Annotated in this window: 255 protein-coding genes, 1 tRNA gene and 1 pseudogene (1 of these 257 running past the window's edge); 132 read left to right on the top strand and 125 right to left on the bottom strand. The window is 59.5% G+C overall.

Annotation, left to right across the window (positions count from 1 at the left end):
• Both FZZ92_RS01285 and FZZ92_RS01280 read left to right on the top strand, forming a co-directional pair.
• Nucleotides 1–803 carry the 3' portion of an FAD-dependent monooxygenase gene (locus FZZ92_RS01285; protein WP_226422382.1) on the top strand. It extends 343 nt beyond the left edge of the window, so only the last 803 of its 1,146 coding nucleotides appear in the window; its start codon lies off the left edge, out of view; the stop codon is at nt 801–803.
• A 20-nt stretch (nt 804–823) separates the two neighbouring features.
• Nucleotides 824–1,036, top strand: coding sequence for a DUF2949 domain-containing protein (locus tag FZZ92_RS01280; RefSeq protein WP_115025373.1), 213 nt, complete (start codon nt 824–826; stop codon nt 1,034–1,036).
• On the opposite strand, the gene FZZ92_RS01275 is transcribed toward FZZ92_RS01280, so the two are convergent.
• The gene (locus tag FZZ92_RS01275; RefSeq protein ID WP_226422381.1) at nt 1,027–1,566 is read right to left on the bottom strand and encodes an adenine phosphoribosyltransferase; all 540 of its coding nucleotides are present in this window, start codon (nt 1,564–1,566) and stop codon (nt 1,027–1,029) included. The genes FZZ92_RS01280 and FZZ92_RS01275 overlap by 10 nt on opposite strands.
• 22 nt (nt 1,567–1,588) lie before the next feature.
• Here FZZ92_RS01275 and FZZ92_RS01270 point away from each other — a divergent pair, with 22 nt between their 5' ends.
• From FZZ92_RS01270 to FZZ92_RS01260, 3 genes are read left to right on the top strand one after another with little or no spacing between them, the layout of a single operon-like run.
• The gene (locus FZZ92_RS01270) at nt 1,589–2,137 is read left to right on the top strand and encodes a DUF3038 domain-containing protein (protein ID WP_115095335.1); all 549 of its coding nucleotides are present in this window, start codon (nt 1,589–1,591) and stop codon (nt 2,135–2,137) included.
• Between the two features lie 7 nt (nt 2,138–2,144).
• Nucleotides 2,145–2,759 (top strand): DUF4335 domain-containing protein, encoded by a 615-nt coding sequence (locus FZZ92_RS01265; protein WP_226422380.1) that lies wholly within the window; start codon nt 2,145–2,147, stop codon nt 2,757–2,759.
• A 59-nt stretch (nt 2,760–2,818) separates the two neighbouring features.
• Entirely contained in the window at nt 2,819–3,187 is a 369-nt protein-coding gene (locus tag FZZ92_RS01260) for a hypothetical protein (RefSeq protein WP_115025220.1), read from the top strand.
• Here FZZ92_RS01260 and FZZ92_RS01255 read toward each other — a convergent pair.
• Complete coding sequence (locus tag FZZ92_RS01255; RefSeq protein ID WP_226422379.1) at nt 3,172–3,636, bottom strand: EF-hand domain-containing protein; 465 nt, start codon at nt 3,634–3,636, stop codon at nt 3,172–3,174. The genes FZZ92_RS01260 and FZZ92_RS01255 overlap by 16 nt on opposite strands.
• 136 nt (nt 3,637–3,772) lie before the next feature.
• On the opposite strand from FZZ92_RS01255, the gene FZZ92_RS01250 reads away from it, so the two are divergent.
• The 3 genes from FZZ92_RS01250 (at nt 3,773) to ppk2 (ending at nt 6,807) form a co-directional block, all read left to right on the top strand.
• On the top strand, nt 3,773–4,498 hold the full coding sequence (locus FZZ92_RS01250) for a response regulator (protein WP_170952223.1): 726 nt from the start codon (nt 3,773–3,775) through the stop codon (nt 4,496–4,498).
• 1 nt (nt 4,499) lies between these two features.
• Nucleotides 4,500–5,825, top strand: coding sequence for an ATP-binding protein (locus FZZ92_RS01245; protein WP_226422378.1), 1,326 nt, complete (start codon nt 4,500–4,502; stop codon nt 5,823–5,825).
• Nucleotides 5,826–5,892: 67 nt separating this feature from the next.
• Entirely contained in the window at nt 5,893–6,807 is a 915-nt protein-coding gene (gene ppk2 / locus FZZ92_RS01240; RefSeq protein ID WP_115025377.1) for a polyphosphate kinase 2, read from the top strand.
• A 276-nt stretch (nt 6,808–7,083) separates the two neighbouring features.
• Here the strand turns inward: ppk2 and FZZ92_RS01235 are convergent, their stop codons facing one another.
• Nucleotides 7,084–7,386 (bottom strand): hypothetical protein, encoded by a 303-nt coding sequence (locus tag FZZ92_RS01235; protein ID WP_226422377.1) that lies wholly within the window; start codon nt 7,384–7,386, stop codon nt 7,084–7,086.
• 207 nt (nt 7,387–7,593) lie between these two features.
• Here FZZ92_RS01235 and FZZ92_RS01230 point away from each other — a divergent pair, with 207 nt between their 5' ends.
• The gene (locus FZZ92_RS01230) at nt 7,594–7,806 is read left to right on the top strand and encodes a hypothetical protein (RefSeq protein ID WP_170951270.1); all 213 of its coding nucleotides are present in this window, start codon (nt 7,594–7,596) and stop codon (nt 7,804–7,806) included.
• A gap of 187 nt (nt 7,807–7,993) precedes the next feature.
• Here FZZ92_RS01230 and FZZ92_RS01225 read toward each other — a convergent pair whose 3' ends face one another.
• The 5 genes from FZZ92_RS01225 to FZZ92_RS01205 form a co-directional block, all read right to left on the bottom strand.
• Nucleotides 7,994–8,731, bottom strand: coding sequence for a hypothetical protein (locus FZZ92_RS01225; protein ID WP_226422376.1), 738 nt, complete (start codon nt 8,729–8,731; stop codon nt 7,994–7,996).
• Nucleotides 8,732–8,780: 49 nt separating this feature from the next.
• A complete protein-coding gene (locus FZZ92_RS01220; RefSeq protein WP_041435027.1) occupies nt 8,781–9,002 on the bottom strand; it encodes a hypothetical protein in 222 nt (73 codons plus the stop codon).
• Between the two features lie 89 nt (nt 9,003–9,091).
• Nucleotides 9,092–9,589, bottom strand: a complete 498-nt coding sequence (locus FZZ92_RS01215) for a thermonuclease family protein (RefSeq protein ID WP_115025223.1) — start codon at nt 9,587–9,589, stop codon at nt 9,092–9,094.
• Entirely contained in the window at nt 9,586–10,839 is a 1,254-nt protein-coding gene (gene arsJ, locus FZZ92_RS01210; RefSeq protein ID WP_115025224.1) for an organoarsenical effux MFS transporter ArsJ, read from the bottom strand. Before arsJ ends, FZZ92_RS01215 begins: the two co-directional genes overlap by 4 nt.
• Nucleotides 10,836–11,858: an ArsJ-associated glyceraldehyde-3-phosphate dehydrogenase gene (locus FZZ92_RS01205; RefSeq protein ID WP_226422375.1), complete on the bottom strand. Its 1,023-nt coding sequence runs from the start codon at nt 11,856–11,858 to the stop codon at nt 10,836–10,838. Before FZZ92_RS01205 ends, arsJ begins: the two co-directional genes overlap by 4 nt.
• Nucleotides 11,859–11,921: 63 nt before the next feature.
• Here FZZ92_RS01205 and FZZ92_RS01200 point away from each other — a divergent pair, with 63 nt between their 5' ends.
• Genes FZZ92_RS01200 through FZZ92_RS01190 form a run of 3 tightly spaced genes read left to right on the top strand, consistent with a single transcriptional unit; the run spans nt 11,922 to nt 13,947 of the window.
• Nucleotides 11,922–12,236 (top strand): helix-turn-helix transcriptional regulator, encoded by a 315-nt coding sequence (locus FZZ92_RS01200; RefSeq protein ID WP_226408280.1) that lies wholly within the window; start codon nt 11,922–11,924, stop codon nt 12,234–12,236.
• 2 nt (nt 12,237–12,238) lie between these two features.
• Nucleotides 12,239–12,856, top strand: coding sequence for a DUF938 domain-containing protein (locus tag FZZ92_RS01195; RefSeq protein ID WP_226407905.1), 618 nt, complete (start codon nt 12,239–12,241; stop codon nt 12,854–12,856).
• Nucleotides 12,853–13,947: a mechanosensitive ion channel family protein gene (locus tag FZZ92_RS01190; protein ID WP_370631218.1), complete on the top strand. Its 1,095-nt coding sequence runs from the start codon at nt 12,853–12,855 to the stop codon at nt 13,945–13,947. The genes FZZ92_RS01195 and FZZ92_RS01190 overlap by 4 nt, the downstream gene beginning before the upstream one ends.
• Here the strand turns inward: FZZ92_RS01190 and FZZ92_RS01185 are convergent.
• Together FZZ92_RS01185 and FZZ92_RS01180 are read right to left on the bottom strand one after the other, a co-directional pair.
• Nucleotides 13,908–14,222: a Tat pathway signal protein gene (locus FZZ92_RS01185; RefSeq protein ID WP_115025228.1), complete on the bottom strand. Its 315-nt coding sequence runs from the start codon at nt 14,220–14,222 to the stop codon at nt 13,908–13,910. The genes FZZ92_RS01190 and FZZ92_RS01185 overlap by 40 nt on opposite strands.
• A gap of 38 nt (nt 14,223–14,260) precedes the next feature.
• On the bottom strand, nt 14,261–14,665 hold the full coding sequence (locus FZZ92_RS01180) for a hypothetical protein (RefSeq protein ID WP_226422374.1): 405 nt from the start codon (nt 14,663–14,665) through the stop codon (nt 14,261–14,263).
• A gap of 55 nt (nt 14,666–14,720) precedes the next feature.
• Between FZZ92_RS01180 and purS the strand changes: the two genes are divergently transcribed.
• From purS to FZZ92_RS01160, 4 genes are read left to right on the top strand one after another with little or no spacing between them, the layout of a single operon-like run.
• The gene (purS, locus tag FZZ92_RS01175; protein ID WP_115025381.1) at nt 14,721–14,975 is read left to right on the top strand and encodes a phosphoribosylformylglycinamidine synthase subunit PurS; all 255 of its coding nucleotides are present in this window, start codon (nt 14,721–14,723) and stop codon (nt 14,973–14,975) included.
• Nucleotides 14,972–15,628, top strand: a complete 657-nt coding sequence (gene purQ / locus FZZ92_RS01170) for a phosphoribosylformylglycinamidine synthase subunit PurQ (RefSeq protein WP_115025229.1) — start codon at nt 14,972–14,974, stop codon at nt 15,626–15,628. Before purS ends, purQ begins: the two co-directional genes overlap by 4 nt.
• Entirely contained in the window at nt 15,628–16,593 is a 966-nt protein-coding gene (locus FZZ92_RS01165; protein WP_226422373.1) for an LD-carboxypeptidase, read from the top strand. Before purQ ends, FZZ92_RS01165 begins: the two co-directional genes overlap by 1 nt.
• A gap of 4 nt (nt 16,594–16,597) precedes the next feature.
• Complete coding sequence (locus FZZ92_RS01160; protein WP_226422372.1) at nt 16,598–17,785, top strand: CARDB domain-containing protein; 1,188 nt, start codon at nt 16,598–16,600, stop codon at nt 17,783–17,785.
• Nucleotides 17,786–17,852: 67 nt separating this feature from the next.
• Here FZZ92_RS01160 and fba read toward each other — a convergent pair whose 3' ends face one another.
• From fba to FZZ92_RS01145, 3 genes are all read right to left on the bottom strand, one after another.
• Nucleotides 17,853–18,926: a class II fructose-bisphosphate aldolase gene (gene fba, locus FZZ92_RS01155; protein WP_115025231.1), complete on the bottom strand. Its 1,074-nt coding sequence runs from the start codon at nt 18,924–18,926 to the stop codon at nt 17,853–17,855.
• 126 nt (nt 18,927–19,052) lie between these two features.
• The gene (locus FZZ92_RS01150; RefSeq protein WP_115025232.1) at nt 19,053–20,120 is read right to left on the bottom strand and encodes a class I fructose-bisphosphate aldolase; all 1,068 of its coding nucleotides are present in this window, start codon (nt 20,118–20,120) and stop codon (nt 19,053–19,055) included.
• Nucleotides 20,121–20,432: 312 nt separating this feature from the next.
• Nucleotides 20,433–21,143, bottom strand: a complete 711-nt coding sequence (locus FZZ92_RS01145) for a histidine phosphatase family protein (protein WP_226422371.1) — start codon at nt 21,141–21,143, stop codon at nt 20,433–20,435.
• Here FZZ92_RS01145 and FZZ92_RS01140 point away from each other — a divergent pair.
• Nucleotides 21,100–21,399, top strand: coding sequence for a hypothetical protein (locus tag FZZ92_RS01140; RefSeq protein ID WP_226422688.1), 300 nt, complete (start codon nt 21,100–21,102; stop codon nt 21,397–21,399). The genes FZZ92_RS01145 and FZZ92_RS01140 overlap by 44 nt on opposite strands.
• A 143-nt stretch (nt 21,400–21,542) precedes the next feature.
• Here the strand turns inward: FZZ92_RS01140 and FZZ92_RS01135 are convergent, their stop codons facing one another.
• From FZZ92_RS01135 to accD, 3 genes are read right to left on the bottom strand one after another with little or no spacing between them, the layout of a single operon-like run.
• Complete coding sequence (locus FZZ92_RS01135; protein ID WP_226422370.1) at nt 21,543–22,622, bottom strand: Gfo/Idh/MocA family protein; 1,080 nt, start codon at nt 22,620–22,622, stop codon at nt 21,543–21,545.
• A 1-nt stretch (nt 22,623) separates the two neighbouring features.
• Complete coding sequence (locus FZZ92_RS01130) at nt 22,624–22,995, bottom strand: hypothetical protein (protein ID WP_115025235.1); 372 nt, start codon at nt 22,993–22,995, stop codon at nt 22,624–22,626.
• Entirely contained in the window at nt 22,992–23,873 is an 882-nt protein-coding gene (accD, locus tag FZZ92_RS01125) for an acetyl-CoA carboxylase, carboxyltransferase subunit beta (RefSeq protein ID WP_115025236.1), read from the bottom strand. Before accD ends, FZZ92_RS01130 begins: the two co-directional genes overlap by 4 nt.
• Before the next feature lie 186 nt (nt 23,874–24,059).
• Here accD and FZZ92_RS01120 point away from each other — a divergent pair, with 186 nt between their 5' ends.
• Nucleotides 24,060–24,602 carry a ferritin gene (locus FZZ92_RS01120; RefSeq protein WP_115025237.1) on the top strand — a complete coding sequence of 181 codons (543 nt, stop codon included), beginning with the start codon at nt 24,060–24,062 and terminating at the stop codon, nt 24,600–24,602.
• 12 nt (nt 24,603–24,614) lie between these two features.
• On the opposite strand, the gene FZZ92_RS01115 is transcribed toward FZZ92_RS01120, so the two are convergent.
• The 15 genes from FZZ92_RS01115 to hisA form a co-directional block, all read right to left on the bottom strand.
• Nucleotides 24,615–25,412, bottom strand: a complete 798-nt coding sequence (locus FZZ92_RS01115; protein ID WP_226422369.1) for an A24 family peptidase — start codon at nt 25,410–25,412, stop codon at nt 24,615–24,617.
• On the bottom strand, nt 25,400–25,687 hold the full coding sequence (locus tag FZZ92_RS01110; RefSeq protein WP_166017371.1) for a hypothetical protein: 288 nt from the start codon (nt 25,685–25,687) through the stop codon (nt 25,400–25,402). Before FZZ92_RS01110 ends, FZZ92_RS01115 begins: the two co-directional genes overlap by 13 nt.
• A gap of 67 nt (nt 25,688–25,754) precedes the next feature.
• Nucleotides 25,755–26,657 (bottom strand): phosphoribulokinase, encoded by a 903-nt coding sequence (locus tag FZZ92_RS01105; protein ID WP_115025240.1) that lies wholly within the window; start codon nt 26,655–26,657, stop codon nt 25,755–25,757.
• 64 nt (nt 26,658–26,721) lie between these two features.
• Nucleotides 26,722–27,795 (bottom strand): 3-isopropylmalate dehydrogenase, encoded by a 1,074-nt coding sequence (gene leuB / locus FZZ92_RS01100; protein WP_226407935.1) that lies wholly within the window; start codon nt 27,793–27,795, stop codon nt 26,722–26,724.
• Between the two features lie 32 nt (nt 27,796–27,827).
• A complete protein-coding gene (lpxD, locus tag FZZ92_RS01095; protein ID WP_226407937.1) occupies nt 27,828–28,871 on the bottom strand; it encodes a UDP-3-O-(3-hydroxymyristoyl)glucosamine N-acyltransferase in 1,044 nt (347 codons plus the stop codon).
• Between the two features lie 35 nt (nt 28,872–28,906).
• On the bottom strand, nt 28,907–29,980 hold the full coding sequence (gene proB / locus FZZ92_RS01090) for a glutamate 5-kinase (protein WP_226422368.1): 1,074 nt from the start codon (nt 29,978–29,980) through the stop codon (nt 28,907–28,909).
• On the bottom strand, nt 29,977–30,498 hold the full coding sequence (locus FZZ92_RS01085; RefSeq protein ID WP_226422367.1) for a YqeG family HAD IIIA-type phosphatase: 522 nt from the start codon (nt 30,496–30,498) through the stop codon (nt 29,977–29,979). Before FZZ92_RS01085 ends, proB begins: the two co-directional genes overlap by 4 nt.
• Complete coding sequence (locus FZZ92_RS01080; RefSeq protein ID WP_115025245.1) at nt 30,486–31,040, bottom strand: DUF3727 domain-containing protein; 555 nt, start codon at nt 31,038–31,040, stop codon at nt 30,486–30,488. Before FZZ92_RS01080 ends, FZZ92_RS01085 begins: the two co-directional genes overlap by 13 nt.
• A 65-nt stretch (nt 31,041–31,105) precedes the next feature.
• Entirely contained in the window at nt 31,106–31,537 is a 432-nt protein-coding gene (ruvX, locus tag FZZ92_RS01075) for a Holliday junction resolvase RuvX (protein WP_226422366.1), read from the bottom strand.
• The gene (locus tag FZZ92_RS01070) at nt 31,537–32,568 is read right to left on the bottom strand and encodes a hypothetical protein (protein ID WP_226422365.1); all 1,032 of its coding nucleotides are present in this window, start codon (nt 32,566–32,568) and stop codon (nt 31,537–31,539) included. Before FZZ92_RS01070 ends, ruvX begins: the two co-directional genes overlap by 1 nt.
• 38 nt (nt 32,569–32,606) lie before the next feature.
• On the bottom strand, nt 32,607–33,767 hold the full coding sequence (locus tag FZZ92_RS01065; protein WP_226422364.1) for a F420-0:Gamma-glutamyl ligase: 1,161 nt from the start codon (nt 33,765–33,767) through the stop codon (nt 32,607–32,609).
• A gap of 64 nt (nt 33,768–33,831) precedes the next feature.
• Nucleotides 33,832–34,398 carry a thylakoid membrane photosystem I accumulation factor gene (locus tag FZZ92_RS01060; RefSeq protein ID WP_226422363.1) on the bottom strand — a complete coding sequence of 189 codons (567 nt, stop codon included), beginning with the start codon at nt 34,396–34,398 and terminating at the stop codon, nt 33,832–33,834.
• Between the two features lie 15 nt (nt 34,399–34,413).
• A complete protein-coding gene (locus FZZ92_RS01055) occupies nt 34,414–36,012 on the bottom strand; it encodes a DUF3685 domain-containing protein (RefSeq protein WP_226422668.1) in 1,599 nt (532 codons plus the stop codon).
• Nucleotides 36,013–36,079: 67 nt separating this feature from the next.
• The gene (locus tag FZZ92_RS01050) at nt 36,080–36,448 is read right to left on the bottom strand and encodes a Fur family transcriptional regulator (RefSeq protein ID WP_226408286.1); all 369 of its coding nucleotides are present in this window, start codon (nt 36,446–36,448) and stop codon (nt 36,080–36,082) included.
• 128 nt (nt 36,449–36,576) lie between these two features.
• Complete coding sequence (gene hisA, locus FZZ92_RS01045; protein ID WP_115025385.1) at nt 36,577–37,344, bottom strand: 1-(5-phosphoribosyl)-5-[(5-phosphoribosylamino)methylideneamino]imidazole-4-carboxamide isomerase; 768 nt, start codon at nt 37,342–37,344, stop codon at nt 36,577–36,579.
• A gap of 71 nt (nt 37,345–37,415) precedes the next feature.
• On the opposite strand from hisA, the gene FZZ92_RS01040 reads away from it, so the two are divergent.
• Nucleotides 37,416–38,336: an NAD-dependent epimerase/dehydratase family protein gene (locus tag FZZ92_RS01040; protein WP_226422667.1), complete on the top strand. Its 921-nt coding sequence runs from the start codon at nt 37,416–37,418 to the stop codon at nt 38,334–38,336.
• Here the strand turns inward: FZZ92_RS01040 and FZZ92_RS01035 are convergent.
• Complete coding sequence (locus FZZ92_RS01035; RefSeq protein ID WP_115025251.1) at nt 38,305–38,841, bottom strand: CDP-alcohol phosphatidyltransferase family protein; 537 nt, start codon at nt 38,839–38,841, stop codon at nt 38,305–38,307. The two genes, FZZ92_RS01040 and FZZ92_RS01035, sit on opposite strands and share 32 nt — an antisense overlap.
• Nucleotides 38,842–38,872: 31 nt before the next feature.
• Here FZZ92_RS01035 and FZZ92_RS01030 point away from each other — a divergent pair, with 31 nt between their 5' ends.
• Nucleotides 38,873–39,346 carry a CBS domain-containing protein gene (locus FZZ92_RS01030; protein ID WP_115025252.1) on the top strand — a complete coding sequence of 158 codons (474 nt, stop codon included), beginning with the start codon at nt 38,873–38,875 and terminating at the stop codon, nt 39,344–39,346.
• Between the two features lies 1 nt (nt 39,347).
• Here the strand turns inward: FZZ92_RS01030 and FZZ92_RS01025 are convergent, their stop codons facing one another.
• The gene (locus FZZ92_RS01025) at nt 39,348–40,511 is read right to left on the bottom strand and encodes a hypothetical protein (RefSeq protein WP_226422362.1); all 1,164 of its coding nucleotides are present in this window, start codon (nt 40,509–40,511) and stop codon (nt 39,348–39,350) included.
• Between the two features lie 85 nt (nt 40,512–40,596).
• On the opposite strand from FZZ92_RS01025, the gene FZZ92_RS01020 reads away from it, so the two are divergent.
• The 3 genes from FZZ92_RS01020 (at nt 40,597) to FZZ92_RS01010 (ending at nt 41,852) form a co-directional block, all read left to right on the top strand.
• The gene (locus FZZ92_RS01020) at nt 40,597–41,058 is read left to right on the top strand and encodes a L,D-transpeptidase (protein WP_115025387.1); all 462 of its coding nucleotides are present in this window, start codon (nt 40,597–40,599) and stop codon (nt 41,056–41,058) included.
• A 25-nt stretch (nt 41,059–41,083) separates the two neighbouring features.
• Nucleotides 41,084–41,353, top strand: coding sequence for a hypothetical protein (locus tag FZZ92_RS01015; RefSeq protein WP_115025254.1), 270 nt, complete (start codon nt 41,084–41,086; stop codon nt 41,351–41,353).
• Nucleotides 41,354–41,630: 277 nt separating this feature from the next.
• Nucleotides 41,631–41,852 carry a hypothetical protein gene (locus tag FZZ92_RS01010; protein ID WP_226422361.1) on the top strand — a complete coding sequence of 74 codons (222 nt, stop codon included), beginning with the start codon at nt 41,631–41,633 and terminating at the stop codon, nt 41,850–41,852.
• A 562-nt stretch (nt 41,853–42,414) separates the two neighbouring features.
• On the opposite strand, the gene FZZ92_RS01005 is transcribed toward FZZ92_RS01010, so the two are convergent.
• Nucleotides 42,415–42,660, bottom strand: coding sequence for a hypothetical protein (locus FZZ92_RS01005; RefSeq protein ID WP_226422360.1), 246 nt, complete (start codon nt 42,658–42,660; stop codon nt 42,415–42,417).
• A 1,923-nt stretch (nt 42,661–44,583) separates the two neighbouring features.
• On the opposite strand from FZZ92_RS01005, the gene FZZ92_RS01000 reads away from it, so the two are divergent.
• The 7 genes from FZZ92_RS01000 (at nt 44,584) to FZZ92_RS00970 (ending at nt 47,971) form a co-directional block, all read left to right on the top strand.
• Nucleotides 44,584–44,787 (top strand): hypothetical protein, encoded by a 204-nt coding sequence (locus tag FZZ92_RS01000; protein ID WP_226422359.1) that lies wholly within the window; start codon nt 44,584–44,586, stop codon nt 44,785–44,787.
• 637 nt (nt 44,788–45,424) lie between these two features.
• Nucleotides 45,425–45,694 (top strand): hypothetical protein, encoded by a 270-nt coding sequence (locus FZZ92_RS00995; RefSeq protein WP_226422358.1) that lies wholly within the window; start codon nt 45,425–45,427, stop codon nt 45,692–45,694.
• A gap of 131 nt (nt 45,695–45,825) precedes the next feature.
• Nucleotides 45,826–46,083, top strand: coding sequence for a hypothetical protein (locus FZZ92_RS00990; protein ID WP_137006879.1), 258 nt, complete (start codon nt 45,826–45,828; stop codon nt 46,081–46,083).
• 65 nt (nt 46,084–46,148) lie between these two features.
• Nucleotides 46,149–46,373 carry a hypothetical protein gene (locus tag FZZ92_RS00985; protein WP_115025260.1) on the top strand — a complete coding sequence of 75 codons (225 nt, stop codon included), beginning with the start codon at nt 46,149–46,151 and terminating at the stop codon, nt 46,371–46,373.
• Between the two features lie 388 nt (nt 46,374–46,761).
• On the top strand, nt 46,762–46,956 hold the full coding sequence (locus FZZ92_RS00980; protein ID WP_226422357.1) for a hypothetical protein: 195 nt from the start codon (nt 46,762–46,764) through the stop codon (nt 46,954–46,956).
• 358 nt (nt 46,957–47,314) lie between these two features.
• The gene (locus tag FZZ92_RS00975; RefSeq protein WP_170952224.1) at nt 47,315–47,461 is read left to right on the top strand and encodes a hypothetical protein; all 147 of its coding nucleotides are present in this window, start codon (nt 47,315–47,317) and stop codon (nt 47,459–47,461) included.
• A gap of 348 nt (nt 47,462–47,809) precedes the next feature.
• Nucleotides 47,810–47,971 (top strand): hypothetical protein, encoded by a 162-nt coding sequence (locus tag FZZ92_RS00970; RefSeq protein ID WP_226422356.1) that lies wholly within the window; start codon nt 47,810–47,812, stop codon nt 47,969–47,971.
• 611 nt (nt 47,972–48,582) lie between these two features.
• Here FZZ92_RS00970 and FZZ92_RS00965 read toward each other — a convergent pair.
• The 5 genes from FZZ92_RS00965 to pdeM form a co-directional block, all read right to left on the bottom strand.
• Nucleotides 48,583–48,825, bottom strand: coding sequence for a hypothetical protein (locus tag FZZ92_RS00965; protein ID WP_226422355.1), 243 nt, complete (start codon nt 48,823–48,825; stop codon nt 48,583–48,585).
• Between the two features lie 59 nt (nt 48,826–48,884).
• Nucleotides 48,885–49,118 carry a hypothetical protein gene (locus tag FZZ92_RS00960; protein ID WP_226422354.1) on the bottom strand — a complete coding sequence of 78 codons (234 nt, stop codon included), beginning with the start codon at nt 49,116–49,118 and terminating at the stop codon, nt 48,885–48,887.
• A complete protein-coding gene (locus FZZ92_RS00955; RefSeq protein WP_226422353.1) occupies nt 49,111–49,680 on the bottom strand; it encodes a 4'-phosphopantetheinyl transferase superfamily protein in 570 nt (189 codons plus the stop codon). The genes FZZ92_RS00960 and FZZ92_RS00955 overlap by 8 nt, the downstream gene beginning before the upstream one ends.
• A gap of 3 nt (nt 49,681–49,683) precedes the next feature.
• Nucleotides 49,684–51,057 (bottom strand): hypothetical protein, encoded by a 1,374-nt coding sequence (locus FZZ92_RS00950; protein ID WP_226422666.1) that lies wholly within the window; start codon nt 51,055–51,057, stop codon nt 49,684–49,686.
• A gap of 71 nt (nt 51,058–51,128) precedes the next feature.
• Nucleotides 51,129–51,803 carry a ligase-associated DNA damage response endonuclease PdeM gene (pdeM, locus tag FZZ92_RS00945; RefSeq protein WP_226422352.1) on the bottom strand — a complete coding sequence of 225 codons (675 nt, stop codon included), beginning with the start codon at nt 51,801–51,803 and terminating at the stop codon, nt 51,129–51,131.
• Nucleotides 51,804–52,159: 356 nt separating this feature from the next.
• Here pdeM and FZZ92_RS00940 point away from each other — a divergent pair, with 356 nt between their 5' ends.
• The gene (locus FZZ92_RS00940; protein WP_226422351.1) at nt 52,160–53,233 is read left to right on the top strand and encodes a transporter substrate-binding domain-containing protein; all 1,074 of its coding nucleotides are present in this window, start codon (nt 52,160–52,162) and stop codon (nt 53,231–53,233) included.
• A gap of 8 nt (nt 53,234–53,241) precedes the next feature.
• Here the strand turns inward: FZZ92_RS00940 and FZZ92_RS00935 are convergent, their stop codons facing one another.
• Nucleotides 53,242–53,478: a CopG family transcriptional regulator gene (locus FZZ92_RS00935; RefSeq protein WP_115025268.1), complete on the bottom strand. Its 237-nt coding sequence runs from the start codon at nt 53,476–53,478 to the stop codon at nt 53,242–53,244.
• An 84-nt stretch (nt 53,479–53,562) separates the two neighbouring features.
• On the opposite strand from FZZ92_RS00935, the gene FZZ92_RS00930 reads away from it, so the two are divergent.
• Together FZZ92_RS00930 and FZZ92_RS00925 are read left to right on the top strand one after the other, a co-directional pair.
• Nucleotides 53,563–54,165 carry a PCC domain-containing protein gene (locus FZZ92_RS00930; protein WP_226406274.1) on the top strand — a complete coding sequence of 201 codons (603 nt, stop codon included), beginning with the start codon at nt 53,563–53,565 and terminating at the stop codon, nt 54,163–54,165.
• Nucleotides 54,143–54,397: a DUF6737 family protein gene (locus FZZ92_RS00925; RefSeq protein ID WP_226422350.1), complete on the top strand. Its 255-nt coding sequence runs from the start codon at nt 54,143–54,145 to the stop codon at nt 54,395–54,397. The genes FZZ92_RS00930 and FZZ92_RS00925 overlap by 23 nt, the downstream gene beginning before the upstream one ends.
• 133 nt (nt 54,398–54,530) lie before the next feature.
• Here the strand turns inward: FZZ92_RS00925 and FZZ92_RS00920 are convergent, their stop codons facing one another.
• Together FZZ92_RS00920 and FZZ92_RS00915 are read right to left on the bottom strand one after the other, a co-directional pair.
• Nucleotides 54,531–54,731, bottom strand: a complete 201-nt coding sequence (locus FZZ92_RS00920) for a hypothetical protein (protein ID WP_115025271.1) — start codon at nt 54,729–54,731, stop codon at nt 54,531–54,533.
• A 43-nt stretch (nt 54,732–54,774) separates the two neighbouring features.
• A complete protein-coding gene (locus FZZ92_RS00915; RefSeq protein WP_226422349.1) occupies nt 54,775–56,310 on the bottom strand; it encodes an NAD(P)/FAD-dependent oxidoreductase in 1,536 nt (511 codons plus the stop codon).
• A 44-nt stretch (nt 56,311–56,354) separates the two neighbouring features.
• On the opposite strand from FZZ92_RS00915, the gene FZZ92_RS00910 reads away from it, so the two are divergent.
• Nucleotides 56,355–56,894 (top strand): rhomboid family intramembrane serine protease, encoded by a 540-nt coding sequence (locus tag FZZ92_RS00910; RefSeq protein ID WP_226422348.1) that lies wholly within the window; start codon nt 56,355–56,357, stop codon nt 56,892–56,894.
• 2 nt (nt 56,895–56,896) lie between these two features.
• Here the strand turns inward: FZZ92_RS00910 and FZZ92_RS00905 are convergent, their stop codons facing one another.
• Together FZZ92_RS00905 and FZZ92_RS00900 are read right to left on the bottom strand one after the other, a co-directional pair.
• A complete protein-coding gene (locus tag FZZ92_RS00905) occupies nt 56,897–57,628 on the bottom strand; it encodes an AhpC/TSA family protein (RefSeq protein ID WP_226422347.1) in 732 nt (243 codons plus the stop codon).
• Nucleotides 57,603–57,863 (bottom strand): hypothetical protein, encoded by a 261-nt coding sequence (locus tag FZZ92_RS00900; protein WP_226422346.1) that lies wholly within the window; start codon nt 57,861–57,863, stop codon nt 57,603–57,605. Before FZZ92_RS00900 ends, FZZ92_RS00905 begins: the two co-directional genes overlap by 26 nt.
• 299 nt (nt 57,864–58,162) lie before the next feature.
• Here FZZ92_RS00900 and FZZ92_RS00895 point away from each other — a divergent pair, with 299 nt between their 5' ends.
• The 5 genes from FZZ92_RS00895 (at nt 58,163) to FZZ92_RS00875 (ending at nt 59,942) form a co-directional block, all read left to right on the top strand.
• On the top strand, nt 58,163–58,606 hold the full coding sequence (locus tag FZZ92_RS00895; protein WP_226422345.1) for a cupin domain-containing protein: 444 nt from the start codon (nt 58,163–58,165) through the stop codon (nt 58,604–58,606).
• Complete coding sequence (locus FZZ92_RS13185; protein ID WP_226422344.1) at nt 58,563–58,742, top strand: DUF1651 domain-containing protein; 180 nt, start codon at nt 58,563–58,565, stop codon at nt 58,740–58,742. Before FZZ92_RS00895 ends, FZZ92_RS13185 begins: the two co-directional genes overlap by 44 nt.
• Before the next feature lie 6 nt (nt 58,743–58,748).
• Complete coding sequence (locus FZZ92_RS00885; protein ID WP_226422343.1) at nt 58,749–59,210, top strand: FUSC family protein; 462 nt, start codon at nt 58,749–58,751, stop codon at nt 59,208–59,210.
• 100 nt (nt 59,211–59,310) lie between these two features.
• Nucleotides 59,311–59,532, top strand: a complete 222-nt coding sequence (locus FZZ92_RS00880; protein ID WP_226422342.1) for a hypothetical protein — start codon at nt 59,311–59,313, stop codon at nt 59,530–59,532.
• Nucleotides 59,533–59,678: 146 nt separating this feature from the next.
• Nucleotides 59,679–59,942: a hypothetical protein gene (locus tag FZZ92_RS00875; protein WP_226422341.1), complete on the top strand. Its 264-nt coding sequence runs from the start codon at nt 59,679–59,681 to the stop codon at nt 59,940–59,942.
• Nucleotides 59,943–60,175: 233 nt separating this feature from the next.
• Here FZZ92_RS00875 and FZZ92_RS00870 read toward each other — a convergent pair whose 3' ends face one another.
• Both FZZ92_RS00870 and FZZ92_RS00865 read right to left on the bottom strand, forming a co-directional pair.
• Nucleotides 60,176–60,544 (bottom strand): hypothetical protein, encoded by a 369-nt coding sequence (locus FZZ92_RS00870; protein ID WP_226422340.1) that lies wholly within the window; start codon nt 60,542–60,544, stop codon nt 60,176–60,178.
• A gap of 363 nt (nt 60,545–60,907) precedes the next feature.
• A complete protein-coding gene (locus tag FZZ92_RS00865; protein ID WP_226422339.1) occupies nt 60,908–61,204 on the bottom strand; it encodes a hypothetical protein in 297 nt (98 codons plus the stop codon).
• A 204-nt stretch (nt 61,205–61,408) separates the two neighbouring features.
• On the opposite strand from FZZ92_RS00865, the gene FZZ92_RS00860 reads away from it, so the two are divergent.
• The 4 genes from FZZ92_RS00860 to FZZ92_RS13180 all read left to right on the top strand — a co-directional run bounded on the left by FZZ92_RS00860 (nt 61,409) and on the right by FZZ92_RS13180 (nt 63,719).
• Complete coding sequence (locus tag FZZ92_RS00860) at nt 61,409–62,161, top strand: phycobilisome rod-core linker polypeptide (protein ID WP_226422338.1); 753 nt, start codon at nt 61,409–61,411, stop codon at nt 62,159–62,161.
• Nucleotides 62,162–62,185: 24 nt separating this feature from the next.
• On the top strand, nt 62,186–62,488 hold the full coding sequence (locus FZZ92_RS00855; protein ID WP_115025276.1) for a ferredoxin: 303 nt from the start codon (nt 62,186–62,188) through the stop codon (nt 62,486–62,488).
• Between the two features lie 476 nt (nt 62,489–62,964).
• Complete coding sequence (locus tag FZZ92_RS00850) at nt 62,965–63,336, top strand: hypothetical protein (RefSeq protein WP_115025277.1); 372 nt, start codon at nt 62,965–62,967, stop codon at nt 63,334–63,336.
• Between the two features lie 215 nt (nt 63,337–63,551).
• Nucleotides 63,552–63,719, top strand: coding sequence for a DUF4278 domain-containing protein (locus tag FZZ92_RS13180; RefSeq protein WP_115025278.1), 168 nt, complete (start codon nt 63,552–63,554; stop codon nt 63,717–63,719).
• Between the two features lie 114 nt (nt 63,720–63,833).
• Here FZZ92_RS13180 and FZZ92_RS00840 read toward each other — a convergent pair whose 3' ends face one another.
• Nucleotides 63,834–64,124, bottom strand: a complete 291-nt coding sequence (locus tag FZZ92_RS00840) for a hypothetical protein (RefSeq protein WP_136987773.1) — start codon at nt 64,122–64,124, stop codon at nt 63,834–63,836.
• Between FZZ92_RS00840 and FZZ92_RS00835 the strand changes: the two genes are divergently transcribed.
• Genes FZZ92_RS00835 through FZZ92_RS00825 form a run of 3 tightly spaced genes read left to right on the top strand, consistent with a single transcriptional unit; the run spans nt 64,123 to nt 64,869 of the window.
• On the top strand, nt 64,123–64,341 hold the full coding sequence (locus tag FZZ92_RS00835) for a hypothetical protein (RefSeq protein WP_226422337.1): 219 nt from the start codon (nt 64,123–64,125) through the stop codon (nt 64,339–64,341). The genes FZZ92_RS00840 and FZZ92_RS00835 overlap by 2 nt on opposite strands.
• A gap of 8 nt (nt 64,342–64,349) precedes the next feature.
• Nucleotides 64,350–64,619 (top strand): hypothetical protein, encoded by a 270-nt coding sequence (locus tag FZZ92_RS00830; protein ID WP_115025281.1) that lies wholly within the window; start codon nt 64,350–64,352, stop codon nt 64,617–64,619.
• A 40-nt stretch (nt 64,620–64,659) separates the two neighbouring features.
• Nucleotides 64,660–64,869, top strand: coding sequence for a TFIIB-type zinc finger domain-containing protein (locus FZZ92_RS00825; RefSeq protein WP_226422336.1), 210 nt, complete (start codon nt 64,660–64,662; stop codon nt 64,867–64,869).
• On the opposite strand, the gene pepN is transcribed toward FZZ92_RS00825, so the two are convergent.
• The 3 genes from pepN to FZZ92_RS00810 form a co-directional block, all read right to left on the bottom strand.
• Nucleotides 64,859–67,462: an aminopeptidase N gene (gene pepN / locus FZZ92_RS00820; protein WP_226422335.1), complete on the bottom strand. Its 2,604-nt coding sequence runs from the start codon at nt 67,460–67,462 to the stop codon at nt 64,859–64,861. The genes FZZ92_RS00825 and pepN overlap by 11 nt on opposite strands.
• A 189-nt stretch (nt 67,463–67,651) precedes the next feature.
• Nucleotides 67,652–68,083, bottom strand: a complete 432-nt coding sequence (locus FZZ92_RS00815) for a cAMP phosphodiesterase (protein ID WP_226422334.1) — start codon at nt 68,081–68,083, stop codon at nt 67,652–67,654.
• A gap of 85 nt (nt 68,084–68,168) precedes the next feature.
• Complete coding sequence (locus FZZ92_RS00810; RefSeq protein WP_115025284.1) at nt 68,169–68,756, bottom strand: hypothetical protein; 588 nt, start codon at nt 68,754–68,756, stop codon at nt 68,169–68,171.
• Nucleotides 68,757–68,863: 107 nt separating this feature from the next.
• On the opposite strand from FZZ92_RS00810, the gene FZZ92_RS00805 reads away from it, so the two are divergent.
• Nucleotides 68,864–70,015, top strand: coding sequence for a histidine kinase (locus FZZ92_RS00805; RefSeq protein WP_115025285.1), 1,152 nt, complete (start codon nt 68,864–68,866; stop codon nt 70,013–70,015).
• Nucleotides 70,016–70,062: 47 nt separating this feature from the next.
• Nucleotides 70,063–70,135: transfer RNA gene (locus FZZ92_RS00800), tRNA-Glu, on the top strand.
• Between the two features lie 45 nt (nt 70,136–70,180).
• On the opposite strand, the gene FZZ92_RS00795 is transcribed toward FZZ92_RS00800, so the two are convergent.
• Nucleotides 70,181–70,702 (bottom strand): SRPBCC family protein, encoded by a 522-nt coding sequence (locus FZZ92_RS00795; RefSeq protein WP_115025286.1) that lies wholly within the window; start codon nt 70,700–70,702, stop codon nt 70,181–70,183.
• A gap of 161 nt (nt 70,703–70,863) precedes the next feature.
• Between FZZ92_RS00795 and FZZ92_RS00790 the strand changes: the two genes are divergently transcribed.
• From FZZ92_RS00790 to FZZ92_RS00760, 7 genes are all read left to right on the top strand, one after another.
• Complete coding sequence (locus tag FZZ92_RS00790; protein WP_115025287.1) at nt 70,864–72,054, top strand: FAD-binding oxidoreductase; 1,191 nt, start codon at nt 70,864–70,866, stop codon at nt 72,052–72,054.
• 154 nt (nt 72,055–72,208) lie between these two features.
• Nucleotides 72,209–73,732: a glucose-6-phosphate dehydrogenase gene (gene zwf / locus FZZ92_RS00785; protein WP_226422333.1), complete on the top strand. Its 1,524-nt coding sequence runs from the start codon at nt 72,209–72,211 to the stop codon at nt 73,730–73,732.
• 55 nt (nt 73,733–73,787) lie between these two features.
• The gene (locus FZZ92_RS00780) at nt 73,788–75,074 is read left to right on the top strand and encodes a glucose-6-phosphate dehydrogenase assembly protein OpcA (protein ID WP_226422332.1); all 1,287 of its coding nucleotides are present in this window, start codon (nt 73,788–73,790) and stop codon (nt 75,072–75,074) included.
• A 14-nt stretch (nt 75,075–75,088) separates the two neighbouring features.
• Nucleotides 75,089–76,516, top strand: a complete 1,428-nt coding sequence (locus FZZ92_RS00775) for a cobyrinate a,c-diamide synthase (protein WP_226422331.1) — start codon at nt 75,089–75,091, stop codon at nt 76,514–76,516.
• Nucleotides 76,444–76,764: an acylphosphatase gene (locus FZZ92_RS00770; protein WP_370631239.1), complete on the top strand. Its 321-nt coding sequence runs from the start codon at nt 76,444–76,446 to the stop codon at nt 76,762–76,764. The genes FZZ92_RS00775 and FZZ92_RS00770 overlap by 73 nt, the downstream gene beginning before the upstream one ends.
• Nucleotides 76,765–76,849: 85 nt before the next feature.
• On the top strand, nt 76,850–77,224 hold the full coding sequence (locus FZZ92_RS00765; RefSeq protein ID WP_226398840.1) for a hypothetical protein: 375 nt from the start codon (nt 76,850–76,852) through the stop codon (nt 77,222–77,224).
• A 171-nt stretch (nt 77,225–77,395) separates the two neighbouring features.
• Nucleotides 77,396–78,082: a GAP family protein gene (locus FZZ92_RS00760; RefSeq protein WP_226422330.1), complete on the top strand. Its 687-nt coding sequence runs from the start codon at nt 77,396–77,398 to the stop codon at nt 78,080–78,082.
• Nucleotide 78,083: 1 nt separating this feature from the next.
• On the opposite strand, the gene FZZ92_RS00755 is transcribed toward FZZ92_RS00760, so the two are convergent.
• From FZZ92_RS00755 to folD, 5 genes are read right to left on the bottom strand one after another with little or no spacing between them, the layout of a single operon-like run.
• Nucleotides 78,084–79,535 carry an AAA family ATPase gene (locus FZZ92_RS00755; protein ID WP_226398841.1) on the bottom strand — a complete coding sequence of 484 codons (1,452 nt, stop codon included), beginning with the start codon at nt 79,533–79,535 and terminating at the stop codon, nt 78,084–78,086.
• The gene (locus tag FZZ92_RS00750) at nt 79,532–80,044 is read right to left on the bottom strand and encodes a divergent PAP2 family protein (protein ID WP_115025295.1); all 513 of its coding nucleotides are present in this window, start codon (nt 80,042–80,044) and stop codon (nt 79,532–79,534) included. The genes FZZ92_RS00755 and FZZ92_RS00750 overlap by 4 nt, the downstream gene beginning before the upstream one ends.
• On the bottom strand, nt 80,041–80,931 hold the full coding sequence (crtE, locus tag FZZ92_RS00745) for a geranylgeranyl diphosphate synthase CrtE (RefSeq protein ID WP_226398842.1): 891 nt from the start codon (nt 80,929–80,931) through the stop codon (nt 80,041–80,043). The genes FZZ92_RS00750 and crtE overlap by 4 nt, the downstream gene beginning before the upstream one ends.
• Nucleotides 80,932–80,958: 27 nt before the next feature.
• Complete coding sequence (locus tag FZZ92_RS00740) at nt 80,959–81,648, bottom strand: TIGR02466 family protein (protein ID WP_226398843.1); 690 nt, start codon at nt 81,646–81,648, stop codon at nt 80,959–80,961.
• An 8-nt stretch (nt 81,649–81,656) separates the two neighbouring features.
• Nucleotides 81,657–82,538, bottom strand: a complete 882-nt coding sequence (gene folD / locus FZZ92_RS00735) for a bifunctional methylenetetrahydrofolate dehydrogenase/methenyltetrahydrofolate cyclohydrolase FolD (protein WP_115025298.1) — start codon at nt 82,536–82,538, stop codon at nt 81,657–81,659.
• 70 nt (nt 82,539–82,608) lie between these two features.
• On the opposite strand from folD, the gene FZZ92_RS00730 reads away from it, so the two are divergent.
• Nucleotides 82,609–84,699 (top strand): HDIG domain-containing metalloprotein, encoded by a 2,091-nt coding sequence (locus FZZ92_RS00730; protein ID WP_226422329.1) that lies wholly within the window; start codon nt 82,609–82,611, stop codon nt 84,697–84,699.
• Nucleotides 84,700–84,711: 12 nt separating this feature from the next.
• Here the strand turns inward: FZZ92_RS00730 and FZZ92_RS00725 are convergent, their stop codons facing one another.
• The 5 genes from FZZ92_RS00725 to FZZ92_RS00705 all read right to left on the bottom strand — a co-directional run bounded on the left by FZZ92_RS00725 (nt 84,712) and on the right by FZZ92_RS00705 (nt 86,691).
• A complete protein-coding gene (locus tag FZZ92_RS00725) occupies nt 84,712–84,972 on the bottom strand; it encodes a SemiSWEET family sugar transporter (RefSeq protein WP_370631216.1) in 261 nt (86 codons plus the stop codon).
• On the bottom strand, nt 84,956–85,561 hold the full coding sequence (locus FZZ92_RS00720) for an RluA family pseudouridine synthase (protein WP_226398846.1): 606 nt from the start codon (nt 85,559–85,561) through the stop codon (nt 84,956–84,958). The genes FZZ92_RS00725 and FZZ92_RS00720 overlap by 17 nt, the downstream gene beginning before the upstream one ends.
• 8 nt (nt 85,562–85,569) lie before the next feature.
• Nucleotides 85,570–86,058 carry a hypothetical protein gene (locus FZZ92_RS00715; RefSeq protein ID WP_226398847.1) on the bottom strand — a complete coding sequence of 163 codons (489 nt, stop codon included), beginning with the start codon at nt 86,056–86,058 and terminating at the stop codon, nt 85,570–85,572.
• An 82-nt stretch (nt 86,059–86,140) separates the two neighbouring features.
• Entirely contained in the window at nt 86,141–86,443 is a 303-nt protein-coding gene (locus FZZ92_RS00710; RefSeq protein ID WP_115025301.1) for an MTH1187 family thiamine-binding protein, read from the bottom strand.
• The gene (locus tag FZZ92_RS00705) at nt 86,443–86,691 is read right to left on the bottom strand and encodes a hypothetical protein (protein ID WP_115025302.1); all 249 of its coding nucleotides are present in this window, start codon (nt 86,689–86,691) and stop codon (nt 86,443–86,445) included. Before FZZ92_RS00705 ends, FZZ92_RS00710 begins: the two co-directional genes overlap by 1 nt.
• Before the next feature lie 90 nt (nt 86,692–86,781).
• On the opposite strand from FZZ92_RS00705, the gene FZZ92_RS00700 reads away from it, so the two are divergent.
• Both FZZ92_RS00700 and FZZ92_RS00695 read left to right on the top strand, forming a co-directional pair.
• Complete coding sequence (locus tag FZZ92_RS00700) at nt 86,782–87,228, top strand: hypothetical protein (RefSeq protein ID WP_226398848.1); 447 nt, start codon at nt 86,782–86,784, stop codon at nt 87,226–87,228.
• Between the two features lie 70 nt (nt 87,229–87,298).
• Nucleotides 87,299–87,508, top strand: coding sequence for a hypothetical protein (locus tag FZZ92_RS00695; protein WP_226398849.1), 210 nt, complete (start codon nt 87,299–87,301; stop codon nt 87,506–87,508).
• 18 nt (nt 87,509–87,526) lie between these two features.
• On the opposite strand, the gene FZZ92_RS00690 is transcribed toward FZZ92_RS00695, so the two are convergent.
• On the bottom strand, nt 87,527–87,772 hold the full coding sequence (locus FZZ92_RS00690; protein WP_115025305.1) for a Nif11-like leader peptide family natural product precursor: 246 nt from the start codon (nt 87,770–87,772) through the stop codon (nt 87,527–87,529).
• A 61-nt stretch (nt 87,773–87,833) separates the two neighbouring features.
• Here FZZ92_RS00690 and FZZ92_RS00685 point away from each other — a divergent pair, with 61 nt between their 5' ends.
• Nucleotides 87,834–88,127, top strand: coding sequence for a hypothetical protein (locus FZZ92_RS00685; RefSeq protein WP_226398850.1), 294 nt, complete (start codon nt 87,834–87,836; stop codon nt 88,125–88,127).
• Here the strand turns inward: FZZ92_RS00685 and FZZ92_RS00680 are convergent.
• Nucleotides 88,065–88,889, bottom strand: a complete 825-nt coding sequence (locus FZZ92_RS00680; protein WP_115025307.1) for a carbohydrate ABC transporter permease — start codon at nt 88,887–88,889, stop codon at nt 88,065–88,067. The two genes, FZZ92_RS00685 and FZZ92_RS00680, sit on opposite strands and share 63 nt — an antisense overlap.
• 10 nt (nt 88,890–88,899) lie before the next feature.
• Complete coding sequence (locus FZZ92_RS00675) at nt 88,900–90,522, bottom strand: 2-isopropylmalate synthase (protein ID WP_226398851.1); 1,623 nt, start codon at nt 90,520–90,522, stop codon at nt 88,900–88,902.
• Nucleotides 90,523–90,631: 109 nt separating this feature from the next.
• Here FZZ92_RS00675 and FZZ92_RS00670 point away from each other — a divergent pair, with 109 nt between their 5' ends.
• Nucleotides 90,632–92,200, top strand: a complete 1,569-nt coding sequence (locus FZZ92_RS00670; protein WP_226422328.1) for a 1,4-alpha-glucan branching protein domain-containing protein — start codon at nt 90,632–90,634, stop codon at nt 92,198–92,200.
• Here the strand turns inward: FZZ92_RS00670 and crtL are convergent.
• Nucleotides 92,167–93,420 carry a lycopene beta cyclase gene (crtL, locus tag FZZ92_RS00665; protein WP_226422327.1) on the bottom strand — a complete coding sequence of 418 codons (1,254 nt, stop codon included), beginning with the start codon at nt 93,418–93,420 and terminating at the stop codon, nt 92,167–92,169. The genes FZZ92_RS00670 and crtL overlap by 34 nt on opposite strands.
• A 2-nt stretch (nt 93,421–93,422) precedes the next feature.
• Nucleotides 93,423–96,026, bottom strand: coding sequence for a DNA gyrase subunit A (gene gyrA, locus FZZ92_RS00660; RefSeq protein WP_226398856.1), 2,604 nt, complete (start codon nt 96,024–96,026; stop codon nt 93,423–93,425).
• Between the two features lie 92 nt (nt 96,027–96,118).
• Here gyrA and FZZ92_RS00655 point away from each other — a divergent pair, with 92 nt between their 5' ends.
• The 5 genes and pseudogenes from FZZ92_RS00655 to rsmD all read left to right on the top strand — a co-directional run.
• Entirely contained in the window at nt 96,119–96,658 is a 540-nt protein-coding gene (locus FZZ92_RS00655; protein WP_226398857.1) for a CAAD domain-containing protein, read from the top strand.
• A 48-nt stretch (nt 96,659–96,706) separates the two neighbouring features.
• Nucleotides 96,707–97,870 carry a GuaB3 family IMP dehydrogenase-related protein gene (locus FZZ92_RS00650; protein WP_226398858.1) on the top strand — a complete coding sequence of 388 codons (1,164 nt, stop codon included), beginning with the start codon at nt 96,707–96,709 and terminating at the stop codon, nt 97,868–97,870.
• 182 nt (nt 97,871–98,052) lie between these two features.
• Complete coding sequence (gene trxA / locus FZZ92_RS00645) at nt 98,053–98,376, top strand: thioredoxin (RefSeq protein ID WP_006851354.1); 324 nt, start codon at nt 98,053–98,055, stop codon at nt 98,374–98,376.
• A gap of 26 nt (nt 98,377–98,402) precedes the next feature.
• The gene (hisH, locus tag FZZ92_RS00640; protein ID WP_226398859.1) at nt 98,403–99,044 is read left to right on the top strand and encodes an imidazole glycerol phosphate synthase subunit HisH; all 642 of its coding nucleotides are present in this window, start codon (nt 98,403–98,405) and stop codon (nt 99,042–99,044) included.
• Nucleotides 99,041–99,574, top strand: a pseudogene (gene rsmD, locus FZZ92_RS00635) (16S rRNA (guanine(966)-N(2))-methyltransferase RsmD); the annotation flags it as partial. The gene hisH and the pseudogene rsmD, both read left to right, overlap by 4 nt.
• Nucleotides 99,575–99,590: 16 nt before the next feature.
• On the opposite strand, the gene petG reads toward rsmD, so the two are convergent.
• Nucleotides 99,591–99,707 (bottom strand): cytochrome b6-f complex subunit V, encoded by a 117-nt coding sequence (petG, locus tag FZZ92_RS00630; protein ID WP_071823076.1) that lies wholly within the window; start codon nt 99,705–99,707, stop codon nt 99,591–99,593.
• A 56-nt stretch (nt 99,708–99,763) separates the two neighbouring features.
• Here petG and FZZ92_RS00625 point away from each other — a divergent pair, with 56 nt between their 5' ends.
• From FZZ92_RS00625 to FZZ92_RS00565, 13 genes are all read left to right on the top strand, one after another.
• On the top strand, nt 99,764–100,168 hold the full coding sequence (locus tag FZZ92_RS00625) for a cytochrome c (protein ID WP_226398860.1): 405 nt from the start codon (nt 99,764–99,766) through the stop codon (nt 100,166–100,168).
• A gap of 9 nt (nt 100,169–100,177) precedes the next feature.
• Nucleotides 100,178–100,924: an RNA methyltransferase gene (locus tag FZZ92_RS00620; protein WP_226398861.1), complete on the top strand. Its 747-nt coding sequence runs from the start codon at nt 100,178–100,180 to the stop codon at nt 100,922–100,924.
• Nucleotides 100,925–100,952: 28 nt separating this feature from the next.
• The gene (locus FZZ92_RS00615) at nt 100,953–102,101 is read left to right on the top strand and encodes a serine hydrolase (protein WP_226422326.1); all 1,149 of its coding nucleotides are present in this window, start codon (nt 100,953–100,955) and stop codon (nt 102,099–102,101) included.
• A complete protein-coding gene (locus tag FZZ92_RS00610; RefSeq protein ID WP_226398863.1) occupies nt 102,098–103,450 on the top strand; it encodes a DUF3370 domain-containing protein in 1,353 nt (450 codons plus the stop codon). The genes FZZ92_RS00615 and FZZ92_RS00610 overlap by 4 nt, the downstream gene beginning before the upstream one ends.
• A 20-nt stretch (nt 103,451–103,470) precedes the next feature.
• Nucleotides 103,471–104,559, top strand: coding sequence for a magnesium chelatase ATPase subunit I (gene bchI, locus FZZ92_RS00605; protein ID WP_226422325.1), 1,089 nt, complete (start codon nt 103,471–103,473; stop codon nt 104,557–104,559).
• Between the two features lie 18 nt (nt 104,560–104,577).
• A complete protein-coding gene (ruvC, locus tag FZZ92_RS00600) occupies nt 104,578–105,042 on the top strand; it encodes a crossover junction endodeoxyribonuclease RuvC (protein WP_115025320.1) in 465 nt (154 codons plus the stop codon).
• Complete coding sequence (locus FZZ92_RS00595; protein ID WP_115095241.1) at nt 105,039–105,587, top strand: 5-formyltetrahydrofolate cyclo-ligase; 549 nt, start codon at nt 105,039–105,041, stop codon at nt 105,585–105,587. Before ruvC ends, FZZ92_RS00595 begins: the two co-directional genes overlap by 4 nt.
• Before the next feature lie 35 nt (nt 105,588–105,622).
• A complete protein-coding gene (locus FZZ92_RS00590; protein ID WP_226398865.1) occupies nt 105,623–106,042 on the top strand; it encodes a hypothetical protein in 420 nt (139 codons plus the stop codon).
• A 7-nt stretch (nt 106,043–106,049) separates the two neighbouring features.
• The gene (locus FZZ92_RS00585) at nt 106,050–106,472 is read left to right on the top strand and encodes a SufE family protein (RefSeq protein ID WP_115095239.1); all 423 of its coding nucleotides are present in this window, start codon (nt 106,050–106,052) and stop codon (nt 106,470–106,472) included.
• A 57-nt stretch (nt 106,473–106,529) separates the two neighbouring features.
• Entirely contained in the window at nt 106,530–107,837 is a 1,308-nt protein-coding gene (locus tag FZZ92_RS00580; protein WP_226398866.1) for a homoserine dehydrogenase, read from the top strand.
• Nucleotides 107,838–108,001: 164 nt separating this feature from the next.
• The gene (locus tag FZZ92_RS00575; RefSeq protein WP_370520009.1) at nt 108,002–108,175 is read left to right on the top strand and encodes a hypothetical protein; all 174 of its coding nucleotides are present in this window, start codon (nt 108,002–108,004) and stop codon (nt 108,173–108,175) included.
• Between the two features lie 116 nt (nt 108,176–108,291).
• On the top strand, nt 108,292–109,824 hold the full coding sequence (locus FZZ92_RS00570; protein WP_226398892.1) for an ABC transporter substrate-binding protein: 1,533 nt from the start codon (nt 108,292–108,294) through the stop codon (nt 109,822–109,824).
• Nucleotides 109,824–110,843, top strand: a complete 1,020-nt coding sequence (locus FZZ92_RS00565) for an ABC transporter permease (protein ID WP_226422323.1) — start codon at nt 109,824–109,826, stop codon at nt 110,841–110,843. The genes FZZ92_RS00570 and FZZ92_RS00565 overlap by 1 nt, the downstream gene beginning before the upstream one ends.
• On the opposite strand, the gene FZZ92_RS00560 is transcribed toward FZZ92_RS00565, so the two are convergent.
• On the bottom strand, nt 110,837–112,483 hold the full coding sequence (locus FZZ92_RS00560; RefSeq protein ID WP_226398868.1) for an alpha/beta fold hydrolase: 1,647 nt from the start codon (nt 112,481–112,483) through the stop codon (nt 110,837–110,839). The two genes, FZZ92_RS00565 and FZZ92_RS00560, sit on opposite strands and share 7 nt — an antisense overlap.
• A gap of 5 nt (nt 112,484–112,488) precedes the next feature.
• On the opposite strand from FZZ92_RS00560, the gene FZZ92_RS00555 reads away from it, so the two are divergent.
• Both FZZ92_RS00555 and FZZ92_RS00550 read left to right on the top strand, forming a co-directional pair.
• Entirely contained in the window at nt 112,489–113,760 is a 1,272-nt protein-coding gene (locus FZZ92_RS00555; protein WP_255613936.1) for an MFS transporter, read from the top strand.
• A gap of 99 nt (nt 113,761–113,859) precedes the next feature.
• Entirely contained in the window at nt 113,860–115,011 is a 1,152-nt protein-coding gene (locus FZZ92_RS00550) for a hypothetical protein (RefSeq protein ID WP_226422322.1), read from the top strand.
• A gap of 44 nt (nt 115,012–115,055) precedes the next feature.
• Here the strand turns inward: FZZ92_RS00550 and FZZ92_RS00545 are convergent, their stop codons facing one another.
• Nucleotides 115,056–115,841: a hypothetical protein gene (locus FZZ92_RS00545; protein WP_226422321.1), complete on the bottom strand. Its 786-nt coding sequence runs from the start codon at nt 115,839–115,841 to the stop codon at nt 115,056–115,058.
• Nucleotides 115,842–115,991: 150 nt separating this feature from the next.
• Nucleotides 115,992–117,083 (bottom strand): redox-regulated ATPase YchF, encoded by a 1,092-nt coding sequence (ychF, locus tag FZZ92_RS00540; RefSeq protein WP_226422320.1) that lies wholly within the window; start codon nt 117,081–117,083, stop codon nt 115,992–115,994.
• 108 nt (nt 117,084–117,191) lie between these two features.
• Between ychF and FZZ92_RS00535 the strand changes: the two genes are divergently transcribed.
• The 5 genes from FZZ92_RS00535 to FZZ92_RS00515 all read left to right on the top strand — a co-directional run bounded on the left by FZZ92_RS00535 (nt 117,192) and on the right by FZZ92_RS00515 (nt 123,515).
• On the top strand, nt 117,192–118,301 hold the full coding sequence (locus FZZ92_RS00535) for an efflux RND transporter periplasmic adaptor subunit (RefSeq protein WP_226398872.1): 1,110 nt from the start codon (nt 117,192–117,194) through the stop codon (nt 118,299–118,301).
• Between the two features lie 23 nt (nt 118,302–118,324).
• A complete protein-coding gene (gene polA, locus FZZ92_RS00530) occupies nt 118,325–121,282 on the top strand; it encodes a DNA polymerase I (RefSeq protein WP_226422319.1) in 2,958 nt (985 codons plus the stop codon).
• 46 nt (nt 121,283–121,328) lie between these two features.
• The gene (gene cysS / locus FZZ92_RS00525) at nt 121,329–122,810 is read left to right on the top strand and encodes a cysteine--tRNA ligase (RefSeq protein WP_226398874.1); all 1,482 of its coding nucleotides are present in this window, start codon (nt 121,329–121,331) and stop codon (nt 122,808–122,810) included.
• Between the two features lie 64 nt (nt 122,811–122,874).
• Nucleotides 122,875–123,075, top strand: coding sequence for a hypothetical protein (locus tag FZZ92_RS00520; protein ID WP_226398875.1), 201 nt, complete (start codon nt 122,875–122,877; stop codon nt 123,073–123,075).
• Complete coding sequence (locus FZZ92_RS00515; RefSeq protein WP_226398876.1) at nt 123,072–123,515, top strand: DUF2721 domain-containing protein; 444 nt, start codon at nt 123,072–123,074, stop codon at nt 123,513–123,515. The genes FZZ92_RS00520 and FZZ92_RS00515 overlap by 4 nt, the downstream gene beginning before the upstream one ends.
• Here FZZ92_RS00515 and FZZ92_RS00510 read toward each other — a convergent pair.
• Nucleotides 123,508–124,827 (bottom strand): sodium-dependent transporter, encoded by a 1,320-nt coding sequence (locus FZZ92_RS00510; RefSeq protein ID WP_226398877.1) that lies wholly within the window; start codon nt 124,825–124,827, stop codon nt 123,508–123,510. The genes FZZ92_RS00515 and FZZ92_RS00510 overlap by 8 nt on opposite strands.
• Before the next feature lie 79 nt (nt 124,828–124,906).
• Between FZZ92_RS00510 and FZZ92_RS00505 the strand changes: the two genes are divergently transcribed.
• On the top strand, nt 124,907–126,154 hold the full coding sequence (locus tag FZZ92_RS00505) for a 1-deoxy-D-xylulose-5-phosphate reductoisomerase (RefSeq protein WP_226422318.1): 1,248 nt from the start codon (nt 124,907–124,909) through the stop codon (nt 126,152–126,154).
• Nucleotides 126,155–126,753: 599 nt separating this feature from the next.
• Entirely contained in the window at nt 126,754–127,899 is a 1,146-nt protein-coding gene (locus tag FZZ92_RS00495; RefSeq protein ID WP_226422317.1) for a fatty acid desaturase, read from the top strand.
• A 265-nt stretch (nt 127,900–128,164) separates the two neighbouring features.
• Here FZZ92_RS00495 and FZZ92_RS00490 read toward each other — a convergent pair whose 3' ends face one another.
• From FZZ92_RS00490 to FZZ92_RS00475, 4 genes are read right to left on the bottom strand one after another with little or no spacing between them, the layout of a single operon-like run.
• Nucleotides 128,165–129,199 carry an alpha/beta fold hydrolase gene (locus tag FZZ92_RS00490; RefSeq protein WP_226398881.1) on the bottom strand — a complete coding sequence of 345 codons (1,035 nt, stop codon included), beginning with the start codon at nt 129,197–129,199 and terminating at the stop codon, nt 128,165–128,167.
• Entirely contained in the window at nt 129,199–130,617 is a 1,419-nt protein-coding gene (locus tag FZZ92_RS00485; protein WP_226398882.1) for an NAD(P)(+) transhydrogenase (Re/Si-specific) subunit beta, read from the bottom strand. Before FZZ92_RS00485 ends, FZZ92_RS00490 begins: the two co-directional genes overlap by 1 nt.
• Nucleotides 130,617–130,913 (bottom strand): NAD(P) transhydrogenase subunit alpha, encoded by a 297-nt coding sequence (locus FZZ92_RS00480; protein ID WP_115025338.1) that lies wholly within the window; start codon nt 130,911–130,913, stop codon nt 130,617–130,619. The genes FZZ92_RS00485 and FZZ92_RS00480 overlap by 1 nt, the downstream gene beginning before the upstream one ends.
• Nucleotides 130,913–132,052 carry a Re/Si-specific NAD(P)(+) transhydrogenase subunit alpha gene (locus tag FZZ92_RS00475; RefSeq protein WP_226422316.1) on the bottom strand — a complete coding sequence of 380 codons (1,140 nt, stop codon included), beginning with the start codon at nt 132,050–132,052 and terminating at the stop codon, nt 130,913–130,915. The genes FZZ92_RS00480 and FZZ92_RS00475 overlap by 1 nt, the downstream gene beginning before the upstream one ends.
• Before the next feature lie 128 nt (nt 132,053–132,180).
• Between FZZ92_RS00475 and FZZ92_RS00470 the strand changes: the two genes are divergently transcribed.
• The gene (locus tag FZZ92_RS00470) at nt 132,181–132,759 is read left to right on the top strand and encodes an EF-1 guanine nucleotide exchange domain-containing protein (protein WP_115025339.1); all 579 of its coding nucleotides are present in this window, start codon (nt 132,181–132,183) and stop codon (nt 132,757–132,759) included.
• A gap of 33 nt (nt 132,760–132,792) precedes the next feature.
• On the opposite strand, the gene FZZ92_RS00465 is transcribed toward FZZ92_RS00470, so the two are convergent.
• Nucleotides 132,793–133,026: a hypothetical protein gene (locus FZZ92_RS00465; RefSeq protein ID WP_166016973.1), complete on the bottom strand. Its 234-nt coding sequence runs from the start codon at nt 133,024–133,026 to the stop codon at nt 132,793–132,795.
• Nucleotides 133,027–133,162: 136 nt separating this feature from the next.
• Between FZZ92_RS00465 and FZZ92_RS00460 the strand changes: the two genes are divergently transcribed.
• The 3 genes from FZZ92_RS00460 to trxB all read left to right on the top strand — a co-directional run bounded on the left by FZZ92_RS00460 (nt 133,163) and on the right by trxB (nt 136,360).
• Complete coding sequence (locus FZZ92_RS00460) at nt 133,163–134,524, top strand: DEAD/DEAH box helicase (RefSeq protein ID WP_370631238.1); 1,362 nt, start codon at nt 133,163–133,165, stop codon at nt 134,522–134,524.
• A gap of 97 nt (nt 134,525–134,621) precedes the next feature.
• On the top strand, nt 134,622–134,870 hold the full coding sequence (locus tag FZZ92_RS00455; protein ID WP_115095344.1) for a hypothetical protein: 249 nt from the start codon (nt 134,622–134,624) through the stop codon (nt 134,868–134,870).
• A 107-nt stretch (nt 134,871–134,977) separates the two neighbouring features.
• A complete protein-coding gene (trxB, locus tag FZZ92_RS00450; RefSeq protein ID WP_226398885.1) occupies nt 134,978–136,360 on the top strand; it encodes a thioredoxin-disulfide reductase in 1,383 nt (460 codons plus the stop codon).
• A gap of 12 nt (nt 136,361–136,372) precedes the next feature.
• Here trxB and infA read toward each other — a convergent pair whose 3' ends face one another.
• Complete coding sequence (gene infA, locus FZZ92_RS00445) at nt 136,373–136,642, bottom strand: translation initiation factor IF-1 (protein WP_006041809.1); 270 nt, start codon at nt 136,640–136,642, stop codon at nt 136,373–136,375.
• Nucleotides 136,643–136,843: 201 nt separating this feature from the next.
• Between infA and FZZ92_RS00440 the strand changes: the two genes are divergently transcribed.
• Nucleotides 136,844–137,494, top strand: coding sequence for a pseudouridine synthase (locus FZZ92_RS00440; protein WP_226422315.1), 651 nt, complete (start codon nt 136,844–136,846; stop codon nt 137,492–137,494).
• On the opposite strand, the gene FZZ92_RS00435 is transcribed toward FZZ92_RS00440, so the two are convergent.
• From FZZ92_RS00435 to FZZ92_RS00415, 5 genes are read right to left on the bottom strand one after another with little or no spacing between them, the layout of a single operon-like run.
• Complete coding sequence (locus FZZ92_RS00435) at nt 137,439–138,254, bottom strand: methyltransferase domain-containing protein (RefSeq protein ID WP_226422314.1); 816 nt, start codon at nt 138,252–138,254, stop codon at nt 137,439–137,441. The genes FZZ92_RS00440 and FZZ92_RS00435 overlap by 56 nt on opposite strands.
• Nucleotides 138,254–138,469, bottom strand: coding sequence for a hypothetical protein (locus FZZ92_RS00430; RefSeq protein WP_006851288.1), 216 nt, complete (start codon nt 138,467–138,469; stop codon nt 138,254–138,256). Before FZZ92_RS00430 ends, FZZ92_RS00435 begins: the two co-directional genes overlap by 1 nt.
• Before the next feature lie 53 nt (nt 138,470–138,522).
• Nucleotides 138,523–139,485, bottom strand: a complete 963-nt coding sequence (locus tag FZZ92_RS00425) for an NAD(P)H-binding protein (protein ID WP_226422313.1) — start codon at nt 139,483–139,485, stop codon at nt 138,523–138,525.
• A gap of 56 nt (nt 139,486–139,541) precedes the next feature.
• Nucleotides 139,542–139,643: a cytochrome b6-f complex subunit PetM gene (petM, locus tag FZZ92_RS00420; protein ID WP_038553686.1), complete on the bottom strand. Its 102-nt coding sequence runs from the start codon at nt 139,641–139,643 to the stop codon at nt 139,542–139,544.
• Nucleotides 139,644–139,671: 28 nt separating this feature from the next.
• Complete coding sequence (locus tag FZZ92_RS00415; protein WP_226422312.1) at nt 139,672–140,856, bottom strand: N2,N2-dimethylguanosine tRNA methyltransferase; 1,185 nt, start codon at nt 140,854–140,856, stop codon at nt 139,672–139,674.
• Here FZZ92_RS00415 and FZZ92_RS00410 point away from each other — a divergent pair.
• On the top strand, nt 140,840–141,805 hold the full coding sequence (locus tag FZZ92_RS00410) for an alpha/beta fold hydrolase (RefSeq protein ID WP_226422311.1): 966 nt from the start codon (nt 140,840–140,842) through the stop codon (nt 141,803–141,805). The genes FZZ92_RS00415 and FZZ92_RS00410 overlap by 17 nt on opposite strands.
• Nucleotides 141,777–142,307, top strand: a complete 531-nt coding sequence (ilvN, locus tag FZZ92_RS00405; protein WP_226422310.1) for an acetolactate synthase small subunit — start codon at nt 141,777–141,779, stop codon at nt 142,305–142,307. Before FZZ92_RS00410 ends, ilvN begins: the two co-directional genes overlap by 29 nt.
• A 2-nt stretch (nt 142,308–142,309) precedes the next feature.
• Here the strand turns inward: ilvN and FZZ92_RS00400 are convergent, their stop codons facing one another.
• Nucleotides 142,310–142,981 carry a peptidylprolyl isomerase gene (locus FZZ92_RS00400; protein WP_226422309.1) on the bottom strand — a complete coding sequence of 224 codons (672 nt, stop codon included), beginning with the start codon at nt 142,979–142,981 and terminating at the stop codon, nt 142,310–142,312.
• 4 nt (nt 142,982–142,985) lie between these two features.
• A complete protein-coding gene (locus FZZ92_RS00395) occupies nt 142,986–143,522 on the bottom strand; it encodes a photosystem I assembly protein Ycf4 (RefSeq protein ID WP_115025401.1) in 537 nt (178 codons plus the stop codon).
• Nucleotides 143,523–143,710: 188 nt separating this feature from the next.
• On the opposite strand from FZZ92_RS00395, the gene psbD reads away from it, so the two are divergent.
• From psbD to cysK, 5 genes are all read left to right on the top strand, one after another.
• Nucleotides 143,711–144,766 carry a photosystem II D2 protein (photosystem q(a) protein) gene (gene psbD / locus FZZ92_RS00390; RefSeq protein WP_166018486.1) on the top strand — a complete coding sequence of 352 codons (1,056 nt, stop codon included), beginning with the start codon at nt 143,711–143,713 and terminating at the stop codon, nt 144,764–144,766.
• Nucleotides 144,750–146,138, top strand: a complete 1,389-nt coding sequence (gene psbC / locus FZZ92_RS00385; RefSeq protein WP_115022594.1) for a photosystem II reaction center protein CP43 — start codon at nt 144,750–144,752, stop codon at nt 146,136–146,138. The genes psbD and psbC overlap by 17 nt, the downstream gene beginning before the upstream one ends.
• A gap of 110 nt (nt 146,139–146,248) precedes the next feature.
• On the top strand, nt 146,249–147,391 hold the full coding sequence (locus FZZ92_RS00380; RefSeq protein ID WP_226422308.1) for a PLP-dependent aspartate aminotransferase family protein: 1,143 nt from the start codon (nt 146,249–146,251) through the stop codon (nt 147,389–147,391).
• Nucleotides 147,388–148,842 carry a PLP-dependent transferase gene (locus tag FZZ92_RS00375; protein ID WP_226422307.1) on the top strand — a complete coding sequence of 485 codons (1,455 nt, stop codon included), beginning with the start codon at nt 147,388–147,390 and terminating at the stop codon, nt 148,840–148,842. The genes FZZ92_RS00380 and FZZ92_RS00375 overlap by 4 nt, the downstream gene beginning before the upstream one ends.
• Before the next feature lie 100 nt (nt 148,843–148,942).
• Nucleotides 148,943–149,929, top strand: coding sequence for a cysteine synthase A (gene cysK / locus FZZ92_RS00370; protein WP_226398720.1), 987 nt, complete (start codon nt 148,943–148,945; stop codon nt 149,927–149,929).
• A gap of 47 nt (nt 149,930–149,976) precedes the next feature.
• Here the strand turns inward: cysK and queA are convergent, their stop codons facing one another.
• The 5 genes from queA to lipB all read right to left on the bottom strand — a co-directional run bounded on the left by queA (nt 149,977) and on the right by lipB (nt 155,663).
• Nucleotides 149,977–151,086 carry a tRNA preQ1(34) S-adenosylmethionine ribosyltransferase-isomerase QueA gene (gene queA, locus FZZ92_RS00365; RefSeq protein ID WP_226398719.1) on the bottom strand — a complete coding sequence of 370 codons (1,110 nt, stop codon included), beginning with the start codon at nt 151,084–151,086 and terminating at the stop codon, nt 149,977–149,979.
• Between the two features lie 12 nt (nt 151,087–151,098).
• Nucleotides 151,099–152,430, bottom strand: coding sequence for a dihydrolipoamide acetyltransferase family protein (locus FZZ92_RS00360; protein WP_226398718.1), 1,332 nt, complete (start codon nt 152,428–152,430; stop codon nt 151,099–151,101).
• Between the two features lie 56 nt (nt 152,431–152,486).
• Nucleotides 152,487–152,930, bottom strand: a complete 444-nt coding sequence (locus FZZ92_RS00355; protein WP_115022154.1) for a YlqD family protein — start codon at nt 152,928–152,930, stop codon at nt 152,487–152,489.
• 92 nt (nt 152,931–153,022) lie between these two features.
• Nucleotides 153,023–154,936, bottom strand: a complete 1,914-nt coding sequence (locus FZZ92_RS00350) for an AMP-binding protein (RefSeq protein WP_226422306.1) — start codon at nt 154,934–154,936, stop codon at nt 153,023–153,025.
• A gap of 28 nt (nt 154,937–154,964) precedes the next feature.
• A complete protein-coding gene (lipB, locus tag FZZ92_RS00345) occupies nt 154,965–155,663 on the bottom strand; it encodes a lipoyl(octanoyl) transferase LipB (RefSeq protein ID WP_226398716.1) in 699 nt (232 codons plus the stop codon).
• A gap of 11 nt (nt 155,664–155,674) precedes the next feature.
• Between lipB and hpf the strand changes: the two genes are divergently transcribed.
• Genes hpf through FZZ92_RS00320 form a run of 5 tightly spaced genes read left to right on the top strand, consistent with a single transcriptional unit; the run spans nt 155,675 to nt 160,341 of the window.
• Nucleotides 155,675–156,262, top strand: a complete 588-nt coding sequence (gene hpf / locus FZZ92_RS00340) for a ribosome hibernation-promoting factor, HPF/YfiA family (RefSeq protein WP_226398715.1) — start codon at nt 155,675–155,677, stop codon at nt 156,260–156,262.
• Nucleotides 156,263–156,276: 14 nt separating this feature from the next.
• Nucleotides 156,277–156,957, top strand: coding sequence for a 2-deoxyribose-5-phosphate aldolase (locus FZZ92_RS00335; RefSeq protein ID WP_226398714.1), 681 nt, complete (start codon nt 156,277–156,279; stop codon nt 156,955–156,957).
• The gene (gene recO / locus FZZ92_RS00330) at nt 156,958–157,731 is read left to right on the top strand and encodes a DNA repair protein RecO (protein ID WP_226398713.1); all 774 of its coding nucleotides are present in this window, start codon (nt 156,958–156,960) and stop codon (nt 157,729–157,731) included.
• 28 nt (nt 157,732–157,759) lie between these two features.
• Nucleotides 157,760–159,139, top strand: coding sequence for an MFS transporter (locus tag FZZ92_RS00325; RefSeq protein ID WP_226422305.1), 1,380 nt, complete (start codon nt 157,760–157,762; stop codon nt 159,137–159,139).
• Between the two features lie 32 nt (nt 159,140–159,171).
• A complete protein-coding gene (locus FZZ92_RS00320; RefSeq protein ID WP_226398711.1) occupies nt 159,172–160,341 on the top strand; it encodes a glycosyltransferase family 4 protein in 1,170 nt (389 codons plus the stop codon).
• Nucleotides 160,342–160,350: 9 nt separating this feature from the next.
• Here the strand turns inward: FZZ92_RS00320 and FZZ92_RS00315 are convergent, their stop codons facing one another.
• The 4 genes from FZZ92_RS00315 to FZZ92_RS00300 all read right to left on the bottom strand — a co-directional run bounded on the left by FZZ92_RS00315 (nt 160,351) and on the right by FZZ92_RS00300 (nt 162,514).
• Nucleotides 160,351–160,869 carry an isoprenylcysteine carboxylmethyltransferase family protein gene (locus tag FZZ92_RS00315; RefSeq protein ID WP_226422304.1) on the bottom strand — a complete coding sequence of 173 codons (519 nt, stop codon included), beginning with the start codon at nt 160,867–160,869 and terminating at the stop codon, nt 160,351–160,353.
• Complete coding sequence (locus tag FZZ92_RS00310; protein WP_115093323.1) at nt 160,870–161,355, bottom strand: L,D-transpeptidase; 486 nt, start codon at nt 161,353–161,355, stop codon at nt 160,870–160,872.
• 175 nt (nt 161,356–161,530) lie between these two features.
• The gene (locus tag FZZ92_RS00305) at nt 161,531–161,932 is read right to left on the bottom strand and encodes a hypothetical protein (protein ID WP_226422303.1); all 402 of its coding nucleotides are present in this window, start codon (nt 161,930–161,932) and stop codon (nt 161,531–161,533) included.
• A gap of 21 nt (nt 161,933–161,953) precedes the next feature.
• Nucleotides 161,954–162,514: an acireductone dioxygenase gene (locus FZZ92_RS00300; RefSeq protein ID WP_226398708.1), complete on the bottom strand. Its 561-nt coding sequence runs from the start codon at nt 162,512–162,514 to the stop codon at nt 161,954–161,956.
• Nucleotides 162,515–162,561: 47 nt separating this feature from the next.
• On the opposite strand from FZZ92_RS00300, the gene cobI reads away from it, so the two are divergent.
• Complete coding sequence (cobI, locus tag FZZ92_RS00295) at nt 162,562–163,293, top strand: precorrin-2 C(20)-methyltransferase (RefSeq protein WP_226398707.1); 732 nt, start codon at nt 162,562–162,564, stop codon at nt 163,291–163,293.
• Here the strand turns inward: cobI and proC are convergent.
• From proC to der, 6 genes are all read right to left on the bottom strand, one after another.
• Nucleotides 163,290–164,066, bottom strand: a complete 777-nt coding sequence (gene proC / locus FZZ92_RS00290; RefSeq protein ID WP_370631237.1) for a pyrroline-5-carboxylate reductase — start codon at nt 164,064–164,066, stop codon at nt 163,290–163,292. The genes cobI and proC overlap by 4 nt on opposite strands.
• Nucleotides 164,067–164,110: 44 nt before the next feature.
• Nucleotides 164,111–164,677: a cell division protein SepF gene (locus FZZ92_RS00285; RefSeq protein ID WP_115022174.1), complete on the bottom strand. Its 567-nt coding sequence runs from the start codon at nt 164,675–164,677 to the stop codon at nt 164,111–164,113.
• Between the two features lie 75 nt (nt 164,678–164,752).
• Nucleotides 164,753–165,415 (bottom strand): YggS family pyridoxal phosphate-dependent enzyme, encoded by a 663-nt coding sequence (locus FZZ92_RS00280; protein WP_115022175.1) that lies wholly within the window; start codon nt 165,413–165,415, stop codon nt 164,753–164,755.
• A gap of 4 nt (nt 165,416–165,419) precedes the next feature.
• Nucleotides 165,420–165,686, bottom strand: a complete 267-nt coding sequence (locus FZZ92_RS00275) for a PipX family protein (RefSeq protein WP_115022177.1) — start codon at nt 165,684–165,686, stop codon at nt 165,420–165,422.
• Between the two features lie 24 nt (nt 165,687–165,710).
• Nucleotides 165,711–166,619 (bottom strand): energy-coupling factor transporter transmembrane protein EcfT, encoded by a 909-nt coding sequence (locus tag FZZ92_RS00270; protein WP_226398704.1) that lies wholly within the window; start codon nt 166,617–166,619, stop codon nt 165,711–165,713.
• Nucleotides 166,620–166,622: 3 nt separating this feature from the next.
• Complete coding sequence (gene der / locus FZZ92_RS00265; protein WP_226398703.1) at nt 166,623–167,990, bottom strand: ribosome biogenesis GTPase Der; 1,368 nt, start codon at nt 167,988–167,990, stop codon at nt 166,623–166,625.
• A gap of 151 nt (nt 167,991–168,141) precedes the next feature.
• Here der and FZZ92_RS00260 point away from each other — a divergent pair, with 151 nt between their 5' ends.
• Nucleotides 168,142–168,525, top strand: a complete 384-nt coding sequence (locus FZZ92_RS00260; protein ID WP_115022181.1) for a L,D-transpeptidase — start codon at nt 168,142–168,144, stop codon at nt 168,523–168,525.
• A gap of 1 nt (nt 168,526) precedes the next feature.
• Here FZZ92_RS00260 and FZZ92_RS00255 read toward each other — a convergent pair whose 3' ends face one another.
• Nucleotides 168,527–168,994: a DUF1823 family protein gene (locus FZZ92_RS00255; protein WP_226422301.1), complete on the bottom strand. Its 468-nt coding sequence runs from the start codon at nt 168,992–168,994 to the stop codon at nt 168,527–168,529.
• A gap of 6 nt (nt 168,995–169,000) precedes the next feature.
• Between FZZ92_RS00255 and dusB the strand changes: the two genes are divergently transcribed.
• From dusB to FZZ92_RS00220, 7 genes are read left to right on the top strand one after another with little or no spacing between them, the layout of a single operon-like run.
• Entirely contained in the window at nt 169,001–170,002 is a 1,002-nt protein-coding gene (dusB, locus tag FZZ92_RS00250; RefSeq protein ID WP_226398702.1) for a tRNA dihydrouridine synthase DusB, read from the top strand.
• Nucleotides 169,999–173,001: a rhamnan synthesis F family protein gene (locus FZZ92_RS00245; RefSeq protein WP_226422300.1), complete on the top strand. Its 3,003-nt coding sequence runs from the start codon at nt 169,999–170,001 to the stop codon at nt 172,999–173,001. Before dusB ends, FZZ92_RS00245 begins: the two co-directional genes overlap by 4 nt.
• A gap of 8 nt (nt 173,002–173,009) precedes the next feature.
• Nucleotides 173,010–173,948, top strand: a complete 939-nt coding sequence (gene rfbA, locus FZZ92_RS00240) for a glucose-1-phosphate thymidylyltransferase RfbA (protein ID WP_226422299.1) — start codon at nt 173,010–173,012, stop codon at nt 173,946–173,948.
• Nucleotides 173,938–174,528, top strand: coding sequence for a dTDP-4-dehydrorhamnose 3,5-epimerase (gene rfbC / locus FZZ92_RS00235; RefSeq protein WP_226398699.1), 591 nt, complete (start codon nt 173,938–173,940; stop codon nt 174,526–174,528). Before rfbA ends, rfbC begins: the two co-directional genes overlap by 11 nt.
• Nucleotides 174,525–175,409 carry a dTDP-4-dehydrorhamnose reductase gene (gene rfbD, locus FZZ92_RS00230; protein ID WP_226398698.1) on the top strand — a complete coding sequence of 295 codons (885 nt, stop codon included), beginning with the start codon at nt 174,525–174,527 and terminating at the stop codon, nt 175,407–175,409. Before rfbC ends, rfbD begins: the two co-directional genes overlap by 4 nt.
• A 60-nt stretch (nt 175,410–175,469) precedes the next feature.
• A complete protein-coding gene (gene rfbB, locus FZZ92_RS00225) occupies nt 175,470–176,606 on the top strand; it encodes a dTDP-glucose 4,6-dehydratase (RefSeq protein WP_226422298.1) in 1,137 nt (378 codons plus the stop codon).
• 33 nt (nt 176,607–176,639) lie between these two features.
• The gene (locus FZZ92_RS00220) at nt 176,640–180,131 is read left to right on the top strand and encodes a rhamnan synthesis F family protein (protein WP_226422297.1); all 3,492 of its coding nucleotides are present in this window, start codon (nt 176,640–176,642) and stop codon (nt 180,129–180,131) included.
• A 27-nt stretch (nt 180,132–180,158) separates the two neighbouring features.
• On the opposite strand, the gene FZZ92_RS00215 is transcribed toward FZZ92_RS00220, so the two are convergent.
• Genes FZZ92_RS00215 through FZZ92_RS00200 form a run of 4 tightly spaced genes read right to left on the bottom strand, consistent with a single transcriptional unit; the run spans nt 180,159 to nt 183,629 of the window.
• Complete coding sequence (locus tag FZZ92_RS00215) at nt 180,159–181,367, bottom strand: sugar ABC transporter (RefSeq protein ID WP_226422296.1); 1,209 nt, start codon at nt 181,365–181,367, stop codon at nt 180,159–180,161.
• Between the two features lie 44 nt (nt 181,368–181,411).
• Nucleotides 181,412–182,245, bottom strand: a complete 834-nt coding sequence (locus tag FZZ92_RS00210) for an ABC transporter permease (RefSeq protein ID WP_226398694.1) — start codon at nt 182,243–182,245, stop codon at nt 181,412–181,414.
• A 15-nt stretch (nt 182,246–182,260) separates the two neighbouring features.
• Complete coding sequence (locus tag FZZ92_RS00205; protein WP_226398693.1) at nt 182,261–183,130, bottom strand: hypothetical protein; 870 nt, start codon at nt 183,128–183,130, stop codon at nt 182,261–182,263.
• A complete protein-coding gene (locus FZZ92_RS00200) occupies nt 183,114–183,629 on the bottom strand; it encodes a DUF1997 domain-containing protein (protein ID WP_226398692.1) in 516 nt (171 codons plus the stop codon). Before FZZ92_RS00200 ends, FZZ92_RS00205 begins: the two co-directional genes overlap by 17 nt.
• Nucleotides 183,630–183,689: 60 nt before the next feature.
• Here FZZ92_RS00200 and FZZ92_RS00195 point away from each other — a divergent pair, with 60 nt between their 5' ends.
• On the top strand, nt 183,690–185,123 hold the full coding sequence (locus FZZ92_RS00195) for a class II fumarate hydratase (protein ID WP_226398691.1): 1,434 nt from the start codon (nt 183,690–183,692) through the stop codon (nt 185,121–185,123).
• A 2-nt stretch (nt 185,124–185,125) separates the two neighbouring features.
• Here FZZ92_RS00195 and FZZ92_RS00190 read toward each other — a convergent pair whose 3' ends face one another.
• Nucleotides 185,126–187,900, bottom strand: a complete 2,775-nt coding sequence (locus FZZ92_RS00190) for an RNA helicase (protein ID WP_226398690.1) — start codon at nt 187,898–187,900, stop codon at nt 185,126–185,128.
• A 245-nt stretch (nt 187,901–188,145) separates the two neighbouring features.
• Between FZZ92_RS00190 and FZZ92_RS00185 the strand changes: the two genes are divergently transcribed.
• Nucleotides 188,146–188,376: a hypothetical protein gene (locus FZZ92_RS00185; protein WP_226398689.1), complete on the top strand. Its 231-nt coding sequence runs from the start codon at nt 188,146–188,148 to the stop codon at nt 188,374–188,376.
• Nucleotides 188,377–188,381: 5 nt separating this feature from the next.
• Here FZZ92_RS00185 and FZZ92_RS00180 read toward each other — a convergent pair whose 3' ends face one another.
• Nucleotides 188,382–189,314 (bottom strand): bile acid:sodium symporter family protein, encoded by a 933-nt coding sequence (locus FZZ92_RS00180; protein WP_226422295.1) that lies wholly within the window; start codon nt 189,312–189,314, stop codon nt 188,382–188,384.
• Between the two features lie 54 nt (nt 189,315–189,368).
• On the opposite strand from FZZ92_RS00180, the gene FZZ92_RS00175 reads away from it, so the two are divergent.
• Genes FZZ92_RS00175 through FZZ92_RS00155 form a run of 5 tightly spaced genes read left to right on the top strand, consistent with a single transcriptional unit; the run spans nt 189,369 to nt 192,778 of the window.
• Nucleotides 189,369–190,508 carry an 8-amino-7-oxononanoate synthase gene (locus FZZ92_RS00175; protein ID WP_226398687.1) on the top strand — a complete coding sequence of 380 codons (1,140 nt, stop codon included), beginning with the start codon at nt 189,369–189,371 and terminating at the stop codon, nt 190,506–190,508.
• Entirely contained in the window at nt 190,508–191,224 is a 717-nt protein-coding gene (locus tag FZZ92_RS00170; RefSeq protein ID WP_226422294.1) for a serine aminopeptidase domain-containing protein, read from the top strand. The genes FZZ92_RS00175 and FZZ92_RS00170 overlap by 1 nt, the downstream gene beginning before the upstream one ends.
• Complete coding sequence (locus FZZ92_RS00165; RefSeq protein WP_226398685.1) at nt 191,158–191,970, top strand: methyltransferase domain-containing protein; 813 nt, start codon at nt 191,158–191,160, stop codon at nt 191,968–191,970. Before FZZ92_RS00170 ends, FZZ92_RS00165 begins: the two co-directional genes overlap by 67 nt.
• Nucleotides 191,967–192,626 (top strand): dethiobiotin synthase, encoded by a 660-nt coding sequence (gene bioD, locus FZZ92_RS00160; RefSeq protein ID WP_226398684.1) that lies wholly within the window; start codon nt 191,967–191,969, stop codon nt 192,624–192,626. Before FZZ92_RS00165 ends, bioD begins: the two co-directional genes overlap by 4 nt.
• A complete protein-coding gene (locus FZZ92_RS00155) occupies nt 192,623–192,778 on the top strand; it encodes a hypothetical protein (RefSeq protein WP_170951106.1) in 156 nt (51 codons plus the stop codon). The genes bioD and FZZ92_RS00155 overlap by 4 nt, the downstream gene beginning before the upstream one ends.
• 4 nt (nt 192,779–192,782) lie before the next feature.
• Here FZZ92_RS00155 and FZZ92_RS00150 read toward each other — a convergent pair whose 3' ends face one another.
• A complete protein-coding gene (locus FZZ92_RS00150) occupies nt 192,783–193,115 on the bottom strand; it encodes a hypothetical protein (protein ID WP_226398683.1) in 333 nt (110 codons plus the stop codon).
• On the opposite strand from FZZ92_RS00150, the gene bioA reads away from it, so the two are divergent.
• Nucleotides 193,090–194,388, top strand: a complete 1,299-nt coding sequence (gene bioA, locus FZZ92_RS00145; protein WP_226398682.1) for an adenosylmethionine--8-amino-7-oxononanoate transaminase — start codon at nt 193,090–193,092, stop codon at nt 194,386–194,388. The two genes, FZZ92_RS00150 and bioA, sit on opposite strands and share 26 nt — an antisense overlap.
• Nucleotides 194,389–194,400: 12 nt before the next feature.
• Here bioA and FZZ92_RS00140 read toward each other — a convergent pair whose 3' ends face one another.
• On the bottom strand, nt 194,401–194,598 hold the full coding sequence (locus FZZ92_RS00140) for a DUF3143 domain-containing protein (RefSeq protein WP_350223191.1): 198 nt from the start codon (nt 194,596–194,598) through the stop codon (nt 194,401–194,403).
• Between the two features lie 16 nt (nt 194,599–194,614).
• Nucleotides 194,615–195,154, bottom strand: coding sequence for a J domain-containing protein (locus FZZ92_RS00135; protein WP_250398896.1), 540 nt, complete (start codon nt 195,152–195,154; stop codon nt 194,615–194,617).
• 25 nt (nt 195,155–195,179) lie between these two features.
• Between FZZ92_RS00135 and rsmG the strand changes: the two genes are divergently transcribed.
• Nucleotides 195,180–195,911 (top strand): 16S rRNA (guanine(527)-N(7))-methyltransferase RsmG, encoded by a 732-nt coding sequence (gene rsmG, locus FZZ92_RS00130; RefSeq protein ID WP_226422293.1) that lies wholly within the window; start codon nt 195,180–195,182, stop codon nt 195,909–195,911.
• A 9-nt stretch (nt 195,912–195,920) separates the two neighbouring features.
• On the opposite strand, the gene FZZ92_RS00125 is transcribed toward rsmG, so the two are convergent.
• The 14 genes from FZZ92_RS00125 to rpsT all read right to left on the bottom strand — a co-directional run bounded on the left by FZZ92_RS00125 (nt 195,921) and on the right by rpsT (nt 213,012).
• Entirely contained in the window at nt 195,921–197,120 is a 1,200-nt protein-coding gene (locus FZZ92_RS00125; protein WP_226398678.1) for an aldo/keto reductase, read from the bottom strand.
• Nucleotides 197,120–197,470, bottom strand: a complete 351-nt coding sequence (locus FZZ92_RS00120; protein ID WP_226398724.1) for a ferredoxin — start codon at nt 197,468–197,470, stop codon at nt 197,120–197,122. The genes FZZ92_RS00125 and FZZ92_RS00120 overlap by 1 nt, the downstream gene beginning before the upstream one ends.
• Nucleotides 197,471–197,473: 3 nt before the next feature.
• On the bottom strand, nt 197,474–197,866 hold the full coding sequence (locus FZZ92_RS00115; RefSeq protein WP_226422292.1) for a DUF1257 domain-containing protein: 393 nt from the start codon (nt 197,864–197,866) through the stop codon (nt 197,474–197,476).
• Nucleotides 197,866–198,069, bottom strand: coding sequence for a DUF2997 domain-containing protein (locus FZZ92_RS00110; protein WP_226422291.1), 204 nt, complete (start codon nt 198,067–198,069; stop codon nt 197,866–197,868). Before FZZ92_RS00110 ends, FZZ92_RS00115 begins: the two co-directional genes overlap by 1 nt.
• Nucleotides 198,070–198,143: 74 nt before the next feature.
• Nucleotides 198,144–198,956 (bottom strand): HEAT repeat domain-containing protein, encoded by an 813-nt coding sequence (locus FZZ92_RS00105; protein ID WP_115022225.1) that lies wholly within the window; start codon nt 198,954–198,956, stop codon nt 198,144–198,146.
• 30 nt (nt 198,957–198,986) lie between these two features.
• Nucleotides 198,987–199,112 carry a hypothetical protein gene (locus FZZ92_RS13090; protein ID WP_255453122.1) on the bottom strand — a complete coding sequence of 42 codons (126 nt, stop codon included), beginning with the start codon at nt 199,110–199,112 and terminating at the stop codon, nt 198,987–198,989.
• A 30-nt stretch (nt 199,113–199,142) separates the two neighbouring features.
• A complete protein-coding gene (locus FZZ92_RS00100) occupies nt 199,143–200,897 on the bottom strand; it encodes a sodium:solute symporter family protein (protein WP_226422290.1) in 1,755 nt (584 codons plus the stop codon).
• Between the two features lie 66 nt (nt 200,898–200,963).
• Complete coding sequence (gene rlmN / locus FZZ92_RS00095) at nt 200,964–202,022, bottom strand: 23S rRNA (adenine(2503)-C(2))-methyltransferase RlmN (protein ID WP_226422289.1); 1,059 nt, start codon at nt 202,020–202,022, stop codon at nt 200,964–200,966.
• Nucleotides 202,019–202,171 carry a high light inducible protein gene (locus tag FZZ92_RS00090; RefSeq protein WP_115093315.1) on the bottom strand — a complete coding sequence of 51 codons (153 nt, stop codon included), beginning with the start codon at nt 202,169–202,171 and terminating at the stop codon, nt 202,019–202,021. Before FZZ92_RS00090 ends, rlmN begins: the two co-directional genes overlap by 4 nt.
• Before the next feature lie 35 nt (nt 202,172–202,206).
• Nucleotides 202,207–206,304 (bottom strand): DNA-directed RNA polymerase subunit beta', encoded by a 4,098-nt coding sequence (locus FZZ92_RS00085; protein ID WP_226422288.1) that lies wholly within the window; start codon nt 206,302–206,304, stop codon nt 202,207–202,209.
• A 46-nt stretch (nt 206,305–206,350) separates the two neighbouring features.
• Nucleotides 206,351–208,255, bottom strand: coding sequence for a DNA-directed RNA polymerase subunit gamma (locus tag FZZ92_RS00080; protein WP_115022232.1), 1,905 nt, complete (start codon nt 208,253–208,255; stop codon nt 206,351–206,353).
• Between the two features lie 48 nt (nt 208,256–208,303).
• A complete protein-coding gene (gene rpoB / locus FZZ92_RS00075) occupies nt 208,304–211,597 on the bottom strand; it encodes a DNA-directed RNA polymerase subunit beta (protein WP_226422287.1) in 3,294 nt (1,097 codons plus the stop codon).
• A gap of 281 nt (nt 211,598–211,878) precedes the next feature.
• On the bottom strand, nt 211,879–212,667 hold the full coding sequence (locus tag FZZ92_RS00070) for a TatD family hydrolase (protein ID WP_226422286.1): 789 nt from the start codon (nt 212,665–212,667) through the stop codon (nt 211,879–211,881).
• A 48-nt stretch (nt 212,668–212,715) separates the two neighbouring features.
• Nucleotides 212,716–213,012, bottom strand: coding sequence for a 30S ribosomal protein S20 (gene rpsT / locus FZZ92_RS00065; protein ID WP_226422285.1), 297 nt, complete (start codon nt 213,010–213,012; stop codon nt 212,716–212,718).
• Nucleotides 213,013–213,119: 107 nt separating this feature from the next.
• Here rpsT and hisD point away from each other — a divergent pair, with 107 nt between their 5' ends.
• Nucleotides 213,120–214,427: a histidinol dehydrogenase gene (gene hisD, locus FZZ92_RS00060; protein WP_226422664.1), complete on the top strand. Its 1,308-nt coding sequence runs from the start codon at nt 213,120–213,122 to the stop codon at nt 214,425–214,427.
• Here the strand turns inward: hisD and rpiA are convergent.
• On the bottom strand, nt 214,420–215,139 hold the full coding sequence (rpiA, locus tag FZZ92_RS00055; RefSeq protein WP_226398672.1) for a ribose-5-phosphate isomerase RpiA: 720 nt from the start codon (nt 215,137–215,139) through the stop codon (nt 214,420–214,422). The two genes, hisD and rpiA, sit on opposite strands and share 8 nt — an antisense overlap.
• 37 nt (nt 215,140–215,176) lie before the next feature.
• Nucleotides 215,177–216,247 (bottom strand): trypsin-like peptidase domain-containing protein, encoded by a 1,071-nt coding sequence (locus tag FZZ92_RS00050; RefSeq protein ID WP_170952089.1) that lies wholly within the window; start codon nt 216,245–216,247, stop codon nt 215,177–215,179.
• A gap of 179 nt (nt 216,248–216,426) precedes the next feature.
• Between FZZ92_RS00050 and grrP the strand changes: the two genes are divergently transcribed.
• From grrP to FZZ92_RS00005, 9 genes are all read left to right on the top strand, one after another.
• Entirely contained in the window at nt 216,427–217,287 is an 861-nt protein-coding gene (gene grrP, locus FZZ92_RS00045; protein WP_226422284.1) for an extracellular substrate binding-like orphan protein GrrP, read from the top strand.
• 40 nt (nt 217,288–217,327) lie between these two features.
• The gene (grrA, locus tag FZZ92_RS00040; protein WP_186570486.1) at nt 217,328–217,729 is read left to right on the top strand and encodes a GrrA/OscA1 family cyclophane-containing rSAM-modified RiPP; all 402 of its coding nucleotides are present in this window, start codon (nt 217,328–217,330) and stop codon (nt 217,727–217,729) included.
• The gene (gene grrM, locus FZZ92_RS00035) at nt 217,726–218,925 is read left to right on the top strand and encodes a cyclophane-forming radical SAM/SPASM peptide maturase GrrM/OscB (protein ID WP_226409680.1); all 1,200 of its coding nucleotides are present in this window, start codon (nt 217,726–217,728) and stop codon (nt 218,923–218,925) included. The genes grrA and grrM overlap by 4 nt, the downstream gene beginning before the upstream one ends.
• 94 nt (nt 218,926–219,019) lie before the next feature.
• Nucleotides 219,020–219,397: a hypothetical protein gene (locus FZZ92_RS00030; RefSeq protein WP_370631213.1), complete on the top strand. Its 378-nt coding sequence runs from the start codon at nt 219,020–219,022 to the stop codon at nt 219,395–219,397.
• 58 nt (nt 219,398–219,455) lie between these two features.
• Nucleotides 219,456–219,713 (top strand): hypothetical protein, encoded by a 258-nt coding sequence (locus tag FZZ92_RS00025; RefSeq protein WP_226398668.1) that lies wholly within the window; start codon nt 219,456–219,458, stop codon nt 219,711–219,713.
• Nucleotides 219,714–219,822: 109 nt separating this feature from the next.
• On the top strand, nt 219,823–220,290 hold the full coding sequence (gene rimP / locus FZZ92_RS00020) for a ribosome maturation factor RimP (RefSeq protein ID WP_226398667.1): 468 nt from the start codon (nt 219,823–219,825) through the stop codon (nt 220,288–220,290).
• Between the two features lie 52 nt (nt 220,291–220,342).
• Nucleotides 220,343–221,794 carry a transcription termination factor NusA gene (gene nusA, locus FZZ92_RS00015; RefSeq protein WP_226422283.1) on the top strand — a complete coding sequence of 484 codons (1,452 nt, stop codon included), beginning with the start codon at nt 220,343–220,345 and terminating at the stop codon, nt 221,792–221,794.
• The gene (locus tag FZZ92_RS00010; RefSeq protein ID WP_115022254.1) at nt 221,791–222,069 is read left to right on the top strand and encodes a YlxR family protein; all 279 of its coding nucleotides are present in this window, start codon (nt 221,791–221,793) and stop codon (nt 222,067–222,069) included. The genes nusA and FZZ92_RS00010 overlap by 4 nt, the downstream gene beginning before the upstream one ends.
• A 69-nt stretch (nt 222,070–222,138) precedes the next feature.
• Nucleotides 222,139–222,815: translation initiation factor IF-2 N-terminal domain-containing protein (locus tag FZZ92_RS00005; protein ID WP_226422282.1), on the top strand; the 677-nt coding region annotated here is incomplete at its 3' end.

Here is a 222,815-nt window from a genome sequence, read left to right as displayed (position 1 = left end):
TGATGGAGCTGTTGCTGGCCCGACTGCAGGGCCACAACAACGTTGAATTGCATCTGGCTGAACCATGCCCTGAGCCCAGCTCAGACGCCCTGGTCGTTGCGGCTGATGGACCTGCTTCCCCCACCCGAGAAGCCTGGGGAATCCATCACTGGCAGATGCGTTATCGCCAGGGTTGTCTCACTGCCAAGGTCGTTCTGCGGGGACTCGCCCACGACAGAGCCTGTGAGTTATTTCGGCCAGAAGGACCGTTCGCTGTCCTGCCTTTGGGGCAGGGACGCTTCCAGGTGGTGTGGAGCGCACCCTGGCAGCGTTGCCAACAGCGCAGCACGCTGAAGCGCAGTCAGTTTCTGGATCAGCTGGCCGCCGTTCTTCCCCCAGGAATTGAGCCAGATCGTTTGCTCGATCAACCCAGAGCTTTCCCTCAACAATGGCTGCTAGCTCGGCGCTTTCACCGCGGTCGAGGCGTGCTGATCGGAGAAGCCGCTCACCGCTGCCATCCCGTAGGAGGGCAGGGGCTCAATCTGTGTTGGCGCGATGTTGATGGTCTTCTCTGCGCCGTGCAACGGGGCGGCAGCGCCGCAACGATCGCGAGGAACTACGGGATGAGCCGCTGGCTGGATGTGCTCCAAGTGGGTTTGGCGACTGATCTTCTGGTGCGTGTGTTTTCCAACCGCCAACCGCTGCTGTTGCCGCTGCGGCGCTTGGCTCTGCAGCTGCTGAAACAGTTTTCTGGTCTGCGCAGGCTCAGCCTGCGGGCCATGAGTGACGGCCCCATGCAGCTTTGGCAGGCGTTGCCAAACTGACAGCAGCGCCGGTCAAGACCATGGTGTTGTGCAGCCATCGGCAACCTCCACCAGCCGACTCCCTGCTGCAATTTCTTCAGCGTCGGCTGGGACTGAGCCCCAGTGCCCTTGAACTGGGGCAACGCCAGGCGGAACTGGAACAGGCCCCACTGCCGATCGTGCTTTGGAGCTTTGGCTTGTTGAGCTTGAACCAGCTCGAAGAGGTCTTCGACTGGCAGAACAGTCAGCCGTAACGCAACAACGCTTCCACGGGTTGACCTGCGGGCAACGCGTGGCGCCCACCAAGCCCCTCCAGCTCGATCACGAACGCAAAACCCACCAAGCAACCACCGGCCTGCTCCACCAGTTGTCCTGTCGCTGCAGCCGTTCCACCCGTGGCAAGCAGATCATCCACCACAAGCACCCGCGGCGAATTCTCAAAAGCATCGGCTTGGATCTCTAGCCGATCGGTGCCGTACTCCAGGGCGTAATCAAGACCAACCACCTCACCGGGAAGCTTTCCGGGCTTCCGCACAGGCACGAAGCCAAGGCGTCGGTCGCTGGCCAGAGGAGCCCCAAAAATGAAACCCCGGGATTCGATCCCCACAATCAGATCAGGCTTCACCTCATCGCACACCCGGCCCAACTGCCGGATCACTTCAGCCATGGCCTCTGGTGATCGCAGAAGCGGGTTGATGTCTCGGAACAAAATTCCAGGCTTGGGAAAGTCGGGAATTGAGCGAATGTGCGACTGAAGATCCAAATCCAGGTGACGCAATGGCATGGCCCCTGGCATCATCGCAGCCATGACTGAAGCTCCATCGTCCAGCATTCTCCAAGGGGGTGCACGACTTAGCCGACGGGGCGTTGAGCGTCTCGATCTGCTGTTGCTGACCATCGAGGCTCTCGACCTCAATGGTGGCGAGGCGATGGTCTGGACCAGCCAGCAGATGGGCCTCCAGGCTCAATTCCCCAACCGGGTTGAGCTCTGGAAGCGGCGTTGTCACAACCCCCTGAGGCGCACCACCTGTCGGGACCAGCTCGACCCTGTCGATGCCGAATCCCTAATCTGCCTGGTCTGTGCCATGGCGGAGCGGCTGTATCCGATGCTCCACCAACTCCTGTCGAGCCGCGAGCCGGAACAGCTCACTCAACAGCGTTGGCAGTTATTCCACGAGCGTCTGCGGGACCTTATTGAGGAGCGAATGAATCTGCGGAGGGAAGCCGTGGTTCGCCTTCTCAAGATGGAGCCGGCAGGAGCACTGCACCGTCAGCTGATCAGCACCCTGGCGTTCTGCGCAGGCCCAGGTGGAATCAATCGGCTCCGCGCCACCTTGCTCGATCCCACTCCATAGGCCGACCATGTTGAAAACGACGTACCAATACGAACAAACGGCAGCACGGCTTGTGGTGGAGGGCTTTCCAGATCTCTCCGCCGGGCATTCCAGTGATGCGGTCGGAATCCTCTCGTCCTGGCGGCTGCAGTTGGTGGGAGCACCGGAACTGGAAGGCACCCGGGATCATCTCGAGGCCCTGATGGCAGCAGTGATGCCATACGCCAGACATCACTTATCTGGAGTGCAACGCCGCTTTGGCCAGGAGAGCGGTTTTGTGAGCATCGGGCCGAATCAGACAAACCATCTGCTGGAACTACGCAGCAGCCGAGAGGGCGTTGAGCCGCTTCAGCTCAAGCTCGATGACGCTGAATTGGCTGACCTGGTGCGCTGCCTCGATCAGTTGCGGATCGACACCAGGGTCAAGCTGACCTGGACGTTTCCCGAGGACCGGCCCCTGCAGCGCCAGGAGATCGTCGATCGCATTCCTTTGCAGAAACGCCTAGGACCGCCACTTCTTGCTGGGGTCGCCCTTGCATGCTCCATTGCGACCGCATGGCTGGTTCCATTGCCTCAGGAGATCAAGGAGACATCGCCAGCTGCAGCGCCCGTGGAGAAGCCGGAAACGCAGTCAGACCGTTGACGTGCAGGAAACACGCTTCAGAATCGCCGGAGTGACGGCACCCTGATCCGCACCAGGCCATGAAGAAGGCACGCCGGAGCAGCAAACTCGATCAGCGGCGAGTCTTTCGGCCCCGGCGTCGGTTTCCCTACGGCCCAGTCTTGCGTCAGTTCACTGTCGTCGTGCTGATGCTGGCTGGTGCAGCGGGCCTCGTCGTGCTGCTGCAGCAGTTGCCCCAGCAGGTCGACATCATGCTGCTGGTCAGTGAAGCCATCGATGATCTGATTGGCGGCGTCCAGCAATTGCTGGAGGCCCTGCTCAGGCTTGCCGCCATCGTGCTGATCACTGCTATTGCGCTTCTGGCTGGAGTCCTCCTGCTTGGTGCTCTCTGGAGGTTGATTCGCATCATCCGACTGGTGGTGTCTCCCCCCAATCAAGGAAGGCGCTGACGCGGAGCTAAGGAGCGCTGATGATTCCACAACTCCTGCAACGTAACGGTTCCGTCCCGATCACGATCCAAAACGTTGAAGTTGCGACTGATCCAAGGGATGCGTTTGGCTTCCCGTCGATCCAAGCCACGGTTCCGGTCGCGGTCGGCCTGGCTGAAATGCTGCTTGAGCCTTGGCCCACTGGGCGATGAATCCTGGAGACGTAGATCCTCCAGCAGAAGATAGGAACGATTGTTCTGGCGTTTGAGCCGACGGCTCAGCCCACGGCGTCCCTGCACTTCAGACGCATCCAGTCGACCATCACTGTTGACGTCCAAGCGGATGAACAATGTTTCCATCCTGGCGCTGTAAACACGCATGGTCTTGTTGCCCGGGCCAGCCTGCAGTGCCAAGGGACTCACCACGAATGCCAACGGCCCGAGCACAAGGATGGCGGTCAGCGCATTCATGACGCCAGCCTATGGAGCTTGGGCATCTCTGACGATGACTGATGGATGACCGACGCCTGATCAGCTGTGACTGGGTCCTACCGGAAAGGGACAGAGGCTTAGCCACTGCATACCATCAGCCCAACCGCTGATGGACATGGCCAAGGACACCATGATCTGGGTGGTGGATGACGACCCGGAACTGAGAAAGATGGTCGGCACGTACCTGATGGATCAGGGATACGACGTGCGCAGTCTCTGCGATGTAAAGCAATTCGAGGCGCGTCTGGAGTGCCAACGCCCAGACCTGGTGGTGTTTGATCTGATGCTGCCCGGCGATGATGGCCTGACGGCGCTGCGGAGACTGCGGGATGCCGGAGATGATCTCCCTGTGGTGATGCTCACCGCCCGTGCCGACGGTGTTGATCGGATCATCGGCCTCGAGCAGGGCGCAGATGATTACATCGCCAAACCGTTCTTACCTCGGGAACTCACGGCCCGGATCGAAGCCGTGTTGCGACGGCGCAACGCATTGCCTGCAGGAACACCGGTGGAAGGTGGTGAGTGCGTCGGTTTTGGAGACAACCAGCTGGATCTCTCCTCACGCACGTTGCTGAAGAACAATCAACCGGTTGTGATCACCAGTGGTGAGTTCAGTCTTCTGGCCGCCTTTGTTCGCCACCCGCATCGGCCCCTCTCCCGGGAGCGCCTGATCGAACTCGCCCGAGGTCCCGGCAGCGACACCGATAGCCGCAGCATGGACGTTCAGGTGTCACGGGTGCGCAAGTTGGTGGAACCGGATCCAAGCCGGCCCCGCTACGTGCAGACGGTTTGGGGATATGGCTATGTCTTTGTCCCGGATGGCACGCCGAGATCCCGCTGAGATGCCCAGCCAACGGGGGATAACACGTGGACTAGCCCGCGTCGGTGTCTGGGGTACGACGCTTCTGGCCAGTTGGATGCTGGCCCTACTGGTGCTGCAGGTGCTGTTCGGGCGGCAACTGGAACGCATCCAGACCCTGCAGCTGGGTCGAGATCTGGCGTTGAACGTGCGCCTCACCGAATTGACCCTGGAGCGCTATCCCCCCGCACTGATCAGCGAGCTCACCGGTCTGGAACTGCTGGTCAGCCAACAACCATCGAGACCAACCAAAGAGACGCAGGGGATGGCCCAGCGGCGCCGGGAACTGCAACAGGTGCTCTGCTCTCGCCTGACGCACTGCCCTGAGCTCCGACCAGCCCCCAACAGGTCTGGAACGCCCGAGGTTTGGATTGAGCTGTTTTCTCCGCTGGAACCGGTCTGGCTGCGCACACCCCTCCCGATGGCACGCGCCTGGCCACCGCAACCGATGCTCCTGTTGCTGGCCCTGGTGAGTGCTGTCGTGATCACTGGGGTGCTCTACCTACTCCTTGATGTCGCCCGTCCCCTTCGAAAGCTCGAGGACGCGGTCTCCCGCGTGGGGGAGGACAACGACCGCGATCCAGTCCCGGAGCAGGGGGCTCCAGAGGTTCGGCGAATCTCGCGACGCTTCAACGCCATGGTGCGTCGGCTCGCGGAAGCTCAGAGGGAGCGCGTCACCATGCTGGCGAGCATCGCCCACGATCTGCGGGCACCTTTGACGCGGCTGCAGTTCCGTCTGTCGATGCCGGAGCTGAACGCAGATGAGCGAACGCGCTGCCAAAGCGATCTGGATGCACTCGAGCGGATCACAGGCCAGTTTCTGCTGTACGCCGGAGGCGGTGAACGCGAGGAGTATGTCGTCTGTCCGCTGGATCAGTGGCTGGCTGAAACGGTTGCTGGACAGCCCAGTAACCAGCTGCAACTCCAACTCAGTTCCATCAGCGCGCGAATTCGACCGATTGCCCTGGGGCGCGCCGTGAGCAACCTGGTCGACAATGCATTCAGTTATGGCACCACACCAGTTGTCGTTCGCCTACGAAAGACGGGATCAGAGGTAGCGATTGAAGTCTGGGACCAGGGCCAGGGGATACCCAGCAGTGATTGGGAACGTGCTCTGCAACCCTTTCAACGCCTGGATTCGGCACGGGGACGTCAAGGCCATTGCGGCCTAGGGCTGGCCATCGTGAATCATGTGGTCCGCACCCATGAGGGAAAGATCAATTTCCGGCAAGGGAACGGTGACCCAGGACGATTTGGCGTCATCATCAACCTCCCCAGGGATGAGACGAAAAGCACCGTAATTCCGTAAAAAATCGGCCCGGATCGTGCCCGCTGACGGCGTTCCTGCCAAAACAGAAGAAAGATCCACCTCCAGCATGCGCCAGTCAAAAGAACATGACTTCACAGGCGTACTCGAGGCCATAGATCACTACAGCGATGGCGATATCGACCATCCTCAGGAACTCATGGTGGAGCTACAAGAGGGCTTTTCCAACAAGCACAAACGGCTGAGCAAAAAGATCTACGAAAAGGAGCTGGCCAAACTCCAGACGGAACTGGTCAAGATGCAGTACTGGGTGAAAGCCACGGGCTTTCGCATGATCATCCTGTTTGAAGGACGGGATGCCGCAGGCAAGGGAGGATCGATCAAACGTCTGACGGAACCATTGAACCCAAGGGGCTGTCGGGTGGTTGCCCTGGGTACCCCGTCAGAGCATCAGAAAAGCCAATGGTATTTCCAGCGCTACGTCGAGCACTTCCCCGGTGCTGGAGAAATCGTCGTCTTCGATCGCAGCTGGTACAACCGGGCCGGGGTGGAAAAGGTCATGGGTTTTGCAAGCGCCGAACAGGTCGAGCAGTTCTATGTGTCCTGCCCCCGGTTTGAGCAAATGCTGGTGCAGGACGGAATTCTGCTGCTGAAATACTGGTTCTCCATCAATGATGATGAGCAGGAGAAGCGTTTCCAGGAACGCATTGATAACGAAGAGCGGCGCTGGAAAATGAGTCCTATGGACATCGAGTCGCGCAATCGCTGGGTGGAGTACTCCAAAGCGAAAGACATCATGTTTTCCAAGACGCATATTCCAGAAGCACCTTGGTTCACCGTGGAAGCCAATGACAAACGTCGTGCTCGCCTGAATTGCCTAAGCCACATTCTCAGCAAGGTGCCCTATGAAGACATGACACCAGAACCGATCAAGATGCCAAAACGTCCAAAGCAAGGCGGCTATAAGCGACCTCCCTTCAACGAACAGTTCTTTGTTCCCAACCACTATCCCTACAAAGACTGAAGGGCTCTCCTGCGCAAAAGCGGAGCTAAAAAATATTTAAACCAAATCAATACTCTTTTTTATAAAGCAGCATTAAGGTGCATAGGCATCGTCGCATGTCGACCGCCTCTGTGCACCTGAGCGGCTTCAGCAAACCCTGTATCCCCCCACCAGGAAGCCAACCGGGGAAACCAATGGGGGCTCAACCCGATCTCACTGAGACAAAGCAACTGCAATCGAACAAAACCGAACTACATATCGGGATACACCAATCTGATGCTGATACCTAAAGCCTCGTCAATAAACAATGAAGCAGAACAAATAGATTAGCAGCGACAAACCAAACACCAACATTCCAACCGATGTCTTGATACGCATCCATTTCTTATCCCACTTATAGGGTGCCATCACCAAAATCGAAAACAACGTCAACCCGGCATACACAACCAATGTGTGTTTTGGATGCTCCTTTGCAAGAATCATGCCGATCCCATGCCAAAAGAATGTCAGCATGGATGCATAGGACGAAATCGCTCCGAGGTTATAGAGCAACTCTTTGTGCTTTCTAAGTTGCTGTCCAATCCAGTATTGAAGACGCATCGAGGAACTCGAAGAGAGATAGCTGAAATTTAGCGATCAAAAGTTTTACCTCAACCCAGGAGAAATAACGTCACAGAATTAAGTGCTGATAGCAAATGAGCAGGCTTCACCCGAAGTGCTCACTGGGCTTGAGTCGAGACGTCAGCACGCTTTAAGGTGTCGGACCATCCAGTCCTGCGGGTTTTGCTCGGTTCCTGGCAAGTCCTAATGCGATGCATCGCCAGTGCGTTGTTCCTGTTGGCCCATGGCCTGCTGGTGCTTGAGCACATCGCGATGGGCACGGCACTCCACGGGATTGCTGAATTGTTTCTCGCTCCTTGGGCCCTGCGTCATAAGGCCTGGGACATCATCGTGATCGGACTAATTTTCTGTGTCTTCGACCTGTGGGGAACCCTGCGTCTGACCGGCGCCCTTGTCTAAGAGCACCGCATCAATCCAAGTTTCAATCGCTCAACCGCTGAGCCGCTGGGACCAAAAGCCAAAGAGCTGCCAAGACGACCAGAGAAACATCCCGAGAAAAACCCAGTTCAGCCAAGCGGGACGGCGGTCGTTTTCAAACATCTCTAAGGGAAGCGAAGGCGACACCTGACCTTATCGGTGACGCGCATTAATGGCCATGGCGAAGGAGTTGGAGCAGCAGCAGCCCTCCCATGCCGCCGCATCCCACCAAGAGCCAGGGAAGACGAGCCTGCCGGGCGTCAGGCAATTCATCGCGAAACACCGCCATCAAAAGCCCTCCTCCCAAGAATGCCGTCGCCATGGCCAGGGTGAGCGCATCCACGGGATGAAACACCAAAGCGTGCAGAAGCCCCACAACAAGGGCGGCGCTTCCAATCCAACGATTCCGACGGCGAAATCGCTGAGGATGGTGCACCGCGGCGTAGCGGTCCGTCAACAGAACGTGGGCGCTGATCGCAACAGTGAACAAGATGCCGTAACCAATCCCGGTTGTGATGAGTGATGGCAGGGAATAGGCATAGAGATAGTTGATCGCCGCAAAGCTGAAGAGCTGCAACCACACCGCAAAAGGAGGTGCATCTTGCCTTTGCTTCATCACCACGTTCAGACTGAAAACCACCAGGACGCCCAAGAGGGCAACCAGGAACAGCAAAGCCTCCACCAGAGGTGTCGGCACGTAATCGATGAGACCCCGAGCGTCCGAAAGTTCAGATCCCCCCGTTGCCAACTCCGGCAGCAGATGGAGAAACACATAGGCCAAGCCAGCCCCACCTCCAACCGACGCCCAGCGTTGCTGATGCTGGTCTGGACGCGAGACGACCAAACTGGCCAGCCAATGACAACTGCCGATCGCCAGCACACAGAAAAAAGCGACCCCCCAGACCACTGAACGGAATCAGTTGCTCAAAGTCTGATCAGCAGCGGCCGAACCAGCATCACTTCGCCGACGAACTCCAATCGGCAGAGCGAAACGACACATTGGCACCACCACTCCGTTTTAAGTCGTGCATGCCCTCCAACTGGTTGTACACCGACAGAAGCTGCCGCCGCATGTGATCGGTGTGGGGCAGATCAGCGATTAAACGCAGCACATCTTCCAGGGATCGCTTGGCGTCGATCACCAAACGACAATCAGGGCTGCCAGGCTCATCGCGCATCAGATCGGAAGCGAATAATTCCATTCAGCAGAAAATCCCGGCATTCGGGTGTCTGAATCCCTACCAATGCAGCGATATTCAGCAGAAATTCAGGGTTCACCACCACCTTCCCGTTCCATCACATCCCAAGGACGCTCGAGCGGAGGTTGCGCTGACCAGACCCCAAGCTCTGCAGAGGCCGCCTCCGTTTCAAGAACGGAATAATCGAGATCATCACAACGTCCAAGGAAGCCATCCCAGGCAACAACCGCACCTTGACGAATCAAGGCAGCACCGAGATCTTCCCCATCGATCAGGAGGCGTCCCACCAGGCGTCCGTACACATCGCGTGAGCGGAGCTCAAACAAAGCTTGGTCTCCGACCTTCACTAAGGCACTGATGGCCACCGATGCACGCGTTGCCCATGGCGTCTGACTCCTTCGCGGAGCCTGGAGACAAGCCAGCCGAACCGCTCTCCCCTGACCATCCAACTCAACCAGCAGCTGCTGCGCGTTGCTGATGCTCAACACCCGAACCGGCTGCAACTCTGCGCGACTCGAAAGCGGCAGAGCCAAAGCCATCAACAGTGCTGCAGCAATCCTCTTCATCCTGGGGCATTTCGCACAGCCGGCAGTCTGAGGCTGCTGACCCATGACAACAACACCAACAGTGATGAAGCCCAGAGACAGGCCTGCATGCCAGCGGCCTCCGTTTTCCCGAGCATGAACACCGCTCCAGAGAGCATGGTTCCCACCAGGCGCCCAGCAGCATTGGCCATGTAATAGAAGCCCACGTTGAGGCTGACACTCTCCGCATCGGTGTAGGCCAGCACCATGTAGGAGTGGATGGACGAATTCATCGCGAACACCACCCCGAAGGCGGCAAGGCCGGCGGTGATAGCAACCGCCACATCAACCTCTCGCCAAAGCGCAACAGCAATCAGAGCCGGGATCGCCGTCAAAAGCGCACTCCAGAACTGCACGGCGGACACGCCAGGCGGAGCGGTCTGACCCCAGAGTTTTCGTAGACCAGGAGCTGTTCCCTGGACGATGCCGTAACCGATCACCCAAAGGCCAAGAAAGCCACCGATCTCCCAGAAGCTCCACCCCAAGGAAGCCTCCAGAAACACCGGTAAGGCCACCACGAACCAGACATCACGGGCACCGAACAGAAAGAAGCGCGCCAAAGACAGCACATTGATGCCCTGGGATTTGGAGAACAGGGCTGCAAACGCTGGTTTTGACTTCATCTTTCCGATCTCCCCCGGCAGCACCAGGGTCAGCAGGAAGGCGAGGGCAAGGCCCGCGGCCATCCAGCCCACGGCGGCGTTGAAGCCAAAAGCGGTGAGCAACACCCCACCCAGAAAAAAGCCCACACCCTTGAGAGCATTCTTCGATCCCGTCAGGATCGCCACCCATTTGAACAGCTTTTGTTGCCCCTGCTGTTCATCCTCTGGGGTTTCGGGCACCACCGTCTTGATGGCACTTTTGGCGCTCATCTTGTTGAGATCTTTGGCGATGCCACTGATCGCCTGAGCCACCATCACGTAAACCACGCTCAACAGCTTCGGCCACCCAGCTGTGACGGGAATCAACATCAGCAGTGCAAGGATCTGGAGCAGCGTGCCCATCCAGAGGGTTAGCCGAAGCCCATAGCGGGCACCAATCCAACCGCCGTACAGGTTGGTGACCACCCCAAAGAATTCATAAAAGAGGAACAGAGCGGCGATCTCGAGGGTGGTGTAGCCGAGCTGGTGGAAATGGAACACCACCAACATCCGCAGGGCACCGTCGGTGAGCGTGAAGGCCCAATAGTTGGCGGTGACGATGCCGTATTGCTGCAGCGGCGAGAGCTTCATGACTCGCGTTCCACCACATGACAGGTGAGGTCGGCCATGCGGCAGCTGTAGCCCCATTCGTTGTCGTACCAGGCGAACACTTTCAGCTGGTTGTCATCCACCACCATCGTCGAGAGGGCATCGACGATCGAGCTGCGGTTGTCGTTGGTGTAGTCGCAAGACACCAACGGGCGTTCCTCGTAGCCGAGGATTCCCTGCAGCGGACCATCGGCTGCAGCTTTGAAAGCAGCATTCACCTGCTCCACCGTGACGTTCTGCTTGAGCTCGAACACCGCGTCAGTGAGGGAACCATTCAGCAGGGGAACGCGCACGGCATGGCCATTGAGCTTGCCCATGAGCTCGGGGAAGATCATGGCGATCGCCTTGGCCGACCCGGTGGTGGTGGGGATCAGTGAGGTCAGTCCGGAACGTGCCCGGCGCAGATCACTTTTGAAGGAGTCGATCGGCACCTGGGTGTTGGTGATGTCATGAATGGTGGTGATCAGTCCGTGCTCGATCCCAAAGTTTTCGTGCACCACCTTCACCACCGGCGCCAGGCAGTTGGTGGTGCAGGAGGCCGCCGTCACCAATTTGTGCCGCGCTGGCTCATACAGCTGATGATTAATGCCATAAACAATGTTGAGCGCCTCCTCACCGGCAACAACACCCTTCACCGGACAGGCCACCACCACACGCTTCAGGCCCACCTGCTCGAAGTAGGGGTTGAGGGTCTCCGGCGTCTTGATCTTTCCGCTGGCCTCCAGCACCATCTCCACACCCCGATCGATCCAGGGCACAGCCGTGGGATCTTTTTCGCTGGACCAGGTGAGCTCGGATCCCTCCACAGTGAAACCATCGGCACTGCTGGCGATCCCCCGATCCCAACGACCATGGACGGAATCGAACTCCAGCAGGTGAGCCGCCGTTGCAGCGTCACCAGCGGGATCATTGACATGCACCAGTTCAATGCCAGGCCGACCCCAGAGAGCCCGAAACACCAGACGACCAATCCGTCCAAACCCGTTGATACCGATGCGCATAGCAACCCCACTGATCAATCAAATTATGTTGATCCAAACAGATCGGTGGATGCTGCTCCTGTGATGCAGAACACCCTCAATGTCGAGCAGTCGAGGCAGATGCTCAAAGCACTGGCCGACCCCATCCGCCTCAAGGTGATTCATGCACTGGCGCTGGGGGAACGATGCGTCTGTGATTTAACGGGGGATCTCAACCTCCCCCAGTCCAAACTCTCCTTTCACCTCAGGGTGCTTCGCGAAGCAGGGCTACTGAGCGATCGGCAAAGCGGTCGCTGGATTTACTACCGGCTGCAACCGAATGCCCTCGCAGCGCTGGAGGCCTGGCTAGCCGATCTGCGCCTCCACTGCAGCCAAGACGCTGTCCCCTGTCAGGAATAACGATGGACCAACGGCTTTTTTTTCCGGCAACGGAACGCAATCGCAGGCCCATCGGGGATCTGCTGAGCCAGCTGCTGCCCGCTGCAGGAGCTGTGCTGGAGCTGGCCAGTGGGAGTGGAGAACATGCCGTCTGCTTTCAGCAGCGGTTCACGAATCTGCTCTGGCAGGCCAGCGATCCGGATCCAGACCATCGCGCCAGCATCGACGCCTGGATCCGCCACCAAGGCCTGAGCAATGTCATGCCAGCAGCCCTCAATCTTGATGTTGAGGAACGACCCTGGCCCCTCCCCCAAACCATTGGAGCGTCACTGAGCGCTGTGGTTTGCATCAACCTGCTGCACATCAGTCCAGCCAACTGCACCAATGCGGTGCTCGAAGAATCTGCCGTGCTGCTGCCCAGCGGGGCCCCACTGATCATCTATGGCCCCTTCATGCGCAATGGCGCCCACACGAGCGCGAGCAATGCCGCCTTCGACAGATCGCTAAGGGAGCGGAACAACCAGTGGGGGTTGCGAGAGGTGAGCTTGGTAACGTCTCTTGCCGCAAACGCTGGTTTCAAAATCGACGACGTGGTGCCCATGCCCGCCAACAACCTGACTCTGGTGCTTCGCCGCCGTTGAGCGAAGAGGTTCTTGTCAGCTCCCACCAGGCACTCCACAATTCAGCCTTAACAACGGCGGAAGGCATGGGTCTTGGTGAGCTCTTGATAAAAATCCTGATCGGCATCGCTGCCACCCTGGTCCTGTCCTTTCTGTGCAGGAAAATCTTTCCTCGCTTCACCAAGAGAAGCAAAACCAACTTCGACGACTTTGTCCTAAATGCCCTTGCGGATTCAATCATTCCGTTCGGAATTGTCGTCGTCCTGATCCTCACGCAAAAAGAACTTGGGCTGCCCATCAACGTTGAGCGTGCCTACGACACAGCACTAAGACTTGTTGGAACAATCGTTCTGATCAGGTTTGTCAACCGTGTCGGCGCTCGCTTTCTGACGGGGGTCGCCCGACGTTCAGGTGCAGAAGATCTTGAGCATTTATTTCAAAGTCTTCTCCCACTACTAAGAGCAGTGATCTGGGGCATCGGCACCCTGGTGCTGCTGCAGAGCCTCGGTGTCAAGATGACCGTGATCTGGGGCTTGTTAAGCGCCGGCGGTATCGGCATTGGCTTGGCCTTGAAAGAGCCGGCCCAGGAATTGTTTGCCTACATGATGATTCTTCTGGATAAGCCATTCACCGTTGGTCAATTCATCTCGGTGGGCTCAACATCAGCAACAGTGGAAAGAATCGGTGTTCGCTCCACCCATCTGCGAAGCCTGCGTGGCGAACAAGTGGTGATGAGCAACTCAACCCTCACAGGCTCAACCATCCTTAATTTCGCCGAAATGGCGCAACGCCGCATGATCTATTCGATTGGCGTCACCTACGACACAACTGTCGATCAGATGAAGTCCATCCCAACCATGATTCAAACCATCATCGATTCTCAGAAGCACAGCACCTTCGATCGCTGTCACTTCACCGAATTTGCTGATTCAAGTCTGAATTTTGAGCTTGTTTATTACATCGACACCCGAGATTTCACCGTTGCATTAAATGATCAGCAAGCGATCAACCTCGCAATCATGGATGCTTTTGCCCGAGCAGGCATTGAATTTGCCTTCCCAAGCCAAACGCTCTACTTAGAGGGAGATTCACTCACTGGCAAAGCGTCTTGATGGGTCGGGGCTGCCGAACGCCAGACAACACCACCAATCAACAAGGCCAACGCAGCCACAGCAGCCGTGAAAGGAATCAAGCGACGCTGATCCGCACTTGTTCCGAGAGTGATCTGCTGGGAGATGTTGTCGCGCCGCGACGCCAAAAATGATTCCTGACGACAGCTGGTGCAGACCGTGTTGGAAATGCCTGCATTTTTCAACTTGAAGCCGTAACGGCCTGGGATCTCAACAGGTGTTCCGCAGCTGGAACAGGGGAGAGAAAAAACAGCCATCGGGAATCTGCCCTCTCCACAGGTCTATCACCACGATTTCATTCCAGAGGGATGGCCCCATGGGCGCAGACAGCGCCCCAACAGAGACTGCGATCCGCCGTCCAGGAGGGTTGAACCTGCAGCCACGCCTGGTTCTGACCAACCCGCATCATCATCTGACCAGTTCCGTCATGGACGAATTCGACGCGCTGCTGATCCCAGGTCAACACCCAGCGCTGTCCAGGAGTCGCGGCGACCATGCGGCATGGACTCCAGGCCTGCTCTCCGATCCGGCAGCGCATCGATGCCGCTGCAACGGACGTGCCGCCGACTGAACTACCGATTATCAGTAAAGCAGCTGTCCAGAGCTTGATGTGAAACACAGACACTCGCTGGGCAGCACGCTGGCGAAAGGACTCCTCCTCACCATGCGAACGGGCGACTGTCACGCCCGTGGGGGGCACCAGATCTCTTCAGGGTTTGGTGTCTGTCAGGATTCGATCAGACCAGTTGCTGATCGTGCCGCGTTTTCAAGCCCGCGTCCTTGTGCGTCTGCGCCCCTCTGTGCTCGATCCAGCCGGAGAAGCCGCGCGTGGTGCCGCTGAACGTCTTGGGGTGGAAGGCCTCAGCAAATTGCGGATCGGAAAAGCCGTGGAAATAGAGATAGAGGCCCCCGATGAAGCGGAGGCCCGCCGCAAGTTGGAATTGCTCAGTGATCGACTGCTGGCCAACCCGGTGATCGAGGACTGGACTCTGGAGCTGAACCACTCATGAGCATCGGGGTCATCGTTTTTCCGGGCTCGAACTGTGATCGGGACGTGCAATGGGCAACGGAGGGATGCCTGGGCTTGAGCACACGCCGGGTCTGGCATGAAGAGACCGACCTGAGCAGCTTTGACGCCATCGTTCTGCCTGGAGGGTTCAGTTACGGCGACTATCTGCGTTGCGGTGCCATTGCACGCTTCGCACCAGCCCTGCAATCGCTGATTGACTTTGCAGCCCGGGGCGGTCGCGTGCTCGGGATCTGCAACGGATTCCAGGTACTGACGGAACTTGGGCTGCTGCCCGGAGCACTGACCAGAAACCGGGATCTGCACTTCATCTGTGAGAACACGCCCCTCAAGGTTGTGAGTCAGCGCTCGGCCTGGATGCAGGGGTACAGCGACGGGGGCGGAACGCTGACCTTGCCGATCGCCCACGGGGAAGGCCGTTATCAGTGCAGTGATGACACGTTGAAACAGCTTCAGGACGAAGACGCCATTGCCCTCAGCTACGGCAACAATCCCAATGGATCAATCGCAGACATCGCCGGCATCACCAACACCAGCGGCAACGTTTTGGGCTTGATGCCCCACCCGGAACGGGCCTGTGATCCTGCGACTGGAGGAACCGACGGCCGACGCATGCTGGAGGCCCTGCTGGGCTGATGCAGAGCCGCCGGACGCTGCTGATCTCAGGGGCATCCACCATTGCATCCACTGTCGTCACGGCCCTGCTCTCCCCCCGGGCCATGAGCGCCCAGCGGAGGTTGGCACCGCTGAAACCTGGAGCACGCATCCGCGCCGTGAACCCCGGCACATGGATAGATCCAGACACCGATCTGAAACTCTTGCTCGAGCGCTGTGATGAACAGCGCTGGCATCTGGAGATCCCAGCAGCAGTCAACCGTCAGTGGCGCTATTTCTCCGGAACCGACCGGGAGCGGAGCAGCGATCTGACGGCTGCCTGGAATGATCCAACAGTTGATGCTGTGCTGACCGTCGGAGGTGGCTGGGGGGCCGCCCGCGTGCTCGAAGCCGGATTCCGCTTTCCACGACATCCAAAATGGAGCCTTGGGTTCTCTGACACCAGCTCCCTGCTGCTGGCCCAATGGGCCGCCGGCCTGCCTGGGGGGATCCATGGATCCAGCGGCGGCACAGATGCGCAGTGGCAACGGACGGTGGATCTGCTCCGTGGACGTCCGGTAGAACCTCTGCAGGGAGAGCCAAGACGGCGGGGGATCGCTCGCGGCCCTTTGGTTGTCACCAATCTGACCGTGGCGACCCATCTGATCGGAACGCGCTGGCTTCCCTCTTTGAAGGGGGCCATTTTGGTGCTGGAAGACGTTGGAGAAGCGCCCTACCGGGTGGACCGAATGCTGACCCAATGGCGCAGCGCTGGCCTTTTGCAGCACTTGGCGGGGGTGGCCTGCGGTCGCTTCAGCTGGGCAAAAGACGACATCCTCCCCGGTGATTTCACCATGGAGGAGATCCTTGAGGAACGCCTGGGCGATCTTGGCATTCCCCTAGTGCTCAATCTGCCGGTGGGCCATGGTCGCCCCAACGAGGCTTTACCTCTGGGATCACAAGCACAACTGGATGGCCAGCGGGGCCTTCTCAGCCTGATTCCCTGATCTGTTGGCAAAACGCGGGTCCTTCGGTGGCTTTGCCGCTAGCGATGGACCAAAGCAGCTGACCCTCGTGGCCGACCTCACCATCGCGAACACGGTGTCCGATCTGATCCTGGGTGATGTCCGCGAACATTTGCCGCTGGAGCGGATTCCCCTGCAGGGCGACGTGCTTGGGCTTGGGACCACGACCAGCATTGACAACGGAGAGCTGACCTTTCTGCAGGACAGCGCATCGACATCAGCCATCTGGCGTTGCGTGGCCCATGACGGCAGCATCATCAAACTCTCTCCTGGCGATGGGAGTGGTCACTTCCCATATGTGTGCTTCACAAGGGATGCATCCACCCTGCGTCGCCCTGTGGCGATTGAATCGCTCGGACCCACGGAGGAAGCGCCTCTGCAAAGACTGGTGGCAGAAGCAATCGCCCAGGGACAACGCTCCGGAACCCTTGAGTCGGCTCCCATCTACGGAGTGCGGATGTTGACCCACTGGCATGAACTCGTGATCACCGTGGCCTCCAAGCTCTGCATGGGTCAGCAGCGGCGCAACATGAAAGTCGCCGCAAGTGAAGCGGGATCATCAACCGCAGGTCAAAGCATCTACGACATGCTTCAGCACTACCGACTGGCGCCGCAACCTACGGAGAAAACCAACGATCCAATCCGCTATCTGGGACGCGCGATGCAGTGGGATTGCTGTGGCTTTTTTGACACCGAACCGGAGCTGGGGCGCGTCACCGTTCCTCAGCCAGGCGCCCACTTGCATCTCCATGGATGCAGCACTGATCTGGCCTATGGAGGACATCTTCACCATGAACATGCTTCAACCAGACTCAAACAATTGGAACGCCTTTGGCTGTATCCACTCCAGACTTTCAGTGCCCTTGGAAGCGATATGGCCGTTGAAGACTTGAGCTTCGACAACGGAATGATTCGTTTTCGTGTTGTGAATGCAGGGGAAATGGACGTGAGCGACGTTGGCGTGGCCGTTGTGATTAATGACCGCTACAGCAGTCGTCGTTACATCAGGATTCCCTGGTTAAGTGCAGGCGACGATGAGGAATTCACCTTGTCGTTATCCCTCCCAAGCGGCAAGCAGCTGATCACAGTGATCGCAGATCCTGAGGAGATTGTGATCGAAGCGGAGAACCGTAGGAACAACAATCGATTGGACTTGGAAGTCCAGATTTCATGAGCTCTGGCATCAATCATCCACAAAAAAAGGGGCCCCGAAGGGCCCCTGCTGGAGATTGATCTCTGAATCAGGCGGCGACAGCAGCCTTGGGATCGAGAGCACCCTTGGCGTACAGGCCGGCGAAGTGGGTGATGCTCTGCTGCTGGATCTTGCTGGCATTGCCGGCAGCCCAGAACTGCTGGTAGCGGTCGAGGCAGACCTGCTTCATGTACTTCCGCGCCGGCTTGTTGAAGTGGCGGGGATCGAAGTTGGCAGGGTCAGCCATGGCTGCCTCACGCACAGCGGCGGTGAAGGCCAGACGGTTGTCGGTGTCGATGTTCACCTTGCGCACACCATTGCGGATGCCCTCCTGGATCTCTTCGACGGGAACGCCGTAGGTCTCGGGGATGGAACCACCGTGCTTGTTGATCATCTCCAGCCATTCCTGGGGAACGGAGGAGGAGCCATGCATCACCAGGTGGGTGTTGGGGATGGCTTTGTGGATCTCAGCGATGCGGCTGATGGCCAGCACTTCGCCCGTGGGCTTGCGGGTGAACTTGTAAGCGCCGTGGCTGGTACCGATAGCGATAGCCAGAGCATCACACTTGGTCTTAGCGACGAAGTCAGCTGCCTCAGCAGGATCGGTGAGCAGCATGTCTTTGGACAGCTCTCCCTCGAAACCGTGGCCGTCTTCGGCTTCACCCTTACCTGTTTCCAGGGATCCCAGACAACCCAGCTCACCCTCAACGCTCACACCGACGGAGTGGGCGAAGTCAACAACCTGCTTGGTGACGTTGACGTTGTAGTCGTAGCTGGCGGGAGTCTTGGCGTCGGCTTCCAGGGATCCGTCCATCATCACGGAGGTGAAACCGTTGATGGCAGCGGAATAGCAGGTGTCAGGAGCGTTGCCGTGGTCCTGGTGCATCACCACAGGGATGTGGGGATAGGTCTCGGTCGCGGCCAGGATCAGGTGACGAAGGAAAATTTCGCCGGCGTAGCTGCGGGCACCGCGGGACGCCTGGAGGATCACGGGGCTGTCGGTCTCGTCAGCCGCTTCCATGATGGCCTGGACCTGCTCGAGATTGTTCACGTTGAACGCAGGGATGCCATAGCCGTTTTCGGCGGCATGGTCGAGCAAAAGCCGAAGCGGAACGAGCGCCATAGGAAAAATCTGATACGGAACCTTGACGGAAAGACTCCGCCGGGCGACGACTTTACCTATTTGTGTTCAAATTGTCACCAAGCCCATCCAAACAAACGACAGGGCTTGGTGAAATTCGATTCAGTATCAGTAGGTGTAACCGGCGACAAACAACTGTTCATCCGACGAAGGCTGAGAGCCAGCCACGTATTTGCCGAGTGAGGCTTCAGAGTTGGCTTGGGCCCTTGCAGACAGTGCTTTCTGGCCAGCTTCGGTGTTAGTACCAGCCCAACCTTTGAGGCAAGAGTGCTGCAGGGCACGGCCATAGGAGAAGCCGAGGTTCCACTTGGCCTTGCGCTCAATGCTGTTCATGTGGTTCAAGTACACCGAAGCAGCTTCCTCACTCAAGCCTCCGGACAGGAACACAATGCCGGGCACACTGGCAGGGACACTGCGCTCGAGGGTTCGCACTGTCATGGCTGCGACTTTTGCAGGGTCTGCCTTGTCTGGGCAGTCCGCGCCCTGAACCGTCATCGAGGGCTTCAGCAGGGTTCCTTCAAGCAAGACACCGTTGGCGTAGCAAGCGTGATACACCTCCTGAATGACGTGTTCCTGAATTCGAGCGGTGGTTTCGATGCTGTGGTTGCCATCCATCAGGATTTCAGGCTCCACGATGGGAACAAGGCCGGATTCCTGAACCGAGCGGGCATAGCGGGCCAAACCCCAAGCATTTTCGCGAACAGAGAGGGCTGAAGGGCAGCCATCTGCCGTGATTTGCAGCACAGCACGCCACTTGGCGAAGCGAGCGCCCTGGGCGTAATAGTCAGCAGCACGCTCGACCAACCCATCAAGACCAGTGCAGAGCGTCTCGACGGCGTTGGCACCACCCAGAGGCCTCAGGCCCATATCGACTTTGATGCCGGGAATAATTCCGAGCTTGCCCAGCTTGTTCACCATGGACTCGCCGTCAGCATGGTTTTGGAAGAGGGTCTCTTCGTAAAGAATGGCTCCGCTGATGAAATCTCCGAGCCCCGCTGTGGTGAAGAGCATCCCCCGATAGGCCTGTCGATTGGCTTCGGTGTTCTCCACTCCGATGGAGCCAAGACGCTTGCCGATGGTCTTGGTGGACTCATCAACAGCAAGAATTCCTTTGCCAGGTGAGGCGAGGGATTGTGCGGTTGCAATCAGTTCGGAGGAATAATCAGACAGTGCCATTTGACTTATCGGAATTGAGGGAGTCTCGGGGCCTCGAAGGACAACCTGGCCTCTCTGATTACGCATTTGAGTAATATTTGCTACGAGCTATTTGTATTTTTTGGTTTTTGAGGGCGTGCGAGATTGGACCAGTTGTGCGCATGGGTTGTGCCCATGGATGGTGTGATTTCAGGCTTCAGATGCGCACTGTTGCTGGACGCCTCACCCTTTTGGATCGATCCTCGTTCAATACTCCTCTTCAAAAAAAAAGGCTGACTCTGAAAAGAGCCAGCCTTTTTTTTCGAACCAAGCCTCAATCTTGAGCAGACCGATTCACAGCTGAGAGAGGGCCTGCCACTGATTGGGCAGAATTTTGGCAACTAATTCGAAGCTGCCATCACCGAGAGGCTTTGCAACGTATGCGACGCCCATGGGTGCGGGATAAATTCCATTGGTTGGAACGATCGGCATCGTCACACCCTGGAAAGGGTCATCATGTCCAACGAGGAATGTATTTTCCCCGGCTTCAGGCTTCGCGGACACCAAGGGAGCAACGCGCTTCGCATACTCTTTGTAATCCTCAGGAGTGCACTCAACACAAGGCAAGAAATTCAGATTTGAGTTCTTGGTGTAGGTGCCGAAAGCCAACTCAGCTGTGTTGTACGCACGGCAGTAATCACTTGAGATGACATCTCCTACTGGAATACCTACAGCCTTGATGCCTTCACCAATTCTTTTAGCATCAGCTTTGCCTTCATCACTCAAGCGTCTCTGAGTGGTGCAATCCAAAAGATTCAGCTCAGGGCTGACCTGATCGCCCCAGTCCTTTGTGGTTTTGGCATGACGGATGTAGATGACATAACCGCCATCTCTGAGAGCACTGGCGAGATCTTTGCCCTCAACTTTGTTGACGAAATCTTTGTTGTTCTGTTCTCCAGAGAGGGTGGTGTCATTTTGTTCATAGGCTTCAACCTCACCGGTTTTCACATCAGGTTGTTCCTTGGATGAATCCTCGCCGACCGATCCAGAGGAGCATGCCGCCATCAGGAGAAGGGCGGCAATGCAAGTTACTTTTCTAAGCATTGATCAAAGAGCTATGTACTTATTAAAGCGATTGAAAAAATGCGAGACATTTTCAAAGACACGCCAAGGCGTCTCCGTTGATACAGGATTGAAATCAAGCGGGTTGCTGGCTGTCCAAGCCCTCCCCGATGGGAGCGAGACGCATACCAAGCGTCTTGGTTGGATTCATCAACAGCCAAGATCTCCTTCCCAGGAGCGGCAAGGGGTGGCGCTGTAGCCATCAGTTCCAAGGTGTAATCCACTAGAACCGTCGAGTCGGTTCAAGCAACATCAGTTTTTCAATCTGAACTGATGAAAAAACACACGTGAGTTAAGTGCAGGCCTATAAATCAGGCCAAGAGATTGCATCATTTGAAGCGATCAAGTGTGAGATAGCGATGCTTCAACCCGATCGCATACGTCGCGGCTCACCACTCCTTCAGCCAAGCCGGGAATCATCGGATTGCCGCTGCGAATGCTGTCAGCCCACCAACCCAACACTCTGGCAACGGGCGCAATCCGACCATCACTCCAGGTTTGTTTAAACGCGAGGTCCGCATCTAGAGGCACCTCTTTTAGGCCCTCACCCAACGGTGCGTGATGAAGTTCGAATCCGTGCACATAGTCTTTCTGATTGCTGCTGCTGAGCACCAGGGACCCGTCTGATCCAGTGATGTCGAGGCAGTACCCACGTCCGCAGCGGGACACCGAACTCAAGCTGACCTGGGCTGGCACCGGCACGTCCGGTCGGCCTTGCCATTGCAGATTGGCCTGAATCAATGACACATCCGGTGCATCAACAGAGGCCAAGCCCCCATTGGGATGAGGTCTCTGAGCAATCGACACGCTGTTCAAAGCTTGAACAGACCCCAGGGGACCAACCAACCAGGCGAGCATGTCGAAGGCATGGGTTCCCAAAGCGCCAATCACACCGCCGCCTTGATCGGCCTGGGAATACCAATTCCAGCTGCGCCGGGGATCGGAACGGCTGCCCATCAACCAGTCGAGTTTCACCAGCCAGGGAGTACCAACAGCACCGGCCCGAAGCAGACGCTCCGCCTGCATGAACAAGGGGACGGCTCGATATTCGTAATCAACACCAACCGATAGAGCCCCTGCCATCGCGAGCCGCTGAAGCTCCCGGGCTTGATCGGCATGCAAGGCGATGGGCTTCTCCAACAGAAGATGCTTACCGGCCTCAAGGGCTCGACGAGCCAACTCGAAGCGCGGTGCAGGCGGTGTGGCTATCACAACTCCTTCGACTGCAGGATCCGCAAGCAGAGCGTCCCAGTCGCTGTATCCCTTCAGCCCATGCACGGCCGTGGCGTCATCCAGCCGCTCCTGACGTGGGTGCCAGAGGGCGACCGCCTTCAGATCGGGAGCTGCGGCAAGCGCCGGTAGGTGCACCTTCTCACCAAAGCCGAGACCGGCAATAGCAACACCAATGGGTTGTGGAGGCATCTCAGCTGGAGAGGGGTTCGGTGCAGACAGCCTCAATCACAGAGGTGATCAACCCGTCGTCCCCGGCAGGCTGCCATTGGGCACGAAACCGCGGCAAACCATTCACCTGCTTGTCGCGAAAGAGACCTTGCGCACAGTCCAGTTGCATCACATAAAGCTCCCCAGCAGGCTGGTTGCCATCGTCAGTTGCCGCTGGTGTGAAGCGGCTCAGCACCGTTCGGAAGCCATCCCGATCGATCCGGACACTGCCGCGATCCCACCACTGCTGGCCAGCGTCGGTGGAAGGAACCTCGATCCATTCGACAGGAGCGGCCAAGACGGGTGCTGCCCAGCAGATCAAACCCAGAATCAGGGCAAGTCCGAACCTGATCATGCGCTGGTGAGCTCCATCGGTTTGCAGCCATGCAAGCGCAGCAGATTGGCCAGGGTGGAGCGCAGCTGGGTGCGTGGAACGATCGTGTCCACGAACCCGTGCTCCTGCAGATATTCAGCCGTCTGAAAATTGTCCGGTAACTTCTCGCGCAGGGTCTGCTCAATCACGCGACGCCCAGCAAAGCCAATCAGCGCTTTCGGCTCCGCAAGGATCAAGTCTCCCAACATGGCGAAACTGGCCGTCACCCCCCCGGTGGTGGGGTGGGTGAGCAAGGGCATGTAGAGCAGCTCGGCTTCGCGGTGGCGTTCCAGTGCTCCGGAGATCTTCGCCATCTGCATCAGGCTGAGCATCCCCTCCTGCATCCGGGCACCGCCGGACGCACAGACGATCAGAAGCGGCAGCTTTCGGGCTGTGGACTCCTCGATCAGACGGGTGATTTTTTCCCCGACCACGGATCCCATCGACCCACCCATGAAGCGAAAATCCATCGCCGCCAACCCCATGGGGATGCCTTCAACCCGGCACAGCCCCGTCACCACGCCATCCCGCAGCCCAGTCGAGGCCTGACTTTCCCGCAGTCGGTCGGCATAGGCACGCCGGTCTTTGAATCCCAGTGGATCCACCGGTGCCAAATCAGCATTCAGCACCTGGAAGCTGTCGGGATCGGCAATCAGGGCAATGCGTTCAGCACTGTCGATCCGGTGGTGGTAGCCGCAGTTAGCGCAAACACTTGCATTCAGCTTCAGGTCTTTGAGATAAACGACCTGACCGCACTCAGGACATTTGCTCCACAGACCATCGCCTTCATCGGGTTCCTGCTTGACGTTGGCAACGAACTGACCCTTGCGGCGATCAGCAAACCAATCGAACAGAGACACACAGGGCTGTCAGCTCTCTCCATTAAAAGCTGCCCGGGGGAAGACCTTCCAGATGGCTCACAGCAGAGCGAACCACCCTCTGCTGCCCCAGAACGTGATCCATGTTCTGGGGCAATGTTTTTTCGTTTTTGAACCCGACAGATGCTGTCTTTAGCCTGCCGATAACGAGATTGAGCAACGTCAGGCATGAGCTCCCACACAGCTGCCATCAATACCCACTTATCCCTTGAATTCCAAGCCAGCCACACTTACCTGGCTATGTCGATCTGGCTGCGGGAAAAAGATCTGATCGGTTTTTCCAGCTACATGCTGAACAAAAGCGTTGAAGAGCGTGGACATGCCTCCAAGCTGATCTCGTATCTGGTGGACAGTGATTGCGAGGTTCAATTGCCAACGATTGAGTCACCGCAACGGGATTGGGATTCCGTCGAAGCACTCTTCGACATGGTTTACAGCATGGAGAAAGACGTCACACGCTCGATCAACGACATCTACAACCTCTCAGAGAAGCAAGGAGATCGCACCGCGACAGCCATGCTGGATTGGTTTATCGAAGAACAACTACAGGAAGAATCAGAAGCTCGTTTTGTGATCAAACGGTTGCGCCTGGCCGATTCGAACAGCGCAGCGCTGATTCTTCTGGATCAACAATTCCTCGATGGGACGCTGCTGGCCAATGTGAAAGCAGGCCGAGCCTTTGATTCCCAGGGAAGTAGCGCAGGAGCTTGAGCCCAGATCGGTTCAGCCACCCAGCAGCATCACCCATTCGCTCCACCACCACAGCGGACCCGTCAACCAGACCAACCAGATGCCGAGAGCAATAAACGGACCGAAGGGGAAGGGTTCCCTAGGGCCAAGATGCCCACTCAAACGAGCTGCACCGCCAACAGCGGCACCCGACGCAATCGCAATGGCCATCGCGGCTGCGATACCCCCAAGTCCCAGCCATGCCCCACCCAGCGCAGCCAACTTGGCATCACCCAGGCCCAGCGCAGGTTGACCCAAAAGCCGTTCGGCTAGGGCACTGAGACCTTCCAACAGCAGCAAAGCCAGTACAGCTGCGATCAGATGGGTTGCAAGAACGGAGACCCCACCAACGCTGCTGACGAACAACCCCAGCACCACACCCCAGCGACACAGGGGCTCCGGCAACCAAAGGTGGTCAAGATCGATCAACACCAGAGGCAGCAGCAGAGCGATCAGAGGAAGACCAGCCCAGGGGAGCCAGAGATCGGGGAGCCCGGCACCAGCACCAGGCCACACCAATACAGCTGTCATCCATAAGCCGGCACTCAGGGCCTCCACCGCTGGATAGCGCCAGCTAATCCGGGCATGACAGTCGCGACAGCGACCTCTCAGCAAAAGCCAACCGAGAACCGGGAGATTGTCATACCAGCGGATGGAATGGCCACATTTGGGGCAATGGCTGCCGGGAAACACCACCGATTCCTGACGGGGCAAGCGCCACACCACCACGTTGGTGAAGCTGCCGACGCAGGTGCCAAGCAAAACGATCCAAAGCAAGATCAACCCTTCCATCGGGTCCGGCCACGGCTCGTGCGGCCACGGATCAGATCGATCGCGATGAACTCTTCATCCGGCAGCAGGACGGGCGTCTCGAAGACCACTCGACCGTCGGGCTGCTGCGAATCAACAACAACCCCAAGAGGCTCATGCCCGGCAGGCGTGTTGGAGAGATAAGCGAAGTAGACCCGACGGGCTTGGGCAATCAGCGAACGGCTGTCAATGCGATCCCAGCGTGGAGCCGACGGCACACCCGAAGCTCCACGAATTTCGAAGGAGGGCGTTGACAAAGAAATAGAGCCCACCTGATCACTCAGATGGGCTCATTGTAGAGATGAATGTTGTATCGAGAAGTGATCAGCTGACCTTCTTCTTCTCCTCGATCATGCGGTGAATGATCGGAGTGAGAATCAGTTCCATTGCAAAGCCCATCTTGCCGCCGTTCACCACGATGCTGGTGGGGCTGGACATGAAGGAATCGTGGATCATGCTCAGCAGATAGCCAAAGTCGATTCCCCACTTCTCGCGAGCACCCTTGCGGAAGTGAATGATCACGAAGCTTTCATCAGGCGTCGGGATATTCCGGCAGATGAAGGGGTTGGAGGTGTCAACCGTGGGAACCCTCTGGAAGTTGATGTCGGTCTGACTGAACTGGGGGCAGATGTGGTTGATGTAATCCGGCATCCGGCGCAGGATCGTGTCAACGATCGCTTCAGCGGAATAGCCGCGCTCAGCATTGTCACGATGGATCTTCTGAATCCACTCGAGGTTAGTGATCGGCACCACGCCCACCAGCAGGTCAGCCAGGGCCGACACGTCGTATCCCTCTCCCTTCACGCCACCGTGAAGGCCTTCGTAGAACAACACATCAGTGCCTGAGGGGATGTCTTCCCAAGGCGTGAACTGACCCGGCTCGAGGTTGACGCCGAGACGGGCGTTGTGTTCGGCAGCTTCTTCGGGGCTGTGGAGGTAGTAGCGCTTCTGTCCGGCACCGGTCTCGCCATAGGTGCGGAATAGCTCCTCAAGCTTGTCGAACAAGTTGGCCTCAGGGCCGAAATGAGAGAAGTTTTCACCCTTGGCCAGGGCATCCGCCATGGCCTTTTTCATGGGCATCCGCTCGTAGCGGTGGTAGCTGTCGCCTTCCACCACTGCAGGGGTAATGCCCTCCCTCGCAAAGATGTGCTCGAAGGCGCGCTTGACGGTGCTGGTTCCAGCTCCGGAAGAACCAGTAACAGCGACAACCGGATGACGCTTCGACATCGACGCGGGGACTAGAGGCCCGGCGATCTTGCCAGATCAGGGCCCAATTACACCAATTCGAAGTTCAAAGAGCTTTGAGCAATTCCTCACCCATTGCGCGACAACCCAGTTGTGTGCAGCCTTCTGCCATCAAATCACCGGTACGAAATCCGCCGGCCAGAACGGCATCAACAGCGGCTTCGAGATCATCGGCAGCAGCACTCTGCTTCAAACCAGTGCGCAGCATCATCGCCGCCGAGAGCACCATGGCCATCGGATTGGCCTTGTCCTGACCAGCGATATCCGGGGCCGAACCGTGCACAGGCTCAAACAGACCAGGCCCTGCGCTGCCGAGGGAGGCCGAAGGCAGCATCCCGATCGAGCCGGTGAGCATCGCCGCCTCGTCGCTGAGAATGTCGCCGAAGAGGTTTCCCGTGAGCAGCACATCGAACTGACGTGGATCACGCACTAACTGCATCGCTGCGTTGTCCACGTACATGTGGCTCACATCAACACTGGCGTAAGCGGGCGCCAGGGCATCCACACGATCACGCCAGAGCTGGCTCACGTCGAGAACGTTCGCCTTGTCCACCGAGCACAGCCGTCCACGCCGCTCCTGGGCGATCTCAAAGGCCACCTTTGCGATCCGATCCACTTCCGAGGCGGAATAGGTCATGGTGTTGAAGCCACGCTCCTCTCCCTCGGTCTCGATGCGTCCCTTGGGCTGACCGAAGTAAATCCCACCAGTGAGTTCACGCACCACCATCAGATCCACACCCTCAATCACCTCCCGCTTGAGGCTGCTGGCATCAATGAGGGCCGGAACAATTTTGACCGGGCGAAGATTGGCGAACAGCTCCATGCCGGATCGCAAACCGAGCAGACCGGTTTCCGGACGCTTTTCGCGGGGAAGACTGTCGAAACGAGGGCTGCCGATGGCTGCCAGCAAGACAGCATCCGCTGACCGGCAGGCGTCCAGGGTGCTGGCGGGAAGTGGCTCACCGGTGGCATCAATGGCGCTGCCGCCGATGGGCTGTTCCTCGAAGCTCAGCGCAAAGCCATGGCGCTCACTGACGACTTCCAGCAGCTGTCGGGCGACAGCGGTGATCTCCGGGCCGATCCCATCACCTGGCAGAAGAACAACGCGGTGCTGAGCCATGACGGTGCGGTGCGGCAGGTCGACCGCTGAGGTTACTGAGGGGAGTCGCGTTTGAGCTCGCGCAAGGTCTTCGCCATCTCCGGCAACTTGCTGAAGGCGGCAGAGCAACGCAACCAGAGACGATTCGGAATCGCGGGGTAACCGCTCACCACCTCACCGGGCGCCACCTCACCGTGGATGCCGCTCTTGGAGCTGGCAATGGCACGGTCGCCCACCACGGCTCGATTGGCGACACCCACCTGGCCCGCCAGGATCACCCCCTGACCGATCCGGGCTCCTCCAGCAATTCCAACCTGGGAGGCGAAGGCACAGCCAGGGCCTGTCGTTACGCCGTGGCCGATCTGGACGAGGTTGTCAATCTTGGTGCCGGCACCAATCCGGGTCTCCCCCACCGATGGACGGTCGATGGTGCTTCCACAACCCACCTCAACGCCATCCTCGAGAACCACTTGACCGGTCTGCGGCATTTTTCGCCATCCCTTCGCCGTCGGCACGAAGCCGAAGCCCTCGGACCCGACAACGGCGTTGGAATTCACCACGCATCGCTTTCCAAGACGGCTTCCAGGGTGCAGCACCGCATTGGCATGCAGCTCACAGCCATCACCCACCACCACATCGTCGTAAATCACAACCCCGGGATGAAGGATGCAATCGGAGCCGACACGACTCCCCTCGCCGATGCAGACCCGCGGCCCTACAGCACTACCTGGCCCCACCACCGCCCGTTCATCAATGACCGCCGAGGGATGAATCTCCGCCAACGGCCGGCGACGGGGATGCAACTGGTCGAGGGCTTCAGCAAAGGCCAGACGGGGGTCAGCGAAGACGGCAAAGGCAATGCCATGCTCGGAAGCAAGATCAATCAGGTCCTGTTGGTCGGGCAGCAAGAGAGCGCCCGCTCCACTGGCGCCAAGCGCAGCAGTTAAGGCGTTGCCCTTCTCCAGGAAGCTGAGTTGCGAGGACGAGGCCTGGTCGAGCGAAGCGGCACCCTCCAGCCATGGATCCAATCCGTGCTGGCTCCAGCGCAAGCCTGCATCACCGGTCTGCAGAACCTTGATCAGGGTGCTGAAACGCATGGCCGCCACGACAGTCGCGCGGATCGTAGTCGTGGTTAACGACTGCGCAGCACCAGAGCATCGCGATGCACCACCACCGGGGAGGACTCCCCTAGCGATGGGGCGTTCATGACGGCCCGCAGCTGGTCGCTGTCCATCGAACAGAGGCCGCGGCCGACGTCCTGACCCTGGGGGTCCAGCAACTGAACGGGTTGATTGGCGGCGAAGTCGCCCCGCACCGCCGTCACACCCACCAGCAGCAAAGACGCGCCACGGTGTTTCAGCGCATCACAGGCCCCCGCATCCAGCTGCAGTTCACCCTCAGGCCGGAGCACGTGGGCCAGCCAACTGCGTCGATTGCCCAGGGGTTCGGGGTGGGGATGGAACACCGTTCCACCTCGTTCCCCCTGCAGCAAGGCCTCCAAGCGGGAAGGATTGCGGCCATCGGCGAGCTGCACCGTGATGCCACTGGCGGTGGCGATTCGGGCTGCCGCCAGCTTGGTCGTCATGCCCCCCGTACCCCAGCGACCACCATCCCCAGCCCCCTGTTCCAATTGGTCCAAATCCCTGGGGTGGCGAACATCCGAGATCGGCTCGGCGTCGGCATCGACCCGGGGATCCGAGGAGTACAGCCGATCAACATCCGTCAGCAAGATCAGTTGCTGCGCTTCAACGGCTGCGGCGACCAGGGCCGACAAGGTGTCGTTATCGCCGAAACGCAACTCCGCCGTCGACAAGGCATCGTTCTCGTTGATCACCGGCATCACCCCCCAGCTCAGCAACTGCCTCAAGGTGCCCGAAGCATTCTGATAACGACGTCGATCCGCCAGATCGGAGCGGGTCAGCAGCACCTGCGCCACCGAACAACCATGACGGGCCATGGCGCGTTCATAAAGAGCCATCAGCGCGCCCTGGCCGATGGCCGCAGCAGCCTGCAAAGCCACAACCGTGTCCGGTCGGCTGGACATGGCCAGCTTCTGGCATCCCAGCCCGACGGCACCACTGGTGACCAGCACCACTTGATCCCCACGGGCCATGGCCGCTGCGAAGCAACGGGCGTAGCCCTCAATGGTTGCAGCGGTCTCACCCCTCAGGAGGCTGGTGCCGATTTTCACGACCCACAGGGTCATGCTGAAGGCGCCCCCATCCAACGCGCCAAGGCGCGTTCAAGCCGCTGTACACGGTCATGGCGACAGGGCTTGCCGTCATCCTGAACGGGTCGGACCAACACCGTGTAGAGCCCCATGCGGTTGCCGCAGAGCACATCTGTGAACAGGCGGTCACCGATCATTGCGATCGTGGTCGGTGGAACCGCGAGATCGCGAACAACGAAGCGCAGTGCTCCACGGCGCGGCTTTCCAGCCCCGGAGGTGAAGCTGACCCCCAGCTGATCGGCCACTGCGGCGATCCGATCGCGGGAGGGGTTGTTACTGAACAAGTGCAATTGCATGCGGCGGCCTGCATCGACCAACCAGTCGTGTACCGGGCCTGGCAGGGTCACATCACGACCGGGCAGAAGGGTGCGGTCGACATCAATAACCGCGGCCCGCAGACCATGGGCAGTGAGATGGGGCAGCGAGAGCTGGGCAATGGTGAGCCGTGGATCCCAATCAGGAGTCAACCAGTGCTGTCCCGTTAATCCGGCCATTCACGCTCCTCCAGTTCCGCCTCAATCAAAGGTTGAACACGGTCCAGCTCATCGTCGCTCAGCAGCACCGCCTGACCGTCCACCATCCGCACCAGAACGAGGAACGGGTCGAGCGGAATGTAGAGGCCGTATTCCTCCGCTTCGACCATGAAGCTCACCAACAGCTCAAAGGTCTCGGCGTCCTCGTCAACGTCGTCGTCCTCTTCCAGCTCATCGAGATCATCTTGATCCGGCTCATCCAATTCACCACTCACCGTGAGGGTGATCGCCGATCGCACCAAGACCAGGTCGTGCTCCTGGAGCACCACATCAGCCACCGAAAGAATCGGCTCACTGCTGGCGACTTCCGTGATCGGCACCGGCTCAGCATCGTCATTGAGCCGAAACAGGGAAACCGGCGTGTCAACCGGTGACAGCAAGGCGTAGTCCTGCCCCTCGAGGGGAATCAGATGTTCCAGGAAACACAGCAGGTCATGGCCCTCGCGATCGCGGACCAGCAGGGTGGGGTGATCGCTGCTCTTTCCGGGTCCCGACTCAGACATCGACGCGACTCTGACTGGGCTCAGGATCCACCATCGGCCGCCCCGGCGCCCGACCTTGAAGCACTCTATTGGGCCGGTTTGAGCTCCGGACCCTCGGCAAGCCATTGCTCCAGCAGCAGGGCAGCGGCGGCACTGTCCAGACGTCCGCTGCGGTCCCCCGTTAGCCCAAATTGTTCCCCGGCCGCCCAGGTGCTGCTGTGCTCATTCACCCAAGCCAGGGGCAGGTCGAGGGCAGTGGCCAGTCGGAGGCCGTAGCGCCGACAGTGTTCCGCCTGGGCCGTGGGCTGGCCCGCAGCATCCAGGGGCAATCCGACCACGAGGCCCTGCACCGAACGTTCACGGCAGTGGGCACGCAGAACGATCAGATCGGCATCAAACCGACCTCGACGCAGGGCAGCGAGGGGCGTCACGCTGATGCCGAGAGCATCGCAACCGGCCAGACCGATGCGCCGCCGGCCCACATCCAGGCTGAGGATCGAACAGGGTCGCGGACGCATCAACGCCGATCGCCAAGGCTTGGTGTGGGAAGGGGTGTGCCTTGGGGCCGCAGACGACCCAGCACCTGATCCAGCGATCGCGTCAGTTGCAGGTTGCGCTGGGGTGACTGACGACGCCACATGCTGCGTCCGAGCAGCAGCTGCTCATCACCGCGGGTCCAACCCTCCGCCTCCAGAATCTTGCTGAGGGGTGCATCGTCAAACGCCGTAAGCAGCCCGCGGGGGCGGCCGCGTTGAAGGATCCCTTTCAAGACGCTGGGAAGGGCCTGATCCAGCCGTGGATCCCAGGCCATGTCCCGCATCAGCTCCACAAGACCGGCCTCTCCTGCATCCGGGAGTCGAATGCAGCCCGCCAGAACAGCGTCTCCGGCCATGAGCACGCCGCAGCCGGGTCCGTTCCTGTCCAGCAGATCCAGCCAATGGCGGTCGGTGATCTGACGCAGGTGGCTGTGGCTACCGCCCTGCTCAATCGGCCACAGCAACTGGGCGGTGCGGCGGTTCAGTGCCGCCCAACGCAGACCCGCAGGCAGCTGATCGCTGCCCATTGACTCAACCTCGCCACCAGGTGGACACCAGCACTGATACGGGCGAAGCGGTTGAAAACCAAGCTCCCGCAGCAGGGCGATGGCATTGGCATCGGTGGCCGGACAGCGGATCACCCAGCTGCAGATCTGGGCCGTCCAGGAGTGCAGGGCCTGCTGAAGCAGGGCCTGCTGGACCATCCGATGACTGTGATCATCAACCGGGCCAAGCAGCTCCGGCAATTGGAGGATCCAGCAGCTGCCACGACGGTTGAACGGCCGGGCAACAACGCTGGCCACTGGGCGGTCACCATCGAGGGCCAGCAAGCAACGCGGCGAGCGACTGGGGAGCAGATCAGGGAAGCGCTGCTCCACTGAAGAGAGCCATTCACCGATCAAAAAGCCCTGAAAACGCGACAGCTGCTCAACCGGCGCATCTTGAACCCACCGCGCCAGATGGGCCGGATTAAGGGGCTCAATGCGAATTGAGGTTGTCTTGGGCTCTGTCACCGGACACCCTCCAACCCCAACTGATCACAATGTATCGCTCATTCCAGCCCTGGCCGCACCAACACCAGTGGGGTGCGCTCATTGGCATTGCCAGCGGGATTGGGACGCAGGGCCCTCCCCAGCAATCCCTCGTCACAACCTGGACTGGAGGCCAGAACCTTCACGCGGCCGAGGTCGTTGACGTCCACGATGGCGACGTCAACACCGAGTTCGGCAGAGGCATCACGACAGAACTGCTCGGCACGGGATGGACCGAGAACAATGGTTTGGTCATAAGGGGGGGTGGTTCCTGTGATGTCATCAATCAAACGGGCCTGATCACCAGCAAGGCGATAGAACCCTCCGGAAATACCAACCAGCTTCATCAACAGCCCCCCCAGCAAGGCGGCAAGAACCCGGGTCGGCCCCACCAGATCGATCAACGTCTGCATCCCGCAAGCTGTCGCCAGGCTGCTGGTGGGGTGGAACACCCGGCAAGCCAGACGCGCGACCATTCCAGGCTCGACTTCACTGGGGTGGCGGTAGCGCCCCTGGATCACCGCAACGGGGGTCTCCCCGATGGTGAGGATGTCACCGGGCTGAATCAGGTCAGCGGCATAGGTGCGCAAGACCGCAATGGCATCATCCAACGGACCGAGCAAGTGGGTTCGCAGCGGCAGTACACGGCACCCCTCTCCTTCTCTGAAGCGGGCTTGATCGGGCTGCAGTGGTTCAGGACGCCGAAGTGGAACCAGCACACCCTGACGGCGCTGCAACCGACCAAATGGTCCGTAATTCAGCCAGTGAGCATCAACCCAGAGGCTGTCGACCCGAGCGGAGGGAGAAGGACCGGTGATCTCGATCGAGACCTTGGCGCGTGTGCTCTTACGGCCCTTGACGATGTAAGCCGGCCAGTAGCCATCTTCCCGGGTCTCCTCATCGGGATGGTCAGCAATGATCCGCGTTTTGACCTCCAGACCGGCGGGGTCTGACGAGCCCAGAAGCACGGGTTCGACCCGCAGTTCCGGCACAAAAACCTCCATGCGTTGATGGGGGTTGCTGATCTCCAGCACACCTTCAACGCGGAGACGGCCGCCCAGTTCGTCCACGCGCCAGTCCAGGGGAGTCATCCGCAACGGAGACGCTGGCCGGAGACGATGACGGAGCTCAAGCCAGGCCACACAAAGTCCAAGGCCAAGCGGAGCAAACAGCAGCGACACAGCGGATCCGGCTCAACGACCGGGACAACTGGCCGGCAGCGTAGGCGGCGTGGCTGTGGGCGTCTCAGTTCGCCGTGACTTCGATGTTCACTTCGTTGAAACTGCCTTCCTGATTAATCCGGCCCAAATCAGGAGCCGGAAGTCCGGTGGATGCGCTGATGGCTTTATTGATCACCCCCAGAGGGACCTGGCCGTTCTGATCGAAGACAACCCGGCCATCCGTGCCAATCACGACCACTTGAGGAATGGCTCCGGACCAGTAGGTGGCGGGGTCAGCCGGCCCAAGCGCTTCTCGTCCCTGAAGCGGGTCGGTTGGGAGAGGCAGCAAATCGATGTTGCGTCCCCAAAGCCGTTGCAGCTCCGACACCACCGGGGCGAAGCGTTTGCTGACGGCGCTGTCGTCGAGGTAATAAACGATCACAGCTGTCCGTCCCTCCGCGAGGGAGTCCTCCAGGGTGTTGGGAGGAGGAACCAAAGAGCCGTTGCCGGCATAAAGGGCATAGATGTTGCCGTCGTAGCTGTCGCTGTTCAACACAGCGGACGCTGGGGCGACATGGAGCAGCAGCGCGATCGACACGGTGATCAGACAGCGCACCAAAGCAAGCATCAAGCCGAAGCAGCGGATCGCCATTGTGGACCCGGAGCCCTAACTGCGGCCGAGGCTGCGACCCATTCCCTGGGCAATGCCACGCCCAACAAGTCCGATGGCCCGGCCCAGCACCTGGGTTAGAAGGATCACGGCAAGATCGCCAATTCGACGCACCACGGCCTGCACCTGCGGTGCGAGGGCATCCCTGGCCTCCAACAGCAACGCCACCTGTCGCTGCCACCAACCGAGCTGATTCAACTCGTTGTCACGGGGCTCCGTCAGCAGCAGCGGTTCGATGCGACCAGCCCGAAGCTGAAACAAGGTGCGCTGACTCTCATAGAGCTGGATCGGGCGCTCGACCCAGTCGGCCCAACGCAGCTGGGTGTTCAAGCGATTTCTGAGGCGATCGAGTTCTCGGGTCGCCAGGAGGGGATCGCGCAGGAGATAACGACGCAGCTCAGGCCAGTCACCACAAGCATCGAGGAGTTCTGCCCCAATCAGTTCAGCCGTTCTGACCAGCCAATTGCTAACTAGCGTTTCGAGCTGCAGGAATGCCCTGGGGTCATCCGCCGGCAACAGCAACCCGTTCACCAGCATCGGTTGATCTGCCACCAGCGGAGCCAGCATCCCCGTTGGATCAGGCATCTCTCCATCCGCCCCGGTGAGATCAGCACGGCTCAGCAGTGACGCCACGACCGGTTGCAGCTCCCCATTGCAGGGGATCTGGACATAGCTGCCCGCCAGGGCGGTGAGCGCTTGCTGGCGTAACTCCGGCTGCAGGGCATCCCAGGCCTGCGCCATCGCCGTACCGTCCTGGCGGGTGCGCAGACGCTGCAAAACCTGATCGAGCTGTTGCAGCAAGGCCAGCAGCAACTCCCGGCGCCGCTCTGGATGCAATCCCTCAATCGCTAGAAGACGACCGGTGGAATTGGTCAGTCCAGCCTGAACCGAGCCATCAATGCGGTCGCGGATGGCATCCCAGACAGCAACGGCATTGCGTTCTCTGAGACTGATCGCCGTGGTCGTCGGTGATCCAGGGGAAGATGACGCCGTTGAGGTAAGGGGTTCTGCATCCTCGAGACCGAGCTGGAGTGGCCCCCAGAGCCAGAGCAGCAGCCCTTTGGCGAACTGAAGTTCGCGACGACGACCCGTCAGCAACGCGAAGAGCAACGCCTGCTGCGGGGGCGGATTCAGCATGACTTCCACCAACTCGAGCTCGCGGCTCACCTGCTGCAACCCACTCACCAACAGCCACTGCCCAAGGCCCATGGTCTGGTCTTGGCGCCTCCCCTCCGAAGGGGCCTCAAGACGAATATCCCGCCCCCCCTGCAGCAGGATTTCAATCGAGTTCTGCAGGCTCTGCGAATCGGCATTTTGAAGCAAGCCGGCCGCTGGCAGACCCAGCAGCTGCTCCCGCGACAACCGGATCTCGCTAGGCAAAAGCAGCAGAACCGGGGCCGGTTGCCAGCGCTCCTGCAATGCGAACAGCTCCTGTTGAATCGCCGCCAACGAGGCCACGCGGTCGATCGACCAAATCACCAAGGCCGGAGACCCCGTCAGTCTCTCTGGGCGAAGAACAACCTCCCAATCGTCATGGGCGGACGTGAGTTTTAGCGCCAGCGACTCTCCGAGCAGATCCGGAGCGAGCAGCAACATCCGCACCGGTGAAGGAGAGGCCAAGCGCTGAACCCAAGCAGTTGGGCTCAAGGTAACGAGCTTCTGCTCAATCCTCCAGTGCGCGCCTGCCGTTCAATTGCAGCGTGTACGACTCGATATGAAAGCCGGTGCGCTGTTCGATCTGACGCAACAAATCTGGCGGGAGAACGACATCGATATCTTCGATCGAACCGCTGTCCAAACAGGTGAGATGGCTGTGGGGATCGCTCCTATAGCCGTACAAGCGACCACTCGCACGATCCAGACACTCGATCACGCCTGCCGACTGCAGGGCTTCGAGGTTCTGATACACCGAGGTATGGCCGATGCTGCGGCCCCTCAGATTCAGTTGTTCAAAAATATCTCGAGCACTGAGGTGGCTTTTTTCACTCCAGAGCAGGTCCAGCACCATGCGTCTTTGGCGGCTGAGGCGCATTCCCAGCCGTCGGCATTGCTCAAACACCTGCTGCAAGCTGCCCGGAGGGGACAGCGTGCTGGTCTGAGTGGCGGCTGCTCTTACCACAAAAGGTGCCTGCTCCATCAACCATAAGGCCCAAGACCAGCTCAGGCGATGTCTGCAGCCACTGCGGTGACGTCCTGAAGCCTGGCAGCACCGATCGCTGCGATGGCTTCGCCTAGGGCGACACGACCGTCATACAAAGCTCGCCCAACGATTACCCCGGAAACACCGAGGGGCTCGAGCGGCAAGAGCGCCAGGAGGTCAGCCATGCAACCGATGCCACCCGAGGCGATCACAGGAACAGCGCTGCATTGCGCCATGGTTCTCAAGGCATCCAGGTTGGGGCCGGCGAGGGTTCCATCGGTGGCGATGTCGGTGGTGATGATCGCAGCAATGCCGGCAGCACTGAACTGTTGAGCCAGATCGGTGGCCAGAACATCGCTCTGCTCGATCCATCCCCGGGTCGCCACCCGGCCGTCGTTGGCATCGATGCCGACCACGATGCGGCCGGGATGGCGTTGGGCCAACTCCTGGACCAACTCCGGCTGTTCGATGGCCACCGTGCCGAGGATCACCCGGTCCAGGCCACAGGCGATTAACTCTTCGGCGCGTTCGAGGGAGCGCACGCCACCACCGAGCTGAACAGGAATGTCGAGGGCGGCGGTGATGGCCCGCACCGCTGCGTCATTGATCGGCTCACCCCGTTTGGCGCCATCGAGATCCACCAGGTGCAGCCGTGTCGCCCCCTGGCTCTGCCAGCTGAGGGCCTGAGCGACGGGATCCTCACTGAAACGCGTCACTTGGTCGTAATCCCCTTGGTGAAGCCGGACGCAGGCTCCATCGAGCAAATCAATGGCGGGGATGATCTCCATCGGGGTTGGACCAGAGACCCACCATCCTGCAGCGCCACGCTTCAATGGCTGCGCTTTTCGGGCCCAAGTGCATGAAGATCCTGGTGATGGGGGGAACCCGCTTCGTGGGCAGGCCCCTGGTAGCCCGCCTGCAGGCCCAGGGCCATGCACTCACCCTGTTCACCCGCGGCAAGAACCCTGTCCCGACCGGCGTGGAACACCTCCGTGGCGACCGCAGCAGCGATGAAGGATTGAGTGCGCTTCAGGGCCGAAGCTTCGATGTGATCGTCGACAGTTCCGGCCGCAAGCAAGAAGACAGCAGCCGGGTTGTGGACATCACCGGGGCCCCAAGCCATCGATTCGTTTACGTGAGTTCGGCCGGGGTCTACGCCGACTCCGACCAGTGGCCCTTGGATGAGTCCAGCCCCACCGACCCGCAGAGCCGTCATGCCGGCAAGGCCGACACCGAAGCCTGGCTGCGGCGTGAAGGCATTGCCTTCACCAGCTTCCGGCCGACCTACATCTACGGCCCTGGCAACTACAACCCCGTCGAACGCTGGTTCTTCGACCGCATCGTTCACAACCGACCGATTCCGCTCCCCGGCGACGGCAGCACCATCACCCAACTGGGCCATGTGGAGGATCTGGCTGAAGCGATGGCCCGTTGCATCGAGGTGGATGCTGCAGCCAACCGCATCTACAACTGTTCCGGTAGACAGGGCATCACCTTCCGGGGCCTGATTCGCTCAGCAGCGGTGGCTTGCGGTCGTGATCCCGACGGCCTCGACCTGCGCAGTTTCAATCCCAGCGAGCTCGACCCGAAGGCCCGAAAGGCCTTCCCTTTACGGCTCAATCACTTCCTCACCGACATCACTCGGGTCGAACGCGAACTGGCCTGGCAACCAAGCTTTGACCTGGCCAAGGGCCTGGCCGACAGCTACACCAATGACTATGCCCTGAACCCAACCGCTGAGCCGGACTTCAGTTCTGACGTGGCGCTGATCGGGGAGTGATGTAGGCGAGAGCTGAACTCAGAGCCAGGGCGAGGGATGGCCAGAACAGCCACCAGCCCAGGCTCGGCAGCCAGGGAGAACCGATCCAGCCGGAGGGCCAGAGCATCAACAACAAGCTGACGAACTGAAGAATCGTCTTGGCTTTTCCCGACAACGATGCAGGCGCCCCATCACTGGCCTGGGCTCGCCATCCCGAGATCAATAATTCACGGGCAAGCAGCAACCAGACGGCCCAGAGCGGGAGCACCGCGGACGACGCCAACCAGAGCAACGGAGCCGCGATCAGCACTTTGTCGGTCAGGGGGTCCAGACGCGCACCCCAGCTGCTTCCACCACCAGCCCGGCGCGCGAGCCAGCCGTCGGCCGCATCACTGAGACCCGCCAGCAGCAGCAACCACCAGGCCCAGCCCTGCCAGCCCAGCTGCAACGCGATAACGAGAGGTAGACCGGCAACCGCTCGCGCCACGGTGAGTCCGTTGGCGATCGAACGCAAAGGCAGAGACAACGCTCAGAATGCGGATAGCTCAACTCCGATCATGGTCCTGCAGCTCACGGTGGCTGATGTGATGACGCAGCCTGTTCTGACTGTCACGCCCGAGACCCCATTGCAGCAGGCTGTCCAAATGATCAGTGACCACCACGTCAGCGGTTTGCCGGTGGTGGATACGGAAGGGCGTCTGATCGGCGAACTGACAGAGCAGGATCTGATGGTTCGGGAGAGTGGCGTTGATGCCGGCCCTTACGTCATGCTTCTGGACAGCGTGATCTACCTGCGCAATCCCCTGAGTTGGGACAAGCAAGTGCACCAAGTCCTCGGCACGAGCGTGAGCGATCTCATGCGCAAGGACTCCCATAGCTGTGGGACCGACCTACCGCTCCCAAGGGCAGCATCCCAGCTCCATGAACGGGGAACGCAACGCCTGTTCGTCCTGGATGGGAACCAACGTCCCGTCGGCGTGATCACCCGAGGCGATGTGGTGCGTGCCCTCGCCTCCCATAACGCGGGCTGAATCAGAGGGCCGGCCGAATCCCGATCGCAATGGGTTGAATCGAACGGAAACTGACGAAGTCACCCACCTTGAGCTGGGCGAGCGGATCGCCATTGAGCCCATTGCGAACATCAAGGTTATGGACCCCTCCGAAAGGCCCCCTCAGGCTGAGTTCATGGTCTTGTTCGGAGATTTTCACAACTTCAGCGGTGCCGGTGGCCATCGCCACCCGGGCTCCTTTGCGCACCTCACCGAAATCCTCAGACAAGATCACGTCTTGGCGTGTGAACGTGAGGGTGTTCACAGAGCTTTTGCGCAGATCCACCACCAGCCCGTCGAGGATGTCGATGATGACCTCATCACCGTTGCTGAGACCGGCTGTTTTGAGCTCGCCACCCATGGTGATCAATAGGTTGTGCCCGTAGGGGCTCTGCACTTCCATCACCTGCTGGCCAGGCTTGAACTGCAGCAGCGTTCCCTGCACCTGCGAGAGCTCAAATGCCTCCAGCAGCTCGGCCTTCAAGCTGGTGGTGCGAGCAGGAACGGCACTCAACAAGGGTTGTTTCTGTGACGACCCTGCCTTTTGAGCGGGTGAAGAGACCCGATCAATGCCCACGGCCACGGGCTGAATCAAGCGGAAATCGACCAGATCGCCTGCCTTAAGCGCAGGGAAGAGATCACTGCCACTGGGCATCACAACATCCAGGTTGTGGATGCCGCCGAGCGGGCCCATCAGGCTCAGGCTGCGGTCGGTCGCCGACACCTTCAACACCCTTGCTGTACCTGAAGCCAGGGCCACCCGCATGCCTTTCTTCAAGGGACCCATGTCCATTGGCATGTAGATGTCTTCGCGATTGAAGCTCAGCGCTGTTTCTTTGCTGCGATCTAGATCAACCACCAGGCCGTCCAACACGGAAACATCCACGCGATCTCCCTTGCGAAGGCGAAGCGGCGCCATGTCGATTCCGACCGTGACAATTTCCTTATGACCTTCTGGATCGATCACCTCGATCACCTTCTGCTTCGGCAGCACGGCATTGACCACACCACGCAGATGGGTGACTTCAAAACCGGCCAGCTGCTCGGCCGTGAAGCCAGCCCTGGAGGGCATGTTGAACGCGAGAGCAGACACAACAGCAGCCGCCCCAGCGGCCAAGACACGGCTGATTGAGGAGCAGCGGGTCATCGTTCAGGCACGGGCAAAGCGGCGGGATGACGCTAGCCCCTTTCGAATAGGTCAAAATGCCTGCGGTCGCCTGTTGCGCAAACCGATGCAGCTACGTTCACTCCTCCTGACGGCGGCGTTGGGCCTTGGCGCGATGGCCGTGGTTCCGGCGCAAGCCGAAACCTCCATCCAGATCAGCCTCAAAGACCGATATCTCACCCTCCTTGATGACGGCAAGGTGATTGGCAAGTACCCCGTGGCGATCGGCGCACCGGAATCACCGACTCCGGCGGGAAGCTATTCGGTTACCAAAATGGACCCGCAGCCCGTGTATCACAAGAAGGGCAAGGTCATTGCTCCCGGTCCGAAGAACCCCGTGGGAGTGCGCTACGTGGCTTACGTGCAGATCGGGACAGGCGAATACGCCATCCACGGCACCGCATGGCCCAACTGGGTGAAATTAAGAGCCGCAGTCAGCCTTGGCTGCATCCGCATGCTGAACACCGACGTGATTCAGGTGTACAACCGGATCAAGGTGGGTACACCTGTGGTCGTCACCAGCAACTGATCTCCTTTATTCCCTTTCAAGTTCGATGCTGCGCTTCCTACTGATTGCTTGTGTGGTTGCGGTTGTTCCCCTGCATGGGCATGCCAACCCGACGGAGGAAACCAAAGAAAATGACTTCCTTGACCTTGTTGATGGCGACGGAAACGTGCTGATCCAGGCCCGAGGTGTTGCTGCTGTCAACGCCGAAGCACGGGCCCAAGGCCTTTCGTTTCCGGCCCTTGGATATTGGTCACCAGAGGGTCACTGCTTTGTGAAACCAGCCCCTGGAGATTGCAACGGCGTGTTCAAGCGCTGATCGGTTTTGATGATCGAAGAGGCGAAACAAAGGGCATAGCATTGACCGCGAAATAGCATTGACCCGGCGAAGCTTTCAGGAATAAACCTGGTTTATATGCGCTCCTGGAATACCTTCTCAGAGATTATTTAAAAGCGAAAGCAATCCCCCGAAAAGCGGCGACGTCAAAACAACAAAAAACCTTCATTCCTGACGGTGATGAGCCAAAGGAATCACCCCTTAGGCGACAAATCAGACTGATGCAATACTTGTCTCTAGGAGAAAGGAAGGCCAGGAGATGTTCAAATTCAAGCTCAACACTCATCCAAACAAAATCAACAAGAAAGAGATGCGTGATTTGGCCATCGCCGACAAGGGAAATCAGCTGAGAGAAGGATTTTTCCAGCAAGCTTTATGCCCCGATCTGACGAAAGGCTCATCCCCAGATACCAACCCAAAAGCAGCTCGGTCGCAACTGGCTCCTCAAGGTCTTGGATGCCGCCGCATAGCCAACACTTGAAGCTGTAAGGATCCTTGGAGCGTGGTGCTGCGACAAGTTCTCCCAGCAGGAGCTGGGCAATGCAGGGAGTCTTGAGGCATGGATCAGACGTGACCACATGACGTGGTCACACCTCACTCGGCCCAGCGCAGTAACAGGCTTTGTTGTGCCATGTCACTCAATCGTGGTGGAGCCCTCTGGATCAACCTCGGCAGGCCGACCAAAGAAAAAGGCCGAGGCACCACCCCCGACCCTCCAGCGCACGGTCTCTGCACCGTACAAATTGAAGTCTGTAGCGCACTACTACAAAAGCAACCAGGCTTCACCTCTCTTTAGGTACCCAGCCCATCTCCCTCTACCAGGTCGTTGCCAAGAGTTTGCGCCAATTCTTTGGGTACTGACCCTGTCGAGCCAGAAGGCGAAGGTCGCTTCCTCGGAGATGTTCAAGCAGTCGCTCCACTCAATCCCATCTGCTCTGATGCGGCTTAGACAACAGATGAGTTGAATGACTGATTCAGCCTGGGAAGCAGGACTCACGGCCTTCAAGGGGGCGAGCGAAACGCCCCCTTTCCTACTGAGACGTTCAGTCCGTCTCGACAATCACTGCTGAAGCAGCACCCTCGCCTGCCATCTCTTTCAGAGAGTCAGCCGCGCAGAGGGAAGACAATGCAATGACGACCAATGCAGCACTGTTGATCACTTTGAGCACAACTGGCAGATGGAGGTTGACCATCTCGCGGACGTTTGTCATCGAAAAGTTCACAGCGAACATATTGATGATGCACCCTTTGTCAACCCAATGAGGGTTACTGCGCGTGTCGCAGGTCATGACCTGAACGTGACTGCCTGAGGTGTTCCGCTTGGATTGGTTATCGGAATATTCCTGCTTCAGAGGCCTCTCAATTAACCGCCCTTGCAGTATCTGACCCTCTCTGGAGACAGCGGTGGATCCCATCCATTTCTTGGGGTCAATACGCAGATCGCCGATGGAATGGTCTGAATCAGCAAGCAGAACGCGATGACCAACAGCGCAAAGCCTGTGCCGGGAGCATGGATGTTGGCCTGGAACCAGGGTTTATTTGCCATGTCGCCAGTGTGGCTTTGCTCAGAATTTCTTGTCGGATCGAATCGAGGATCGCAACAACGACCGCTGCCTTCCCCTTTTGCACCTCGTAGCGACCTCAGCATCACCCCCGCCGAGCGCTGCCAGCTTGATCGCCCACTTCAATGCCCGCCTTCGCTTCGTCAGCGAAGGCTTTTACTGGAAGACCGTATTAACCGTACGCATAAATACTTACGCAGCCTGCTAGACCTGAGTCACGTCATGAGAGGCGGTAGCCCCGGCATCGAACACCGGGGCTTTTTTCTGCACAAAAGCCACAGTGCATAGGGCAAAGCCTTGAACATGAGTGCGGGGCGTAGGGATACCGCCCCACCATCTTCAGCCCACCGGCCAGTGCTTCCACTCAGCAGCTTCGGGGATCTCGTGTGCAGCTCGTCAATCCCTGCAGCTCTTCCCAAGCGATAGGCCATGGAAGCAAGCGGCAGGGAACGACATCGAAGCGCTCGCATCTCCTGCCAACAGACTCAAGTGGATCACCCCTAAGCCAGACCCAGCACTTGTGAGGCCAGGCTGACTGGCATCAAAGGGGCTCAATGGAGAGCGGTTGAAATTCGCAAGGTCATTGGGTGCAGCTCAACAGCTGACCAAACGGCGGCTGCCTCGCCTTGATCCAAAATTCAGGGTCGGTATAAAACGCTCGGTGCAGACAAAAAAACCACCCCAGATGTGGAGTGGTTCTCAAAGCCGTAGCAATCCCCATCACCCGGCCATCTGCACCAAATCTTGATGCGTTGGAAGAATAGTACTCATAGATGCCCTAGATGTGGTGTTCTACAAAGTCACTTAATGCTGTGGTGTAGTTGCATAACGATTGTCTTTCCAAAGACTGCGACCCTGCATGTAGCGGCTATTGGGGGTAGTCTGAACGCCCCCATCACCCGGCCCGCTCCAGCAGCGGGCTTTTTTGTGGCCTGGCCACTACATGTGGTGGTGTGTGGGGGGGGGGTCTCGGTTAACGCGGATCGCCGTTGTACACGACCTCCAAGACAGAAGCTCCGTCATCAGAGATCAGGATTTCAGTTTCAACCGTTGGTGGCTCAAGCTGCCTCTTGCCAGCCTGGGGCGCCACCATCAAAGACGAACAAGAAGCCGTCGCTGGCATTTTTCAAGCAGTCGCCCCCTCCCTTACCTGTGGCGTACATACATTTCGCTGCTCTGTAGTTGCTTAGTCCACCGTTAATGGATTCAGGGCGCATCCGGGCGGTGTTGATTGCACTTACGTTTTCCTTCGAAACTTTTTGGGCAAGCGGGAGACACAATTAATGCACTCACCAGAAGTCCCATTGGCAGGCTGACGACTCTTTTCAAGGTAAATCAACTAAAAGCGCTAACACTACCTAGCAACAACTGCAACGCCACACAGGGTCGAGATTGAATTCGTTCTTTTAAGACCAACAAGGGGATAGTGCCTTCAGGCTGCGAACGCTTCCTCTCCAGCACCATCGGCTGCTTGCTCAGCACCAAACTCCCCTCGCAGAACACCTTCTGCCTTTCGCATCATCTTGTGGCAAGTCTCTTGATCAGCAGCGGCATAGGCAGCATCCATACATTTCACGTACTGCTCCTCAGGGGTCACAAGCCGTTTGCCGTTGGACGGAGTATCGGCCTGATTCCCTTGACTCGCTGTAGTTGGAATTACTCATCTCAAGCTGGGCAGTGGTCAGCTGCATCAAACAAAACCCCGCCACCGCCATTGTTATTCCGATAGATCCCGCCAGCTTCTGCTTTTGGGGGAGTGGAGATAGCGACACCGAGAGCAACAAAGGCGCCAGCTACGCCGGCCAGAAAAGGCAGTGTGAAATTTTTCATGATGGTTCTTATTGGCTTTTTTGATAGGTTTTCCCCTGTATTCACAGCATTGCTGCATCAATAGGGAATGACTTCCCCCATCTGAGGGATTGATTCATTTGGACCGCTCCCCTATTTCAGGGATATCATCTCTCGAAGCTCTGTAAACACTGGTAGTAGGTCACCAGAGGGACATGATTCAACTACCCAACCTGGAACTAAAGCCAGAACGACACGAACTTGTGAAGCTGATGTGTGCTCCTTTCAGACAACACCCTGATTATCAGAAGACCAAGGTTGACTTCCATCAGTTTGTGAATCGGATGGAAAATCGGAACGTCCTGAACTGTCTTGCCGCCATGAGAGGGAGCCAGTCACCTGCCCCATGCTGGTCAAGCCAGTGAGATTGGCTGATGTACTGGTGAACGATCCAACCAAGGCTGAAGTCACCGCGGTGTGGATTCAATCTTTTGGACTGCTGAGGAAGGTTGTATACGGTTATCAACGCGCAACGGCGAGAACAAAACGAGGTTGCCTGCCACCAAGCCAGCAGTGACAACCACAGCAACGAGGACCTCTAAACCTTCTGACGTCTTGGCTTGCATGCCTTCAGCATGCCTCCTTGCTTTGCAGAGGGCGAAGCAATGTCTGCTTTTCAACTTGACGAAGGGAACGGGGTCCGTTGATACGTCATCTGCAAATCGAGGAGGGTTACGACGGAGATGTAGCAGCCTCCTACCGCGTGGCGTTGACCACACAGTTCCACGACGACACAGGCGATGTCCCGCCCATCAAGTTCGAGACCGGGCACCAGGGGAGAGAGGCAGAAGACCTGACTCGTTTTATTTGGGACAGAATTGTGCGCCTCCTTGTGATGGGCAAAGAGTTGGAAGCCAACTCCCTTTTGGAGGAGTTTGACGAGCCACCTCTATGGGACGACCCACTCAACTGAGCCATGGGAACTCCACTAACACAGTGGCTGCAGTTGGTTGCCTGGGTGCTTCTAGCAACAACATTGATTTGCTTGAGCGCAACAGGGGTCTTCTGAATTGAGAAGCTGGATCCGTATTTGCTAGCAGTCACTTGCCGTCACTGTGGTTCGGCCTGCAGGCGGCTATCCACCTCACAGTTGAATGCAGTTCTTGCGACATTTGTGCAGTCAATATTTTTCAAAAGATGTCAACTGAAATCCGTAATTGGGCAGTCGTTGCTGCAGCAATGGAAGCCCGAGGTGCAACCAACAGCGACATGTATCGTCGTGCCAAAGCTCTTGCTGCGGGCGAATCCGATCCAATGCCAACAAGCTATCCGGCGGCACCTTTTAGCATTTCTGCAGCCTGATTATTCGTTAACACCCAAGCGGCCCTGGCTTCAAACCAGGGCTGTATCTAGCCTCACTTTTTCTGATGACCAACCACCATCTATCAGTGGAACAAAGGTTCCATCTAGAAGCCGCATTCAGGGAGATTGACAGTTGTAAGGACATTGAAAAGCTACGTGCCCTCACGAAGCAGATCATTACCGCCCAGGAGAATGAGAAGGCCTTTGCCCGCGAGGCAATGCAACAAATCCGGAAAGAGATGGAGACTGCCGCTCAAAAGCGATTCGGCTTCGACTGGGGGCAGCATTGAGCGCTTGGATTGGCTTGATCGAGTGAGTGTGTATCGCCAGCTTCCGTGGTGGACTGTGTAGACAAATAGACCAAGCCTGAGTTCTCAAACACCTGTCGGCGCAGTACATGGCGCTTCTGACAGAGGCATCATCGTGGGCTCCCGATTGATGACATAACGATGACCACAAAGCAATGCCAACGCCACGCAGAGAGAGAGTTCAGAGTTCGTTGGTATGCGTCAAGCGATGACAGGCAGGCCGTGGATCCTGCAATAACAAGTCCTCAGCCCTTCAAGTGTTCAATGAGATACCAAAGCTAGGTATCAGCATGAACCTACTTAAACAAGTATGTAAACAATCGATTTGAGAAGAAATAGATCCTTAATCTCCATCGTCCAAGCGATTCTAATGAATCCAGCTAAGTACCTGCCGCCCAGGGGCTCGATCATGATTGTCAATCAGAAGCCGAAGAGGAGGTGGCAAACCGCTATCAAAGCAAGAGAGCAACAGCTCATTCGGTTAGCAGAAGAAGCACTTGCCTCAAGACAGGAGAGGAAAGTGGTGAATTTCTTGGGCTACAAGGATGTCGATGTGGCGGCTTGAGAGCATCGATATGTCAGCCCACAGAATCAAAGCGGAAGCGAGTCGAGCATCCTGCTCGCCTGCGTTCGTTCCCGTCAGGTGCATCAACCGCGCAGAGACGTGACTTTCTTGGGTTAACCCGGGGTATTGAGTGAAGGCATTGCATTGGCCTATGGAGCGCATGCAAAGGGGCTGTCACCTCTAAAACCAACCTTGCTGTTCAAAACTCAGCCCCACGAACGGCGAGCTTTCCAGGCAACGACATGGCGGAGACTCAAAACCCTGCCAGATCGAGCGCCAACGTTCATCAGTATTTCCACTCAAAAGTGTCGCGACCGATACAAAATGGCCTACGCTTCCTTGCAACGGAAGATCTTCATTGAACGAATCCCAATTCGACTTGGCCGCTGAAGAGAAGAACCGTCAGCTGGCCATGGGAATTTCGTTCAGCACAGCAGCCATCGGGGTCTTCATCCTCCTGGCCTACCGCGTTGGAACGTGCTGCTCCTGGTTTACCCCGGCCTAGAAGCCAAAGACGACTGGAAAGAGCAGACATCGCGAACGATGTAGCTCTCCAATCAGGTATGTAAACCCAGTGAAGCGCAGGAGAAACCAGAGGCGATACGAACGTTCTGTTGCTTGGTTGCCACCAAAAAAACAAGAAGAAAGCACATCAACAACCACCCGTCAGCGACCCGAAAGAGCGCACTGGCTGACAACCCTTTGGCAATGAGCTGTTGAACCGATTTCTTTTGCATCAAATCGGTCGACAGTGGAGTTGAGGTAGCTCATAGGTCTTCCTCATGCGTCGTGAGAAGGAGAGGCAGGGGTGGGACCTTGCCTTTTTACTGTCCACCTCTTGGCTTTTGACCAGATGACATTTCAGTGGCTCAAGGAAGCTCGCAGGATCGGCAAACGCCTTGCACCTGTTGACAATCCAACCGACATCCAACGCAACGACGAGACGCACGAAGTGATTTGCGGCATTGCCGGCTGTGTCATCAAGAGGAAAAAATTGAACCGCTTCTCCTCGTGAACTTCTAGACCACACATCAACCGACACCGGCTGACAAAGCTTGCCCACGCGTACGAGATGACACCTGCATGCCATCAACAATCACGCTGGGATCAAAATCTGCCCACAATCTGCCCACAAATTGAATCACCGGCTCATAAGCCCCGATGCAGTTCAGAGGTGTGCCCTCAAGAAGGGCGAAGTTTGTTTGAGCTCATTCCTAATGCACGCAGCTCATTAAGACGACTTTCAGACGCCTGGGTGTTCGTGCAAAACGACTGCCAATTCTGACTCAGACAGGGCAGCAGGCTCATGGTCCTGAGTTTCCCCAGAGGAAGGGGCGTCTGGGAGGCGAAAAGCTTTCTCGAGGTCTGTCTTCGTGGCACCAAAGGGGTAGGTCATAAAAAAGAGGACCGCCCACGGCCCCCTAGGAACGACTAGATGACGCATCCCTGCGCCTCCGTTACATTAGTCAACATAGTTTTGTAACGAGAGCCATGGCTGTCAGCACCCAAGACCTGCTCGTCCTGTTCGGCAGCTTTGGACTGGCCCTCTTTGCCTTGAACATCTACAAGCTCACGAAGCCAGCCAACGGCTGATGAGCCGCAGGGGTTGCAACTCCAACAGAGACTTCACCTGCGCGGAAGGCTGACCTGATACATCGAATCCTCGGCAGGCTTCCATTGAACGAGATGGAGGCGATCAATTTGATTGCTCTCCAAACAATCCCAAATTGTGGCTCCAGAAAGTGTTGCCATCGACCAGAGATCTCCCTGACTTTTCATCTGCTTGCGATTGCGATCTTTCCACTCGGTCCAAATAATTTGTGGATATGAGCCGACCTGCTCACTCAGAATCACTACCGTGAATTCCACCGAACCCGAACCAAAAATCGTCCAGAATCATAAGTTGTTGAACCTCATTTCTTAAGTTCTCAGGAGGCTGGTTTGCGCCAGATCTGCCAGACGAGCCAGCCGGTCACCCCAAGCCAAAGAAATGCCACGGCCGACAGGATGGGGACGACGATGAGATAGCTCCAAACTCCCAGGGCCACCCAAGCGAGAAGGGACGTGATCAACGCTTTCTGAAAATTGTTGGCCTCGGCGAGACGTTGCTGAAGTCGAGTTACCACGCTGCTTTCCGATGCTCCATCACTTCCTCTAGCCACGGATGCACTCTGCGACAGCAACGCTGAAGCCCTCCTGCTTCAACAGGCTGAGCGAATAGCGCAAGCCATGGAGCCGTGCCGCGGCCCCGTCCGGCGCAATCCTCACGTTGGCGAGGCCTCCAGCGAGCCCCAGCCCCGCTGCCTTCAACACGGCTTCCTTCGCCGTCCAGGCCTGAATCAGCGTCCAATGCTCCAAACAGTCCGTTGCTTCAGCGGCAGAGGCAAACAGTCGTTGCGTCAAGAGATCGGGCGCCACGCGCAAAGGCCGGTCCAGCACTTCCACATCAACACCAATCGGACCGGGCCCCAACACCCCGATGGTGAGTGACCTGGTGTTGGAAATGCTGTGGTGCAAGGGGTGATCACGCACCTGGGGCTTTCCGTAGATCGTGCGGCCGATGTCATCCACAGCAACGACGTGTCCTGCATCGGCGAACAGCCGGCAGGTGAGTGTGTCACTCAACGCCCGCTGCACGGCTCGCGTCGAGGACTGGGGCAAACGCGCCACCAAGACCCGCCGTTGCGTGCCGGGGATGGGCCACCAGGACCACTCGGTTTCCAAAACTCAATCCTGCTCAACCGATAGGGGCACCGGCGGGAGGGGCGGTAGATCAGGTGGCGGCGGCGCCTCCTGAAGGAGATCAGAGGTCACTGCATCCACAGGCTCCGCCAGGAGAACCTCTGCGGGATTGGCCGTGGGCTCATCGAGGACGATCGGCGGCGGCAGATCGGGGGGTAACGGCGCGAAAGGCTGCGGCTCGATCCAACTGTCATCCGGATCGGGCTCGGCAGGTTCCAGCTCCCGAATCAAGGCAGGCTGCTCCCGCAAGACCAACGGATCCGCCGTGATGGGGGGTTCCCGCAAAGGAGCTCGATCCACATCAACCCCAGCGTCGCCGGCATCGGCAGGGGCCCCAGGCTTGATGGGGGTTGATGGTCCCCAAATCATCCTGGCCAAGGGTTCGACACCCTGTTCCATCACCCTGTTCAACCCCGCCAGGGCGCGATCAGCGAGATGGTTACCGAAGGACGACACACAGTCGGCAGGGCCATTGCAGGCCTCATCCATCACCAGTTTTGGCGTCAGACCAGCGATCAGGTTGCCCTGCAGAGGGATCTGGCGCGGGCTCAACCGCAGCATGTAGGGCACATGCACAAAGCTGGTCGCCCCACCACTGATCCAGTTCGCGTCCTCTTCGGTGAATCCTTTGACCCCAGGAATGATGAACCGACTCTTCGACGCATGATCCGGCATGTAAGCCGCGAGGTAGCCCCTGCGATGGGCCAGCTCCTTGCTCTGTTCGAGGGTCAGACCGTCACGGCTCATCAACACTTCCATGCGACCGTCCTGCCGCAGTCCCATCACCATGCGGATCCGCGGGAGGTAGTAACGGATTCGCTGGCCCATGCTGATGCTGTAAGCCCCCTTGTAGCTCTCGGGCGGCGCCTCGAGGTCGTTGTAGAGACTGTGGAGGCCACCGATGAAGGTGTCGTAGGTCTGGCTGCGGGTATCGGTCAGCTCCCCATAGCCGAAATCAATGCTGCCGTCATGGCGGATGCCGACATAGGCACGCTGCCGTGAGGCCGTGCGGTTCCGCCCACGCCAGACCTTGCTACCGAATTTGAGATCGCCTAGAGGCACAGTGATCTCACGGCCAGCATTGTCCACATGGCGCTCATACATGGGGCCTGAGACATAGGCCAGAGCAGCGCTGTCCTCGTAAGCGTCCTGTTCACGATCCCAGCCCTCCAGCAACCCGAACCGCACCCGTCTTGGATCGAGATCTAGGGCGTAGACCTCGTCGTCTGGGATGTAGCTGAAAGGCTCAGCATCCAGCCGTCTCTGTTGAGCAGGGCTGACATCCCGGGCACCGCGATCGGAGCGCTCGGGAGCGACAGGCGCCAGAGCGATCAAGCCGCCAAAAACCACGAACGGCATCGCCAGCAGCAGCCATCTCTTGCGGAGCTGCCTGCTCTGCTTGGGTCGGATCCGCAACTCAGCAGGCTGAGTCACGCGATCCTTCGCTCTCGGTGGTGGGGGAGTTGTTTGAACCAAGGAATGATGGAGCCGTCAGCAACCAGCCATTGCCGGTAACGGTCGCCGCAGTCATGGCCTCCCGTCAACTGTCCGAAAGCGGGAATTACAAGACGCGGACCATCCGGATCAAAGGCGAAGCAGGGCAAACGCAACTGATCAGAACGGCTGCGAAGCCGGGTCATGGGATGCAAATGGCCACACACATTCAACAAACCTGGCTCCGGAACCCGTTCAGGGGCATGACTTAACCAGAAATTGCCAAGCCGCTGTGATGGCTGCTGGGGCATGCCTTCAATCCAGCTGCCGCAATCATGGTTCCCACCGATCAGCACAACCGGACAACCACAGAGATCAGGCAATGCCAACAACGTGTCCCGCAGCGGAGCTGTGATGCCAATCCGGGCGTGCACCAGATCACCCAGAACAAACAATCGCTCAGGCGCCCAGGCGTGACACAGGGCCAGCAGTGGATTCAGGGTTCCTTGATCACCGTCACTGGGCATGGGAACGCCATGGGCCTGGAACACCTCGGCTTTGCCGAGATGCAGATCGGCCACGAACAGCTCACGACCCTCAGCCCGCCATAACGCCCGCTGGGGCAAAAACGTCAGGGAGCTCTTGCCCCAGGCCCACTCCAATGGGGTCATGAATGGTTCAGATGTCGGATCTGTAGCGCTGGCTGCATCTGATTCCCGACGTCGTGCCTCAAGCTTTGGAGACCTCCAGGAGACTCATTGTGGCGCGAAGCGAGGGTCCACACCAGCTCGCGATTTCAACTCTTCGAACACTCGAACAACGGTTAAGGGTTCTGGAGGAGGCGGGCCGTTACGAATGTGCTTATGCCCTGAGGATGGAAGTTGCCGACTGGTTACTCGGAGCCAGAGATGCCAATCTGACTGCACCACTCCATCCCTAAGCCTTCGATGACCATTGCCCTGCTGATCGCGCTAGCGGGTTCCCTGGCTGCAATGGCCGTGATCGTGCGTCGATTGGAACAGCGCTGATGCCAACCCTTCGACGCTGGTCCTTCGTACTAGCGCTCGCCTGCATCAGCAGCGCAGTTCCAGCGCAGGCCGAGCAGCTGAAGGTTGGGATCAGTGGCTCACCTCCTTTCGTGATCAAGGACGGAAGTCACTTCAGCGGCATCAGCCTCGAAATCTGGAGGCGCGTCGCCGAAGACAACAACATCAGCTACAAGCTGATTCAGCAACCGACGCCCAAAGACGGTATTGAAGCGGTGGACGACGGAAGCATCGACGTGCTCGTCGGCCCGATCAGCATCACCTCCCGCCGACTTGCCATCCCGGGGATTGACTTCACCCAGCCCTACTTCCTGAGCAAGGAGGGCATCCTTCTTCCCCTCAAAACACCCTCCATTTTCAGTCGCGTTCAGGTGTTCTTCGGCTGGGCCGTGATCTCCTCGGTTTTGGTGCTGATCAGCGTGCTGTTGGTGGTTGGCAGCCTGATCTGGATGGCCGAGCGGCAGAAGAACAGTGAACAGTTTCCCCGCGACTGGCTTCCCGGCATCAGCAGCGGCATGTGGTTTGCCCTGGTGACCTTGACGACGGTGGGCTATGGCGACAAAGCGCCCGTAACGCGCACCGGCCGTGGCATCACGGGAGCCTGGATGGTGATCTCGCTGATTGCGGTGTCCTCCCTGACCGCCAGCCTCGCGTCGGCGTTCACGTTGTTTCTCTCAGGCGCCACAGAAACAGCGATCGACAGTCCTCAACAGCTCAGCAACCGACGGGTCGCCGTCGTTGAAGGCACCGATGGAATGGAGTTAGCGGAAAACCGGGAGATGCGCGTTGTCCCAGCTCCCAACCTCGCCAGCGCCGTTCAGTTGGTGATGTCACGCAAGGCCGATGCCTTGATCTTCGATCGACACTCGATCCGCTATCACCTCAAAAACAACCCGGATCTTGCGGTGCGTTTGGCACCATTCAACGTGTCGGACGAAACCTACGGATTCGTGCTCAAGCCAACGAGCCCGCTGCGGACGCCCATGGGTGTGTCGATTTTGAAGCTTCAACAAAGTGGAGAGGCAGAGAACATCGCCAACAAGTTTCTGGATTGATCCTTTGCTTAGCCCAGCGGACGATGACGACGCAGGGCCTCTTCCAGCAGATAAGCGGCCAAATTTCCACAACTGCGCCCCTCGGCGAGAGCATGCCGCTTGAGGTCATCCATCACCCCCCGAGGCAGGGTGACATTGATGCGCTCCGAACCAGCCGCATCCGCCACCGCAGCCGTGCTTGGGGCCATGGCCTGACCCTCGATCCGCTGCTGCAACTCCTGAACCAGGTCTTGAAGGAGTGACACGATAACGTGAACATATTCACTCAATAAAAGCACAATATCGTGCGAAACAGGATTGCGTAATCTTGAGCACCCTTTTGAGGCGCCATGCGTTCCCTGCCGCTGAAGCTTGCTCCCGGCAGTGATCTGCGCCTCAGCCTTGAAGAGCTGGCCCAGCGGGACGGCATCAGCGGCTTTGTTCTCGGCGTGGTCGGCAACCTCACCAAGGCGTCGTTTCAATGCCCCGGCCAAGCCGACCCCACCGTGCTGGAGGGCGACCTCGAAGTCATCACCCTCAATGGGACCTTCTCCCCTGAGGGCGTTCATCTGCACCTGAGCCTGTCGGATGGGGCCTGCCAGGTCTGGGGAGGCCACCTGGAGCCAGGGACCATCGTGCAGAAAGGCGTCGACCTGCTCATTGGTGTGCTTGAGCAACGCGAAGGCAGCCCTGCGCCGCAATCCTCGACACCACGGCTAGAGATCGCCGTTCTTCCCGGATGCCCCTGGTGCAGCCGTGCCCTACGCATCCTGAGAACCCTGGACCTGCCGCACACCGTCACCACCGTCAACGACGACGCAGCCTTCCAGGCCGTGCAACAACGCAGTGGAATGACCACCTTCCCCCAGGTGTTCATCGACGGATCCGTGATTGGTGGCTACGACAACCTCGCCGCCATGCAAGCCGCCGGTGAACTCGACGCCCTCCGCTGAACCGCCAGAACAGCCACCCCGGGAGCAGCCGCCGTTCTGGTCTCTGAAACCCTGGTGGTGCCAGCCTTGGTCCATCGTCTCCACAGGGGTGCTCGTGGTTGGCGGGTCCTGGGGACTCCTGCATCGCCTGTGGATCAGCCTTCCCCTGGCCCTGGGCGTGTTGGCCTGGTGGCTGCTGTTTCTGGTGCTCGTCCCCGCCGCCTACCGATCCGCTGCGGAACCGCACGGATGACGTCTTCAGCCTTTCGCTGCATCGACGAGCAGCTGTTCGCACGGGTTGCCGCAGAGGCCCATCAGCATCCCCCTAAGAGGGCACACCGGAGACCGACGTGCAGGAGGCGCAGTGGCGCGACCTGCTCTCAGAATCACGCCTGGCGTGACGCTGCGCGGGAACGCTGCTTCTCCTCGAGCAGTTCTCCCTCCAGCTGTTCAATTAAACGGCTGACCAACGCCTGGAATTCCGGTTGGCAGCCACGAAACGCCGCCTTGTGACGGATCGGCTCGTTGCGCATGCGCAGATCGGTCAGCATCAGCTGAAGCGAATCAATCCGAGCGTTGGAATTCATGGACTGAGAGGACGTTCCGAAGGGAGGTTATGACGCAGCTGTTTCAAAGCTCCAGCTCTCGCAGCAGACGGTTCTGCGTCTCCCGACCGAGAACGGCATGGGCCGCCATGGCACCACTCGCCGCGACGGGAGGGATTCCTATGCCGGGGAAGGTGCTGGCCCCACAAAGCCAGAAATTGGCAAGGGGCGTCGACACCCCAGGGAACAACCCTGCAGCGGCTGACAGCGCAGGGCCATAACTGCCTTGATGCACATTGAGGAAATGGCTGTGGGTCAGCGGCGTTCCCTCCATGATCAACTCGCAGCGGTCGCGAATGTCGGGGATACGTCGTTCCAGCACGCGCCAGAACACAGCGCATCGCTCCTGTTTCATCCGCTGATACGCCTCACTGTCGCGCTCCAGATCAGCCCAGAGCTCCCACGGCTCGCTGGCCGGGGTGTAGGCATGCAGCACATGGCGACCCGGCGGAGCCATGGAAGGATCCAACACCGACGGGATGGACAACACCACGGCATTGCGTTCGGCGTCGATCCCACGCTCCCAGTCATCAACCCAGACGGTGTGGATCGGCAGATCCTCCAGCCCCGTGGCATCAAAGCCCAAATGCAGATGTAGAAAGCCATTGCAGGCCGGCGTCGCCTGGCGTTGACGCTGCCACTTCGGCGCGACGGAGTCCGGCAGCAGCGCAAGGGTGGACCAGATATCGGCATTGCAGATCACCTGCCGCGCCGCGATCGACGTTCCATCCGCCAGCGTCGCACCCACGACGCGATCCCCCTCCACCTGCAGCTGTTGCACAGCCACACCCGTGTGCAAGTTGCCCCCATGGGCCTTCAATCCACCCACCAAGGCCTCAACCACCGCAGCACTTCCACCAACGGGGTAGTCGAGATGGGCCTCCGGTTCGAACCACTCGCCGAACAGCGTGGCCATGGCAGCCGCATTGGTGTCTCCCATCGGCATGCCACTGATCAGGAAGGAGAGGAGATCCACCCAATGGCGCAGGAAGGGATCGGTGAGGTGACGATCGACCAGGGGGCCGAAGGAACCGGAGAGATGACGCATCGCCGTGAGGTGCGGCAACAAGCGCCCGCCGCGCTTCAACAATTGCGCCATGCCATCCACCCCAGGTCGCAGAGCAAGCAGGGGCAGGGCATCTGCGGCGGCAGCAATCGGCCGAAGGGCTTCGACAAAACGCCGCCATTCCGCGGCCACCTCGGGACCGCGCAGGCCGCGAACCACAGCCTCAAAATCGTCATGCCCCACGGCGATGCGCAGATCACCTTCCGGCAACAGCACATCCCAGGTTCGATAAGGGATCACCTCCAAGGTCTGGCCTAAAGCGCGCAGCACCTGAGCCAATGGATTACTGCTGGGCCAGCGACCCAGACCACTCCAGAGGGATGGACCGGATTCAAAGTGATAACCCTGGCGTTGAAACCCATGGGCGGCCCCACCCGGTTGGTGATGGGACTCAAGCACCAGCACGTCGCGACCAGCGCGGGCACAGAGGCCAGCGGCACATAATCCGCCGATGCCGCTACCGATCACAAGGATGTCGACGTCTCTTTTGAGCATCCATGAAGCACGCGCGTCATCATTGTGGTCATTGGCGCAAGACGATGCGCAATCGACTACTGCTTCCCGTGCTGATCCTGACGGTGGCCTGGGGTCAGGAGCTGATCGACCAGCTGATCTTTGCGGGGCAGTGGAATCTGCCAATGGGACCGGATCAACCCTGGTGGGGGGTCCTGACCTCCCCCATCAGTCACGCTGGTTTTGGACATCTCATCTCCAACAGCCTGGCCTTTCTGCCCCTGAGCTGGCTGGTCCTCAGCAGGGGAATACGCGATTACCTGAGCGTCTGGCTTTCCGTGCTGGTGATCAACATTCCGGTCGCCCTGTTCTGGCCCACACGGAGTCATGGTCTCTCCGGGGTGGTCTATGGGCTCCTGGGCTACCTGCTGCTGATCGGCTGGCTTGAACGTCGCATCCTGTCCATCGTCCTGGGGCTTGTGGCGTTTTGGCTCTACGGCTCAGCCCTGATCGCCTTGATCCCAGGCGTTTCAGCCGCCGGCGTGAGCTGGATCGGCCACAGTGCAGGCTTCATCAGCGGATTGGTGGCCGCTCTAGCGGTGTATCGCGAGCCCTCTGCCGATTGAGGTCAGGGGTGAGACAAGACAGCATCGAGAAACGCCAGGGGGCGATGCATGGTGGCGGAATAACCCAGCAGACTTTGATCGCGATGGCTGTAAATCACGCTGTCGTCAGCATCAAGCAGCACCGTGGCACCGCGCTGGGTGATGTAGTCATCGCAAGGCACATAGGTACGCCAGTGCCGGAGCACTTCGTTCATGTTGCGCAGACGCTTGGTCGCAAGCTCAAAAGGTCGCTGAAAGCCATCACCACCGGCCCGGCGGAACAGACCTCCACGAAAGCGGGGCAGAGGAAACGCCTCGATCCACTCCTCGTCATCGAAGATCTGGGCAGCTGAGCGATCACCGGTGTAACCACGCAGCACCTCACGCAGGGTGCCTGGAGATCCCACACCGGCACACATCAGCAGAAAACCAGGCCATGGCCCGCCAGGCAGATGCAGCCCGGACTCCAAGCCAAGGGAGTGATGCAACACCGGTGAAGAATCCACGATCAGCTGCGGCAGGGGAAACGCCGTGAAGGCAGCGAAGCGCTCAGCGCCAGCAGCGTTGCCAATGCCGAACAACTGAACCTTGACCCCGGCCGCCGCCAACTGGGGAAGCCTCGGCACCAACGCCTGGGCATATTCGATCGAGTCGAAGTCACCCAGCTGGCCGAGCACAACAACAAGACGCTTGCTGACGCCTTCCATGCCTGGGATTTCAGCGAGACGATCAAGCAGTGGCTGAACTGGAATCATTGCCAAGTTGACAACCCGGTTGACAAAAAGGGCTGTTATCAACGGCAGCGTGGCAAACATCGGCATCCAGCCGGGTGGTGGCCAACTCCACGTCCAGGCGGTCCAGCACCATTGCCCCCAGCAGTCGCTTGCTGTTCCAGGCCAGGTGGGCCAGCAGCAGGCGCACCGTGGTGGCCGCCACTTCGGGATCACCGGTGGCCAGGCCATCAAGCCATGGACGCACCAGCCCTTCCAAATCCGCCAGACATTAAAGGCACATCATCTTGACGATGGTCATGGCGGTTGCAGGCATGGGGATGTGATGGCAACGCTTCAGTTTGGCGACGGTGCTGAGCAGACTCAATCAATGCCGAATAAGGAGCGCGCAATCAATACCCCGCCGGAGACCCGGGCGGTGAGGGTTGGCGAGTGAGTCCTGAAAAGCAGCTGCTTTGTCAGTTCAAACCTGATTCTGGGGCGTAGCTTCAGGGATCATTGTTGACCATGAAACGCTTCTCCTTATTTTGAGAGTGTGAATCATCTTTCTGGAGCCCCATGAAGCAAGTCGCATTGACTTTTCTTGTGCTCTTGGCGTTGCCTTTAAGTCCGCTAGAAATCCGAGCTGATGACGGTCATGGGGCCGAGAAACTTGGAGTCACGATTAAAGAATTAGTGAATTCAACAAAAGAATGGGACGGACAATTTCTTCCTTCTTACCCAGCTGGCCCACCGGAAATCAAAGTATTGAGCATCAAGATCCCTGCAGGTGTGACACTGCCATGGCACTTTCACCCCGTGATCAATGCGGCAGTCATCCTCAAAGGCCGGTTAGAGCTTTATTCGAAGGATGGGATGACGAAGGCTTTTGGACCAGGTGAGGCTCTGATCGAAGTTGTCAATACCGTCCACGCAGGGAAGGCTGTGGGATCTGAAGATGTCGACCTAGTTGTGTTTTATGCAGGTAGCCAAGGGCAGCCGACAACCGTTTTGTCCAAATGACATTCATGCATTGAAGGCACCGACGCGCCCACCCATACCGCAAACCCGCAGGCGAATGTTTTGGCCTAACGCCATTGAGGCGTGGGAGAAGATGCTCAAAACAGGCTGGCGACGGTGCTCACCGTCAGCGAGGTAAGGACACATGTATTCCTTCATTAGCAGCCCACTTCAGACGGCGGTCGCTGCAGTTGTCTCGATGGGCTTAGCGCAAGCTCTTCATTTGCCAGACCCTTATTGGGCACCTATCTCCGCAATCGTCTGCTCTTTAGATGCTTTTGAAGGCGCCACAGCCACGGCGCGTCGTCGCCTTTTAGGGACTCTTCTTGGCGTTCTTCTGGCAGCACTTCAAATCAGTTTTACGGCATACAACCTCATCAATTACGGACTAGCTATCGCTTTGCTGGGGTTGCTATGTCGTGCTGCAAGGCTGCACCCAAGCGCACTACGATTTGGCGCCATCGCATTGACGGTGGTCGTGAGCGAACCAAACAAATCTGAGGTTTGGTTCACAGCTGGAGCAAGGTTTGTCGATGTTGCCCTTGGCATAGGGGTTGCTCTCTTGGTGGTTAAAGCCTGGCCCAAAGGCAGCAAACAAGATCAATGAACAAAAAGACGGGTCATCACAGCCATCATGCGCAGATGATCAAGTAACCACTAAGAACAGCAATTGGAACAGTTATGGCCATGGTATTAGCCCAGACCTATTGCTCGTTCAAGTCACCCGTATTGCTCTATTCCTACTGGGGGAACTGGTGGCAGCACTACGCTCCAATTCCCCTGATGCCTTCAAGTGTTGGCTGTCTGGTGGGGTGCAAGAACGAGGGGAGCCATTAGTTGAGGAGTTGCTGCTGGACTGGCTTGACCCATTCCTGACGGTGGAAGAGCAGGACAGGCTGTTGGATTGGCACGTGGGGGTGAACCTCTAAACCTTGCTATTGCAATGGCTCTAGCGCTGTGTGAGCAAGATCACAGCAGCCATTGAGGCAGGTCAATGAAGCGGAAGGCGATCACGGCAATGGTGTGTGTGTCGGAGGGAAGACCTCCGCATCTAACTCACACAAAACACAAAACCATGGCTCAATCAATTGCACTCATCAACGAGATCACAGATCAGGAACTAGACCTCATCACACTTACCACGATCAGCGGTGGCGGAAAAGAAGCCAAGACAAAAATTGGCAAGTGGGTCGAAAAAACCTTTGGAAATGGCGACGGAGAGCATGAGTTGAGCGACTATGCCGATGAAGGCGTCAAACTCCTCAAGTTCTTAGCGGGGAGTGCTGGCGTTCACCAAGAACCTGGAACTGAAGACCCTGGCCCAGGCGTTTTGCACTAAAGCAACCGTGCCAAGCAAAGCCCCGCCGCGAGCGGGGTTTTTTATTGCCTACCCAGATTGGGGATAAAGCCCAATGAATAAATCACTCGAAGGCATTGACCAAATGAGATACAGCAATGTCGCTGCACTTATCACTATCAGTGCAGCCATCAAAAGGAAGGACGTCTGATTTTGCTATGCATACAAAAGAAAACTGATAACAAGCAAAAACTAACATCAAAGACAAAACTCCATCAAATAAGTCCAATGCTAGCGAATAGACCTTTGCTCAGAATCATTAACAGGCAAATTGAGGTTCCAGCCACCAAACTAAAATTAACCAATTGGAAAATTGCCGGGCTTTGCAGCGATTCCAACTGTGCCGTCGGCTTTTGATCTTGACGAGATCCCTCCCAATAGGCGAAGACCAAACCCTTCTTGGCCACAAGCTTGTCACGAGTATTTAGCGAGCCGTAGCCAAACTCACTAATCATTTGCGATTGCTGCTTGATTTTTTTACTCTCGGCCATAAAAACAGACTGTATCCAATTACTATGCGCGCGAATACCAATCGCAATCCAAAAGATTGCCGGAATGCATACAAGGAGGTTCAGATAGTCCATTGGAGTAAAAGCATATTCTGCCCATTGCTTTCTTGAGCGGCTATTACTTTGATCGCAGTCACGCTGATATATCTTCCATTCCTGTGATGATTTTTAGCGAAGACGGCCAAAAATGGATGCAATATGCACATAAATTTGCTACGCAGAAAGGGCGCCTTGGCTAACCTTATGCGAAACATCCAGAAAAATGCCTCGAAAAGAACCACATAAAAACTAAACTCAACCAACCTTTATTGATTATTACTTACTGCTTACTCATAGTCCATTGAACTACCCGGTAGTAATTTCATTGACAATCGCGGCTTTAGACTGGCATTGAATTTCCTATTGTGATTCCGGGCTTCTTTTAATTGGAGCAGAAGCCTATTTCTTCATTGCAGCTGACTGCTCGGCCGAAGCAGATTGTTCTTTCACACTTGCGGACGGCTTCTGTTGCCCCTCTGAAGTCTCGCTCTTTGTTGCAGATATTTTTTTATCAGATACAGATTTTTCTTGTTTGACTGCTTTTTCTTGTTTGGCTGCTGGCTTCTTTTTTGGTTTCAGCTTGCTTGCATCCAGAGCGCTTTCACCAAAAGATTTATAACCCAGCAAGACCAGTCCGCCGACAACAGGGATCGAAGCAATACCACCCATGGCAATTTCAAATCCACTTAGAGCCATCTTTCATTTAAGCAAATACAATTGCAATTCTGCACGATAAAAGCATTTCAGGATTTCAAAACGCACTATACACAAGTATCAAATGGTCAAAGTTTCGACTCTTTTTTACATGGCAAATGTTTTGAACCTTCATTTTACTGTCACTTATTGTCTTGCCTCTTATTCTTTAGATGTAATTCTTACATTAAAGAATTTCCAGGTTAATTGGCCTCCCTTTCTTCCAGGGCTCGTTTACGATTCAATTTATCAAGCCAGAACTCCCGAGTTGACGCTATATCAGGTCGCTTACCTGAGCGTCGATCAGATCTATCGGCAGAATTAGCATCTGAAATAATCGGGAAGTGCTACCGCCAGATTTTTTTTCATGCAATGTCTTTTGATCGCGATCCTTTTCTAGAATCTCAATTTAAGTCTGGCAGCATCACAGTAAGGGATTTCGTAAGGGGCTTGCTCCTCTCAGAGCGTTTTTACAATGGATATGTTGCATGCAACAATAACGAGAGAATTGTCGAGCAGGTTGTAGGGCGGGTTTTGGGCCGTCCTGTTTATGGCTCAGACGAAAAGAGGTCTTGGTCTATTGTTATTGCTGAGCAAGGATTTTCAGGATTTGTTGATGCTGTTCTTGCCTCTCCTGAGTATTTTGAGAGATTTGGAAATGATGAGATACCTGAACAAGTTAATCGAACCTTGCCAGGCCGTCCTCAGGGTGAGATGCCCATCTATCAGCGCCTGCCCCGCTATGGAGAGAGTTGGCGCGAGCGCTTGATTCGTGATGGGTTGATGTTGTCTATAGATGCTTTCAATAAAATTAGTCGTCCAATGACGGTATCCCGTCTGATTTACGAAAAGCCAAAGGGTCGTCTTCTCAAGCTTTGGCTTCTTTTCTTAATTGTTGGTGGCGCTGGAAGCCTTTACTTGGTGCTTTTAATCTTCAGCCAGATGTTTACGATTCGCTGAAATTTTCATGGAAGCTTGGTACAGATGTACATAGAAAGAAATCTGGTTGATGCAGCTTTTTCATCACATCCTGGGCAGCTTCGTACGGGATCCGAACCATCTTTAGGCGGAGGACTTCGCGACAAAGCAGTTTGGGTTGAGGAAGTTGACTGCATTGGCTGCCGTTATTGCGCACATGTAGCGTCCAATACTTTTGTGATGGTTCCAGAAACAGGTCGCTGTCGTGCGATTCGCCAAGACGGTGATTCAATTGATCGAATCCAGGAAGCGATTGACACCTGTCCTGTCGATTGCATTCATTGGGTCGATTTTGAAGACCTCAACTGAAGAGCTGATGTTTATTTCAACGCTCAATGCTTCCGGTTACGACTGCCGGTAGCTGGTCGGTAAAGGTTGGCTAGTAAACCCAAATACTTAAAACAGGCTGGCGGAGTTGCTCAGCACCAGTGAGAAACGCTGATCTGACTCCTCCCCTTCAAAAGAGGAGCCAGGCTGTGCATGCGGTGTCGGCGTGGGAAAGATCGCTGACACTCAGCGCCCAATGACCATGCAGGGGCCAATGGATGGAGGTGTGGACCCTCCAACAACACCATCACCCGGCTATCGGTTCAATGCTGTTCCGATGAGGCGAAAGCAGCGACCATATGAGCCGCAGCCATGTTGTGGCTTAACTCGCCTTCAGTGAATCATGCTGGTCGGACCCCCAGACCTCTCATTGGCAAGGCGTCAGATTGGGCGGAAGGGTTCCATAAGACCTTGCCTTGCACACGCCCTGAGAGAATCAAAATAAAGGGAGAAAGCAGGTGGGCAAAAAGTCTGGCTTCACCAGTGCAGAGATCGAGGAGATCAAGCGTCTGTATCTGAAGGAAGGTCGATCGATTCTCCAGATCCCCAAGATCCTTGGCAAAGGCAGCGAAAACTCAGTGCGCAACGCACTGCATAAGGCACGAATCAAAAATGCACCCGAAGAACGTATCAAGCTTGATCGGTTCAAGCCAGAGCAAATCTATGGAGAGATCACCCTCTTAAAACGACTCACAAAATCAAAAAAGCTGAGATTTCACGCAAGATGCACATGTGGTTATGAATTTGATGTTGACCCTTTTCGGCTAACATTGCCAGAGCATCACAAAGACAGAATTTCTGCATGCCAACGGTGCAGCAAAGAGAAATAATCTCCAATACCTCGCGCTTTTCACGACAACTGAGACGACAGTCGATAACAAGCAATAAACCCTTTTCCCTGTCAGGCCAAGGCCAGACGACGGCGCCTGTATCAAGCCGAAACCATTTTAACAATGGCTAAAGAACGAGGTATCCTGTGGAACCTTGCGGGCCTTCAGCGACGATGTAGAACTTGAAAACATTTTTATTCACTCCCTACTAAGCCATGGAACTCACCTTCTTGGGCAACAAATATGCAAAGTCAGAGAAAGCAACTACCAGGCCAACAATCCAACTCAAATACATGGGTAAATCCTATCGGGCGGATCAAGTCAATTCGGTTCGCAATTCCGTTGTTCTGACTTATCGCGGCGTCTCCTATTCCAAGGCCTGAACAGGCTCAGGTTCCACCCCTGCCCTGTCGCCGCCGGCCTCAGCCCTGATGGGGCAGCAGAAACTACGGCAAGAAGATCAAGCATCAGCAAAAATGGCGGGATGAGATTTCTGATCACAGCCCTTGTCGCGTCATGGGCATTGGTCTTGCCGGTGCGGAGTGCGGAACCGATTCCCCTCGTGGTGGTTCCCTTTGACGCAGCATGGGGATCGCGACGTCTTCCCGTGCAGCCAGCAGCGCTTCTGCCCCCACCGCCAGTCCCCGAAGCGAAGCAGGACACGGAATCCAAAACTGAACCGAGACATCAGGGTCAGCGCTGGTGCCGTGGCCGTTGCTAATGCCACCACCGCTGTCGCTCAAACGCGTTTTGTGTAAACCGAAGACATCACTTCTGACTCCCGTCATGCGACACACGGCTCTGTTGATGGCCGTAATCCTTTGGGGCTCCAGGGCTCTCGCAGGCGGGAATCGGGCCACAGCCCAGGGCCCCTCAGAGCAGTTCGCCACCGCAGAGGCCATGCGCGTGGTCCCAAAAGGGGCAACGATCACCGACACAACCTGCAAAAGCATTGATGTGGGATTCAGCAGCCGCTATCAGTGCACCATCACTTACAGCCCCTGAGCAGATCAATGAAAGGCTTGCTTGCTCCGTGTTGGGCCTTGCTGCTGCTTGGAGTACCGGCCGCGGGACGCGCCGCATTCGATGAGTGCCAGCTGATGGATCAGGTGCTGAATCGCCTGGGCAACGCCATGGCAATCAATCGAGCGATCATCGCTGAGAGCAGTGACAGCAAAGCTGTTGCTGTGGCGAGCGAAGCTCTTGCCCAGCAGAACGAGAGCTATCGACGCACAAAGCGCCAGCGCTCCAAAGCTGGCTGCGAAGGCTGGGAACGGGACTAACTGATGCCAGGCAAGCTGGTGGAACGATGATTGAGAGACCTTGGCCGTCACCGTCTGCCAGAACTGCGGAAGCCGTCGGTTTCGTGCCGATCGATCCATGGCCGGACGGCTGGTCTGTCAGAACTGCGGTCTTGCGGCAGGGAGCCGAGCCACGCGCCCAACGCCGCTGAGCAATCGGCGCAGCAACAGAAAGTTCTGGCTGGTCATCCTGCTGCTGGGGATCATCGTGCTTGTGGTGATCACGTCATGAGCAACTGAACAACCTCGGCCGTGTTTGCAGAGAGGGGCTCTGACGCCAGCTGTTCGATGGCCTGACGCATCACCTTCTGGCGGTCGGATCCGTAACTGTTGCAGCGGCTGAACACCTTGGCCATCCGTGAAGCTGTGATCGGATTCCGGGAATCAACCGCTGCGATTTGCTCAGCCATGAACCGATAGCCACTGCCATCGGTGGCATGAAATGCCTGCACATTGGCCGTGAATCCGCCCAGGACGGCGCGCAAGGAATTGGGAGCGAGCGGATCGAAGCGTGGGTGCTCCAAAAGCTGCTGAACCCGCTCCAGAGCATTCGACCTGGGGGCCGACGCTTCCATCGCAAACCAAGCGTCAAGGATCACGGGTTTGTCCTTCCAACGGTCGTAAAACAAGGCCATCGCCTGCTCACGCTCAGCACTGTCGAACGGAAGCAACGCGCGCAGTGCTCCCCGCGCAAGGGTCATCGAAGGCCCGGAGACCGCCGCTAGTGCCTCAGCCTGAACCATTGCGTCCCCAGCAGCTGCAAGCCAGCGCCAAGCCAAAGCCGTCAGTGCACGGCCGCCCTGACCGGCTGGCCAAGCCATGGCCCAGTCAGCCCGCGCCAAGTCCAGGAGTCGTCGCAGGGACGACTGCAATCGAACACCCATCTCCTGGGTCCACTCCCGGAACGCCTGATCCAGCGAAAGGGGGTCCACTGGCGATTGCAATGCCTCCAGTTCCGCCATTCCAGGAAGTGCAAGCAGCGCCGCCAGGTCCATGCCATCACCATCGTCGTAAGCGGAGATCCTCTGATCCAGAGCCTGAATCAGAGCCTCCTCCACGGCACGTTTCGGCTGGTTTTCAGCCCGTGCCAGAAGCACCTGACGTGCCAAACGCTGAGCCGCATCCCAACGGCAGAAGGGGTCATCATCGGAAGACAACAGCTGCAGACACTCCTCCAGCGACTGGTCCAACCGCACATGGACCGGCGCCGAGAACCGCCGCAGCACGGATAGGGCAGGGGCGTTGTCACCGGGCTGGCCCTGCAAGGTGATGCTGGCTCGCTCACCCTCCATCACGAGCAGCTCTTCCTCACCAACACGGCCCTGATCTCCGACCAGCGCGATGGCGATCGGCAACACAAGCGGCAGTTTTTCAGCTTGTCCCGGCGTGGGGGGCGTCGTCTGGTGCAAGTCGACGGTCAACTGGCCAAGTGAGGAATTCCAGTGCCGTTCAACCCTGAGTTCCGGTGTTCCAGCCTGGTGATACCAGCGCTGAAACCGCTCCAGATCAAATCCCAGGGGTTCTCCCTGGCTGGTCGCCCCATCGGCGATTGCCTGAACAAAGTCCTCCGTTGTGGCGGCCGTGCCATCAAAACGTTCCACGTAAACCTCCATTCCCTTCATGAAACGCTCAGGCCCAAGCAAGGTGCGCAGCATGCGGATCAGTTCCGCGCCCTTTTCGTAAATGGTTGTTGTGTAGAAGTTATCGATCGCCTGGTATTCCGATGGCTTCACGGGATGAGCTGTGGGGCCTGCATCCTCTCGAAATTGGGTATTACGCAACATGGCAACATCCTCAATGCGCTTAACCGCTTCAGAATGCAGATCTGCAGTAAAACATTGATCACGAAAAACCGTTAGACCTTCTTTAAGCGAGAGCTGAAACCAATCCCTGCATGTAATGCGATTCCCACTCCAATTATGAAAATATTCGTGCGCAATGACGCTTTCGATTCTTTCGAGCTCGGCATCGGTTGCAGTCACCGCATCGGCGAGAACAAGCTTTGAATTGAAGATATTCAGACTCTTATTTTCCATTGCGCCCATGTTGAAGTGACGCACCGCGACGATGTTGTACTCATCAAGGTCGTATTCGAGGTTATAAACAGATTCATCCCATGCCATGGATCGCTTCAGCGACGCCATGGCATGGGCCGTGAAGGGTTCATCACCCTCCTCAACATGCAATCTCAGGGTGACCTGCCGGCCCGACGTCGTTGTGTACTGATCACGAATCTCCCTCAGGTCTCCGGCCACCAGGGCGAACAGGTAAGAGGGTTTGGGGTAAGGATCGTCCCAGGTCACAGCATGACGATCAGCGCCAACGCGCTCGGTCTCTATTGCATTGCCATTGCTGAGCAGCACAGGACAAAGGCTGCAGCTGGCCTCAATCCGCACCCTCCAACGACTGAGCACATCCGGACGATCAGGATGCAGGCTGATGCGTCGAAATCCTTCGGCCTCGCACTGAGTGCTTAGGAGACCACCGCTGGCATACAACCCCTCGAGAGAGCTATTGGAGTAAGGATCCAGACGGCAGCAGGTCTCCAGCACAAACGGCTGGGTCGGAACATCTGCGATGGTCAGAAGTCCGTCAGCAAAGCTGTAATCCTCAGGCTTCAAAGGCGTCTGGTCGATCGCGAGGGATTCGATGGCCAGATCGACGCCGCACAACACGAGGGGCTCACTGGAACGACGCGGTTGAAGGCTGAGCCTGGAGTTAACAACGACATGGTCGCTCTGAATGTTCACATCCAGGGCAATGTCGGGAAGATCAAAGGCCCATGGCGTGTAGTCCGCTAAACGAATCGAAGCAGCTGCAGTCATGGGCTAACGACGCAAGGACACATCAATCCTGACGGAAAGAACCCACAACTGAGGGCCTTCAGCCAAAAGCTGAACCTTCAGACCACCAGGTATAGAACTAAATATTATCGATCAATCCCAAGATCGGAATCTTTCATAGCTTAGAAAATCGAGATATTTGTCACTACAAGAGCGGGAGAAGAGCTCTTCCTATTTCTTGGCGGGCTTCAAGGACGCGGCTGCTTTCTCAAAGCGTGCTTTCTCTGCGGCAGGAACTGATTTAGGACAGAACTTCAAAGCGCCGCCTACGACCATAAAGCCAGCATTGTTAAGGAACTGCTTCTCAGGCAAAGGAGTCTTGGAGCCGGGAAGCAAACCACCATGCTTGCCGTAGATCACATGCAACTGAGCGGCAAGAGCAACCGCAAGAGACTTGCTGAAATCGATCTTCTGGGCCCTCGCCTCACAGAAGGTGGCGATCGACATCACCCCATACGTATTGACTTCCATGGCCGTAGCAGGGGTGGGCTTGGCCTTTGACGCCTGAGCCTGAGACGTGGCGGGAAACAGCAACGGAGCTGCCATCAACAGGGCAGCGGTGGCTAACGAACGACGAATCACCTTGGTTCTCGGACGGCTCACTTTTTTGCAACTTACCGCCCAAGCAAAGGCTTCACGAGGGTTGGGCGCGGTTGTTGAACTGGGACAACAGCAGAACGGAATACCCCTATTCGTCCTCGATCGGCGGCAGGGAATCGGAAAGTCGAATCTCGTGATGGTGCTCAACGATGGAGAGATCACCGTTCTCCCAGCTGTAAATGGCGCGATAGCGGTAGCGGTCCTGATCCACAAGCCGAATGTGCTCAAGGATGTCCCATTGCTGATAGTGGGATTCGAGGATGGTTTCGTGCTCATCCACTTGCCGGATCCTGGTTCTCACAGGGTCTCCAGTGAGATAACCACGACTTCGTTGGAGCTGATGGCCCCAAAGCGTGGCCTCCATCACCCCATTGCGCTCAAACCAAGGCTTCCGTGCAAAAAATTCGTCGGAATGCTGGTCCTCCTGGTCGGACCACCAGCTAAATCTGTACCGACTCTCGCCGGCCTCGGGGTGGGCGAAGGCCTCCATCTTGAGGTTCATATCCAAATGCAGCACCTGGTCGTCACTGAAGGTGTACTGCCGTCTGGAACGCCAGACCCCCAAATTGCGGTTGAACCAGCGACGCAGGCTGCTGTCGACCTGAATCGTCGGCTGGACAGCCACTCCAGCGGGAGCGGTCAGAGGAACACGGTTTTGCGCGGAAAAAAGCGACATGGACCGCGTCGATGACGCCATGGAGTGTTCTCCATCGTCTTAGCTCTGATGGCGGTTCAGTCAAAAACCCATAAGGTAAGCATCGGTTTTTGTGGTCTTGAGTCCGCGTGGTGAAGGACGGTCCCAAGACCCATCAGCCGTTGAAGCTATTGCTGGTGGCAGCGCGACACCACCTGTCTGGCCAGGATCTTCGTTCCGTGGTGCAGTTTCTGGAACGGGAAGACCTGGGCTTCGAAGTCACCCTGCAGGTCGCTGATCCCTCACACCAACCCGAACTTCTGGAACTGCATCGCCTTGTGGTGACGCCAGCCCTCATCAAACTTGCTCCAAACCCGAAACAGGTTTTTGCAGGAAGCAACATCCTTCAGCAACTCAAAGGGTGGGTACCGCGCTGGAAACAGGATGGGGTGGTAAGCGGTCTCGGCCTCAGCCTCAGACCCACGGAACTTGATGGGAGTCGGACCCAAAAGGAACTCCAACTCGAGGATCAACTCTTGGTGCTGCGTCAAGAGAACGAGACGTTGATCGATCGCGTTCATGCCCAGGAACGCTTGTTGCGCATGGTGGCCCATGAACTGCGAACACCGCTCACGGCAGCGGCGTTAGCCCTGCAAAGCCAGCGCTTGGGACAGATCGACATGGATCGCTTTCAGGATGTGATCACCCGCCGCCTGCAGGAGATGGAGGCGCTGTCAAAGGATTTGCTCGAAGTGGGAACCACCCGTTGGGAAACGCTGTTCAACCCGCAACGGCTCGACCTGGCCAGCGTTTCTGCCGAGGTCATTCTCGAGCTCGAAAAATTGTGGTTGGGCCGAAACGTCGAAATACAAACTGATATCCCCGCTGATCTTCCCAAGGTCTTTGCCGACCAGCGCCGCATGCGTCAGGTGCTGCTGAATCTCCTGGAAAATGCCCTGAAGTACACCGGAGATGGAGGGCATATCTCGCTCACCATGCTGCACCGCACCAGCCAGCGAGTGGAGGTCAGTGTTTGTGACAGTGGTCCCGGCATTCCGGAAGCGGAACAACAGCGAATTTTTCTGGATCGGGTTCGTCTACCGCAAACCTCCGACCAAACCACCGGGTACGGCGTGGGTCTGGCGGTCTGCCGCCGCATCGTCGAAGTGCACGGCGGCAAGATCTGGGTTGTCTCAGACCCTGGAGAAGGAGCCTGCTTCACCTTCACGGTGCCGATCTGGCAAGGACAAGGTGTCGAATGGGGACAGGCTGTCTTGACGGAGGGTCCGACCAAGCCCTAGTGTTCACAAGTGATCAGGAGCACTGACTGCTCGCTCATCACGGCCTCGCCCCCATCGTCTAGAGGCCTAGGACACCTCCCTTTCACGGAGGCGACAGGGGTTCGAATCCCCTTGGGGGTATAGACAACATCGCGAATTCAATTCGCGATGAGTTGAGCAGCGAATTCAGCCGTTTCTTCGTTGCGCTTCCTTCACCACAGCGCTCAGATTGCTGGAAAGATCATCGCGCAGTCGCTCTTCAATCAAACCAATCGGCATGCCTAGGCAGCCTTGAACCGTCAGCTCGTAGAGCAGTGAGCTGCCATCTGGACGTTGACGGATCTGCCACGAACCTTCGAACCGCCTGAAATCACCTTTCACCATGCGGAACTGCAGCAGTCCGTCGTGGCGATACTCCGTCAACTCCAACTGAACCTGGGCTGAGAACCGAAGCCCCAGGAGCTGCTGACTGCCCACCTGCTGAAGCCGTACCGTCTGGCCTTGGCGCTGGATCAGCTCGCTGGAGCTGAGGTTGGGGATAAACCGGGACAAATTCTCGTAATCCGTCAGCACATCCCAGAGGAGCTGAACAGGCATCGAAGATTTCAGTTCCGCAGCGAGACGACGCGCACCCTGGGGCAGCCGCTCCATGGTCTGCTCAATCGCAGTCGCTGAATCGCTGGAGGTTTGAAGCCCACGTCCAAACATTGTCTGGGGGAGAACCAAAAGAGGCGCCGAAGCGAGAGACCGAACTTGGGGATCTTAAGGAGGTCGCCTGAATCACATCGAATTCTGTTCCAAAGAGCAACCTTTTTGTGTGAAATCGAAGGCCACGCCTATAGTCGCGCCACAAAAAGCAGGTAATTTCAATGCGGGTGTCCAATGCAGCGACAGAACATTGCAATGAGGTTCTGTTCACTGTTGTGGCAAGTGGTCCCCAGGTCGGCTCACAAGCGTCCGTGGTTCAGACCTACACCGTTGCTATGAACCAGTTTTCCGCACTTTTCAAGCGATTGGGAGCCAGCGGCGCCAAAATCGTTTCGGTGAATGGTGTGGAAGTAGAGCATTCAGCCGCTCCCGTTGCCGCCACCCCGGCACCTGCCAAAAAAACCGCCAAAAAACCCGCTAAGAAAGCCGTGACGTCAAGCGCCCCGAAGAAAAAGCCCCACGCCGACGTACCGGTCAACACCTACAAACCCAAAACACCGTTCATGGGAACGGTGACCGAGAACTACTCCCTGCTGAAGGACGGTGCGATCGGTCGTGTTCAGCACATCACCTTTGATCTCGCGGGTGGTGATCCTCAGCTGAAGTACATCGAAGGCCAGAGCATCGGCATCATCCCCGAGGGTGAAGACGCCAAAGGCAAACCTCACAAGCTGCGGCTGTACTCCATCGCAAGCACACGCCACGGCGACAACCTCGAGGGCAACACCGTCTCCCTGTGCGTTCGCCAGCTCGAGTACAAGAACGATGCCGGCGAACAGATCTATGGGGTCTGCTCCACTTATCTCTGCGACATCGAACCCGGCACCAAGGTGAAAATCACCGGACCGGTTGGCAAGGAGATGCTCCTGCCTGACGATGAAGAGGCCAACGTGATCATGCTGGCGACGGGCACAGGCATCGCCCCGATGCGCACCTATCTCCGCCGCATGTTCGAGCCCCGCGAACAAGACACCAACGGGTGGAAGTTCCGCGGCAAAGCCTGGCTGTTCATGGGCGCGCCCAAAACAGCCAACCTTCTCTATGACGAGGATTTCCTCCACTACGAGAAGGAGTACCCCGACAACTTCCGCTACACCAAGGCGATCAGTCGGGAAGAGCAGAACGCCAAGGGCGGCCGGATGTACATCCAGGACCGTGTTCTGGAGCACGCCGAAGAGATCTTCGCCATGATCGAAGATCCCAAGACCCACGTTTATATGTGTGGTCTTCGCGGCATGGAGCCGGGCATCGACGAAGCCATGACAGCCGCTGCTGCTGCCAAGGGCCTCGACTGGTCTGAACTTCGCCCGCAGCTGAAGAAAGCCGATCGCTGGCACGTTGAAACCTATTGATCGATCGCCTTCAGATCGTTTCCGGTCCACCCCTCGGGGTGGACTTTTTTTTTCGGTTGAAAACAAAAGCTGAGATCAACACGGAAACAAAGCAGCAAGTCCATGTCTGTTGCCACTTCCGTGCCTAAACCAGCGTCAGAAGCCTGGACGCTCCATGGTCGCCACGATGACAAACCCCCTACGGGTTGGACTGCGACAGGAGCGCGTGATCGCGCCGCAGTGTCTGGTGATTTTCGGCGCGAGCGGGGATCTGACCCACCGCAAACTGGTTCCAGCCCTTTTCGAGCTGTTCAAGCAACGGCGACTTCCCAGTGAGTTTGCCCTTCTTGGCTGTGCTCGACGGCCGTGGAGTGATGAGGAGTTCCGCGGAAAGATGGCGGAAGCGCTCGCCAGCACCATCAAGGACGACCCCCAGGCCTGGGAGCAATTTGTCAGCAAACTCTTCTACGAGCCCGTCGACCTTCAGCAACCTGAGGATGTTGTTCGGCTCGGCGGACGGCTCGAGCAGATCGATCAACAGTGCGCCACCCGCGGCAACCGCACGTTCTACCTCTCTGTGTCGCCCAAGTTCTACGGCAGTGGCTGCCGCTCACTCGCCGACGCAGGCCTGTTGAAAGATCCCAAACGCAGCCGGGTGGTGATCGAGAAGCCATTCGGTCGCGACTACGGCAGTGCCCAGGCCCTCAATCGTGTGGTCCAGACCTGTGGGCAGGAGAACCAGATCTTTCGCATCGACCATTACCTGGGCAAGGAAACCGTCCAGAACATCATGGTTCTGCGCTTTGCCAACACGATCTTCGAGCCGATCTGGAACCGCAATTACATCTCCAGTGTTCAGATCACCGCAGCTGAAACCGTCGGGGTGGAGGAGCGCGCCGGGTACTACGAATCGGCAGGTGCTCTGAGGGACATGGTGCAGAACCACCTGACACAGATGCTGGCGATCACCGCCATGGAACCTCCAGGTCGCTTTGATCCGGAAGCCATCCGCAACGAAAAAGCCAAGGTGCTCCAGTCCGCCCGACTCGCTGACGAGCTCGAGCCCTGGAACTGCTGCATCCGCGGCCAGTACGGTCCCGGTGGTTCAGCGGAATCACCCCTGGCTGGTTACCGCCATGAACCCGGTGTCGATCCCAACAGCACCACCGAGACCTACGTGGCGATGAAACTGTTCATCGACAATTGGCGCTGGCAGGGCGTTCCGTTCTATGTGCGCACCGGCAAACGCCTGGCCAAGCGCATGAGTGAAGTGGTGCTCACCTTCCGCGAGGCGCCGGTGCATCTATTTGATGCGGCCACCGGAGGTCCCACCGCCAATCAGCTCATTCTGCGCATCCAGCCGGATGAAGGAGCTGAATTCCGCTTCGAGGTGAAATCACCAGGGTCTGGGATGCGGAGTCGCCCCATCGACATGGAATTCTCCTATGACGAATCGTTCGGAGAACCCTCCGATGAAGGCTATGTGCGGCTCCTCGCTGACGCCATGCTCAGCGATCCCACCCTGTTCACCCGCAGCGATGAAGTGGAAGCCGCATGGCGTCTGTACACCCCTCTGCTGGAGCTGATTGAAGACAGCCCCTGGCAGCTGCCGGTCCATCCCTACGAATCACGCACCTGGGGGCCTGCCGCAGCGGATGCCCTACTGGCGAAAGACGGACTGCTCTGGCGACGCCCATAACTGACCTGTTTCTCAGCTCTCCACGTCCCGCTCCACTCCCTGCTGCTCCGTCACGATGTCCCCTCAGCTCACCCTCCAAACCCCGCTTGAACTGGCACCTGCGGAGGTGCCCCACTACCTCGAGCAACTCTGGTCCCCGGAGCAGCAGGGCAGCACGGGCACCGGTGCGAACACCTTCTGCCTGCTGATCTGGCAACCCGCCTGGGCCGAGCAGCAATTGATCCGGTGTGGCCGCCTGCCTGGGCCCATCACCGGACAGCAGTCCGCCCCCTTGATCGCTGCGGGTCGCCAAGCGGTGATGGATGCCGACCTCCCCCTCAGCACACCTCCCCTCGATGGGGCTGTGGTGAAGGCGATGGCTGATTTGGGGGGACAGGCCAGCGCAGAAGACCTGCGTGGGCAGTACATCGATCCGGCCCTGAGTGCACTGATGCCTCGTCGCCTGATCACCCTGGCACCAACGATTGATACGGAGCAGTCGTTGGAAACACTCGTGGCCGCCTACTGCCCGCTGCCTGAAGAAGGGGGTGGCACCACCGCGTGTGGGGACGTTGTGGTTCTGCGGGGCGGCCATGGCGCCCTCAATGAAGGACTCTCAATTCTCGAACCGCTGCTGCCTTCATCGATGCCTGCCTGGGTCTGGTGGAACGGATGCATGGATGAAGCGCCGGACCTGATGCAGCGGCTGACCAGCGCGCCCCGTCGTCTGATCATCGATACAGCGATGGGGGATCCGCATCAGTGCCTTGACCTGCTGCGCTCCCGCGTGGAGAACGGCCAGGCGGTGAACGATCTCAACTGGCTGCGATTGCGCAGCTGGCGCGAGACCCTCGCCATGGTGTTTGACCCGCCGCAACAGCGTGATGCCTTAAGCCACATCACAAGCCTGGACATCGATGTGGAAGGGCATCATCCCGCCCAAGGGCTGCTGCTTGCCGCCTGGATCGCCGATCGGCTCGGTTGGACGTTGGTCTCTTCCGCCGCGACCGACGACGGCACATCAGCCCTGTTCAAGCGTTCCGATGACACGGAGGTGCGCTTTCAACTAATGGCTGTACCGACGGGCCAGCCCAACGTGCATGCGGGACAGATGGTGGGGCTTCGACTGATTGCTGAGCCGGAGAACGGCCAAGGCGTTTGTGTGATTCTCTGCGCTGAATCAGGGGGGTGCATGCGTTTGGAAGGTGGCGGCATGGCCAACCTCGAGCTGCATGAAGAAGTTGTTCCCGTTCAGCACGACACCCCGGAAATGGATGTCGCCCGACTGCTCGGCGGCGGTCACGACAGCACCAACCCCCTCCTGGCCGCTGCTGCACCACTGGCTGCCAGGCTGCTGGGCTGAGCCGCGTCTAAGCCATGGCCGCCGTCATCGCTGCACCAGCCAGTGGCAGCGGCAAAACCCTGCTGAGCCTGGCACTGTTGAGCTGGGCGCATCAGAACGGACGACGAATCCAACCCTTCAAGGTTGGACCGGACTATCTCGATGCCCAGCTGCTGAGCCAAGCCTCCGGTCAGGCCTGTCGCAACCTCGATCTCAATTTGTGCGGGGAAGACTGGGTTCGGCGGGCATTTCACGGTTACGGCGGAGTCGCTGACCTAACCCTCGTGGAGGGAGTGATGGGCCTGTTCGACGGCATCGGCAGCAGTGAAACGGGAAGCACCGCCGACGTGGCCCGCCTGCTGGGCTTGCCGGTGGTGCTGGTGCTGGATGCCGGGGGGCAGGCCGCCTCCCTCGGCGCCCTCGTTCGCGGATTCCGCGATCACGATCCCAACCTGGCAATCGCCGGAGTGGTACTGAATAAGGTCAGCAGCCCCAGGCACCGGGAGCTCCTCGGAGAGGTACTTGACCGCATGCAGGTGCCCTTGCTGGGCTGTCTACCGCGCACCGAGGCCCTTGCACTGCCGGGCCGTCATCTCGGTTTGGCCCCTGCCCATGAGATGGAAGCTCCCGAACAACGACGCCAAGCCTGGGCCGCTCTGGCCAGCGAGCATCTGAACATGGAACGCCTGGAGCCCTTGCTTCTGGCACCCCGCCAAGGGCCGCACCCTCTGGCCGACATCCCAGCGGTGAAGGGGCAACCCCTTCCTGTGGCTCTTGCCAGTGATGCTGCCTTTCACTTCCGCTACCAGGAAACCTGTGAACTGCTGGAGCAAATGGGCATGCCCGTACTCCGTTGGAGTCCCCTTGCCGATGCGCCCATCCCTGCCGAAGCCAAGGGGCTGATCTTGCCGGGCGGCTTCCCAGAGCAGCATGCAGCCCAACTCAGCGGCTGTGAACAAAGCCTGAGGTCTCTTCGACAGTTCGTGCAGCATCGGCCTGTCTACGCCGAATGCGGTGGGATGCTCATGCTCGGACAGAGGCTTCAGGACCTCGATGGCAACGGGCACAACATGACGGGCATTCTTCCGTTCAAGGCCCAGCGTGGCCGGCTGCACGTGGGCTACCGCCGCCTGCAGGCTCGGCGGGACAGCCCTGTCGTTCAGAGCGGTCAAAAGCTCGTTGGTCACGAATTTCACCGTTGGGAGCTGCACACCAATCGGCAGCCCTCCGACCGATCAGTGCTGTGGGACATTGAGGGATGGAAAGTCCATCGACATTCGGAAGGATGGGTCGATCAGACGGTTCACGCGAGCTGGGTACACCTGCACTGGGCCAGCTCTACGACGATTTGCTCCCGATGGCGCGCCGCGCTCGAAGCCGGGGAGAAGCGATCGCCAAACGGTTTGTCAGCCGCCAGCAACACCAACGGATACAACCGTTCGTCGAACGCTGGCGCTGGGTAATCGAGGGACGCGTCCAACGGGTGGGATTCCGCGCCAGCTGCAGTCGGCGCGCCCTGGATCTCGGGATCAGCGGATGGGTTCGCAACCAAAGCGATGGCAGTGTCGAAGTGCAAGCCGAAGGCCCACCACTCGCCTTGTCTGAACTTCGGGCCTGGTGTGAGGTCGGACCTCCGGGCGCGCGAGTGCTTCGGGTGAAACCAAGCCAGCTCCCTGTCACAGGCGATGACTGGTTCGAAGTGCGGTACTGAAACGTACAAGCGAAAACATTGGGAAGGACACTGCCACGCTCAGCCCACCTAGCTACGGCTGAAGCAGGACCTTCGCGCCTGACGCATGCTCCGCTTCGGATTTGTCCTCTTGATCACAGCACTGCCCCTGCTCGGCATGGAGGCGATGAGCACGCGACGGGAGACGACGAAGCAGGTGTTCGATTCAGCGACAGAGGCCCTCGAGGCCTGTCAGAGCTGGAGGCACAGGGAAGGACAGTTTTCGGCGTTGATTCCTGCTGCTGCACCGGTGTCAGATCAGGCACGCGAAGTACACACCGACATCCGCAGCTGTGAAGCCGATTTAGACCGTGCACTGATTCTGGGGCGCCGCTACAGCGTTATGGCCAACGTTCACTACAACAAAACACTGCGGTCTCTGCACCGCCCGATCAATCGCACCTTTCCTTACCTGCTGACAGGTGGCAAAACTGACGACTAAAGAACCTGGCGTTCCTTGAGCAACTTCCTTGATACCAAAGACAAAGCCTTCTGGAGAGCCATTCTCGGCGTTGTGAGCCTAGGGGTGAGTATTGGCCTGGCCGCGTTGATCCTGCGACTCTGAGCAAGGCGCTTGTCGAACATCAACGATCGAGGTTCATAACCTGAATGAATGGCGGAACCCAGGATCTGGACGGAGCTGCTGACCTACGGGATTGGCGTGGCACTCTCGCCCATTCATATCGTTCTGATGCTGCTACTGCTGCTGGGGGAGTCGCCCCTGCGGCGTGGTGGGTTGTTTCTGGGTGGGTGGCTGCTGACCAGCGCCCTGGCAGTTATCGGGCTGCTGACTCTTGGACATGGACTACTCCTGGACATGACCCAGGGATCCGACCACCGAACAGGCCTTGATCTGATTGGCGGTGGAGCCTTAATCGCCCTGGGCGGGCGTGAACTGGTTCGAGGCGTGCTGGAAAACGGAGCAGCCCCGTCCTGGAGCAGTGCCGTGGATCGCTTTGCAGCAATGCCACTTCCCTTGCTGTTACTAATCAGCAGCGTCACAGAAGTCATCAGTCCCGACGACCTGCTGCTGTTCGCCAAGAGCGCAGCCGTGATTCTTGCCGCACAGTTCCCTTTGCGTGAAGAAATTGCCTGCAGCGCAGGGTTCAGCGCCGCGGCCAGTGCCCTACTTGTGATTCCATTTTTGGCTGTGTTAGCCGGACGTCAGCGGGTCCTGCCGCTTCTGCAAAACGGCAAAGCAGCCCTTCTCCGACGCGGGGAACTGGTGGTGGGAAGCCTGAGTTTCGGGCTAGGGGCCTATCTGGGCTGGCAGGGCATCAGTGGGCTGATGATCAGCTGATTCATTTGGGTTCTCTCGCGTTGTCGAATTCGCGCTGCCATGAGGCGCGCAGGTCAGACGACGTCTCCCCGCCGAGCAACCAGACCCCCGTGCGAGCACGGGACACAGCGACATAACAGAGCTGCTGACGAATCGAGGGATCCGCCCGGAACACATCTGGCGCCACAAAAACATCCCCGAAGCTGCTGCCTTGGCTGCGATGCACCGTGAGCACAGCTGCAGGACCAAGCGAAGCGAAAGCATCGCGAATCAAAAAGTACTGACGCCAGATCGCTCGCCCATTTTTTTTACCGGCATCACGGGCCTGCTTGCGCAGGCGGTGCATCACCGCATCAAGCTCCTGACGACCGGAACTTCCGATCGGAGGCTGCAGGCGCAGGGTGAGTTCCAGATCCCCGGCATTCACCGTCGCAGACAGCGTCTCGATCACAGGCACGGGACCGTCGGCTGACGACAGGCCGAAATCCGCCAGATCACAGGCCTCCGGCTTGATGTCACGCACAGTCACTTCGCGGTTGGAACCCAACACCATGTCGGGTTCTTCGCCGGCCTCTTCACCATCCCTTGAGGCCGGTGCCATCACCGCAGTGCGACTGATCAACACCTCACCAGGCAGCACCGGCATCTGATCCGCCATCTCCCCATGAATGGCACGGCGCGCATGGGGCACAAGACGATCCAAGGTGCGGTTCGTGTAGCAGAGGATGCGTGCAGCATCGGGGTTGTCTTGCACCGAGGCTTCACGCAAGGCACGCCGGGCCTGATCCAGCCACTCCCGTTGGATCAAGCTGCACACCTGGCCCTGCGGTGATCGAATCGGCGGCATCAGCGGCGGCATCTGGCAGGGCAAGCGACCCTCCCGGAGACCAGAGGCCAGCTGGAGCACGGGTCCTTGATGACGAACCACCTCGGTCAACGTGGCGGAACAAGACCGTTGCATCGCAAAAACGGGACTGTTCTCCTCTCCCACCGGTGGCAACTGGGCGGGGTCACCAACGAACACCAAACGGGTCTTGAACGGATGGGCGCACTGGAGGGCAATGCCCAGCAGGGTGCTGTCGACCATGGAAGCTTCGTCAATCAGCACCAAACCCAGGTTCTCCAGGGCCATGGCCGTCTGCTCTGTGGGTTCGCAGAGTTCAGCGTCAGCGGATCGCTTGAGCTTCAGCCGCAACAAACGATGGATGGTGGAGGGATACCAGGTGGGTTGGAGACCCTCCAACTCCAGCGCCTGGCGTAAAACGCCAACCGCTTTGTGGGTTGGGGCCACAACGGTCCAACACAATCCGCTGGCTTCCACCTGCCTTAACAGCCGCATCGAGAGGAAGGTCTTGCCGCTGCCGGCGAAACCACTGAGCACAAACGGCGTGCCATCAACGGGCTGATTGAGCCAGGCCGCAAAGGCATCTGCCGCCGCCTGCTGATCAGCGGTGAGCTCAGCGGCTGCGGTCACCCCAGCCCCGCTCCAAGACGGGCCACCAGATGCAGCGGTGATCCCAGATACACCAAGCCTGGCAAGGCGATGGCGGGGCCCATCAGGCTGCCCACCAGCACCTGCAGCCGACTGTGGCCCAGGCTTTCCTTAAGCGGCTTCGCATGGGGCTCCGGCCAAAGCGAATCAGGCAGGCCGTTGACCCGTTCCGCCGTCAGCCCGGCAGCGCGACGAATGCCGCTGGCGTCGTACATCACGACAAACGCCACCATCGCCGCGAGCGCGAACAGGGGGTGATCAAAACCAAGGGTCCATCCAACACACGCCGCCGTCCCTGTGACCAGGGCGGAGTGGCTGGAGGGCATGCCACCGGTTTCAATCAGCACCGCCGGACGCCAACGGCGGTGCAGCAGCAACTCAAGGAACAGTTTGGACAACTGAGCTACACCGCAGGCCATCAAGCCCCAGGTCAGCGAACTGTTGTCGAAAACCTCCTGCACAACAGCGTGGGAGGGAATGGCTTCGATCATCGGTCGCGGCTGGTGATGAAGTCGGCCAATGCGAGCAGGGGAACCGCCTTCTCGGCCCAAGGCTGGAGGGCTTCTTTCGCTTCATTGACCAACGCGTCAGCCCTGTGGCGGGATTCCTCTAACCCCAGAAGCTTGGGATAGGTGGTCTTATCGGCGATGAGATCTTTGCCGGCGGTTTTGCCCAACACCTCGCTGCTGGCGGTGATGTCGAGAATGTCGTCAATGATCTGGAACGCCAAGCCAATCCCCCTCGCGTAGACGCGTAGGGCCTTGATCAGCGCTTCATCGGCGCCGCCAATCATGGCCCCAGTAATGACACAAGCGCTCAACAGAGCTCCCGTTTTGTGGAGGTGGATGTACTCGAGGGTTTCAAGATCCACCTCCTTTCCTTCGCTTTCCAGATCCACCACCTGGCCGCCCACCAGACCTGGCGCACCGGCCACCAACGACAGTTCTCCCACCACCTTGAGCAGACGCTCAGCAGGAACATCCAGACTGCGCAGAGCCACCATTTCAAAGGCTCGGGTCAGCAGTGCATCACCCGCGAGGATGGCAACGGCTTCGCCGTACACCTTGTGATTGGTGGGACGACCACGCCTCAAGTCATCGTCATCCATGGCCGGCAGGTCGTCATGGATCAGCGACATGGTGTGGATCATTTCAAGCGCCACCGCAGTCGGCAGAGCCTGCGATGCGTCCCCCCCGGCCAACTCGCAGGCGGCGAGGCAAAGAATTGGACGCAACCGCTTTCCACCGGCAAGCAGCGAATACCGCATCGCTTCCCTTAAGGACTCCGGCCTCTCAGGACCTAGGGATCCATCAAGTGCCGTTTCCACCCGCTCTTTGGCCTTGCCGAGATAGGCCTTGAAATCAAACTCGGCGCTCATGGGTGGACCCTGGCTGGCGGGATTCTCTCAGGCCGAGTCCTTGATGCCGAGTGGGACCCAATCCATGGGGTGGGGTGTTCGCATCTCGCGTCCCTTCCCTGGCGCCGTGGTGATGGCGAGGTCATAGGAGACCGAATAGCGGGGTCCTCCCCCTTCATAGGGGAGCACCCGATGCCGAAGATCCGAAGGGAACAACAACAGCCGGTGGGGCGTCGGCGCGAAAACACCACCGGAGACGGCGGCATCGCGATAGGGAATCGCCATCACATGGCTGAAGTAATCGTCGGGAGCCTCAAATTCAAGCTCCCCACTCTCGTTCGCCGGATCTGCCAACACATAAAACACCGCACTCAACTGAGCATTGCGATGGCTGTGCAAATCAATTGTTCCGCCATCTCTGGCACAAACCACGGGCCAGGCTTTTTGGATGTGCGCCACAAGGCCGTGATCGTTCCCCAGGAGCGCATGGAGATAGTCCGACACGTGAACAGATAACTGAGCGTTCAGCCACTGGAACGCATCCATACGATGCAACTGATCCAGGCCGGCGTGGCCCAACAAATCTCCCGTGAGGTTGTTGCGATCGCTGAACTCAGGGTGCTGATACACCTGCGCGTCGAACTGCTCAAGCTGTTGCTGCATGGCTGCGGCCGTCGCGACATCCGGTTCAAGATCCGCCTGCAGAACGGGTGTTGGAAACAGCCAGTGCAGCGCCATTGAATCGATCAGGGCACGAGATCGTCCAAATCATGGTCAATGTTGTGGCGTCTGCACCACGCCACCACGGTGTTGACCAGAAGCATCGTGACCGTCATCGGTCCGACACCTCCTGGGACAGGTGAGAGCGCACCGGCGATCGACTCGATTTCATCAGCGCGAACATCACCGCATAGACCGCCTTCAGGCTTGCGGTGAATACCGACATCCACCACAGCCGCACCCGGCCGCACGTGGTCTGCCCCGATGAACTGGGGACGCCCTGCCGCCACAACCAGAATCTCAGCCTCCTGGGAGTGCGCCGCCAGATCTGCCGTGCGGGAATGGGCAATGGTGACGGTCGCGTTGGCCGCCTGGAGCATCAAGGCCATCGGTTGTCCCACAAGAATGCTTCGACCGATCACCACAGCGCGCTTGCCCGCCGGGTCGATTCCATTGCTGCGCAGCAACGCCATCACTCCTGCGGGGGTGCAGCTGCGCGGGCCCGGTTCCCCCTTAAGCAGCCGGCCGAGATTGAGCGTGTGCAGACCATCTGCATCCTTCTCGGGATCAATAGCCATCAGCAGTGGCCCCTCATCAAGGCCTCCAGGGAGCGGAAGCTGGAGCAGGATCCCATCCACCTCCGGGTTGGCATTCAGCCGTTCAATGGTCTGAAGCACGACCGCAGCAGGAGTGTCGCCGGGGAGGTGGTCGCCAAAGCTGGCCACACCAATCCGAGCACAAGCCTTTTCTTTGTTGGCGACGTAGACGGCGCTGGCCGGATCCTCTCCGACACGCAGCACCGCTAACCCTGGCGGTCGCCCCACCTCAGCCAGACGCTGTTCGATCAGGGATTGAAGACGACGCTCCACATCCCTTGCCAGCACCTTGCCATCCAAACGCAGGGCCATGGCATCTCAGTCCACTGCGTCCAGCATGCCCTCTGGAGAGAGCTAGCGTGAAGCCGCTACGGGGTCCTTTTTGGTTCGCGTTCCACGGCTGAGCAGCCTCAGGAGGAACTGGCTGCGGCTCGAGGGCCCAGGGAGCCGCCTGCTGCGCTGGACGCGCTTGCAAGCCCTCGTCGTTCTGCTGTTGTGCCTATCTGTGGCGGCCGTCTCAAGCCTGCCTTGGCTGATCAAACCAGAACTCCAGCCGGGATCGCTGGCACCATTTGACGCCATCGCACCGAAAGATGTCCTGGTTCAGGACAACACCGCCCTTGAGCAGCAGCGCGCCTCTCTGGTGGCGCGATCAGTGGTCCAGGTCATCGATCAAGACCAGAACCAACGACTTAAACAACGCCTGGAACAGCAACTGCTTCAGCTGCAGGAGATCACCAACACCGGTTCGGGAGCCCGGATCGGGCCGGTCAACCTGTCCGAGCCGGAGCAGAAGTGGCTGGAACAACGCAGCGAACAGGAGCATCTCGCCTGGGATGTCGCGGTGCGAAGCACTGCAAATCGGATGCTCAGCCAAGGACTGGTCAGCAATCTGGCCGTTGAGCAATTGCGCCGGGCTGCCGACCTTCAACTGAAGGCTGTCGCACTGAAGGAGCCGGCGTCCCGATCCCTGGCCACCAAGGTGCTGACCAGCACCCTGCGCGGGAGCAGCAACCTGCGCACCGACCCGAACCTGAGCAAACAGCTAATCGAAGAGCAGCTGACCAAACAGGCCATCCCGACGATCCAAGTGCGCAAGGGAGATCTGATCACCCGCAAAGGCGAACCGATCAGTCCCCAGGCCTACGACGTGCTCGATTATTTCGGCCGCGTGCGCCGCGAACCCCAACCTTTGATTTGGTTTCAGCGGTTCGTGGAAGCTGCTGCTGGCTGTGCAGCAATGCTGTTGGTGATGCGGCGCGAACGGCCTGGCCTTGAGGTACGCCACGCCCTGCTGGCGGTGGGACTTCTTCTCCTGGTGCAGGTCGCCAAACTCTGGTTCAAGGGAACCGTGAGCCCGCTCGCCGTTCTGGTGCCACCCACCCTGGTGCTGGCTGAAGGTCTCGGTACAGGCTGCGGTTTGGTCTGGATGGGTGTAGCCGCTCTGCTCTGGCCGGAACCCGTGCAGGGTCTGGGAGATGGTCGCCTTCTTATGGCAGCAACGGTCGCTGCAGCTGGCGCCTTGATCGCGGGCCGTCAACGCAGCCGCGGACAGCTCCTTCAACTAACGGTGCTGCTGCCGATCGGTGCCCTCGTGGGCCAATGGCTGCTGCTGCAACTACAGCCCCTCACGGGCCTGCGGCTCTGGGGAAGCCTGAATCCCAGCCTGGATGAACTAGCCACCGACACCCTGCTGCTCGGGGTGCTGCTGATGCTCAGCCTGCTGCTGATCCCCATTCTCGAGGGGTCCTTCGGACTACTCACCCGGGCGCGGCTGCTGGAACTGGCGGATCAGGAACGTCCCCTGCTGCGGCGCCTCTCCTGCGAAGCCCCTGGAACGTTTGAACACACCCTGATGATCTGCGGACTCGCGGAGGAAGGGGCGCGGGCCATCGGTGCGGACGTGGATCTGATCCGGACCGGCTCGCTGTATCACGACGTCGGCAAACTGCATGCCCCTGACTGGTTCATCGAGAACCAGAAAGACGGCCCCAATCCCCATGACGCGCTCGACGACCCCCAGGCGAGCGCGGCGGTTCTTCAAGCCCACGTGGATGAGGGGCTGAAGCTGGCGCGGCGCCACCGCCTACCCAGGCCTATCGCCGATTTCATCCCTGAACATCAGGGAACCTTGAAAATGGGGTACTTCTTTCACAAGGCCCAGGAGCGCGATGCAGCGGTTGAGGAACGCCGCTTTCGGTACAAAGGCCCCGAACCTCGCTCCAAAGAAACAGCAATTTTGATGCTGGCTGACGGATGTGAGGCAGCCCTGCGATCCCTTCCTCCAGACACCTCTGATGCGCAGGCGGTGGACACGGTGCGGCGAATCGTGGAGTCACGACAGCGGGATGGACAATTGCGCAAAAGCAGCCTCAACCGCAGCGAAGTGGAATTGGTGATCCGTGCCTTCGTACAGGTGTGGCGACGGATGCGACACCGCCGCATTCCCTATCCGATTCCAGCGCGACGTTGATCGGCTGCTCCTTCATCGGCATCCAACAATCTTGCGCTGCAGCACAACGGCAGCCGGAACCAGGGTGATCAGGTTGGCGACCAGCACAGGGCCATCCTTGACCAGCAAGCCGTACAGCGACCAAAGCGCAACGCCACTGGTGAATAGGCCATACATGCCCAACGAGATGGACTTGGTGTCACCACTGCGCAGCGTCTTGATGGCCTGCGGAAAGAAGCTGACCGTCGTCAAGCCAGCGGCCAGGTAGCCAACGAGTTCAGAACTCAGTTGCAAAGGGAACCTCCTGCGAGATCAAACGAACGCGTCGGTGGGTGAAGGGATGCCGAAAGCTCAAGGCCTGGGAATGCAGATGCAAGCGGAACGAACGAGCGGCATCCCCATAGATGGGATCACCAACGATGGGGTGTCCGAGCTCGGCCAGATGGGCCCGCAGCTGATGGGAGCGCCCCGTGAGCGGGCGCAGCCAGATCCGCGTGCCGTGGGCACAAGCAGCGCAGACTTTCCAAAGGGTTAGCGCCAGACGTCCCTCGGGATGGCGGCCGTAGCGCGGGGGTTGGCGTGACAGTCGTGCCAAGGGGCTAGCAATGCAGCCGCGGCCAAGGAGCTCCCCCTCAACATCCGCCTGGTACAGCTTGTTGATGCGACGTTCGGCAAATAGGGCACTGAGCCGCCGTAGGGCATCGGCACTCCTGGCCAGCAGCAGCACACCCGAGGTGTCGCGATCCAAGCGGTGGACCAATCGCAGACCTTGCTCCTTGCGCTGCAATCGGGTGATCACGGAGTCCTGTTGATCAGGCCCGAGGCCCGGTTGCGTCAGCAGGCCGGCGGGCTTATCGACCACCATCAGCCAAGGGTCGAGCATCAGCAGCTTCAAGGGGAGAGTCGAGTGGCGCAGTGTTTTTCAAACAAGGCCACCACCTGGGTGGGCGGCAGAGCCTGAACCAGCCGGGCTTCCGCCTCAACGTGATGCTGACTCGTGTGATACAGCTGCAACTCGTGAAAAGTATCCGGCTCAAGACGGCGGGCCTCCGCCATGTTTTTGGCCAACAGCGGCGCGGGCATCAAGTTTCCGCCGTTGCACGACTGCATCACATGGGCTGATTCGTGGGCCAGAACGATCCAAACAACCGATGGATCGTCGGGAAGGTTGTTGCCACACATCAAGAGGGCCTGCTTGCCCTCATGAAAGGCCCCCAGCAAGCCGGCAGGACAATCAGGCGCCACCAGCGCATTCACGCCCGCCCGCTGCAGCAGTCGCAGGTAACTGGCGATGCGATCCCACGTTGACGCCTGAACGGCACCTCCCGTCAGGCTCATCACCAGCAGAGCCAACAACACCCCACCGAAACCTCGACGCATGGGGCAGAGCAGCACTGAACAATCTCATTGATCCCAAAAGCGACTCAAGCTGAGTCGAAACCCACCAAAGATCTATAGATTTTCAATCACTGAGGAGGTTCTCAACGGAAGCGACCTTCTCGGAGAACGACTGCTGCCGATCGGTTCGGGTGTTGAGCTTGAGCGTTGTGTAGAGCCGTGGAGCTCCCATGCCGTGCAACTCAACGTGACAAGCGCGCACACAAGCCATGACCTCCTCCCAGGGGCCTTCGATCGCGGTGCCATTGGGACCCAGCTGATGCTGAAGGCCCGTGGCAGCAATCACGCGTTCACAGGCGGCGATGTAGGGGGAAAGACTGACGCCAACGCCGATCGGCACAACGCAGAGGTCAACACTGACCCACATCAGTCCACCATCACGCTGGATTGGCTCAAGCAACTGACCGGATAGTCGATGGTGCGCCAACTACCGCTGTCGGTTCGCACTTCAACTGCAATTCCCTGCTGTCCCATCGAACATCGAGCCCCTTGTCCAGTGCACCAATCACTGGCCTCGGCGAGGGCCAGTTCCAACGTGTCGTAAGGGGCATCGAGCACCGGATGAGGCTGACCGTCAAGGCCAACCAACCGGTAGCGGGAGCGATGTTTGGCCATCGCGATCCAATCCCGGAAGTGTCACCATCCTCCCATGTTCATGGCCCCGAATCATCCACACACTGGAGCCAGCAACATGGCGGCAACCACATGAGTGAGCAGCTGCAGCAGGCCTACAACAGCTTGATGGCCAAGGCCCCTGGGGCAGCGTTTCAGAAAGCTCGTGCCCTGTATCTCAACAAATATCCACTTCCCCAACCTGACAGCACTGTCCCGCTGCGTCTTTACGTCTGCGAGGAGCAGCTTCAAGAATCCGTTCAGCCCGCCAACGACGGCCACCCGAATCACCGTCTGGCCATTCTCCAGTCACGACCGGGGCAATTGGCCGTGGTGCACTGGCAACAGCCCGATCCCCCTGAGACGGAACAACTCCGCAGCTACCTCCAAAACACCTGGGATCTCAAAACGGACGAACTGAAGATCACGGCCCTCAGCGATCCCTGGTTCCGTGACGGCGGTCATCAGAGCCGATTTGCAGCACCCACGGGGTTGAGCTGGCAACAACAAACCCTATTAACCCTCAAGGAAGAAAAGTAAAAGCAATTCCGCAGTTCGCGCCAAGCCGCCGCAAGGCACCGCTAGCGAACAGATATACCCCTCTCAGCCAATGCTCACCAAGTACGCCGAACGCTACGTGCTGCGCTCCTGTTCAGCCGGCGGCTATCTCAGCGTCAATGCCGTGGATCAGCGCATCGAACGCCAAACGTCTCCTGACGACGCCTGGATCTTTCACACCCACGAAGGTGCCGTGAACCACGCCCGCTGGATTGGAGAAGTACACGGCGAAACACCGGACGTGGTGAAACTAGATCAATGAAAAGTGAGGCCTTGGTGGTCAGCCGTTGATGAAATTGCGTAGGCGACGCGATTCCGAGGCCTGATCCTGCTGAAGCTCCGCTGCTGTTCTGACACGATGTTCACGCTGCTGGGCCGCAAAGACATCCGCCTCGGTCAAGACGTATCCGCGCTCGGCAGCGAGTGCAAGAAACTGCTCAAGATCCATGGGCTGTGCCAAGGCCTGGGCCAGTCCAGGATCGCTGTCCCGAAGGTTCAGAAATTGATCCAGATCGTCGAGAGACATCACAGCAGCTCTTGTTGGAACATCCCATTCAAGTCAGCATCAGCCTGATTCGGGAGGTCGCATGCTGTTGAAACTGATCAGCTGCGGCAGCCTCGCTCTTGTGAGTGTTCTTGTCGTAACGCTGCTGAAGGGATTGCAACAGCAGGATCAACGCATCCATGCGCTGCAAGAACGGATCCATCAGCTGGAGCAACAAACACCAGACCATGCCCACAGCGACCTGCTCAGCCAACAGATGGGCTTGATGCAGGAACGCATGGATGCCTTTGCGGCCATGCGCACGTCCATCAACTCATCCCTTCACAGCATCCCCGCTGGCATTGGGCAGGATGAAGCGCTGCAACAGCACGAATAGCAATAGAACCGGAAGGATTGACACCACCGATCCGGCCGCAACGATCCGCCAATCCAGTGAAAAGCTGCTGGACAGCTGCTGCAGCCCCAAAGGGAGTGTGTAAAGCGATGGGTCGTCAAGAATCACCAGAGGCCAGAGAAAATCACTCCAAGTGCCGATGAAGACAAACATCGCCAGGGTGATGAGATCAGCTTTGGCAGCCGGGATCATCACGTTCCACCATTCCCCCAAGCGACTGCAACCGTCGATCCGTGCCGCCTCCTCGAGTTCCTTGGGAACGCCAAGAAAGCTTTGGCGCAGGAGATAAAGACCAAAAGCGGTGGCCGCCTGGGGGATCACCAAGGCCAGCAGGGTGTTGCGCAACCCCAACTGAACCATCAGCAGATACAGCGGAATCATCACCACCTGAAAAGGAATCAGGATCGTGGCCACCACCAAGCCCAGCACCAAGCCTCGGCCGGCGAAGCGCAACCTGGCCAAGGGGTAGGCGGCAAGGGAGCAGAACAGCAGGTTGGCCAGCACCGCCAGGCCACTCACCACGGTGCTGTTGAACAGATAGGTGGTGAGGGGATTGTCTTGAAACAGCCGGACGTAGGCATCGAAGCTCGGCTGGGCGGGCAACAACGCCGGCGGACTGCTGAAGATGTCTTCCGCCGGACCCTTGAGCGAGGTGCTCACCAACCAGAGCAACGGCGTGAGCACCAGCAGCGCAAGAAGAATCAGCAGCACCAGCTGAACAGCCCGGGCGGTGGAGGTGCGCATGGGGTCGGCTCTAGAGCGTCGGTCGGGTCTCCAGAACAACAGGATCCTTCTGCGGATGCAATGACTGGCGCTCCTCACCGGCCACCAGGCGATTAAGAGCATTCACAAAAGCCATCGCCGCTGCCACCACCACATCGGTGTCGGCAGCGTGGCCGGAATAGAGCGCACCGTTGCGTCGCAGGCGGATGGTCACATCGCCCATGGCATCGATGCCCTCGGTCACCGACTTAACCGAAAACTCGATCAATTCATTGGGCACACCCGCCAGATCGTTCAAGGCACGACAGACGGCATCCACAGGACCGGTGCCCACCGCCGAGCCTGTGGTCTCACTGCCCTCTTCATCGAGGAGCGTGACGGTGGCGGTGGGGCGCAGGCTGCTTCCGCAGCTGACCTGAACCAACTTCAACTGGAAGCGGGCTTCAGGCTGCTGCACCTGTTCGCTGACAATCGCCTCCAAATCACGGTCTGTGATCTCCCGCTTGCGATCAGCGAGTTCCTTGAAGCGAGCAAACGCCTCATCGAGATCCTCACGGGTGAGGTCGTAGCCCAGCTCCTCCAGACGGGCGCGAACGGCACTACGACCGCTGAGCTTGCCGAGAGAGATGCGGTTGTCAGACAACCCCACGGTCTTGGCATCGATGATTTCGTAGGTCAGGCGGTTCTTGAGCACGCCGTCCTGGTGAATGCCGGATTCATGGGCGAAGGCGTTCGCACCGACGATTGCCTTGTTGGGCTGAACAACCATCCCGGTGAGATTCGAGACCAGCCTGGAGGTCTTGGTCAGCTCTTCGGTGCGTACGGCCGTCAGTGGCGTAGGGCTTTCCTCATCCCGTCCGAAGAACGGGTTGTAGTAGCGACGCCGCACATGCAACGCCATCACCAACTCCTCGAGGGATGCATTGCCGGCGCGTTCGCCAATGCCATTGATCGTGCATTCGAGCTGACGGGCGCCGTTCTTGACCGCTTCGAGGAAATTCGCCACCGCCAGACCGAGATCGTTGTGGCCATGCACCGAGATCACGGCATCGGCGATGTTGGGCACGTGCTGATTGATGCCCGCGATCAGAGCACCGAACTCCGACGGCGTGGTGTAGCCAACGGTGTCGGGAATGTTGATCGTGGTGGCACCCGCAGCAATCGCCGCCTCAATCACCTCGTAGAGGAACTCCGGATCACTTCGCCCTGCGTCTTCACAGGAGAATTCAACGTCTTCCACAAGCGAGCGGGCATAGCTCACCATCTCGGGAACGATGCCCAGCACATCGGCACGGCTTTTGCGCAGTTTGTGCTCGAGGTGAATGTCGCTGGTGGCAATAAAGGTATGAATGCGGCGACGCGGCGCCGGTGCAACCGCATCGGCGCAGGCCTTGATGTCTGCCCTCGATGCCCGGGCCAGACCGCAAATAATCGGACCGTTGTCCCCACCGACCTGCTGGGCGATCCGCTGCACAGCGGCAAAATCACCGGGACTGGCGAAAGGGAATCCAGCCTCGATCACATCCACGCCGAGCCGAGCCAGCTGCTGGGCGATGGCCAGCTTCTCCTCAAGGTTGAGGCTCGCCCCCGGAGACTGCTCACCATCCCGCAGGGTGGTATCAAAAATCAGGACGCGACCGGGGTCCTTGGCCATGGAAGGGGCTCCAGCGGAGGTCTTAGTCGGAATGACTATGAGTTAACTCATCTTAGTTCAGGCATGGAGATGGAATCGGATTAAATTCAGCCACCGTTTGGGCTTGTTCGTGACCAAAGGCGCTGTCGCCCTGGTGTTGCATGCCCATCTGCCCTACGTGCGATCGGCAAAACCAGGCTCTCTGGAAGAGGACTGGTTTTTCCAGGCACTGATTGAGTGTTACCTGCCCCTGCTCGAAGCGCTGGAACAGGCCAGCGCAGACCCAGAGCAACACCCCAAACTCACCATCGGCTTATCGCCGACGCTGCTATCGCTGCTGAGTGATCAAGACCTCAAGCAGCGCTTTCCCCAGTGGCTGAACGAGAGGCTCGCGCTGCTGCCGAAGGCGGATCCTGCGCTCCGCGATGGCGCCGAGCATCTGGCGGCGGCCATCAAGCGACACAAAGCGGCATGGCAGGACTGCGATGGTGACTTGATCCAGCGTTTCGCAGCCCTGCAGCGCCAGGAGGTGGTCGATCTACTCACCTGCGGCGCAACCCATGGCTACCTCCCCCTGCTGCGCCATCACCCGGAAGCGGTGCGCGGTCAACTGCGCACCGCGGTGCGGGAACACCAGCGCCTCGTCGGGGAATCGCCTCTGGGGGTCTGGTTGCCTGAATGCGCCTATTACGAAGGGCTGGATCGCTGGATGCGCGATGCCGGGCTCCGCTATGCCGTGCTGGACGGCCATGGGCTGCTGCATGGCCGGCCCCGGCCCCGCTACGGGGTGTACGCCCCGATCTGCAGCCGTAATGGGGTGGCCTTCTTCGGGCGTGACAGTGATGCAACCCTGCCGGTTTGGTCCGCCAAGGACGGTTACCCCGGCGATCCCCACTACCGGGAGTTCCATCGCGATCTGGGCTGGGACCTGCCCATCGAAGAGCTGAAGCCACTGGGCCTCGACCAACCGCGACCCCTCGGCCTGAAGCTGCATCGGGTGACCGATCACAGTGCACCGTTGGACCGGAAACAGCCCTATGAACCGGGGGTGGCGGCTGAACGGGTGAAAGAGCATGCAGCCGATTACCTCCAGGGCCGCCGGCGGCAGCTGGATCAGCTCGACCGTGCCATGGATGTGTCCCCACTGCTGGTGGCCCCCTTCGATGCCGAACTCTTCGGCCACTGGTGGTTTGAAGGGCCAGCATTTCTGAGCCAGCTGTTTCAGCAGGCACCTCAGGAGGGGGTGAGCTTCACCCGGCTGCGCGACGTGTTGAACAGCGTTGGCCAGCTCCAGCTCTGTGACCCCTCCCCCTCAAGCTGGGGACAAGGGGGCTATCACGACTACTGGCTGAACGACAGCAACGCCTGGATCATCCCGGAGTGGGAACGGGCCAGTGCAGCAATGGTGCAGCGCTGCAGCCGCGGGGTGGGCAGCGAGCAGGCCATGCAGTGGCTGCAGCAGGCCGCGCGAGAACTGTTGCTGGCGCAGTCCTCCGACTGGAGCTTCATCCTCCGGGCCGGCACCACGACCGAACTGGCCAGAGACCGGGTTCAGCGACACCTGGGTCGCTTCTGGCAGCTGATGCAGGCGATCGACGGCAGCACCGAACTGGCAGAGGGCTGGCTCGAAGAGGTGCAGATGGATGACCGCCTGTTCCCGCTGATTCAGCCGTTGGACTGGGCCCAGGTCGGCGATTGAGCTGGGGCCGCCCCCAACACCAACCCCCGCCGCAATTCCCAGGGCGAAAGGGCAAACAAGCGCAGCATCACTCCCATCAAGCGCGGCAGCGGCAGGGTGTTGGTGAGGAAACCAAACCAGTCGTCCCGCGGCAAGGAAAAGAAGGTGGCGAAGTGGGTGCGCAACAACGCTTCGTTGAATCCCATCAACCGGCCCAGCCCGAACTGATAGAGCTGATGGCGTAGCACCAGTTCCAATGGCCAGAGCGCCTGCCATCCCCGTTGCGCCAAGGCCGCTGATCCCAGGGCGGGATTGGCAAGGGCTTCGGCAATCGCCTGGGCCAGATCAGGGCCCCGCCGCAGCAGCGATCCCACCATGTAGCCCGAAGCCGGATGCACCATGCTCGCCGCTCCACCGAAAGCCAGCACCGGCTGACTGCGATCGGGCAACGGCAGGTTCATCGGGAAGAGGCAGAACTCTTCATGGATCACCTCGGTGATCTCCACGCCCCGCTGATCCAAGCGCTGCTGCAGCCGTTGCTTGAGCACCTCGTAGGGAACACCCGGTGCCAAAGCGAGTGAGGTTTCTTCCACGAAGAACACCCCATCACCAAAATCCATCGCATAGAGAAAGGTGGGCGGTTCACGGCGCTGCGCTTCGCTGAGGTGATTGCAGCGGTAGTCCATCAACACAAAGCGACCTGGCTCGATCGGCGGTTTAGAGAAGCGCCCCACCACGCCGTAGGCCGCCTGGCCCGCCACCGGCCCCTGATCGGGGCGGCGAATGTGGGGTGTGCGGGAGCCGGAGGCATCGATCACCAAGCGCGCCGTCAACGTGGTTCCCGATGCACAGCTGACGCTGGTTGTTGGTCCACTCACCTCCACACGTTCTGCGCTGTCCTGACGCCATGTCACCCCTTGAGCCCGCGCCAGCCAGTAGTGCTGTAAGGCAGCCCGATCGAATAATCCGTAGTCAATTCCATGGCCATAGCTCTGATCCTGAGCCGTTGTGCCGCCTGCGCCGAAATAACTGACGGTGTCGTTCCAGCGGTGCTCCAGCAGCTGCTCGAGCCCCACCGCTTTGAGTTCATCGGCCCAGATGCCGTAGGTGTTTGGCCAAGGAGCGTCGACCGGTTCGGGAGCGATGCCGGCAACAGCCACTCCCCGTTGATTCAGTTCAGAAGCGATGCAAAGGGCGGCAGGACCGCCCCCCAGCACCAGCACATCCACCGGCTCAGCCAAGGTCAGCTGTCCTGCGCGTCTGATCCGGTGTCTTCCGATGCAGTGGTGTCGTCGTCAGCAGATTCGTCTTCCGCTTCTGGCGGCACCAGCACCACCTTGAGCAGCCGGTCACCTTTGTCCAGCTTCTGCAGACGAACACCCGTGGCAGCCCGCGACTGCTGGGGAATGGCATCGGCGCTGGTGCGCACGATCACCCCCTTCTCGCTGACGAGGAGCAATTCCTCACCGGCACCGAGCACGCTCAGGCCCACTAGCTGATCGGCCTCGGTGCGGAACTTCATCGCCCGCAGGCCCATGCCGGCCCGCTTCTGCAAGCGGAATTGCGTCACCGGCACCCGCTTGCCCAGACCCGAAGCCGATGCCACGAGCACCCAGGGCCCCTCGGTGGCGGCATCCTCTTCTTCCTCTGCGCTGGCGGCCACCTGATCGGCGAGTTCCACCGGAAGCACATCCATGCTCACCAGGGCATCGCCATCGCGCAGGTTCATCGACCGCACGCCGCGGGCCGTACGGCCCAGGGGCCGCAACTCCTCATCACTGAGGCGGAAGTGGATGGTCATCCCGGCTTTGGAGCCGATCAAGACGCTGTCGCCGGGCACCGCCAGGCGCACCCAGGTGAGGGCATCGCCTTCCTCCAGGTTGATGGCGATCAGACCATTGGAGCGGATGCTGCTGAAGGCCGAAAGGCGGGTGCGTTTGATGAAGCCACCTCGCGTAAGCATCAGCAGATCGGTGTCGTCGCTGAACTCCGACACCGGAATCAACGTGGTGATCGCCTCTTCCCGGGGAATCGGCAACAGCTGCACCACCGGGGTGCCCTTTGCCGTGCGGCTGCACTGGGGCACGCGGTAGGCGGGAAGCGCGTACGACACACCGCGGTCGCTGAACAGCACCAAGGTGTCGTGGTCGTTGCAGCTGATGAACAGCTTCACCGCATCCTCACCCTGGCTGCGGGTTCCGGCCTTGCCGCGGGTGCCGCGGCTGGTGGCCTCAAATTCGCTCACCGGCATCCGCTTGAGGTAACCGGTCTCAGTGAGCAGCACCACCGAACGCTCATTGGCGATCAGATCGATGTCGGAGAGCCCACCGCCGAGGTCAAGGATCTCCGTGCGACGAGGGATGGGGTAGCGCTCCTGCAGCTGACCGAGCTCGTCCTGGATGATGCCGAACACCCGCTCACGCCGGCTAAGGATGTCCTTGTAGTCGGCGATCTTGGTGACCAGATCCTCGTGTTCAAGACGGATCTTGTCGGCTTCAAGGGCGGTGAGACGACGCAGCTGCATCTGCAAAATCGCGTCGGCTTGGATGTCCGAGAGGCCATGGCGTTCCTGCAGCTGTTGGCGTGCAGTTGCCGTATCGGGAGCGGCCCGGATCAAGGCAATGATCGGGTCCAGCTGATCGAGGGCAAGCAGCAGGCCCAGCAGGATGTGGTCGCGCTCTTCGGCCTTGCGCAGCAGGTAGCGGGTGCGGCGCTCAATCGTCTCGACCCGGAAGTCGAGGAACACCTCGAGCATCTTTCGCAGGGTGAGCAGGATCGGCTCGCCGTTCACCAGCGCCAGCATGTAGGCACTGAAGTTGGCTTGCAGAGGGGTGAGCTTGAACAGGTTGTTCAGCACCACCTGCGGGTAGGCGTCACGGCGCAGTTCCACCACGATCCGCATGCCATCGCGGTCGCTTTCATCGCGGATGTCGGAAATCCCTTCGAGCTTTTTGTCGTTAACCAGCTCGGCGATGCGCTCAATCAGTGCCGCTTTGTTGGTTTGGTACGGAAGTTCCGTGATGATCACGGCATCGCGATCGGGGCGCCCCGGCACCTCAAGCGTTTCAATGTTTGCCACGCCGCGCATCGTCACCGAGCCGCGGCCACCCAGATAGGTGTCGCGGATGCCATCACGACCGAGGATTTGACCGCCGGTGGGGAAATCGGGGCCAGGGATCAGCTGGATTAACTCCTGATCGGTGATCTCCGGGTTCGCGATCAACGCGAGCAAGCCATCAATCAGCTCATTGAGGTTGTGGGGCGGAATGTTCGTCGCCATGCCCACGGCGATGCCCGCCGAACCATTCAGCAGCAGTTGCGGGATCCGGGCGGGAAGCACGGTTGGCTCCTGCTGGGAACCGTCGAAGTTGTCGGCGAAATCAACCGTCTCAGCCTCGATGTCCTCCAGCAGGCTGTCGGTGGTCAGCGCCCGCAACCGCGATTCGGTGTACCGCATGGCGGCCGGTGGATCGTTGTCCACAGAGCCGAAATTGCCATGCCCATCGATGAGGGGCATCGACATGGAGAAGTCCTGGGCCATCCGCACCAGGGCGTCGTACACAGCGGTGTCGCCGTGGGGGTGATATTTACCGAGCACCTCGCCCACCACACGGGCGCATTTGCGATATGGCCTGTCGCTGGTGAGGCCCAGCTCATACATCGCGTAAAGAATCCGTCGATGCACGGGCTTGAGACCATCGCGGGCATCGGGCAGCGCCCGGCCCACGATCACACTCATCGCATACTCCAAATAGGAGCGCGACATCTCGTTGCGTAGGTCCGTCTGAATAATCCGATCGTCGGAACCGCCAGGACCGCCGCCGACAGGCCCCACAGAATCCGTCATACGTGCATCAGACGTCCTTTAACAGTCTATCTCGGACAGTGGAAGCAACAGGAAAACTCCGGATAAAATCCCAACCGCTTTGCACTGACGTGATGGGTCCTGTCGACGAGCCTCGCCCTGAAGCCGAAACCCCAGGCAGCGACCCCACGCCAACTCCTGCTCCTACTCCCGTCAATAGTCCGGAGCCAGCACCAACACCTGAGCCCACGCCAGCACCGGCACCAACCCCCGCGCCTACGCCGGACCCTGTGATCGCGTCCACCGTCTCCATCCCTGCGCAGGACGCTTCAGATCAGGACGGCTCAGATCAAGACGGAGGTGAATGGGAGCTGCTGGTGGGCAAGGCCAAAGCCTGGGTGGAGCAGAACGATCTTGCTCAGCTCTGGACCAAAGCCCAGTTGCCGCTGCGGGTGATTGGAGGGTTGATTGCCTTCGCCCTGGTGGCGAAGGTGTACTCCGGTGTGCTCAACACCATTGACAGCCTTCCTCTGGCTCCAGGCCTTCTTGAGCTCGCCGGCCTGATCTGGTTGATGAATTTTGCTCTTCGCAACTTGATCAGGAACAGCGACCGGGACAAATTCATCACGGCCACCCGGTCAACCTGGAGCCGTATCACGGGCCGCTCGAGCTGAAGCGATCATCCCGATTGGTAGCTTGATCAGACTTCATTAAGTCGCGCGGTGGACATTCAGCTCGGACGCTCAAAGACCGTTCGCCGGGCCTACGGAATCGATGAAATCGCTCTGGTGCCTGGGGGTCGCACGGTTGACCCCGAGGTCACAAACACCCGTTGGAAACTCGGGGGCATCGAGCGGGAGATCCCCATCATCGCCAGCGCCATGGACGGCGTGGTGGATGTGGACATGGCCGTCCGTCTGTCCCAGCTCGGCTCCCTTGGCGTTCTCAATCTGGAGGGGGTGCAAACCCGATATGAAGACCCCAACCAGGTTCTGGATCGCATCGCAGCCGTCGGGAAGGACGAATTCGTCCCACTGATGCAGGAGATCTACAGCCAACCGGTTCAAGAAGTACTGATCCGCAAACGCATCCAAGACATCAAGGCCCAAGGAGGCATTGCCGCCGTGAGCGGAACCCCGGTAGCTGCTCTGCGTTTCGGCAAGGCCATCGCCGAAGCAGGAGCCGATCTGTTCTTTGTGCAGGCCACCGTGGTTTCGACGGATCACATCGGTCCTGAAGGCCAGGAGACCCTTGATCTAAAAGCCCTCTGTCGCGACATGGGCGTCCCCGTGGTGATCGGCAACTGCGTCACCTATGACGTAGCCCTGCAACTGATGCGTGCTGGTGCGGCGGGCGTGATGGTGGGAATCGGACCGGGTGCCGCCTGCACCTCCCGCGGCGTTCTCGGTGTCGGAATTCCACAGGCAACAGCGGTTTCAGACTGCGCGGCCGCCAGGGCCGACTACGAAAAGGAGAGCGGTCGCTATGTACCGATCGTTGCTGACGGTGGCATCGTGACCGGTGGTGACATCTGCAAATGCATCGCCTGCGGGGCCGACGCGGTGATGATTGGATCGCCCATTGCCCGTGCGGACGAAGCCCCCGGCCGGGGCTTCCACTGGGGGATGGCAACGCCAAGCCCAGTGCTGCCTCGTGGCACCCGCATCAATGTTGGGAGCACAGGAAGCATCGAACGCATTCTCCGCGGCCCTGCCAAGTTGGACGACGGAACCCACAACTTGTTGGGGTGTCTCAAAACATCCATGGGAACCCTTGGCGCCCGGACCATCGAAGAAATGCAGCAGGTCGAGGTGGTCGTTGCGCCTTCATTGCTGACGGAAGGGAAGGTTTACCAAAAGGCCCAGCACCTCGGGATGGGCAAATAGAGCAGAGCTAGGCTGAAGCGTGTGCGGGCTTAGGCCCACACACTCCTCACACCCCCCAGCCCGGCGCGATCGGGCTTTTACTCTTGATGGAGAGCGACTGTCACAAGTTCCCTTCTTGACAGGGAAGGGGCGTGTTTTCGCTCGAAACGGTTGCTAAATTCTCCCTAAATCTTCCTGCTCATATGTCTAGCGCCGCTGCCGTTACCGATGCTTCCTTCGAGCAGGACGTACTCCAGAGCGACGTGCCGGTTCTTGTCGACTTCTGGGCGCCCTGGTGTGGACCCTGCCGGATGGTGGCTCCGATCGTCGAGGAAATTGCCAAAGAATTTGACGGACAGATCAAAGTCTTCAAGCTCAACACTGACGAAAATCCCAACGTCGCCAGCCAGTACGGAATCCGCAGCATTCCAACCTTGATGGTGTTTAAGGGCGGCCAGAAGGTCGACACGGTTGTGGGCGCTGTTCCCAAGGCAACCCTGTCGGGCACCATCTCCAAATACCTCTGAATCTGTCTCCAGATCGGAGAGATCGGTTGAGTCTGAACCTCGGGTTGATCGATTACGGCATGGGCAATCTCCACTCAGTGGAGAAGTGCCTAGAGCGTCTTGGTGAAAGCTGCAGGCTGATCAAAGACGCTGACCAGCTCGATGGCATTGATGCTCTGATCCTTCCTGGGGTAGGGGCTTTTGATCCCGCCATGGCCAACCTCAGGGCCACAGGGCTAGTGCCCCACTTGCTGCGCTGGGGTCATGACAATCGCCCCTTGCTTGGGATCTGTCTCGGCCTGCAGCTGCTGTTCGAACACAGCGACGAAGGAAGCGATCCCGGCCTCGGTCTCCTGGCCGGAAGGGTGAAACGTCTCCCCCGTGGCAGCGGCGAACGGATCCCCCACATGGGCTGGGCCCCGTTAAGGCATCACGGCAATTGCCCACTGCTCAACAGCGAAATCCCCTCTGAATGGGTGTATTTCGTCCATAGCTACGCCGCAGTTCCCACCGATCGGAATGACTTGAAAGCCACGGCCGCCTTCGGCGATCAGGAGGTCACTGCTGTTGTCTGGAAAGGCCGGTTGGGAGCCTGTCAGTTCCATCCGGAGAAGTCGTCAGATGCCGGAGAACAAATGCTGCGACGCTGGTTGACCTGGCTGCAGCGCGGGGCCGAGCCCATCCGATGAGCGGTGGCGGGCAACTTCGGCTCAGCGGCGGTCGACGTCTGCAAAGCCCTGGAGGACGCGCCACAAGACCCACCACCTCCCGAGTCCGTGAGGCGGTGATGAACATCCTCGCGCCGCGCTTGCAAGATTGCCGCTGGCTGGATCTATGCAGCGGCAGTGGGGTGATGGGCTGCGAGGCGCTGCAACGGGGTGCACGCTGCGTGGTGGCCGTCGACCAAGACCCGCAGTGCATCCGAATCACTCGCGCCAACCTCAGCACGGTTGCAGCTGGTTGTTCACCGACGCCCGAAGTGCTCACAGAACGTCGAGAACTGATCGGATGGCTGCGCAGAGGATGGAGCAAAGACCCCTTCGACATCGTCTACTTCGACCCTCCCTACGACCAAGGCCTCTATGAACCGGGCCTTGATGCGATCGCCCAAGGGAATTGGCTTCACCAGGACTCTCTAGTGGTTTGCGAACACAGATCAAACCTGAATCCCGTACCGGGCTCAGGCTGGTCTGTTCTTGATCAGCGCCGCTACGGCATCAGCGGCGTGCTGCTGCTCAGCCCCCCAGAGCGCTGCCACCGCGGCGGTACTGGTTCCAAGCCGCCACAAACAGACCCATCAGGGTGACGGGAATCAAACCAAGAACGATGCCGCAGAGCAGAGGTTCGATCATGGTGTCGCGTCAGCAATCAGAATTGAGCAGAATTCTCTCATTGGAACTCAAGGTCTGTGGTCCAGCCGTCACGAATTGCGGCCGAATCAGCATCAGCTGATTCGGCCGATCGAGGGCGCGGCCTGATCGCCGCTCTTGTGGTCTCGGCCGCGACCGCTTGCGTCGTACTGGTGCTCTGGGTTCTTGGGAGTGCCCAGCGAGATCCCTACATCAAGGCCAGCCTTGAACTGCAAGGTGCCGTTGACCACGGCGGCCAGCTGTTCCGCATCAACTGCGCGGGCTGTCACGGTCTTGCCGGCCAAGGACTGGTCGGACCTTCTCTGCAGGGCGTCAGCAACAACGTGAAGGACCCAGCCTTGGTTCACCAGATCATCAGCGGCGACACACCACCCATGCCGAGTTTTGAGATGGAGCCGCAATCGATGGCCGACCTACTGGCCTACCTACACACACTCAGCTGAGCCGGTGCCTTGAACGCCGTCGTTGTGCTGGTCGAGCCTGCCGGCCCTCTGAACATTGGAAGCGTGGCCAGGCTCTGCGCCAATTTCGGTGTGAGCGAACTGCGGCTCGTTGCCCCCCGCTGTGACCATCTCTGCGAGCAGGCCGTGCAAATGGCTGTTCACGGGCAATCGCTGCTTGACGCCGCAGCGGTGTTTCCTGACTTACTCACAGCCATCAACGACTGCCGACGCGCCGTAGGCAGTTGCGGACGTCTGGACCACGGCGAAATTCCTCTACAAGATCCTGAACAGGCGCTTGGATGGCTGTTGGCCAGCGATGGCAGCGCATCCAGCGCAAAGGCGCCCGTGGCCCTCGTGTTCGGGAGGGAGGACCGCGGCCTTAGCAACAGTGAGCTGAGGCTCTGCCAGAAAGTTCTGTGTTTACAGAGCGGTGAGGCCTATCCCTCCCTGAATCTGTCCCATGCCGTGGCTGTGGTTCTGCATGAGTTAGCCCGACTCAACAGTGCGGAGACAGAAGCTCGCAGCATCGCCCCCCCATCACCTGACCCGGCAGCCGCAAAAGCGCTATCAGCGTTGCTGGACGATGCAACAGACCTCCTGCTGGAGGCGGGTTTTCTGTTGGAGCACACCGCCTCAGCGCGCATGGCCAAAGTGCAGGATCTGCTGCAACGCGCGACGGTGCGCGCCGAGGAAGTGGCTCTCCTGCGGGGCATGGTGCGCCAACTGCGCTGGGCCATCCGCACCGAGCGCCCCTAATCTCTGCCGCATAGTCACGGCTGAAAGGTTGACCAACAGTCGTTCTTCACGTCGCTCCGCAAGCTGGGGAGGGCCGGCTCGGCTCATCCTGCGTCTTGTGTTGATGGGAGTCGGCCTGGGACTGCTCACAGGCACGGGCCTCAGACTCCTGGCACCGCGCGTGCAGCAGCAGGAGATTCCACTGCCCAGCTGGCTGGCCGATCAAGCGGTGATCACAACGCTGCTCGGTGAAGCCGTGGAGCCCCAAACCATTAAGGAGGCCTCGAAAGACAAGAAGCTTGCGCCGGCAGCAGCGAAGGTCCTTAAGCAGGCACGATTTGCCCCAAAGCAGGAAATCAAGGCCTTGTCCCAGCGCTGGGTGGAACTGGCCAACCAACAGACCGATCTGCAGGCCAGCGCCTACATGCTCGTCCTGGACGACGGTCGCTTTGCAGCCATGCAGGCGGAGCGCCCCATGCCAGCCGCCAGTTCGATCAAGACACCGATCCTTCTGGCAGTGCTGGAACTGCTGGACCAAGGAACGCTTCAGTGGAACGAGCCCCTCACGCTGACCCAAGAGCTGGTGGGTGGAGGCGCCGGATGGATGGCCTCCCGACCGCTGGGCAGCCGCTTCCCCACCTATGAGGTCGCCACAGAAATGATCCGGGTCAGCGACAACTCCGCCACCAATCTGATGATTGCCAGGGCAGGGGGAATGGAGCAGATCAATGCCCGCTTTCAGGCGCTGGACCTCCCAGCAACCGTTGTAAACAACTGGCTGCCGGATCTCGATGGAACCAACACCACAAGTGCACGGGATCTAAGCCGTGCCATCGCTTTGGTGGATAGCGGCGAGGTCCTAGGTCCCCGAAGCCGGGATCTATTTCGCGAGGTGATGGGGACGTCAGTCACCAACACCCTTCTACCCACGGGCTTGATGCGCGGCCTGGGTGGTGCTCAGGGTGCACCCGACGACAGCCTGGCCCGCAAGGGATACCGCGTCTACAACAAAACCGGTGACATCGGACTTGCCTACGCCGATGCCGGTCTGATCGAACTGCCGGACGGCAGACGCGCTGTGGCGGGATTTCTGGTGAAAGGCCCCTTCAACGACCCCAGATCCACGGAACTGATTCGTCAGCTATCCGCCGCCATGGCACCGCATCTGAAACCCAACCCTGCCCCTCCAAAACCATGAAGCTCGCCGCTCTGTTCTCCGCCGCTTGGGTGAGTGTTGCGGCGATGCCCGTCTCTGCAGAGGTGATTGAGCGTCAGCAGAGCGTTCGCCCCTTACCGGGAGCCCTCGACAGCGTGTTGATGGTGAACGACAACAACCCCGAACTCATTCAGAACGACGGCATCCTGATTTCAACATTTCCAGATGGGGATGCAGCGTCCGTTCCCGTTGTGCTCAACGGCCGCTTTGACCTGTTCAGCCACCACGTCTATGCCGGTGATGCGGAAGGCAGTCCAACGTCGACTCTATGGCTGGCGGTTCTGGCGGCTCCCCTGGAAGACGCTCCGGTGACCCTGCAGCTGCTCTCGGGAAGCACCTCACTATCTCAAGCGACGGAACCAGGCCAAACCCAAGCTCCCTTCCTCCCTTTGCCGAGCCTGATGCAGGAGACCACCGAGGTTGTGGCCGCTGGACCTGGCAGCCGCGTCGCCGGAGATCTGTTGGCAAGTCGAAGCGCACCGGAACTCTCCAGCCGTCGCTGGACCCTTCCTCCAGGCTCACCCACACGGCTGATGCTGTTGCCCATTCCAGTCGCAGGTCTCGACCCACTGCTGAATGGTCGCAATCTGCAACTGCGGTTCCACAGCTCCGCCCCCGTGGCGATAGCCACCCTGGCTGCCCATGGAAACGATGGACAGGCTCCGAACGATCAGCACTGGCTTCAGCTGCTGAAAAGCCGACGCTTGAGCAGCAAGGAGCATCAACCAACCCCACGGGGCAGCAAAGGCAAGATCATCTATTCACGGGTGAGCGGTGTTCAGATCGGCAGCAGCTGGCGGGCGCGCTTAACCGACCCAGGGAGCAATGTTCTGGCCGCACCTAAGGCACCCATTTCATGGCCGATCAGCAGTTTGGAACGCGGAACCCTCGCCACCAAACAGGTTCAAACCGCTGAGCTCGAGAGGTTTTATCCCGGAACAGCCTGGGCCGCCCATGGGAACTACGGGGTGGAATACGACCTCACCCTGCCCCTGAAGAACACCGGTTCAGCCCCTGTGAAGCTGCAACTGTCTCTGGATTCACCCCTCAAAGGCAACAGCCAAACCTCCTTCCTGCGCTTCCGCGATGACCTCAACGGACCGGTCATGTTCCGGGGGCCCATCCAGACCACGGGTCTAGAGGATCCAGAGGGTGTTCCCCAGGGACGTCAGACGCAGCATCTTGTGTTGCGCCAGGGTCAGCAGGGATCGTCCCTGGGACAGGTGATGCTCAAACCAGGGGAAGGCAAGCAAGTGCGCGTTCGCTTGATCTATCCCGCTGATGCCACACCGCCGCAGGTCCTCACCGTGCAGCCTGTGAAACAATCCTGAGCACGCCAACAGATTTGCTCGTGACTGCACCCCGGAAGCGCAGGGTCTTCCCCTTCACTGCAGTGATCGGTCAGGAGGAGATGAAGCTGGCCCTGCTTCTCAACGTGATCGACCCACGCATCGGTGGCGTAATGATCATGGGGGACCGCGGCACGGGTAAATCCACCACGATCCGAGCTTTAGCGGATCTGCTGCCCGACATCGAGGTGGTGGCTGGTGACCCCTACAACAGTTCGTCCACCGATCCCGACCTCCAGAGCAGTGAGGTGAGCGAGCGAATGCAACAGGGGGAAACCCTGAGCACCGAGCCGCGGCAGGTGCCAATGGTGGACCTCCCTCTGGGTGCGACGGAAGACCGTCTTTGCGGCACCATCGACATCGAAAAAGCCCTGAGCGAAGGTGTTCGCGCCTTTGAGCCTGGTTTGCTGGCCAAGGCCAACCGTGGCCTCCTCTACGTGGATGAGGTGAACCTGCTCGACGATCACCTTGTCGACGTGCTGCTCGATTCGGCCGCCTCCGGCTGGAACACCGTGGAACGGGAAGGGGTGTCCGTACGCCACCCCGCTCGTTTTGTCTTGATCGGCTCCGGCAACCCGGAGGAAGGCGAGCTACGTCCCCAACTGCTCGATCGCTTCGGGATGAGCGTTGAGGTGCGCACCGTGCGCGATCCAGAGCTGCGGGTTCAGGTGGTGGACCAACGCACCGCCTTTGACGGTGATCCCGATGGCTTCAGCACAGCTGTGGAGGGAAATCAGAATGCCCTTCAGCAACGCGTGGTGGAAGCTCAGCAGCGCCTGGACCAGGTAACCATCGACGACGATCTGCGCCTGCGCATTTCCGCCGTCTGCGGTGAGCTGGATGTGGATGGCCTGCGGGGTGACATCGTCACCAACCGAGCCGCCCGGGCCCTGGCCGCCTTTGAGGGGCGCACCGAAGTCAGTGAAGAAGATGTCGCCCGCGTCGCCTCCTGCTGCCTGCGGCACCGTCTGCGTAAAGACCCCCTCGAACAGGTGGATTCCGGTGACCGTGTGGTCAAGGTGTTCTGCAAGGTGTTTGAACGAAGTGAGAGCAGCGATCGCGCTGATTTCGAACTGGCCCTCGCCGCCTGATCCCACCACAATCAGTCCATGCGCATCCTCGGCATCGACCCGGGCCTGGCCCGGGTGGGCTACGGGGTGATCGACATCGACGACGGATGCCAGCGCATGCTCGACTGCGGCATCATCCAGACCGACCCGGGTCGCTCGGATGGTGACCGAATGGTTGAAATCGCTGGTGACCTACGCCAACTCATCCGGATCTGGCGACCGGATCTGGCCGCCGTGGAGAAGTTTTTCTTCTACCGATCGAGCAACACCATCAACGTGGTTCAGGCACGCGGAGTCGTGGTCATGACGCTGGCTCGCTTCAAGATCCCGATGGTGGAATTCCCTCCCATGCAGATCAAACTCGCCGTGGCGGGTTTTGGGCATGCCGAGAAAGACGAAGTCCTGGAGGCGGTGATGCGGGAGTTGAATCTGAATGAACCACCAAGGCCGGATGATGCGGCCGATGCCCTGGCGGTCGCTCTGACAGCGTGGCTGCAGCGATGAGCGCAAAGCAGATGCTGCGCCATCACTTCAGAGAGCAGCGCCAATTGGGAGAGGTTGCCACCCGCGCCATCCAGGAAGCGGTGGTGAACCTGGTCGGCAGGTCAATCTGCGGCAACGGATATGTGGGGATCTACTGGCCCCTACCGGGTGAGGCGGATTTACGTCCGTTGCGTGATGTTCTCCATCCGCCGCTGGCCTTGCCGGTCGCCGATGGCGAAGGAGGACTCATCTATCGGAGCTGGACCCAAGAACCTCTTCAGCCGGATGGCTGCGGCATTCCTGCGCCCGCCGAGGGAGAGGCTCTTCGGCCCGATCAATTGGCGCTGCTGCTGGTGCCGGCGCTAGCGATTGACCGTGATGGAATCCGCCTGGGCTACGGCGGTGGTTACTACGACCGTCTCAGGGCGGATCCCGCCTGGGCCACCACACCAGCCTGGGTGGTGCTGCCCTCGGCCTGCATGGCGACCGAGCTGCTGCCCCGCGATCCCTGGGATCTTCCTTTTACAGGATGGATCACGGAGCAGGGTGCTGGTCGGCCGACCTGACTCACCGCATCATGGGCTCCATTGATCGCTCTTCCATGCTGCGTCTGCTGACTCCACTGGTCCTACTCAGCGCGGTTCTTCAAGGCACGGTTCTGGCTCCCGCCAAAGCCCATCAGATCGAAAGCGCTCTGAACTATCTCGATGGTGATCTGCAACTGAGCAGCAACTTTTCCAACGGGGAACCCACCCAAGGAGCCGTTGTGCGATTGCTCAATGCCGATGGCACCCCGGGGCAAGAACTGGGCCGCACCGATGCAGACGGACGCCTCAGCCTCGATCTCAGCACAGTGGTCAACGGCACCGTCGATCTTCAGGTGGACGGTGGTCCAGGCCACCGCGACTACCTGGAGCTCCCGGTTCACGATGGCGCCGTGAATCTGAACGAGGTGGTCGTGTTCCCCTTCAGCTTGGTGTTAGTGGGGCTGCTGGTTAGCGTGCGACGTCGAAACGACTGAGCCCGCCATGGCCACTAGCACTGGCAGTGATGCCCTCGACCGGATGGTGGAGCGATTGGGCGGCACTGCTGATCCCAAACGCCGCTACGAATACGTGCTCTGGCTGGCAAAAAAGCTTGCTCCTCTGCCGGCAGAAGAGCAAACCGAAGAGATCAAAGTGAAGGGGTGTGTGTCTCAGGTTTTTGTACGGGGCGCCCTGGATGACGGGGTGATGCGCTGGCGGGGAGACTCCGATGCTCTGATCACCAAGGGGCTTCTGGCCTTGTTGATCCAGGGTCTGGATGGGCTGACCCCGGCCGAGGTGCAGGCGGTGGACCCAGCCTTTATTGCTGCAACAGGCTTACAAGCGAGCCTGACGCCTTCGCGCGCCAATGGCTTCCTCAACATCCTTCTGGCCATGCAGGAACAGGCCAGGCAGTTGGAGAACTGAGGCGAAATCACGCCAATACATAGAGTCGCTCAAAATCGTTGCAACACGGATCAGGGAATGGCAGCAAAGGTCGGCGTGGGTCTCCTGGGGCTGGGCACGGTTGGCGGTGGAGTGGCTTCGATCCTCCAGAGTCCAGGAGAACGCCACCCGCTGGTCAATGAACTTGAGCTGATCCGGATTGCCGTCCGCGATCTGAGCCGGCCCCGCCCCGTGGTCTTGGACGAGAGCCTGCTCACCACCGATCCATCGGCGGTGATTCAGGACCCGGCGGTGGACGTTGTGGTGGAGGTGATCGGTGGCCTGGAACCAGCCCGCAGCCTGATCCTTCAGGCAATCGCAGCAGGCAAATCCGTGGTGACCGCCAACAAGGCCGTGATCGCACGCCACGGCCAGGAAATCGCTGAAGCCGCTGCAGCCGCCGGGGTGTACGTGCTGATCGAAGCCGCTGTCGGTGGGGGGATTCCCATCATTGAGCCGCTGAAGCAGTCCCTTGGTGGCAACCGCATCAACCGCGTCAGCGGCATCATCAATGGCACCACCAACTACATCCTCACCCGGATGGCTGAGGAGGGAGCCGCCTACGACGCGGTGCTCAAGGATGCCCAAGACCTCGGGTATGCCGAAGCCGACCCGGCAGCGGATGTGGATGGCCTCGATGCAGCCGACAAGATCGCGATCCTGGCCACCCTTGCGTTCGGCGGCAGTGTGGAGCGCGCCGCGGTTCCCACCGAAGGAATCAGTGGCCTTCAGGGTGTGGATGTGGATTACGCCAACCAGCTGGGCTATGGCGTGAAGCTGCTGGCTGTGGCTGAGCGGATGGCGGCAAGTGGCGATCCGCTGCCGCTCTCTCTGCGCGTGCAGCCGACACTCGTTCCCAAGGACCACCCTCTAGCGGGCGTCAACGGTGTGAACAACGCCATCCTTGTGGAAGGTGATCCGATCGGCCGGGTGATGTTCTACGGCCCTGGAGCGGGGGCCGGCCCGACGGCTTCCGCGGTGGTTGCCGACATTCTCAACATCGCCGGAATTCGCCAGGCCAGCGACGGCCCCGGCAAGGTGGACCCCTTACTGGCCGCGGGGAGCTGGCGGCCCTGCGCCCTGGTCGAGTCAGGCGACATTCGCCAACGCCATTACGTGCGTTTTAAGACAAAAGATGCCCCGGGAGTCATCGGCAATGTCGGCGGCTGCTTCGGCCAACGCAAAGTCTCCATCCAGTCGATCGTGCAGTTCAATGCGAGTGACGCCGGAGCCGAGATCGTTGTGATCACCCATGAAGTGAGTCAACGCCAGATGGATGAGGCTCTCGAAGCGATCCAGGCCCTCCCTGAGGTTTTAGGCCTGGCCGCTCACCTCGGCTGCCTCTAGGGAGACCAACAGAACTGGCGGATGGGTCCGGGCATACGTCAGAATGTCAAGAACTTTCACAGCCCAGGTCCGGATCCACGGATTTGTGCACGAAACGGTTCATGCAGAACCTCATCTGTTCGGTCCCGGGTCAAGGCTGCTCTCTGCAGGAGGGGATCAACCTGATGACTGTGCATCAAGGGGATTGCGTCAACCTGGACAGTGATGACAACACGTATCAGGTCATCGGCGTCGATGGCGATCACGATCGCTGCTGGGTCCGTCGCTGGCCTCTTCAAAGAAGCGAGGGTTCACCGGTGTTCGAAATCTCCATGGAGCGGATTCGCCAGGTCGGCTAACTCGCTGTTGAATAGGCCGACCAGTTGATGCCCGAGGCCCTTTGAAGCGCACCGATCGCCCCACGACACGGACGTGCGGTGGGGTGCTCATAGGGCTCGTTCTGGCCCTCGCTCAGATGGGCTGTCAAGCACCACCCCCGAGCACCCGCATCACGGTGGCATCAGCAGGACGAATCAGTTCTCTCGATCCAGCTCAAGCCAGCACCCTCAGTGCAACGCAACTGATCAGCGCCCTGGGGGATTCGCTCTACCGCCTAAAGAGTGATGGATCCCTGGAGCCACGCCTGGCGGCATCGGCTCCAGTCCTGAGTGATGGCGGACGCACCGTCACCATTCCACTGCGCACCGATGTGCGCTTCCACGATGGAACGCCGTTTAACGCCGCAGCCATGGCCTTCAGCCTGCGGCGCTTCCTCAACATTGGAACCCTCAGCTACGTGGTGGGCGATCGCATCGCATCGGTAGAGGAAGCGGACGCTCATACCTTGCGTCTACGCCTCAATCGCCCATCCACTTCACTGCGTGGGTTACTGACGTCCATCAACCTCACCCCCATTTCACCGAAGGCCTACAGCAGTCACCAGGACCGGTTTCTGCACGATCGCTTTGTTGGAACAGGCCCCTACAAGCTGACCCGCTTCAGCGAACATCAGCAAAGGCTGGAACCCTTTGCCCAGTACTGGGGGGAGGCACCACGCAACAACGGGCTGGATCTGATCACGCTGAGCAACTCCACGGCGCTGTATGGGGCTCTGCGCAGTGGCGAGGTGGATCTGCTGCTCTCCGCCTCCATCGACGAAGACCAACGCCATACCCTGCATCAACAGGCCATCGCAGGAGACCTGCACGAGTCTGTTGGCCCGGCGATGGAGATCGGCTACATCACCTTGCTGAGCAATCAGGATCCATTCCAGGACCCCAACCTGAGACGTGCCCTGGCCGTCAGTCTCAACCGAACTGAGATCAGTGAGCGGGTGAGCTACGGCCTCCGCCGTCCGCTTCGGGCGCTCGTGCCCCCCAGCCTTCCCGGCGGAGCCCTGGCCTCATGGCCGAAACACAACCCCAACCAGGCCCGCGAACTGCTCCGGGCTGCTGGCTACTGCAACGGCCGCCCCCTGCGCTTTCCGCTCACCTTCCGCTCCAATGTGCCCGCCGACAAACTGCTAGCCCTCACCTGGCAGGCCCAGGTGCAACGTGACCTCCCCGACTGCCTGGTGTTGGAGCTTGATGGCGTTGAGTCCACAACCATCTACCGCCAACTGGGGGAGGGTGCCTTCAAAGCCGTGATGCTGGATTGGCGTGGCAGCTACCCCGACCCTGAGGCGTATCTGACGCCGCTATTGAGCTGCACATCGGTGCAGGGCGACAACTGTGTCGATGGTGAAGCGGCGATCAGCGGCAGCTTCTGGAGTGCACCGGGTCTGCAGACCACTCTTCTAGAAACCGACACGCTGGTTGGTGACGCACGTCGGAACGCCCTGGATCGCGTGGAACATCTCTCGGCCAACGGTGCCGCCTACATCCCCGTCTGGCTGGATTCACCTCGAGCCTGGGCCCAACTGAACCTCAGCCCTCCAAAATTTGATGGCAGTGGTCAGTTAATGCTCTCTGAACTGGAGCGCCGATTCGAAGGAACGACAAACAACTAATGGGACGTGCCCGAGACCTAGCCCGCTACAGCGCCACCCGCCTCGCTCTGGCGCCTCTGATGTTGTGGCTGATCGCCAGCCTGGTGTTCCTGCTGCTGCGCGTCGCCCCTGGGGATCCGGTGGATGCGGTCCTCGGCAGCCGGGCACCTGCTGCCGCCAAAGCTGCCATGAGAGCTCGGCTGGGACTGGATCAGTCGTTGCTGGATCAGTACCTCACCTATCTCAACGGTTTACTCCATGGAGACCTGGGACAGGCCCTGATCAACCAGGAGCCAGTGCGGACGATCATCGGCAAAACTTTGCCCGCCAGCCTGGAGCTGAGCGTCATCGCACTGGTGATGGCCGCTGTGGTCGGGCTGAGCGTTGGCTTCAGCGGCATCGCCAGACCGGAAGGAACCCTTGATCTTGGCGGCCGCCTTTACGGACTGGGCACCTATGCACTGCCGCCCTTTTGGGTCGCCATGCTGGTGCAATTGGTGTTCGCCGTCAGCTTGGGGTGGCTGCCGGTGGGCGGGCGATTCCCACCCAGTCTTCTTCCCCCTGATGGAAGCGGCTTTTTCCTGCTTGACAGCGCGCTGCAGAGCAACTGGTCAGCCTTCCGGGGCACCGTGCGTCACTTGATCCTGCCCGCAGGAACCCTGGCACTGCTTCTCAGCGGAACCTTCACAACAGCATTGCGTCTGAACCTGCGACGCACCCTGCGCGGCGACTACGTGGAAGCGGCGCGCAGCCGTGGCCTGAGTGAGCGTCAGGTCATCCTGCGCCACGGGCTCCCAAATGCCTTGCTACCAGTGCTAACCATCGCCGGCATCACCGTGGCATCGTTGATCGGTGGAGCCCTGCTGATTGAAGTCACCTTTTCCTGGCCTGGCATCGCCCTACGCCTGCAGGAAGCCATTAACCAAAGGGACTACCCCGTCGTTCAAGGGATCGTGGTGGTGATCGCCGCCTTGGTGGTGCTGGTGAGTGTTGCCGTTGACCTGCTGGTGGCAGCCCTCGATCCGCGCGTGCGTTACTGACCCATCAGTTCCAAAGCCCGCCGACGCTCCAAGCGATGCCACCGCGTCATTGACGTCGAATCCTTGAGGTGGAGGGAATCCTGGCGGGAAGGTCCGGCGCTGAGGGAATTGAGGAAGCCGATGACTTCAAAGGCAATCACCCGTTGCACGCTGAGGGGATTCACCCCCACCAGCTCCTCACCTAGTCGAAAGAGATCGTCACCTTGCGAGGCCGACTCCTGGCCATCCACACGAATCGGCGAGAAGTGACTGGCCCCCTCAACAACAACCACCCTGCTGGCGGGATGCTGCGACAGTCCGACCATAAGAGCCACCTGCTCATCCAAAGCAGGGGTAATTAGATCGAGCGTGCCGCCGACCAGGAGCATGGGAAGTGACAACGCCTGGCTGGAGCGGTGGGGCCAGATCAAACCACCAAAGCTGTTGAGCCCCACCACCGCCCGAGGGAGCGGAAGCATCGCATTGCCTTCGAGCACACGCCCTGCAGCGAGTTCACACTGGAGCAATTCCGAGAGGTTGGTGAGGGGCAAGCCAGCCAACGCCCCTTCACAGCGCTGATCCATCCCAGGCACCACTGCCGCCCCACTGGCCAGCAGCCCTGTTAGGGCTCCCAGGGAGTGCCCTATCAGTACGACCTCCTCTCCGGGGATGTTCAAATCGCCCTGTCGTTGCGCATCCAGCACCGCCTCAAGATCAGCCAGCCGCTGCTGGAGCACCTCAGCGCCATCAAACGACTGACGGCCCTCGAGCAATGCCTGAACGGCAGTGGCATCACTGCCGGGATGTTCAAGCAACACCACAGGCCAGCCCGCCTTCATCAGCGAGCGAGCGAGCCAGTGGAAGTGATTGGGATCCCCGCCAAGGCCGGGCATGATTAAGACCCAGGTCCGATCGTCACGGGGCGACTGGGGGATCCAGCGTTCCAGTTGCAATGGACGCTGACGATGGCCGACGGACAGCGTTGACGGACGGGACCCGTCTGGCGAGGGCGAACGCTCACCTGGGGGGAGAGGCTGCAAACGCGCTTCTTCCAGGCCAAGCGAGTTCATCAGCCTGTGATGTCGCTTTAGTTCCAGCTTCCAGCGATTGGCGGCACCCACGAGCGCATCGAGATCCAGACGCAGCTGCTGGGTTGGCAAAGCCTCCAGCACATCCAATGTCGAAACGGTCTCCTGCTGTTCAAGCAGCAGTTCGAGCGTGGAAAGAACCAACGCACTGTTAATACGCCCTCCGTCTTCCACCCGAATCAATTCCCCCAGCGCATCCAGAAGGGGACCGGCTCCCCAGCTGCTGAGCATCTGACGCCCGAGGCTGCGCCGGGAGAGAACCGGAGCCTTCAGCAGACGAATCAGCCCTTCTTTGCTTTCGGGAGCGAGAAGACGCATCCAGGTGGACAGCTCCGATCGGGAGAACTGCGATGGATCACCCTCTGGTGACCGCACAAAGGCACCGAGTTCCTCAACGGAAACAGGTAAAACCACGCCATCGATCTTGACCTCCACGTGTTCTGTGGAGCGAACAGGCCACGATCCGCCCGTGCTGAGCAGCAGACTGCCCACCAAGCCCATCGCGATGCATCGTCCTGTTAAGCGTCCGCGCAGCAACGCCTGACCCTCTGCGGTGGTGGAACCAGTTTCCATCACCTCTGAGAAATGTCACCCGACTGAGGTTCCTGGCCTCCATCGGTGCAGGCGGAGTGATGTTTATGACACCACTGATCTTTCATGCGATCGATTTCTCTGCGCGTGAGGTTGGCAGTGGGCTGGCCGTCTCAGCCCTGATTGGCACAGTGGTGCGTCTTCTGAGCGGTGCACTGCTCGATCGAGGCATCCGTTGCTCGTGGCCAGTCAGGGGCACAACGCTGTTGGCGATTGCTGCGGATCTGATCTTGCTGCAGGCCGACAACTACAACAGCTACCTCGTTGGACAACTTCTTCTCGGTTGTGCAGCTGGGTTGTATTGGCCTGCGATCGAATTGGCCGTTCCCTTGAGTTGCGGAAGCTTGCCTTCAGGCAGGGGGTACGCCCTGGTGCGCAGCGCCGATGCTCTCGGCATCGGCATCGGAACGTTGATCGGAACCGCTGCCGCAACCCTGGGCACCCTGCGAACGGTATACAGCGTTGAGGCGGTGTGCATGGGAGCCGTCTTAGTGCTGATCAGCCTTCATCCGCTCCAAGACGGTCCGCCGTATCGCGACCTCAGCCGTAACAGCCCAGAACCTGGAGATCAACTGCCAACCTCCCGTCTGCCCTGGTTGCTTCCCCTGTTGCCAGTGCTGGTAATCAGTGTGGTGGCCACAGGAATCCTTGCCCTTCAGCAGAGTGCACTTCCCCTGGATTTAGTGCGCGGGGGGCTCTTGAGACCGGCCCTGAGCGAAAGCCATAGCAGTGCCCTCATCGCTCTGCAGTTGACCCTGCTGGTGAGCCTGCAGTGGCCGGTGGGTCGTTGGCTGTCGGAGCGCAGCGTTGCCTTCGGCCTAGGCCTGAGCCTTGCAGGATTCAGTGTTGGCTGCGGTTTGGTCGCTCTTTCGTCCCTTTTTGAAAGCGGAACAGCACTCGTGCTGGCAGCTCTGCTGCCGATGGCGTTCGCCCAGGCAGCGTTCCTTCCCACCGCCACAGAAGCGGTCATTGAAGAGACTCCACCGGAGCACCGGGGTTTGGCCATGGCACTGTTTTCCCAGTGCTTCGCCATAAGCGCCATCGTGGCGCCCCTCGCTGGAGGAGCCTTATTGGATCTTCAGGGCAACGGCCTCGTGCTCTGGTTGTTGATGGGAGGAGCCTGCATTGTCGTGGTACCGACCCTTCGCAGCCTGAAACCGCGGTATCGAGCGACAGCAATCAATGCCGATGGGCACCTCCCTGGGAAAAAGCAACAGCGCATTGATGCCGTGGCAGGCAGTCCAGGCAATCTTCGGTAGCGAAGGCCACCGCCTCTGATCGTGCATTAGCGAGGCGAGAATGAACGCAAGCGAAGGTCGCAGGCCACCCATCGGGCAATCGAAGGATTGAGATCAGCCATGACGGAAAAAACATCAGGCGAAGGCAACCAGCCCCGAGGGATCCAACGGCCTCAGCTGATCGTGCATGCCGGCACACACAAAACAGCCTCGACGTACATCCAAGAACGGCTGCACCGCAATCGTGATCTCCTAAAGAGCCAAGGCGTGAACCTGCAGAACCCAGAGGACTGCAAGCCCAAACCGAAAAAACTCGCGGCTGAGCTGTGCAAACAGAGGAGCAGGCGCTGGAAGGCTTTCTTCAAGCAACAACCGGAGGGATCGCATCGGCTTCTCAGTGCGGAGCAATTCGCCGTACCGCTCACCGATCCCGACTGCATCCGGCAACTTGAGGCGATGGCGGATGAAGCAGGCTATGAGCTTCACATTGTGATTTTCATCCGCAGCCAGCTCGACTACATCAACTCGCGATACATCTATTCACTGCGGCGGTTTTACCACCACCAAACCTTTGAGCAGTTTGTTGACGAAGCCTTAAAGGGAAGACTCCAGAATGAGAAAACCAAGCGAGGCAAAATCGAACGTCGTCAGGATGTCTTTGATTTCTGGAGTTATTTCCAGCCTTTACTCAAAGCGAGAGACAAAGGCCTGAAGGTGAGCTTTCTTCCGTTCCGCCAAGGGGGTCTCGATCCTTTCGAGCAGTTCATTCTTGCCATCAACCTATCGACAGCTCTGTCCTGGAAACAATGCCCCCAGCGCCACTACAACCGTAGCCCAGGAATCCGAGGTGTTTGGCTTGCCCGATTGCTCAGCCAACTTCTCAAAGAGAACAAGATTTCCCCAAAAACGATCGAAAATTCCTCTCAGATCATTCTTAGAGAAGAGCAACGAAGGTTCTGGCGCGATCCATCCTTCTGGGGATATTCACGCCAACTCTCAAAGAAAGTCACCAAATACTTCGAGGCCAACAATGAAAAATTTGCAAAAGCAGCATGGAACTGCGATTGGGAGGAGGCGTTCTCCACAACCAATCAAACAGCGCAACGCAGGCGGTCGACCTACACCCCAGGATCGATTGAAAACGAAATATACATGCATGGAATAGCCCACAAGCTGCTCAAACAAATCCGAAGAAGGATTGACAGGAAAACATATAAATCAACCCCAGGTAACATAAAAAATCATCTTCAACACATATTTAGACTTGGCTAGAATCAAGTCGCGCCAGGGTAGTTGACACAGCCAAAATTATTTTTTCAGAGCTTCATATCCAAGGCCTTCAACTCAGACCTATCCAAGCAAAAATGATTGTCGCCACCATTCATTGATGGCCAATTACCCCTCAATCTTCCATTCACATACTGAGCTTTCGTCTTGTCTTTACAATCAAAGACCTGAACCCACGATCTTGAACGCGGACCTCCCTCCACAGCCGGAGTACCAGGAACCCATGATTTCCGGGCTTCTGTAGTCGTGCATGTTTTTCCAGCAGGGCTGGGCTTCCATTGACCATTAACCCAAGTTCCACCCCCAAAAGTAGGAAGACAAGTCTTCTTTTTTGGCGATGTTTCAACGTAATATCCAGCAGTAGCAGCAACAGGCTGTTGATAATAATGCTCAACATAATTCAAGGCAACATATCGATCCGGCTGACCCTTGTGAGGCACTCGCATCGGCGGCATCTTCCAATACTGCACCACATTGTTGGACGTCCAATACTTGTAAGTCCAACCAACCACTTTGGGAAAACCAAGCTGATCTGTTCCTGGCTTTGCAACACAGACATTGTCAGCAAAACAGTTCTCCTTCAGCCCTGAATCCTTTTTTCCATCTGAACCTCCCATTCCAGCAGGAGATTGTCCGCCGTTGGATTGCACACAGCCCGCGTAGTCCTTTGCCTCCAGGCATCGATTGTGAACCTCTTGATTCACAGACTGTGCAACAAGAACCGACTGCGCCACAAGAACAGAGGCCTCATTCGAGGAGCCGCTCAGGGCAACTGCCGCCAGCAATGGAGTAGCCGCAAGCAATTCAAAGGGCATAACTCCAAACAAAGCTTGAGATAATTATATTAAAGATCTCGAGATCTGCCCGAACACGAGAAGAAACCGGAAGAATATCGCTGCAACATCTTCAGGCAATGAGAACTATCTCAATCCGAAAGACCCCATTAACGAGGCATAACCCAATCCCTAAACATTGAACAAAAATTCCATTACATCACCTTCGTCCACCACATACTCCTTTCCTTCACTGCGCAGCCAACCCTTATTGCGTGCTTCTGCCAGTGATCCAGCTTCCAAGAGCTTCTCCCAACCGATCGTCTGAGCTCGGATGAAGCCTCGCTCAAAGTCGGTGTGGATGACCCCAGCGGTTTGCGGTGCGGTCATCCCAGCCTTGAACGTCCAGGCCCGGGTTTCCTTTTCACCGGTGGTGAAGTAGGTGCGCAGACCCAGCAAGCGATAGGTGGCGCGGATCAGACTTTGCAGACCCCCTTCAGTCACCCCCAAACCTTCGAGGTAGTCGGCGCGCTCGTCGTCACCCAGTTCGACCAGCTCAGCTTCCACCTGGGCTGAAATCCGCACCGTTTCGGCCCCTTCGTTGGCCGCTAGCTCATTCACCTCGGTGCAGAAGGCATTGCCATCGGCAAGATCCTCCTCGCTCACATTGGTGGCGTAGATAATTGGCTTGGCCGTTAACAGCCCCAAGGGCTTGATCAAGGCAGCCTCCTCATCTGCCAGCTCGACACTGCGGGCCGCGCCACCGTTCTCAAGCACAGCCTGAATCCGCTCCAACGCAGCATCCTCCAGCTGTGCTTCCTTGCTGGTACGCATCTGCTTCTTCAGACGCTCCCGTCGCTTTTCGATCTGGGCCAGGTCAGACAGACCCAGCTCCAGGTTGATCACCTCCGCATCTCGGGACGGACCAACGGACCCCGAGACGTGAATGACGTCATCGTCCTCGAAACAACGGATCACGTGAACGATCGCGTCCACCTCACGAATGTTGGCCAAAAACTTGTTGCCCAGACCTTCGCCCTGGCTGGCACCTTTCACCAATCCAGCGATATCCACGAACTCCATTCGGGTCGGGATGGTGTTCTGACTCTTGCTGAGTTCGGTTAGCCGATCCAGCCGCTCATCAGGGACTGCCACGCTGCCCACATTGGGCTCGATCGTGCAGAACGGAAAATTGGCAGCCTGCGCCTGGGCATTGGCCACCAATGCGTTGAACAAGGTGGACTTGCCCACATTGGGCAATCCGACAATTCCGGCTTTGAGCATCGGCGGAATCTACCGGCCAACGGCGAGACTGTTGTGAAGTTTTGTGGGCCCATGCTGCAGTCCTTGCGCTCCCCTGCGTCCCAATCTCCTGAGGCCGAGCTTGCATCAATGGCGAAAGGAAGATCCAAGCGGCCCAAAGCAGTGATGGTTGGGCTGCTGGTGCTGGCCCTCTGCGGTGGGGGAGTCCTGCTGCGGTTCGGTCCCTGGAGCAACCGTCAGCGGGACTTGACGCCGTTCACCACCACTGCCGAGCGGGGCGTTCTCTCAGGGGTCATTACCGCCAGCGGCGAACTGCAGGCCCAGCAGAAGGTGAACGTGAGTCCGCGCAAGCAGGGGGTGCTCGATGAACTGCTTGTGGATGAAGGCGATGCGGTGGAGAAAGGCCAGGTGCTGGCGGTGATGGATCAAGCGGATCTCGAGGATCGGTTGCAAGAGAGGCAGGCTCTGCTGCGCCAGGCGGAGGCCAACTTCCAGACCAAAAAAGAGGATTTCGATCGTCGAAGCCAGCTCTATGCCAGTGGCGTGATCAGCGCTGACGACTTCAGCGACGTGCGCTTCGAGATGCTGGCCCGACAGGCGGGCCTGGCTGCAGCTCGAGAACGTCTAGAGCAATTGGAACAGGAGAGCCGTGATCAGAGAATCCGCGCACCCTTCGCCGGCACCATCACTGCGCGCTACACAGAACCTGGATCGTTTGTAACCCCCACCACCGCCGCCTCGGCAACTGCAGGTGCCACCAGCGCATCGATTGTTGAGCTGTCGCAGGGATTGGAAGTCAGCGCCCGCGTTCCGGAAAGCGACATCGGACGCATCTTGACTGGCCAGAACGCCGAGATCCGCGTTGACGCCTTCCCCGATGAACGCTTTTCCGCACGTGTGAGTGAAGTTGCCCCCCGCGCTGAGAAAGAAGACAACGTCACCTCCTTCGAAGTGAAGCTGAACTTCGTCAATCCGCCCAAAAAACTGCTGATCGGCATGACTGCCGACATCAACTTTCAAACAGGGCGCAGTGCACCGAAACTCCTTGTGCCCACCGTGGCAATCGTGACGGAGGAGGGCAAACCGGGCGTTTTGCTGGTGGATGAAAACCAGAAACCACGTTTCCAGCCGGTGGAACTGGGCAACAGCAGCGGCGACCAGACTGCGATCCTGAACGGTCTTGAGTCAGGAACACGCGTGTTCATCGATCTGCCTCCCTGGGCTGATCGCCGCGATTAATCCACCAACTTTTCAACACCGTCATGCCTGAGGCCACCGCCAAGCCCCTTCTGCTGCTTGTGGATGGCCACTCCCTGGCATTCCGCAGCTTTTATGCCTTCAGCAAGGGGGGTGAGGGTGGCCTAGCGACCAAAGACGGCAGGCCGACCAGCGTGACCTATGGCTTTCTCAAAGCCCTTTTAGACAACAGCAAATCCCTGAAGCCTGAAGGCGTCGCGATCGCCTTCGATACGGCCGAGCCCACCTTTCGCCACAAGGCCGACGCCAACTACAAGGCCCATCGGGATGTGGCACCTGAGGTGTTCTTCCAGGACCTTGAGCAGTTGCAGCAGATCCTGGAAACGCACCTGCAGCTCCCCCTCTGCATCGCACCGGGCTTCGAAGCTGACGATGTTCTGGGAACCCTGGCAAACCGAGCAGCCGAAACGGGCTGGGGCGTTCGGATCCTGTCTGGGGACCGCGACCTGTTTCAGCTTGTGGATGACAGCCGCGACATCGCGGTGCTGTACATGGGCGGAGGCCCCTACGCCAAAAGCAGTGGCCCAATGCTGATTCGTGAAGAGGGGGTGCTCGGCAAGCTCGGCGTGATGCCCGACAAGGTGGTGGATCTCAAGGCCCTGACCGGTGACAGCTCCGACAACATCCCCGGCGTGCGCGGTGTGGGCCCGAAAACGGCGATCAACCTGCTCAAGGAGAACAGCGATCTCGACGCGGTCTACGCCACCCTCGAGCAAGTGGAAGCGGAAGGGCCGAAAGCCAGTCGGGGAGCCATCAAGGGAGCACTCAAGGGAAAACTGCGCTCAGACCATGACAACGCCTATCTCTCGCGCAAGCTGGCCGAGATTCTTGTGGATGTTCCCCTCCCCAAGGAACCAAGCTTGCCGTTGTCTTCGGTGGATGCCGACGGCCTGAGGAGTTGCCTGGAAGACCTCGAGCTCAACAGCCTGCTGCGCCAGGTGGGGAGCTTTGTGGCGGCCTTTTCAGAAGGTGGTTACAGGGCCAACGCGGAGGCCGCTGCTGCCAAGACCACCCGCCCTGCCCCCTCAGAACAGCCGAGTGCCGATGCCGCGGCCAACCAGGCGACAGACGAGGAGGTGGGGCTGCCCGCCCTGAAACCCCAGCTGATCCAAACCGAAGCAGCCCTGGATGCACTGGTGCAGAGGCTGATGGCCTGCACCGACAGCACCCAGCCTGTCGCCCTCGACACGGAGACCACCGACCTCAACCCCTTTCGGGCTGAGCTGGTGGGCATCGGCATTTGCTGGGACGAGGCCCTGGACGCGCTGGCCTACATCCCGCTGGGGCACAAGAGCACCGAAGACAGCAGCCCTGAGCAGCTGGCGTTGGAAACCGTACTCACCGCCCTCGCTCCTTGGCTGGCCAGCAACACCCACCCCAAAACCCTTCAAAACGCCAAATACGACCGCTTGATCCTGCTGCGACACGGCGTTGCCCTGGAGGGTGTTGTGATCGACACGCTGCTGGCGGATTACTTACGGGATGCAGCAGCCAAACATGGCCTGGAGCTGATGGCGGAGCGGGAATTTGGCTTCCAGCCCACCTCCTTCACGGATCTGGTGGGCAAAAAACAAACCTTCGCCGATGTCCCGCTGGAGCCCGCCAGCCTGTACTGCGGCATGGACGTTCACGTCACCCGCCGTCTGGCACTGCTGCTTCACAGTCAGCTGGAGGGAATGGGTCCCCAGCTGCTGCCGCTGCTCGAACAGGTTGAGCAGCCCCTGGAACCGGTGCTGGCCCTCATGGAGTCCACCGGAATCCGGATCGATGTGTCCTACCTCCAGGGCCTCTCGGAGGAAATGGGAACCACCCTGCAGCGGTTGGAATCCGAAGCCAAAGAAGCCGCCGGCGTTGAGTTCAACCTGGCCTCACCCAAGCAGCTGGGGGAACTGCTGTTCGACACCCTGGGGCTGGATCGCAAGAAATCCCGCCGAACCAAGACCGGCTTCAGCACCGATGCCACCGTGCTGGAGAAACTCGGCAATGACCACCCCGTGGTGCCGCTGGTGCTGGAGCACCGGGTGCTCAGCAAGCTCAAGAGCACGTACATCGATGCCCTGCCCCAATTGGTGGAGGCGGAAACAGGGCGTGTCCATACCGATTTCAACCAGGCGGTGACGGCGACGGGCCGGCTGAGCAGCAGCAACCCCAACCTGCAGAACATCCCAGTGCGCACCGAGTACAGCCGGCGCATCCGCAAGGCCTTCCTGCCTCAGGAAGGTTGGACCCTGCTCAGTGCTGACTACTCCCAGATCGAGCTGCGCATTCTCACGCACCTCTCGGGCGAAGAGGTGCTGCAGGAGGCCTACCGCAACGGCGATGACGTGCACGAGCTGACCGCCAGGCTGCTGTTGGATAAAGACGAGGTCAGCCCGGATGAACGCCGCCTCGGCAAGACCATTAACTTCGGCGTGATCTATGGCATGGGGGCCCAGCGCTTTGCACGGGAAACCGGCGTCAACCAGAGCGAAGCCAAGGATTTTCTGGCCAAATACAAGCAGCGCTACCCGAAGGTGTTCGCCTTCCTGGAGCTGCAGGAACGTCTTGCCCTGAGCCGCGGCTACGTGGAAACCATCCTTGGCCGCCGGCGCCCGTTCCATTTTGACCGCAATGGTTTGGGCAGACTGCTGGGCAAGGACCCCTTGGAGATCGATCTGGATGTAGCCCGCCGCGGAGGCATGGAGGCTCAACAACTCCGGGCCGCGGCCAATGCTCCGATTCAGGGATCGAGTGCCGACATCATCAAAGTGGCGATGGTGCAGCTGCAAGCAGCCCTGCAGCGTCAGGGGCTGCCGGCCCAACTGCTGCTGCAGGTGCACGACGAACTGGTGCTCGAAGTCGCACCGGATGCCTTGAAGGCCCTCCGAGAGCTGGTGGTGAAGACCATGGAACAGGCCGTCGAGCTGACTGTGCCCTTGGTGGTGGAGACCGGCGTCGGCGCGAACTGGATGGAAGCGAAATAAACGCAACCGAACAGGCCGTAGCCTCAGCCGCAGCTTCTGAACGGCTGTGTCCTTGCGGCTCACCAACACCCTCACCCGCCGCACCGAGCCGTTCACACCGCTGACACCGGGCAAAGCGAGCATCTACTGCTGCGGCGTGACGGTCTATGACCTCTGCCACCTGGGCCATGCCCGCAGCTACATCAACTGGGATGTGCTGCGGCGGTATCTGATCTGGCGGGGCATCGAGGTGACCTTCGTTCAGAACTTCACCGACATCGACGACAAGATCCTCAAACGCGCCGATGAGGAGAACTCCACGATGACGGCCGTCAGCGAGCGGAACATCGAGTCCTTCCATCAGGACATGGATGCTCTTGGAATCCTGCGGCCTGACCGCATGCCCCGCGCCACTCAGTGCCTGGATGGGATCCGCAATCTCATCGGCGAACTGGAAGCCAAAGGTGCGGCCTACAGCGCTGAAGGGGATGTGTACTTCGCAGTGATGAAGCATGCCGGTTACGGCAAGCTCAGCGGCCGCGATTTGGGCGAACAACAGGACAATGCAGCTGGTCGCGTTGCCGATGCCGAAGAGGCCCGCAAGAAACACCCCTTCGATTTCGCGCTATGGAAAGGGGCCAAACCCGGAGAACCCAGCTTCCCCTCCCCCTGGGGTGAGGGACGCCCTGGCTGGCACATCGAATGCTCAGCCATGGTGCGGGCGGAGCTCGGAGACACAATCGACATCCACCTCGGTGGCGCCGACCTGGTGTTCCCGCACCACGAGAACGAGATAGCCCAATCCGAAGCAGCTACAGGCCAAGACCTGGCCCGGATCTGGATGCACAACGGCATGGTCAATGTCGGCGGGCAGAAGATGAGCAAATCCCTCGGCAACTTCACCACCATCCGCGCGCTGCTGGAGAGCGGGGTCTCGGCGATGACCCTGCGCCTGTTTGTACTTCAAGCGCACTACCGCAAGCCGCTTGATTTCACCGCGGATGCCTTGGATGCCGCGGCCACCGGCTGGAAGGGGCTCAACGCGGCACTGGGTCTTAGCGATCGCCATGGCGACAGCCTCGGCTGGAGCTCCGCCGCACCCTTGCAGGAGGGAGCCGTGAATGCCGATGGCGGTCCCACCGACACCGTTCTGATTGAGCTTGAGCAACGCTTCATCAGCGCCATGGATGATGACCTCAACAGCTCGGGGGGACTGGCTGTTCTGTTCGATCTGGCCAAGCCCCTCCGGGCCCTTGCCAACCGGCTGGAACGGGGCGAGGACGCCGCACTGCCTGAGCCGGAGTTGAACGCCCTCCAGGGTCGCTGGCAGCTCCTACGCCAACTGGCGGCGGTGTTGGGACTGCGCACAGAAGCAGAGGCGGCCTCGAACCTCGATGACAGCGCGATTGATGCGGCCATCGCAGACAGAAAGGCTGCCAAAGCCGCGAAGAACTACGCAGAAGCCGACAGGATCCGGGATGAGCTCGCTGCCAAGGGTGTGGAGCTGATCGACAAACCCGGCGGTGTGACGGAGTGGATCCGCTCCTGATCCCGGCAGACTGAAAAGCACACCGTCCTCTCTCCCCATGCTCTGGCTGAAAAAGCTGAATTTCATGGAAACCGCCAAGCTGGAAATGGAGCTGATGAAAGCCCTGGATGCGGGCGAAGACCTCGACGCCAAGCTCGCAACTCAGCGGCAATTGGCTGAATCCAGTGGCGATGCGGAGCAAGCCTGGAAAGCGGAGGTATGGGACAAGATGCTGCTGAGGATTCGCAAAATGGAATCCATGCTCAATCCCCCTGGTGAGCCATGAGCGCGGCACCAGCGGAGACACTGCTGAAAGCCATTCAGCTCTCGGTTTCGCCGGTGTTTCTCCTAGCTGGTATCGGGGCGATGATGAATGTGCTGTCTGGACGGTTGAGCCGCAGCGTGGATCGAGCCAGAGAGCTGAAACGTCGCTGCCAGGAGCTGGACTGCGACGAGCAGGCTGAATTCAGGGTGATTCGTCAGCGCATGCGGTTAGTGGTGCGTGCCATTGGGCTTCTCACCCTGTCAACCCTGTTGATTTCAACGGTTGTTGCCGTGATTTTTCTGACGGTTGCCCTGCAGATCAACCTTTCGATGGTTGTGGCACCGCTGTTCGTGGCCGCCATGCTGATGCTCACCTCAGCAGCGATCTGCTTTCTGCGCGAGATCACGCTCGCCTCAAAGCAGTTGGAGGCCAGCTTCGGGCCCAGCGAATCCTTCAACTAGACATCAGGTCGATCACGCTTATCACCAGACCGAAGGCAATCACGGGCGGCGAAATCCAACGCAGCATCACCAGCAGAAAGCGCTTCAACCAGAGTGGGCTGCCTGAATGGGTGAGCTCCTCCTGAAAGCGCTCCGGAAGCACCCAGCCCAGCAACAACGCCAGCAGCAACCCACCAAGAATCAGCAATAACCCCCCAAACACGGAGTCCATCCAGCCCAGAACCTCCATGGAGGTGGCCGCCGGAAGCCCGGCCACAAAGATCAAGGCCGTGGACACCCAGACGGCCCGAGCTCGACTCCAACCCAGTCGATCGATCAGACATGCCACCGGGACCTCCAGTAGGGACACAGCTGAGGTGATCGCAGCAATGAGGGCCAAGGCGAAAAAGAGCACAGCCACCACCTGGCCTGTGGAGCCAAGCGACCCCAGGCCAGTGGGCAAAGCGATAAAGATCGTGCCCAGGGTCGAGCCGCTGATCACATCCTGAAGGCCAAAACTCATCACCACGGGGAAGGTGACCATTCCGGCCAGCAATCCCACAGCGGTGTCCATCCCAACCACCGCCACGGCTTCCCGCGGCAGGTGGGCACGCCTGCTCAGATAGGCCGAGTAGGCAAGGATGCAACCGATTCCCGTCCCAATCGAGAAGAAGGCCTGCGTGAAGGCATTACGAATCGTGGTGGGGTCACGCAACTGACTGTTATCCCAGCGCAGCAGGAAGGTCCGGTAGCCCTCCGAGGCGCCCTCAAGGCCAGCGGCCCAAACCGCAAGGCCGATCAGCAGAACGAACAGCAGTGGCAGGCCCCAGCGGGACAAACGCTCGATTCCTCCGCGCACGCCGGCAGCCACCACGCCGGCAGTCGCCACCAGACTCAGAAGCTGGCCGATCAAGGCGGAACGTCCGCCACTGAGACCCGCGAAAAATGCTTCAGCTGAGGCGATATCCGCAGGAAGTCCCTGCGTCAGGGTCTGTACAAGTGTCGCCCCGGTCCAGCCCATCAGCACTGCGTAGAAGGCAAGAATTCCACTGGCAGCCAGCACGAACAGCCAGCCCATGGGCTGCCAGCGACGACCAGCCGCCGTCACCGGCGCAAGAAGAGGGCTCTGGCCGGTGCTGCGACCCAGCACCATTTCTGCCACCAGCACCGGCAGGCAGACCAAGAGCACAATCACTACATACAGGAACAGAAAGGCGCCGCCACCCCCCTGAGATGCGCGGTAGGCAAAGCCCCAGAGGTTGCCCAGCCCAACGGCACTACCCGCAGCCGCCAAGACAAAGCCCAGTCCCGATCGCCACTGTTCCTTCGCCATGCGCTCTAAACAAGCTGTCCGCCAGCTTGCCAGCGATTAACAGTCCTGGTGGGAGACTTGTCGCAACTGCCGGATCAGCGTGAAAGCCATCAGCGTGCTGGGATCCACGGGCTCCATCGGCACCCAGACCCTTCAGATCGCTGAGGAATTCCCCGATCAGTTCCGGGTTGTGGCACTCACGGCCGGCCGCAACCTGAATCTTCTGGTTCAACAAATCCAGAGGCATCGCCCTGAAGTGGTGGCCCTGGCCGATGCCGATCTGCTGCCGGATCTGCAGGAGCGGCTTAAGGATGCGGGCGTTGCAGCCAGCCATACGCCGAAGCTGGTTGGGGGCGCTGACGGCCTCAATGTCGCTGCCGCATGGGACAGCGCTGACCTCGTGGTGACGGGCATTGTTGGTTGCGCCGGATTGTTACCGACCCTGGCGGCGGTGCGAGCAGGCAAAGACCTGGCCCTGGCCAACAAGGAGACGCTGATTGCTGCCGGACCCGTGGTGTTGCCGGAGTTGAAGAAGAGCGGCAGCAGGCTGCTGCCAGCTGATTCGGAACACTCGGCCATTTTCCAGTGCCTGCAGGGAACCCCCTGGGCTGAAAACGCACGGCTTTCTACAGGAGTGCCCACACCGGGGCTGCGCCGGATTCAGCTAACGGCATCCGGCGGCGCCTTCCGCGACTGGAAGGCAGCTGACCTGGAGAAGGCAACCGTGGCCGATGCCACCAGTCATCCCAACTGGAGCATGGGCCGCAAGATCACCGTGGATTCAGCCTCCCTGATGAACAAAGGCCTGGAGGTGATCGAAGCCCACTATTTGTTCGGCCTGGATTACGACCACATTGAGATCGTGATCCATCCCCAGAGCATCATCCATTCCATGATCGAGCTGGCGGATTCGTCAGTCCTGGCCCAGCTGGGTTGGCCCGACATGAAGCTGCCGATCCTCTACTGCCTGAGCTGGCCGTCTCGCCTGGAGACGCCATGGCGCCGGCTGGATCTCACCGAAATCGGCCAGCTCACCTTCCGCGCACCTGACCCCGCCAAGTACCCCTGCATGGAACTGGCCTATGCCGCCGGTCGCGCCGGTGGCACGATGCCTGCGGTGATGAATGCCGCCAACGAAGAAGCCGTGGCGCAGTTCCTTGAGGAGAGAATTCACTTCTTGGATATCCCAACGGTGATCGAGGCAGCCTGTGAGCGGCATAAAGCCGACTTGATGACCCAGCCGCAACTGGACGATGTGCTGCGGGTGGATCAGTGGGCCCGAACCGCGGTGCGTGAACAGGTGGATCGGGGTGTGACCCGCTTGCCCGTGGGAGCTCTCGCCGCTTAAGCATGCAACGGGTCAGTCACCACCTTCTGCTCTGCGCTACCGCCAACAAGGCCAAATGCTGCGATCCTGCCCTGGGTTCACAAACCTGGAATGAACTGAAAAGCGTTGTTCGTGAGCTGGACTTAGAAAACACGCAACGCCCTGAAGGGATTGTCCTAAGGAGCAAAGTTGATTGCCTCAGGGTGTGTGAGCGTGGACCCATTCTTGTTGTTTGGCCAGACGGAATTTGGTACGCAGAAGTGTCGCCCAGCAGGATAAAAAAAATTATTCAAAAACACATTATCGACCAACAACCCGTCGAAGAATGGATCCTAAAAAAAACACCATTAGGCCCTACACATTCTTCCTTCGCAGAGCAAATATCAACTTAGCACATATAATTCTATACACTAACAAGTGTCACCATAGCTCCTGCCAGAAACAAGAAAGCGCAAGAAGAATTGATCAAATACTCCAGTTTTTGCCTGGCAACTGAGTGAGGGGACCTCCAGAGCAGTAACCAGCACCTATCACTCGACAGCACCCACAGCTGGCGAGACGAACAACTATGATGAAAACCTTAAGCGTTGATCACTTCTCGCTTGTCCTGAGGCTCTCGATTGGCATTTGCAGCAACGATCAGACCAACAAAAACGGCCTCTGAATGCACTCACAAATCAGCCGCCTATCCGACAAAAGCGGAGTTGCTGAAAACCTTGCCACCAGAGCTCTCCAAGTTGAGCCCTTTCAAGGCGTGGATGAGTTTGGTGATGTCAGTCGGACTTTCGTCCTTGGCAGTTGGCGTTGGAACGCTCATCCCACTTTCTGCCGCAGCCACACCTTTGTGGCTTCTCTATGGAGCTGTTACCGGCACCATTGCGATGGGCTGCTGGGTCATTGCCCATGAGTGCGGCCATCACGCCTTTCACCCCAATCGTCGGATCGAAGGGGGCGTGGGGTTTGCTCTCCATAGCATTCTCCTTGTGCCTTACTACAGCTGGGCCCATAGCCATGCCGTACATCACGCCCACTGCAATCACCTTGAGAAAGGAGAAACCCACGTACCGCCAAGGGCAACGTCAACATTAGGAAAAACCACAGAACAGCTGAAGCAAAACCTGCATCCAGTCATCTTCGGGATTATCTCTCTCTTCAACCATCTCGTTATCGGCTGGCAGCTCTATCTATTTTTTGGAGCAACTGGCGGGGAAGACTACGACTCTCCTACATCTCATTTTTGGAATGGCAAGCGAATCACCAACGGAAAGCGCCGCTTGTTTCCTGAAACATTCAAAAAATGGATGATCCGTTCCAATCTTGGCTTGCTGGCCATGGTTTCTTTCTTGATTGCAGCGTCGATACAATATTCCCCACTTCGAGTGCTCTGTCTGTATGGATTGCCATACATGGTAATCAACATGTGGCTGACAACATACACCTGGCTACAACACACGAATAGCGATATTCCTCATTTTTCAAATGAAACATGGTCTTGGCCGAAGGGAGCCCTTCAGACGGTTGACCGCCCTTACGGACCCATCCTGAATCTTCTGCACCACGGGATCGGATCCACTCACGTTTGTCATCACGTCAACTCATCGATTCCCCACTACAACGCTTGGCACGGAACAAATCTGTTGAGGCAAAGATTTCCCGAGCTGGTGCGATACGACCCCACCCCAATCCATAAAGCTCTTTGGAGGATTGCGACAAGATGCGGTGGAGCTGTCTATCAAAACCCCTCTGACAAAGCGTTTTACTTCTAGGTGGGTTTACCTTAATTTAGAAATACTCTCGCAAACCCACAGAAAACCAGAAAATCTAGATCCATTTCATTTAATTCGAGGCTGGGTTCTGAAGCGGAAGCAAGAACACATATATTTTTAATTTCCACCCTTATCCTTATACATCAAAGCACTCAAAAGCAAGTAAGTTTTGCAGATATAACCGATATGTCGCTCAGGATTAATAGCATCTAAGCCGACATCTCCTTAGCGATTTCGACGCAGGACCAAGCCACAAAACAGATGGTCAAATACCTCGAGCAACCATGCCAAGCCAGGCTGCCGCCAACTGATCCCCCCAGCAGCCGCCATGCCCGTGAAATCCGTTGTGCCCCCCCTTTCGGGTGAACAATGTGCTTATACCAGCCTCGGGAGGCAAACCCTCAGCCAGATCCATGGCAGCTGAAGCGGGAACCCAGGGGTCGTCGAGTGCCTGCAGCAGCAGCGTGGGCGGCATCACATCACAGTGCGACAGCAGATGCTGAAGGGGTGAGGCCTCGCGGTAGTACGCCTCCACATCCGAGAATCCCCAACGTGGAGCTGTCACGGCGCTGTCGAAGGCACGGATTGAACGTGGTGGCGTCGTCAGCAGCGTGGACTCCTCCTGGCTGCTCACCCCAAAGGGATCTGCCAAGGTTTGTCGCACCAACCGCTTGAGCAGCCAGCGTTGATAGATCCGATTGCGCGGCCGTTCGATCGAGGCACTGCAGGCCGCCAGATCAAGCGGACTGCTTGCACAAAAAAGGCCATCGAGCACACCGGGCGATGCCAGACAGGCATTGAGAAGCATCGTGCCGCCCAAGGAGATGCCTGCCCCCAGCAGCGGGCGTCCCGCCGCCAACGCTCGTGCCCGCGCAATCACCGGCAGCAGATCACTGTTGCAGCGCGCTGCGTAGGTACCACCCGCCAGATGCCGGCCGGGATCAGCACCGCGCAGATTCAGCCGCAGCACTGCAAAACCTGCAGCCTGCAAAGCCACACCCATCCGCCTTAGGCCTTCACGAGAGCTGGATCCCCCCAGCCCGTGCAGAAGCAACACCAGGCCTCTGGCTTCCCCTTCAGGCTGATCAAGCAGCGCCAACAAGGCCCCAGCAGCGGCAGCTCCACTGGGCAAGGCAGGCACAGGGATTGGAATCGGAACCCCTTGATCGTGGGGAAGATCCACCTCGCGCAGGGTGTCTCGCAGGGTTTGCAGATCGCCACCAATCCACGGCCAGCGCTGTTGAAACGAGGCAACCCCCAGCCGCTCACGCAGCTGGGGGTTATCCACGCCGCGGCCCATCACTTCTTGCCCAGACCCAGATCTTTGAGTTCCACCAAGAGGTCGCCAAGAACCTTTTTCGCATCCCCAAACAACATCGAGGTGTTAGCGAGCTCGAACAGATCGTTCTTGATGCCGGAGTAGCCGGCACTCATGCCCCGTTTGACCACGAACACCGTGCGTGCATCCTGCACATCCAGCACGGGCATGCCGTATAGCGGCGAATTGGGATCACTCTTGGCCTGGGGATTGACCACGTCATTCGCCCCCAGCACGAGCACCACATCAGTAGCAGGGAACTCGGGATTGATCTGGTCCATCTCCTGGAGCTGCTCGTAAGGCACATCCGCCTCAGCCAGGAGCACGTTCATGTGGCCGGGCATGCGACCAGCCACAGGGTGGATGGCATAGGCCACATCAATGCCGGCGCTCTCCAGCACGCGGGTCACTTCCCGCAGCGTGTGCTGCGCCTGGGCCACAGCCAAGCCATAACCAGGAACTATCACCACCCGTTCAGCAGCCTCCAGGGTGAGGGCGCATTCCTCAACGCTGCAGCTGGTGATGTTGGTGTATTCGCCACCACCACCTGTGGCAGTGGTCGCACCAAGAGCTCCACCAAACAGAACAGACACCAGAGAACGGTTCATGCCGTTGCACATGACCTGGGTGAGGATCAGGCCGGCGGCGCCGACCATGGCACCCGCCACGATCAGCAACTGGCTTCCCACCACGAAACCGGCGGCGGCCGCAGCCACACCCGAATAGCTGTTCAGCAGCGAAATCACCACGGGCATATCAGCCCCGCCGATGGGCAGCGTCACTCCGATCCCCAGCAGGCCGGAGGCCGCCATCAGAAGCCAGAGGCCCGTACCTGAATCAGCGTTGCGCAGCATCTCAATGGCACCCACGAGGGATGCCACCGCCAGCGCGATGTTGACGACATGACGGCCCTTGCTTTGCATCCAAGCAGGCGTGGAAAGCCAGCCCTGCAGCTTGGCCATGGCCACGATGGAGCCTGTGAAGGTGATCGCACCCACGAAGACAGACACAACGATGGACACCACGGCCACAGGGCCCGCCGCATCAAGGGCCACCGGATAGAGCGCAGCAGCCAATGCCACCAGCAACGAGGACATGCCTCCGCAGCCGTTGAAGAGGGCGACCGTCTCTGGCATCGAGGTCATCGGCACCCGCTGGGCGGTGATGGCTCCGAGCACACCACCCACCAGAGTGCCGGCAATGATCCAGACCCAGGCCGCGCTGCTGATGCCGGTGGTGCCGAGATAGTTGATCAGCAGACCAAGCACCGCTAGGCCCATGGCCACAGCCGCCAGCTGATTGGCACCCCGGGCTGAACGCACCTTAGAGAGCCCCTTGATGCCGAGGGCCAGCAAAAGAACCGCAACCAGCTCAATCGCGTATTTCAGAAGGTCAGACATCAGCGGTTCTCCTTGCGAGCAGGCTTGCGGCTGAACATGGCCAGCATGCGGTCGGTCACGAGGAAGCCCCCGATCACGTTGAACAGGGCAAAGCCCAGCGAGACGGAGCCGAGCAGCAACACCACGGTGTTATCGCCCGCCTTGATGATCGCGGTGAGCGCTGCCAGAACGGTGATGCCCGAGATGGCATTAGCACCACTCATCAACGGAGTGTGAAGGGTGGGGGGGACCTTGCCGATCAGCTCCAGCCCAAGCAGGCTGCCAAGCAGGAGAACCCAAAGGAATTCAACAAACATCAGTTGGCACCTGGGGTAAGGACGTCGCCACGACGGATGGTGCCGTCCTGGGCGATCAAACAGCCGGCGATCAGTTCATCCTCGGGATCGAGGTTGAGGACACCGTCCTTCATGGTGGGCTCCAACAGAGCCAAGAGATTGCGGGCGTAGAGCGCACTGGCGTGATTGGGAACGCTGCAGGGCAGATCATTGCCGCCAATCAGCTTCACACCCTTACGGTCCACGGTCTGACCAGGCACGGTGTCGGCGCAGTTACCGCCCTGGGCCACCGCCAGGTCAACCACCACAGCGCCTGGACGCATCCGATCGAGCATGTCTTCACTGATCAGGCGCGGAGCACGGCGACCGGGCACCTGGGCGGTACAGATGGCCACATCGGCCTCAGCCAGTTGATCAGACAGCTGCTGTCGCTGAGCAGCCAGGAATGCATCGGAGGCCTGTTTGGCATAACCGCCGGATTCAGACGGCTTGTCTTCCAACTCAGGTGGCTCAATGAAACGGGCGCCGAGCGATTCAACCTGCTCTTTGACCGCCGGCCTGATGTCACTGACGTAAACGACTGCACCGAGGCGGCGGGCTGTGGCGACCGCTTGAAGGCCCGCCACACCAGCTCCAAGAATCACAACCTTTGCAGGTTGAACGGTGCCCGCTGCCGTCATCAGCATCGGGAAGTAACGATCCAGAGCAGCGGAAGCCAGCAACACCGACTTGTAGCCAGCGATGTTGGCCTGGGAGGACAAAGCATCCGCAGACTGAGCCCGGCTGATCCGCGGCAGCAGTTCGAGCGCCATGGCAGAGAGACCGCCGCGCTGAAGGCCTGCCGTTAGGTCTTCGTTGGCGTAGGGGGAGAGCAGACCAACCACCAACGCTCCCTGGCGAAGGCGGGCTAGGCCGGCTTCGCTCGGCGATTGAACACAGAGCAGAACATCCGCCTGACTCCAGGCCGATGCATCTCCGGCATGGATCAAATCCGCACCCTGCTGGGCATAAGCCTCATCGAGGTAGCCGGAGGCTGTACCGGCTCCGCGTTCGACTGCCACATTGCAGCCCAACGAAATGAATTTTTTGACCGTGTCGGGCGTTGCCGCAACCCGGGTTTCTTCCGGTGTCGACTCCACCGGTATCAGAAGTCTGGGCAAGGGGAACACAACCACCGACCCAAGTGAGGTTACTTACGGGGTCACCCTCTCGCCATCAGGAAGCTTCCTGAAGAAAGCCCCCCTCTTCTGTTGCTCTTGCTACGTGAAGTGCATCCTCTGTGCTCCTCATGGGTCTCAGCGCAATCGAGTGTCCCGACGGCCTCTGTCACAGCCACCACGGCGGCCACGCCGTTGAACGGGAAACCATGCAGTCCACCCTCCAGTTGCACGGCAAGGACTGGTGTGAACGGCTGGCGGAGCGGATCTATGAAATCTCCGTCGACACCTTCTCCCAAAGCGTGATGCCCAGCCTGCACACGGCCGGCTGGCAGCGGCGGCACCTCGACTGGGAATTCAAGTTGAATGACGGCGAATGCGAGCCCGATCGAACCCTGGTTGACGGGATGATCAACGCCACGGAAAGCTTTCTGCGCAGCAGCGAAGTGCACCGCCTGTTCATCCAGGAACTCGTGCAGGGCACATTTGCAGAAGCGGAGAACGATGACCTGCGCATCCAGGCGGTCCGCACGCTTGTGGAAACCGAAATCGTGGCGATGCTTGAGGAACGCCGGGAAGAGCTGCTGGATCGGCTTGCTGAGCAGATGCTGAACTCAGCGAAGGGGGATTTCAAGGCCGCTCGCTCCGCCTCAGAAGAGGCCTTAATGGAAGTGGAACACTTGGTGGTTAACCACGCTGAAGCGCTCTGAAGCAAGGCTCTGGCGCCAAAACGTGCTGCCGAATCAAACGATCGGCAGCACTTCCTGTTCAAGTCCAAGGGCCCAGCTCAGCTCTCCGCGGCGATGCAGAACGCGCGCTCGAAGAATCAATGGGTCGATGTCGCAATCGAGTTCCCAACAGCCATCCAGTTGATCGCGATGCTGATCGAGAGGGCTGCTGAAGAAGGAGCGTTGGGCCATGGCGATGGGCGGGACCCGATCCCGATGGAGCTGATGGCCGGACGGTAGAGATGCCACGGCGCAAAAGAATGGTTAAAAAGACTCATCTTCCCGGGGGGGCGATATCTCAGCCGTCAGCTTCAACCTCCCGTCCAAGGTCAACACCGATCAGGACCCAGTACCTGTCCAACCAAGACAATGGCAGCAACAGCTGATCCAACTCCTGCGACGCAGGCTTGAGCTTCAGGGCAGCAGCCGCGACCTTCTTGTGTTTGCAGGCCCAGGAGCGGGGAAAACACTGGGTGCCCTGCTGGGATTCCGCGCGATGCGGGATCTAGGCCGGCTGAACCATTTCGTGGTCTTCTGCCACCGCACCTCAATCCTGAATCAATGGAAATCAGCCGCTGCTCGTCTCGGCTTGCGGCTGGAGGAGTGGCCCTGCACGCCGGAACAGAGCCTTAGAGCAGACGGTCTTTTGGTGACATATCAGGGTGCGGGTCGTCAACGCGACGCGCTGCGAGCACGTCTTGAGGAATGGGGCACAAGCGCCTGCATGGCGATCGCCGATGAGGCACACCATCTCGGCGTCAATCCCGACGAACCGGACGCAACAGCCTGGGGGCAGACCTTTCTGGAGCTGACCAACACCGTCAGCCTGCGTCTGGGACTCACAGGAACCCCCTTTCGTGCCGACAACCTGAGGTTCTGCGCCGCCCGTCGAATCCGGGTTCAACTGGACGACGGTGGCTGGGTCGAGCAGATCCGTCCGGATCTCTGCGTGGAACCAAGGGACCTGATCGCGGCAGGGGATGTCCGCCCCCTGGAGTTCCGCTTTCAAGACGGCTGGGTAGAACACAGCCGCGAGGGACTACCCGATCGCGACGTTTCCCCCCTTTCGTCCGAACAGCGGGAAAGCTGGCGTGCTCGCAACCTGCGTCGCGCCATACGCCTAGCCGACAGCAGCAGCATTGGCCAGCAGGTGCTGCTGAGAGCGCAGCAGAAACTGAATCAACTTCAGGAGCGTCAGCCACAGTCAGCTGGCCTTGTCATCGCCCGCGACATCAATCACGCCGAGGCCATCAGCCGGGTGTTGATTGAAGACGGCAACCGGGTGGAGCTGATTCATTCCCAGAGCCCCCAAGCGACGGAACGCTTGAACGCCTTCCAAAGCGGGAGTGCCGATTGGCTTGTGAGCATTGACATGTGCGCGGAAGGCTTTGATGCACCACGCCTAAGGGTGGTTGCCTATCTGACCACCGTTGTGACCCGCAGCCGTTTTGTGCAGGGCATCACCCGGGCCGTGCGGATGACACCAGAGCTAGCCGCCTGCGAAGCCATCCCCCGAGAAGCCTCCTTCATCTTCGCTCCGGCAGACCCACTGCTCATGGACTACGCACGGTCATGGTCGGTGGCAGAGCCTTACGTTCTGCGCCCTCAGGGCCAGGACTCCCAGGATGACCTGCAGGGTGTTGGGCCATGGCGCGGCCCCAGCCTTCCCCTCGAAGCGGTTGAAGATGGAGCCGGTGCGGTGATCCGCCTGAAAACACCCGAATTGCCCACTTTTTTGCAGCGCTGAACACAGCTTTGGTCAGAGAAAAATGCGAACTTGTGCGAATGGATGGGCCGAATGGGACCCCCGATCCGTCAACCTGATCAACATCGAGGAGTCAGTTATGGATGCCGCAATGGAACGCCGGGTCATCGTTGCAAGCGGCTGGGCATCCACGCGCATCGCTGTCCTGGACAAGGAAGAGCGCTATGAAGACAGTTATGCCATCACCCAAGAATTCTGCGAGTGGATCACTTGCATAGGAGAAAACATAGAGATGCTTGAGGCCAATGTTTTGGCCGTTCCGCGCAATCCAAGCAAGCGTCGGCCGATTCACGACCCAACGTCCAACGATTCCCAGGTTGAAATCTAAAAACAACCTTAAATTCCCCCAAGCCTGATACATCTTTTTTCGGGTTACAACCCACCACTGGCTCAAGCAGGGCTTTAGATTTAACTCATAGTCAGTTCGCTTTAGCGGTGGTTCAAGGCGGTTCGGATCACATCGAAAATCTGGTTGTCGTCGGTTCAGGCCCAGCCGGTTATACGGCGGCCATCTATGCAGCACGCGCCAACCTGCAACCGCTGCTGATCACCGGCTTTCAACGCGGGGGTATCCCCGGCGGACAGTTGATGACCACGACTCATGTCGAGAATTTTCCCGGTTTTCCGGATGGTGTTCTCGGTCCTGACCTGATGGATCTGATGAAGTCCCAGGCTGTTCGTTGGGGCACCCACCTGCTGGAAGCCGATGCCGACAGCATTGATCTGACGTCGAAGCCCTATCGCATTGAAGTCGACGGTCAGACCATCCACACCCATGCCCTGGTGATCGCCACCGGAGCCAGTGCAAACCGTCTCAAACTTCCGTCAGAGAGTGCCTTTTGGAGCAAGGGCATCAGCGCCTGCGCGATCTGTGACGGGGCCACGCCGCAGTTCCGCAACGAGGAGCTTGCCGTGGTCGGCGGCGGAGATTCCGCCTGCGAGGAAGCGGTGTACCTCACCAAATACGGAAGCCACGTCCATTTGGTGGTGCGCTCGGACAAACTCCGTGCCAGCGCAGCCATGGCTGATCGGGTCTTGGCCAATGACGCCATCACCGTGCACTGGAACAGCGAGATCGTTGACGTCAGCGGAGATGACTGGATGCAGTCGATGACCCTGCGGGATCGCAATGAAGGCAGTTCTCAGAGCCTTGCTGTCAAAGGGCTCTTCTATGCCATTGGCCACACCCCCAACACTGATCTGCTTCAGGGGCAACTTGATCTCGATGAGAAGGGTTATCTGAAAACGGAAGTGGGGCGTCCGGAAACGTCCTTGGAGGGCGTCTTCGCTGCCGGCGATGTGGCTGATGCTGAATGGCGTCAGGGCATCACCGCAGCCGGAAGTGGCTGCAAAGCAGCCTTGGCAGCAGAGCGCTGGCTAAGCCATCACAACCTGGCAACCCGGGTGCAACGCCAAGACGTGGAGCCAGCGGTGGCGGAACGTCCGGTCAACGTGGAGGTCACCACAGAAGCGACCTACGACCCTCAAGGTCTATGGCAGAAGGGAAGCTTTGCCCTGCGCAAGCTTTATCACGACAGCACGAAGCCTCTGCTTGTGATCTATACCTCACCAAGCTGCGGCCCTTGCCACGTGCTGAAGCCTCAGCTGCGACGGGTGATTGAAGAGCTGAATGGATCTGCCCAGGCTGTTGTCATCGACATCGAAGCTGATCAGCAGATCGCTGAACAGGCAGGGGTCAATGGCACACCCACAGTTCAGCTGTTCCACCAGAAAGCGATGGTGAAGCAATGGCGCGGCGTCAAGCAGCGCAGCGAATTCAAGGCTGCGATTGAATCCTGCCTTCAGGCTGCCGCCTGAGGGCAGCGGACATCAACGACGGCGAGGTCCACCGGGGCGGTTTCCACCGGGACGACCACCAGGAGCACCCGCATTGCGTTCCCGATAAGTGATGCGGCCACGGGTGAGGTCATAGGGGCTGATTTCCACCAGAACCTTGTCACCGGCGAGCAATTTGATTCGAAACTTGGTGAGCTTTCCAGCCGCTCTGCAAAGGCATTGGTGGCCTGCAGGCTGCTCGAGGGTGACCAGATAGAACCCGTTGCCCTGTTCCTTCTCGATCACGCCCGAGGTTTCGATCATGCGTCGGTAGCCAATTCTGTCTTGCTGGTATCAGTTTAGAAGGCCACTTGCGCCCCGCCGAGAGAACAGAGCCCTTAGGCTCCAACGCCGACCCCTCTCCCCCTGCCGTGATTCTTCCCCCGTTGAGCATGGATCTCGGTCTGCTGCTGATCTCCGTCGGCGTGGTCAACCTGTGGAGGATGCGAGAGAACGCGAGCTGACTTGACGACGCTGCTGCTGAACAAACCCTTTGGGGTCTTGAGTCAATTCACGCCGGAGGAAGGGAGCCGTTGGGGGTGCTTGAGCGACTTTGTTGACGTGCCCCAGGTCTACGCCGCTGGGCGTCTTGACGCCGACAGCGAGGGGCTGCTGATCCTCACCAGCAACGGTCGCCTGCAACAGCGCCTCACCAACCCACGCTTTGGCCATTGGCGCAGCTACTGGGCGCAAGTCGAAGGCACGCCCACCATCGAACAGCTGCAACAGCTTCGGGATGGTGTTGTCATTCAAGGCCGTCGCACCCTGCCGGCGAAAGCACAGTGGCTTCAAGGGCTCGACCAACCGCAACTCCCCGATAGAAGGCCTCCCATTCGTTATCGCGCCAAGATCCCCACCAGCTGGCTACAGCTGTCACTTACCGAAGGACGCAACCGGCAAGTGCGACGCATGACTGCGGCCGTCGGACTACCGACATTGCGTTTGGTGCGCTGCTGCATTGACTTGATGGACAATGGACCACCGCTGGACCTGAAAGAACTTCAAGCCGGAGACTGGCGTGCAGTGACAGGTGCTGAACAGGAGCGGCTCAACAAGCTCATCAGCAGCAAGCCGATCTCTTCTGGCCCTTGTCGGGGAGGGAACCGACGAGGGTGACCGCGCGAAACGCAATGCCCTCCACCTCGCGCCAGGGCTTTTCGCTGCGCTCTGCATAGCGAACCTGCTCAAAACCAAGGGCCTCGAAGGCTTCCAAGAAATCCTGCTCCTGCCAGGCGCCACTGATACACCCACTCCAAAGATCAGGGTCCTGCTGCAAACGCAGGGGCACAACCTGATCGCAGACGATGTCGCTAATGGCAACCCGTCCGCCGGGAGCAAGAACCCGGCGAATGTTGGCCAGAAGCCTGTAGCGGGAGGATGGATTCACCAGATTGAGCACACAGTTGCTCAGCACAACATCCATCGAGGCATCGGCAATCAGGGGCTCTCCCCCGGCAGCAGGCGCATCAAGGGCTTCGATGGCTCCATCAACAAAACGGACGTTGTCGAACCCCACTGCTGACGCCACGACCGGGATCGCCGACCGCGACAGGACAAGCATGTCGTCATTGCGATCCACACCGGTGACGCTGCCGGACTTGCCGACAATTTGGCTGCAGATGAAGGCGTTTTTACCGCTGCCGCTGCCAAGGTCGAGCACACGATCACCCTGCTTCACCCACCGGGTGGGATCACCGCAGCCGTAATCACGCTCGACAACAGCATCGGGAATCACTCTCAGCAGGGCAGGGTCGAAGCCAACCGGGGTGCACAAGCAGGCTTCCTGCTCGTGTGCAGCGGCTCCGTAACGGGCTTCAACAGCCTGTGTTTGATCCAGAGACTGGGGCTGAGAGGGAGGACAACACGACTCAGCCATCAGCCAATGGCCTCCTGCAGCTCACGCACCACATTCCACTGGCCGTACCAGTAGTTGGCCTCGGCGCGACGGTCCGGATCCGCCACACCATCAACCGCATCGGGCCCCACCGACTTCCACAACTCATGACCGCAAACACGGTTGAGACCCTGTTCTGCTTCATCCGACAACAATTGCAGACGCCGCTGCAGATTTTTGAGCTGAGCGACAGCCATCAGAAAAGGATCAATTAAGGCGATAGTACAAAAGAACCAAGGAGTATCAAGGTTCAGAAGGGGAGCTTTTTCTTCGCGTCCTTGTCGAGATCCGCTTCCATCTCACGCAAACGCTTCAAGATCGTGTCGTAGTACTCACTGATGTAACTCTCCATCTCGGTGGTTTCGGATTCGTCGAGACCAAACGCTGCGTAGCTGGTTTGCATCGGAGCGTCGAGGGTCTGACCGCTACCGGTGACCTCTGCAAATGCAAGCCGCTCCGCCACGTTGACGGCAGGCTCAAAGAAGGAGGCCACACCCTGCATCAGGTTGATCAAGAAGGGCTGAACCCGAAACACCCTGGCCGTCTTGCCACTGCAGCGTTCGCACAGCTGCACCAGTTCACCGGTATTCCAGGGCTTAGGCCCGACGACCGGGTAGGTACTGCGAACGGTCTCCGGCCGCTCGAGAGCCGCAACAGCGAATCGAGCCATGTCCTGGGTGTTCATGTAGGCAATGGCCGTAGGGCTGCCACTGACCCAAACGGTTTGGCTCTCCAAAACAGGGATGGCGAACTGGCTGATCACCCCCTGCATGAACGCAGCACCCTGCAGGATCGTGTAATCCAGATCCGATGACTCCAGCAGCTTCTCCGTGCAGGCCTTGATGTCCATCAATGGAACATCGCGATGTTGATGGGCTCCCAGCAAGGAGAGAAAGACAAAACGCTTGACACCAGCCCTTTCGCAGGCACGAAGCAGATTGAGCTTTCCGTCCCAATCCGTCACGTAGATGCTGCGTGGATCGTTGGGCCGACTTGTGGACGCATCGATAACGGCATCGACGCCTTCAAGGGCGTAATCCAGGCTGTCTGGTTCGAGCAGGTCGCCACGGGTCAACTCACAACCCCATTCCTGAAGAAAAGCAGCTTTGCGGGGCGCCCGCACCATGCAACGCACCTGGTGGCCGGCATCGATGGCACGACGGGCGATCTGTCGTCCCAGGGTGCCCGTGCCACCCACCACAAGCACTTGCATCGGCGCCTTCCTCGCGAAGAGGGGAGCCTAATGGCCCCCGCTTCAAAGCGACTGCTTCAGTCGTCGCCCTGCAGTTTCAGCAGCAGAGCACCACCAGCGAGGCCGATGGGAATCAACACCCAGAAGATCGCAGCAGTTCCAAAAATCTCAGCAGCCATGGTCTGGGCAAAGCGATCGCACGCCCATTTAAATCCCTTCCCCCCGCAGGCTGGTGCAGATCTGTAACAGCTGCGGCAATTCCGCATCGGTTCGAACCTGTGCTGGCATGACTCCACTGGCACTTGCGCGGTAGCCCTCGGCATGGAGCGCCTGCACCAGTCGAGCGAGGGCTGGCGGCCCACCGCCTCCCAATCGCGAGGCCAGCTCATCTGTAGGCCAGACCGTGGGGCAATCCCCCGGATCCGCCTGCAGGCGCCATAACAAGCGCAGGGTGACAGGGCTGATCTGCTGAAGACCAAGGTCTTGGGCATCGGCAATGAGCTGCTGCAAAAGAGGCTCTTCCTGCAGAGGACCAATCCACAAAGGGCCACTGATGCTCCACCTCCCCTGACCGTCCACGCAATGACAAGCAGGCCAGCCGCTGAGCTTCAGCAGAGGCTGCACCCGTTGAGCACCGCATCGTTCACAACGCGCCACCAGCCCAAGCTTCTTCTCATCGCCCGCTGGGATCTGACGCAGCAAGCGCAGGGCGAGGCGAAAGGTGCGCCCTTCACTGAAGCTGAACAGGGGCTGCACACCGTGGCCCAGAAGCCAGGCCTGCCGGGCCACCAGGCCGATCTGCTGCCGCAGGGCCATTTCCCAGCTAGCGGGATGCACGCGGGCTGCGGCTCCAAGGCTTCGAATCGCACCAACACGGTCATGACCGGTGGGGGAACGGCCATCCGTCGATGCCAGAAACAACAGGCCGTCGAAGCGCAAAGCCTGAAGGACCGGCTGAATCAAGCTCCCCGAAGCCCCAAAGGCATCGAGGTCGATGAAATCGAACCGCTGCCGCTGAAGGATCGACCGATAAAGCAACAAATCTGCCGCCTCCGCGCTGAGCCGCGTTGAGCACCCCAATGCCTGCACATTGGACTGGATCAGCGGCAGCCGATCCGGATCACCATCGTTGATCCAGAGCTCTGTCTCAGCGGCATCGCTGCCCAACGCCTCCAGGCCCCAGCGCAGCGCCCTGACCCCGCAACCGGCCATCAGATCAAGCCAACGGAGTGGTTGCGTTGCGCTTGCCTTCTGGTGGCGGGCCAGCAACACCGACAGATCGCGTGCCGGGCGTGACTCAGGCCTGAAAAACCCTGGGCCAAGGCTGAACTCAGCCAGACCTTCGCGATAGTGATGATCGGTTGAGGTCAGAAGGGTGCCGTCTGCTGCCATCCAGACTGCCGAGTGGGGCGTTCCAAGCACCTGGTGCTGGAGAGGCTGGCCCTGCCACTGGCGCGTCAGCGGCCCTGAAGCGGGACCCACTCTGCTGCTGTTGCACGGTTTCGGCGCCGCCAGCGGACACTGGCGCCACTTTGCGCCGCGATTGGCTGATCATGGCTGGCGGGTCTACAGCCTGGATCTGCTGGGTTTCGGCCAATCCGCCCAGCCGGCGCGGCCAATGGACAACCGGCTCTGGGCGCAGCAGGTCTGCGCGTTCCTCGATCAAGTGGTTCAAGGACCAGCGGTGGTGATCGGCAACTCCTTGGGGGGCCTGACTGCGCTCACCGCAGCGGTGCTGCGGCCCGACAGGGTGCAAGCGGTAGTTGCAGCTCCGCTACCGGACCCCGCCCTGATCCAACCGCTACCGAAACGTCGCTCGCCCTGGCGACGGCGCTGGCAGCGGCGCCTGCTTTGGCTGGTTCTGCACCTTCTGCCTCTTGAACTTGTGGTGCCCTTGATCGCGCGCACAGGTTTGCTCAAAGCCGGGCTACAGGGGGCCTACTGGAGTTCGATCCAATCCGATCAAGAACTGCTTCAGCTGGTTGCCCGTCCTGCCCGAAGGCGCACGGCAGCTCAGGCCCTCCGGGGCATGAGCCTGGGCATGTCGAAGCGCCCCAGAGGAGCCACTGCCCCCGCACTGCTCGAGCAGCTCCAATCCCCCATGCTTCTGATCTGGGGACGTCAGGATCGATTTGTGCCCCTGGCGATCGGGGAATCCCTGGCAGCCACGCATCCACAACTCGTACTGCGCGTGCTGGATCGCTGCGGTCACTGCCCCCATGACGAAGCGCCCGATCGCTTCCTTTCTGTGTTGTTGCCCTGGCTGGACCGTAACTTGGGAGGACCAGACCGGCAGGGGACGACCAGCGGAGATGAAACACACCCTCTCGGTGGTGGTTGAGGACGAATCCGGAGCACTCAGCCGGATCGCAGGACTCTTCGCCCGACGCGGTTTCAATATCGACAGCCTGGCAGTCGGTCCAGCGGAGGCGGAAGGTCAGTCTCGACTGACCATGGTTGTTGAAGGCGATGACCAGACGCTCCAGCAGATGAGCAAACAGCTGGACAAACTGGTGAATGTGCTTCAGGTGTTGGACCTCACCCAGCGCCCCGCTGTGGAACGGGAGTTGATGCTGCTGAAAGTCTCAGCACCGGCAGCATCCCGGAGCGCTGTTTTCGAACTCGTTCAGGTCTTCAGGGCCAAGGTCGTGGATGTGGCCGATGAGGCCATGACCCTGGAAGTGGTGGGAGATCCCGGGAAACTGGTAGCCCTGGAACGGTTAATGGCTCCCTTCGGAATTCTCGAAATTGCCCGCACCGGCAAGGTGGCGCTCGAGCGGGCTTCAGGGGTGAACACAGAAATGCTGAAGGTGTCCCCGAGCCAGAGCCGGGTCCCGGCCTGAGTTCACTCCTTTAGCGCTGCCTTAGTAATGCGATCTCCCTGCTGAATCGCATCCACCACATCCATGCCGTCCACGACACGGCCGAAGACGGCGTAACGACCATCCAGTTCCGGCAAGGGGCGCAAAGCGACATAAAACTGTGCACTAGCGGAATCCGGCGCCTGGGAACGGGCCATGGCCACGGCCCCCCGTTCATGGGTCAGCTCCAGACCATCCAGGTCAGCGGGATTGGTGCTGACCCTGCTGTATCGGGGCTGCGTCTCCGATCGAAACTTGATTTCGAGGGGGATCATCCGAGCTTGACCATTGGCGGGGTCAACAAAGCTGCCCGTTCCGAGCTGCCCCAAGGGAACGGATCGATCGCTGGATTGCGGATCCCCCCCTTGCACAACAAAGGGAACAGGCTCGCGAACAACACGATGAAACATCGTTCCGTCGTAGGTGCCGCGCCTCACCAGATCAACAAAATTTCCGGAGGTGAGCGGTGCAGCATCTCCGTTCACTTCAATCGTGAACTCGCCCTGGCTCGTCTGCATGGTGATGGTGGCCAGCCCCTGCAGACAGGCCGCCTGAGCATCAGCGCAGCCCGTCACGACGGAGGCACGCGGAGAGGGACTGCAACTCACCAGCAGAGGGATGAGAAACAGCAGCGTCCACAAACGAAAATGACGCATCGGATCAGAGCCCCTCGAGATTGACGCCAAGGAAGCGGGCCAACTCAGCACCGTCCTGCTCCAACTGCGCCAGAGGCAGCGGTTCGCCGACACGGGTAAGTGGCATGTCACGCCTTCCCTGAATTCTCAGGGCAACACGACGTCGAGCATTAAAGCCATCACGCACCTCGACTTTCACGGCCTTCACGTCCTTGAGAGGGATCTCCACCAGAACGGGCTTGCGGAAACCGCGACGGCTAATCGTCACCACACCGGCGTCCTTATCGAACCGGTTACTGCCACCGCCGACATTCACACCGATGACGTACCAGAGATAGGTGGCCAGCAACGCCGCAGCGAGGCTGTACAACCCCATGACCAGCCCCTGCGGCACAAACACCAAAGCAGCTGGATGGCCCAGAGGCAAGAGATCACGACCGAGATAACTCGACAGCGAAGCCAGAAGGAAGCCCACTCCGCCAATGGTGACGGCAGATGCCACCAGATAATTCGAGAGACGACGGGAGCCGAGCACGGTTTGCTCGAGCACTGCTGCGGACATGACCCAGCCAGAACGAAGCGCCATTGTGACCGCAGAAAGGCCCATGCGTCGAAATAGGAAAAAATCCCTAAGAAACAAAGCGATACGAGGGGTTTCAGCTCAGTGAATTCAGCCCCGCAGGACGCTTGAAGATTGTTAAGGTCGCGGCGTATCCCACAGCCTGCGGCTTTCCGCACCGTTCACCTCTCATGACGATCGCTGTAGGACGCGCGCCACAGCGGGGATGGTTCGACGTCCTCGATGACTGGCTCAAGCGCGACCGCTTCGTATTCATTGGCTGGTCTGGCATCCTTCTCCTTCCAACGGCCTACTTGGCCATTGGTGGCTGGCTGACCGGCACCACTTTCGTGACCTCCTGGTACACCCACGGCATTGCCTCCTCGTACCTGGAAGGTTGCAACTTCCTTACCGCTGCTGTGTCCACCCCCGCTGATGCGATGGGTCACAGCTTGCTTCTTCTCTGGGGCCCTGAAGCCCAAGGTGATTTTGTTCGCTGGTGTCAGCTCGGTGGTCTTTGGGCCTTCGTTGCCCTGCACGGCGCCTTCGCTTTGATCGGCTTCATGCTTCGCCAGTTCGAGATTGCTCGTCTGGTTGGCATCCGCCCTTACAACGCCATCGCCTTCTCCGGTCCGATTGCGGTGTTCGTCAGTGTCTTCCTGATGTATCCCCTCGGCCAGAGCAGCTGGTTCTTCGCGCCCTCCTTCGGTGTGGCAGCGATCTTCCGCTTCCTCCTCTTCCTCCAGGGCTTCCATAACTGGACCCTGAACCCCTTCCACATGATGGGCGTCGCCGGCATCCTCGGCGGTGCACTGCTCTGCGCCATTCACGGCGCCACCGTGGAAAACACCCTGTTTGAGGACGGCGAGCAGGCCAACACCTTCAAGGCGTTTGAGCCCACTCAGGAAGAAGAGACCTATTCCATGGTCACCGCCAACCGCTTCTGGAGCCAGATCTTCGGTATCGCCTTCTCCAACAAGCGCTGGCTGCACTTCTTCATGCTGTTCGTGCCTGTGATGGGCCTGTGGACCAGCTCCATCGGCATCATCGGCTTGGCCCTCAACCTGCGTGCCTATGACTTCGTGTCACAGGAAATCCGTGCTGCAGAAGATCCCGAATTTGAGACCTTCTACACCAAGAACATCCTTCTGAATGAAGGTCTGCGTGCCTGGATGGCACCGGCTGACCAGCCGCACGAAAACTTCGTCTTCCCTGAAGAGGTTCTGCCCCGTGGTAACGCTCTCTAATCCCGGTCTTGGCGCCACTGGCGGCAAAGACCTCTCCTCCACCGGGTATGCCTGGTGGTCTGGCAACGCCCGTCTGATCAACCTGTCAGGCCGTCTGCTTGGTGCCCATGTGGCCCACGCTGGTCTGATGGTGTTCTGGGCCGGCGCAATGATGCTGTTCGAGGTGAGTCACTTCACCTTCGACAAGCCCATGTATGAGCAGGGCTTCATCTGCATGCCCCACGTCGCCACCCTTGGCTATGGCGTGGGACCCGGCGGTGAGGTCACTGATCTCTTCCCCTTCTTCGTGGTCGGTGTTCTGCACCTGATCAGCTCCGCCGTGCTCGGTCTCGGCGGCCTCTATCACGCCCTGCGTGGTCCGGAGATTCTGGAGAACTACTCCTCCTTCTTCTCCCAGGACTGGCGTGACAAGAACCAGATGACCAACATCATTGGTTATCACCTGATCCTTCTGGGCGTCGGCTGCCTGCTGCTGGTCTTCAAGGCCATGTTCTTCGGCGGCGTCTACGACACTTGGGCCCCCGGCGGCGGTGACGTGCGCCTGATCACCAACCCGACTCTCGATCCGGGTGTGATCTTCGGCTACCTGTTCCGCGCCCCCTTCGGTGGCGAAGGCTGGATCATCGGTGTGAACTCCATGGAGGACATCATCGGTGGACACATCTGGCTCGGCCTGACTCTGATCTTCGGTGGTATCTGGCACGCCATCACCAAGCCCTTCGGTTGGGTGCGTCGCGCCTTCATCTGGAATGGTGAGGCCTACCTGAGCTACAGCCTCGGCGCGTTGAGCTTCATGAGCTTCATCGCCTCGGCTTACATCTGGTTCAACAACACCGCCTATCCCTCCGAGTTCTGGGGCCCCACAAACGCTGAGGCTTCCCAAGCTCAGAGTTTCACCTTCCTGGTGCGTGACCAGCGCCTCGGCGCCAACATCGGTTCCGCCATGGGCCCCACCGGCCTTGGTAAGTATCTGATGCGCTCACCAACGGGTGAAATCATCTTCGGTGGTGAAACCATGCGCTTCTGGGACTTCCGTGGTCCCTGGCTGGAGCCCCTGCGTGGCCCCAACGGTCTCAGCCTCGACAAGCTGCAGAACGACATTCAGCCCTGGCAGGTCCGCCGTGCCGCTGAATACATGACGCACGCCCCGAACGCCTCCCTGAACTCCGTGGGCGGCATCATCACCGAGCCCAACTCGGTGAACTATGTGAACCTCCGCCAGTGGCTGGGTGCAGCGCAGTTCGTGCTCGCCTTCTTCTTCCTGGTTGGTCACCTCTGGCACGCAGGCCGCGCTCGCGCTGCTGCTGCTGGCTTCGAGAAAGGCATCGACCGCAAGGCTGAGCCTGTGCTGGGCATGCCCGATCTCGACTGATCCACCGGTTCAATCCAAACGATCGTCAATTAACCCCCGCCTCACGGTGGGGGTTTTTTATTGGGCGGGGGGAGGCGATTTCTTAGCCTGTTCGGATCGACGGATCGTCCGTGAACACAGGTCTGAACACCCGCGTGATCCACCACGGCGACAGCTACGCGGACGACACCGGCACGGTGATGCCGCCAATCTTTCCCACCAGCACCTTCGCCCATGGCAACCCCGGTGGGTTTGATTACACCCGTTCCGGCAACCCCAACTTCCGCATCCTCGATGGGGTGCTCGCCTCGGTCGAGGGCTGCGCTCACGCCACCGTCTTCGCCTCCGGCGTCAGCGCTATTACCGCTGTGGTCTCCCAGCTAAAACAGAGCGATCTGGTGCTGTGCGAAGAGAACCTCTACGGCTGCACCGTGCGTCTGTTCGAACAGGTCTTCGCCAAGTTCGGGCTGAAAACCGCATGGGTGGACTTCACCCAGCCGGAAGCGCTGGAGGAGATCCAATCCCGCAAGCCCGCAATGGTGTGGCTAGAGAGTCCCACCAACCCGCTGCTCAAGGTGATCGACCTGGAGGCGGTCTGCGCCATCACCCAAACCCTTGGGATCCCCGTGGTGGTGGACAACACCTTTGCCACCGCCCTCGTTCAGCGCCCGCTGGATCTGGGCGCCACCCTCTCGCTCACCAGCACCACCAAATACATCAACGGCCACTCCGATGCCCTCGGCGGAGCCGTGTGCACCAACGATCCTGACTGGCACCAGAAGATGGTCTTCTCCCAAAAGGCATTGGGACTGCAACCCTCCCCCTTCGACTGCTGGCTGATCACCCGCGGCATCAAGACCCTGCCGCTGCGGCTCAAGCAGCAGATGGCCAATGCCGCTGCTCTCGCCGATCAACTGGCCCAGCACCCAGCGGTGAACTGGGTGCGCTACCCCCACCGCAGTGATCACCCTCAACATCAGGTGGCGACCCGTCAGATGACAGCCGGCGGCGCAATCGTCACCGCGAGCTTCAATGCCAGCCAGGAGCAGACCTATGCCCTCTGCAAGCAGCTGCGCTGGTTCACGATGGCCGAGAGCCTTGGAGGCATCGAGAGCCTGATCTGTCACCCCGCCACCATGACCCACGCCGCCGTGTCGGCTGAGATGAAAGCAAAGCTGGGAATCGACGACGGACTGGTGCGCTTCTCGGTGGGCTGTGAAGACCTCGCCGATCTGCAGGCTGACCTTCAACAGGCCCTGGAGCTGCTGGCGTGAGTCCCCGCAACCTGCTCAACGATCCGGCCTGGCAGGGCTGCGATCTTGGCCATCCTCTGCCGGACTCACCCCATGCGGTGTCCGTCGCGCTGCCGCGCTGGCGTGATGTTGTTGCCTACGAAGAGAATGATCCGGCCTGCCGCGATGCACTGAAGACCATCTATCCCCGCTTCGGGCTGCATCCACTGATCCGACAACTCACTCAACCGTCCGAGATTGCGGGCAGCACGGTCTGGCCCTACCCCACGGCTGCAGCAGCTCAGGCGGCCCTGGCCCACTGCCGCCGCAAGGCACCAGACAGCCGTTCTGAGTTGATTGCTATCGCGAGCGTCTCCTGCCTGCGCAGCGATGCATCGGCCACTCCCCACGCCAAAGCGTTCTGGCAGCACACCGGCCTTGGGCTCTCGTCCCGCCAGGCCGCGATCGCCCTGGATCAGGAAGCGCCTCCCACAAGCGAAGACGGCGAAGCCGCACGGCGTGCCATTCGACAACGCCTAGCCGACATCCACGACGTGGGGCCTGACCACATCAGCCTTCATCCCTCCGGCATGGCGGGGCTCCATGCAGCCCTCACTGCGGTGCAAAACCTGCGGCCAGGACGCAGCACACTGCAACTGGGCTTTCCTTACGTGGATGTGTTGAAGCAACCGCGGGTGGTCTTCCACGGCGGAGACCTGCTTCAACCGCAAGACATGGCGGACGTTGAAGCAGCGCTAGATCAACTGGAGCCTGCCGCCGTGATTGTGGAGCTTCCCAGCAACCCGCTCCTGCGCTGTGTTGATCTGCCTGCCGTATCGGCCTTGGCCCGCGTCCGCGGCATCCCTGTGATCGCCGACGACACGATTGGCACCGGAATCAACCTCAATGCCTTGCCCTATGCGGATCTGATCTTCACCTCCTTGACCAAAAGCTTTGCTGGGCGTGGTGATGTGATGGCTGGCAGCTTGTTGGTGTGTCCCCAGTCACCCTGGGCCAGGACATTGCTCACCGCCTGCACGACGGTGGCTGGGCTCGGCGATGCCGATGCCATTGCCTTGGAGGAAGCCAGCCGAGATGTAAAGGAACGGGCACCAAAGCTGGATGCCCACGCGCTCCTTCTCGCCGAACGGCTGAAAACCCATCCAGCCGTCGAACGGGTGCTTCATCCCAAAGACTGCCCCAATTTTCGAGCTCTGATGCGCAGCGGAGCGGGCTATGGCTGCCTGCTCTCGTTCGAACTGAAGCAAGGTCGTCAGCAGGCACAGGTGGTGTACGACGCTCTAAGCGTCAGTAAAGGGCCCAGTCTTGGCACCAATTTCACCTTGGCTTGCCCCTACACCCAGCTTGCCCACTACGACGAACTGGCCTGGGCCGAGCGCTGTGGCGTCGCCGCTGATTTACTCAGGGTGTCGGTGGGTTTAGAAGACCCTGACGAACTTTGGATGCGCTTTCAGCGAGCCTTGGATAGCTAAGAGTCCGGTGAGACTCTGAAAAAGCCCTTAACAACGGAGGGGGGAGCCGCTCAACATCATTAGTTTGTTTTCTTCGGGCCCCTCCTACAGCAGCAGCTCAATGTCCCGCATTTACGACGACAACAGCCAGGCCATCGGCAACACCCCGCTGGTGAAGCTGAACAACGTCACCAAAAATTGCAAGGCCACCGTGCTGGCCAAAATCGAGGGGCGCAACCCCGCGTACAGCGTCAAGTGCCGGATCGGCGCCAACATGATTTGGGACGCTGAAAAAAGCGGAAAGCTCACCAAAGGCAAGGTGATTGTTGAACCCACCTCCGGCAACACCGGCATCGCTCTGGCCTTCACTGCGGCTGCCCGGGGTTACAAGCTGATTCTGACGATGCCTGAATCGATGTCGATCGAGCGTCGTCGGGTCATGGCGGTTCTCGGCGCCGAACTGATCCTCACGGAAGCCGCCAAGGGCATGCCTGGCGCCATCGCCAAGGCCAAAGAAATCGCCGATAGCGACCCGGCCAAATACTTCATGCCTGGTCAATTCGACAATCCCGCCAACCCTGAAATCCACTTCAAGACCACTGGTCCGGAGATCTGGAACGATTGCGATGGCGCCATCGATGTGCTGGTGGCAGGCGTCGGCACGGGCGGCACAATCACCGGCGTCTCCCGCTACATCAAAAATGAAGCCGGAAAAGCCATCGAAGCTGTGGCCGTCGAACCGACCAACAGCCCGGTGATCACCCAGACCATGAACGGTGAGGACATCAAGCCCGGTCCCCACAAGATTCAAGGCATCGGCGCCGGCTTCATCCCCAAAAACCTCGATCTTTCCGTGGTCGACAAGGTGGAGCAGGTGACCAACGAGGAATCCGTCGCGATGGCCCTGCGCTTGGCCCAAGAGGAAGGGCTGCTAGTCGGCATCTCCTGCGGTGCTGCCGCCGCTGCGGCGATTCGTCTGGCCGAGAAAGATGAGTATGCCGGCAAAACCATCGTGGTGGTGCTGCCTGACCTGGCTGAGCGTTACCTCTCGTCTGTGATGTTCGCTGAGGTGCCGACCGGCATCATCGAGCAACCGGTGGCTGTCTGAGTTCACTCCGCACCACAAGCACCAGCCCCGTCAAGGACGGGGCTTTTTTATTGCGTTGCCAAGCCAGTGGGCGCCGCATGGGGCTGCACCGCCGCAGCATCAATCCACATGGCATCGCCATAGGAGAAAAAGCGATAGTTCCTCTCAATCGCTTCCGCATACAGCTTCAACAAGGTTTCCCGGCCGATGAGGGCACTCACCAACAGAAGCAAAGAGCTTTTGGGCAGATGAAAGTTGGTGAGCAAGGCTTGAATCACCTTGAACTGATAGCCGGGCTGAATCACCAGATCCACCGGCCCCGTATACGGCATCAGAACGCCGCCATGGGCCTGAGCGGCTCCCTCCAGAGCACGAACACTCGTGGTGCCCACGGCAATCACGCGACCCCGACAAGCCTGCACCGCTTTCACCACAGCGGGGCTGACATCGACCCATTCGCTGTGAAGCTCCAACGCGGTGAGATCTTCCGTTTCGACGGGACGAAAGGTGCCAAGGCCCACATGAAGGGTGATCCGAGCCAGGTCAACCCCTTTCTGCTGCAAGGCCTCCAAGAGCTCATCGCTGAAGTGCAGTCCAGCCGTCGGCGCAGCCACAGCCCCGGGACGATCGGCATAGCGAGTCTGATAACGCTGGCTGTCACTGGGATCGTGCCGTTCGATATAAGGCGGTAGAGGCACTTCGCCCACTTCATTCAGCAAACCCTCAATCGTTTCAGCATCGCTGCAATCACTTGGGAACTGAACCACCCGTCCACCGCTCGCTGGATCTTCAGCGAGCACCTTCAGACAGATCGAGGTTCCCTCAATCGTGAGGCTGTCTCCTGGCCGCATGCGCTTGGCGGGGCGCGCCAGACACAGCCAGCGTCCCTCCCCCCGCGGCTCAAGCACCAGCAATTCGGACAGCCCACCCCCGGAACGACGCACCGCCAGTCGCGCCTTCAGCACACGGGTGTCATTCACCACCAGCAGATCTCCGGGCCGCAGCTGCTCGAGCAGATCCCACACCGTGCCATGAGCTGCTGCCGTTGATGGCTCACCCTGGGGGGGAACCATCAACAACCGAGCACTGTGACGGGGCTCGACCGGTGCCTGGGCGATGCGCTCTGGCGGTAGAGGGTAGTCGTAGCTGCTGAGTTGATGGTCCCTGGGGTCAGGCACGCGGACGACCGATCAGAGCGCCAAGCTCTCCGGACGGGTCTCGATCAGTTCAGCGAGATCCTTCAGGAATGCAGCGCCATCGGCGCCGTAAATCACCCGGTGATCCGCCGTCAGGTTGACCTGCATCTGACGCTTGACGGCGATGGACCCGTCTTTGCCCGCCACCACCGTGGGCCGTGAGGCTGCAACAGCAAGGATGGCTCCCGTGCCTGGGGGAAGGATCGCGTCGAAGCGATCAACCCCGAACATGCCGAGATTGGAGAGGGTGAAGGTTCCCGTGGAATATTCCTCGGGCTGCAACTGCTTACTGCGGGAGCGCTTGACCAGATCGCCCCACTGACGCGACATCTCATAGAGGTCGGTGCGATCAGCGTTGCGCAGCACAGGTGTAATCAAGCCACCATCTTCCATCGCGACAGCCACGGCGACGTTGACCTCAGCGGGATAGGCCATGCCAGCCGCGGTCGTGGCGGCATTCACCTGAGGGTGACGCGCCAAGGTGACGGCCACCGCCTTGGCAAGCAACGCCGTCATCGTGACGCCCTTCGGCTTCACCTGTTTGTAAAAGGCATCCAGCTTGTCGGTGGTGATGGCGTAGCCGACGCGGAAGCAGGGAACCGCCAGGCTCGCCTCCATGTTTTTGTTCACCGCACCCTGCATGGTGTTGAAGGCCACGGTCTCGCCGGGCCGACCAAAGCTGTTTCCAGCGGGCGCAGCAGGGGCCGAGGATGCAGCCGCAGGCTGACCCGTAGCCGCAGGAGCGGAACCCTCCGCCACACGGGGGACAGAGATGGGCTGTCCAGAGGCTTGTTCAACGTCTTCGGCCTGAATCCGGCCATGGGGCCCGCTGCCACGCACCGTGGCCAAATCCACACCCATCTGGGACGCGAGCTTTTTGGCCCGGGGGCTCGCCACGATGCGGCCATCGTTCACAACCGGCGCCGACGGAGCAGGGGCGGCGATAGGTGCTGGAGCTGGAGCTGGAGCAGGCGCAGGAGTCGGAGCTGAAGCCTGAACCGCAGCTGGTGTGGGAGCCGGTGCAGGGGCTGGTGCAGCCGCAGGGGCGCTGGGAGCCTTGGCCTGCGCGTCAGCAATCTCGGCTTCGGTTTCGACAATCAGACCGATGGTTTCGCCCACCGGTGCCGTGCTGCCGGCAGGCATCAAGACGGCGGCGAGATAACCGTCCTGAAACGACTCAACGTCCATATCTGCTTTGTCGGACTCAACGACAAGGACAGACTCACCCCGAGCCACCTTGTCGCCGGGCTGTTTCAGCCATTCCACGATCTTCCCCTCCGTCATGGTGGAGCTGAGGGCAGGCATGAAGATGTCCGTGGTTGCCAAAACCGTCTCCGAAGGGGCAGATCAGGGGAGTTTACGAGTCAGCAGAAGGAAGCCGATCAGGCCTCCTCGATCGACTGAACAACGCCGTCCTTCACAACGATGGCCACCTGCATCTTCTGAACCAGGTTGTCGCCGACCTTGAGCTCACATGTGCTCTCCAGCTGCCCCTGCTCAACGATCTGATCCATGTCCAGTTCACGGACCTGGGCCTGCTGCTGAAGCAAGTTGCGCTTCTGCTCCTCCAGTTCGGCACGCTTGGCCGCCACCTGCTGTTGAATCTGCGCAACCTGATCCTGCACACGGGGATCCAGCGGATTGGCGCTCTGACGACGCACCTGATCCACGACGTCCTGACCCTCCTGTTCCAACTGCGCCAGCTGCTGGTCAGCAGTCGCAATACCGCTGCTGAGCTCGCGCTCTGCTTCCTCTTTCCAGGTGGGCGTCACCACGGCTCGGACGGTGATCGGACGCTTGATCGTCAAGGAGGTGCCGTCGGACATGGATTCTTGGGAGACGGCCAAAGCGTGTCAGCACTTCCGCGTGTGGTCAATCACCGGTAAACCGACCGCCTCACAAGCGTCTTAAGCCGCGTTCAACGTCCGTAGAGAGCATCGATCAAGTGCTGATCGCGGCTGGTGATGCGATCACGACGCTGCTTCAGGGTCTGGGTCAAAAGTCCGTTCTCGATGCTGAAGAGACTCACCAGCACCACCCCGGTCAAGCGCTCATCTCCCCGAGATCCAGCCCTCTGCTTCAGCAACCTGTTGCATTCGCGCATCAAGAGTTTGAGCAGGGCCGGTTCTCCAGGCTGGCCGCCCAGATCTTGAGCAACGGTCACTCCGGCTTCTGCCGCCCAGGCAAGGATCGCCTCCGCACGAGGCACGATCAAAGCACCGAGCTGGCGTTCGTCCTGACCCACCAACATCACCTGCTCGATGAGGGGGCTGGCCATCAAGGCCTCTTCCAATGGGCCTGGCTCGATGTTCTCGCCACTGCTCAACACGATGGTGTCCTTGGCCCTACCGGTGAGTGCCACGGAACCATCCGGCAGGAGCATGCCCAGATCACCGGTGTCGAACCAACCCTCTGCATCAAGAACTTTGGCGCTGGCCTCAGGCTTCCCGAGATAACCCGCCATCACCTGGGGACCCCGCACCATTACCCGACCCCGTTGCCGGAAGCCCAAAGGCTGACCGTTGTCGGGATCCACAATTCGGAATTCGGTCTGTGGCATGGGTAGCCCCGAACTGCCACGAATGTTGCGCCAAGGCCTCCTACAACTCACCACAGGGCTGGTTTCCGTAAGGCCGTAACCCACCAACAGTTCAATCCCCACGGCTTCAAAGAACGCATCGATGTGAGGAGCGATGGCACCGCCACCGCTGATCGGATAGGCAAGCTGACCACCACTGAGCTGCCGCCGCAGCTTGGGCCAGATCAGGGCCGAAGCCAGAGCATGCATGGGCCAGCGCAGCGCAGCAGAACCGAAGGCACGCAACCGTCCGGAGGCTGAAACCGGATCGAGCAGGAGGTTGCGAGCCGTTCGCATGGCGTTGCGCTGGGCAGCACTATTGGCCAACGCCGCCCGAAGCAAGCGCTGTCGAGACGGAGGGAAGGTCTTGAGCACATCCTCAAATCCGGCTTGAACTGCCTCCCACAGCCGGGGGACGGTGGCCATCGCAATCGGCCGGACCCGCGGCAGATCCTTCTTCAGTTGCTTGATGGTTGTGTAGGTCTGCGTACAACCGCAGGAGAGAAAGTAATAGCTGGCGCTGCGCTCGTAGGCATGCCAGATGGGCAGCACACTCAGCACCGGAGCACCGGGCTCGGGATAGGCCACGCAAGCCAGTGAGCTCATCTGATGCAGCAGGTTGGCGTGGGTCAATGGGACCCCCTTGGGCTGCCCGGTCGTCCCGGAGGTATACAAAACAGTTGCGACGGCCTCTCGCCCCCCAGCCGGGCGAACGGGATCACATCCAGCACCCGACGACAGGAACATTTCCCAGCCGATAGTCCCCTCGGCTGGCTCCCCTTCCAGCTGAAGCACAAAGCGCAACAGAGCCCGTTGTTCTGGGGGAAGGTCCAGACGACGCCACACGTCTGCGTTCTGAACAACCAGGGCTGTCGCCTGGCAATCCAGAAGGATGTAACGCAGCTCCTCCACTGGGGCAGAGGCACCGCGCACAGCATCAGCGGCGCCGGCACGCATCAAGCCTTGATCGGCCACAAGCCAGCGGGGGCTGTTCTCAGCAAAGAGAGCCACCACATCCCCTTCCTTGACGCCATGGCGCCGAAATGCAGCGGCGGCGGTGGCGATGCGCTCAGCCAGTTCGCCGAAATTAAAGCTTTCGGGATGAGCCGCATGGGGCGCATCCACGGCAGCAATGACCCCATAGCGGTCAGCGAGCCAGGGCCAAACCGCATCAACCCTTGGCAACGTCTGAACATGGGCGTGACGTTGCAGAGCATCCATCTCGCGGGCTATCGGGCTCCAGCTGGCCGTCATCCGATGCAGGGGTTCAAACAGCTCAGGTCTATCTCGCTTCGTCCTCCCAGACCAGACCGAAGCGATGGGCCAGTGCCTGCCGCAGCAGCGGCTGCACCTCAGCCATCGTTAGTCCCGGCAACCAGTCCGCCAGCCTTCCCACAGCACGACCGGTGAGACCACAGGGGGTGACCTGCTCAAACCCCTGCATCGCGCAATCCACGTTTAGGGCCAGGCCGTGCTGGGTGATCCAGCGGCGACAGCCAACACCGATGGCGGCGACTTTGCGGTTGTCTAACCAGAGGCCTGTCAATCCCGGCAAACGCTGACCCTCCAAGCCCAACTCCGACAGAACATCCAGCACGACCTGCTCCAGCTGACGCAAATACCAGTGCAAGTCGGGAGTGCGCCGCCGAAGGTCCAATACCGGATAGGCCACCAACTGACCGGGAAGGTGATGGGTGACCTCACCGCCCCGATCAATCCGGTAAAGGGGTGCGGGTGGATCGACAGGGTCAAAATGCAGGTGCTCCTCACTCGCGCCGCGGCCGAGGGTGTAGCAGGGCTCATGCTGAAGAATCCAGACCGCCTCGGGCGCCAACGAGTCAGCCAAAAGGCTGCTCTGCCAGCGCTGTTGCGCTGACCAAGCCGCATCGAACCGAACCGGATGATCGGGCTCGAAAAGAAATGCACGCTGGGGGTGGGCCGAATCGTGCGCCGTATCTAGCTTGCCGATGACAACCGGCACAGGAGCGAGGCATGAAGTTGCTGATCCATGGTCGCAACCTCGAGATCACGCCTGCATTGCGGGACTACACCCAAACCAAACTGGAGCGGGCAACAGCGCACTTCGATGGTGCTGTGCGGGAAGCGGACGTCCATCTCTCGGTAGCCCGCAACCCCCGCGTCCCGCAGCAGACTGCCGAAGTGACGGTCTTCGCCAACGGGACCGTAATCCGGGCCCAGGAACGCAGTGAAAACCTCTACGCCAGCATCGATCTGGCCGCTGGCAAACTCGCCCGCCAGCTGCGCCGCTGGAAGGAACGCCACAGCGATCACCACCACAGCCATGGCCACAGCGCCAGCCACACCCCCAGCACGGATGTCGTCAACGACGACATCCCGGTTGAGGAATCCCTGTTGCAGGGGCGACAGGCGGAACTGCCGGATCCGGGTGTCCGACGGAAATATTTCGCCATGCCACCGATGAGCCTGGACGACGCTCGTCGCCAGTTGGATCTCATCGACCACGACTTCTATCTCTTCCGCGAGAAGGACAGTGACCAACTGCAGGTGATCTATCGACGCAACCATGGAGGATATGGCGTGATTCAGGCTCGTGACTGACCGCTTGGCCCGCCATGGCTGATCCAGCCCAAGAGCTCCCCGACCTACCGCCAAGGCTTGATCAGGCGATCCTGGACCCGTTGCTGCCCCGAGACCAACTCCAAGCCCTTTCTGACTCCGGGGTGCAGGAGGGCGTGCGTGCCATCTGCACCACTCCGCGGCAGTTGCCGCTGCTGCGTGAGCGACTCGGGGGCACCGACTCGGGCCCTCGCCTGGTGGCCGCCATTGGCTTCCCGTTCGGTGCTATTCCAGCCAATCTCAAGCTGGCGGAAGCGGAGTGGTGCGCCGCCCATGGCGCCCAGGAGCTCGATGTCGTTCCAGACTTCCTTGCCTTGGCAAACGGCGATTCAGGAGCATTTGCCGAAGAGCTCTCGGCTCTCTGCGACCTGGGGCTTCCTGTGCGGACCATCCTCGACATGGCACGTCTTGAAACGGAACAACTGGAGCTGGCCGTGGAGGCCGCCATTGATGCAGGCGCTGCTGGTCTACAGACCGGAAACGGCTTTGGTCCGGCGTGTCATCCCGATCAGATCCGTCAGTTGAAGCAACTGAGCCGCAAACGCTGCGCGATCAAAGCAGCCGGTGGTATTCACAGCCTGAGCCATGTGGGTGAACTGTTGTTGGCGGGGGCCGATCTACTGGGCACCAGCAGCGCCCCTGCTCTGCTTCAGGCCCAACGCCGCCCCGCTGCCTAAATGGCAGAACGACGCCTCACAGGACTCGCCCTCAAGGTGGGACCCCTGGGCGAGCATGACCGCCTGCTGAGCCTGCTCAGTGATGGGGAAGGTGTCAGCCGCTTCGCCGTTCCCGGAGCGCGCCGGCCCAAGAGCAGTCTCGCTGCCGCGGCACCCCTCACCCTTTTGGAACTCCAAGTAGGAGGACGCAGTGGCCTGGCACGAGTGCGTCAACTGCGGGTTCTGCGCAGTTTCTCCGGTCTCGGACAACAGCTTGAAACCCTGGCTGCGGCGCAGGCTCTGTGTGATTTATGCCTTCAGCTGGCGGCGCAGGACCCCGTGGAAGGCTTGCTCGCCACGATGCAACTGCACCTGGAACGTCTCGAGAGCCACCGAGCCGAGCCTGAGCTGGTGCTGGCCGGCACGGTCCAGGCCTGCATCCATCTGCTCACCCTGGGCGGTTATGGATTGCCACTGCAAACCTGCTGCATAACGGGCAATCCCCTGGAACCACCACTGGGTCAGTGGGACTGGCGCTGCAGCCTGCTACCGCAGGACGGCTTTGCCATCGACGAGCAGCCTGGGGCGGCTATCCAGCTGAATCCCTCCGAACTAGCGCTGCTGCAGCGGCTGACCCGTGCCGATCTGCCCCGACGCCGTGACGGCAACCTGATGGGTCCACCGGCCGTGTGGCGTCGCCTGCTGAGCGTGGTCGACATCTGGAGCCGGACGCATCTCAACCGCCCGAGCAAAGCCCTGGCGATGCTGCGGGAGACGCTGCTGGCAGGTGCGTGAGCCATCATGGCCGCGATGCAGTTACCCCTTGAGCGGACCCAGCCTGTCCACCCCTGAACCCGCTCTGCCCACCGGCAGCAATCCCGAAGGGAAACGCGGGTTGGAAGCCGTGCTTCGACTGAACGATTTCCGCAAGCTGTGGCTGGGCCAGATCTTTTCCCAACTTGCGGACAAGTTCTACATCGTGTTGATGGTCTTTCTGATCGATCAACACCTGCTGCTGAAGGGGCAGGGCAATGGCGTGCTGGTGGAGATGGCGTCGGATTACGGCCTGGACATCAGCACACGCACTCAGGTGATCACCCTGCTTGCCACAGGCATCTTTGTTGCCAACACCATCCCCGCCATGGTGCTTGGGACAGTGGCTGGGGTCTGGGCTGACCGCTGGCCCAAGCGTCGGGTGATGGTGGCCAGCAATGCCCTGAGAGCCCTTCTCGTGGTGTTCGCACCGATCTGTCTCCTCTCAGGCCCGGTTTGGCTCGGGCTTCCCTGGGGCTACTGGGGGCTGGTGGGAATGACCTTCCTTGAGTCGATCCTGACCCAGTTTTTCGCCCCCTCTGAACAGGCCACCATTCCCGTTGTGGTGCCTGGGGAACACCTCTTGGCCGCCAACTCCCTCTATCAAGCCACCAGCATGGGAGCCACGATCCTGGGCTTCGCCCTGGGGGAACCAATTCTTCGAACGCTGCACAGCAGCCTGGCGTCCCTCGGCATCGATGGCGGCGAGTTTCTGTTGCTTCCTCTTTGTTACGGCCTCGCTGCCCTCAGCCTGTCGCGCCTGAAACTTCAAGAAGCCCCCAAGCCCCCCTCCAACACCTCGGTTTGGACAGAGATCGGTGAAGGGCTGCAGGTGCTGCGACGGGTTCCCTCCGTACGGGGCGCCATGATTCATCTGGTGCTGCTCTACAGCCTGTTGGCGGCGCTCTACGTGCTCGCGCTTCAGCTCGCTGCCCTGATCGACAACCTGGGCCCCTCGGGGTTTGGCGCACTCCTGGCCATGAGTGGGCTGGGAATGGCGATCGGAGCCGTCGTGATCGCCCAACTGGGACATCGGTTCAGCCGACGTCGACTCACAGCCACAGGCCTGGGAACCATTACCTGGACGTTGGTGCTGCTCAGCCAACTTCAGGGCTCCCTGATCTTCACCCTGAGCCTCTGCGGCATTCTCGGAATTGGAGCAGCTCTAGTAGCGATTCCCGCTCAGACCACCATTCAGGAGGAAACCCCCGAAACAGAGCGGGGAAGAGTGTTCGGACTCCAGAACAACTTGATCAACATTGCCCTGAGTCTGCCGCTCGTTCTGGCAGGGACCCTGGTGAGCAGCATTGGCCTGCAACCAGTGCTGTGGCTGCTGGCTGGATTGGCACTGGTTGCGGCTTTGATCGAACGACCGTGGCAACGCTGCTAACTTGCCGGTTCGCATGAAGAGGCCTAACCCGCTTGGCGCAGATTGCCTGGCTCGGCAAGAAGTCTCCCTTCTGCGGGAATGTGTCCTACGGGATCAGCACCACCGAAGCGCTGCGGCGTCGCGGGCATCAGGTGCACTTCATCCATTTCGACAACCCGCGCAGCCCTGAGCGTGACAACACGTCACTGCTGGCCAACGACCCTGACGTCAGCCTGCCCTATCTGGTCAAATCGCAGGTTTACACGATTCCCTCCCCTGGAGCACAAAGGGAGCTGAGGGAATCACTCGAACGGCTGCAGCCTGACCTGGTTCACGCCAGCCTCACCCTTTCGCCTCTGGATTTCCGTCTGCCGGAGCTCTGTCAGCAGCTAGGCGTCCCCCTCGTCGCCACCTTTCATCCCCCCTTTGATGCGGGCCTACGCAATCTGACGGCGGGAACCCAACAGCTCACCTACCAGCTGTATGCACCGGCTCTGGCCCGCTACGACAGGGTCATCGTGTTCTCGCAGCTTCAGGCGGATTTCCTGGAGCGCCTCGGCGTTCCAGGAAATCGTCTGACAGTGATCCCGAATGGTGTTGACACCGACCGCTGGTGCCCAACAGCCCCAGGGACCCTTTCGCTGATGCATCAACAGGTTCGGCAGCGGCTGGGCCGAGAACGAATCGTGCTTTATATGGGACGATTGGCGACGGAGAAGAACGTCGAGGCCCTGCTGCGAGCCTGGCGTCTTGTCTCCCCAGAGGGGTGTCGACTGGTGATCGTTGGCGACGGACCGCTTCGCAACAGCTTGATGAACCAGTTCAACGACGACCGGATTCTCTGGTGGGGCCATGAGCCGGACCAGGACACCCGGGTGGCCCTGCTCCAGTGCGCTGAGGTCTTCATCCTTCCGAGCCTTGTCGAAGGCCTGTCGCTGGCCCTGCTAGAGGCGATGGCCACCGGAACAGCCTGCGTTGCCACCGATGCTGGTGCCGATGGCGAGGTCTTGGAGCAAGGAGCGGGGATCGTGTTGAGCACGCAAGGAGTCACCACCCAGTTGCGCACCCTGCTCCCAGTGATCAGAGACCAGCCGGTGCTGACAGCGGAACTGGGCCGGCAAGCCCGCATCCGCGCGCTGGAGAGATACACGATTTCGCGCAACATCGATGCCCTCGAACAGCTTTATTCAGATCTGATGCTGCGCAGCAGAGTCGCCGCCTGAACTTGTCGATCAGCGCCAGTCGAGACCCGGCATCCAGCCGACAATCGCCGGAGTGACCGCGGCGTATTGGGTGTAATTCGGATGCACCGCCCTTAAACCCTCCTCCTCAAAGCGGGCTTTACCCCGCAGCACCACCGCCAAACTGAACAAGAGCAACAGATGCAGCAAGCTGCCGGTGGCCAGCACAACACCTGCTGAACAAAGCAACAGGGCCCGGTACAGAGGATGCCGACAGATGGTGTAAGCCCCAGTAGCAATCAGTTGATTCGACAGCTTGGGCGCCGGCAGCGGCGAGAGGCTGGCCCCAAGAGAACGAAGGGCCTCGATGACCCGAAACAGACCCAAAGCCAGGAACAGCAAGCCAAGCCCAAACAAGGGCAAGGGCCAGATCAGCAGACCGAAGCTGGCCGGGGAAGGCCAGACAGGGAGCAGATGGGCCGTGATCAGCAGCAGCTGAGCCAGAAGCCACCACTCACCGCGGCGGTTGTCCAACCAGCCACCCCAACTGAAGCCCCAATCCGAGAACATTCACTCACTCACCACCAATGTTCGGACGTTACGGCGCTGCACAAGGCCCGCCAGGGCCTGCATGTCCTCCCAGCGAATCAACCCCACACAGCCCAGCGTGCCGCTGTTGGCATTGCGGTTGGCGCTGGGATCGAGATGAATGCCCAAATGTCCTCGCCCTGTTGGAAACTCCGGTTCAATCCCGATCCAGATCGGCCCGAGCTCGCTCGGATCAGCGGGACCCAGGGCTTCCACCGGCCCGAGGCTGTAACGACCGGCAGGAAGCGGCGCACGGGTGCCGGACCGATGACGATCGGCGTTCTGACGGTGGGCTCGACCGCTGACGGCATCAAAGTGCTGCACAGGCTCGCCAGGGGTTTCAAGACGAAGACTCCAGATGGGATCTCGAGTGTGTGTGAGCGATCGCATGGTGCGGTTCAGCACCAGAACCGACTCACCAGTGGATGGGGGAGTGGATGGGGAAGTGGATGCAGAGGCCAGATCCATCTCAGCCGCAGAACATGGCACCGATAACAGCGCCAGCAGATTCAAGGCGAGACAAGATCGAACGACCACAGCAGCCAGGCAAGGAGGCCGGAACCCTATGGGCGGTTTTTATTCGCTGAGGAAATAAAAGCCAGCCGTCTCACCGTCCCCTTCTGAGACCCGCCACGAGAAGAGCTCAGAGTTCGTTTCCAGCGAGCTGCAGCGCTTCAGCCTCCCTCTTGGGATCCAAGGCACAGCTGTCATCAAGCAAGAGCTGAAGGCGTGGGCTCACGGCCTCCACCAGGGGGTTGGTCAGCACACCCCGGCTGATGCCCAGCTCCTCCAGCGTGTTGACCAGCGCTTGGTTGGCTTGGCTGCGTCGAAGACGTCCCTTCTCCACGAGGCAATCGCTGCTGGCCTTGGCCATGGCGGCATAACTTCGAATTCTGCGGGCCAGCACCACCACGGCGACCCGCCGTTGAACCTCTGGTGCCAGGGGAGCATCCTCTGCGGCATCAGCCATCACTCCGGCGACAGCCATCACTGACGCCAGGGGCAGACCCAAGAGCAGCCCAGCGAGAGATCGGGGGAAGTGCATCAACCTGCCTGGAAAGCTCACTCAGTCAAGCCTGGGAAAACGCTGGGCGATGGTGCTGCCGCTGTACTGAGCCACCCATCCCTCAGGATTATTGAACCAACGCACGGCACAGAACCGGGGGCGCTGGCCCATATCAAACCAATGACGGGTCCCTGCCGGAACACGAATCAGGTCGCCCTGTTCACAGAGCACGCTGAGCACCTCAGAACCGATGTGCAACACAAACAAGCCGCACCCTTCCACAAAAAAGCGCACCTCGTCTTCAGCATGGGTGTGCTCCTCAAGAAACTTGCAACGCAGAGTCTCGCGATCGGGGTGATCCGGGGTCATCCGAATCGCATCGACCGTGGCGTAGCCGCCATCGCGCTGAACCCGGGCAATGGCTGCGGCATAAACCTCAAGGATGGAGGCTTGATCAGCACCCTCAGGAAGGGGCTGATCGGCGGGCCATTGCTCAAAACCGATGCCCCGGCGCTGAAGTTCCGCCTGAATCACCGCTGGATCACCGCTCTCCAGCTCGGGTAGAAGCCCATTCGGGTCATTTTGTGCTGTTTCGTCTGGAAAGATGCTGAGACGACTCATCGTCTGGACCCCGGGCGCATCGACTGCTGACCATCATCGATCCCACCATGACTGGGGGTCTCACGCTGGTGGGAGTCGGCCCGGGCGATCCATCTCTGCTGACCCTCGCCGCCGTTGAGGCCATCCGCCAAGCGCAGGTGGTGGCCTACCCGGTCGGACGACCGGGAGCCGACAGCATGGCCGCCCGCATCGCCACCGATTGGATCCGCAGCGACCATCAGTGCCTGCCGCTGTTATTCCCGATGGTGGAGGCCGCCGAGCCACGTCGAGCCGCCTGGGAGACGGCGGCGCAACAGCTGCAAAACATCGTCCGTTCTGGCCAGCGAGTTGCGCTGCTGTGTGAAGGCGATGCGTCTCTGTTTGCGAGCTGCAGCTATGTCCTGCTGGCCATTCTCCAGGAGTGGCCCAACTGTCCCGTCACGGTGATTCCCGGTATCACCTCGTGCTCCGCCGCGGCCGCTGCCGGCCTCTGGCCCCTCGCCCTGCAGCAGGATCAATTGCTGGTGCGCCCCTGCCCCGACACCCCTGAAGAGCTGGGGGTGGTTCTGGACACCGCCGCCACCACAGGGCAGGTGCTCGCCCTGCTGAAACTGGGGCGACGCTGGAGTTGGGTGCAACCCCTGCTGAAGCAACGCTCGCTGCTGGATCAAGCACTGTTCGCCGAGCGAGTCGGTTGGCCGGAACAACGCATCTGTTCAGCGGATGCCGTTGATGCCGAACCACGCCCCTACTTCTCACTACTGCTCATTCGTCAGGGATGGCCTGATGTGTTGCCCTAAGCCAGCTCCCGACTGCGTTCCGCGGCTGCGATGACAGCTTCGATCAAGGCGGAGCGCAGACCGATACGTTCCAAGGCACGAACGCCAGCAATCGTCGTTCCCGCCGGTGAAGTGACCATGTCCTTGAGCTGGGCAGGGTGCAAATCGCGACGATCCAGCAGTTCAGCCGTTCCAGCCAGGGTTCGGTGGCTCAGCCGCAACGCCAGATCCCTTGGCAGACCGGCAGCCACCGCTCCATCAGCCATGGCCTCAGCCACCAAAGCCACAAAGGCTGGACCCGAGGAAGTCAACGCCAAGAAGGCATCAAGCTTGGCTTCAGCCAGCTCAAGCACTTCGCCCACATCGGCGAATAGCTGCTGCACCTGATCCCGTTGCGCTGGAGCGATCCCTTCACCCCAGGCCAAAGCCGTCAAACCGGCTCCCACCAGCGCAGGGGTATTGGGCACCGCCCTCACACAGCAGTGGCCAGGAAACAGATGCTGCAAGCGAGCCAGAGACACTCCCGCCAAAACAGAAATGAGCAGCGGCCGATCCGTGACGGGTGGAGCTGCTGCAGCAACGGAATCCAATTGCTGCGGCTTCACCGCAAGCAACTGGACCGGTGCGGTCCAAACCTTGGGAGCTGAAGGATCGTCAGCAGAAACCAGTCCGATGCCAGCCGGCAACTCCAAGCGGCGTTGCTCCAAGGAGCCGCTCCCCCCAACAACGGCCAACAGCTGGTGAGCCGGAATCCGACCACTCTCCAGAAGTGGAAGCACAAGGGCCTGAGCCATGCGGCCCAGACCGATTACACCGAAAGCTGGCTGCACAGGAGAATTCAGAGAGCGGCGGCTCCCCAAGCGGGCGAAGGAGCGCTGGAGGATTCCCCAGCATCTGCCACATCGGCCTCACGGCTCACAACCGTGGGGGCCGAGGCCTCGTCCTGGCCCGTGTTGGTGACGGTGACGCAACTTGGGGCGAACAGGAAGATGCTCTCTCCGACGCGCTCCTGATGACCATCAATCGCGAAGGTGCCACCAGCAACGAAGTCAACGGCACGCTGCGCCTGGTCGGGCTCCATCATCGTGAGGTTGAGAATGACCGTCTTGCGTTCTCGCAGGGCCTGGATGGCCCGAGGCATTTCATCGAAACTGCGAGGTTCCATCACATTCACCTCAGCAGACGCAGTGCTGATGCCCGGCATCCCGATCACATTGGATCCAGGCAGGTCACTACCGAGATCAAATGGGTTGGTATCACCAATGGTTGCCAGTGCACCACCATCAGCCTGCATGGCGCGCTGGTCCTGGTCGTCTTGCTCATCTTCGTAAGCGAAATCATCCAATTCGCCATCGAGATAGTCATCGCCAGCGACGACAGCACGGAGACGGGAGATCAGCGACACCTTGGGATTCCTCTCGGTCTGAATGTGGTTCGAAAACCATGTCCCTGGATACCGTTTTCGCCGGTGCGGGGCAAGTCAATTAGCAGAGTCTGTTGACACCAATCTCGGGCCGAACAGTGCCGAGCCAACCCTGAGCCAGGTGCTGCCCGCCTCCGCAGCCTCTTTCCAGTCGCTACTCATCCCCATCGAACACTCCGCCAAGTCGAACCGATCCGCCAGGGAACGGCAGTCGGAAAACAACTCTTTGCGCTGCTTCGCGGCCATGTCGAATGGCGCCATGGTCATCAGGCCCGAGATCCGCAACCCCGGCAGAGCTTGCAGGTCTGACCAGATAGCGCAGAGTTCATCGGCAGACAGCCCCCCTTTACTGGGATCTGGGCGCAGTTTGACCTGAAGCATCACATCGGGCTGCCGGGCCTCCTCCACAGCAATGCGCGACACCCGTTCAGCGAGCAGCAAAGAATCGACGGAGTGGATGAAATCGAAGGCCTTCACCACGGGCCGCACTTTGTTGCTCTGGAGGCGGCCGATGAAATGCCAGCGCAGCTGCAGATCGATCAGCTCCTTCTGCTTAGGCAGCGCCTCCTGAACACGACTTTCCCCGAAATCAAACTGACCGAGCTCTGCCACGGAACGGACGGCCGATGCCGGGTGGCCCTTGCTAACCGCCAGAAGCCTGGCGGAGGAGGGGCGGTCAACTTGGAGCGCCTGCCAACGCGCAGCGAATGAATCCGTCAAGAGTTCAGATGAACGTCTGATCGAATAGCTGAGTCCAGGAGTTCAGGTCCTCTGACCGGTCCCGCCGGCACCGGCCCAGATGCACCTCAGCGTGGTGACGTGCGTCGCCGTAGGGGATCACTTCGAACTGGGCGCCACGGGGCTGCAAGGTGACCAGGAAGAACATTCTCTGGGCATACAACGTGGCGTAAACGTCACGCCCCTCACCAGCCGGAGCTACCCGATAGAGCATCCCGAAGGTGGGGTGATTCAGATATCGCTCGGACGCCATGCCGTGATCAGCCTTGATCAGAGGTCATAGAGCACCGTACTGACCCCTGAGCCCGATCACCAACAAGAGCAATGTCATCGCCAGGCCATTCAGCAGGTGAGCAGGACGTTCAGGAGGCATGCGGAAATACGAAGGGCCAAGAATCCGACCCCCACGGGCCACCAGTGCATCCGCTCCCTGCTCAGCTCTTAGAAGGATGTTGGCCAACAGCCTCTCTCCCACGGCCAGCACCAAGCCGAAGCCGGCCTTGAAACCCAGCTGGCGCAGATTGACGGCACGACTGGCAAGAGATCGCAGCAGATTCTGGAGCTCTTCCTGAACGAGAGGCAGAAAACGAAGGGCCAACAACAGTTGAAACCCCAGCCGCTCCACAGGACACCCCAGCCACTTCAAAGGAGTCAGACACCAACTGAGAGCCCAGACCAGATCCTCCGGAGGGGTTGTGATCAACATCAAATTGACGCTGTGAATCACCGTGAAGATCAAGGTCGACGTCCGCAGCCCCAGCACTGCAGAGGCGCGGTCCACCACCAGAGGACCCAGCTTGAGACCACCCAACTGCAGGGGGCCTAGGCGCAGCAGATCCCAGGAGGGTCCTTCCGTCTCGAGCCCAGGAAGCTCGGCCGGATTACGAAGGGGGAAAGCCGCAGGGGGATCAACAGCAGGCAACAGCATCGACAACAGGCCCACCACAAGCGCCAACGCCGTCAGCAGAAGAACAGACCGCCACCACAGCGACCGGGCCAGACCACTGGCCAGGGTGATCACCACCAGAGCAACCACAAGAGCGACGCGCCACAAGGGGCCGGCCAAAACAGGTGTGAGCAGAAAGACGAGGGACCAGGCCAGCTTCAGTCGAGGGTCCAACCGCCTGAGCCAACCACTGGAGCCATCGACGTATTGGCCCATCGGGACCTGACGTAACCAGTCCATGACTCAGCCTTTACGGCTCTGTTGACGGGCCAGATCGCGTTCAGCGTCGCGCTGTTGCTTGCCGCGCCAGAACAGACGCAACGGACTTCCATCGAAGCCGAGGCCCTCGCGGATCTGGCGCTCGACATAGCGCCGATAGGTCTCCCCGAAAAGTTTGGGGTCGTTGACGAACAGGGTGAAGCTGGGGGGTCGACTTGCGACCTGCGTGCCGTAATACAACTTTCCTTGACGCCCCCCTCGGGTGGTGGGCGGACTACGCCAGCTGAGTGCTTCCTTCAGCACCTCATTCACAACGGAGGTGCTAACACGGCGACGATGCTGTTCAACCGCCAAGGCGGCCAGAGCGAAGATGCTGTCCACCCGTTGGCCGGTGAGTGCCGATGTGAACAACATCGGAGCCCAATCGAGGAAGTACAGCTTGGAGCGCAGCTCTTTTTCCATCGCCGTCATGGTGTGGCTGTCCTTCTCGACGGCGTCCCATTTGTTGACAACCACCACACAGGCTCGTCCGTCCTCTTCAATGCGGCCCGCCAGGCGCTGATCCTGCTCGGTCACGCCATCCATGGCATCAATCACCAGCACGCAGACATCGCTGCGTTCGATCGCCTTGAAACTTCGGTTGATCCCGAAAAACTCCGGCCCGTAATTCACACTGCGCCGCCGGCGGATGCCCGCTGTGTCCACCAGACGCCAGGGGCGTTGCTCCCGGATGATGCTGGTGTCGATCGTGTCGCGCGTGGTGCCGCGAATCGGACTGACGATGGCCCTCTGCTCTCCACAGATGGCATTGAGAAGACTGGATTTCCCGACATTCGGCCGGCCGATGATGGCCATCTGAATCGGTTCCTCCTCCTCCCCCTCTTGATCCTTCGGCGGGAGAAACGTGAGCACCTGATCAAGGAGTTCACCGGTTCCGGCCCCGTGGATGGCCGAAATCGGATGGGGCTCACCAAGCCCAAGACTCCAAAATTCGCCGGCCATGGCCAGGCCCTGTTCAGGCGACTCACACTTGTTCACCGCGAGAAGCGTGGGACAGCGATGACTGCGCAGAAATTCAGCGATGGATTCGTCAGCGGCCGTTAGTCCCTGCTGACCATCCACGATCACCAAGGCCACACTGGCTTCCTCGAGAGCAAGAGCCGCCTGCTCCCGGATCTCAGGCAGAAATTCACTGTCGTCATCAAACACCAGTCCGCCGGTGTCGACGACCTTGAATTCCCGATCACCCCAATAGCCGTCCTGATAGGTGCGATCACGCGTCACGCCGGGCTCATCGTGAACGATGGCTTCTCGGCTGCGGCACAGCCGGTTCACAAGGGTCGACTTACCGACATTGGGGCGTCCGATGATTGCGACGACGGGACGCGCCAAGGGTCTGTTCAGGCCAATCATTCACCCTACAGAGACGCCTTTAGTGCCGATGAGCCTGGTGCCCATCGCGAGCAAAACCGAAATTCTTTCCGGGCGAGACAAATGAGTCTCAGCTGAGACAGCTAGGGCGGGTGAAGTGTGTTCCCTCGCCATGCTCGAGCTCGTCGCCAGCCTTGTGGTCGACCTCTCCGACCAGCGCCTGACGGTTTACAACAGCCAACAGGAAGTCGTCCGCGTGATCCCCGTCAGCACCGGCAAGGCTTCAACGCCAACACCGACCTTCAACAGCAAGGTCTTCACGAAGTACCGCTCCACCACGATGTACGGACGCACCTACACCGTTCCGGGCGTGCCTTACACGATGTGCGTCAGTGCCAACGAGGCCATCTGCCTCCATGCAGCGCCCTGGCAGGAGAACGCCGGGCAACCCTTCGGCGTCCCCCGCAGCCATGGCTGTGTGCGCATGCCCATGACCCACGCCCGCTGGTTGTTCCACAACACGCCGAAGGGCACGCCGATCACCATTCAGGCCTGAATCACCCCACCGGCAGATCGCCGGGGTGCCCCTGCACCGGATCGGCTGGAGCCGGAAGCTCTGGCCCTAAAGGCCCCTGTTCCGGCAGGAGCTCCCCTTGCTGTGCCAGCCAGGCCAAGAGCCAGTTCACCGCCGTGGCACGACGGGTCCGTCGGGGGAAAAGCTCACCGATCCGGTAGCCCGCAAAGTTGAGCTGCTGCTTCAGCAGCTGCTTGTATTCCTTGGGAATCGATCGGGTCAAACGAACCGATGCCGGCCGCTCGGCGATCAACTCGGGAGCCAAGGGGAAGGCATCCGCCCAATCCGTTGGCGTGTCTGGACCGGCGCACCATTGGAGTTCATTGGGCCGGTATCCCAAGCGTTCCCAAACCCTTTCGCAGACAAAGCGATCACTGCAGCGGTCCTCCAGGATCTGCAAGAGCAACGAACGACTCAGCGGCCAGGGCATGTCGATTGCGTTGTGCAGCATGGACCCATGATTGCTTCATCCCCCCTGCAGCTTCCCGGCAATGGAATCGCACGTCAGCTGCGGTGCCGTGTTCTGCAATCGCCGCTTGCGGGGGTGAGCGACCGGGTGTTTCGTGGCTTGGTTCGACGATGGGCTCCTGACGCCCTGCTCTTCACCGAAATGGTGAATGCCACCAGCCTCGAAATGGGGCATGGGCGCTGCAAGGTGGAGTCACTGGCCGACGAGTCCGGACCCATCGGCGTGCAACTGTTCGACCATCGCCCCCAGGCCATGGCCGATGCGGCACGGCGGGCCGAAGCCAGTGGAGCCTTCCTGATCGACATCAACATGGGATGTCCCGTTCGGAAGATCGCTCGCAAGGGGGGTGGTTCCGGATTGATCCGTGATCCCGAACTGGCGATCCGGATCGTGGAAGCGGTGGCGGATGCCGTGGCATTGCCCGTCACCGTGAAGACGCGCCTGGGATGGTGCGGAGGTGATGCTGATCCCGTGCGGTGGTGCCAGCAACTGGAACGTGGAGGAGCTCAACTGCTCACGCTGCATGGACGCACCCGCGAACAGGGCTTCAAAGGCCCTGCCGACTGGAGCGCCATCACCCAGGTCCGTGAGGCCCTCACGATCCCCCTGATCGCAAATGGCGACATCAACACTCCCGAGGATGCGCTGCGCTGCCTGAATCAAACCGGCGCAGCCGGCGTGATGGTGGGCCGAGGGACCATGGGGTCCCCCTGGCTGGTGGGACAGATCGATGCCGCGCTGACCGGTCGTGCCATCCCCTCTACGCCCAACCCGACGGCACGGCTTGCGCTGGCTCGGGATCAATTGGACGATCTTGTGAAGGATCGCGGCGACCATGGGCTGTTGATCGCGAGAAAACATATGGGCTGGACCTGCACGGGCTTCCCCGGGGCATCGCGACTGCGTCATGACCTGATGCGGGCCCCCACACCCGCCCAGGCCAGGGACCTGCTCAATCAGCAGATCGACGCCCTTGCCGCGTCCGCTTGACTGGACGCTCCGACGGTCAGGGCGTGGCGCCTTCAAGCGGCAAGGACAACACGCTTGATGCCAATGCCTGGGAGCGCTGGCGGTCTGGCCTCGCCAACGCCGAAGAGATCGAGCGTTGGCAGCAACAGCTCCACCAGCAGCTGCCCCAGCTCCCGCAAGAGCTGCTGGATCCGTCTCTACTGCCCATCGCCCTATTGCGCGACCCGATCCATTGGTCCCCCGAAGACAGCGGGCTGGATCCGGTCGATCTGTTGGCATCCCACAGGGATCTCACGCACGCCAACCAACTGCTTTCCAGCGGCCGCCTGCGCGACATCGCCCTCGGCCACCGCAGCCTGTTCACTGATCTGCCGCCGGTTCACCTCCAGGCCTACCGGGATGGGCTGAGACCAGGGGCATGTCAGGACGGCCTCAGCGCCCTGGAGCACCTGGGCGGCATCGGCCGTCAACGCTTCCAGCGAGGACTGCCCCTTGGCAAGGATCTCGATCGGTACCAGCCCCCCGCTCCAGACCCAGCACCAAGCGAGTTCATTCCCTCAGCGGCCTCGATGCTGGTGGTTCTCCACCAAACACAAGCGGAGGTCGAGGCCGACCACATCCAGCCAGGGCAGGGGTGGGGCCAGATCCGCCACGCCTCTCTGGAGGATCCTTCCGGTTGGATGAGCGAGCCAATCCTCGATAGCGAAACCCTGGTCAGCTTCTGCCATGCCAGTGATCAGCTGGATCCCCAGGCGGCCCTGCGCATGGCGCAGTGTGCGATGAAACACCCTGCAGCGGTCTTGCTAACCAGTGATGAAACGCTGCGCTGGAGCGACGACCCAGGGATTCCGGCGGGGAACCGCCAGAACAGAACCGCAATTACACCGTTTCGTCTGCTCTGCAGGGGATGCCTAGGCGGCCTGGTGACAATCCGCTGGTCAACGCTGCAACAACTGACGCTGCTGGCGTCCACCGGCTCGCAGCACGCCCTGCTCCTGGATCTGGCGCTGCAGGTTTGCGAACGCGGGGACGCCGTCGCCCACTGTTCAGAGGTGTTGCTGCAGCGATCGATTCGGGCGAACCCGACCGTGCCCGACGTGGCCTCGCCGGCCGACCGCCATTGCTGGCCCCCTGAGCTCAGCGCTGAGATCCTGGCGATCACCCAGCGACACAGCCCAAGCTTTCTGGTGCCCGGTGGGCAGCTCACTCCCGTTGATTCGCTGAGCGCCTGCCATCAGCTGCAACTCCGCACCGAAACCACCGTTCTGGTGTCGGTTCTGATCCCGTTTCGCGACCGGGTCGACCTCACACAAAGCTGCGTCGCCTCCCTGCGCCGCTGCGCCGGAGCTGTGGCCTATGAGCTGATCCTGATCGACAACGGCAGTGAGGAATCCGCCACCCAGGCCTGGCTGGACGAACAGGCGCAGCTCGACGACGTGTGCGTGGTGCGGGTGGACGAACCGTTCAACTATTCGCGTCTCAACAACATCGGCCGACGCCATGCCCGTGGCAGCCATTTGTTGCTGCTGAACAACGACATCGAATTCCGATCAGCTGAGGTGCTTCAGGCCCTGCTGGACCCGTTCGCGTACCGAGGCACCACTGCCGTGGGGGCGAGGCTGCACTACCCCGACGGGAGCATCCAGCATCAAGGGGTCGCCGCGATAAAGGGGGAACGGCGCTGTGTGGTTGAGCCCGGAAAACACCTGAACAGTGCCCCTGTGCTGGCCACGCTCACCCCCTTGCTGGTGCAGGAGGAGTTCACCGCAGCGACAGGGGCCTGCCTGATGCTCCGCTGCAGCGATTTCGATCGCATCCAAGGGTTCGATGAAGATCTCGCCGTTGTATTTAACGATGTGGATCTCTGCCTGCGCCTCAGGCAGAGCGGTGGTTCGGTCGCCGTGACCCCCTTTGTGGAGATCGTTCATCACGAATCGATCAGTCGCGGCAAAGACCGCGAAGGCACCGCTCTAGCCCGGCATCAAAGGGAGTCCGGTCACCTGAGGGCCAAGCACGCCAGGTTGTTCGCCGAAGGTGATCCCCTCATCAGTCAGGGCATTCACCCCCACAGCAATCGCTACCAACCCAGGGAGACAGCGCCGCGATCGAAAGGGCCGGTTGCTGATGCCGTGCTGATGCACTGGAGGAATTCAAACTTCCAGCCCAGCCGCCAACGACCAATCGTTCTGCTGGCGCATTTTTCAAGCAATAACCGGTTTCGGGACGACCTCTTCCCACTGATTGATGAGTACCGACGCTTCGCCGATGTGATCGTTGTGTCTTCGGCCAGCGGGTTGCGGTGGCACCCGAGAACGCTTCATCGGCTGCGCCAACGCTGTGCAGCCATCGTTATTCGACGCAACCAGGGGTATGACTTCGGCAGCTGGAAAACAGCACTGAACCTGCATCGGCAGGACATTGAGCAGGCAGCATTCCTGGTGCTTACCAACGACAGCTTCTGGGGACCGGTTACTCCCCTCGACGACCTATTCCAACGCCTGCATGCCAGTTCAGCGGACGTTATTGGGCTGACGGACGATCTGATGTACGAACCCCATCTGTCGTCAGCCTTCACTGCTTACAAACCCAAGGCACTGCAGTGCCCAGCCTTTGGCCGTTTCTGGGAGACGTTGCAGATCTGGCCCCGCAAACGTGACCTGGTCAAACATTGCGAAGTCGGCCTGCCGGTGCAGCTACAGGCAGCGGGGCTGAGGCTCGAGAGCCTCTACACCCACAACGCCAACGGCAATGTTCTGCACTACGACTGGAAGCGCTTGATTGAGCAACGCGCCTTCCCCTTCCTCAAGGTGAGCCTTCTGCGGGACAACCCGACGCGACAACCCGTCGACACCTGGCCCGATGTGATCGGCCAACGCAACCCTCAGCTGGCGGCCAGCATCCAACGACAACTGTGGCCCAAACCAGGATTGCAGCGGCTGCTGGAACGGCTTCGCCGTCGAGGGAACGGAAGTGATTGCAAGGGGTCTCGTGCTGTAATGGCGCCGACTTCACGCCGGTGAGCCAGCTGATGAGCACCGCATCCAAGCGACGGGGAATCATCCTGGCTGGCGGAAGTGGCTCGCGGCTGCATCCGATCACCCAGGCCGTCAGCAAACAGCTGTTGCCGGTTTACGACAAGCCGATGATTTATTACCCGCTCAGCACCTTGATGCTGGCGGGGATTCGCGAGGTGCTGATCATCACCACCCCCCACGACAGGGAGTCTTTCCAGCGCTTGCTCGGCGATGGCAGCCGCTGGGGCATGACGATCGAGTACGCCGTGCAACCAAGCCCGGACGGATTGGCCCAGGCGTTTCTGATTGGTGCCGACTTCCTGGCGGGCCACCCCGCTGCTCTGGTGTTAGGGGACAACCTCTTCCATGGAAACGATCTGGTGCCACAGCTGGTAAACAGCAACGCGCAAGCCCAAGGGGCGACGGTCTTTGCCTACCCCGTCAGAGATCCAGAGCGTTATGGCGTGGCCGAGTTCGATGCCGATGGCCGCGTGCTGAGCCTGGAGGAAAAACCTCAACAGCCCAAGAGCCGCTACGCCGTAACGGGGTTGTACTTCTACGACGACACCGTGGTGGAACGAGCCCGCCAGGTGAAGCCTTCCGCGCGCGGCGAGCTGGAGATCACCGATCTCAATCAGATGTATCTGGACGAAGAGCTGCTGCGGGTGGAGCTTATGGGCCGTGGCATGGCCTGGCTCGACACCGGCACCTGCGACTCCCTCAACGATGCAGGCAGCTACATCCGCACCCTGGAAAACCGTCAGGGGCTCAAGGTGGGGTGCCCGGAGGAGGTGGCCTGGCGCCAGGGCTGGATCACAGCGGAACAGCTGAATCAGCTGGCTCAGCCCTTGAAGAAGAGTGGATATGGCTCATATCTGCTCCAGATACTTGAGGAGAATTTGAGCGATCACACTGCTCTGAAGTCCAGCCTGGAGGTGAACCATGCAGTTTGAAGAACTCAAAACCACCAATGGCCAGACTGTGGAGGGACCACTACTAATGACTCCCAGATGCTTCGGTGATGACCGTGGCTGGTTCTTCGAAAGCTGGAACCGACGCTCATTCGATGAGGCTGTTGGCGAAACAGTGGTTTTCTCGCAAGACAATCACTCCCGCTCGATCCAGGGAGTGCTTAGGGGGCTGCACTACCAGCTCACACCGGAACCCCAAGCCAAGGTTGTACGAGCCACTGTTGGAACGATCTACGACGTAGCCGTCGACATCCGGCGCAACTCGCCCACCTACGGCGCTTGGGTGGGTGCCGAACTGAGTGCCGAAAACAAATGCCAACTTTGGATTCCCGAAGGCTTCGCCCACGGCTTTCTCACCCTCAGCAGCATTGCTGAAGTGCAGTACAAGGCAAGGGGTTTCTGGAACAAAGCTTGTGAACGGGCCATCGTCTGGAACGACGCGGATCTGGCCATTGCCTGGCCGATCGATCGCCTGGAGGGCGGAGAGGTGAGCCTCTCTGGCAAAGATGCCGAAGCGCCGGGGTTCAAAGCCGCTGAAACCGCGGGAGACGTTTTCCCATGAAGGTTCTGCTCACCGGAGCTGGCGGACAGCTTGGCCAGGCCCTGATCGCCTCCGTGCCCAATGGACTCGAGCTGGTGGCCACCAGCCGTCAGGATCTCGACCTGGCTGACCCTGAAGCCTGCCGTACGGCCGTTGAGCAGTATCAGCCTGACTGGGTGCTTAATGCAGGTGCATACACGGCCGTGGACAAAGCCGAATCGGAATCCGACCTGGCCCATGCCGTGAATGCCGGGGCACCGGAAGCCTTCGCCCGCGCTCTGGATCAACAGGGGGGCCGCCTGCTTCAGATCAGCACCGACTTTGTCTTCAATGGAACCCAAGGAAGGCCCTATCAACCCATGCAGGCCCGCGACCCTCTCGGGGTTTACGGCGCCAGCAAAGCAGCCGGAGAAGCAGCGGTGCAAAGCGTTTTCGGAACGAGCGGACGGGGCTTGATCCTCCGCACCAGCTGGGTGATCGGGCCCGTTGGCAAGAACTTCGCCCTCACCATGCTGCGCCTTCACCGCGAGCGGGATCAACTGGGTGTCGTGGCCGATCAGGTGGGCTGTCCCACCAGCACCCTGACCCTGGCTCAGGCCTGTTGGAGAACCCTCCAGATCGCTGGAGAGAGCCAGCTACCGGCTGTCATGCACTGGAGTGATGCCGGCGCTGCCAGCTGGTACGACGTTGCGGTAGCGGTGGGCCGGATCGGAGCTGAGTTAGGGCTGATCGACACGCCCGCAGAGGTTCAACCGATCACAACAGCGGACTATCCCACCCCAGCAGAGCGTCCGGCCTATTCGCTTCTGGACAGCACGAGCACCAGAGCAGCCCTGCAACTCAGCGGACAGCACTGGCAGCTCGCCCTCAGGGATGTATTGCAGCAGGCCAGAACCCCATGAAGCTCCACTGAGTTCAACGTCCCCCCTTTCCTCACAACGCCCCCACCCACTCCCTGACCAATGGTTTCGTCCATGCCTTCCGCCGCTGACCTGCTGGGAGATCGCCGCAGAGTTCTGGTGACGGGAGGTGCCGGCTTCATCGGAGGCGCCGTGGTCCGCAGGCTCCTGAGGGAGAGCACGGTGACAGTTTTCAATCTCGACAAGATGGGCTACGCCAGCGACCTGGCATCGATTGAGGAGGTGCTCAGCGAGCTGGGCGACGCGGCGAAAGATCGGCACAGACTTCAACAGGTGGATCTGACCGATGCAGTTGCTGTTGAGGCTGCGGTGCGAGAGGCCGACCCGGATTTGGTGATGCACCTGGCAGCCGAAAGCCATGTGGATCGCTCGATCTCAGGACCTGGCGTGTTCATTGAGAGCAATGTCACCGGGACCTACAACCTGCTGCAGGCAGTGCGGGGGCACTACGAAGGATTGAGTGGAGAACGACGGGAGGCCTTCCGGATGCACCACATCAGCACAGACGAGGTCTTCGGCTCACTTGGCGCTGAGGGACGCTTCTCAGAAACAACGCCCTACGACCCCCGCAGCCCCTACTCCGCCAGCAAGGCGGCGAGCGATCACCTGGTTCAGGCCTGGCACCACACGTTCGGCCTGCCCGTGGTGCTCACCAACTGCTCGAACAACTACGGCCCCTGGCAGTTCCCAGAAAAGCTCATTCCTGTGGTCACCTTGAAGGCGGCCGGAGGAGAGTCGATTCCTCTCTATGGGGATGGACTGAATGTGCGGGATTGGTTGTACGTGGAAGACCACGTGGACGCGCTACTTCTGGCCGCCTGCAAGGGTGAATCTGGCCGCAGTTACTGCGTGGGTGGTCACGGTGAACGCACCAACAAAGAAGTCGTTCACGCCATCTGCCAGCAGTTGGATCAGAGCTGCCCAGCATCAGCTCCCCATGCAGATTTAATTACGCCGGTGACCGACCGACCTGGCCACGACCGCCGCTACGCGATTGACCCAGGCCGCATCAGTTCGGAACTTGGCTGGAGCGCACGCCATAATGTTGAGCAAGGGTTAGCGGAGACAGTGAATTGGTACTTGTCTCATCAGGATTGGTGCAACAAAGTGCGAGAGCGAGCCGGATATGACGGCAGCAGATTAGGAATGAAACCAATTCAAAAAAAAGCAAGCGAATGATAAGTTGCGACCTGCTTTTTTTAAACATGACAGATGAGCGGCATGCCTAAAAAACGTCATCCGCTTTCTGCTATTTCGCAAACGGCCCGAGAACTGTTGAAGCGATCTGCTTCTGCGGCGGGAAGGCAGAAAATGCTTCCCAAGGCGCTGCGAAAGCAACTCAGTCGCCTGGGAGGAGCCAGACGGCCAAGTCCGCCCAACAACAGGCGCAAAAAAATTACTCCTGAACTGCAGGAGTACATCAAAGACCTACAAAGCAAAGAAATAAACAAAAAAATAATTCGTGACTTTCGCGAATTAGCCCATTATGCATACGTCTTTGACATTGAACACTATAAAACTCAATTAGAGATTGAAGAAGCAGAAGGGCTTCAAAGCATCGGCGACGTGATTCTTCATTACTGCAGCCTAGGAAGCCTGGAGGGCATCGACCCGAGCAATTTATTCGACACAGAAAATTATTGCAGCAAATATCCCGACGTCAAAGAGAGTGGACTCAACCCGATGGTTCACTGCTTCAAGTTTGGGATGAACGAACGCCGCTATTCGATGGATAACATCCATTTCATGCGGAAGATGGCTGATATCAAAAAGCCTGAACCAAGCGCTCTAAACACGGCCATAGAAGATCTAAAGACTAAAAAAGTTGGCGTTTTCCTACATATCTTTTACCCCGAACTAGGCGAAGAAATTGCCACCCGCCTAAAGAACATCCCGTGCAGCATCGATATCTTCATTTCCACAAAGGAAGATTCTGTCCAGTCGCTGCAAAATATTTTTGACCGGATCGACAATGCCCAGAAAGTAGAAGTCAGACATTTCAGCAATATCGGACGAGACGTCGCTCCGTTCATCGTTGGCTTCAAGGATCAAATCCTCAACTACGACCTCATCCTTAAGCTCCACTCCAAAAAAAGCCCTCACAGCAATGCACTCAGCGGCTGGTTCCTTCACTGCTTGGACAACCTGATTGGCAGCGAAGTGATTACAGCCACCAATCTCAAAGCTCTTCAATCACCAGATACAGGCATTGTCTATCCGGTTGAGAACTACGCTCTCAGCCTCGGAATCAAACACGATTCCTGCTGGGGCCATGAAGATGGCAACTACACAAAGGCCAATCCATTCCTAAAACGCTTCAATCTCGACCACATCACACGAGACAGCCAGTTCCGCTTCCCCACTGGGACAATGTTCTGGTGCAAGCCTGAGCTCCTCAAACCTATCCTTGACTGGGATCTCGGCTGGAATGACTTTGATGAAGAAGGTGGGCAGATCGACGGGACCATCGCCCACAGCATCGAACGCCTCATCGGTCTTTCGACCACTGAAATATTCAATCAGACACTGCAAACAACGTACTGCGGATACTTCCTTTCGAAGCAACATCAAACAGACAAGTACATCATTGAAGGCAGAAATAAGCTAAAAATCCAGGGCTTTGAAAAGGTGATTCAATTCAAACCCCAGCAACTCGATCCGAACTGGTCACTAAAAAACAATATCAACTCCAAATCTCTACAAATCCATTGGGTTATCCCGAATTTCACACCTGGCCTCGGTGGCCACATGACCATTTTTAGAACCATTGATTACCTAGAGCGATGTGGTCACCAATGCACAATCTGGGTTCATTCCGAACTCAAAGGGAATGACAAGCCAAGTCGACTCAGCAGTCTGCATAAACGTGTTATCGATCAATCCTTCATTTCACTGCAGACAGATCAGGTCTACATGCTGGGGAACAACCAGGAAGACCTTGATCAAGTGAGCGGCGACATTGTCATCGCCACAGATCGCATGAGCACCTATCCCGTGCTTGGCATGAAAAAATTTCAGAAGAGATTTTATTTTGTTCAGGATTATGAGCCCTATTTTTTCGCGCGCGGAAGCTCCAGCATCCTCACCGAACAATCGTATGCATCTGAAAATAACTTTTCCTGCATTTGTGCCAGCCCTTGGCTTAAGCAGAAGATGGAAAGCTTTGGCAATTCAGCCATCTCTTTCCCACTAGCAGTCGACCATAGTGTTTACCACCCCAACAACGGTCAGAAACGCAGCAGTCATGCCATTGCCTTCTATGTGAGACGCAGCACGCCAAGACGGCTCTATGAACTGGGGCTGCTTGCTTTAAGAGCTTTGTTTGATCTGGGCGACGACTTCGAGATCATCACCTTCGGCGAAAAAGATCTACCCGATCTTGGAATTCCTGTGAAAGTGAGGCACGCAGGGATTCTTGAGGCCCATGACTTAGCGAACCTGTATCGCCAATGCACGGTTGGATTCGTGCTTTCGGGAACCAATTACTCCTTGGTTCCCAATGAAATGATGGCCTGTGGGCTGCCTGTGGTTGATATTGATGCCGAACACACGCGAGTCTCCTATCAACCGGAAACAGCGGTATTGGCCGAAGCGACGCCAGTGGGCCTGGCCTCAGCATTAAGCCGCTTGTTGAATGATGCGTTGTTCAGGGAAAGCATCGCCAAAGCTGGACTCGCCGCCACCGAACACCTCAACTGGGATAACTCCAACAAACTGATTGAGGCTTTCATTCAGGAGTCGCTTCTTCCATGTGAGTCATCAACCTCGCAACATGCTCAGGCATCGACTCCTTTGGTGACGGTAGTAATCCCCGTTTACAACGGGGGCACGATGCTCAAAGCCGTCGTTGAGTCCTGTCTTGCGCAGGATCTCGATCAGGCATTTGAAGTGTTGTTGATCGATAGTGCGTCCAGCGATGGATGCCTGGAGACACTGCCACAGGACGAACGACTCCGACTCCACAGGATTCGCAAGGAGGATTTCGGCCATGGGCGCACCCGCAACCTGGGAGTGGAGCTTGCCCGAGGAGAGTACGTCGCTTTCATTACGCAGGACGCCATACCAGCGAATCGTATGTGGCTCATGAACCTGATCGCCCCACTGCAAAGCGATCCAAGTGTCGCCGGGGTCTTCGGCTGCCATATCGCCCATACCGATCATGGAGAACTCACCGCCCATGACCTTGACCAACACTTCAATCGTTGGATATTTAGAAGCCATCGCCAACCGATCGAGCTCGATGCTGATCGACAGACCTCCAACGGCGTTGTCTCAACCCATGAACGCTTTTACTCCGACAACAATTCCTGCTTAAGGAAATCTATTTGGAAAACTGTTCCACTTCCCGATGTCGTATATGGCGAAGATCAATTGTGGGCACGCGAAATTCTTAGAAAGGGTTATAAAAAAGCCTATGCCTCAACAGCAGTGGTTCGCCATTCCCATGAATATGGCTTCCGGGAAACAGTCGTACGCGCCAACACGGAATGGCATTTCTATGACCAAATGCTTGGAGAAAGATTGCCTGCGACCAAACAACAGGTTCTACAAATGGTTGAACGATCTTGTACAAACGATCGCGCAGCCCAGAAGTTGTACCCAAACATCAGTGAGAACGAACTTGTACGACGCCGACGGCTTCATTTTGCCAGGGCCTGTGGCTATTATTTAGCTGGCAAAGGACACGGTTCAATACGGCCTTGAATGAATTAATCGTGTGTGAACTAGATATCAGCTCTTCCGCATTGCGTTGAGCAGGAAGCCACCAACGCCCCAAGCCACAATAATAATCCCGACAGATGCAAGAAACGCCTGCCACCGCCAGTTGTGATCCGGTTTAACAGGCAATTGGGGTTGACTGAGAACAACCACAAATTTCAGCTGACGTTGACTCTCGCGACGACTATTATCTGAAGCAAGGCGAGCTGATTGCAAGGTTTGAGTCGCAAACTCAACATCAGAAATCAAACCAGCTTCTTCAAGTGCAAGAGTATTCAAATCTCGTCCATTTTTACTTACAGCACGATCTCTCTCCTCACGAATCTGAAACTCAAGTTCACTCACCTGGTCTGCAATAAACGCGACTTCCGGTGCATTGGGGTCTCTGTATTGGCGACGCAACGCGGCTTCTTGAACTTTCAAGTCAACCAGTTGAGATTCAAGCCCAGAGATATACGAACTGGCTGCTGATTGTTCAGTCAGCACACTTAGGTTTCCATGCTTTTCCTGGAAGAGCTCAAGACTTCTCTTTGCTCCCTTGAGACTAGTCTCGGCTAGTTCTACCTCCTTTCTCGCAAATTGATTCTGGTCAGCATTAATGGATTGATTTACCTCATTCACAAAGCGACGAGACTGCTTCAGCAACTCGTTGTTGAGATTTAAAGCCTGCTGGGGTGAAAATCCAGATGTCGTTAGAATAACTGAGCCACTCAAGGGCTGAGGGGCCACAGTCAATTGCTTTCTATAGAAGTTAAGCTGTGCTGGAGCAGTACTATTAGCGGGCAATCCAGTCCGAAGATCCGGAAGCTTGATGCGGTAATCCTGCTCAAGTTTTTTCCCGTCAGGGAACAATCGGGTCTTGACATCAGCCGACGCGAGATAGACCTGGAGGTACTGCCCGTCTACAAGAGAAGTCAATACCTGAGGCGCAGAGGCTGCTCCCGACAACACTGAAGCTGATGATGTCTCGAGAGGCAAGGCCTGTTGAATCACAAACTCGGAAACGGCCGTATAGCGATCCCGCCCGATTACAAAGCAATAGAAAGCCGAGGTTGCCAGAAAGACCGAGATCAGAACTCTGGGCTTCGCAATCCTGTCCAAACGCTCTCGCCAGACCGATGTTGGCTGATCGGAAACCAGGGAATTAGAAACCCGAAAGGATGATGGAATCTCCTTTTGGGGAGGAGTGGAGGAGCTGGAATGAGGGATTGATTCAGGCATAACTAAAATTAACCCAAGGCAAACGACTGGACAAGGATCAGGTGCTAATCATCATTAGCCTCCAGGAGCACTGACTCGTTGGTTCGGTAAAGAATCAAAGAGAAGCCTAGAAGAATCATAGAGCACCAAATCAGATACGATAAAGAAATATCAGGTATCGGATATTCGTTATTCATCGAGTACCTGAACAACTCAACAGCATGGAGGATTGGATTCCAAGTCACAAATGGCCGCGTGTACGAAGGGAGCTCAAAAGTCGCGAAGAATATTCCAGAAGTAAAAATAATCACTCGCTGTAAAATTCGCTTAAGAATCCTCGTAACCCATTTATTCAATCTGCCAAGAAATACAAGGCAAATACCAAAACCAAGCGCCATGAATACCGTCAACAAGTAGACGCTGATTGCCAAGCCAGGACTATCGAGCTGAAAACTCCAAGTAAAGTACCAAACGAGTCCCAGAATTCCCAGAGAGATAGTAGATATAGCCCTCATATCATTGACCAATGTAGCCAAAAGAATATCCAATGGCTGAATTCTTTTATAATAAAGAGGAGCCCTCAACTTCAAGCCGGCAAGAGCCTTTATTGCGCCTTGCCTAAACAGAAATGCAATCGAGAATCCAGTAGCAATAAAAACAACAATATTGAAGTACATGTCCGTTGAGCCACCTGCCGCAAACCTATTACTACCCCTTAAATAACTAAATCCCACACGCATGGCGATAAAGAACAGCATAATCTGCAGAGGCGTAACAATGCTCTCCCAGGCGCCAATTGAAGTCCCCGTCGATTTTCTGTTGTTATCGTAAGTAGCGATCGCAAGAACAATTGCAATCTGACGCCAAATTGCGTTAAAAAGCCTTCGCAAAAAATTCATGAAATAAAGGCCTCCTCAACCGAAACCATCATCAAATCCATCATCAGTAGATTCCAAATTAAGAAGATTTTGACCCGTCACAAGATGATCGTCATCTGATTCTGACACATCAGATGCATCAAGATATTGATCAGCCCATTCAATCGACTCTGAAAGCCCACCTGAAAAAAGAATCTGGCCTGAGGAGCCCAGAACAAGGCCCTCGGTACAAAATTCGCTTCGAAAGCGATTGTTGTTCGCAGTGGCAAAAAGCGTCTTTCCCTCAAGCTGCTTTAACAAAAGTGATCGTAGCGGCTTCGCAGGCCTAGTCATTAAAAACCTTGTATTTGATATTAAATAGCAGTCAAACGAGAAGAGAACAGATAACGCCAAAAAGAAGAAGTCTTTTTGGTCTTTCGAAAGCTCTTTGATGATTAAGCTGGGGTATATCTCCTTTCCTGACAACAGGTCCCAAAACTCATCCAAACCAACGCGAGATTTTTCAAGACAGTCGCTATAGACAGTAGAGAGAAAGTTGAGCGCGTGGGAAATCCGCAACTTGCTATCCAACCCGCCTTCCGCGCCAACAGGCCAGCCAATTACCCCATCACTAACGATTTCACCGGATACTGGAGGAACGAGGCCAGCAAGAGCGGCAGTCAACTGGTATCGCAAAAATGAACTGTTTGTAATCACAGCAATTCTCTTTGCCTGCAGAAGCTCCCAATTCCAAGGAGTCTGAAACGTAATTTGAGGGTTCGATTTATCGCAGCGAAGTGAGAGGTTCCGGAACGTCAACACCGGCGTGGCTGAACCCGTCGCATCCACCACCACAACAGCCGAAGAACGTCCCAAGAACGTGACGATACCACCGTGAAATGAAGCAGATTCAGGAGTGGCTTGCAACCCAATCAAGAGCACCTTTGATCAGTCCGGTACGACAACGCTTCTCCAAGCGATCCGTCACCAAATCCAGAGCGAGATACCCAGTGCGTCTCATCAGCGGCTGCGGCAAAAGTGCCGCGGCTCCACTCGGTGAGAGCTCAAGACTGAGATCAGCCTTTGCCATCAGGCGTTCCGGCTCTGGACGGATCCATGCCTGGCACTGGAACTGAACCAGATCCTGCAACCGGCCGAGCCCATGAATCGTGCAATGTTCAAAGACGATCGAGAGTCGATCACCATCCCAATTAGAGCGAAACATCACCTCGGGCTGCAGCTGGAAATTCAGCAGCTGATAGGGCCGAGACGCATAGAGGAAACGGCCGTTCTGCAGCCGCTCCACTCTTTTGCGATTCAACAGTGCCTTCATCGGACGGCCAGGCTGCGAGAGGTATCCCTGCAGCTGGGCCAGGGATGCATCGGGCAGCTGAAGAGCGATGCCATGGGAACGGTGAACCTGCACCGGACAACAAGGAAACGGTTGATGCGGAACGATGGCACGTCTGACGGAAGGTGATCACGGATGATCGATTCAACGCTCGATCGCGCCGAGGCCCCGATGACGCAGCCGTTCAGGATTGAAACCGACAGCCTGGGTGGCATTGAGGTGGCATCTGAGGCGCTCTGGGGGGCCCAGACCCAGCGGTCGCTTCAGAACTTCGCCATCAGCAATGAACGGATCCCCCTCGAAATCATCCAGGCCCTGGCCTGGATCAAGCGCTCCTGCGCCACGGTGAACGGCCAGCATGAGCTTCTGAGCCTTCAACAGGTGGAGCTGATCTGCACGGCGGCCGATGCCATTGCCGCCGGCCAGCACAACGATCAGTTCCCACTTCGGGTCTGGCAGACCGGAAGTGGGACCCAGACGAACATGAACATCAACGAGGTGATCAGCAATCTGGCGTCCAAGGTGTCAGGCACCGCCCTCGGCAGTCACTGTCCGGTGCATCCCAATGACCACGTCAATCGATCGCAATCCACCAATGATGTGTTTCCCGCTGCCATCCATGTCGCCGCGGCCAAGCAGCTAAGGGATGGGCTGCTGCCAGCACTCGATGCCCTGGTGCATGCCTTCGATGCCAAAGCCCAGGCCTGGATGCCGATCGTCAAGATCGGCCGCACCCACCTGCAGGATGCGGTGCCCCTGCGCCTTGGCGATGAAGTCGCCGCATGGCGGGATCAACTCAAACAATCCCAGGGCTGGCTTGAGAACTGCCTGGTCAGCCTCGGCGACCTGCCCCTTGGGGGAACCGCGGTTGGCACGGGGTTAAACACCCCCCCGGGCTTCCGCCATGCCGTCGCGGACGAGCTAAGCCGGGTCGCTGGAGTTGATGTCCGTCCTGCGGAGAATCTGTTCGCGGTCATGGCCGGCCATGACGCCCTCGTCCATGCGATGGGGCAGCTTCGCCTTCTATCCGTGGCCCTCCTGCGCATCGCCAACGACGTCCGTCTGCTCGGATGCGGCCCCAGGGCCGGTCTGGGCGAGCTGCAGCTCCCCGCCAATGAACCGGGCAGTTCGATCATGCCGGGAAAAATCAATCCCACCCAATGCGAGGCCATGGCGATGGTCTGCACCCAGGTGATCGGACTCGACGGCGCCGTAGCGGCCGCCGGCGCAGGCGGCCATCTGCAGATGAATGTCTACAAACCCTTGATCGGCTTCAACCTATTGCAGTCGATTCGGATGCTCAAGGACGCCATAACCAGCTTCCGCCTGAACCTGGTGGAGGGATTGGAGCCGGATCTGGAGCAGATTCAAAGGTTCGTCGACCGCTCCTTGATGCTGGTCACCGCTTTGACCCCCAGCATCGGTTATGAGAAGGCAAGCGCTATCGCTCAACATGCCCACCATCACGGGCTGACGCTGAAACAGGCGGCCCTGGAGCTCGGTCACATCACTGAAGCGGACTTCGATCAACAGGTGGATCCAAGCGCCATGGCCACTCCTGATGCCTGAGCTCAGGCTGCCCGCTCTGTTGCCGGGTTGAGAGCAGCGGAGGATGGAACCAGATCCTCAGCCTCGGCCACCGGGAAGCGATTGATGGCTTTCAAAGCCTGCCGGGCATGGCTGCGCAGCTGCTCGCTGATGGCCTCGCAATAGGGAACCTGGGCAAGCAGATCCACGGTGCGGCGCATGATGCGCACCACATCGCCCTCGTCTAACGACGTATTGGCAATCAAATCGCTCCAGGTTGTTCCCCTTGCCCAGGCATCCACCAAGCCCATCAACTCTGGTTCCCACCAAGCTGGTACCACCACTCCTGCGCGTTCCTGGGCCCTCAGCAGCTCGCGACGTAAGCCAGATAAATCCTGAAGGGCCTCCTCTGCCGCAGCAGGCGGCGGAAAGCCACTCCAAAGGTCAGGGCGATTGACCTCCGTGCTGATCGCCTCAAACACCGCCGCCAGGTCAGGGGGTGAGAGGTCATCGAGATGACCACTCATCAGTGCCAGCCCAAGCCACAGCTCGTTGTCGCCCCGCAACGCGGCAACGGTGCGGCCAATCTCCGTGGGATCCAGCTCGTCGAGACATCCAAACTGTTGAAGGATGTCCATCAAGGCCAGGAAGGTCTCCCAGTGACGGTTGGCCCGTTGATGCAGCACCTGCTGACGTTCAGCGATCTCGAGTTCCAGATCCTCCATGCGGCGGCGGTGCTTCTTGAGCTGCTTGCGATCCCCCCAGCGATGGGCCGGATGCTGCTCCTGCTCCTGTTCGAGATCTCGGACCAGCCGGGCTTGGGTCAACACTTCCCCGGCCAAGTCGTATTGCGGGGTGGTCATGTCGTGGCGCCGGGCCATATGGGCTACCGCCAAGGCCAAACCACCACTGGCCTGATCGCCATGACGCAATTCTCCCGAGCGGGTCAACTCTGGTAACGCCAGCCCATCCACCTGAAGACAACTGAGCTCTGCATGGATGCTCACCACGGCCTGACAGGGGAGCAGGATCCAGACGTTGTCATCGGTCAGACAGAGCAGCAGCGGAAACTGACCCGGACCCTTCACCTTCTCGACAATCACCGCTGGTGCGACGCGCCCTCGTAGCTGTGGCGACTTCAAGCTGACCAAGGTGCCGGTGCTGGCGAACTGAAGGGCCATCGTCAGCTCGTTGGCCAGCGTTTCCTCAGCCTGTTGCTGGAGAATGCGAAGCAAGCGCCGCTCTTCACGGAGCCGCCCACGCATTTTCTCGTAGTCCTCAAAGTCTTCCCAGGGGATATCGCCAGCAACTCCCTCAAGCTGGCTGAGTTGCAGCCGCAGTTGCGAGAGATTGTCTTCGTCCTCCACGAGGTCGAGCCCCGCCAGGTAACGGCCAAAACTGCGTTCCACCAGCTCCCTGGCCTTCGCCAGGTCATGGCGCTGAAGCAGGTTGAGAACCATCCCGTAGCTGGGGGTGAACTGGCTCACCAAAGGGTCGGCAGGACTCGTCGCGAGTTGTCCGGCCTCACGCACGCCCTCGAAGCGGCTCTGAACCGTCACGACGTAACCCTGGGAATCGAGACCACGCCGTCCGGCACGACCGGCCATCTGCAGAAACTCACTGCCCATCAATGGGCGATGCCCGCGTTCGGTTCGCTTGGACATCGCAGCGATCACCGTGCTGCGGGCGGGCATGTTGATGCCGGCGGCCAAGGTCTCCGTCGCGAAGACCACTTTCACCAGCCCTTGCTGAAACAGCTCCTCAATCAACTCCTTCCAGGCGGGAAGAACACCAGCGTGGTGTGCTGCGATGCCCCGTAACAGGGCGTCGGCATGGATTCCATCCCGGACAGCCTCAGGGTTGTCGTCGCTATAGGCCGTCAAGCGAGCCTTGATCCGCGCCTGCTCCTCCTTGGTGACCAGACACTGCACACCAAGATCCCGAACCGACTTGTCACATCCACGTCGACTAAAGATGAAATAGATCGCCGGGAGCATCTGCCGCTCGGCCATCTGGGCCACAACAAAACTGATTGGTGGTGGTTCCGGTTGAGGCGGTCTCTGGGAGCGTCCCTTGCGCTTTTGCCCCTTGGGCGCTCGCCAGACCTTGCAGTTGGGATGCAGTCCGGTTCCAGCATCATTCAGCAAAGGGTGCAAACCCTTGGCGCTGCAGAAACTGAACTGAAGAGGCACCGGTCGGTGATCACTCATCACCAAGGTTGTCGGACCATGAACCTTTTCGATCCAGTCGGTCAGCTGGCCTGCATTCGCCACCGTGGCGGAGAGAGCCACGAGCTGCACCGGCGGGGGGCAGTGAATGATCGACTCTTCCCAGACCGTGCCGCGCTGGGAGTCATTCATGTAGTGGCACTCATCCAGCACCACAGCTTCCACATCAGCCAGGGGATCATCGTGCTCATCCGCCTCGGCGTAGAGCATGTTGCGGAAGATCTCCGTGGTCATCACCACGATGGATGCCTCGCGATTCATGCTGAGGTCACCGGTCATCAGCCCTACGTTCTCAACGCCGAACTGAGCACGGAAATCTCTCAATTTCTGATTGGACAGGGCCTTCAGTGGTGTGGTGTAAAAGACCTTCTGGCCGTGGGCCAGGGCGCGATGGATGGCGTATTCCCCGATCAGCGTCTTGCCAGATCCTGTGGGGGCACTCACCACAACCGAGTGCCCCTGATTGAGGGCATCCATGGCCTCAAGCTGGAAATCATCCAGCGGGAATGGAAAGATTTCTGAGGGATTCAGTGCTGCACTGCGATCGACATCGGGCTCTGATGAAGGCGTGGCCGGTGTCGATTGGTTCATCGAACAATCCTAAGGAGGCCTGCTGAGCCTTCCCTTCAGCTAAGCGATAAGCCAGGCCAATGCCATCAATTAGATGTGCCGACATCCTTTGACGGAAGCGACCTGGATCGTGAAAATAACAGGGAGAATGCTTCGAGCCTTGGTGAGCCCACCGGGGCTTTTTTTATGCCATGAAACCCAGCTTCAAAAGGGTGACAGAGGCACACCGCCGGTGCCATGACAGAGGGAATGAAACGCACCCTGCTGTGACCACCACCCAGCTCAGCAAGCCGCGGCCGGCTGAAGACACCCTGATTGATGCACTGCGTGGCTGCCGCGACGTCAAGGAGCTGAAGGCCCTCGAACAGCGCCTGGCCTCCAGCACCGATGCCCCACCGCTGTTCACCTGGATCTGTGATCTGCTCGTGGCACGACGCATCTCCCGCGGGCTCGCCGCCCGTCTGCTGTTCGAACTCCACGGTGGGGGCTTGACTTAAGACGACTAACGAAGGGAAGGAGTTGGCCGCCGCCTCCAGAGGGCGGCAAGAGCGCTGCCGATCAAACAGTGAATGACAGCGGAAATGGCGCCCGGTAACGCCGTGAGGGGACTGGCGAACCCTCCACTTCGAGCGAGCACTACCGCCAATCCCGAGTTCTGCATCCCCACCTCAATGCTGATGGTGCGCTGGGCCTGCACGGTTTGGCCCATCAGCCGCGGAATCAGCCAACCCAGCAAAAACCCGCCGCCATGCAATAGGAGGCAAGCCAGGATCAACACGGGGCCCTGTTGACGCAGCACCGCTGTCTGACTGCCGACGATGCTGGAGACGATCATCACGATGGACATCACTGCCAGAGGGGGCATCACCGGCTCAATCCGCTTGGCCACACCGGGAAGACCACGCTTGAGCACGACCCCGACGGTGACGGGCAGCAGCACCACCTGAAGCACAGTCAAGAACAGAGCCCAACCGTCCACCGGCACGTACTGACTGGCGAGAACCTGCGTGAGACGTGGAGTCAGCACAACAGCAGCCAGGGTGCTGATGGTTGTCATGACCACCGAAAGCGCCACATCACCGCGGCCGATCAGTGCCACCACATTGCTGGCGGTACCCCCCGGGCAACAGCCGACAAGAATCAAACCCACTGCAAGAGGTGCGGGCAGGTGCAGGGCCGCCGCAATGGCTGCTGCAAGGGCCGGCATCACCAGGAACTGCGCCAGCACCCCGAGCAGCATGGCGCGCGGCCTGCGACCAACGCGCAGGAAGTCTGCCGGCGTCAGCCCCACGCCCATGCCCAACATGATCACGCCCAGTCCAAGGGCAATCAGTGGCCCCCTGAACCAGACAAAGAGGGGTGGATGCACCAGGGCCAGAACAGCTCCCAGCAACGTCCAAAGCGGAAAAAGCAGAGTAAAACGCTCCCAGGTCATGACGATCAGAGGACTGCGGCCATCCTTGATCAGGGCGGGTTCCAAACTGTTGTGATGCGGGACCAGGCTTCTCCCATTCACCCGGCGCGCCGCCGTCGCCTGCGGAGCTGGGACTCCGGCCGGGAACCCTGGCAACTGCGAGATCCGTCTGGAACGCGCCAACTTCTCGATCTGGCCAGCAACGACTACCTCGGCCTCAGCCGGCATCCCACTGTCGTCGCGGCGGCGATGGAAGCCATGGCCTCCGATGGGGTCGGCGCCGGTGGCTCTCGACTCATCACAGGCACCCGACCACGTCATCTGGAGCTGGAGTCGGCCCTCGCCGCCTGGTTGGATCGGAATCGGGTGCTGCTATTCCCCAGTGGATTTCAAGCCAATATCGCCGCCGTAACAGCCCTGAGTGAACGGCACACCACCGTGTTGGTGGACCGGCTGATTCACCACTCGCTGCTGGCAGGCATCCGCACGAGTGGGGCACGGCTGCAACGATTTGCCCACAACGATCTTCAGGATCTCGACCAGCGTCTGCAGCGGCTTAAGCACGCAACGACAACACCTTTGGTCGTGACCGAAAGCCTGTTCAGCATGGAAGGCACCAGTCCCGACCTGAAAGGCATGGCCGACCTGTGTGCCCACCACGGTGCACATCTGCTGGTCGACGAAGCCCATGGCCTAGGCGTGCTGGGTCCAGAAGGCCGCGGGCTTTGCCATGGACTCCGACAGCCTGTGGCTTTGGTCAGCGGCACCTTTGGGAAAGCTTTCGGCAGCGGAGGCGCTTTTCTCGCAGGGGATCACAACACGATGGAACGGCTGCTTCAGACCAGTGGAGCCTTCCGTTACACCACGGCCCTGGCGCCACCACTGGTGGCTGGGGCCCAAGCCGCCCTGAACTTGATCCAGTCCAACCCGACCTGGGGATCCGAGCTGTGCCAACGGTCTGAATTCTGGAGAACAGCACTCATGAACCAGGGCTGGCCGCGCCCCCAAGGGAGCGGACCAGTTCTCCCCTTGCTGGTCGGTGGGGACCAAGACGCGCTCGACCTTCAGCAAGAGCTGGAGCAGGCCGGTCTACTTTCGGTCGCGATCCGACCACCCACAGTGCCTGAAGGCACCGCCCGGTTGCGCCTGGTGCTGCGGCGGGACCTGCCGGAGGGCACATTGGAGCAACTGCTCGCAGCCCTCTGCGCTCGATGATGCAGATCCTGGCAATGCATGGTTGGGCAGGCCACGCCGGCGCGTGGTCCCACTGGCGAAAGCACTTCGAGCAGGGGGGGGCCATCTGGAACGTCGCCGAACGGGGCTATGGCAGTGAGAAGCCCATTCCACCGGCATGGACCACCTTCCCAACACGAAACGGCCCAACACGAAACGGCCCGGAACAAAACGTGCTGATCGCCCACTCCCTGGGGCTCCATCTGCTGCCAGCATCCGTCCTGGAGAAGGCATCGGCAGTGGTGCTGCTTGGCAGCTTCACCAGATTTGTGCCGGATGGGCGAGCAGGGCGCTCTATCGGGGCCGCTCTACAGGGAATGCAGGCAGCCCTGGGCACTGACCAGGAACTGCTGATGCTGGAACGATTCCTCGACAAAGCAGCTTCACCTCATGCCCTCAGCGCCCTGCCCCCCAACCCCCTGCTGCAGGGCCTGACGACACTGGGGCGCCAGCGTCTCCAGCAGGATCTGGACCTGCTGGCGGACTGCCGGACTCTGCCGACGGGGTGGCCAGACACCGTTCCTGTTCTGGTGGTGCAGGGCGAACGGGATGCAGTCGTGCCTGCAGAGTCAGCGCAACAGCTCATCGATGCGCTGGGGCATCAACCGCTGACCCTCCATCGCGACCCGACATGGGGTCACGCGCTGATCACGCCAAGGGTCTTCGTGGTGGTACAGCGATGGCTGGAGGGCCTGTGATTCGCTCCGACCAAGTTCTGGAGCGGTTCAGTCGCGCAGCACCGACCTACGCAACCGACGCCCTGCTGCAACGGGCAATGGCCTGGCGTCTCGCCCAACTCAGCCGACGCTGCGCGATCCCGCGCGGCCTTTGGGCTGATCTAGGCAGCGGTACCGGTCATCTCGCCGCGGCCCTGGAGGCCTTTCACCCCGGGCAGGAGGTGATACGCATCGATGGGAGTGCAGCCATGCTGAGAAGCCATCCCAGCGGGGCGCAGATCCTGCGTCATGACCTGAGCAGCGGACTGCCGGACTTGCCAGTACCACCTCAACTGCTGGCCTCCAGCTTTGTTCTTCATTGGTTGCCGGATCCGGCGCAGCAACTTCGGACCTGGGTGGATGGGCTAGCGGACCAAGGCTGGCTGGCCCTAGCGGTGCCGATTGATGGCAGTTTTCCGCAATGGCAGCAGGCCGCCCAAAAAGCCAGTCAGAACTGCACCGCCTTGACCATGCCAGTGCGGGATCAACTGATGGAGGCCCTCCCCGATGGCGTGGTGCAACTGGAACAGTGCCTGAGCTTCACCCAGCACGCCGCCAATCCGCTGAAGCTGCTGCGACCCATGAGCAACGTTGGCGCTTCGGCAACCAACGCTGGCCAACTCACCCCAGGTCAGTGGAAGGCCGTCTTCCGGGCTTGGCCCCAATCCGATCAGTCGCCACAGTTCGCCCTGACCTGGAAGATGTTGATCCTGATGGTGAAGCGATGAACAGCAGCTTCAGTCGACTGGTGGTTTGCGGAACGGACACGGACGTTGGCAAAACCGTGGTGAGTGCATGGATGGTGCAGGGACTTGAAGCCAGCTATTGGAAACCGGTACAGAGCGGTCTTGAGGGCGGTGGTGACCGGGAACGGGTGCGCCAGCTCTTGGACCTCCCTCCGGAACGGATGCTGCCCGAGGCCTATGCCTTCCAAGAGCCGGTCTCCCCCCATTGGGCCGCCGAACTGGACGCAACTGTTCTCGACCCGGCCCAACTCCAGATTCCCAACCATCGGGGGGCCCTGGTGGTGGAGACAGCTGGAGGCCTGATGGTCCCCCTCACCCGCAGCTGGCTCCAGATCGATCAACTGGTGCAGTGGCAGTTGCCGATCGTGCTGGTCGCCCGGAGTGGGCTTGGAACCCTTAATCACACCCTGCTCAGCCTGGAAGCATTGCGAAAACGCAATCTCACGGTGCTGGGACTGATCCTGAACGGCCCTCTGCATCAGGACAACCCCGGCACCCTCGAACAGTTCGGTGATGTTCCGGTGCTAGCGCAACTCCAACCGCAAGCCTCACTCTCAGCAACAGTTCTGGAGCGGCTTTGGCATGAGCAGGATCTCAGCACTAAATTTCAACAGGTGCTGAACCGAACTTCCCTGTGACTTCACGTCAAACCCTGGCGACTCTGGCTGTTTCAGCACTGTGCGTGGGCATTCTGGTGCTGTTCACCGATATCGAAGTGCAGCTCGTGCGCTGGGTGAACTGCAGCGCCATCGCCACAGAGGCAGAAAAGAACAGTGATGTGTGCCGTTGAGGGATCAGCCCAGGGATTTTGAACCCGTGGGGCAGGTACCTAACCGCATCGCTGCATGGCGTACTGCGATCCGCAGGGGCCAGCCCTGACGGAGTTCCGCCTGAATTATCTCCAGCTGGGAAGACGACCAGCCCCGCAGCTCAAGATCACTGCGGATCGATTGCCAGTCGCCCTCCGGAAGGACAAGGCGTCGAGTCATAGGGCCACGCACTGCTGCCCCCTCAGGCCTGCTTGGGACGGCAAAACGCTTGGACTGACGACGGGTGCGTGTGGCAGCCATCCAGGGCATCAGTAACAGCTCCAGATCCAATATGGCAAAAGCTACAGCTGCTGCCATGGGGCCAATACGACATCCAAATCTTTGGCCCCCCTTCACGCAGATGGCCAAGGCAGCCAGCTCTCAACGGGTGGTCTCTGGGGACGGTGCCCTGCTGATCCGCGAGGAAGGAGAGCCCCTGATCGATGCCATCAGCAGCTGGTGGGTCACCCTGCATGGCCATGCCCATCCGGAGTTGGCCAAAGCGATCGCCGATCAGGCCGCCTGCCTCGAGCAGGTGATCTTTGCCGACTTCACCCACGAGCCCGCGGAGCAACTAGCGGTGCGACTGAGCGGAATCTGCGGTCTACAACGCCTGTTTTTTTCCGACAACGGGTCAACCGCGGTGGAAGTGGCCCTCAAGATCGCTTGCCAGTGGTGGGCCAACCGGGGACAACCTCGCCATCAGATCGTCGCCTTCGACGGGGCGTACCACGGAGACACCTTCGGAGCGATGGCCGTTGGTGAACGCAACCTGTTCAGCGCGCCCTTCGAAGACAAGCTCTTTCCCGTCGCCCGTGTTCCCTGGCCAGCTACCTGGTGGGACGACGACGACGTGGAGGCCAAGGAATCGGCGGCGCTGGAGGTGCTCGAACGCGTGCTGGAGACGCCGACAGCGGCAGTAATTCTCGAGCCTCTGCTTCAGGGAGCCGGCGGAATGGCCATGGTGCGGCCTGAATTTCTGCGGCAGGTGGAAGCACGAACCCGCCAGGCAGGATCGCTGCTGATTGCCGACGAGGTGCTGACCGGCTTCGGACGCTGTGGCGACTGGTTCGCAAGCAGGCGGGCGGGCATCCGGCCAGATCTGATGGCCCTTTCCAAAGGGTTGACGGGTGGATGCCTGCCGATGGGCGTCACCATGGCCAGTGAAGAGGTGTTCGAAGCCTTCGTCGGTGAAGACCCCTGCTTGACCCTCTGGCACGGCCACAGCTTCACCGCCAATCCACTGGGATGCGCCGCGGCCAACGCCAGCCTCGACCTGCTGGAGCGCAACCCCGCTGCATTTCAACAGTTCGAAGAACGGCATCGACCGCACCTAGAGCAGCTGGCACGGCATCCGCGGGTGCAGCACCCTCGATTGACGGGGACTGTCGCCGGCTTCGATCTCGTCGTGGATGGGACCTCCGGCTACCTCAACCCGGCGGGTCCGAAATTGAAGCGACTGGCCATGGAAAACGGAGTCTTCCTGAGACCCCTGGGCCAGGTGGTCTATCTGCTGCCACCGCTCTGCATCAGCGATGCCCAGCTGGAACGGTGCTACGCGGTCATCGCGATGGCCCTTGATCAGCTCTGAGCTCTTTTGGCCTCAAGGACCCGCCTGAATCGCCGCTTCGACATCGGCTCGGGAGAGGCCGTAAGGCAGAGAACACTGCACCATCGCTTCCAGCGAACCGGGGTGCCAAATCACTTTGAGATCCTCCCGCTCAAGCAGCAGCAGGGCCCTCCATTCAGAACGCTCAAGCATCCACTGGCAGGGGTTGTCATCCATGCGAATCGCACCCATCTGATGAAGCCAGGCCTCAAGCGCCCGGAGAGAGTGCTGATTCAGCGGGGTGCTCTCCGGGGGCAGGGCGGCCATCAGTCAGCGAACGCACGGTTGTTCTTTGAGTCTGCTCATCCGCCAACCAGCTGGGTGACACCTGCCAGTCGCGCCCCTGCGCAAGAGCTACCCCCAACCCCAGCACCAGGCTGAGCAACAGAGCAATGCTCAACAACAATAAGGAAAACCATTCACCGCCAGACAGAGGTCGACGTTGACCGATGCCCTGCCAGGCATCAGGGCGGGATTGGCTCTCCAGAGGCGGTGCCGTTGGCACTGCTGGTGAGTCCAGGTTGAGGGTTGATTGACTCTGGCGCAGCAACGCGTCGTAGGACTCCTTGAGCTGCTGGAACGCAATGCTGGCCTGCTCTGGCGGCAGTTGCGTCGTGTCGGGATGCAGGGCCTTGGATTGACGTCGAAAGGCCTGACGCAGGGTTTCAGCGTCGACCCCTGGGCGCACGCCAAGCCGTTCGTGATGGCTGAGGCGGGCTTCAGACACAGGGGACGGCCGGTCCTTCATCCTAAGAAGAGTTGTTGCTCCAGCCATGGCCGCCACCGCGCCTGAACCGGCGTACTGGGACGCACTGGGATGGCAGCCATCGCAAGCGCAGCGCGACCAGCTGGTCGCCCTTCAGGGCCTGCTGCAGAGCTGGAATCAAAAGGTCAACCTCACGCGCCTGGTTGATGGTGATGATTTCTGGGTGGGTCAGGTCTTTGACAGCCTCTGGCCGCTGACGGGAGAACTGCAATCACCGGAACAGCCGTTGCACTGGATTGATGTGGGCACCGGGGGTGGATTCCCCGGGCTGGCCATCGCCATTGCCCTGCCCAATGCACGGGTGACCCTTCTGGATTCAGTTGGGCGCAAGACAGCCGCCGTTGAAGCCATGGCCAACACCCTGGGGCTGGCTGATCGAGTGCGCGTCCGCACCGAGCGGATCGAGACCACCGGTCGCGACGGCGCGTTCCGCGGCAGTTTCGATCGAGCCGTGGCCAGGGCCGTGGCGGCAGCCCCTGTGGTGGCCGAATACCTCGTGCCCCTGCTGAACACGGACGGGCAGGCCTTGCTCTATCGCGGCCAGTGGAATGACACCGATGCCGTGCCGTTCAACAAGGCCCTGCGCCTGCTGCAGGCCCGCCTGGTTGAGGTTCAGCACCGGCAGCTCCCCAACGATCGCGGCACACGCCATCTGTTGCGGGTACAACCGACCGGGCCCTGCCCCCGCAGCTACCCGAGGGCCGTGGGAACGCCGAGCCGTGAACCCCTTGGGACGTAAGCCGACCGTTCAGACGCTCGACAGTCGCATCTGGGATGCCCCTTTGAGCCTGTCCTTGAGGCTGAGCAGGATGTCGGGGATGCGCTCACGCCACGGACTCGCCTGCAGAACGGTTTGTAACTCCTGCGCACTGACCTCCCCATCAAAGGCATCGGCGTTGGCACCGGCGAACCAGTGCCCTCCCGAGCCCAGCAGCCGATAACGGGCCTTGGCATAACTCTCGAGATCCCAGGCTTCAAGCAGGTTGTACAGCCAAAGCAACACCGGCAAATTGATGTCCCCCGGCGTCGCATGCCAAGGCGGCAGCCCGACGAACCAGGTGGTCATCCAGTCACGACCCAGCGCGTCATCGGCCGCACGCCGCAGCCGCTGGTCCACCGGGGCAATCAAAGCCGTCGCATCCGGCAGCAATTGCAGCGCCTCCAGGTGAAGGTCAAGATCCTCTGGCCGTGAGGCTCCGACACTGATGGTGTGCACCCGCGGATCCTGCAAACAGAACAGATCGTTGAACACGATGGGATGCAGTGGTGCACACAGCTCCAATAGCCGTTGGGACGGCGTGTGCAGATGGCCGCCTTTGTCCGTGGGACTGATGATGAACACCCCCATGTCCTGACGGCGGGCAGCATCCAGGGCTGGACTGTTGTCCTGACGGATGTAATACCAGTGCAGGTTCACATAGTCGAAGGCACCTGAAGCGCAGGCATCAGCGATCAACGCCGTGGGTCCATGGGTTGAAAAGCCCACATAGCCGATCCGTCCATCCGCCTGCCAGCGGCGCACCACCTCCATGCATCCCCCAGGCTGAAGGGTCTGGTCGAGATGCTCCGGCAGGTTGATGCCATGGATGGCCAGCAGATCCAGGCGATCACAACCCAGCCGCTCAAAGCTGAGCTCCAGTTCCGCCTCGAACGCGGCGGGATCTGGCCGGGGAGGCACCTTGCTCTGAAGCAGACGTGAAGGGTCGGGCGTACGCGGCAGGGCCCAACCAAGCTGACGCTCGGAACTGCCGTAGTGCCGCGCCGTTTCAACGTGATGAAAGCCCAGATCCACCGCTCGCTTCAGGGTCGTTTCGACCTGGGTCTGGGAAGCGGGAGTGATTTCGTCTGGGGGAAGGTCGGTCCAGCTCTGCTGAAACCGCATTCCACCCAGAGACAACAGGGGAATCTCGAGCTCCGTGCGGCCGAATCGACGGGTGGGCAGCGCCATCAACCCTGAGGACGAGGTTGAAGATTCTGGCGAATCAGGTTCTGCTTCAGCGTTTCAAGCGACTCGAAGGGAACCCAGTGAATGCAATCAACGGGGCAGGTATCGATGGCCTCCTGGATGCATTCAGTGGAGTCACCGTCCTGTCGGATCGCTCTGGAGCGTCCTAGATGCGGCTCAACAACAAAAGTGTTGGAAGCCACGTGGGCGCAATAGCGACAGCCAATGCAGACGGCCTCGTCAACCCAGACAGCCTGGTCTCGCATATCTCCGCCGAGCAAGGGCTCGCGCCCTGTTGGTTGCTCCTGCGGCCGAGCGGGGGCTGAGAAGGCGTAAGAAGAAGGATCAGCCAGGTTTCAAGCTTCCCAGCGGGTCACCACGAGTTCAATCGAACCATCCTGTGCCTGGGTCTGTTCTGCGACCTGAAAACCTTCTTTTGAGGTGGCTGCCAAAACAGAGTTCAAGGCGTAGCGCTGGGTGAGCTTGGAAAGGAAGCGTTCCACAGGAATCTGTTGCTTCCAAAGATCTAGATCGGTCACCAGCTCGTAGGACTCAGATGCGCTGTTCCAGCGGAAGCCGATGTCGCCTCCCTCTTGCACTGCGATGGCCAGATCGGCCGTGACGGTCTGACCGCGATAGCCACGCACGGGACGTTCCCCCTGATCAGGGGCATAGCCCATATCTTCCAGGGCTTTGACCAGAGGCTCGAGCTGACGCAGTTCGGTCTTTACGGTGCTGAAATGCGACATCAGTTCGTATGAGCGGGAAGAATCTGGGACTGGACCTCAGGCTGCAGAAACGCTTCGGATGTGGACTCCTGACGTTCAACCGTTCCAAGTGCAGCTTCAACTTCTTCAGTGAGCTGCTGGCACGCCTCACCAGCAACCCCCTCGACCCGCTCTTCCACACGACCATCGGGCCGAATGGTGAAACGAATGGTCTCCTGGGGCATCGAAGCGGCGTGATTTGCGCAGCAATCTAGTGGGGGTCACCGCTGATTGTTGCCTTCCTCGTTACATAGCCCTGTTACAGGATGAATCCATCGTTGATCAACGTCTGCAGACGTTCCAGCACCAGCGGATCCTCCAGTTGTTCGAGAGCGGTTCTGGCCTCATCACGCACGGAAATCTCACCGTCGTGGAGCAGGGCACTGACCAGAGCTTCAACGATCTCGGCTTGCCGCGGTTGCACCAGCTGATCGATCAAACGGCCCAAGGCCCAAATGCAGTTGCTGCGCACCACCGCTTCGCTGTCGATGCGCAGGCTTACAAGCAGTTGCCCCGCAGCGGGGTCTGCCTTCACCGGTGAACGGCTGCCGGCCTCAGCTAACGAGCCTGGACACCACAGGCGAACAGCAGCGACATCCGTCTGCAAGGCACGGATGAGCGGATTGAGCACCGGCGCATCCGGGAAATTGCCCAGACTCCAAGCCGCGGCCTTACGGACGTAGGCATTGGCATCCATCTGCAGCAGCTGCAGCAGCGGTTCAACGGCCGGAGGCGATGGATTACGACCCAAGGCGTAGACCGCACTCATCCGCTCCACTGGACAGGAGTTCTGCAGCAGAGGCAGCAGCAAGGCGATCGCCCTGGGGTCGCGGTATTCGCAAAACACTTGCAAACCCTGCAAACGTTCTCCGTGTTTGCCCCGCAACCAGATCAGAGCCTGGTCACAGGCCCTGGCAATCTCCAGGGAGGAATCCTGATCGGTGTTGTCGAGCTGGATCGCATCAAGCGGATCCACGTCCTCTTCGGCCGCCAGCTCGCGCGCCAGAAGTTCAGGATCCACGGAAAGGTTGGAGAGCCCCTGGTCCTTCTGTTGGCTGCGATCGTCAGTCATGGATCGATGCTACGGGAGGCATTCCAGGGCTCAACCCATCGGAGCTGGAGCCAGCATGTCACCGGGGAGCCAGATCCGCGCACTCACGGCCACCAACGCCAGAACGAACAGAAGAACAATCAGAGCCGGCAGAAGGGTGGAACGAAAAAACGACACCGGAACACTGCAACCAAGGCGCCATTCTGCTCAAGACGGCACGGCATCGACACGCCGCCGCAGTTGCCAGATCGAGAGGATCAGAACCGACAGACCAATCCAGCCAGTCCACTGCTGGTGCAACAGAAACCCACCCGTCCCGAGCAAGCCGCCGAACAGCACACCGCAAGCGAGAACGAAGCGACGCAACATCGCAAGTAGGGACTCCATGGGCATGACGCCAAAGCGCTGGCGAAGACGTGCCCAACCAGGCCCCGGAGGGCGAACCGTCCGCACAAACTGCTCCAAGACAGCATCCGATTCCGGAGGCGTGGTCAGCATCACAGCCAACCAGACCACCGCTGAGAGGCCGGTGATCACCGCAATGCGAACCCCGTAATCCTCAATCCGAACCAACGGAACCACAGACGTGAACACACCCACAAAAAAGCCGCAAAGCATGGCCGACAGCTCAGCCGCTGCGTTGACCCGCCACCAGAACCAGCGCAGCACCAGGACCACACCCGGGCCTGAACCGATGGCGATCACCAGGCGGAACACCGCACCGATGCTGTCGCTGATCAGGGCTGTAATCACGCCCAGAACAAGCAGCAGAACAGTGGTGAGTTGCCCGATCAGCAACAGCTCCCGCGGAGTGGCGGAAGGACGAACAAACCGCTGATACAGATCGTGGGTGAGGTAGCTGGCACCCCAATTCACCGATGTGCTCACGGTGCTCATGAACGCCGCCACCAGCGAGATCACCACCAGGCCGAGCACCACGGGAGGCAACAGTTGCACCGCAAGGGCTGGATAGCCCAGCTCCAGATCAGCGCCGGCCGGCAACAGCACCAGAGCCGCCAGAGCAACGACGATCCAGAGCCAGCTGCGCACGAGGTAATTCACCACAAGGAACACCCACCCCGCCAACCGTGCCTGCTGCTCATCACGGGTGGCCAGCATCCGCTGGATGAACTCACCCCCCCCATCGCTGCGGCGGAAACTCCACCACTGCACAGCGATATAGGCCGTAAACATCGGGATGCTGATGCCACTGCCCTGCAACCAACTGAAGCCAGACTCATCCCAGGTCCAAGGCACCAGAGACAGCAGCTCAGGCCTCTGCAAGGCCTGCAGTTGCTCCAGAAGAGCCGTCATTCCGCCTGCTGCATGCAGGGCAGCCACGGCCACGGCCAGGGCACCCGCCAACGCCAGCACAAGCTGGACCAGATCGGTGACCACAACAGCCCAAAGGCCACCGGCAACGGTGTAGCTCATCACGAGCAGGGCCACGACCATCAACAACCAGACCGTGTCTGTGAGCCCCAGGGCAGCAGGTTGACCGGACACCAGGCCCAGGGCCTCCACCACCTTGCGAAGCGCGAGGAAGGCATAACCGATGCCGATGCAGTTGACCGGCACGGCCAGTAGGAAGGCCTTGATGCCTCGCAGCCATGCCGCCGCCGGACCACCGTAACGCAACTCGGTGAAAGCGGCATCGGTCAGCACGCCACTACGCCGCCAGAGGGGCGCAAACACAACAGCCATCGCCACATGGGCCAAACCAAAACTCCACCACTCCCAGTTCCCCGCCAAGCCGCGTGCGCCCACGAGGCCAGCGACGTACAGCGGCGTGTCGATGGAGAAGGTGGTGGCGGCCATCGATGCACCAGCGAGCCAACCGTTGAGACGACGGCCGGCCACGAAATAATCCTCTTCGCCGCTGTTGCGGCGCGAGAGCCACAACCCCAACATCAGGGTGAGGGCGAGGTAGGCACCGAGAAGCAGCCAGTCGATTGCTGTCATTCGAAGACCCTGTTCAGCAGCAGTCTGCTGATGAACACGCCATCAGCCCACCGTTCGTCCCAACGTTCAGCTCTCTGCGGAGCTCGAGGTCATCTGCTGACGCCGTAGCTGGCCGCAGGCCGCATTCTGGTCAAGCCCGCGGCTTGCCCTAAGGCTGACGGCGACACCACGTCGTTCAAGAACACGACGAAACGCCTCGATTCGCTGCGGCGTCGGCCGCTTGAACTCCTCCTCCTCAATCGGGTTGTAGGCGATGAGGTTCACATGGCTCTGGAAGCCACCAACGCGATCCGCTAGCTCTGCAGCGTGGTGGGGCTGGTCGTTGAGTTCACCGAGAAGGATGTATTCGAAACTCACCCGGCGACCGGTCACATCCAGATAGTGACGGCAATCATCAAGAAGAGCTTCATAGGGATAGGCATGGGCCGTGGGGATGAGCTCCTCGCGCAGCCTCTGGTTGGGCGCATGGAGACTCACAGCAAGGGTGAATTGGGCTCGCCCCAACCTCTGCATGGCCAGTTCCGCAAGTTGCGGCAAGGTCTTCGGAACACCAACCGTGCTGACGGTGATGCGCCGTTGGCCGATGCCGAGATCATCATTAAGGCAGCGAATCGACTCCAGAACAGCCTCACTGTTCAGAAGAGGCTCACCCATACCCATAAAAACGATGTGGGAAGGACGTCGTTCCATCGCCTCACGCACACTCAGCACCTGATCCACGATTTCGTGGGTCCGGAGCGAACGCTGCAGCCCCCCTTTTCCAGTGGCACAGAAGCGGCAGGCCATGGGACAACCCACCTGGCTGGAGACACAGACCGTGAGCCGCTGGTCGGTGGGAATGCCCACGGCTTCGATGGTCTCGCCGTCTTCTGTGGAAAGCAGCAGCTTGGTGGTGGCATCGGTTGCCACTGAACGATGCACTTCCTTCAGGCGACCGACATCAATGCCGTCCTCGAGCAGCGCGGCACGCCAGGTCTTGGGAAAGACCGTGATGTCTGCCAAGGAACGGGCACCCTTGGCATAAATCCAATCGTGGAGCTGACGGCCGCGGAAAGGTTTCTGCCCCTGAGCAACCGCCCAGTCCTGCAGCTCGGCCGCACTGCGACCCAGCAGAGCCTGGCTCACCAGATCAGCAAACCATGGCCCAGCTTGATCTCCACCGCCATCAGGGCGATGAAGCCAAGCATGGCCAAGCGTCCGTTCAGCCGCTCGGTATGGGTGTGGAACCCATACCGGGGCAGGCGTCTCGTGGGGATCTCAGTGGGCTCAAGCATGGAAGGGTCTGCGACGGTGAACAATTGAGCGGAGCTCATTCGTCAGAGAGCAGGCCTTCCTCCTGAAGACCTTCAACGGCTTCAGCATCAACCACCTGCTCTTCCTTCAGCTCATTGTCGGCGTCCGGACGGGTGAACGCGGCGAAATTGCTCGCCGAGGGGTCGATGTTGTGGCGGGTGCGGGTGGCCTCAAGGTCGGCATCGCTGGGGTCATCCAGAACAGCAGTGGCACTCGCCGCAGGAGGCATATCAACGGTGTAGTCGGGACGCAGGTTCTGCATGCGGCGGTAACCAGCGGGGTCCTCCGACAGGATATCGGGGTGGGGACCAGCCTCTTTCTGCAGCTCCTCTTCGAAACCACTGAAGCCTGTACCGGCAGGGATCAAGCGACCGATGATCACGTTCTCCTTGAGACCGCGCAGCCAGTCGCTCTTGCCTTCGATGGCGGCTTCCGTCAGGACCCGTGTCGTCTCCTGGAAGGAGGCGGCGGAGATGAAGCTGTCGGTGTTGAGCGACGCCTTGGTGATACCCAGCAGAACCGGCGTGAATTCGGCGGGAGCACCGCCCGTGATCGCCATTGCCTGGTTGGTGTCCTCCACCTGACGCAGTTCGATCAATTCACCCGGCAACAGGGTGGTGTCACCGGCATCCTCCACCCGCACCTTGCTGGTCATCTGACGCACAATCACTTCGATGTGCTTGTCGTCGATCGACACGCCCTGAGACTTGTAAACGTTCTGAACCTCAGTCACCAACCGGTGCTGCAGATTAGCGATCGCCTCCTGTGCGGCCTCCATCAGAGGCTTACGGCTGCGCAGATCCTCGAAGTAGCACTCGAGAAGCTCGTGCGGGTTGATCGGGCCATCCGTCAGCAGTTCAGCAGCTGTGACCTGCTGACCATCGCTCACCATGATGTTGCGGCCAAGCAGGATCGGATATTCAGCGATGGCATCATCGGATTCGATCACATTGACGACGAGGGAATCGTCGTCTTCACCCTGCTTGATCTCAACGGTTCCGGGTTTCTTGCAGAGAATCGCGGATTCGCGGGGGCGACGGGCCTCCAGCAATTCTTCGATTCGGGGCAGACCCTGAACGATGTCACCCGTCTTCTGCCGCTCAAACACCAGCAGGGCCAGACCATCACCCCGTTGCACCAGGTCGCCATCGCGCACGTGCAGGAGGGAGTCCGGCGACACCATGTAGGGGCGTCCCAGACGCAGGGTGACGCTGTTACCGGAAACAGCCTCGATCTCACCACAGCAGCTGGCAGTTTCCCCATCAGCGAGAGGGTCGCCGTCGACAATCCGCTGACCGACGCTCACCACCGGCTTGCCGGAGGTGCTGAGGGTGGTGGTGTCTTCGGGGCGCTCGACGATCATCCGACGCACCGGGTCGGCTTCCGTCGCTTCTGGCAACTGCGCCAGGCCAGCCTGTTTGCAAAGGATTTGAGTGGTGGCAACAACATCGCCAGCCTTGACGGAGATACCGTCCTCAACCTGCAGCTCGGTGTGGGTCGAACCGTGGCTGGAGTCAGACATGGTGTCGCGACGCACAAGGATCGACTCCAAGATCACGAGTCGCAGACGGGAAATGGTCTTGGCACGCTTGTCGGGAGCCTTCTCCACATCCACCGTCATCTGAGGGGTGGTATCGAAGGTCTCCAGAAGCAGCTGCGTCTTCAGCAGCTCCACACCCTCGACTGACTTGACCAGTTCGTTGTCCTTGAAGGCCAGACGCTGGGTGGCCTTGATTCCGAGGTGAGGGCCATTGGCCTGCTTCACATGAGACAGCTCAGGCAGCTGGGCCTCATTGGGGATGGTGTATTCCTCAACCGGACGCAGCAGCAGGCCTTTTCCTTCAGGGGTCTCGACCGTCTGCACATACTTCATGGCATCAACGGACAGCCCTTTGGCGACGTCCTCGCCTGGGTTGACCATCTGGCCATCGCCCTCGAAACGCTCCAACGCCTTGGCATCTGTGCAGAGGTGGAACTCACCACTGCGGACGATGATTTCGCGCAGGATGTCGTTCTTCTGGGTAACAGTGACGATGCCGGCGGTCTGACTGAAGATGTCTTTGACAACCTCGGTGCCGGCCTCGATCCACTGACCATCGGTGATCATCAACAGGGAAATGTCCTTGTTGATCTCGTGGGTTTCCTGGGGGATCCACAGCAGGGTGCCGCCCTTGTTGACTTCGTAGCCGTTCTTGGCGGAACGGGCCTTTTTGATCGCCAGACCGGGTGCGAACTTCACCAGGCCACCGGTGCCGGTACGGAAGCGATCATCCGCCAGTTCGGCAATGACCTCACCGGAACCGATCTTGCTGCCGGGGATGGTGTTGAGGCGATATCGGGTGCCATCCTTGGCCTCGAGATTCCAGATCTCACCGGAGTGGGTGGACTCCTCAAGCAGCTTGAAGTCCTTGAGGGTCATCGCCGTGGTGACGATCTGCACCTCGCGGGAATCACCGATGGAATCGCGCAGGCGCACTTCACCGCCATACTCACTGCGCTGGCTTGCCTCAGCCAGAACCTGACCCTCGGTGACTTGGGTCTCACCACCAACGACGGGCTGTGCGTTGGGCGGCAAGTTATAAACATCGCCCGAAAGCACCCACATCCGGCCGAGGCGCTGAGCCTTCAGGGTGATATTGCCCTGGCGGTCGGTGACTTCGCGGGGCTGAATCGCCTCCTCGTAGCGGACCTGGCCGGCCAGATCGCAGATCACATCCTTGGTGGCCTTCTCAACACTCTTCTTGACCGCACCAGCAGCGATCTGAGCCACCGTCACGTCGGCATCAATCTCGGCACCGTTATCGACGAACAGCAGGGAGCCGTTGGTGATCTCGATCTTCTGCGCCTTTCCTTTCCCGGAAGGCTTGATCGTGAGATTGAAGTCAACCTCAGCCTGTTGAGCGTTCACACCATGGGGCGTGCGGTACGGGCGCACCCGCGCCTTGCTGCCGAACTCAACGGTGCCCGCAGCTTTGGAGCGAACCACACCGGTTTCAGCCGTGGACACACCACCGGTGTGGAAGGTCCGCATGGTGAGCTGGGTTCCAGGCTCACCGATCGACTGGGCAGCGATGATGCCGACGGCTTCACCCAGATCCACCAGTTCGTTGTGGGCCAGTGCCCAGCCGTAACACTTGCGGCAGACAGAACGGTTGGCTTCGCAGGTGAGCGGCGAGCGCACACTCACCGCGTTCACCCCAGCTGCCTCAAAGGCTTTGGACAGAAGCGGATCGATTTCGGTGTCGCGCTCAGCAAGCACCTCGCCATCCGCATTCACCACCTGGGCGGCGGTCAGGCGACCCACAAGCCGGCTGCGGAACTTGCCATTCTCGGCCTCCACCACGATGTGGCGGGTGGTTCCGCAGTCGTCCTCACGGACGATCACATCCTGGGCAACGTCAACCAATCGACGGGTGAGGTAGCCGGAGTCAGCGGTACGCAGCGCTGTATCCACCAGACCCTTACGGGCGCCGTAAGAGGAGATGACGTATTCGGTAACCGTCAGACCCTCACGGAAGTTGGTGCGGATCGGAAGGTCAATAATTTCGCCCTGCGGGTTGGCCATCAGACCGCGCATGCCCACCAGCTGACGCACCTGGGACATGTTTCCCCGCGCGCCGGAGTTGGCCATCATCCACACCGAGTTGAGCGGTGCGTTCTCGTCAAAGTTCTTTTTGACGGCATCGACCAGACGCTCGTTGGTCTCGGTCCAGGTGTCGATCACCTTGGTGTGACGCTCGACCTCGGTGATTTCACCCAAGCGGTAACGCTCTTCGGTGGCCGTGATCTGTTCCTCGGCCTGGCCCAGCAGATCCTTTTTCGCCTCGGGCACCTTCAGGTCGTCGACGGAGATCGAGACGGCAGCTTGAGTGGCGTACTTAAAGCCGAGATCCTTGAGGTTGTCGGCCATGGACGAGGTCACCGCCGTGCCGTGGTTCTTGTAGGACCAGGCAACGAGCTGTTTAAGGGCCCGCTTGTCGATGACCTGGTTGCGGAACGGGGGCGGGGTCTTCGAGAGCGGACGGGATGCGCTCACAGGAGCCTCCTTGGCGGCCTTGGAGGCTTTGGAGGCTTTGCTGGATTTGGACTTGCGGGATTTCGAGGAAGAGGTCATGGCTGCGCGCAGATCAGGAAAGGGAGGAAAGGGCGTCTGTTTTGATTCAGCCGGCGGCCACCGCGTCGATGATCGTGTGATTCATCACCACGCGGCCCACGGTGGTGAGGATGTAGCGACTAATCAGGGCACCGTCTTCATCGAAACGGTCGCGGCGGAAGCTCCACTGTTCAATGCGGGTGCCGTCACTGAGTGATTCGCTCTTGATGGGTGCATCCAGCTCGTCATCGTCTTGGACCTCGCCGTTGAAGCGAACCCAAACCCAATCGTGAAGACCGACGCGAGTGTCCTCGAAGGCGTGGATGACATCCTCCAGGCCCGCAAAGGTGCAGCTGCGGTCTCCGAACTCTGGCTTGGTCGCATCGGGCTGAAGCGCCGTCAGGTAGTAAGAGCCCAACACCATGTCCTGAGACGGAGTGATGATCGGCTCGCCTGTTGCAGGCGAAAGGATGTTGTTGCTGGCCAGCATCAGCATGCGGGCTTCGGTCTGAGCCTCGATGGCCAGGGGGACGTGAACAGCCATCTGGTCGCCGTCAAAGTCAGCGTTAAAGGCTGGGCAGACCAGGGGATGGAGCTGGATGGCACGTCCATCCACCAACTTGGGTTCGAAGGCCTGAATACCGAGACGGTGCAGGGTTGGAGCCCGGTTCAACAGGATCGGGTGACCATCGATCACCTCCTGCAACACCTGCATCACTTCATCATCGGCACGCTGAATCAGCTTTTTGGCCGCCTTGATGTTGTTGACGATGTTCTGGCGGATCAGGCGGTGGATGACGAACGGCTGGAACAGCTCAATCGCCATCTCCTTTGGGAGACCGCACTGGTGCATCTTGAGCTTGGGACCCACCACGATCACGGAACGACCGGAGTAGTCGACCCGCTTACCCAACAGGTTCTGACGGAAGCGGCCCTGCTTACCTTCGATGATGTCGCTCAATGACTTGAGCGGCCGGTTGTTGGCACCCACAACGGTGCGCCCGCGACGGCCGTTGTCGATAAGAGCATCGACGGCCTCCTGCAACATCCGCTTTTCGTTGCGGACGATGATTTCGGGAGCCAGTATTTCCTGCAACCGAGCCAGGCGGTTGTTGCGGTTAATTACCCGCCGGTAGAGATCGTTGAGATCACTGGTGGCAAAGCGTCCACCATCGAGCTGCACCATCGGGCGCAGGTCAGGCGGAATCACTGGAATCACATCCAGCACCATCCACTCAGGACGGGCACTGGTAGCGATGAAGTTGTCGATCACGCGCAGACGCTTGATCAACTTGGCGCGCTTCTGGCCCTTGCTGCCATTGATCTCCTCACGCAGCTGCTCAGCAACCTCATCGAGGGTGAGATCTTCGAGTAGTTGCTTGAGAGCCTCGGCACCGATGCCCACCACCGGCTCGTTCTCGATCTCGGAGTCTTCGGCGTAGATCTCGTCTTCAATTTCCAGCCACTCGTCTTCGGTCAGCAGCTGCTTGTACTTCAGATCCTTGTGATCGCCGGGATCCAGCACCACATAGCAGTTGAAGTAGACGATCTGCTCAACATCCCGCAGGGGCATGTCCAGCAGGATGGCCACGTAGCTGGGAATCCCCTTCAGATACCAGACGTGGGAGACAGGAGCCGCCAGCTTGATAAAGCCCATGCGGTGACGACGCACGCGGCTCTCAGTGACCTCCACACCGCAGCGCTCACAAACGATGCCCCGGTGACGCACCCGCTTGTACTTACCGCAGTGGCACTCCCAGTCTTTGGAAGGGCCAAAGATCTTTTCGCAGAACAGCCCGTCCATCTCAGGCTTGAGGGTGCGGTAGTTGATGGTCTCCGGCTTGGTGACCTCACCGACAACCTGGCCGTTGGGCAGGGTGCGCTGTCCCCACTCCATCACCCGGTCGGGTGAGGCGAGGGTGATCTTGACGTAATCGAAGTGGTTCTCGGTGCGGAGATTGCTGTTGGTCATTGACGGTTATGGAAGAAGGAGCGGGGAATCGGTTCGTTCGTTGATCCGTCAGTCCTCGTCGTAATCCGCGACGCCGAGGGATTCGTAGGTGGGCCTGCTGGGGGTGCTACGACGCGGGTTCACGTCCTGCATCAGATCCACTTCCTTGCCTTCATCGGTATAGACGGCGATGTCCAGACCAAGAGACTGAAGCTCACGCATCAGCACCTTGAAGGATTCCGGCGTACCTGGACGGGGGATCGGCTTGCCCTTGACGATTGCGTTGAGGGCCTCGTTGCGGCCCTGCATGTCATCGGACTTGACCGTGAGCAGTTCCTGCAGGGTGTAAGCGGCGCCATAGGCCTCAAGTGCCCAAACTTCCATCTCACCAAGACGCTGACCGCCTTGCTGTGCCTTACCACCCAGAGGCTGCTGGGTGACCAGGGAGTAGGGGCCAGTGGAACGAGCGTGGATCTTGTCGTCCACCAGGTGGACCAGCTTGAGGAAGTGGGAATAGCCCACGGCCACGGGCTGGTCGAAGGGCAGTCCAGTGCGCCCATCACGCAGCTGGAGCTTGCCAGGATCTGCAGGGTCGTACACCCAACCCTTGCCGGGCTGCTTGGCGGCTTCCTTGAGGAAGGTCTCCACAGTCTGCTGAGACTTTTCAGCCCCATACATCTCATCGAAGGGAACGATGCGTACGCGGCAGTCCAAGTTGGACGCAGCCCAACCCATCAGCAGCTCAAACACCTGACCGACATTCATCCGGCTCGGCACACCCAGGGGGTTGAGCACGATGTCGACAGGGGTGCCGTCGGGGAGATAAGGCATGTCCTCCCGGGGAAGGATGCGGCTGATGATGCCCTTATTGCCATGGCGGCCGGCCATCTTGTCGCCGACCTGGATCTTGCGGCGCTGAGCCACATAAACCCTGACCACCATGTTGGCGCCAGGCGGCAGCTCATCACCCTGTTCACGGGTGTAGATGCGCACATCCACAACGCGGCCGCGCTCGGTGCCAGGCACGCGCAGGGAGTTATCGCGAACATCGCGAGCCTTTTCACCGAAGATCGCGCGGAGCAGCTTCTCCTCCGGCGGCTGATCGGATTCGCCCTTGGGCGTCACCTTGCCCACCAGGATGTCGCCGCTTTCGACGAAAGCACCCACGCGAATGATGCCCATCTCGTCGAGGTTGCCGAGGCTTTCCTCAGCGACGTTGGGAATCTCTCGGGTGATCTCCTCGGGACCGAGCTTGGTCTGCCGCGCTTCGATCTCGTACTTCTCGATATGCACCGAGGTGTAGAGGTCGTCGGTAACCAGACGTTCGCTGACCAGCAGCGCGTCCTCATAGTTGTAGCCCTCCCAAGGCATGTAAGCGATCAGAACGTTCTGTCCGAGGGCGATCTCACCACCTTCACAGGCCGAGCCATCCGCCATCACCTGGCCGACGATCACGGGATCGCCACATCGGACGATCGGACGCTGGTTCAGACAGGTGTCCTGGTTGGAGCGCTGGTACTTCTGCAAGAAGTGGGTGTGCTCATTACCGTCCTCGTCCTGAACAACGATGGCGTTGGCATCAACATAAGTGACGGTGCCATTCACCCGGGAGATCGGCACCATGCCGGAGTCGCGGGCCACCTGGGTCTCGAGACCGGTGCCCACCAGAGCACGCTCGGGGCGCAGCAGCGGCACAGCCTGACGCTGCATGTTGGAGCCCATCAGGGCCCGGTTGGCGTCATCGTGCTCCAGGAAGGGGATCAGGGACGTTGCCACGGAGATCACCTGAACCGGCGATAGGGCGACGTAGTCGACCTGCTCGGGGGGGACCTTCTCAAAATCCTGGCGATAACGCACAGGAATCAGATCCGCCGTGATCCGACCGTCGCCCTCGGTGGCCACGTCACCTGGGGCAACGCGCACTTCGTCTTCACGGTCCGCGGACAAATAGATCGGGTCACCTTCCTTGATGACGACACCGTTCTCCACCTTCCAGAACGGGGTTTCGATGAAGCCGTATTCGTTGACCCTGGCATGGGTCGCCAGGGAGTTGATCAGACCGGCATTGGGACCTTCCGGCGTCTCAATCGGACAGAGGCGGCCGTAGTGGGAGGGGTGAATATCGCGGACGGCAAAGCCAGCACGCTCACGGGTGAGACCTCCAGGTCCCAGGGCCGAGATACGGCGCTTGTGGGTCAGCTCAGCCAGGGGGTTGGTCTGATCCATGAACTGGCTCAGCTGGCTGGAGCCAAAGAACTCCTTGATCGCCGCCACCAGAGGCTTGGGATTCACCAACTGCGCTGGAGTCAGCGCATCGGTTTCACCGACGGTCATCCGTTCCTTGATGATCCGCTCCAGGCGGTTGAGACCTACCCGAACCTGGTTTTGCAGCAGTTCACCGACGGAACGCACCCGGCGGTTGCCGAGATGATCAATGTCATCGAGGGTGGCTCCGCCAACATCCAGCTCCAGGTTGATCAAGTAATCAAGGGTGGAAAGCACGTCCTCATGGGTGAGGGTGCGCACCGTGTCGGGGATGGTGAGGCGCAGCTTTTTGTTGATCTTGTAGCGACCAACCCTCCCGAGGTCGTAACGCTTTGGATCAAAGAAACGGGTCTGCAGCAGCTGCTGACCGCCGCTCACCGAGGGGGGTTCACCCGGACGAAGTTTCTTGTAAAGCTCGAGCAGTGCCTGGTCTTCCGAACTGATGCCCTCGTCATTAGCGGCATCGATCGACTTTTTATAGAACTCGGGATGACGCAGCTTGTCGAGCACGTCGTTGTCGGACAGCCCCATGGCACGCATGAGCACGTGCGCATTGATCTTGCGGGTCTTGTCCACACGGACGTGCAGCAAGTCGTTCTTGTCGGTCTCAAACTTCAGCCAGGCACCCCGGTTAGGGATGACGCTGGCGTTGTATGTGCGCCGACCGTTCTTGTCCATTTCATCCTTGAAATAGACACCGGGGCTCCGCACGATCTGATTCACGATCACGCGCTCAGCACCGTTGATGATGAACGTGCCTCGCTCGGTCATCAGCGGCAATTCGCCGATAAAGACCTCCTGCTCTTTGATCTCACCGGTCTCCTTATTGACCAGACGGCAGGTGACATACATCTGCGAAGCAAAGGTCGCATCGCGACGCTTCGCCTCTTCAACATCGTGGCGGGGGCGCTTTAGGCGGTACTCGCTACCAATGAAGTGCAGCTCCAGCTTGCCGGTGTAATCCGTGATCGGAGAGAAGCTTTCCAGCTCCTCAATCAGACCTTGATCCAAAAACCACTTAAAGCTGGCCCGCTGCACCTCCACCAGATCAGGGAGGTAGGTGGCGGTCTTGGCGACCTGAATCGCGCTGCTGCTCATGCGGGGACCGGCAGAGAGGACGAAGGGACTGGGCAGGACTGGGTTGGCGGCAAAAGCTCACCCGACAGGACGATTCGCCACAACAGCGGCACCGACGGTTTCCAGGAAGGAACCGACAGAGCCGCTGCTGCTGTTCAGAAATCGCGGGTCAGATCAGCTGACGACGACAAGTGCACCGGAAGGAAATGGACGCTTCAGGCACCACGCACAAGAACGAATCCCACGCATGGCCAGGCCAATACAACATCTTACATATGGAGTCGACACTCTTGGAAGAGCAGTTAAGGGAGTCCAAACAAACGTCGGGCGTTGGCGGTGCTGCTGCAAGCCACGCTCTCGAGATCCACACCCCGCAGCTCAGCCACACGCGTCGCGACAGAGGCCACAAAGGCCGGCTCATTTCGCTTGCCGCGACGAGGCACGGGAGCCAAGAAGGGGCAATCGGTTTCCACCAAAAACCGATCTTCAGGCACCTGACGGGCGCAGTCGTGGGTGGGCTCAGCTTTGGGGAAGGTCACGGTGCCACTGAAGCTGATATACATCCCGAGCTCCAGGAACTGCTGCATTTCATCGGGAGTGCCGCCCCAGCAATGCATGACCCCCACGGGACAACGACCCTCCGCCTGACGGGCCCGAAGTTCAACCAGCATCGGCTCTGCGGCATCACGGCAGTGAATGATCACTGGCAGGTTCAGCTCCACCGCCAGATCAAGCTGCGGACGCAGCACAGCAAGCTGATCCTCAAGGTTCTTCTCGCGGAAGAGATCAAGCCCGAGCTCACCGATCGCGACCACCCGGTCATCCTCCAGGGCAGCCCGACGCAGCACCGCCACCGTGTCATCAGCCCAATGTTGAGTGTCCAAAGGATGGACGCCGACGGAATACCGCATTTCGGGAAACCGATCAGCCAATGCCCGGATCGCGGGGATTTCGGAGGGCTCGACGCAGGCATGCAACAAGGCGCCGACCCCGGCCTCGCGCCAGCGTGTGGCCACCTCATCGAGGTCCTCGTCAAAATTGCGAAAGACGATGTGACAGTGACTGTCGATCAGCGTCGGGAGGGGAGACACAGCTGGGCCGAAACGCGCTTTCGGCCCATTCTGCCGGTTGAAACCGAATCAGCTGGCGGGCTCGAGCACCTTGCGCACCGCCGCACTGAGACGGGACTTCTGGTTGGCGCCATTGTTGCGGTGGAGGACACCGACCTTCACCGCCTTGTCGATCTTGCTGAAGGCGGCTCGCATCGAGCTCTGCACCGTGGTCTTGGATTCGTCGCCAGGCGTTGCGCTGTAAGCGTCACAGGCGGTGAAGCAACGCTTCATCAACGTGCGCAGGGACGACTTGTAGGTGCGATTGCGCAGACGGTTGCGCTCAGCAATCTCAATCCGCTTCTTGGCTGACTTGTTATTGGCCACTGAGGCTTCAACGTTGCGAACAATCCAGCAGCCTACTCCGTGACAGGACCGCTTCCCAGTGTTGTCGAGTCCTAACTTGACTACATATTCCACTCTTACCTTTGTCTGTGAGCCAACCGGCCGTCGCTCCCCTGCGCATCGTGCGGGATCCGGAACAGGCCCAGACAGAACTACAGCGCTTATCAAGCCGCACGGCTCAGACCCAGCAAAGCGAGGCCAGACAGCGGGTCGACGCGATTCTTGCAGCGGTGTGCGACCGCGGTGATGCGGCAATCGCAGACTTCACAGAACGATTCGATGGCTTTCGGCCTTTGCCGATGGCGGTTCCCCAGGAAGCGCTCGAACAGGCCTGGACCACGCTGCCGACCAACCTGCGTGATGCTCTGGAGCTGGCCCATCGCCGCATCACTGATTTCCACCAACGCCAACGTCCCGCCGACCTAGCGGTAACAGGCCCCCATGGCGAGCAGCTCGGCCGGCGCTGGAGACCGGTGCAGCGGGCGGGTCTTTACGTGCCCGGCGGACGCGCGGCCTACCCCAGCACGGTGCTGATGAATGCAGTACCAGCCCGTGTCGCTGGGGTGAAAGAGCTGGTGATCTGTTCCCCCGCCGGCCGGGATGGCAAGGTCAACCCTGTGGTGCTGGCAGCGGCGCACCTCGCCGGCGTGAAGACGGTGTTCCGCCTCGGGGGCGCCCAAGCCATTGCCGCCATGGCCTACGGCAGTGAAAGCGTGCCCAAAGTGGATGTGATCAGCGGCCCAGGCAACCTGTACGTCACTCTTGCGAAACAAGCGGTTTACGGCCAGGTCGCCATCGATTCCCTGGCAGGTCCAAGCGAGGTGCTGGTGATTGCCGACCACTCCGCACAGCCGGATCAGGTGGCTGCGGATCTGCTGGCGCAGGCTGAGCACGATCCTCTGGCGGCGGCGGTGCTGATCACCACCGACCATGCTCTGGCCGACGTGATCAACGCCGCGGTCGCCGAGCAGCTCACCAACCACCCCCGTCGCGAGATATGCGAAGCCGCACTGCGGGACTGGGGGCTGGTGGTGGTGTGCGACGACCTCGAGAGCTGTGCCCGCCTGAGCGACAGCTTCGCTCCGGAACATCTAGAGCTCCTGGTCGAACGTCCCGAACCTCTGGCAGATCGAATCCAGAACGCTGGAGCCATTTTCCTGGGCCCCTGGTCTCCGGAAGCCGTTGGGGATTACCTAGCAGGTCCGAACCACACCCTGCCCACCTGTGGAGCCGCGCGTTTCAGTGGAGCGCTGAGCGTTGAAACCTTCATGCGCCACACCTCACTGATCGGATTCAACCGGGCTGCTCTGGAAGCAACAGGTTCAGCTGTGCAGGAGCTGGCCACCAGTGAAGGCCTGCACAGCCACGCCGAATCGGTGCGACGGCGCCTCAGCTGAGGCGCTTCTCCAGGCTGCGGACCCCCGCCACGCCATCAGCGATCTCGCCCACCAACACCTCATCGGTGATGTTGACGAACAATCCGTTTTCCAGCACTCCTGGGATGTTGTTGATGGTCTGCTCCAGGGCCACCGGATCGGTGATGCCTCCATTGAGCTTGGCGTCCAACACCAAATTGCCCTGATCCGTGACCACGGGGCCGGCCTTGCGCTGGGCCATCCGCAGTTCAGCAGTACCCCCCAGGGCTTCCAGCTGCTGCTTCACCTGGCGCCAGGCGCCCGGAAGAACTTCGACAGGCAGCAGAAAACTGAGGTTGAGACGATCCACAAGTTTCGTGGAATCCACCACCACCACAAAACGATCGGCCCGTGCAGCTACGAGTTTTTCCTGTACATGGCAAGCACCACCGCCCTTGATCAACTGGAAGCCAGGATCGACTTCATCAGCACCGTCTATGGCCAGATCAATACGGTTGACGGCATTGAGGCTGAGCAGAGGGATGTTCAGCTCTGCGGCCAGCACCTCCCCCTGAAAAGATGTAGTTACACCCACGATGTCTTTGAGTTCGCCGCTGGCGAGCTTGGCGCCCAGGCCTTGAATCATTAGTGCGGCAGTCGACCCAGATCCCAGACCCAGCACCATGCCGTCTTTGATCTGTTCAACAGCGGCATCGGCCACTGCCTGCTTCATCTGGGTCTGAAGATCAGCCATCAGGTCTCGTCCTTTGGGCGCGACCGTAGCAAGGGTTTCAAGCCATTCCAGGCAGGGGCTCAGGTTTGACCGAGAGGGTCAACTCGCGACCCGCCCGCAGCACCTTCAAGGGCAGTGGAGCATTGATGGCAGCAGCATCCACCACTTCCAGAAGCACCTGAGGATCGGGGATGTCGCGATCATCAGCAGTGATCAAAAGATCACCGCGGCGCAGGCCCGCTTTTTCGGCCGGGCCATCGGGAAGCACGGCTTGAACTAGAGCACCGCTGCGTTCCGGCAGCTGCACAAGGGCATTGGGATCCTTGTTGTGCTCGCGCGCGATCCGGGGCGTGAGAGCGACCAATTGAAGGCCGATATAGGGATGCACCACCTCACCCTGCTGCTGCAGCTGATCGGCCACCCTGCGGGCCAGGTTGATCGGGATGGCAAAACCAAGGCCAGCCCCAGGGCCAGAACGCACCAAGGTATTAATCCCAATCACTTGGCCATCACCGTTCACCAAGGGACCGCCGGAATTACCGGGGTTGATGGCGGCGTCGGTCTGAATCAGTTCAAGCCGTTTGTCAGCAAAACCAAGACTGTTGATGTTGCGATGCAGGCTGCTGACAATTCCTAGGGTCACCGTGCGTTCCAGTCCAAATGGAGTGCCGAGGGCGATCGCCCAATCGCCCACTTGCATGGCTTCGGAGTCACCCAGGGGAGCCCGCGGCGGCAATTGATCACCCTCAAGACGCACCAGGGCCAGATCCGTCACGGCATCGGTGCCCACCACCCGGCCATCGCGTTGATCCCCGTTGGCCAGTGTGACGCTGACGGACTCCACCCGATCCACCACATGAGCGTTGGTGAGCACAAGCCCCTGGGGATCAATCACCACACCGGAGCCTTGACCACGTTCCCGCCCCGGACCCGCAGGCGGGTCCCCCAGCAGATCCCGCAGCAACGGATCGAGAAGCGTGGGATCAAACGGCTGCCGTTCAATGGTGCGCTCGGTATCGATCCGAACTACAGCCGGGGCCACCCGCTGAACGGCATCGGCTACAAAGCTGTGCTCTAGAGCCTGCACGGACGCTCCATCACCGACAAAGCAGGCCACTGCCACCAGCACTACCAACAGTTGACGCAGGGCGTACCGCAACACCAGGACCGACGAATTGACTTCTTTTTATCGGATCCAGCAGGGGAAGCGGGCGTTGGTCCCGATCGATCGCAATCTCACAACGCCCATTCCAATCGGGGGACAAGCCTAAAAAATCCAGCTAGGAATCAAGCAAACGCAGTTTTCGCATGCGTGCATTTCTGGCTCCAGCGGCAGCGCTGCTTGCCCTGGCTGGCCCAGTTGCCCTGACTCCACAAGCCTCCGCGGAAAGCACAACGCTTAAGGCGGTGATTTTTGAGGAAGTCAAGCCGCTGTATCAAAAAACCGGCACCGGCTACGAAGGCCTCGGGGTTGATGTTCTCGAACAGATCCGGATTCAGGCCAACCGCCGCAACGTGACTTACCGAGTCGCGTCTTCCGTCAATGACGGCATTGGTGCCGTCATCACCGGCAAGGCCGACATCGCCTGTGGTGTGGCCTTCACCTGGGGCCGCTCCACTCAGGTCAATTACAGCCTTCCCTTCGGCGTCGGTGGTACACGGCTGCTGATGGCCAGAGATACCACCATCGATGGAACCCCTGACTCGTTGGCAGGAGAAACCATCGGCGTGGTCAAGGACACCGCCTCCGCCAAGGTCCTGAAGAGCGTGGTGCCCGGCGCCACACTGAAAAACTTCGACACCCCCAAGGAAGCGTTGGATGCCTTTTACACGGGTGACGTTCCGATCCTCGGTGGGGGAACCCTCTGGTTGGCCGCCAACAGCCGAATCGACAAAACGGCTCTACTGCCCTTCCGCCCCTACGGCCGCTCGGGCATCAGCTGCATCATCAAGCAGGACAACGGCAAGCTGCTCTCGTCCACCAACATCGCGTTGGGACAGATGATGCAGGCCTACATGGATGGTGATGCCGGAACGCGCCGCATGATCAACCGTTGGATTGGTCCCGGCAGCGATGTGGGCCTGAGCCAAGAGTCAATCCGCTCCTTGTACGGCTTGATCCTCAGCGTCACAGCAGAAATCAACACCCCAGCGACACCGGGAATCTGACTGCTCCTCGATTGCTTTCCTTCTTTATCCATTAACAGCCATGAAGCGTTCTCTTATTGCCTTTCAAGCACTGCTGGCCTCCAGTGCCGTGCTGTGCCAAACCGCCCAAGCCAGCTCCAGCTACAGCGCGCCTGAGCAACTCAACGGTCAGGCCAAAGCCAACAGCATCGAAGCCCGAATCGAAGCGGTTCGGAACACCGACTGGGGCAGCCTGCTCAAGGATCCCGAAATCGAAGGTGAGCTTGTTGCCAAGAGCAAATGGAAAAACGGCAAGGGCAAAAAGTTCGGCAACAGCCGTGGAAAAGGCAAGTGGGGCAATGGAAAGAGCGGCAACAAGTGGGGCAATAGCCGCAACACCTGGGGCAACGGTGGATACGGAGGTGGCTGGCGCAACGGTGGCGGTGGCTGGAAGAACGGTGGCGGCGGATTCGTGAACTGGTGATTGTTTCTTCCCCAAACGTCTCTTCCAATGTCAGGCCCGACCTCAACCGGTTCGGGCCCATCGGCCTCGTGGTTGTGCAGTCGACATCGCTGTGCAACCTCGATTGTTCTTACTGCTATCTGCCCGATCGGCAGAAGAAGCGGGTTTTCGACCTCGATCTACTGCCTCTGTTGATCCAGCGGATTCTGGAAAGCCCCTATGCCGGGCCGGAGTTCGGACTTGTATGGCATGCCGGGGAACCGCTCACCCTGCCCACCAGTTGGTACGACGAGGCAACGGCGATCCTGCATCGCAGCCTCGAGCAGTTCAACGCCCAGGGGCTGGACTTCACCCAGCACGTTCAGACCAACGCAACGTTGATCAACGATGCGTGGTGCGACTGCTTCCGGCGCAACCGCATCGTGGTGGGGATCAGTGTGGATGGCCCAGAGGACATCCACGACGCCCACCGGCGCTTCCGCAATGGACGTGGCTCCCACGCCATGGCGATGAAAGGGATTGAAGCCCTGCACCGCAACGATGTGCCCTTCCACTGCATCTCGGTGGTCACCGCTGATGCCATGGAGCAACCGGAGCGGATGTATCGCTTCTTCCGGGACAACGGCATCACCGATGTGGGCTTCAACGTTGAGGAACAGGAGGGCATTCACACCAGCTCCTCGATGCAAGGCTCAGTCATGGAGGAGAAGTATCGCGACTTCCTCCGAGCTTTCTGGCGCCTTAGCGAGCAAGACGGTCATCCCGTCGTGCTGCGGGAATTCGAGCAGGTGATCAGCCTGATTCAAGGCAACGAACGGATGACCCAGAACGAACTCAATCGCCCGTTCTCGATTCTCAGCGTTGATTCGGATGGGAATTTCTCCACGTTCGACCCCGAGCTGCTGTCAGTGGCCAGCGACCGCTACGGCACCTTCAACCTCGGCAACCTGCGTGATCTGTCGTTGGTGGAGTCCACCAAAACCGATCAGTTCCGTCGCCTCCTGGCTGACATGAGCAGCGGTGTCGACACCTGCCACAAGGGCTGCGAGTACTTCGGGCTCTGTGGTGGGGGCACCGGCAGCAACAAGTTCTGGGAGCACGGCAGCCTGGCGGCCAGCGAAACCAATGCCTGTCGCTTCGGCACCCAGATTCCTGTTCAGGTTTTGCTTGAGCGGTTCGAAGAGGGTCCTCCCCTGACTCCCATCACACCCAATTGATCTGGTTCTCCATGCGGTCCATCGCTGTCCTGCCTGTCCTAGGCCTGCTGCTCATTCCGATGCAGGCCAGTGCCGCCGCACCTTTCTGACTCCGGTGGGCGGCGGCGAGCCCATTGTGAAAAAAAAGGTGGAGCGTCCCAAAGGGCTGATCGGTAAAGCCGTCGGCCGCACCAACTGGAACACCGATTTCGTGGTGGATCAGCCCTACCGCAGTTTCAAGCTGTTTTTCACCGCCGATTCCAGCGACCCCAGCAGTTATCCCATTCAGGCCTTCCTCAAATTCAGCGATGGAAGCAACAGCAAGGTGGCCGATGAACAACTGCAGCCCCCAGTGGGCACCGGCCGCATGTTTGGGCCCTTCCAGCAGGTCTCAGGCAAGAGCATCAGCCAGGTGAATTTCCGGATCGGGGCCAACACCGACCCGCAAGCCACTCGATTCAGCTACCCCATTTCCGTACAGGGCTGCCACTGATCGCACTGCGGCTCTTCAACCTTCTGCCTAGCTTCGGGCCAATTTGTGATCTTCAGCCTTGAGCAAATCCGCTGATTCACAACGATGTCAGCTCTGCCAGGTCTTCATCGAATCCTCCCCAGGACGAGCGGACATTGTGCAGTTCAGCAATGGCCCCCAGGGCAGCCGCAGCAAACTTTGGAGTCGCGTCTGTCAGTACGTGACTGATCCGGACCGTCAGCGCATCTGCATCAATCAGGATTCCGAAGGTCGCGGCACCGAACAGGCTGGTGACGCTTTCCCCGATGCACCGCCCATCGATCTGGGCAACACCTGACGGATGGCGGGCAGTCCCCTACATTGAAGGTGTGTCCGACGGGCATCTCCCTGCGGAGATCGGTCACAACTGAAATGCACGTCGGACCGACGTCCGCCCTCAGTTCGCGTTGCCTCATCCTCTGCTTCCGGATCTCGAAACGCTGGCCACCGACCTGGCCGCCCGCAAAGGCTTTGACCTTTGCGGCATCCAGCTGCTCACTCATATGAGCCCGATGACCCTGGAAGTGCAGATCCGCCACAGCAGTGGAGCGGATGTGAGCCTCGACGACTGCGCGGGTTTCAGCGGAGTGCTTGGGGATGCCCTTGAGGCCTCCACCCTGCTCACTGACGCGTATGTTCTGGAGATCAGCAGTCCCGGAATCGGCGAGCAGCTGTCCAGCGATCGCGATTTTCAGACCTTCCGCGGCTTTCCCATCGAGGTCCATCACCGCGACAAGGGCGAGACCGAGCAACGCCTTGAAGGCCTCTTGCTTGAACGCGACGCCGACACGCTGCAGATCAACATTCGCGGGCGAGTTAAACGGATTCCCCGCGATTGCGTGATCGGTGTCCGCCTCACCAGTCCAGGCAGCTGAACCCAGCGTTCACCCCCCTCCAACCGCTCAACCCTTCCCTTAAACCAACGCGATGGCTCTCGTTCTTCTTCCAGGTCTCACCAATCTGATCGACGACATCAGTGAAGAGAAGAAGCTGCCACCTCAGGTTGTGGAAGCAGCCCTGCGGGAGGCCCTACTGAAGGGCTACGAGCGCTACCGGCGCACCCTTTACCTTGGGATCAGCGAAGACCCCTTTGATGAGGAGTACTTCAGCAACTTCGACGTCGGCCTTGACCTGGAAGAGGAGGGATACCGGGTTCTCGCCAGCAAAATCATTGTTGATGAGGTGGAAAGCGAAGACCACCAGATCGCCATTGCCGAGGTGATGCAGGTGGCTGATGATGCCCAGGTGGGCGACACGGTGGTGCTGGATGTCACCCCGGAGAAGGAGGATTTCGGCCGGATGGCCGCCGCCACCACCAAACAGGTGCTGGCCCAGAAACTGCGGGATCAACAGCGCCGCATGATCCAGGAGGAGTTCGCCGATCTGGAGGATCCGGTGCTGACCGCACGGGTGATCCGCTTCGAGCGCCAGTCAGTGATCATGGCGGTCAGCTCAGGCCTGGGGCGTCCGGAAGTCGAGGCGGAACTCCCCCGTCGCGATCAGCTGCCCAACGACAACTACCGCGCCAACGCCACCTTCAAGGTGTTCCTCAAAGAGGTCAGCGAAGTTCCCCGGCGGGGACCACAGCTTTTCGTCAGCCGCTCCAATGCCGGTTTGGTGGTCTACCTATTTGAGAACGAAGTTCCCGAAATTCAGGAGGGATCCGTACGGATCGTGGCCGTGGCCCGCGAGGCCAATCCACCCTCCCGTTCGGTGGGACCCCGCACCAAGGTGGCCGTCGACAGTATCGAGCGTGAAGTCGATCCCGTCGGTGCCTGCATCGGAGCACGCGGCTCCCGCATTCAGCAGGTGGTGAACGAACTGCGTGGCGAAAAAATCGACGTCATCCGCTGGTCTCAGGATCCAGGTCAGTACATCGCCAATTCCCTCAGCCCAGCCAGGGTGGACATGGTGCGCCTCGTTGATCCGATGGGGCAGCATGCCCACGTGCTGGTTCCCCCCGATCAGTTGAGCCTGGCCATCGGCCGTGAAGGCCAGAACGTGCGCCTGGCCGCCCGACTCACCGGCTGGAAGATCGACATCAAGAACTCCACGGAGTACGACCAGGAAGCTGAGGATGCCGTGGTGGCTGAGTTGATCTCCCAGCGCGAGGAAGAGGAGGCCCTCCAGCAACAAGCTGAGGAACGCCTGGCCGCCGAACAGGCTGCTCGGGCAGAAGAAGATGCACGCCTGCGGGAGCTGTACCCGCTGCCCGAGGACGAGGAGGAGTACGGCGAAGAGCAGGCCGAGCAGGAATTCACGGAAGAGGAGCCCGCTGCGGTTGAAGCCGACGCTGAAATCGACGCTGAGCCAGAAGCTGATGCCACGGAGGCTGAGGCTGAGGTGGACGCCGATGCCGACCAGGAGCAGGTCCGGTGAGTGAGCGCCCCGTCCTGCGTCGCTGCGTGGCCTGCCGCCAGCTCTTGGATCGCCGCCAACTCTGGAGGGTGATCCGCGACCATCAGGACGGAGTTCTCCTCGATGCAGGGATGGGCCGATCGGCCTATCTCTGTCCCGAGGAAAACTGCCTTGAGGAGGCAACCCGTCGCAAACGCCTACAGAAAGCCCTGCGTTGTCAGGTGCCCGAAACAGTGCTTGCGGTGTTGAAACAGCGGCTTATCCAGACCCCTGGTGAATCCGCTGAGGCAGACTGAACATTGGCCCCACTGTGTGAGTGGCCACCGCGGCATTCCATGCCCGGACCGATCGGAGACCCGAACTGAATGACCAGCAGCGGCAAAGTCAGAATTTACGAGCTGTCCAAGGACCTCGGCCTTGAGAACAAGGACGTGTTGGACGCGGCTGAAAAGCTGTCGATCGCTGCGAAGAGCCACAGCAGCTCGATCAGCGACGCTGAAGCCGGCAAGATTCGTTCACTCCTCGTCAAGGGCGGGAACGGTGCGAAGCCCGCTGCTGCTGCGCCTGCCAAGCCCGCACCAGGGAAAGCGATCCTGTCGGTGAAAAAGGCAGCCCCTGCCGCACCAAGCAAGCCCACACCGGCCGTGAGCAAGCCTGTGGCAGCCAAGCCTCAGGTGGCTCCCACGCCGCAAGCACCCCCGAAACCACCGGCAGCCACAACGCCGAAACCGATCATCAGCAAGCCCACGCCGGCCCCCGCAAAAGCGTCGGCGCCCCCGGCACGGCCTTCTGCCCCTCAAAAACCGCCGGCAGCTCCTTCGCGACCCACGGCTTCAAAGCCCGTGCCTCGGCCTGCAGCCTCACCCGCGCCGCGAGCAGCCTCAAAACCCCAGCCCGTCAGCAAACCGCCAGCGACCAAACCGGAACTGGTGAGCAAACCGCCAGCGGCCAAACCGGAACTGGTGAGCAAGCCCAAGGCTGCTGCCAAACCAACAGCACCCCCCCCGGCTCGGCCAACGCCCCGTCCCGCTGGGGCTGGAAG

This window comes from Synechococcus sp. MU1611 (genome assembly GCF_020514255.1).
In the GTDB taxonomy this organism is placed as follows: Bacteria; Cyanobacteriota; Cyanobacteriia; order PCC-6307; family Cyanobiaceae; genus Parasynechococcus.
The sequence above is the reverse complement of the archived record's forward strand: the minus strand, read 5'-3'. Positions and strand labels throughout refer to the sequence as shown.

Coding starts and splice junctions, on each gene's coding strand:
- FZZ92_RS01280 (WP_115025373.1), top strand. CDS start 824: ATGGTGTTGTGCAGCCATCGGCAACCTCCACCAGCCGACTCCCTGCTG.
- FZZ92_RS01275 (WP_226422381.1), bottom strand. CDS start 1,566: ATGCCATTGCGTCACCTGGATTTGGATCTTCAGTCGCACATTCGCTCA.
- FZZ92_RS01270 (WP_115095335.1), top strand. CDS start 1,589: ATGACTGAAGCTCCATCGTCCAGCATTCTCCAAGGGGGTGCACGACTT.
- FZZ92_RS01265 (WP_226422380.1), top strand. CDS start 2,145: ATGTTGAAAACGACGTACCAATACGAACAAACGGCAGCACGGCTTGTG.
- FZZ92_RS01260 (WP_115025220.1), top strand. CDS start 2,819: ATGAAGAAGGCACGCCGGAGCAGCAAACTCGATCAGCGGCGAGTCTTT.
- FZZ92_RS01255 (WP_226422379.1), bottom strand. CDS start 3,636: ATGAATGCGCTGACCGCCATCCTTGTGCTCGGGCCGTTGGCATTCGTG.
- FZZ92_RS01250 (WP_170952223.1), top strand. CDS start 3,773: ATGGCCAAGGACACCATGATCTGGGTGGTGGATGACGACCCGGAACTG.
- FZZ92_RS01245 (WP_226422378.1), top strand. CDS start 4,500: ATGCCCAGCCAACGGGGGATAACACGTGGACTAGCCCGCGTCGGTGTC.
- ppk2 (WP_115025377.1), top strand. CDS start 5,893: ATGCGCCAGTCAAAAGAACATGACTTCACAGGCGTACTCGAGGCCATA.
- FZZ92_RS01235 (WP_226422377.1), bottom strand. CDS start 7,386: ATGCGTCTTCAATACTGGATTGGACAGCAACTTAGAAAGCACAAAGAG.
- FZZ92_RS01230 (WP_170951270.1), top strand. CDS start 7,594: ATGCGATGCATCGCCAGTGCGTTGTTCCTGTTGGCCCATGGCCTGCTG.
- FZZ92_RS01220 (WP_041435027.1), bottom strand. CDS start 9,002: ATGCGCGATGAGCCTGGCAGCCCTGATTGTCGTTTGGTGATCGACGCC.
- FZZ92_RS01215 (WP_115025223.1), bottom strand. CDS start 9,589: ATGAAGAGGATTGCTGCAGCACTGTTGATGGCTTTGGCTCTGCCGCTT.
- arsJ (WP_115025224.1), bottom strand. CDS start 10,839: ATGAAGCTCTCGCCGCTGCAGCAATACGGCATCGTCACCGCCAACTAT.
- FZZ92_RS01205 (WP_226422375.1), bottom strand. CDS start 11,858: ATGCGCATCGGTATCAACGGGTTTGGACGGATTGGTCGTCTGGTGTTT.
- FZZ92_RS01200 (WP_226408280.1), top strand. CDS start 11,922: ATGCAGAACACCCTCAATGTCGAGCAGTCGAGGCAGATGCTCAAAGCA.
- FZZ92_RS01195 (WP_226407905.1), top strand. CDS start 12,239: ATGGACCAACGGCTTTTTTTTCCGGCAACGGAACGCAATCGCAGGCCC.
- FZZ92_RS01185 (WP_115025228.1), bottom strand. CDS start 14,222: ATGGCTGTTTTTTCTCTCCCCTGTTCCAGCTGCGGAACACCTGTTGAG.
- purQ (WP_115025229.1), top strand. CDS start 14,972: ATGAGCATCGGGGTCATCGTTTTTCCGGGCTCGAACTGTGATCGGGAC.
- FZZ92_RS01165 (WP_226422373.1), top strand. CDS start 15,628: ATGCAGAGCCGCCGGACGCTGCTGATCTCAGGGGCATCCACCATTGCA.
- fba (WP_115025231.1), bottom strand. CDS start 18,926: ATGGCGCTCGTTCCGCTTCGGCTTTTGCTCGACCATGCCGCCGAAAAC.
- FZZ92_RS01150 (WP_115025232.1), bottom strand. CDS start 20,120: ATGGCACTGTCTGATTATTCCTCCGAACTGATTGCAACCGCACAATCC.
- FZZ92_RS01145 (WP_226422371.1), bottom strand. CDS start 21,143: ATGGCGGCATGCTCCTCTGGATCGGTCGGCGAGGATTCATCCAAGGAA.
- FZZ92_RS01135 (WP_226422370.1), bottom strand. CDS start 22,622: ATGCCTCCACAACCCATTGGTGTTGCTATTGCCGGTCTCGGCTTTGGT.
- FZZ92_RS01130 (WP_115025235.1), bottom strand. CDS start 22,995: ATGATCAGGTTCGGACTTGCCCTGATTCTGGGTTTGATCTGCTGGGCA.
- FZZ92_RS01120 (WP_115025237.1), top strand. CDS start 24,060: ATGAGCTCCCACACAGCTGCCATCAATACCCACTTATCCCTTGAATTC.
- FZZ92_RS01115 (WP_226422369.1), bottom strand. CDS start 25,412: ATGGAAGGGTTGATCTTGCTTTGGATCGTTTTGCTTGGCACCTGCGTC.
- FZZ92_RS01105 (WP_115025240.1), bottom strand. CDS start 26,657: ATGTCGAAGCGTCATCCGGTTGTCGCTGTTACTGGTTCTTCCGGAGCT.
- leuB (WP_226407935.1), bottom strand. CDS start 27,795: ATGGCTCAGCACCGCGTTGTTCTTCTGCCAGGTGATGGGATCGGCCCG.
- lpxD (WP_226407937.1), bottom strand. CDS start 28,871: ATGCGTTTCAGCACCCTGATCAAGGTTCTGCAGACCGGTGATGCAGGC.
- proB (WP_226422368.1), bottom strand. CDS start 29,980: ATGACCCTGTGGGTCGTGAAAATCGGCACCAGCCTCCTGAGGGGTGAG.
- FZZ92_RS01085 (WP_226422367.1), bottom strand. CDS start 30,498: ATGGCCGGATTAACGGGACAGCACTGGTTGACTCCTGATTGGGATCCA.
- FZZ92_RS01080 (WP_115025245.1), bottom strand. CDS start 31,040: ATGTCTGAGTCGGGACCCGGAAAGAGCAGCGATCACCCCACCCTGCTG.
- ruvX (WP_226422366.1), bottom strand. CDS start 31,537: ATGCGTCCGCGACCCTGTTCGATCCTCAGCCTGGATGTGGGCCGGCGG.
- FZZ92_RS01060 (WP_226422363.1), bottom strand. CDS start 34,398: ATGGCGATCCGCTGCTTCGGCTTGATGCTTGCTTTGGTGCGCTGTCTG.
- FZZ92_RS01055 (WP_226422668.1), bottom strand. CDS start 36,012: ATGTTGCTGCTCGCTCCGGATCTGCTCGGAGAGTCGCTGGCGCTAAAA.
- FZZ92_RS01050 (WP_226408286.1), bottom strand. CDS start 36,448: ATGCGCCTCAGCCGCCAAAGACGCATGGTGCTGGACCTGCTCTGGAGT.
- hisA (WP_115025385.1), bottom strand. CDS start 37,344: ATGGAGATCATCCCCGCCATTGATTTGCTCGATGGAGCCTGCGTCCGG.
- FZZ92_RS01040 (WP_226422667.1), top strand. CDS start 37,416: ATGAAGATCCTGGTGATGGGGGGAACCCGCTTCGTGGGCAGGCCCCTG.
- FZZ92_RS01030 (WP_115025252.1), top strand. CDS start 38,873: ATGGTCCTGCAGCTCACGGTGGCTGATGTGATGACGCAGCCTGTTCTG.
- FZZ92_RS01025 (WP_226422362.1), bottom strand. CDS start 40,511: ATGACCCGCTGCTCCTCAATCAGCCGTGTCTTGGCCGCTGGGGCGGCT.
- FZZ92_RS01020 (WP_115025387.1), top strand. CDS start 40,597: ATGCAGCTACGTTCACTCCTCCTGACGGCGGCGTTGGGCCTTGGCGCG.
- FZZ92_RS01015 (WP_115025254.1), top strand. CDS start 41,084: ATGCTGCGCTTCCTACTGATTGCTTGTGTGGTTGCGGTTGTTCCCCTG.
- FZZ92_RS01010 (WP_226422361.1), top strand. CDS start 41,631: ATGTTCAAATTCAAGCTCAACACTCATCCAAACAAAATCAACAAGAAA.
- FZZ92_RS01005 (WP_226422360.1), bottom strand. CDS start 42,660: ATGACCTGCGACACGCGCAGTAACCCTCATTGGGTTGACAAAGGGTGC.
- FZZ92_RS00985 (WP_115025260.1), top strand. CDS start 46,149: ATGACCAACCACCATCTATCAGTGGAACAAAGGTTCCATCTAGAAGCC.
- FZZ92_RS00980 (WP_226422357.1), top strand. CDS start 46,762: ATGAATCCAGCTAAGTACCTGCCGCCCAGGGGCTCGATCATGATTGTC.
- FZZ92_RS00970 (WP_226422356.1), top strand. CDS start 47,810: ATGACATTTCAGTGGCTCAAGGAAGCTCGCAGGATCGGCAAACGCCTT.
- FZZ92_RS00950 (WP_226422666.1), bottom strand. CDS start 51,057: ATGCCGTTCGTGGTTTTTGGCGGCTTGATCGCTCTGGCGCCTGTCGCT.
- pdeM (WP_226422352.1), bottom strand. CDS start 51,803: ATGACCCCATTGGAGTGGGCCTGGGGCAAGAGCTCCCTGACGTTTTTG.
- FZZ92_RS00940 (WP_226422351.1), top strand. CDS start 52,160: ATGCCAACCCTTCGACGCTGGTCCTTCGTACTAGCGCTCGCCTGCATC.
- FZZ92_RS00930 (WP_226406274.1), top strand. CDS start 53,563: ATGCGTTCCCTGCCGCTGAAGCTTGCTCCCGGCAGTGATCTGCGCCTC.
- FZZ92_RS00920 (WP_115025271.1), bottom strand. CDS start 54,731: ATGAATTCCAACGCTCGGATTGATTCGCTTCAGCTGATGCTGACCGAT.
- FZZ92_RS00915 (WP_226422349.1), bottom strand. CDS start 56,310: ATGCTCAAAAGAGACGTCGACATCCTTGTGATCGGTAGCGGCATCGGC.
- FZZ92_RS00910 (WP_226422348.1), top strand. CDS start 56,355: ATGCGCAATCGACTACTGCTTCCCGTGCTGATCCTGACGGTGGCCTGG.
- FZZ92_RS00905 (WP_226422347.1), bottom strand. CDS start 57,628: ATGATTCCAGTTCAGCCACTGCTTGATCGTCTCGCTGAAATCCCAGGC.
- FZZ92_RS00895 (WP_226422345.1), top strand. CDS start 58,163: ATGAAGCAAGTCGCATTGACTTTTCTTGTGCTCTTGGCGTTGCCTTTA.
- FZZ92_RS13185 (WP_226422344.1), top strand. CDS start 58,563: ATGCAGGTAGCCAAGGGCAGCCGACAACCGTTTTGTCCAAATGACATT.
- FZZ92_RS00885 (WP_226422343.1), top strand. CDS start 58,749: ATGTATTCCTTCATTAGCAGCCCACTTCAGACGGCGGTCGCTGCAGTT.
- FZZ92_RS00875 (WP_226422341.1), top strand. CDS start 59,679: ATGGCTCAATCAATTGCACTCATCAACGAGATCACAGATCAGGAACTA.
- FZZ92_RS00870 (WP_226422340.1), bottom strand. CDS start 60,544: ATGGACTATCTGAACCTCCTTGTATGCATTCCGGCAATCTTTTGGATT.
- FZZ92_RS00865 (WP_226422339.1), bottom strand. CDS start 61,204: ATGGCTCTAAGTGGATTTGAAATTGCCATGGGTGGTATTGCTTCGATC.
- FZZ92_RS00855 (WP_115025276.1), top strand. CDS start 62,186: ATGTACATAGAAAGAAATCTGGTTGATGCAGCTTTTTCATCACATCCT.
- FZZ92_RS13180 (WP_115025278.1), top strand. CDS start 63,552: ATGGAACTCACCTTCTTGGGCAACAAATATGCAAAGTCAGAGAAAGCA.
- FZZ92_RS00835 (WP_226422337.1), top strand. CDS start 64,123: ATGCGACACACGGCTCTGTTGATGGCCGTAATCCTTTGGGGCTCCAGG.
- FZZ92_RS00840 (WP_136987773.1), bottom strand. CDS start 64,124: ATGACGGGAGTCAGAAGTGATGTCTTCGGTTTACACAAAACGCGTTTG.
- FZZ92_RS00830 (WP_115025281.1), top strand. CDS start 64,350: ATGAAAGGCTTGCTTGCTCCGTGTTGGGCCTTGCTGCTGCTTGGAGTA.
- pepN (WP_226422335.1), bottom strand. CDS start 67,462: ATGACTGCAGCTGCTTCGATTCGTTTAGCGGACTACACGCCATGGGCC.
- FZZ92_RS00810 (WP_115025284.1), bottom strand. CDS start 68,756: ATGTCGCTTTTTTCCGCGCAAAACCGTGTTCCTCTGACCGCTCCCGCT.
- FZZ92_RS00795 (WP_115025286.1), bottom strand. CDS start 70,702: ATGTTTGGACGTGGGCTTCAAACCTCCAGCGATTCAGCGACTGCGATT.
- FZZ92_RS00790 (WP_115025287.1), top strand. CDS start 70,864: ATGCGGGTGTCCAATGCAGCGACAGAACATTGCAATGAGGTTCTGTTC.
- zwf (WP_226422333.1), top strand. CDS start 72,209: ATGGTCGCCACGATGACAAACCCCCTACGGGTTGGACTGCGACAGGAG.
- FZZ92_RS00780 (WP_226422332.1), top strand. CDS start 73,788: ATGTCCCCTCAGCTCACCCTCCAAACCCCGCTTGAACTGGCACCTGCG.
- FZZ92_RS00775 (WP_226422331.1), top strand. CDS start 75,089: ATGGCCGCCGTCATCGCTGCACCAGCCAGTGGCAGCGGCAAAACCCTG.
- FZZ92_RS00765 (WP_226398840.1), top strand. CDS start 76,850: ATGCTCCGCTTCGGATTTGTCCTCTTGATCACAGCACTGCCCCTGCTC.
- FZZ92_RS00760 (WP_226422330.1), top strand. CDS start 77,396: ATGGCGGAACCCAGGATCTGGACGGAGCTGCTGACCTACGGGATTGGC.
- FZZ92_RS00750 (WP_115025295.1), bottom strand. CDS start 80,044: ATGATCGAAGCCATTCCCTCCCACGCTGTTGTGCAGGAGGTTTTCGAC.
- crtE (WP_226398842.1), bottom strand. CDS start 80,931: ATGAGCGCCGAGTTTGATTTCAAGGCCTATCTCGGCAAGGCCAAAGAG.
- FZZ92_RS00740 (WP_226398843.1), bottom strand. CDS start 81,648: ATGGCGCTGCACTGGCTGTTTCCAACACCCGTTCTGCAGGCGGATCTT.
- folD (WP_115025298.1), bottom strand. CDS start 82,538: ATGGCCCTGCGTTTGGATGGCAAGGTGCTGGCAAGGGATGTGGAGCGT.
- FZZ92_RS00720 (WP_226398846.1), bottom strand. CDS start 85,561: ATGCTCGACCCTTGGCTGATGGTGGTCGATAAGCCCGCCGGCCTGCTG.
- FZZ92_RS00715 (WP_226398847.1), bottom strand. CDS start 86,058: ATGCGTCGAGGTTTCGGTGGGGTGTTGTTGGCTCTGCTGGTGATGAGC.
- FZZ92_RS00710 (WP_115025301.1), bottom strand. CDS start 86,443: ATGTGGGTCAGTGTTGACCTCTGCGTTGTGCCGATCGGCGTTGGCGTC.
- FZZ92_RS00705 (WP_115025302.1), bottom strand. CDS start 86,691: ATGGCCAAACATCGCTCCCGCTACCGGTTGGTTGGCCTTGACGGTCAG.
- FZZ92_RS00700 (WP_226398848.1), top strand. CDS start 86,782: ATGAGTGAGCAGCTGCAGCAGGCCTACAACAGCTTGATGGCCAAGGCC.
- FZZ92_RS00695 (WP_226398849.1), top strand. CDS start 87,299: ATGCTCACCAAGTACGCCGAACGCTACGTGCTGCGCTCCTGTTCAGCC.
- FZZ92_RS00690 (WP_115025305.1), bottom strand. CDS start 87,772: ATGTCTCTCGACGATCTGGATCAATTTCTGAACCTTCGGGACAGCGAT.
- FZZ92_RS00685 (WP_226398850.1), top strand. CDS start 87,834: ATGCTGTTGAAACTGATCAGCTGCGGCAGCCTCGCTCTTGTGAGTGTT.
- FZZ92_RS00680 (WP_115025307.1), bottom strand. CDS start 88,889: ATGCGCACCTCCACCGCCCGGGCTGTTCAGCTGGTGCTGCTGATTCTT.
- FZZ92_RS00675 (WP_226398851.1), bottom strand. CDS start 90,522: ATGGCCAAGGACCCCGGTCGCGTCCTGATTTTTGATACCACCCTGCGG.
- gyrA (WP_226398856.1), bottom strand. CDS start 96,026: ATGACGGATTCTGTGGGGCCTGTCGGCGGCGGTCCTGGCGGTTCCGAC.
- FZZ92_RS00655 (WP_226398857.1), top strand. CDS start 96,119: ATGGGTCCTGTCGACGAGCCTCGCCCTGAAGCCGAAACCCCAGGCAGC.
- trxA (WP_006851354.1), top strand. CDS start 98,053: ATGTCTAGCGCCGCTGCCGTTACCGATGCTTCCTTCGAGCAGGACGTA.
- petG (WP_071823076.1), bottom strand. CDS start 99,707: ATGATCGAACCTCTGCTCTGCGGCATCGTTCTTGGTTTGATTCCCGTC.
- FZZ92_RS00610 (WP_226398863.1), top strand. CDS start 102,098: ATGAAGCTCGCCGCTCTGTTCTCCGCCGCTTGGGTGAGTGTTGCGGCG.
- ruvC (WP_115025320.1), top strand. CDS start 104,578: ATGCGCATCCTCGGCATCGACCCGGGCCTGGCCCGGGTGGGCTACGGG.
- FZZ92_RS00595 (WP_115095241.1), top strand. CDS start 105,039: ATGAGCGCAAAGCAGATGCTGCGCCATCACTTCAGAGAGCAGCGCCAA.
- FZZ92_RS00590 (WP_226398865.1), top strand. CDS start 105,623: ATGCTGCGTCTGCTGACTCCACTGGTCCTACTCAGCGCGGTTCTTCAA.
- FZZ92_RS00585 (WP_115095239.1), top strand. CDS start 106,050: ATGGCCACTAGCACTGGCAGTGATGCCCTCGACCGGATGGTGGAGCGA.
- FZZ92_RS00580 (WP_226398866.1), top strand. CDS start 106,530: ATGGCAGCAAAGGTCGGCGTGGGTCTCCTGGGGCTGGGCACGGTTGGC.
- FZZ92_RS00575 (WP_370520009.1), top strand. CDS start 108,002: ATGACTGTGCATCAAGGGGATTGCGTCAACCTGGACAGTGATGACAAC.
- FZZ92_RS00570 (WP_226398892.1), top strand. CDS start 108,292: ATGGGCTGTCAAGCACCACCCCCGAGCACCCGCATCACGGTGGCATCA.
- FZZ92_RS00565 (WP_226422323.1), top strand. CDS start 109,824: ATGGGACGTGCCCGAGACCTAGCCCGCTACAGCGCCACCCGCCTCGCT.
- FZZ92_RS00560 (WP_226398868.1), bottom strand. CDS start 112,483: ATGGAAACTGGTTCCACCACCGCAGAGGGTCAGGCGTTGCTGCGCGGA.
- FZZ92_RS00550 (WP_226422322.1), top strand. CDS start 113,860: ATGACGGAAAAAACATCAGGCGAAGGCAACCAGCCCCGAGGGATCCAA.
- FZZ92_RS00545 (WP_226422321.1), bottom strand. CDS start 115,841: ATGCCCTTTGAATTGCTTGCGGCTACTCCATTGCTGGCGGCAGTTGCC.
- ychF (WP_226422320.1), bottom strand. CDS start 117,083: ATGCTCAAAGCCGGAATTGTCGGATTGCCCAATGTGGGCAAGTCCACC.
- FZZ92_RS00535 (WP_226398872.1), top strand. CDS start 117,192: ATGGCGAAAGGAAGATCCAAGCGGCCCAAAGCAGTGATGGTTGGGCTG.
- polA (WP_226422319.1), top strand. CDS start 118,325: ATGCCTGAGGCCACCGCCAAGCCCCTTCTGCTGCTTGTGGATGGCCAC.
- FZZ92_RS00520 (WP_226398875.1), top strand. CDS start 122,875: ATGGAAACCGCCAAGCTGGAAATGGAGCTGATGAAAGCCCTGGATGCG.
- FZZ92_RS00515 (WP_226398876.1), top strand. CDS start 123,072: ATGAGCGCGGCACCAGCGGAGACACTGCTGAAAGCCATTCAGCTCTCG.
- FZZ92_RS00510 (WP_226398877.1), bottom strand. CDS start 124,827: ATGGCGAAGGAACAGTGGCGATCGGGACTGGGCTTTGTCTTGGCGGCT.
- FZZ92_RS00490 (WP_226398881.1), bottom strand. CDS start 129,199: ATGGGCCGCGGCGTGGATAACCCCCAGCTGCGTGAGCGGCTGGGGGTT.
- FZZ92_RS00485 (WP_226398882.1), bottom strand. CDS start 130,617: ATGTCTGACCTTCTGAAATACGCGATTGAGCTGGTTGCGGTTCTTTTG.
- FZZ92_RS00480 (WP_115025338.1), bottom strand. CDS start 130,913: ATGTTTGTTGAATTCCTTTGGGTTCTCCTGCTTGGCAGCCTGCTTGGG.
- FZZ92_RS00470 (WP_115025339.1), top strand. CDS start 132,181: ATGGGTCTCAGCGCAATCGAGTGTCCCGACGGCCTCTGTCACAGCCAC.
- FZZ92_RS00455 (WP_115095344.1), top strand. CDS start 134,622: ATGGATGCCGCAATGGAACGCCGGGTCATCGTTGCAAGCGGCTGGGCA.
- infA (WP_006041809.1), bottom strand. CDS start 136,642: ATGATCGAAACCTCGGGCGTGATCGAGAAGGAACAGGGCAACGGGTTC.
- FZZ92_RS00435 (WP_226422314.1), bottom strand. CDS start 138,254: ATGGCTGAGTCGTGTTGTCCTCCCTCTCAGCCCCAGTCTCTGGATCAA.
- FZZ92_RS00430 (WP_006851288.1), bottom strand. CDS start 138,469: ATGGCTGTCGCTCAGCTCAAAAATCTGCAGCGGCGTCTGCAATTGTTG.
- FZZ92_RS00425 (WP_226422313.1), bottom strand. CDS start 139,485: ATGCAAGTGCTTGTGGTGGGTGGCACGGGCACCCTGGGACGACAGATC.
- petM (WP_038553686.1), bottom strand. CDS start 139,643: ATGGCTGCTGAGATTTTTGGAACTGCTGCGATCTTCTGGGTGTTGATT.
- FZZ92_RS00415 (WP_226422312.1), bottom strand. CDS start 140,856: ATGGCAGCAGACGGCACCCTTCTGACCTCAACCGATCATCACTATCGC.
- ilvN (WP_226422310.1), top strand. CDS start 141,777: ATGAAACACACCCTCTCGGTGGTGGTTGAGGACGAATCCGGAGCACTC.
- FZZ92_RS00400 (WP_226422309.1), bottom strand. CDS start 142,981: ATGCGTCATTTTCGTTTGTGGACGCTGCTGTTTCTCATCCCTCTGCTG.
- FZZ92_RS00395 (WP_115025401.1), bottom strand. CDS start 143,522: ATGTCCGCAGCAGTGCTCGAGCAAACCGTGCTCGGCTCCCGTCGTCTC.
- psbD (WP_166018486.1), top strand. CDS start 143,711: ATGACGATCGCTGTAGGACGCGCGCCACAGCGGGGATGGTTCGACGTC.
- cysK (WP_226398720.1), top strand. CDS start 148,943: ATGTCCCGCATTTACGACGACAACAGCCAGGCCATCGGCAACACCCCG.
- FZZ92_RS00355 (WP_115022154.1), bottom strand. CDS start 152,930: ATGTCCGACGGCACCTCCTTGACGATCAAGCGTCCGATCACCGTCCGA.
- FZZ92_RS00350 (WP_226422306.1), bottom strand. CDS start 154,936: ATGACGGCCAGCTGGAGCCCGATAGCCCGCGAGATGGATGCTCTGCAA.
- hpf (WP_226398715.1), top strand. CDS start 155,675: ATGAAGTTGCTGATCCATGGTCGCAACCTCGAGATCACGCCTGCATTG.
- FZZ92_RS00335 (WP_226398714.1), top strand. CDS start 156,277: ATGGCTGATCCAGCCCAAGAGCTCCCCGACCTACCGCCAAGGCTTGAT.
- recO (WP_226398713.1), top strand. CDS start 156,958: ATGGCAGAACGACGCCTCACAGGACTCGCCCTCAAGGTGGGACCCCTG.
- FZZ92_RS00315 (WP_226422304.1), bottom strand. CDS start 160,869: ATGTTCTCGGATTGGGGCTTCAGTTGGGGTGGCTGGTTGGACAACCGC.
- FZZ92_RS00310 (WP_115093323.1), bottom strand. CDS start 161,355: ATGGATCTGGCCTCTGCATCCACTTCCCCATCCACTCCCCCATCCACT.
- FZZ92_RS00305 (WP_226422303.1), bottom strand. CDS start 161,932: ATGCACTTCCCCCGATCTCTCGCTGGGCTGCTCTTGGGTCTGCCCCTG.
- FZZ92_RS00300 (WP_226398708.1), bottom strand. CDS start 162,514: ATGAGTCGTCTCAGCATCTTTCCAGACGAAACAGCACAAAATGACCCG.
- cobI (WP_226398707.1), top strand. CDS start 162,562: ATGACTGGGGGTCTCACGCTGGTGGGAGTCGGCCCGGGCGATCCATCT.
- proC (WP_370631237.1), bottom strand. CDS start 164,066: ATGGCTCAGGCCCTTGTGCTTCCACTTCTGGAGAGTGGTCGGATTCCG.
- FZZ92_RS00275 (WP_115022177.1), bottom strand. CDS start 165,686: ATGGCGTCCGAGCGATATCTGAATCACCCCACCTTCGGGATGCTCTAT.
- FZZ92_RS00270 (WP_226398704.1), bottom strand. CDS start 166,619: ATGGACTGGTTACGTCAGGTCCCGATGGGCCAATACGTCGATGGCTCC.
- FZZ92_RS00260 (WP_115022181.1), top strand. CDS start 168,142: ATGCTCGAGCTCGTCGCCAGCCTTGTGGTCGACCTCTCCGACCAGCGC.
- FZZ92_RS00255 (WP_226422301.1), bottom strand. CDS start 168,994: ATGCTGCACAACGCAATCGACATGCCCTGGCCGCTGAGTCGTTCGTTG.
- dusB (WP_226398702.1), top strand. CDS start 169,001: ATGATTGCTTCATCCCCCCTGCAGCTTCCCGGCAATGGAATCGCACGT.
- rfbA (WP_226422299.1), top strand. CDS start 173,010: ATGAGCACCGCATCCAAGCGACGGGGAATCATCCTGGCTGGCGGAAGT.
- rfbC (WP_226398699.1), top strand. CDS start 173,938: ATGCAGTTTGAAGAACTCAAAACCACCAATGGCCAGACTGTGGAGGGA.
- rfbD (WP_226398698.1), top strand. CDS start 174,525: ATGAAGGTTCTGCTCACCGGAGCTGGCGGACAGCTTGGCCAGGCCCTG.
- rfbB (WP_226422298.1), top strand. CDS start 175,470: ATGGTTTCGTCCATGCCTTCCGCCGCTGACCTGCTGGGAGATCGCCGC.
- FZZ92_RS00220 (WP_226422297.1), top strand. CDS start 176,640: ATGAGCGGCATGCCTAAAAAACGTCATCCGCTTTCTGCTATTTCGCAA.
- FZZ92_RS00215 (WP_226422296.1), bottom strand. CDS start 181,367: ATGCCTGAATCAATCCCTCATTCCAGCTCCTCCACTCCTCCCCAAAAG.
- FZZ92_RS00210 (WP_226398694.1), bottom strand. CDS start 182,245: ATGAATTTTTTGCGAAGGCTTTTTAACGCAATTTGGCGTCAGATTGCA.
- FZZ92_RS00195 (WP_226398691.1), top strand. CDS start 183,690: ATGATCGATTCAACGCTCGATCGCGCCGAGGCCCCGATGACGCAGCCG.
- FZZ92_RS00190 (WP_226398690.1), bottom strand. CDS start 187,900: ATGAACCAATCGACACCGGCCACGCCTTCATCAGAGCCCGATGTCGAT.
- FZZ92_RS00180 (WP_226422295.1), bottom strand. CDS start 189,314: ATGACCTGGGAGCGTTTTACTCTGCTTTTTCCGCTTTGGACGTTGCTG.
- FZZ92_RS00175 (WP_226398687.1), top strand. CDS start 189,369: ATGCGGGACCAGGCTTCTCCCATTCACCCGGCGCGCCGCCGTCGCCTG.
- FZZ92_RS00170 (WP_226422294.1), top strand. CDS start 190,508: ATGCAGATCCTGGCAATGCATGGTTGGGCAGGCCACGCCGGCGCGTGG.
- FZZ92_RS00165 (WP_226398685.1), top strand. CDS start 191,158: ATGGGGTCACGCGCTGATCACGCCAAGGGTCTTCGTGGTGGTACAGCG.
- bioD (WP_226398684.1), top strand. CDS start 191,967: ATGAACAGCAGCTTCAGTCGACTGGTGGTTTGCGGAACGGACACGGAC.
- bioA (WP_226398682.1), top strand. CDS start 193,090: ATGGCAAAAGCTACAGCTGCTGCCATGGGGCCAATACGACATCCAAAT.
- FZZ92_RS00150 (WP_226398683.1), bottom strand. CDS start 193,115: ATGGCAGCAGCTGTAGCTTTTGCCATATTGGATCTGGAGCTGTTACTG.
- FZZ92_RS00140 (WP_350223191.1), bottom strand. CDS start 194,598: ATGGGTGCGATTCGCATGGATGACAACCCCTGCCAGTGGATGCTTGAG.
- FZZ92_RS00135 (WP_250398896.1), bottom strand. CDS start 195,154: ATGAAGGACCGGCCGTCCCCTGTGTCTGAAGCCCGCCTCAGCCATCAC.
- rsmG (WP_226422293.1), top strand. CDS start 195,180: ATGGCCGCCACCGCGCCTGAACCGGCGTACTGGGACGCACTGGGATGG.
- FZZ92_RS00125 (WP_226398678.1), bottom strand. CDS start 197,120: ATGGCGCTGCCCACCCGTCGATTCGGCCGCACGGAGCTCGAGATTCCC.
- FZZ92_RS00115 (WP_226422292.1), bottom strand. CDS start 197,866: ATGTCGCATTTCAGCACCGTAAAGACCGAACTGCGTCAGCTCGAGCCT.
- FZZ92_RS00110 (WP_226422291.1), bottom strand. CDS start 198,069: ATGCCCCAGGAGACCATTCGTTTCACCATTCGGCCCGATGGTCGTGTG.
- FZZ92_RS00105 (WP_115022225.1), bottom strand. CDS start 198,956: ATGACTGACGATCGCAGCCAACAGAAGGACCAGGGGCTCTCCAACCTT.
- FZZ92_RS00100 (WP_226422290.1), bottom strand. CDS start 200,897: ATGACAGCAATCGACTGGCTGCTTCTCGGTGCCTACCTCGCCCTCACC.
- FZZ92_RS00090 (WP_115093315.1), bottom strand. CDS start 202,171: ATGCTTGAGCCCACTGAGATCCCCACGAGACGCCTGCCCCGGTATGGG.
- FZZ92_RS00085 (WP_226422288.1), bottom strand. CDS start 206,304: ATGACCTCTTCCTCGAAATCCCGCAAGTCCAAATCCAGCAAAGCCTCC.
- FZZ92_RS00080 (WP_115022232.1), bottom strand. CDS start 208,255: ATGACCAACAGCAATCTCCGCACCGAGAACCACTTCGATTACGTCAAG.
- rpoB (WP_226422287.1), bottom strand. CDS start 211,597: ATGAGCAGCAGCGCGATTCAGGTCGCCAAGACCGCCACCTACCTCCCT.
- rpiA (WP_226398672.1), bottom strand. CDS start 215,139: ATGGCTGATCTTCAGACCCAGATGAAGCAGGCAGTGGCCGATGCCGCT.
- grrP (WP_226422284.1), top strand. CDS start 216,427: ATGCGTGCATTTCTGGCTCCAGCGGCAGCGCTGCTTGCCCTGGCTGGC.
- grrA (WP_186570486.1), top strand. CDS start 217,328: ATGAAGCGTTCTCTTATTGCCTTTCAAGCACTGCTGGCCTCCAGTGCC.
- nusA (WP_226422283.1), top strand. CDS start 220,343: ATGGCTCTCGTTCTTCTTCCAGGTCTCACCAATCTGATCGACGACATC.